The organism is Paraburkholderia sp. HD33-4 (assembly GCF_021390635.1).
GTDB lineage: Bacteria > Pseudomonadota > Gammaproteobacteria > Burkholderiales > Burkholderiaceae > Paraburkholderia.
Window position 1 is genome coordinate 2,638,177 of the sequence record NZ_JAJEJS010000001.1, and the last position, 230,686, is coordinate 2,868,862.

At 64.0% G+C, this 230,686-nt stretch carries 193 protein-coding genes, 4 tRNA genes and 3 pseudogenes (2 of these 200 running past the window's edge); 89 read left to right on the forward strand and 111 right to left on the reverse strand.

Features of this window, described 5'->3' with window-relative positions; genetic code table 11:
* The 3 genes in view from L0U84_RS11670 to L0U84_RS11680 are tightly spaced (at most 59 nt apart) and all read right to left on the reverse strand, a layout consistent with a single transcriptional unit that may run on beyond the window.
* Positions 1–471: the 5' portion of a dihydrodipicolinate synthase family protein gene (locus tag L0U84_RS11670; protein ID WP_233850007.1), read on the reverse strand. 420 nt of this gene lie to the left of the window's left edge; 471 of the gene's 891 nt are visible here — the first part of the coding sequence; the start codon lies at positions 469–471; the stop codon falls past the left edge of the window.
* Between the two features lie 4 nt (positions 472–475).
* Entirely contained in the window at positions 476–1,975 is a 1,500-nt protein-coding gene (locus L0U84_RS11675; protein ID WP_233850009.1) for an aldehyde dehydrogenase, read from the reverse strand.
* 59 nt (positions 1,976–2,034) lie between these two features.
* Positions 2,035–2,760, reverse strand: a complete 726-nt coding sequence (locus L0U84_RS11680) for a GntR family transcriptional regulator (RefSeq protein WP_233850011.1) — start codon at positions 2,758–2,760, stop codon at positions 2,035–2,037.
* Between the two features lie 334 nt (positions 2,761–3,094).
* On the opposite strand from L0U84_RS11680, the gene L0U84_RS11685 reads away from it, so the two are divergent.
* From L0U84_RS11685 to fdhA, 3 genes are all read left to right on the forward strand, one after another.
* Complete coding sequence (locus L0U84_RS11685; RefSeq protein WP_233852003.1) at positions 3,095–4,225, forward strand: hybrid-cluster NAD(P)-dependent oxidoreductase; 1,131 nt, start codon at positions 3,095–3,097, stop codon at positions 4,223–4,225.
* Between the two features lie 191 nt (positions 4,226–4,416).
* The gene (locus L0U84_RS11690; protein WP_233852004.1) at positions 4,417–5,604 is read left to right on the forward strand and encodes a M24 family metallopeptidase; all 1,188 of its coding nucleotides are present in this window, start codon (positions 4,417–4,419) and stop codon (positions 5,602–5,604) included.
* Positions 5,605–5,649: 45 nt separating this feature from the next.
* A complete protein-coding gene (gene fdhA, locus L0U84_RS11695; RefSeq protein ID WP_233850013.1) occupies positions 5,650–6,852 on the forward strand; it encodes a formaldehyde dehydrogenase, glutathione-independent in 1,203 nt (400 codons plus the stop codon).
* A gap of 118 nt (positions 6,853–6,970) precedes the next feature.
* Here fdhA and L0U84_RS11700 read toward each other — a convergent pair whose 3' ends face one another.
* The 3 genes from L0U84_RS11700 to L0U84_RS11710 all read right to left on the reverse strand — a co-directional run bounded on the left by L0U84_RS11700 (position 6,971) and on the right by L0U84_RS11710 (position 12,211).
* Positions 6,971–7,600 (reverse strand): HD domain-containing protein, encoded by a 630-nt coding sequence (locus L0U84_RS11700; protein ID WP_233850014.1) that lies wholly within the window; start codon positions 7,598–7,600, stop codon positions 6,971–6,973.
* A 66-nt stretch (positions 7,601–7,666) separates the two neighbouring features.
* On the reverse strand, positions 7,667–8,728 hold the full coding sequence (locus tag L0U84_RS11705; protein ID WP_233850015.1) for a patatin-like phospholipase family protein: 1,062 nt from the start codon (positions 8,726–8,728) through the stop codon (positions 7,667–7,669).
* 42 nt (positions 8,729–8,770) lie between these two features.
* The gene (locus tag L0U84_RS11710; protein WP_233850016.1) at positions 8,771–12,211 is read right to left on the reverse strand and encodes an adenylate/guanylate cyclase domain-containing protein; all 3,441 of its coding nucleotides are present in this window, start codon (positions 12,209–12,211) and stop codon (positions 8,771–8,773) included.
* Between the two features lie 168 nt (positions 12,212–12,379).
* Between L0U84_RS11710 and frmR the strand changes: the two genes are divergently transcribed.
* Together frmR and L0U84_RS11720 are read left to right on the forward strand one after the other, a co-directional pair.
* Positions 12,380–12,652 (forward strand): formaldehyde-responsive transcriptional repressor FrmR, encoded by a 273-nt coding sequence (gene frmR / locus L0U84_RS11715; protein WP_233850017.1) that lies wholly within the window; start codon positions 12,380–12,382, stop codon positions 12,650–12,652.
* Between the two features lie 54 nt (positions 12,653–12,706).
* Positions 12,707–13,816: an S-(hydroxymethyl)glutathione dehydrogenase/class III alcohol dehydrogenase gene (locus tag L0U84_RS11720; protein WP_233850018.1), complete on the forward strand. Its 1,110-nt coding sequence runs from the start codon at positions 12,707–12,709 to the stop codon at positions 13,814–13,816.
* Positions 13,817–14,012: 196 nt separating this feature from the next.
* Here L0U84_RS11720 and L0U84_RS11725 read toward each other — a convergent pair whose 3' ends face one another.
* The 6 genes and pseudogenes from L0U84_RS11725 to L0U84_RS11750 form a co-directional block, all read right to left on the reverse strand.
* Positions 14,013–14,462 (reverse strand): dihydroneopterin aldolase, encoded by a 450-nt coding sequence (locus L0U84_RS11725; RefSeq protein WP_233850019.1) that lies wholly within the window; start codon positions 14,460–14,462, stop codon positions 14,013–14,015.
* Positions 14,459–15,094 carry a sarcosine oxidase subunit gamma gene (locus tag L0U84_RS11730; RefSeq protein WP_233850021.1) on the reverse strand — a complete coding sequence of 212 codons (636 nt, stop codon included), beginning with the start codon at positions 15,092–15,094 and terminating at the stop codon, positions 14,459–14,461. The genes L0U84_RS11725 and L0U84_RS11730 overlap by 4 nt, the downstream gene beginning before the upstream one ends.
* A complete protein-coding gene (locus L0U84_RS11735; RefSeq protein ID WP_233850023.1) occupies positions 15,084–18,083 on the reverse strand; it encodes a sarcosine oxidase subunit alpha family protein in 3,000 nt (999 codons plus the stop codon). Before L0U84_RS11735 ends, L0U84_RS11730 begins: the two co-directional genes overlap by 11 nt.
* The gene (locus tag L0U84_RS11740; protein ID WP_233850025.1) at positions 18,080–18,376 is read right to left on the reverse strand and encodes a sarcosine oxidase subunit delta; all 297 of its coding nucleotides are present in this window, start codon (positions 18,374–18,376) and stop codon (positions 18,080–18,082) included. The genes L0U84_RS11735 and L0U84_RS11740 overlap by 4 nt, the downstream gene beginning before the upstream one ends.
* Before the next feature lie 78 nt (positions 18,377–18,454).
* A complete protein-coding gene (locus tag L0U84_RS11745) occupies positions 18,455–19,699 on the reverse strand; it encodes a sarcosine oxidase subunit beta family protein (protein ID WP_233850027.1) in 1,245 nt (414 codons plus the stop codon).
* A 16-nt stretch (positions 19,700–19,715) separates the two neighbouring features.
* A pseudogene (locus L0U84_RS11750) lies at positions 19,716–21,102 on the reverse strand (L-serine ammonia-lyase).
* Positions 21,103–21,653: 551 nt separating this feature from the next.
* Here L0U84_RS11750 and glyA point away from each other — a divergent pair.
* The 4 genes from glyA (at position 21,654) to L0U84_RS11770 (ending at position 26,556) form a co-directional block, all read left to right on the forward strand.
* Positions 21,654–22,901 carry a serine hydroxymethyltransferase gene (gene glyA / locus L0U84_RS11755; RefSeq protein ID WP_233850029.1) on the forward strand — a complete coding sequence of 416 codons (1,248 nt, stop codon included), beginning with the start codon at positions 21,654–21,656 and terminating at the stop codon, positions 22,899–22,901.
* Positions 22,902–23,463: 562 nt separating this feature from the next.
* Positions 23,464–24,453, forward strand: coding sequence for a LysR substrate-binding domain-containing protein (locus L0U84_RS11760; RefSeq protein WP_233850031.1), 990 nt, complete (start codon positions 23,464–23,466; stop codon positions 24,451–24,453).
* Between the two features lie 100 nt (positions 24,454–24,553).
* Positions 24,554–25,612 (forward strand): proline racemase family protein, encoded by a 1,059-nt coding sequence (locus tag L0U84_RS11765; RefSeq protein WP_233850033.1) that lies wholly within the window; start codon positions 24,554–24,556, stop codon positions 25,610–25,612.
* 11 nt (positions 25,613–25,623) lie between these two features.
* Positions 25,624–26,556: an ornithine cyclodeaminase family protein gene (locus L0U84_RS11770; RefSeq protein ID WP_233850035.1), complete on the forward strand. Its 933-nt coding sequence runs from the start codon at positions 25,624–25,626 to the stop codon at positions 26,554–26,556.
* A 290-nt stretch (positions 26,557–26,846) separates the two neighbouring features.
* On the opposite strand, the gene L0U84_RS44010 is transcribed toward L0U84_RS11770, so the two are convergent.
* The 5 genes from L0U84_RS44010 to L0U84_RS11800 all read right to left on the reverse strand — a co-directional run bounded on the left by L0U84_RS44010 (position 26,847) and on the right by L0U84_RS11800 (position 30,973).
* A complete protein-coding gene (locus L0U84_RS44010; protein ID WP_326491173.1) occupies positions 26,847–27,053 on the reverse strand; it encodes a maltose acetyltransferase domain-containing protein in 207 nt (68 codons plus the stop codon).
* Between the two features lie 37 nt (positions 27,054–27,090).
* Entirely contained in the window at positions 27,091–27,435 is a 345-nt protein-coding gene (locus tag L0U84_RS11785; protein WP_233850036.1) for a cupin domain-containing protein, read from the reverse strand.
* Between the two features lie 307 nt (positions 27,436–27,742).
* Positions 27,743–28,417 (reverse strand): HAD family hydrolase, encoded by a 675-nt coding sequence (locus L0U84_RS11790; protein ID WP_233852005.1) that lies wholly within the window; start codon positions 28,415–28,417, stop codon positions 27,743–27,745.
* Between the two features lie 146 nt (positions 28,418–28,563).
* Positions 28,564–29,703: a hybrid-cluster NAD(P)-dependent oxidoreductase gene (locus L0U84_RS11795; protein WP_233850039.1), complete on the reverse strand. Its 1,140-nt coding sequence runs from the start codon at positions 29,701–29,703 to the stop codon at positions 28,564–28,566.
* Positions 29,704–29,710: 7 nt separating this feature from the next.
* Positions 29,711–30,973, reverse strand: a complete 1,263-nt coding sequence (locus tag L0U84_RS11800) for an aromatic ring-hydroxylating oxygenase subunit alpha (RefSeq protein ID WP_233850041.1) — start codon at positions 30,971–30,973, stop codon at positions 29,711–29,713.
* 225 nt (positions 30,974–31,198) lie between these two features.
* On the opposite strand from L0U84_RS11800, the gene L0U84_RS11805 reads away from it, so the two are divergent.
* Together L0U84_RS11805 and L0U84_RS11810 are read left to right on the forward strand one after the other, a co-directional pair.
* Entirely contained in the window at positions 31,199–32,128 is a 930-nt protein-coding gene (locus L0U84_RS11805) for a LysR substrate-binding domain-containing protein (protein ID WP_233850043.1), read from the forward strand.
* 144 nt (positions 32,129–32,272) lie between these two features.
* Positions 32,273–33,505 carry a M24 family metallopeptidase gene (locus L0U84_RS11810; RefSeq protein WP_233850045.1) on the forward strand — a complete coding sequence of 411 codons (1,233 nt, stop codon included), beginning with the start codon at positions 32,273–32,275 and terminating at the stop codon, positions 33,503–33,505.
* Between the two features lie 76 nt (positions 33,506–33,581).
* On the opposite strand, the gene L0U84_RS11815 is transcribed toward L0U84_RS11810, so the two are convergent.
* The 7 genes from L0U84_RS11815 to L0U84_RS11845 form a co-directional block, all read right to left on the reverse strand.
* Positions 33,582–34,547, reverse strand: a complete 966-nt coding sequence (locus tag L0U84_RS11815; RefSeq protein ID WP_233850047.1) for an Ldh family oxidoreductase — start codon at positions 34,545–34,547, stop codon at positions 33,582–33,584.
* A 13-nt stretch (positions 34,548–34,560) separates the two neighbouring features.
* Positions 34,561–35,613 (reverse strand): proline racemase family protein, encoded by a 1,053-nt coding sequence (locus tag L0U84_RS11820; RefSeq protein ID WP_233850049.1) that lies wholly within the window; start codon positions 35,611–35,613, stop codon positions 34,561–34,563.
* Positions 35,614–35,790: 177 nt separating this feature from the next.
* Positions 35,791–36,870 (reverse strand): ABC transporter substrate-binding protein, encoded by a 1,080-nt coding sequence (locus L0U84_RS11825; protein WP_233850051.1) that lies wholly within the window; start codon positions 36,868–36,870, stop codon positions 35,791–35,793.
* A gap of 142 nt (positions 36,871–37,012) precedes the next feature.
* A complete protein-coding gene (putA, locus tag L0U84_RS11830) occupies positions 37,013–40,786 on the reverse strand; it encodes a bifunctional proline dehydrogenase/L-glutamate gamma-semialdehyde dehydrogenase PutA (RefSeq protein ID WP_233850053.1) in 3,774 nt (1,257 codons plus the stop codon).
* 7 nt (positions 40,787–40,793) lie between these two features.
* Positions 40,794–41,630, reverse strand: a complete 837-nt coding sequence (locus tag L0U84_RS11835; protein WP_233850055.1) for an ABC transporter permease — start codon at positions 41,628–41,630, stop codon at positions 40,794–40,796.
* Positions 41,631–41,635: 5 nt separating this feature from the next.
* On the reverse strand, positions 41,636–42,910 hold the full coding sequence (locus tag L0U84_RS11840; RefSeq protein ID WP_233850057.1) for an ABC transporter permease: 1,275 nt from the start codon (positions 42,908–42,910) through the stop codon (positions 41,636–41,638).
* 147 nt (positions 42,911–43,057) lie between these two features.
* Positions 43,058–44,134, reverse strand: coding sequence for an ABC transporter ATP-binding protein (locus L0U84_RS11845; protein ID WP_233850059.1), 1,077 nt, complete (start codon positions 44,132–44,134; stop codon positions 43,058–43,060).
* Between the two features lie 342 nt (positions 44,135–44,476).
* Here L0U84_RS11845 and betI point away from each other — a divergent pair, with 342 nt between their 5' ends.
* Entirely contained in the window at positions 44,477–45,367 is an 891-nt protein-coding gene (betI, locus tag L0U84_RS11850) for a transcriptional regulator BetI (protein ID WP_233850061.1), read from the forward strand.
* 34 nt (positions 45,368–45,401) lie between these two features.
* Here the strand turns inward: betI and L0U84_RS11855 are convergent, their stop codons facing one another.
* On the reverse strand, positions 45,402–47,078 hold the full coding sequence (locus L0U84_RS11855) for an electron transfer flavoprotein-ubiquinone oxidoreductase (RefSeq protein WP_233850063.1): 1,677 nt from the start codon (positions 47,076–47,078) through the stop codon (positions 45,402–45,404).
* Between the two features lie 246 nt (positions 47,079–47,324).
* On the opposite strand from L0U84_RS11855, the gene L0U84_RS11860 reads away from it, so the two are divergent.
* The 4 genes from L0U84_RS11860 to L0U84_RS11875 are packed head-to-tail and all read left to right on the forward strand — an operon-like array spanning position 47,325 to position 50,807.
* Entirely contained in the window at positions 47,325–48,512 is a 1,188-nt protein-coding gene (locus L0U84_RS11860; RefSeq protein ID WP_233850065.1) for an NAD(P)/FAD-dependent oxidoreductase, read from the forward strand.
* Between the two features lie 37 nt (positions 48,513–48,549).
* Positions 48,550–49,131, forward strand: a complete 582-nt coding sequence (locus L0U84_RS11865) for a HutD/Ves family protein (protein WP_233850067.1) — start codon at positions 48,550–48,552, stop codon at positions 49,129–49,131.
* Positions 49,128–49,877: an electron transfer flavoprotein subunit beta/FixA family protein gene (locus tag L0U84_RS11870; protein ID WP_233850068.1), complete on the forward strand. Its 750-nt coding sequence runs from the start codon at positions 49,128–49,130 to the stop codon at positions 49,875–49,877. Before L0U84_RS11865 ends, L0U84_RS11870 begins: the two co-directional genes overlap by 4 nt.
* Positions 49,878–50,807 (forward strand): electron transfer flavoprotein subunit alpha/FixB family protein, encoded by a 930-nt coding sequence (locus L0U84_RS11875; RefSeq protein WP_233850069.1) that lies wholly within the window; start codon positions 49,878–49,880, stop codon positions 50,805–50,807.
* An 84-nt stretch (positions 50,808–50,891) separates the two neighbouring features.
* Here the strand turns inward: L0U84_RS11875 and hutG are convergent, their stop codons facing one another.
* The 4 genes from hutG to L0U84_RS11895 form a co-directional block, all read right to left on the reverse strand.
* Positions 50,892–51,698 (reverse strand): N-formylglutamate deformylase, encoded by an 807-nt coding sequence (gene hutG, locus L0U84_RS11880; RefSeq protein WP_233850070.1) that lies wholly within the window; start codon positions 51,696–51,698, stop codon positions 50,892–50,894.
* 113 nt (positions 51,699–51,811) lie between these two features.
* A complete protein-coding gene (gene pruA / locus L0U84_RS11885) occupies positions 51,812–53,425 on the reverse strand; it encodes an L-glutamate gamma-semialdehyde dehydrogenase (protein ID WP_233850071.1) in 1,614 nt (537 codons plus the stop codon).
* Between the two features lie 181 nt (positions 53,426–53,606).
* Positions 53,607–54,608 (reverse strand): LysR family transcriptional regulator, encoded by a 1,002-nt coding sequence (locus L0U84_RS11890; RefSeq protein WP_233850072.1) that lies wholly within the window; start codon positions 54,606–54,608, stop codon positions 53,607–53,609.
* 72 nt (positions 54,609–54,680) lie between these two features.
* Positions 54,681–55,610, reverse strand: coding sequence for an N-formylglutamate amidohydrolase (locus tag L0U84_RS11895; RefSeq protein WP_233850073.1), 930 nt, complete (start codon positions 55,608–55,610; stop codon positions 54,681–54,683).
* 228 nt (positions 55,611–55,838) lie between these two features.
* On the opposite strand from L0U84_RS11895, the gene L0U84_RS11900 reads away from it, so the two are divergent.
* Positions 55,839–56,771, forward strand: a complete 933-nt coding sequence (locus L0U84_RS11900; protein WP_233850075.1) for a DMT family transporter — start codon at positions 55,839–55,841, stop codon at positions 56,769–56,771.
* Between the two features lie 317 nt (positions 56,772–57,088).
* Here L0U84_RS11900 and L0U84_RS11905 read toward each other — a convergent pair whose 3' ends face one another.
* Positions 57,089–57,733, reverse strand: a complete 645-nt coding sequence (locus L0U84_RS11905) for a helix-turn-helix domain-containing protein (RefSeq protein WP_233850077.1) — start codon at positions 57,731–57,733, stop codon at positions 57,089–57,091.
* A gap of 101 nt (positions 57,734–57,834) precedes the next feature.
* Between L0U84_RS11905 and L0U84_RS11910 the strand changes: the two genes are divergently transcribed.
* The 7 genes from L0U84_RS11910 to L0U84_RS11940 all read left to right on the forward strand — a co-directional run bounded on the left by L0U84_RS11910 (position 57,835) and on the right by L0U84_RS11940 (position 64,803).
* Positions 57,835–59,121 (forward strand): MFS transporter, encoded by a 1,287-nt coding sequence (locus L0U84_RS11910; protein ID WP_233850079.1) that lies wholly within the window; start codon positions 57,835–57,837, stop codon positions 59,119–59,121.
* 24 nt (positions 59,122–59,145) lie between these two features.
* A complete protein-coding gene (locus L0U84_RS11915) occupies positions 59,146–60,672 on the forward strand; it encodes an amidase (protein ID WP_233850081.1) in 1,527 nt (508 codons plus the stop codon).
* A gap of 17 nt (positions 60,673–60,689) precedes the next feature.
* Positions 60,690–61,043, forward strand: a complete 354-nt coding sequence (locus L0U84_RS11920) for a RidA family protein (protein ID WP_233850083.1) — start codon at positions 60,690–60,692, stop codon at positions 61,041–61,043.
* Between the two features lie 11 nt (positions 61,044–61,054).
* The gene (locus L0U84_RS11925) at positions 61,055–62,293 is read left to right on the forward strand and encodes an NAD(P)/FAD-dependent oxidoreductase (protein WP_233850085.1); all 1,239 of its coding nucleotides are present in this window, start codon (positions 61,055–61,057) and stop codon (positions 62,291–62,293) included.
* A 594-nt stretch (positions 62,294–62,887) separates the two neighbouring features.
* On the forward strand, positions 62,888–63,877 hold the full coding sequence (dusA, locus tag L0U84_RS11930) for a tRNA dihydrouridine(20/20a) synthase DusA (protein ID WP_233850087.1): 990 nt from the start codon (positions 62,888–62,890) through the stop codon (positions 63,875–63,877).
* 89 nt (positions 63,878–63,966) lie between these two features.
* Positions 63,967–64,042: transfer RNA gene (locus tag L0U84_RS11935), tRNA-His, on the forward strand.
* Positions 64,043–64,533: 491 nt separating this feature from the next.
* Complete coding sequence (locus tag L0U84_RS11940) at positions 64,534–64,803, forward strand: hypothetical protein (RefSeq protein WP_233850089.1); 270 nt, start codon at positions 64,534–64,536, stop codon at positions 64,801–64,803.
* A 226-nt stretch (positions 64,804–65,029) separates the two neighbouring features.
* Here L0U84_RS11940 and L0U84_RS11945 read toward each other — a convergent pair whose 3' ends face one another.
* Both L0U84_RS11945 and L0U84_RS11950 read right to left on the reverse strand, forming a co-directional pair.
* Entirely contained in the window at positions 65,030–65,272 is a 243-nt protein-coding gene (locus tag L0U84_RS11945) for a DUF6566 family protein (protein ID WP_233850090.1), read from the reverse strand.
* Positions 65,273–65,419: 147 nt separating this feature from the next.
* Entirely contained in the window at positions 65,420–65,617 is a 198-nt protein-coding gene (locus L0U84_RS11950) for a hypothetical protein (protein ID WP_129957461.1), read from the reverse strand.
* A gap of 254 nt (positions 65,618–65,871) precedes the next feature.
* On the opposite strand from L0U84_RS11950, the gene L0U84_RS11955 reads away from it, so the two are divergent.
* Entirely contained in the window at positions 65,872–66,144 is a 273-nt protein-coding gene (locus L0U84_RS11955) for a hypothetical protein (RefSeq protein ID WP_233850091.1), read from the forward strand.
* Between the two features lie 35 nt (positions 66,145–66,179).
* On the opposite strand, the gene L0U84_RS11960 is transcribed toward L0U84_RS11955, so the two are convergent.
* The 4 genes from L0U84_RS11960 to ssuD all read right to left on the reverse strand — a co-directional run bounded on the left by L0U84_RS11960 (position 66,180) and on the right by ssuD (position 69,557).
* Positions 66,180–66,395, reverse strand: a complete 216-nt coding sequence (locus L0U84_RS11960) for a TOBE domain-containing protein (RefSeq protein WP_115782798.1) — start codon at positions 66,393–66,395, stop codon at positions 66,180–66,182.
* A 62-nt stretch (positions 66,396–66,457) separates the two neighbouring features.
* Complete coding sequence (locus L0U84_RS11965) at positions 66,458–67,486, reverse strand: ATP-binding cassette domain-containing protein (RefSeq protein ID WP_233850092.1); 1,029 nt, start codon at positions 67,484–67,486, stop codon at positions 66,458–66,460.
* A complete protein-coding gene (ssuC, locus tag L0U84_RS11970; RefSeq protein ID WP_233850093.1) occupies positions 67,483–68,331 on the reverse strand; it encodes an aliphatic sulfonate ABC transporter permease SsuC in 849 nt (282 codons plus the stop codon). Before ssuC ends, L0U84_RS11965 begins: the two co-directional genes overlap by 4 nt.
* A gap of 65 nt (positions 68,332–68,396) precedes the next feature.
* Entirely contained in the window at positions 68,397–69,557 is a 1,161-nt protein-coding gene (ssuD, locus tag L0U84_RS11975) for an FMNH2-dependent alkanesulfonate monooxygenase (RefSeq protein ID WP_233850094.1), read from the reverse strand.
* Here ssuD and L0U84_RS11980 point away from each other — a divergent pair.
* Both L0U84_RS11980 and L0U84_RS11985 read left to right on the forward strand, forming a co-directional pair.
* A complete protein-coding gene (locus L0U84_RS11980; RefSeq protein WP_233850095.1) occupies positions 69,538–69,924 on the forward strand; it encodes a hypothetical protein in 387 nt (128 codons plus the stop codon). The genes ssuD and L0U84_RS11980 overlap by 20 nt on opposite strands.
* 168 nt (positions 69,925–70,092) lie before the next feature.
* Positions 70,093–70,518 carry a hypothetical protein gene (locus tag L0U84_RS11985; protein WP_233850096.1) on the forward strand — a complete coding sequence of 142 codons (426 nt, stop codon included), beginning with the start codon at positions 70,093–70,095 and terminating at the stop codon, positions 70,516–70,518.
* Between the two features lie 127 nt (positions 70,519–70,645).
* Here L0U84_RS11985 and L0U84_RS11990 read toward each other — a convergent pair whose 3' ends face one another.
* Positions 70,646–71,782 carry an enoyl-CoA hydratase/isomerase family protein gene (locus L0U84_RS11990; protein ID WP_233850098.1) on the reverse strand — a complete coding sequence of 379 codons (1,137 nt, stop codon included), beginning with the start codon at positions 71,780–71,782 and terminating at the stop codon, positions 70,646–70,648.
* A gap of 46 nt (positions 71,783–71,828) precedes the next feature.
* The gene (locus tag L0U84_RS11995; protein WP_233850100.1) at positions 71,829–72,635 is read right to left on the reverse strand and encodes a TetR/AcrR family transcriptional regulator; all 807 of its coding nucleotides are present in this window, start codon (positions 72,633–72,635) and stop codon (positions 71,829–71,831) included.
* A gap of 146 nt (positions 72,636–72,781) precedes the next feature.
* Here L0U84_RS11995 and L0U84_RS12000 point away from each other — a divergent pair, with 146 nt between their 5' ends.
* Positions 72,782–73,756, forward strand: coding sequence for an NAD-dependent epimerase/dehydratase family protein (locus L0U84_RS12000; RefSeq protein ID WP_233850102.1), 975 nt, complete (start codon positions 72,782–72,784; stop codon positions 73,754–73,756).
* Between the two features lie 93 nt (positions 73,757–73,849).
* Here the strand turns inward: L0U84_RS12000 and L0U84_RS12005 are convergent, their stop codons facing one another.
* Both L0U84_RS12005 and L0U84_RS12010 read right to left on the reverse strand, forming a co-directional pair.
* On the reverse strand, positions 73,850–74,134 hold the full coding sequence (locus L0U84_RS12005) for a DUF1488 domain-containing protein (protein ID WP_233850104.1): 285 nt from the start codon (positions 74,132–74,134) through the stop codon (positions 73,850–73,852).
* A gap of 198 nt (positions 74,135–74,332) precedes the next feature.
* Positions 74,333–74,620, reverse strand: coding sequence for a hypothetical protein (locus L0U84_RS12010; protein WP_233850106.1), 288 nt, complete (start codon positions 74,618–74,620; stop codon positions 74,333–74,335).
* Positions 74,621–74,905: 285 nt separating this feature from the next.
* On the opposite strand from L0U84_RS12010, the gene L0U84_RS12015 reads away from it, so the two are divergent.
* Positions 74,906–75,097, forward strand: coding sequence for a hypothetical protein (locus L0U84_RS12015; protein ID WP_129957473.1), 192 nt, complete (start codon positions 74,906–74,908; stop codon positions 75,095–75,097).
* Between the two features lie 88 nt (positions 75,098–75,185).
* On the forward strand, positions 75,186–75,575 hold the full coding sequence (locus L0U84_RS12020; protein WP_233850108.1) for a hypothetical protein: 390 nt from the start codon (positions 75,186–75,188) through the stop codon (positions 75,573–75,575).
* A 46-nt stretch (positions 75,576–75,621) separates the two neighbouring features.
* On the opposite strand, the gene L0U84_RS12025 is transcribed toward L0U84_RS12020, so the two are convergent.
* A complete protein-coding gene (locus L0U84_RS12025; protein WP_233850110.1) occupies positions 75,622–75,960 on the reverse strand; it encodes a DMT family transporter in 339 nt (112 codons plus the stop codon).
* A gap of 4 nt (positions 75,961–75,964) precedes the next feature.
* The gene (locus tag L0U84_RS12030) at positions 75,965–76,462 is read right to left on the reverse strand and encodes a heme-degrading domain-containing protein (protein ID WP_233850112.1); all 498 of its coding nucleotides are present in this window, start codon (positions 76,460–76,462) and stop codon (positions 75,965–75,967) included.
* A 223-nt stretch (positions 76,463–76,685) separates the two neighbouring features.
* On the opposite strand from L0U84_RS12030, the gene L0U84_RS12035 reads away from it, so the two are divergent.
* The 7 genes from L0U84_RS12035 to L0U84_RS12065 all read left to right on the forward strand — a co-directional run bounded on the left by L0U84_RS12035 (position 76,686) and on the right by L0U84_RS12065 (position 82,262).
* Positions 76,686–76,762 (forward strand) — tRNA-Met (locus L0U84_RS12035).
* 377 nt (positions 76,763–77,139) lie between these two features.
* The gene (locus tag L0U84_RS12040; protein WP_035494591.1) at positions 77,140–77,685 is read left to right on the forward strand and encodes an NUDIX hydrolase; all 546 of its coding nucleotides are present in this window, start codon (positions 77,140–77,142) and stop codon (positions 77,683–77,685) included.
* A gap of 9 nt (positions 77,686–77,694) precedes the next feature.
* Positions 77,695–78,432, forward strand: coding sequence for a leucyl/phenylalanyl-tRNA--protein transferase (gene aat, locus L0U84_RS12045; RefSeq protein WP_129957477.1), 738 nt, complete (start codon positions 77,695–77,697; stop codon positions 78,430–78,432).
* 101 nt (positions 78,433–78,533) lie between these two features.
* Positions 78,534–79,367, forward strand: a complete 834-nt coding sequence (locus L0U84_RS12050) for an arginyltransferase (protein WP_233850114.1) — start codon at positions 78,534–78,536, stop codon at positions 79,365–79,367.
* A 122-nt stretch (positions 79,368–79,489) separates the two neighbouring features.
* The gene (locus L0U84_RS12055; RefSeq protein WP_326491174.1) at positions 79,490–80,512 is read left to right on the forward strand and encodes a quinone-dependent dihydroorotate dehydrogenase; all 1,023 of its coding nucleotides are present in this window, start codon (positions 79,490–79,492) and stop codon (positions 80,510–80,512) included.
* Positions 80,513–80,622: 110 nt separating this feature from the next.
* Positions 80,623–81,417, forward strand: coding sequence for a cystine ABC transporter substrate-binding protein (locus L0U84_RS12060; protein ID WP_233850116.1), 795 nt, complete (start codon positions 80,623–80,625; stop codon positions 81,415–81,417).
* Positions 81,418–81,602: 185 nt separating this feature from the next.
* On the forward strand, positions 81,603–82,262 hold the full coding sequence (locus L0U84_RS12065; RefSeq protein ID WP_187636333.1) for an amino acid ABC transporter permease: 660 nt from the start codon (positions 81,603–81,605) through the stop codon (positions 82,260–82,262).
* A 34-nt stretch (positions 82,263–82,296) separates the two neighbouring features.
* On the opposite strand, the gene L0U84_RS12070 is transcribed toward L0U84_RS12065, so the two are convergent.
* The 5 genes from L0U84_RS12070 to L0U84_RS12090 form a co-directional block, all read right to left on the reverse strand.
* Positions 82,297–83,343 (reverse strand): Gfo/Idh/MocA family protein, encoded by a 1,047-nt coding sequence (locus L0U84_RS12070; RefSeq protein WP_233850118.1) that lies wholly within the window; start codon positions 83,341–83,343, stop codon positions 82,297–82,299.
* A 199-nt stretch (positions 83,344–83,542) separates the two neighbouring features.
* Positions 83,543–84,262 carry a FadR/GntR family transcriptional regulator gene (locus L0U84_RS12075; RefSeq protein ID WP_233850120.1) on the reverse strand — a complete coding sequence of 240 codons (720 nt, stop codon included), beginning with the start codon at positions 84,260–84,262 and terminating at the stop codon, positions 83,543–83,545.
* 388 nt (positions 84,263–84,650) lie between these two features.
* A complete protein-coding gene (locus tag L0U84_RS12080; RefSeq protein WP_233850121.1) occupies positions 84,651–85,217 on the reverse strand; it encodes a flavin reductase family protein in 567 nt (188 codons plus the stop codon).
* 117 nt (positions 85,218–85,334) lie between these two features.
* The gene (locus tag L0U84_RS12085) at positions 85,335–87,218 is read right to left on the reverse strand and encodes an alpha/beta fold hydrolase (protein WP_233850122.1); all 1,884 of its coding nucleotides are present in this window, start codon (positions 87,216–87,218) and stop codon (positions 85,335–85,337) included.
* 559 nt (positions 87,219–87,777) lie between these two features.
* Positions 87,778–88,311 carry a GNAT family N-acetyltransferase gene (locus tag L0U84_RS12090; protein WP_233850123.1) on the reverse strand — a complete coding sequence of 178 codons (534 nt, stop codon included), beginning with the start codon at positions 88,309–88,311 and terminating at the stop codon, positions 87,778–87,780.
* A gap of 379 nt (positions 88,312–88,690) precedes the next feature.
* On the opposite strand from L0U84_RS12090, the gene L0U84_RS12095 reads away from it, so the two are divergent.
* The 7 genes from L0U84_RS12095 (at position 88,691) to L0U84_RS12125 (ending at position 97,889) form a co-directional block, all read left to right on the forward strand.
* Complete coding sequence (locus L0U84_RS12095) at positions 88,691–88,942, forward strand: acyl carrier protein (RefSeq protein ID WP_129957487.1); 252 nt, start codon at positions 88,691–88,693, stop codon at positions 88,940–88,942.
* On the forward strand, positions 88,939–90,234 hold the full coding sequence (locus L0U84_RS12100; RefSeq protein WP_233850124.1) for an acyl-CoA dehydrogenase family protein: 1,296 nt from the start codon (positions 88,939–88,941) through the stop codon (positions 90,232–90,234). The genes L0U84_RS12095 and L0U84_RS12100 overlap by 4 nt, the downstream gene beginning before the upstream one ends.
* Complete coding sequence (locus tag L0U84_RS12105; RefSeq protein WP_233850125.1) at positions 90,235–91,308, forward strand: amino acid--[acyl-carrier-protein] ligase; 1,074 nt, start codon at positions 90,235–90,237, stop codon at positions 91,306–91,308. It abuts the gene before it with no gap.
* Positions 91,305–92,378: a DUF1839 family protein gene (locus L0U84_RS12110; RefSeq protein ID WP_233850126.1), complete on the forward strand. Its 1,074-nt coding sequence runs from the start codon at positions 91,305–91,307 to the stop codon at positions 92,376–92,378. The genes L0U84_RS12105 and L0U84_RS12110 overlap by 4 nt, the downstream gene beginning before the upstream one ends.
* Positions 92,379–92,457: 79 nt before the next feature.
* A complete protein-coding gene (locus tag L0U84_RS12115) occupies positions 92,458–95,103 on the forward strand; it encodes a glycosyl hydrolase 2 galactose-binding domain-containing protein (RefSeq protein WP_442793996.1) in 2,646 nt (881 codons plus the stop codon).
* Between the two features lie 629 nt (positions 95,104–95,732).
* On the forward strand, positions 95,733–96,467 hold the full coding sequence (locus L0U84_RS12120) for a Crp/Fnr family transcriptional regulator (protein ID WP_006048767.1): 735 nt from the start codon (positions 95,733–95,735) through the stop codon (positions 96,465–96,467).
* Between the two features lie 36 nt (positions 96,468–96,503).
* Complete coding sequence (locus tag L0U84_RS12125; RefSeq protein WP_233850130.1) at positions 96,504–97,889, forward strand: undecaprenyl-phosphate glucose phosphotransferase; 1,386 nt, start codon at positions 96,504–96,506, stop codon at positions 97,887–97,889.
* A 454-nt stretch (positions 97,890–98,343) separates the two neighbouring features.
* On the opposite strand, the gene L0U84_RS12130 is transcribed toward L0U84_RS12125, so the two are convergent.
* The 5 genes from L0U84_RS12130 to rnr all read right to left on the reverse strand — a co-directional run bounded on the left by L0U84_RS12130 (position 98,344) and on the right by rnr (position 105,429).
* Complete coding sequence (locus tag L0U84_RS12130) at positions 98,344–98,766, reverse strand: helix-turn-helix domain-containing protein (protein WP_233850132.1); 423 nt, start codon at positions 98,764–98,766, stop codon at positions 98,344–98,346.
* A 507-nt stretch (positions 98,767–99,273) separates the two neighbouring features.
* The gene (locus L0U84_RS12135) at positions 99,274–100,491 is read right to left on the reverse strand and encodes a glycosyltransferase family 4 protein (protein ID WP_233850134.1); all 1,218 of its coding nucleotides are present in this window, start codon (positions 100,489–100,491) and stop codon (positions 99,274–99,276) included.
* A 522-nt stretch (positions 100,492–101,013) separates the two neighbouring features.
* Positions 101,014–101,709 carry a ribose-5-phosphate isomerase RpiA gene (gene rpiA, locus L0U84_RS12140; protein ID WP_233850136.1) on the reverse strand — a complete coding sequence of 232 codons (696 nt, stop codon included), beginning with the start codon at positions 101,707–101,709 and terminating at the stop codon, positions 101,014–101,016.
* Positions 101,710–101,951: 242 nt separating this feature from the next.
* Complete coding sequence (rlmB, locus tag L0U84_RS12145) at positions 101,952–102,695, reverse strand: 23S rRNA (guanosine(2251)-2'-O)-methyltransferase RlmB (protein ID WP_233850138.1); 744 nt, start codon at positions 102,693–102,695, stop codon at positions 101,952–101,954.
* 238 nt (positions 102,696–102,933) lie between these two features.
* Positions 102,934–105,429 carry a ribonuclease R gene (gene rnr, locus L0U84_RS12150; protein ID WP_233850140.1) on the reverse strand — a complete coding sequence of 832 codons (2,496 nt, stop codon included), beginning with the start codon at positions 105,427–105,429 and terminating at the stop codon, positions 102,934–102,936.
* A 413-nt stretch (positions 105,430–105,842) separates the two neighbouring features.
* On the opposite strand from rnr, the gene L0U84_RS12155 reads away from it, so the two are divergent.
* A tRNA-Leu gene (locus L0U84_RS12155) sits at positions 105,843–105,929 on the forward strand.
* A gap of 227 nt (positions 105,930–106,156) precedes the next feature.
* Positions 106,157–106,243: transfer RNA gene (locus tag L0U84_RS12160), tRNA-Leu, on the forward strand.
* 163 nt (positions 106,244–106,406) lie between these two features.
* Here the strand turns inward: L0U84_RS12160 and pqqE are convergent.
* The 5 genes from pqqE to L0U84_RS12185 form a co-directional block, all read right to left on the reverse strand.
* Positions 106,407–107,525 carry a pyrroloquinoline quinone biosynthesis protein PqqE gene (pqqE, locus tag L0U84_RS12165; RefSeq protein WP_233850142.1) on the reverse strand — a complete coding sequence of 373 codons (1,119 nt, stop codon included), beginning with the start codon at positions 107,523–107,525 and terminating at the stop codon, positions 106,407–106,409.
* Between the two features lies 1 nt (position 107,526).
* The gene (gene pqqD / locus L0U84_RS12170) at positions 107,527–107,808 is read right to left on the reverse strand and encodes a pyrroloquinoline quinone biosynthesis peptide chaperone PqqD (protein ID WP_233850144.1); all 282 of its coding nucleotides are present in this window, start codon (positions 107,806–107,808) and stop codon (positions 107,527–107,529) included.
* Positions 107,805–108,530 carry a pyrroloquinoline-quinone synthase PqqC gene (pqqC, locus tag L0U84_RS12175; protein ID WP_233850146.1) on the reverse strand — a complete coding sequence of 242 codons (726 nt, stop codon included), beginning with the start codon at positions 108,528–108,530 and terminating at the stop codon, positions 107,805–107,807. The genes pqqD and pqqC overlap by 4 nt, the downstream gene beginning before the upstream one ends.
* Positions 108,531–108,596: 66 nt before the next feature.
* Positions 108,597–108,671, reverse strand: a complete 75-nt coding sequence (gene pqqA / locus L0U84_RS12180; RefSeq protein WP_233852008.1) for a pyrroloquinoline quinone precursor peptide PqqA — start codon at positions 108,669–108,671, stop codon at positions 108,597–108,599.
* A gap of 315 nt (positions 108,672–108,986) precedes the next feature.
* On the reverse strand, positions 108,987–110,972 hold the full coding sequence (locus L0U84_RS12185) for a sigma-54-dependent Fis family transcriptional regulator (RefSeq protein ID WP_233850148.1): 1,986 nt from the start codon (positions 110,970–110,972) through the stop codon (positions 108,987–108,989).
* A 336-nt stretch (positions 110,973–111,308) separates the two neighbouring features.
* Here L0U84_RS12185 and L0U84_RS12190 point away from each other — a divergent pair, with 336 nt between their 5' ends.
* The 5 genes from L0U84_RS12190 to L0U84_RS12210 all read left to right on the forward strand — a co-directional run bounded on the left by L0U84_RS12190 (position 111,309) and on the right by L0U84_RS12210 (position 117,257).
* Positions 111,309–113,036, forward strand: a complete 1,728-nt coding sequence (locus L0U84_RS12190; RefSeq protein WP_233850150.1) for a methanol/ethanol family PQQ-dependent dehydrogenase — start codon at positions 111,309–111,311, stop codon at positions 113,034–113,036.
* 116 nt (positions 113,037–113,152) lie between these two features.
* Positions 113,153–114,451, forward strand: coding sequence for a c-type cytochrome (locus L0U84_RS12195; protein WP_233850152.1), 1,299 nt, complete (start codon positions 113,153–113,155; stop codon positions 114,449–114,451).
* 86 nt (positions 114,452–114,537) lie between these two features.
* Positions 114,538–114,852 carry a high-potential iron-sulfur protein gene (locus tag L0U84_RS12200; protein ID WP_233850154.1) on the forward strand — a complete coding sequence of 105 codons (315 nt, stop codon included), beginning with the start codon at positions 114,538–114,540 and terminating at the stop codon, positions 114,850–114,852.
* Positions 114,836–116,755 carry a sigma-70 family RNA polymerase sigma factor gene (locus tag L0U84_RS12205; protein ID WP_233850156.1) on the forward strand — a complete coding sequence of 640 codons (1,920 nt, stop codon included), beginning with the start codon at positions 114,836–114,838 and terminating at the stop codon, positions 116,753–116,755. The genes L0U84_RS12200 and L0U84_RS12205 overlap by 17 nt, the downstream gene beginning before the upstream one ends.
* A gap of 91 nt (positions 116,756–116,846) precedes the next feature.
* Complete coding sequence (locus L0U84_RS12210) at positions 116,847–117,257, forward strand: GFA family protein (protein ID WP_233850158.1); 411 nt, start codon at positions 116,847–116,849, stop codon at positions 117,255–117,257.
* 9 nt (positions 117,258–117,266) lie between these two features.
* Here L0U84_RS12210 and L0U84_RS12215 read toward each other — a convergent pair whose 3' ends face one another.
* Together L0U84_RS12215 and L0U84_RS12220 are read right to left on the reverse strand one after the other, a co-directional pair.
* A complete protein-coding gene (locus L0U84_RS12215) occupies positions 117,267–117,674 on the reverse strand; it encodes a GFA family protein (protein WP_233850160.1) in 408 nt (135 codons plus the stop codon).
* Positions 117,675–117,704: 30 nt separating this feature from the next.
* Positions 117,705–117,989 (reverse strand): hypothetical protein, encoded by a 285-nt coding sequence (locus L0U84_RS12220; RefSeq protein ID WP_233850162.1) that lies wholly within the window; start codon positions 117,987–117,989, stop codon positions 117,705–117,707.
* An 84-nt stretch (positions 117,990–118,073) separates the two neighbouring features.
* On the opposite strand from L0U84_RS12220, the gene imuA reads away from it, so the two are divergent.
* The 9 genes from imuA to L0U84_RS12265 all read left to right on the forward strand — a co-directional run bounded on the left by imuA (position 118,074) and on the right by L0U84_RS12265 (position 132,536).
* Positions 118,074–118,781: a translesion DNA synthesis-associated protein ImuA gene (gene imuA, locus L0U84_RS12225; protein WP_233850164.1), complete on the forward strand. Its 708-nt coding sequence runs from the start codon at positions 118,074–118,076 to the stop codon at positions 118,779–118,781.
* Complete coding sequence (locus L0U84_RS12230; protein ID WP_233850166.1) at positions 118,711–120,180, forward strand: Y-family DNA polymerase; 1,470 nt, start codon at positions 118,711–118,713, stop codon at positions 120,178–120,180. The genes imuA and L0U84_RS12230 overlap by 71 nt, the downstream gene beginning before the upstream one ends.
* 32 nt (positions 120,181–120,212) lie before the next feature.
* Positions 120,213–123,362: an error-prone DNA polymerase gene (locus L0U84_RS12235; protein ID WP_233850168.1), complete on the forward strand. Its 3,150-nt coding sequence runs from the start codon at positions 120,213–120,215 to the stop codon at positions 123,360–123,362.
* Between the two features lie 47 nt (positions 123,363–123,409).
* A complete protein-coding gene (locus L0U84_RS12240; protein WP_233850170.1) occupies positions 123,410–124,369 on the forward strand; it encodes an SOS response-associated peptidase family protein in 960 nt (319 codons plus the stop codon).
* A 234-nt stretch (positions 124,370–124,603) separates the two neighbouring features.
* Positions 124,604–127,006, forward strand: coding sequence for a phosphoketolase family protein (locus tag L0U84_RS12245; RefSeq protein WP_233850173.1), 2,403 nt, complete (start codon positions 124,604–124,606; stop codon positions 127,004–127,006).
* A 33-nt stretch (positions 127,007–127,039) separates the two neighbouring features.
* The gene (locus L0U84_RS12250; protein ID WP_233850175.1) at positions 127,040–129,535 is read left to right on the forward strand and encodes a glycogen/starch/alpha-glucan phosphorylase; all 2,496 of its coding nucleotides are present in this window, start codon (positions 127,040–127,042) and stop codon (positions 129,533–129,535) included.
* Positions 129,525–131,621: a glycogen debranching protein gene (locus L0U84_RS12255; RefSeq protein WP_233850177.1), complete on the forward strand. Its 2,097-nt coding sequence runs from the start codon at positions 129,525–129,527 to the stop codon at positions 131,619–131,621. The genes L0U84_RS12250 and L0U84_RS12255 overlap by 11 nt, the downstream gene beginning before the upstream one ends.
* Positions 131,622–131,716: 95 nt before the next feature.
* Entirely contained in the window at positions 131,717–131,902 is a 186-nt protein-coding gene (locus L0U84_RS12260; RefSeq protein WP_233850179.1) for a hypothetical protein, read from the forward strand.
* A 181-nt stretch (positions 131,903–132,083) separates the two neighbouring features.
* Positions 132,084–132,536, forward strand: coding sequence for a universal stress protein (locus L0U84_RS12265; protein ID WP_233850181.1), 453 nt, complete (start codon positions 132,084–132,086; stop codon positions 132,534–132,536).
* A 109-nt stretch (positions 132,537–132,645) separates the two neighbouring features.
* Here the strand turns inward: L0U84_RS12265 and L0U84_RS12270 are convergent, their stop codons facing one another.
* On the reverse strand, positions 132,646–133,443 hold the full coding sequence (locus tag L0U84_RS12270; protein WP_233850183.1) for a hypothetical protein: 798 nt from the start codon (positions 133,441–133,443) through the stop codon (positions 132,646–132,648).
* A gap of 470 nt (positions 133,444–133,913) precedes the next feature.
* On the opposite strand from L0U84_RS12270, the gene L0U84_RS12275 reads away from it, so the two are divergent.
* Positions 133,914–135,032, forward strand: coding sequence for a transglutaminase-like domain-containing protein (locus tag L0U84_RS12275; protein WP_233850185.1), 1,119 nt, complete (start codon positions 133,914–133,916; stop codon positions 135,030–135,032).
* Between the two features lie 99 nt (positions 135,033–135,131).
* Here the strand turns inward: L0U84_RS12275 and L0U84_RS12280 are convergent, their stop codons facing one another.
* The 10 genes from L0U84_RS12280 to L0U84_RS12325 form a co-directional block, all read right to left on the reverse strand.
* A complete protein-coding gene (locus L0U84_RS12280) occupies positions 135,132–135,377 on the reverse strand; it encodes a hypothetical protein (RefSeq protein ID WP_233850187.1) in 246 nt (81 codons plus the stop codon).
* Positions 135,374–136,621: an alkaline phosphatase family protein gene (locus L0U84_RS12285; protein WP_233850189.1), complete on the reverse strand. Its 1,248-nt coding sequence runs from the start codon at positions 136,619–136,621 to the stop codon at positions 135,374–135,376. Before L0U84_RS12285 ends, L0U84_RS12280 begins: the two co-directional genes overlap by 4 nt.
* A gap of 233 nt (positions 136,622–136,854) precedes the next feature.
* Positions 136,855–138,309 (reverse strand): DUF2252 domain-containing protein, encoded by a 1,455-nt coding sequence (locus L0U84_RS12290; RefSeq protein ID WP_233850190.1) that lies wholly within the window; start codon positions 138,307–138,309, stop codon positions 136,855–136,857.
* Positions 138,310–138,377: 68 nt separating this feature from the next.
* Positions 138,378–140,114: a SulP family inorganic anion transporter gene (locus tag L0U84_RS12295; protein ID WP_233850192.1), complete on the reverse strand. Its 1,737-nt coding sequence runs from the start codon at positions 140,112–140,114 to the stop codon at positions 138,378–138,380.
* A gap of 64 nt (positions 140,115–140,178) precedes the next feature.
* Positions 140,179–140,502 (reverse strand): hypothetical protein, encoded by a 324-nt coding sequence (locus L0U84_RS12300; protein WP_233850194.1) that lies wholly within the window; start codon positions 140,500–140,502, stop codon positions 140,179–140,181.
* Between the two features lie 126 nt (positions 140,503–140,628).
* The gene (locus L0U84_RS12305) at positions 140,629–141,039 is read right to left on the reverse strand and encodes a potassium channel family protein (protein ID WP_233850196.1); all 411 of its coding nucleotides are present in this window, start codon (positions 141,037–141,039) and stop codon (positions 140,629–140,631) included.
* 68 nt (positions 141,040–141,107) lie between these two features.
* Positions 141,108–142,121, reverse strand: a complete 1,014-nt coding sequence (locus tag L0U84_RS12310) for a DUF2955 domain-containing protein (protein ID WP_233850198.1) — start codon at positions 142,119–142,121, stop codon at positions 141,108–141,110.
* A 7-nt stretch (positions 142,122–142,128) separates the two neighbouring features.
* Positions 142,129–143,265, reverse strand: coding sequence for an HlyD family secretion protein (locus L0U84_RS12315; protein WP_233850200.1), 1,137 nt, complete (start codon positions 143,263–143,265; stop codon positions 142,129–142,131).
* Entirely contained in the window at positions 143,262–144,812 is a 1,551-nt protein-coding gene (locus L0U84_RS12320) for a TolC family protein (RefSeq protein ID WP_233850202.1), read from the reverse strand. Before L0U84_RS12320 ends, L0U84_RS12315 begins: the two co-directional genes overlap by 4 nt.
* Before the next feature lie 17 nt (positions 144,813–144,829).
* On the reverse strand, positions 144,830–145,945 hold the full coding sequence (locus tag L0U84_RS12325; protein WP_233850204.1) for an AI-2E family transporter: 1,116 nt from the start codon (positions 145,943–145,945) through the stop codon (positions 144,830–144,832).
* Between the two features lie 291 nt (positions 145,946–146,236).
* Between L0U84_RS12325 and L0U84_RS12330 the strand changes: the two genes are divergently transcribed.
* Positions 146,237–147,214, forward strand: a complete 978-nt coding sequence (locus L0U84_RS12330) for an alpha/beta hydrolase family protein (RefSeq protein ID WP_233850206.1) — start codon at positions 146,237–146,239, stop codon at positions 147,212–147,214.
* Between the two features lie 9 nt (positions 147,215–147,223).
* Here the strand turns inward: L0U84_RS12330 and L0U84_RS12335 are convergent, their stop codons facing one another.
* The 4 genes from L0U84_RS12335 to L0U84_RS12350 all read right to left on the reverse strand — a co-directional run bounded on the left by L0U84_RS12335 (position 147,224) and on the right by L0U84_RS12350 (position 149,927).
* A complete protein-coding gene (locus L0U84_RS12335) occupies positions 147,224–147,625 on the reverse strand; it encodes a GFA family protein (protein WP_233850208.1) in 402 nt (133 codons plus the stop codon).
* Between the two features lie 173 nt (positions 147,626–147,798).
* On the reverse strand, positions 147,799–148,227 hold the full coding sequence (locus L0U84_RS12340; protein WP_233850209.1) for a YybH family protein: 429 nt from the start codon (positions 148,225–148,227) through the stop codon (positions 147,799–147,801).
* Between the two features lie 217 nt (positions 148,228–148,444).
* Positions 148,445–149,377 carry a hypothetical protein gene (locus tag L0U84_RS12345; RefSeq protein WP_233850210.1) on the reverse strand — a complete coding sequence of 311 codons (933 nt, stop codon included), beginning with the start codon at positions 149,375–149,377 and terminating at the stop codon, positions 148,445–148,447.
* A gap of 157 nt (positions 149,378–149,534) precedes the next feature.
* Positions 149,535–149,927: a tautomerase family protein gene (locus L0U84_RS12350; protein WP_233850211.1), complete on the reverse strand. Its 393-nt coding sequence runs from the start codon at positions 149,925–149,927 to the stop codon at positions 149,535–149,537.
* A 318-nt stretch (positions 149,928–150,245) separates the two neighbouring features.
* Between L0U84_RS12350 and L0U84_RS12355 the strand changes: the two genes are divergently transcribed.
* The gene (locus L0U84_RS12355; RefSeq protein ID WP_233850212.1) at positions 150,246–151,070 is read left to right on the forward strand and encodes a GlcG/HbpS family heme-binding protein; all 825 of its coding nucleotides are present in this window, start codon (positions 150,246–150,248) and stop codon (positions 151,068–151,070) included.
* A 189-nt stretch (positions 151,071–151,259) separates the two neighbouring features.
* Here L0U84_RS12355 and L0U84_RS12360 read toward each other — a convergent pair whose 3' ends face one another.
* The 3 genes and pseudogenes from L0U84_RS12360 to pstS all read right to left on the reverse strand — a co-directional run bounded on the left by L0U84_RS12360 (position 151,260) and on the right by pstS (position 153,717).
* Positions 151,260–151,688 (reverse strand): YciI family protein, encoded by a 429-nt coding sequence (locus L0U84_RS12360; RefSeq protein ID WP_233852009.1) that lies wholly within the window; start codon positions 151,686–151,688, stop codon positions 151,260–151,262.
* A gap of 210 nt (positions 151,689–151,898) precedes the next feature.
* Positions 151,899–152,555, reverse strand: coding sequence for a hypothetical protein (locus L0U84_RS12365; RefSeq protein WP_233850213.1), 657 nt, complete (start codon positions 152,553–152,555; stop codon positions 151,899–151,901).
* 125 nt (positions 152,556–152,680) lie between these two features.
* Positions 152,681–153,717, reverse strand: a pseudogene (gene pstS / locus L0U84_RS12370) (phosphate ABC transporter substrate-binding protein PstS).
* A gap of 445 nt (positions 153,718–154,162) precedes the next feature.
* Between pstS and L0U84_RS12375 the strand changes: the two are divergent.
* On the forward strand, positions 154,163–154,465 hold the full coding sequence (locus L0U84_RS12375) for a DUF4148 domain-containing protein (protein WP_233850214.1): 303 nt from the start codon (positions 154,163–154,165) through the stop codon (positions 154,463–154,465).
* A 253-nt stretch (positions 154,466–154,718) separates the two neighbouring features.
* Here L0U84_RS12375 and L0U84_RS12380 read toward each other — a convergent pair whose 3' ends face one another.
* The 3 genes from L0U84_RS12380 to L0U84_RS12390 all read right to left on the reverse strand — a co-directional run bounded on the left by L0U84_RS12380 (position 154,719) and on the right by L0U84_RS12390 (position 158,134).
* Positions 154,719–154,910, reverse strand: a complete 192-nt coding sequence (locus L0U84_RS12380) for a hypothetical protein (protein ID WP_233850215.1) — start codon at positions 154,908–154,910, stop codon at positions 154,719–154,721.
* A gap of 123 nt (positions 154,911–155,033) precedes the next feature.
* On the reverse strand, positions 155,034–156,716 hold the full coding sequence (locus L0U84_RS12385; RefSeq protein WP_233850216.1) for a hybrid sensor histidine kinase/response regulator: 1,683 nt from the start codon (positions 156,714–156,716) through the stop codon (positions 155,034–155,036).
* 8 nt (positions 156,717–156,724) lie between these two features.
* Complete coding sequence (locus tag L0U84_RS12390) at positions 156,725–158,134, reverse strand: 3-deoxy-D-arabino-heptulosonate 7-phosphate synthase (protein ID WP_233850217.1); 1,410 nt, start codon at positions 158,132–158,134, stop codon at positions 156,725–156,727.
* A 431-nt stretch (positions 158,135–158,565) separates the two neighbouring features.
* Here L0U84_RS12390 and L0U84_RS12395 point away from each other — a divergent pair, with 431 nt between their 5' ends.
* From L0U84_RS12395 to L0U84_RS12430, 8 genes are all read left to right on the forward strand, one after another.
* Entirely contained in the window at positions 158,566–159,813 is a 1,248-nt protein-coding gene (locus L0U84_RS12395; protein ID WP_233850219.1) for an MFS transporter, read from the forward strand.
* 345 nt (positions 159,814–160,158) lie between these two features.
* Positions 160,159–161,043: a TetR/AcrR family transcriptional regulator gene (locus L0U84_RS12400; RefSeq protein ID WP_233850220.1), complete on the forward strand. Its 885-nt coding sequence runs from the start codon at positions 160,159–160,161 to the stop codon at positions 161,041–161,043.
* Positions 161,044–161,205: 162 nt separating this feature from the next.
* Positions 161,206–163,704, forward strand: a complete 2,499-nt coding sequence (locus tag L0U84_RS12405) for an acyl-CoA dehydrogenase (RefSeq protein ID WP_233850221.1) — start codon at positions 161,206–161,208, stop codon at positions 163,702–163,704.
* A gap of 146 nt (positions 163,705–163,850) precedes the next feature.
* A complete protein-coding gene (locus L0U84_RS12410; RefSeq protein ID WP_233850222.1) occupies positions 163,851–165,272 on the forward strand; it encodes a 3-oxoacyl-ACP reductase in 1,422 nt (473 codons plus the stop codon).
* Between the two features lie 14 nt (positions 165,273–165,286).
* Positions 165,287–166,222, forward strand: coding sequence for a MaoC/PaaZ C-terminal domain-containing protein (locus L0U84_RS12415; protein WP_233850223.1), 936 nt, complete (start codon positions 165,287–165,289; stop codon positions 166,220–166,222).
* Positions 166,223–166,290: 68 nt separating this feature from the next.
* The gene (locus L0U84_RS12420) at positions 166,291–167,592 is read left to right on the forward strand and encodes an acetyl-CoA C-acetyltransferase (protein ID WP_233850224.1); all 1,302 of its coding nucleotides are present in this window, start codon (positions 166,291–166,293) and stop codon (positions 167,590–167,592) included.
* Positions 167,593–167,628: 36 nt separating this feature from the next.
* The gene (locus L0U84_RS12425) at positions 167,629–169,428 is read left to right on the forward strand and encodes an AMP-binding protein (protein WP_233850226.1); all 1,800 of its coding nucleotides are present in this window, start codon (positions 167,629–167,631) and stop codon (positions 169,426–169,428) included.
* Between the two features lie 102 nt (positions 169,429–169,530).
* Positions 169,531–170,472, forward strand: coding sequence for a DUF1571 domain-containing protein (locus L0U84_RS12430; RefSeq protein ID WP_233850228.1), 942 nt, complete (start codon positions 169,531–169,533; stop codon positions 170,470–170,472).
* Here the strand turns inward: L0U84_RS12430 and L0U84_RS12435 are convergent.
* The 5 genes from L0U84_RS12435 to L0U84_RS12455 form a co-directional block, all read right to left on the reverse strand.
* Positions 170,469–170,891, reverse strand: coding sequence for a hypothetical protein (locus tag L0U84_RS12435; protein ID WP_233850229.1), 423 nt, complete (start codon positions 170,889–170,891; stop codon positions 170,469–170,471). The two genes, L0U84_RS12430 and L0U84_RS12435, sit on opposite strands and share 4 nt — an antisense overlap.
* 71 nt (positions 170,892–170,962) lie before the next feature.
* The gene (locus tag L0U84_RS12440; RefSeq protein WP_233850230.1) at positions 170,963–172,540 is read right to left on the reverse strand and encodes an FAD-binding oxidoreductase; all 1,578 of its coding nucleotides are present in this window, start codon (positions 172,538–172,540) and stop codon (positions 170,963–170,965) included.
* Positions 172,541–172,730: 190 nt separating this feature from the next.
* Positions 172,731–173,639 carry an anti-sigma factor family protein gene (locus L0U84_RS12445; RefSeq protein WP_233850231.1) on the reverse strand — a complete coding sequence of 303 codons (909 nt, stop codon included), beginning with the start codon at positions 173,637–173,639 and terminating at the stop codon, positions 172,731–172,733.
* Positions 173,639–174,199, reverse strand: a complete 561-nt coding sequence (locus L0U84_RS12450) for an RNA polymerase sigma factor (RefSeq protein WP_233850232.1) — start codon at positions 174,197–174,199, stop codon at positions 173,639–173,641. Before L0U84_RS12450 ends, L0U84_RS12445 begins: the two co-directional genes overlap by 1 nt.
* Positions 174,200–174,225: 26 nt before the next feature.
* Positions 174,226–174,363, reverse strand: a complete 138-nt coding sequence (locus L0U84_RS12455) for a hypothetical protein (RefSeq protein WP_184044095.1) — start codon at positions 174,361–174,363, stop codon at positions 174,226–174,228.
* Between the two features lie 434 nt (positions 174,364–174,797).
* Here L0U84_RS12455 and hfq point away from each other — a divergent pair, with 434 nt between their 5' ends.
* Positions 174,798–175,274: an RNA chaperone Hfq gene (gene hfq / locus L0U84_RS12460; protein WP_233850235.1), complete on the forward strand. Its 477-nt coding sequence runs from the start codon at positions 174,798–174,800 to the stop codon at positions 175,272–175,274.
* Positions 175,275–175,304: 30 nt separating this feature from the next.
* On the opposite strand, the gene L0U84_RS12465 is transcribed toward hfq, so the two are convergent.
* Positions 175,305–175,532 (reverse strand): hypothetical protein, encoded by a 228-nt coding sequence (locus L0U84_RS12465; RefSeq protein ID WP_233850237.1) that lies wholly within the window; start codon positions 175,530–175,532, stop codon positions 175,305–175,307.
* 227 nt (positions 175,533–175,759) lie between these two features.
* Here L0U84_RS12465 and L0U84_RS12470 point away from each other — a divergent pair, with 227 nt between their 5' ends.
* Positions 175,760–175,951 (forward strand): hypothetical protein, encoded by a 192-nt coding sequence (locus L0U84_RS12470; protein ID WP_233850239.1) that lies wholly within the window; start codon positions 175,760–175,762, stop codon positions 175,949–175,951.
* A gap of 241 nt (positions 175,952–176,192) precedes the next feature.
* Here L0U84_RS12470 and L0U84_RS12475 read toward each other — a convergent pair whose 3' ends face one another.
* A complete protein-coding gene (locus L0U84_RS12475; RefSeq protein WP_233850241.1) occupies positions 176,193–176,909 on the reverse strand; it encodes a DUF2968 domain-containing protein in 717 nt (238 codons plus the stop codon).
* Positions 176,910–177,135: 226 nt separating this feature from the next.
* Between L0U84_RS12475 and L0U84_RS12480 the strand changes: the two genes are divergently transcribed.
* Both L0U84_RS12480 and L0U84_RS12485 read left to right on the forward strand, forming a co-directional pair.
* A complete protein-coding gene (locus L0U84_RS12480) occupies positions 177,136–177,318 on the forward strand; it encodes a hypothetical protein (RefSeq protein ID WP_233850243.1) in 183 nt (60 codons plus the stop codon).
* An 881-nt stretch (positions 177,319–178,199) separates the two neighbouring features.
* The gene (locus L0U84_RS12485) at positions 178,200–178,685 is read left to right on the forward strand and encodes a DUF2147 domain-containing protein (protein ID WP_233850245.1); all 486 of its coding nucleotides are present in this window, start codon (positions 178,200–178,202) and stop codon (positions 178,683–178,685) included.
* Between the two features lie 159 nt (positions 178,686–178,844).
* Here L0U84_RS12485 and L0U84_RS12490 read toward each other — a convergent pair whose 3' ends face one another.
* The 6 genes from L0U84_RS12490 to typA form a co-directional block, all read right to left on the reverse strand.
* A complete protein-coding gene (locus tag L0U84_RS12490; protein WP_233850247.1) occupies positions 178,845–179,303 on the reverse strand; it encodes a transposase in 459 nt (152 codons plus the stop codon).
* Between the two features lie 98 nt (positions 179,304–179,401).
* Positions 179,402–180,499 (reverse strand): cell division protein ZapE, encoded by a 1,098-nt coding sequence (zapE, locus tag L0U84_RS12495; RefSeq protein ID WP_233850248.1) that lies wholly within the window; start codon positions 180,497–180,499, stop codon positions 179,402–179,404.
* A gap of 88 nt (positions 180,500–180,587) precedes the next feature.
* Positions 180,588–182,018 (reverse strand): dihydrolipoyl dehydrogenase, encoded by a 1,431-nt coding sequence (gene lpdA / locus L0U84_RS12500; protein WP_233850249.1) that lies wholly within the window; start codon positions 182,016–182,018, stop codon positions 180,588–180,590.
* A gap of 137 nt (positions 182,019–182,155) precedes the next feature.
* Positions 182,156–183,427, reverse strand: coding sequence for a 2-oxoglutarate dehydrogenase complex dihydrolipoyllysine-residue succinyltransferase (gene odhB, locus L0U84_RS12505; RefSeq protein WP_233850250.1), 1,272 nt, complete (start codon positions 183,425–183,427; stop codon positions 182,156–182,158).
* Between the two features lie 142 nt (positions 183,428–183,569).
* Complete coding sequence (locus L0U84_RS12510; protein WP_233850251.1) at positions 183,570–186,431, reverse strand: 2-oxoglutarate dehydrogenase E1 component; 2,862 nt, start codon at positions 186,429–186,431, stop codon at positions 183,570–183,572.
* A 403-nt stretch (positions 186,432–186,834) separates the two neighbouring features.
* A complete protein-coding gene (typA, locus tag L0U84_RS12515; protein ID WP_233850252.1) occupies positions 186,835–188,664 on the reverse strand; it encodes a translational GTPase TypA in 1,830 nt (609 codons plus the stop codon).
* Positions 188,665–188,990: 326 nt separating this feature from the next.
* Between typA and L0U84_RS12520 the strand changes: the two genes are divergently transcribed.
* From L0U84_RS12520 to L0U84_RS12535, 4 genes are all read left to right on the forward strand, one after another.
* Positions 188,991–189,506 (forward strand): MarR family winged helix-turn-helix transcriptional regulator, encoded by a 516-nt coding sequence (locus L0U84_RS12520; protein WP_233850253.1) that lies wholly within the window; start codon positions 188,991–188,993, stop codon positions 189,504–189,506.
* A gap of 52 nt (positions 189,507–189,558) precedes the next feature.
* A complete protein-coding gene (locus L0U84_RS12525; protein WP_233850254.1) occupies positions 189,559–191,079 on the forward strand; it encodes an efflux transporter outer membrane subunit in 1,521 nt (506 codons plus the stop codon).
* An 83-nt stretch (positions 191,080–191,162) separates the two neighbouring features.
* On the forward strand, positions 191,163–192,404 hold the full coding sequence (locus tag L0U84_RS12530; RefSeq protein ID WP_233850256.1) for an EmrA/EmrK family multidrug efflux transporter periplasmic adaptor subunit: 1,242 nt from the start codon (positions 191,163–191,165) through the stop codon (positions 192,402–192,404).
* Between the two features lie 34 nt (positions 192,405–192,438).
* Positions 192,439–194,001 (forward strand): DHA2 family efflux MFS transporter permease subunit, encoded by a 1,563-nt coding sequence (locus L0U84_RS12535; protein WP_233850258.1) that lies wholly within the window; start codon positions 192,439–192,441, stop codon positions 193,999–194,001.
* Between the two features lie 125 nt (positions 194,002–194,126).
* On the opposite strand, the gene truB is transcribed toward L0U84_RS12535, so the two are convergent.
* The 9 genes from truB to L0U84_RS12580 all read right to left on the reverse strand — a co-directional run bounded on the left by truB (position 194,127) and on the right by L0U84_RS12580 (position 206,922).
* The gene (gene truB / locus L0U84_RS12540) at positions 194,127–195,062 is read right to left on the reverse strand and encodes a tRNA pseudouridine(55) synthase TruB (RefSeq protein ID WP_233850260.1); all 936 of its coding nucleotides are present in this window, start codon (positions 195,060–195,062) and stop codon (positions 194,127–194,129) included.
* Between the two features lie 78 nt (positions 195,063–195,140).
* Positions 195,141–195,506: a 30S ribosome-binding factor RbfA gene (gene rbfA / locus L0U84_RS12545; RefSeq protein ID WP_008922231.1), complete on the reverse strand. Its 366-nt coding sequence runs from the start codon at positions 195,504–195,506 to the stop codon at positions 195,141–195,143.
* 220 nt (positions 195,507–195,726) lie between these two features.
* A complete protein-coding gene (infB, locus tag L0U84_RS12550) occupies positions 195,727–198,648 on the reverse strand; it encodes a translation initiation factor IF-2 (RefSeq protein ID WP_233850262.1) in 2,922 nt (973 codons plus the stop codon).
* Between the two features lie 94 nt (positions 198,649–198,742).
* Positions 198,743–200,218 carry a transcription termination factor NusA gene (gene nusA / locus L0U84_RS12555; RefSeq protein WP_233850264.1) on the reverse strand — a complete coding sequence of 492 codons (1,476 nt, stop codon included), beginning with the start codon at positions 200,216–200,218 and terminating at the stop codon, positions 198,743–198,745.
* On the reverse strand, positions 200,215–200,673 hold the full coding sequence (gene rimP, locus L0U84_RS12560) for a ribosome maturation factor RimP (protein WP_006052964.1): 459 nt from the start codon (positions 200,671–200,673) through the stop codon (positions 200,215–200,217). The genes nusA and rimP overlap by 4 nt, the downstream gene beginning before the upstream one ends.
* 641 nt (positions 200,674–201,314) lie before the next feature.
* Positions 201,315–203,123 carry a 23S rRNA pseudouridine(2605) synthase RluB gene (rluB, locus tag L0U84_RS12565; RefSeq protein ID WP_233850266.1) on the reverse strand — a complete coding sequence of 603 codons (1,809 nt, stop codon included), beginning with the start codon at positions 203,121–203,123 and terminating at the stop codon, positions 201,315–201,317.
* Between the two features lie 63 nt (positions 203,124–203,186).
* Positions 203,187–204,236 (reverse strand): SMC-Scp complex subunit ScpB, encoded by a 1,050-nt coding sequence (gene scpB / locus L0U84_RS12570; protein WP_233850268.1) that lies wholly within the window; start codon positions 204,234–204,236, stop codon positions 203,187–203,189.
* Between the two features lie 373 nt (positions 204,237–204,609).
* Positions 204,610–205,830, reverse strand: coding sequence for a pyridoxal phosphate-dependent aminotransferase (locus L0U84_RS12575; protein WP_233850270.1), 1,221 nt, complete (start codon positions 205,828–205,830; stop codon positions 204,610–204,612).
* Positions 205,831–206,019: 189 nt separating this feature from the next.
* Positions 206,020–206,922 (reverse strand): LysR family transcriptional regulator, encoded by a 903-nt coding sequence (locus L0U84_RS12580; protein ID WP_233850272.1) that lies wholly within the window; start codon positions 206,920–206,922, stop codon positions 206,020–206,022.
* A gap of 411 nt (positions 206,923–207,333) precedes the next feature.
* Here L0U84_RS12580 and L0U84_RS12585 point away from each other — a divergent pair.
* Positions 207,334–207,729, forward strand: a pseudogene (locus L0U84_RS12585) (transposase); the annotation flags it as partial.
* 336 nt (positions 207,730–208,065) lie between these two features.
* The gene (locus tag L0U84_RS12590) at positions 208,066–208,317 is read left to right on the forward strand and encodes a hypothetical protein (protein ID WP_233850273.1); all 252 of its coding nucleotides are present in this window, start codon (positions 208,066–208,068) and stop codon (positions 208,315–208,317) included.
* Between the two features lie 368 nt (positions 208,318–208,685).
* On the opposite strand, the gene L0U84_RS12595 is transcribed toward L0U84_RS12590, so the two are convergent.
* Complete coding sequence (locus L0U84_RS12595; RefSeq protein ID WP_233850274.1) at positions 208,686–209,009, reverse strand: hypothetical protein; 324 nt, start codon at positions 209,007–209,009, stop codon at positions 208,686–208,688.
* 265 nt (positions 209,010–209,274) lie between these two features.
* Here L0U84_RS12595 and L0U84_RS12600 point away from each other — a divergent pair, with 265 nt between their 5' ends.
* The 3 genes from L0U84_RS12600 (at position 209,275) to L0U84_RS12610 (ending at position 210,931) form a co-directional block, all read left to right on the forward strand.
* The gene (locus L0U84_RS12600) at positions 209,275–209,994 is read left to right on the forward strand and encodes a YdcF family protein (protein WP_442793998.1); all 720 of its coding nucleotides are present in this window, start codon (positions 209,275–209,277) and stop codon (positions 209,992–209,994) included.
* Between the two features lie 202 nt (positions 209,995–210,196).
* Positions 210,197–210,436: a hypothetical protein gene (locus L0U84_RS12605; RefSeq protein WP_233850275.1), complete on the forward strand. Its 240-nt coding sequence runs from the start codon at positions 210,197–210,199 to the stop codon at positions 210,434–210,436.
* A gap of 237 nt (positions 210,437–210,673) precedes the next feature.
* Complete coding sequence (locus L0U84_RS12610) at positions 210,674–210,931, forward strand: hypothetical protein (RefSeq protein ID WP_008923870.1); 258 nt, start codon at positions 210,674–210,676, stop codon at positions 210,929–210,931.
* An 80-nt stretch (positions 210,932–211,011) separates the two neighbouring features.
* Here the strand turns inward: L0U84_RS12610 and L0U84_RS12615 are convergent, their stop codons facing one another.
* Positions 211,012–211,302: a putative quinol monooxygenase gene (locus tag L0U84_RS12615; protein ID WP_233850276.1), complete on the reverse strand. Its 291-nt coding sequence runs from the start codon at positions 211,300–211,302 to the stop codon at positions 211,012–211,014.
* A 603-nt stretch (positions 211,303–211,905) separates the two neighbouring features.
* Here L0U84_RS12615 and L0U84_RS12620 point away from each other — a divergent pair.
* Positions 211,906–213,225: a sensor domain-containing phosphodiesterase gene (locus tag L0U84_RS12620; protein ID WP_233850277.1), complete on the forward strand. Its 1,320-nt coding sequence runs from the start codon at positions 211,906–211,908 to the stop codon at positions 213,223–213,225.
* Positions 213,226–213,237: 12 nt separating this feature from the next.
* Here L0U84_RS12620 and arfB read toward each other — a convergent pair whose 3' ends face one another.
* Entirely contained in the window at positions 213,238–213,642 is a 405-nt protein-coding gene (gene arfB / locus L0U84_RS12625) for an alternative ribosome rescue aminoacyl-tRNA hydrolase ArfB (protein WP_233850278.1), read from the reverse strand.
* Positions 213,643–213,813: 171 nt separating this feature from the next.
* Here arfB and L0U84_RS12630 point away from each other — a divergent pair, with 171 nt between their 5' ends.
* Positions 213,814–214,455: a VC0807 family protein gene (locus L0U84_RS12630; protein WP_233850279.1), complete on the forward strand. Its 642-nt coding sequence runs from the start codon at positions 213,814–213,816 to the stop codon at positions 214,453–214,455.
* A 55-nt stretch (positions 214,456–214,510) separates the two neighbouring features.
* Here L0U84_RS12630 and L0U84_RS12635 read toward each other — a convergent pair whose 3' ends face one another.
* The 3 genes from L0U84_RS12635 to recC are packed head-to-tail and all read right to left on the reverse strand — an operon-like array spanning position 214,511 to position 223,733.
* Entirely contained in the window at positions 214,511–216,610 is a 2,100-nt protein-coding gene (locus L0U84_RS12635; protein ID WP_233850281.1) for an AAA family ATPase, read from the reverse strand.
* The gene (gene recB / locus L0U84_RS12640; protein WP_233850283.1) at positions 216,607–220,332 is read right to left on the reverse strand and encodes an exodeoxyribonuclease V subunit beta; all 3,726 of its coding nucleotides are present in this window, start codon (positions 220,330–220,332) and stop codon (positions 216,607–216,609) included. The genes L0U84_RS12635 and recB overlap by 4 nt, the downstream gene beginning before the upstream one ends.
* Entirely contained in the window at positions 220,329–223,733 is a 3,405-nt protein-coding gene (recC, locus tag L0U84_RS12645) for an exodeoxyribonuclease V subunit gamma (protein WP_233850285.1), read from the reverse strand. Before recC ends, recB begins: the two co-directional genes overlap by 4 nt.
* A 213-nt stretch (positions 223,734–223,946) precedes the next feature.
* Here recC and L0U84_RS12650 point away from each other — a divergent pair, with 213 nt between their 5' ends.
* Positions 223,947–226,463 carry an FUSC family protein gene (locus tag L0U84_RS12650; protein WP_233850287.1) on the forward strand — a complete coding sequence of 839 codons (2,517 nt, stop codon included), beginning with the start codon at positions 223,947–223,949 and terminating at the stop codon, positions 226,461–226,463.
* A 19-nt stretch (positions 226,464–226,482) separates the two neighbouring features.
* Here L0U84_RS12650 and L0U84_RS12655 read toward each other — a convergent pair whose 3' ends face one another.
* Both L0U84_RS12655 and L0U84_RS12660 read right to left on the reverse strand, forming a co-directional pair.
* On the reverse strand, positions 226,483–226,692 hold the full coding sequence (locus L0U84_RS12655; protein ID WP_233850289.1) for a hypothetical protein: 210 nt from the start codon (positions 226,690–226,692) through the stop codon (positions 226,483–226,485).
* Between the two features lie 333 nt (positions 226,693–227,025).
* Positions 227,026–227,511 carry an Lrp/AsnC family transcriptional regulator gene (locus L0U84_RS12660; RefSeq protein ID WP_233850290.1) on the reverse strand — a complete coding sequence of 162 codons (486 nt, stop codon included), beginning with the start codon at positions 227,509–227,511 and terminating at the stop codon, positions 227,026–227,028.
* A 138-nt stretch (positions 227,512–227,649) separates the two neighbouring features.
* On the opposite strand from L0U84_RS12660, the gene L0U84_RS12665 reads away from it, so the two are divergent.
* On the forward strand, positions 227,650–228,318 hold the full coding sequence (locus tag L0U84_RS12665) for a cysteine dioxygenase family protein (protein WP_233850291.1): 669 nt from the start codon (positions 227,650–227,652) through the stop codon (positions 228,316–228,318).
* 144 nt (positions 228,319–228,462) lie between these two features.
* Here the strand turns inward: L0U84_RS12665 and L0U84_RS12670 are convergent, their stop codons facing one another.
* A protein-coding gene (locus L0U84_RS12670) for a mechanosensitive ion channel family protein (RefSeq protein WP_233850292.1) crosses the window boundary here: on the reverse strand, positions 228,463–230,686 show its 3' portion. Its footprint extends 581 nt past the window's final position; the window shows 2,224 of its 2,805 coding nt (coding positions 582–2,805); its start codon lies off the right edge, out of view; its stop codon occupies positions 228,463–228,465.

Here is a 230,686-nt window from a genome sequence, read left to right on the forward strand (position 1 = left end):
CTCGCACAGACGGCGCAGCAGCGACGGCGTGATTTCCACGCCAACAGCCTGCGGGACGTTGTAGCCGATGATTGGAAGACCACCGCGCGCTACTGCCGCATAGAACTCGAACACGCCGTCGTCATCCGTCGGACCCTCGAAGAACGGCGGCAAAACCATCACACCGTCCGCGCCGCATTCGGCCGCGTGGCGAGTGCGCTCGACGACGTCATCGACCAGCAATGCGGAGGTCTGCGCGATGATTCTGGCGCGGCCATTGATGACCTTCGCGCCAAACGCGACGAGTTCTTTTGACTCCTGCGGTGACAGATAGACGTGCATACCCGTGCCCGAACTGAGCACGAAGCCACGAATTCCCGCGGCAATGTACTTCTCGATCAACTGCTCCAGGCGACCATGGTCCGGTTTGCCATCACGATCGAAAGGAGTACTGATGGCCAGGTTGATGCCAGTGAAAGGAAAGTTCTTCATGTGATTACTCTTCGTCCGTTTCGTCTTCGTTGAGATCAAGCCAAATCGTCTTCAGCTGTGTGTACTGGTCATGCGCGTGGAGCGAGTTATCGCGTCCACCAAAGCCCGACTGCTTATACCCGCCGAACGGCGTGGTGATGTCACCTTCGCCGAACGAGTTCACCGTGACCGTGCCGGCCCGAACTGCGCGCGCCGCCCGCAATGCGCGTTTGCCGTTGCCCGCGAACACGGACGCGCACAGTCCATATTCAGTGTCGTTGGCGACATCGATTGCCTGCTGGAGGCTATCCACCGTAATGACCGACAGAATCGGACCGAAGATTTCCTCGCGGGCATGCTTTGCGTCGTTGCTATCTACCTCGATGATGGTCGGATGCACATAGCGCCCTTCGCTCGTCTGACCGCCGAACAGCACCTTCATGTCGCCAGTGAGATACGACTGCACTTTCTCGTAGTGTTGCCGGGAAACGAGCGGACCAATGCGGTTCTGCGGGTCCAGCGGATCGCCGACGCGCCACTCCTCGGCCAGCTTCATGATTCGCTCGAGGAGCGAGGCCTTGACATCGCGATGCACGATGAGCCGTGAAATCGCCGAGCAGTTTTCACCCATGTTCCACAGCGCGCCATTGACGATGTGGGCCGCCACTGTGTCGAGGTCGACTGCATCCGGCATTACGATGCAGGGATTCTTGCCGCCCATTTCGAGCACGATCTCCTTGAGATTGCTTTCGGCGGAATAAGAGAGGAACCGCCTGCCTGTTGCGGTCGAACCGGTGAACGACACCATGTCGATGTCCGGATGACGTCCAATCACTTCACCGACGGCACGGCCGGAGCCCGTCACCACATTGAACACGCCCGCGGGAATGCCCGCTTCGAGCGCAAGTTCCGCGACCCGCATCGTGGTGAGAGACGTTTCAACCGCTGGCTTCACGACCAGCGAGCAACCCGCGGCGAGCGACGGGCCGATCTTCCATGCGAGCATCAACAACGGGAAGTTCCACGGCAATACCAGGCCCACCACGCCAACTGGCTCGCGGACGATCATCGAAATATGCCCGTCGGAGGCCGGCGCGACCTGATCGTAGATTTTGTCGATGGCTTCCGCATGCCAGCGCAGCACATTGACCGTTTCAGGCACGTCGACTGTCTGGCAATCGAAAATTGCTTTCCCAGCATCGAGGCTTTCCATCACGGCGAGTTCGAGAGCGTTCTGCTCAATGAGATCGGCCAGCTTGAGAATCGCCTGCTTGCGGGCAGCGGGATGGAGTCGGGACCAACGCCCGTCGTTGAAAGCAGCACGCGCGCTCGCCACCGCGGCGTCCACGTCTTCCTTTGCACATGCCGGCACCTCCGCAAGCTGCTCACCGGTCGCGGGATTGATCGATGGGAACGTCTCGCCGGAAACGGCGCCGCGGAGTTCACCGCCGATCACTGCGGACGTCGGCAGCCTCAACTCCCGGGCAATCTTTTGATACTCGCTCCTGGACAGCAATTCACTCATGTCAGTCTCTCGTTGATGCGGTTTTCAGATAGAACCAAACGGTTGCTCGGTTCGCGAAACTAGAACTCAATTGGGATGACGACGCCGTCTGGCGCGACGTAAGACGCCAGATTGCGCCGGGCCAGATTGACGTGCGCCAGGATGACCGCACCGGCAGCCTCTGCGTCTCTGCGCTCAATCGCGTCGATAATGTCTTCGTGTTGTTGCACTGCGACGGCGAGCTCGGCCTCCATTCGCTCATCGCGCGGTTGATAAAAAGTTCGCCCGAGCCTCGCGTGGTCGATCAGGAGCCGACACAGGCTGGGTAGCAGATACTGGTTATGCGCCATCTTCCCGATTGCGAGGTGAAACTCGTCGTTCTCAAGAACCCGGTGGTCGACTATGTTTCCTTCGACAGCCGCCCGGAATTGCTCCTGCACACGTTTGAGATTCGCAATTTCCGCCCTCGTCGCATGCACCGCTGCGAGCTTGGTAGTAGCCACATAGACCAACGGCGCCGCGAGGAAATAATTGCGTAGCGAATCGAAGCTCATCGAGGCGACGCGTGCAGCCCGATTCGCTTCGAGCTCGATATAACCTTCGGCCGCCATCTGCCGCATCAGCTCGCGGACCGGGGGACGGGACAGCCCGAACTCCTCGGCCAATGCGACCTCATCCAGGCTCGCGCCTGGCGCGAGCTCCATGCTCAGAATGCGGTGCCTTAGCGTCTGCGCGAGACTCACTTTGCGGTCTGGAGATGGAGCAGATCCATCTGTTCGATCGACTTCGATGACGTTCGTCTTCATGCTTCCTCCCTGTGGGGCGAATCCTGTGTCTTCTTTTTGTCTTCGTCAAGACGGCAAAGAGCCAATTAAGGGAAGTCACTTATAAAACATCGAAAAATCAAGGTGATGCATAACTTAATGTAATAGCGCGAGGAAAATAAAGCGCATTGACGGTGGCGTTTTGCAGACCAATACTCCACCCCAACGAAGATGCGTCCGGACCCGACGGATGTCTTTTGAAGCGCGTCCACTCCGTTGCCTTCGTTGATGTTTTTTTCGGTAGCCACGTTGCGCATGTCGCGCTCCGCTGAGCGGCCGAATGACTGTTCACAACGCGTTTAATCAGGCTGCTGCTATGAATTCGGTGGAAAGTATCTTTGCCACAATGCACGACCCGGAGACCAGCTTTTCCGATCCCGGCACGTGGGAACGCGCAGGTAGGGTCTGGGCAAGTGGCGAGCAGCAAAGCCTGATTTGCTGTCGCGTCACCCCAGAGACGCACGACGTCAAGACGTTCGAATTTCGCGTGGGCGACGGTATGCCAGTGCGGTTCGAACCTGGTCAATTCATGACCATATCGGCTCACGTGCACGGACAATCCGTCGAACGCTGCTACACAATCTCTTCGCCGCCAACGCGCCCATACCTCGTCTCGATCACGGTCAAGCGAGTGCCGGGCGGAGTCATGTCGAACTGGCTGCACGACCACCTGCAACCCGGCAGCCAGTTGCGCGCCTATGGACCGTCAGGAACGTTCACTTCGACCACGGCCTCTGCAACCAGGTCGCTCTACCTGTCCGCGGGGTCCGGCGTGACACCGCTGATGTCGATGTCACGCGCGAGCATCGACCTTGGACTCGACCGCGACGTGGTGTTCGTACACAGCGCAAGAACGCCGGCCGACATCGTCTTCAGAAAAGAACTTCGGCGCCTCACCGAACAGTCTCCGCGATTTCGTACGTTTTTTATTTGTGAAGGCGTTGGCGATGAAGCCGACTGGAGCGGACCGACCGGTCGCCTGAGTCTGCAGCAATTGAGCAGCTGGGTGCCGGACTATGCGGAGCGGGAAGTGTTCACGTGTGGCCCGGCCGGTTACATGAATGCCGTGCGCGACATCCTCCGAGAAGGTGCCCACGATCCCTCTCGCTACCATCAGGAAAGTTTCGACATCACTGCCGGCGTCGCACTCGAACCCGCGCATGAAGAAGCACCGGTCTCGCAGCAGATCTTCACTATCAAGCTCTCGCGCTCGTCGCGCTCGTTCACGATGAGCGCGTCTGAAACAGTTCTCTCCGCGGCAAGAAAAGCTGGGGTTGCGATCCCGTCTTCGTGCAGCCAGGGCGTATGTGGAACCTGCAAGACGAAGCTGCTCGAAGGTTCAGTCGATATGCAACACAACGGCGGCATTCGCGACCGGGAGATTCAGAAGGGCTTCCGTTTGCTCTGTTGCAGTCGACCGACCTCCGATCTGACTCTCGAACTCTAGATCGTCGCGGGTCGTCGCGGGTCGACGCGGGTCGTCGGATTAACACACGCGAGGAAAATGCGAGTCGCGGAACTTCGGCGTCGATGCGTCGGACCCTCCCCTTCGCACTGCTTCACATTCACATTCAAATCATGCCTGGAGCAAAGACAATGATGGACGTCGAGTCAAATGAAACAGACAGCGCCGTCGCGATGGGAGAGAGACACACGATTCAACAGGACGTCAGAGCATATCGGCTTGGACGTGTTCAGGAGCAACTGCGTCAACACAATTGCCCAGCGATTCTTCTGTACGACCCGGTCAACATCCGCTATGCGACAGATACCTCCAACATGCAAGTGTGGGCCGGTCGAAACCCGGCCCGCTATGTGATGGTTTTTGCCGAAGGTCGCATCGTGGCATGGGAGTTCCATAGCAGCGAACATGTGTGGGACGGCCTGGATCTCGACGTCGAATTGCGCGGCGCAAAGAGCTGGACGTTTTTCAATGCAGGGCATGAAGCAGAGAAGCGCGCGCAGTTATGGGGTGCCGAGATTGTCGACGTATTCCGCAAATATGCGCCGGGCGAGCGCCTGCTTGCGATCGACCGCCTCGACCCGTTCGGCACCGCCTATCTGGAGAAGCAGGGAATCACGATCCTCGACGGGCAAGCGTTGATGGAGACCGCCCGGCTGATCAAGTCGGCGGGCGAACTGGCTCTGATCGGCGAATCGTTGCGGACCGCGGAAAAGGGCATCGCGCGCATGCGCCGCGAGCTTCGCCCTGGGCTCACTGAAAACGAAATCTGGGCAAATCTGCACTACGAGAACATCAGAAACGGCGGAGAGTGGATTGAAACGCGGCTTCTCGCGTCCGGCGATCGAACCAATCCATGGATGCACGAGTGTTCGTCGCGCGTTCTGAAAGAAGGCGACCTTCTCGCCTTCGATACCGACATGGTCGGACCGAACGGCTACTGCTCCGACATCTCTCGCACATGGCTGGTCGGCGATGGCCGTCCCTCTGATGAGCAACGCAAGCTCTATGAATATGCCTATGCGCAAGTCCACTACAACATGGACATTCTGCGACCCGGCATGACGTTCCGCGAGTTTGCGCAGAAGGCCTGGAAAATACCGGAACAATTTATCAAGAACAGATACTGCTGCCTTGCGCACGGCATCGGCATGGTCGACGAGTACCCATCCATCGCGCACATGGTCGATTGGAATACTGCGGGTTACGACGGCCTGTTCGAAGTGGGCATGACGGTGTGCGTGGAAAGTTACATCGGCGCAGACGGCGGAACTCAAGGCGTCAAGCTCGAGCAGCAAGTTGTGTTGACGGAACAAGGATGCGTTTCGCTAACCGATTGCAGCTTCGAAACAGATTGGCTGTAACCCGAGGGTGGTTTCGCAATCCATTACAACAGGATAGGAGGCAACATGTCAGGCAATCGTGGAGTGGTTTATGTCGGGCCAGGGAAAGTCGAAGTGCGCAGCATCGCCTTTCCGGAACTCGTCGACCCCGCTGGAAGAAAAGCCAATCACGGCGTCATCCTGCGGGTCGTCGCGACCAACATCTGCGGCTCGGACCAACACATGGTCCGCGGTCGTACCACCGCTCCCGCTGGACTCGTGCTCGGTCATGAAATTACCGGCGAGGTGATTGAAGTAGGCTCGGACGTCACCACGCTGCAAAAAGGCGACCTGGTCTCGGTGCCGTTCAACGTTGCATGCGGTCGTTGCCCGATGTGCAAGGCACAGAACACTGGCGTTTGTCTGAACGTCAACCCGGCGCGTGCGGGAGGCGCCTATGGCTACGTCGACATGGGCGGATGGATTGGTGGTCAGGCCGAGTTCGTGATGGTGCCGTACGCGGACTTCAACCTGCTTAAGTTCCCGGACCGCGACCGCGCAATGGCCAAGATTCGTGACCTCACGTGTCTGTCGGATATTTTGCCGACCGGCTATCACGGCGCGGTGACTGCCGGTGTCGGACCCGGCTCGACCGTCTATATCGCCGGCGCGGGACCGGTCGGACTCGCCGCGGCGGCGTCGGCGAGACTACTGGGCGCTGCCGTCACGATCATCGGCGATGTGAATCCGAAGCGACTCGAACATGCGCGAAGAGTCGGTTTCGAAACGGTTGACCTGTCCGAAGACGCATCGTTGGCGGAACAGATTGCCGGGCTGCTCGGCGAACCGGAAGTCGACTGCGCGATCGACTGCGTGGGTTTCGAGGCACGGGGACACGGGCACGCTGGTTCGCAAGCGGAGGCACCGGCCACCGTGTTGAATTCACTGATGGAAGTCACACGGGCGGCCGGCAAGATCGGCATTCCCGGCTTGTACGTGACGGATGACCCCGGCGCCGCCGATTCTGCCGCGAAGCACGGCAGTCTGTCGGTCCGCTTCGGTCTGGGATGGGCGAAGTCGCACTCGTTCTTCACCGGCCAGACGCCAGTGATGAAATACAACCGCAATCTCATGCAGGCGATCCTGTGGGACCGGCTGAATATCGCCGAAGCCGTCAACGTGACCGTCATTGAACTCGACCAGGCGCCCAATGGCTATGCCGAATTCGACTCGGGTGTACCAAAGAAATTCGTCATCGATCCGCACGGCAGTCTAAAGGCTGCTGCGTGAAGCCAGTCGCCGATCGGATGCCCGCGTAAGTGGGCAGCGCGATTCACCTATTCCAGGGAGCGCTTTGTTGCCGGTCGCAAGACCGGCTTTTTTTCGGCCCATTCGACGCTGTTGATCGCTAGTCTCGTGTGCTGACTCCAGAAATCGGCAGGCCGAGCCTCCATGCGAGGTTCTGGCGCGCGGCCGCCTCGCAGCGCGAATGGAAGTAATCGGTGAGATAGATGCGCGGCCGCTCGAGCAGCCCTTGCAGAATCTTCCGCTCCAGCAAGGTGTACGCATGATCGTCGAGATCCGGACGTTCGGCTCTCAGGCGCACACCGTCCTCACGAAACCGGCGGCGCGACGCACCAAGTGCCGCGAGATCGATATCGCATGCGAAGCGAGCCTCCAGTTCATCCGGAACGCGGGTATGCCGTGTTGCGAGGATCGCCTCGCAAATACGCTCGCAAGTATCAATACGATTGTTACCCCAGCGCCTCAACCAGTCTGCGCTGCGCTCTTCGTTATCCTGAGCGCCCGGAACATAGATCACGTCGTGACACCACAACGCCAGTTCCACGAGATCGCCGTTCGGCATGGCGTGGCGCGCCAGATCGAAATCGCGCAGGCAGCGGCGCACATGACGCAGCGTGTGATAGTGACGACCCGACTCCCCATAACATTGCGTGAGATCGGCATACACAGCGTCGGCGCGCACTCCCCCACTGCGAGTCCAAAGTTCGACGAAGCGCGGCCGCGTCTGGTTCACCCCTTCTCCTTTGCGCACCGCGCGTCACCGCGGGCGCCTGATTCTGCTCTGCGCTCAGCGCGAGACTCAGAGAAATTCCTCGCGAATATCGATGCTCGAGCGCTGACCAATATTCGCGTAATGCCGCTCGAGCCAGGCATCGGCTTCCTTTCGGCCGTTGTCGCGCAGTTCGCACAGAAAATCCCAGTCCGCGTTGTACTTGCTCGATACGCTGAGCTTGCACATCGCGGCATCGGAGCGGATCGAATGGATCAGAACTTCTTTCATCTCATTCTGAGCGAGTTTGCCTTGCTGAATCAGGTCGGTGACGAACGCGATCGCACGCATTTCGCGCATCAGCGATGAGTTGAAGCTGATCTCGTTGATCCGGTTCAGAATCTCGGCGGCCGTGACCGGCAGGCCGGGACGCACGAGCGGGTTGACGTGGACGATCACCACGTCGCGCGTCTTGCAGTGATAGATCAGCGGATAAATGGCCGGGTTGCCCATATAGCCGCCATCCCAGTAGTGCTCGCCCGCGATCGTCACAGCATGGAACAGTGTCGGCACGCATGCGGAGGCGAGCACGGCGTCTGCGCAGATGTCCTCGCTCGTGAAGATGCGTATCTTGCCCGTCTCCACGTTGGTCGCGCACAGGTACAGCTGAATCGGGCACGCCTTGCGCAACGCGGCGAAGTCCACGTGGCTTTCGAGCACTTCGCGCAGCGGATTCAGGTTTTGCGGATTGAACTGGTAGGGCGAGAATACGCGCAGCATCATGTCCGCGAACGCATAGAGCGGCGAATGGTCGAGCCCGAAGCTGTGCGAGCCCTTGAGCCACGGCACCCAGCGCAGCGGGTTGTAGCGCTCGGCCGACTCGGCAACCGCATGCCAGAAATCGCGCAGCGCTTCGCGCGCGCCGCTCTCGCCGCCCTTCAACAGCCCATACGCGAGTATTGCGCCATTCATTGCGCCGGCGCTGGTCGCGCTCACGCCTTCGATCGCGAGGCGCCCGTCTTCGAGCAAGCGGTCGAGCACGCCCCATGTGAATGCGCCGTGCATCCCGCCGCCCTGCAAGGCCAGCGCGATCTGCCTGGGCGCAGCGGGGTCCTGGCCTCCTTCGTGGCTTCTTGTTTGCTTCGTCGCCATGGGTCGCCTCCTCGGCGGGTGCGCTTATCCAGGTACATTAGTTCATGCGTTACTCGATGTGAGCACGTCGAGCAATGTCCTCGCTTCTCGCAGGTCGGCGGTGTCGAACCCTTCCGTGAACGTATCGAAGGCTTCGGTCAGCACTTGCCTCGCCTCGTCGGATCTGCCTGTACGCAGCCACAGACGGGCCAGACTCGACGCGGCGCGCAGCTCCAGCGATCTGGCGCCCTGCGCGCGAGCGATTGCAATCGCCTTGAGGAAACACGCCTGCGCCTCGTCGCTGCGCTCGGGTACGCCTTCGTCCTCGCCCGACGCACCGAGCAGCGCGGTTCCCTTCAGGCGATGCAATTCGGCCTCGTAGAAACGCTCACCGGTCCTGTCCACGATCGTCATGGCTTCCCCGAGCGTGCGCAGGCCGCCCTCCACGTCGCCGGCTCTCAACTGGCAGTCGGCGAGAATGGCCAGAAAGTACGAGCGGTGTTCCTCGCCGCCAGCGGACTGTTCTGCGTTCAAGCCTTGGCGCAGCAGCGCCATGCCTTCCTGCAGGCTTCCCGGTTCGATTCGCGCCCAGCCCGACAATATGGTTCCCCAGGCGAACCAGTACGGCAAGCCGTGTTCAATCGAGACGGCGATAGCCGCTTCCGCGTGCTCCCGAACCAGTGGGACCTCGCGGCGGAACTGGTGCAGCTCCGCCGTGTAAGCCAGCGTGTATGCGAGCGTCGGCCCGTAGGCGAGCTTGCGCGCGAGTGCAAGCGCCTCGATGCTGCGCTTGCGCGCCTGATCGGGATAGCCCCGGAGCCACTGGATCAAGGCCAGAAAGTTCAAGGCCCGCAGGCCGGGATCCACTCCATGCGCGAATACATGGACCTGATGCCGTTCGGGATCGTAGAGGGTGAGCGCCTGTTCCTCGTACGCGGCGGCGGCCTCCAGTTCGCCCTGGAGGAACAGGCAGGCACCGAGTGCGCCGTGGGCCTCCAGGAGCCAGTCCAGATCGTTTGCATGCTGCGCCATACGCAGCATCCGTTCGCCCAGTTCGCGCGCAACCGCGTACTGCGCGCGCGTCATGCAATTGATTCTCGATCCAAGCAGCGCCGCAAAAAGCTGTGACGTCTCGCCGAGCTGTTCGCCCAACTGCCGTGCACGAGCGTAAGTCGCCGCGACCTCGGGTGCGCCGTAGCCGCGCACGTTCATTAACGCCGGGCCCAACGCCAGCAGTAGCGTCAGCTCCAGGGACGCGCGTGCGGGCGTATCGGGCAATCGCTCGAGCAGACCCAGGGCGGCGCCGAGGTGATGCATCGCATCCGGGTTGGCGGCATGCCTGAGTGCCTGCAGCCCGGCGCGGTGCAGGTATTCCACCGCCTTGGGAATATTGCCGCTCAGACTGTAGTGATGCGCGAGTTCGCTGCAATAGTCCGCGATACGCGTGGGGAACAGCGCCTCGATGGCCTTCGCGGTGCGCTCGTGCAGCGCGCTGCGCCGCTCCGTCAGCAGCGAGTGGCCCGCTACTTCCTGCGTCAGCGCGTGCTTGAACGAATACTCGACCTCGGGATACGCGGGCCGCTCGTAAATGAACTCCGCGGCTTCGAGGTGGGCGAGCAGCTCGCGCAGGTCGTCGTCGACGCGCGCGAGCTGTCCGCCGCAGATACGCTGGATCAGGCTGAACGGAAACTCCTTGCCGATCACCGCGAGCGTTTGCAGCAGTTCCTTCTGCGCGAGCGGAAGCCGGTCGATACGCGCGGCAAGCACGCCCTGCACCGTGGTCGGGATATGTAGCGCCGCCGGTGTCCGTTCGATCCGGTAATGTCCCGGCTCGCCGAGCAGGGACCGCTCCTCGGCGAGCGTCTGTACCACTTCCTCCATGAAGAACGGGTTGCCCTCCGTCTTTTCGAGAATGCGCTGCTTGAGGGGTAACAGCGAGGGATCGTCGCCGAGCAAGGCCGTCAGGAGCCCCTGGGCTTCTCCCGGCCCGAGCGCTTCGAGCCGGATCTGGCTGCAATCCCACGCTGGCTGATACTCCGGCCGATAGTTCACGAGCAGCAGGATACGGGTGTCCGGCACGCGCTCGACGAGGTGGACGAGGAACGCCTCGGTCTCCCGGTCAAGCCATTGCAGGTCTTCGAATAACAGCTCGATCGGCTGGTTTTGGCTCTCGCGAGTCAATAGCTGCGTGATGGCCTCGAAGGTGCGGTCGCGGCGGACCTTGGGATCCATGTCCGCCAGCGCCGAAGCGGACTCGCCCGTGCCGAGCAGATAGAGCAGGTAGGGCACGAAATCCTCAAAGCTGCGCTCGAGCGTCAATGCCTTGCCGACAATTTTTTCACGGCAGCGGCGCTCGTCGTCCCGCGCGGTGATCTGAAAATAGCTCTTCATGAGCTCGATCAGCGGCAAATTGGCAAACGCCTTGCCGTGCGAGACAGAAAACGTTTCCAGCACCAGACACCCACGCCGCGTACGCTCCTTGAATTCATGAAAGAGCCGCGACTTCCCGACCCCAGCCTCGCCGACCACGCCGACGACCTGTCCCCGCCCCGCCCGCGCCGCCTCCAGGGCCCGGTTTAGCTGCGTCATTTCGGTCTCGCGCCCGACGAACCGTGCGAGACCGCGATGTGCAGCCAGTTGCAAACGCGTGCGCAGCACACCTGGGCCCAGCAACTCGTACACGGGCAGCGGCTCGGGAATACCCTTGACCTGGGCGGCGCCCAGCGCCTTGAACTCGAAATAGCCCTCGGCGAGCTTGTGAGTCGATTCGCTCACGAGGATCGACGTAGGTGCGGCAATGCCCTCCATGCGCGATGCGATGTGGATCGTATGGCCGACTGGATCGTAGTCGGTATGCAGATCGTCGGTGCGGATCGAGCGCACGACCACCTCGCCGGTGTGCACGCCCACGCGGATCTGCAGGGGAATGCCTCTCTCCAGGCGAATACGGTCGCCATGCCACCGCATTGCCTGCTGCATGCGCAACGCCGCGAAAAGCGCGCGCTGCGGATGGTCTTCGTGGGCGATCGGTGCGCCAAACAGAGCGAGGATGCCGTCGCCGAGCGACTTCGCGACATAGCCCTCGTAATAGTGGACGGCTTCCATCATCAGCGCGACGACCGGTTCGATCAGGTGGTGGGCTTCTTCCGGGTCGAGACCGTGGATCAAGGCGGTGGAACCGGCCATGTCCGCGAACAACGCCGTGACGGTCTTGCGCTCGCCCGCCGTCTCGCCACGTGCTTCCATGGCGGCGTGCTCGGCGCGGATCCGCTCGGCCAGATGATGGGGCGTGTAATGGATTGGCGCGGGGATCGGCGCGGGCGGTTGCTCTGGAGCGGATTGCGCCGGCTCCTCGGTGAGTTGCGCCCCACACTCGCTGCAGAATCGGGCGGCGGCCGCGGCCTCATGCCCGCAACGCGGACATGCGCGGGTCAACATGGTCCCGCATGCTTCGCAGAATCTGGCCTTGCTGAGATTCTCGAATCCGCAGTTAGCGCAGCGCATAAAACCTCGTCGCGGCCAGGGACCATGATGGATTCATTATGCGCCGCATGCACTGCTGAAGCAGCCCCGATATTCACCTGGCGTCTCCCCGCAAAATCGACGCGAACATATACTCCCAGGCAGTATCCGTCTATACTAGCCCCCAGTATCCACGAATTCGACGCTGTCATGCCGCATTCCCCCGAAGAAAAGAAGCGCGTGCTGACGCGAATGCGCAAGGTACGCGGTCAACTGGACGCGCTCGAGCGCGCGCTGGAGGAAGGCGCCGACTGCGCTCCGGTCCTGCAGCAACTGGCGGCTATCCGCGGCGCAATCAACGGCGTGATGGCCGGTGTGCTCGAAAGCCATCTGCGCGAAGAGTTCACCCACCTTGCGGGATCTGCGGAATCCCCCGGATCAATCGATGATGTCGTGAACCTCGTTCGAACCTATTTACGTTAGCTCACTGCAGGAATTCCCATACCCAGTGGGCCGGACCTTTTTTACAGGACTACTATGAAATCGCGTGCCGCAGTTGCATTTGCACCGGGTAAACCCCTCGAGATCGTCGAAATCGACGTCGAACCGCCCCGCAAGGGCGAGGTACTGGTGAAGATCACGCATACCGGCGTTTGTCATACCGATGCCTTCACGCTTTCGGGTGACGACCCCGAAGGCCTGTTCCCCGTCGTGCTCGGCCACGAGGGCGCGGGGATCGTCGTCGAGGTGGGCGAAGGAGTGACTAGCGTGAAGCCCGGCGATCACGTGATTCCGCTCTACACCGCGGAATGCGGCGAGTGTCTGTTCTGCAAGAGCGGCAAGACCAATCTGTGCGTGTCGGTGCGCGCCACCCAAGGCAAGGGCGTGATGCCCGACGGCACGAGCCGCTTCAGCTACAACGGCCAGCCCCTCTATCACTACATGGGCTGCTCCACCTTCAGCGAGTACACAGTGGTGGCCGAAGTGTCGCTCGCCAGGATCAACCCGCAAGCCAATCCCGAGCAGGTGTGCCTACTGGGCTGCGGCGTAACCACGGGTCTCGGTGCGGTGAAGAACACCGCCAAGGTGCAGGAAGGCGATACTGTCGCTGTGTTCGGGCTGGGCGGCATTGGCCTTGCGGTGATTCAGGGCGCGAAGCTCGCCAAGGCGAGTCGCATCATCGCGATCGACACCAATCCTGGCAAGTTCGATCTGGCACGCGCCTTCGGCGCAACCGACTGCGTCAACCCCAAGGATCACGAAAAGCCGATTCAGCAGGTGATCGTCGACATGACCGGCTGGGGCGTGGATCACAGCTTCGAATGCATCGGCAACGTCAACGTGATGCGCGCGGCGCTCGAATGCGCGCACCGCGGCTGGGGTCAATCGGTCGTCATCGGCGTGGCCGGTGCGGGGCAGGAAATCTCCACCCGCCCGTTCCAGCTCGTGACCGGCCGCCGCTGGCTCGGCACGGCTTTCGGCGGCGTGAAGGGCCGCTCGCAGCTGCCGGGCATGGTCGAAGACGCGATGGAGGGCAAGATCCAGCTCGCGCCGTTCGTGACCCACACGAAGCCGCTTTCGGGCATCAACGAAGCCTTCGACCTGATGCACGAAGGCAAATCGATCCGGACCGTCGTTCACTACTGACACGCAAGGAAGAAGCTCGAGTTCGACACCGCTCGCCTACCACAATCGCGTATCGGTGTTGACCAGATGATCGAACGGTCTCCTGTAGGCGCCCACAATTTCCTGTCTGCCGCCTCGACTCAGGATATTTGTCACCCGACAGTGGTTGTTGCCTCATGCAATTTGCTACCCGTCAGAATGCTGGCGGGAGCGAAACTCAGCGTTCAGAGACGCTGCACCATTGCAGATAGTCAGTCCGCGTCCATTCGAGCGTGACGCCTACGCGCCGCGTCCCTGGCCGGATTTTCGGCTTATGTACGCTGAGCGTTAGCGTTTCAAGGGCAGGCCATCGCCGAAAAGAGAGTTCCGCAATATCCGCCACCAGTGTTTCAAGCAGGCGCGTATGCGGTTTGTGCGCGAGGAAGTCGGCGATGCACGTGCAATACCCATCGTAGTCGATCCATCCGCCCGCTTCGCTCGGCGCACTTCCATAGCCGAGTCGCGCGTCGATCACGATTGCCTGTGGTGCACCGTGTTCGTGCGGATGAATGCCGACCCTTGCCGGCACAGCTAGCGCTTCGATAAATACGCTCCAGCCACGCCCTCGTTGGGGCAGCCCAGCGGCTGTCGCGAGCGACAGGCCAAACGGTTCTTCGACAGGTTTCATGATGTCAGCGGCTCGGCCGCGTCAACCATGATGCGGCAGAAATAGTCAGCGAAACTGCGGCGCACGACGATCTCAAACGCGTCATCCGCTGTTGGAATCAGCACGATCGACGCCTTGAAATAATGGCTCTGTGCGCATTGACCCACCTTGAATACACGCGGATGCAGATCCAGCGGGCAGCCACGCGAAAGTACCTCACGCGCGTGTTCACCGCTGATATTGACGACGGTATAGCCACTACCCACATCTACCGCTGCCGCGTATGTTCCATTCAGGGCATCGGCAAGCTTCGCCTCGAGCACACCGTCCAGTACGGGCTCATTTGAACGAACGAGCCATTCGTCGGGGCCGAGCCATAGGACCTGGTATTCAGCGCTACGCGAGACGGTGTTCGGCGCGGATGGGGGACGGCAGCCAACCACACGCTCGAACGCGCTGACGAATGCAGGGTCACCTGGTTCGCCGCGCACGTTGACGAGATCGAGAAAGGCCGACTCACGCATCACAAATTTTTCCGGCGCGCGCGTCTGCTGCTCCTTAAGCAAACTTGCCACGCCGACAAATGGCGACTCAAGTCGCACTACGCCCGCACGCTCTGCCTCGAGCGTCAAATCTCTCGTGTCATTCCACATGCTGACGCACCCCTTCAGTGTCGTAGAAAACCGGGCTCGCGATCTTCGCGGCGATCTGTTTTCCGCTCGAAAGCGGGATCGTCACGCTCTGGCCCATCCTGTCCAAACCGCCCTTGACCACCGCGAGCGCGATCGAGCGCTTCAGGATCGGGCTGTAATAGCTCGACGTCACGTGTCCGAGCATCGGCGCGGTCGCGCCCTGGAACGGACCCGCGACGATCTGGCTGCCTTCCGGAATCACGAACTGCGGATCGTCCGACAGCAGGCCGACGAACTGCTTGCGGCCCTCCTTCACGGTATCGAGGCGTGACAGCGAACGGCGTCCGAGAAAGTCTTTCGACTTCGCGACGAGGCCGCCCATGCCGAGATCGTGCGGCGTGATCGACCCGTCCGTGTCCTGACCGACGATGATGTAGCCCTTCTCCGCTCGCAGCACGTGCATCGTTTCCGTGCCGTATGGCGTGATGTCGAACTCGGCGCCGGCGGCCATCAGCGCCTCCCACACGGCGCGGCCCATGTTCGCGGGCACGTTCACTTCGTACGCAAGCTCGCCTGAGAAGCTGATCCGCATGACGCGCGCCTTCACGCCCGCCACCGTGCCGTTGCGATATGACATGAACGGGAACGCCTCGTTGGCAAAGTCGATGTCACTGCACACTTTCTGCAGGACCTTGCGGCTCTTCGGACCGACGACGGCGAATGTCGCCCAGTGATCGGTGACGGACGCAAGGCGCACCTTCATATCGGGCCATTCCGTCTGCAGCCAGCGCTCCATCCACGTCAGCACGCGCGCGGCGCCGCCCGTCGTGGTCGTCATCATGAAGTGCTGTTCGCCGAGGCGTACGGTCACACCGTCATCGAACACCATGCCGTTCTCGTCGAGCATCAGACCATAGCGGCATTTGCCGACTTCGAGCTTGGTCCACGGATTCGTATATATCCAGTTCAGCAGCTTCGCGGCGTCCGGCCCCTGGATGTCGATCTTGCCGAGCGTCGACGCGTCCAGCATGCCGACGCTGTTGCGCACCGCGAGACATTCACGCCTGACGGCCGCATGCAGGTCCTCGCCCTTCTTCGGGAAGTACCACGGACGCTTCCAGTTGCCGACGTCCTCGAACATCGCGCCGTTCTCGACGTGCCACTCATGCACGGCCGTCTTGCGGATGGGGTCGAGCAGATCGCCGAGTTCACGGCCCGCGATCGTGCCAAAGGTGACCGGTGTGTAGTTCGGGCGGAACGTGGTCGTGCCCGTTTCGGGAATCGTCTTGCCGAGTGCATCGGCGAGGATCGCCATACCGTTGATGTTGCCGAGCTTGCCCTGATCGGTACCGAAACCCATCGCCGTATAACGCTTCACGTGCTCGACGGATTCGAAGCCTTCGCGTGCGGCAAGCAGAATGTCTGCCGCCGACACGTCGTTCTGGAAGTCGACGAACTGCTTCGGACCGCGCGCCGCTTGCGCACGGTCGCCGACGAGCCACAGCGGCTGGATCGGCGACTCGGTCACTTCCGCAACGCGCGGGATTGGCGAGCCCTTCACCGCATAGCCGATAGACTTGACGGCTTCAACGCTTGCATCGACTGCCTGACGCATGCCGCGCGCAAGGCTGAACTCTCCCGCCGCAGCGCCGACGCTCGTTTCCGACTGCATGCCTTTACCCGGCACGAAGCACGCGATCGTATCGTTCCACTGCGCCTTGCCGCCCGACTGCGCGAACAGATGCAGGACGGGGCTGAAGCCACCCGACATCGCGACGAGATCGCACGGAATCTCAGCTTGCTTCACGCCCGCCTTGCCGTTCGCGTAGGCGACCACCTCCACCGACGTTACCCGAAGCTTGCCGTGTGCCGTCATCACGGCCGCGTTGTTGATGATCTTCACCCCACCGCGACGCGCCGCTGCCTGCAATGCGCCACTGCCCTGTGCGCGCGGGTCGATGACCACGACGCTTGCGCCGCTCGCCTTCATGTCCAGCGCGCATTGATATCCCGCGTCGTTGTTGGTGAACACGACGGCGTTGCGCCCCGGCATCACGCCGAAGCGATGGATATACGTCGATACGGCGGAGGCCAGCATCACGCCCGGCAGATCGTTGTTGCCGAACACAATGGGACGCTCCTGTGCGCCGGTCGCGAGGATCACGCGCTTCGCCCGGATCTTCCACAGCAGTTCGCGCGTGCCCTTGCGCATCGACACGGGCAGGTGTTCGGTCAGACGCTGCGCCACCGTGACGAGGTTGTGGTCCTGGTAACCGAAAGCAGTGCTGTGCGACAGGATCTTCACGTCCGGCATGCGCGACAGTTCCGCTTCGATCTTCTCGACCCATTGCATGGCCGGGCGTCCGTCGATCTCCGTCATGCACGACAACAGGCTTCCGCCGAGTTCGCGCTGATCGTCAACGAGAATCACGCGCGCACCGCTCGAGCCGGCCGCATACGCCGCAGCCAGCCCTGTAGGACCGCCGCCGACGACCAGCAGGTCGCAATGCGCGAAGCACTTGTCGTAGCGATCGGCGTCGCTCACCTCAGGCGACTTGCCGAGACCCGCCGCTTCGCGAATCTTCTCTTCGTACTTCGGCCACCACTTGCGCGGCCACATGAACGTCTTGTAGTAGAAGCCCGCGGGTAAAAAGCGCGAGAACTTCTGGTTGACCGCCATGCGGTCATGCTCGATGTCCGGCTCGGCGTTCACGCTCGTTGCGACGAGCCCCTGATACAGCTCGATTTCCGTCGCGCGTGCATTCGGCACCGTATACGCGCCGCGCTCCAGTTGCACGACGGCATTCGGTTCCGCAACGTCGGCCGTGACGATGCCACGCGGACGGTGATACTTGAAGCTGCGCGCGACGAAGTGCACGCCGTTCGCGAGCAAGGCCGACGCCAGCGTGTCGCCCTGAAAGCCCTGATACGTGCGCCCGTTGAACGTGAAGGTCAGCGGAATCGCGCGGTTGATGCGCCCACCGGCGCCGAGGCGGTCTTTCTGGCTCATTTTCTGTTGCCCTTCTTCTGCGGGTTAGCGGGAGACGTCCCGAACGTGTCGTAACCCTTGATGTCGTAGCTGACCGTGTCGCGAGTCGCCATAAACCAGCGGCGGCAGCCCTGCGTATGCAGCCATTGCTCACGGTGCAAGCCGCGCGGGTTCTTGCGCATGAACAGGTAGTCGCCCCATTCCTTGTCGGTGAGCTTGTCGGTGTCGAGCGGGCGCGCAATGTCGGCTTCGCCGCCGCAGTTGAATTCGGATTCGGCGCGTGGCCCGCACCACGGGCATTCGATCAGCAGCATGATTCAATCTCCTCTGTCGACCCGAGTTGGTGCTTTAGCGCCGTACTCGGGTCCCATGCAAAGTCGTTGCGGTAAGCGTTAGTGGGCGACGCCAGCAGCGCCGTGTTCGTCGATCAGATGGCCGCTGTGGAAGCGGTCCAGCGAGAACGGCGCGATCAGCGCGTGCGGTTCGTCCTTCGCGATCGTATGTGCGAACACCCAGCCCGAGCCCGGCGTCGCCTTGAAGCCACCCGTGCCCCAGCCGCAGTTGAAGTAAAGGCCCTTGACATCGGTCTTGCTGATGATCGGGCACGCATCCGGCGACACGTCGACGATGCCGCCCCACTGACGGTTCATCCGCACCCGCGAGAACACCGGGAACATCTCGACGATCGCCTGCAGCGTGCCTTCGATGACGTGGAAGCTGCCGCGCTGGCCAAAGCCCGTGTATTGATCGATGCCGGCGCCGATCACGAGATCGCCCTTGTCGGACTGGCTGATGTACGCGTGGACCGCGTTCGACATGATCACCGAGTTGACCACGGGCTTGATCGGCTCCGACACGAGCGCCTGCAGCGGATGGCTTTCGAGCGGCAGCCGGATGCCCGCCATGTCGGCGAGCGTCGACGTATTGCCGGCCGCGACCACCGCCACCTTCTTCGCCTTGATGAAGCCCTTCACGGTATCGACGCCCGTCACGCGCCCACCGTCGCGGCGAATGCCTGTTACCTGGCAGTTTTGAATGATGTCGACGCCATGCTGGTCCGCGCCGCGCGCGAAGCCCCACGCGACGGCGTCATGCCGCGCGACGCCCGCGCGACGCTGGATCGATGCGCCGAGCACCGGATAGCGGCTGTTCAGGTTGATGGTCGGCTCGATTTCCTTGATCTGTTCGGGCGTGATGAACTCGGCATCGATACCGTTCAACCGGTTCGCGTTCACGCGGCGCTCAGTGTCGCGCACGTCCTGCAGCGAGTGCGCGAGATTCATCACGCCGCGCTGGCTGAACATCACGTTGTAATTGAGGTCCTGCGACAGACCCTCCCACAGCTTCAACGCCTTTTCGTACAGCGCGGCGGATTCGTCCCATAGGTAATTGGAACGCACGATCGTCGTGTTGCGCGCGGTATTGCCGCCACCAATCCAGCCCTTCTCCAGAATCGCGACATTCTTCACGCCGTGTTCCTTCGCGAGGTAGTACGCGGTCGCCAGACCATGCCCGCCTCCACCGACGATCACGACGTCGTATTCCTTCTTCGGTTCCGGGCTCCTCCACTGTCGCTCCCAGTTCTCGTGATACGACAACCCATTGCGGAACAGACTGAATATCGAATAGCGGCTCATGTGACTGGTCCTCCCTTTAGCATTCGATGACGTTCACGGCGAGACCACCGCGCGACGTCTCCTTGTATTTCGTTTTCATGTCGGCGCCCGTTTCACGCATCGTCTTGATGACGTTGTCCAGCGTCACATAGTGTTGGCCATCGCCCTTCAAGGCCATCCGCGACGCGTTCAGCGCCTTGATCGCGCCCATCGCGTTACGCTCGATGCAGGGAATCTGCACGAGCCCGCCGACGGGGTCGCAAGTCATGCCCAGGTTGTGCTCCATGCCGATTTCGGCGGCATTCTCGACCTGCGTCGGCGTGCCGCCCATCACGGCAGCGAGTGCTGCCGCGGCCATCGAACACGCAACACCCACTTCGCCCTGGCAGCCCACTTCGGCGCCGGAGATCGACGCCGTCTCCTTGTAGATGATGCCGATCGCGGCCGCCGTCAGCAGGAAGTCGACGATGCCGTTTTCGTTCGAGCCCGGCACGAACTTCACGTAGTAATGCAGCACGGCGGGAATCACGCCGGCCGCGCCATTGGTCGGCGCGGTCACGACGCGGCCGCCGGCGGCGTTCTCTTCGTTGACGGCCATTGCATACAGGTTGACCCAGTCGAGCATCGACAGCGGATCGCGCAGCGACTCTTCGGAACGCGCTCGCAGTTGCATGGAAAGATCCGCAGCGCGACGCTTCACGCGCATCGGCCCGGGCAGCTCGCCGTGCATCTTGCAGCCACGGTCGACACACGCGGCCATCGTGCGCCAGATCGCCAGCAAACCTTCGCGCACATCTTCCGGCGAGCGTGACGCGCATTCGTTCGCGAACGTCACCTGCGCGACGGAGAGACCGCTTTCGCGGCACACGCGCAGCAAATCGTCGCCGGTACGGAACGGATACGGCACCTCGCCGCCCGCGCCCAAGCCGTTCACGCGATCACCTTCGCGATTCACGACGAAGCCGCCGCCGATCGAGTAGTAATCTTTCTCGATGAGGCACTGGCCGTTCTCATCGAAGGCCTGAAAGCGCATCCCGTTCGGGTGCACGACGCTGCCCGTGCCGCTCATCAGGCGCCGGAAGAACGCGATGTGCTCCTTCTCCTCGAAACTGATCTCCTGCTTGCCGAGCAGCGAGAGACGCTTCTCTTTGCGGATCTGCGCGAGCCGCGGCTCGATCAGGTCGGGGTCGATTGTCGGGCAGATGGCCTTCCAGGCCAAGCAGCACGGCCTTGTCGGTGCCGTGGCCCTTGCCCGTCGCACCGAGCGAACCGTAAAGCTCGACTTTGACGCGGCACACGAACGCGAGCAGATTCGCGTCCTCGATATGCGAAGCGAAGCGGCACGCGGCGATCATCGGGCCGACCGTGTGCGAACTCGATGGGCCGATGCCGATCTTGAACAGGTCGAAAACGCTGACGTTCATGGAAACCTTGCTCAGGGTAAGTGGGCGGATCGCGGTAATCGCGGAGTAACGCCAGTACACCAAACCGTAAAACCGGCCGATAGAATAAAAACGGCGTTGGTGTTGGACGGCGCCGCCACGCGCCCTGCTGTGCTTGCTGAAAATACCTGTACCGATCTTGATCAGAACTGGCGCCATGATGGCGAGCGCCGTGGATGCCCGAGACTCTGTGCTCGCGCGCTGTGATGCGCAGGGAAAACATCCGTAGGGCGAAGAGGTGATCGCCGCGCCGCGCATGCCGTTTTGCGAGCGCGCGTCCTAGCGGTATGTCGCAAACGTTCTAGTCGGTGACGCCGTGTCTACTTTCAAATGGAGCCGAGCGATCACCCAGCGTCTGCCCGCCGTCAGGCTGGCGGACAGTCGGGTTGGAGCCACCAATTGAGGTGGTGCCCATCGCCCGGCTCCAACGTGCTCACATGCCGACGGCTTCCATTGTTCGTGTGTTATTTGGCCTGCCCTCGGCGCGACTCGTGTCCACTAAAGCATCTTTTCACTTTCAATCGGAAACTTTCATGTTCAGTCGCGCAATCAGTACCGTCGAATACGTCGATCCGGAACTCTGGAATGCAATCCAGGACGAAAACCGCCGTCAGGAAGAGCACATCGAACTGATCGCGTCGGAAAACTACACGAGCCCGGCCGTGATGGCCGCGCAGGGCTCGCAACTCACGAACAAGTACGCCGAGGGTTACCCGGGCAAGCGCTATTACGGCGGCTGCGAACACGTCGACGTCGTCGAGCAGTTGGCGATCGACCGCGTGAAGCAGCTGTTCGGCGCCGAAGCGGCGAACGTGCAGCCGAACTCGGGCTCGCAGGCCAACCAGGGCGTGTTCTTCGCGATGCTCAAGCCGGGCGACACGATCATGGGCATGAGCCTCGCGCACGGCGGTCACCTCACGCACGGCTCGCCGGTCAACATGTCGGGCAAGTGGTTCAACGTGGTCAGCTACGGTCTGAACGAAGCCGAAGACATCGACTACGACGCTGCTGAAAAGCTCGCGCAGGAACACAAGCCGAAGCTGATCGTGGCGGGCGCATCCGCGTTCGCGCTGCGCATCGATTTCGAGCGATTGTCGAAGATCGCGAAGTCAGTCGGCGCGTACCTGATGGTCGACATGGCGCACTACGCTGGCCTGATCGCAGCCGGTGTGTACCCGAACCCGGTACCGCACGCCGATTTCGTCACCACGACTACCCACAAGAGCCTGCGCGGTCCGCGCGGCGGCGTGATCCTGATGAAGGCCGAGTACGAGAAGCAGATCAACTCGGCGATTTTCCCGGGTATCCAGGGGGGACCGCTGATGCACGTGATCGCTGGCAAGGCTGTCGCGTTCAAGGAAGCGCTGTCGCCCGAGTTCAAGGAATACCAGCAGCGCGTGATCGACAACGCGCGTGTGCTGGCCGAGACACTCGTCAAGCGCGGTCTGCGCATCGTGTCGGGCCGCACGGAAAGCCACGTGATGCTGGTCGACCTGCGCGCGAAGAAGATTACCGGCAAGGCTGCGGAAGCGGCACTCGGCGCGGCGCACATCACCGTCAACAAGAACGCGATCCCGAACGATCCGGAAAAGCCGTTCGTGACGAGCGGCATCCGCCTGGGGTCGCCGGCAATGACGACACGGGGCTTCGGTACGAAGGAAGCCGAAGTGGTCGGCAACCTCATCGCTGAGGTACTCGAGAGTCCGGAAGACGCGGCAACGATCGAGCGCGTACGCGCGCAAGTCGCCGAGCTGACCCGGCGCTTCCCGGTCTATCGCTAACACTCGACGAGCCTGGAATGGGGGCTGTCCGCTGGCGTGGACGCCCCCGTCTGAATAGGGCAACACGCCAGCGTCGATCCCGTAACTGGCTCGAGTTGCCAAACTTGGGAGTCACGCTGCCGTCGGCCGTGCCCCATGGCAACCTCGCAGGGCATGATCCCGATTGGATGGTTCCGGACTTAAGAAAGAGCAATTCGCCAATCGATTTGTTTTTATTTACTTGCAAACCTAATTGCTGCCTTCGGCGAACTCCTCTTCCCCCTCTTCCGTTTGAGAATGAGTCGTCGAACTGGTGAAATCTGCCAGAAGGAGACCTTCATTTGATGCGTCGCCATGACATTTAGCAGCCTGCTCCACTCCACAAGCGGCCACTAGATCGCCATGAGCCGGCGTCGTGTCATCGACCAAAGCAGTCTTCCTGGGCCTCTGCGCGCAGGGTTAGCATGGACCTAACTTAGGCGTTGCTACTTGAACACGGTCCGCTGGAATATGAAAATAGCGCCGTTGTTTCATGGAATCTCGGGCAAGTCCTTGTTTCGGGCTCTTTCCCGATCCCCTTAGGTTGGTCGACATCGTCATGGCGCCTCAATTCGAAATCAGCGAAACCCTGGTCGGCGCGCTTTCGCTGCGGGCCATCAAGTCATTCCTCGCCGCCGCAAAGTTCAGCAGTTTTACAGGGGCCGCCAACGCTCTGAGCGTGACCCCGGCAGCCGTAAGCAAGCAGGTGCGGGAACTGGAGGACTACCTCGGGACGCCGCTGTTTGTCCGCTCGGGCAGAACGGTCGCACTGACGGCCGATGGCGAGATGTTCAAGGATGCCGCCCAGCTTTCGCTGATTAATATTCATCAGGCCGCCGAACGCCTGCGCAAGAGAATTCCGGCCCGGCAAACCCTGATCGTGTGTTGTTCGCCCGCGTTTTCGGCGCTGTGGCTCCATAGGCTGCTGCCCGAATTCCTTCAAGACGCGCCGGATATCGAGCTCACCGTGCTGGCCACGCAAAATTTCATTTCGATGGAAGCAGGTGTGCAGCCGGACGTGTACATCGCGAAGCTGGCCAGCTTGCGCGACGGATACGACAGCGAGCACCTGTTCGACGACGAGGTCTATCCGGTTTGCACTCCGCAATATCTGCAGCGCCATGGCCCGATCGCGGCACCCGAGGGATTGCTCGACATGTCGCTGCTGGATCTCAGCGCTTACGGTCGCTCGCAGATTTCCGAGCATATCGACTGGAAAGTCTGGCTGGCGCTTCATGATGTGGATACCAGCTGGCGCGCCGACATCCCGCGGCAGCTATTCACCAGCAATGATTATCCGGCCATCGTGCAGCTGGCGCTGGCGCATCAAGGGGTGGCCTTGGGCTGGCATCATCTTGTCGGGCACCTGGTTGACAGCGGCGAGCTGGTGCGTCCGCTGCCGCACAAGACCGTCATGAGGAATCGTGGCCATTACCTCTCCGTGCGAAAAGACAAGTCGGACGCCAGCGTGTGCAAACGATTCTGCCAGTGGATCAGGCAGCAGCTCGCCGTGCAATCTTCAACCAAAAGTTGAAGGAATGCCGGAGGAAATGTCGCTTAAGTTTGCGGCGAAACCAGCATAAATTTCTCTTCATGCCGCACAGGGGTGGCGATACGTAAGAGGAAATCAGCTCATGGGTTTCAAGAGAAGCATCCATGCCGTGGAGACCCATTCGGGTATTCCCATGCGCGTCGTGACCGGCGGCATCCCGCATATTCCCGGCGACACCGTCCATGCCAAGATGAAATGGCTGGAAGCCAATGACGACGGATTGCGCAAGCTGCTGCTGCGCGAGCCGCGCGGCTATCCAGCCCACTGTTGCAACATCGTCGTGCCGCCCTGTCACCCGGAGGCGGACGCCGGCTACATCATCCTGGAGCAGGTCGAGTACCCGATGATGTCTGGCGGCAACACCATCTCCGTGGCCACCGTGCTGCTGGAAATGGGCATGCTGCCGATGCAGGAGCCGGTGACCGAGCTGACGCTGGAAGCACCGGCCGGGCTGATCCGCATCACCGCCGAGTGCAAGGACGGCAAGGTCAAGAGCGTAAGGTTCAGGAACGTACCGGCATTTGCCGCGCATCTCGATGCCATCATCGACGTGCCGCATTTGGGCAAGGTGCGCGTGGATGTCGGCTGGGGCGGCATGTTCTACGCCATTGCCGACGTGCGCCAGTTTCCGGGGCTTGAACTCAAGCCCGAACATGGCAAGGAGATCGCGCGGATCTCGGCCATGATCCGGCATGCCGCCATCGAGCAGTTGCCGGTCGCGCATCCCGACTATCCGGGCGTCGGCATCACGATTTCCCAGCTCTCGGGCCCCACCGACGACCCGCGGGCCGACTGGAAGAACGCGGTCACGATGCCCACCGGGCCGCTCTCGTGGGACGATCCGGCCACCTGGACCGGCGCGATCGATCGTTGCCCCTGCGGCACCGGCACCTGCGCCAAGATGGCCGTGCTGCACGCCAAGGGCGAACTGCCATTGCACCAGGACTTCCGGCACCAGGGCATCCTCGGCACTGTCTTCACCGGCCGCCTGGAGGAGACGACCCGCATTGGCGAGCAAGCGGCCGTGGTGCCGACGCTGGCCGGCACCAGCTGGATCCAAGGCATCCACACCATCGTGCTGGATCACGACGACCCCTTTCCCGAGGGCTACACCCTTGCGGACATCTGGCCGAAACAGTAGGAACGGCACGCATGCAGATCATTTCCGCGCAGCAGATCCAGTCGGTGCTCGACTGGTCCGGCGTTCTCGACGCGTTGCACCGCGGGCACGCCGGGGCCCGGCCGAGCGGCGGCAGCTACTTCATCGGAGATGCGAGCTTCGGCCTGTTCAGCCGGGGCGTGATCCTGCCGGGCCGGGGTGCCGGGGTCAAGATCGCGTCGATCCACCCGGCCAATGGCGCGGCCGTCCCGCCGCTGCCGTCGGAGCAGGCGGCGTTTCTGGTCCTGGACGAGCGCACCAAGGGGCTCGTCGCGATGCTGGACGGCCCCGAAATCACGCGATGGAAAACCGCGGCCGATTCCGCGCTGGCGGCCCGCATGCTGAGCAGCGAGCACAGTGAGGTGTTGCTGGTGCTGGGCGCGGGTCCGGTTGCAAGGTCACTGACGGACGCTTACCTGCACATCCGGCCTTCCATCCGCGAAGTGTTGCTGTGGAATCGCACGCCGTCGAGGCTCGAAGCCGCGCGCTCGGCGCTCGACGCAAGAAACATCCGGGTCAGCATTGTCGAGGACCTCGATGCCGCGGTCGCCCGCGCAGACATCATCACAGCCGCCACCAGCGCATCCATGCCCGTGATCCGGGGCGAGTGCGTGCGTCCCGGTACCCATGTCGATCTGGTGGGCGGATACCGACCCGACATGCAGGAGGCCGATTGCGATGTGTTCCGCGGCGCGCGGATCTTCGTGGACGACTGCCAGAATGCGCTCCAGTCGGGGGACATTCAAATCCCGCTGCAAGCGGGCGTGATGCGGGGGAGCGATATCGAAGGCGATCTGTTCGATCTGTGCCGGATGCCGGCGTTCCATCGTTCGGCCGGAGACCGGACGGTTTACAAGAATGCCGGCGGTGCGCAACTGGATCTGATCGTCAGCCAGTATGTTGTCGAGCAATTGAAACCACGCTAACCGGCAGGCCCGGCGCCAGATGGCGTGGAAGACCGGTTCAGCCGATTTGCCAACGTTTTCGATTGTGACATCGACGACCGTTGCACCTTGGAAGCCGCCATTGGCGCGCGCTCGTGACGGTGACCATTCAGCGCGGCAGCATTGCATGCTCGTTCTGTCAGTTGCCGGACTGCCCGTCGCGAGGAAGGTCCGCCGTCAGGATGGGCATGCCGGTTTTCATATCGCCGAGTTCGACGGAAATCACGTCGCCAATGATGCAGTTGAAATTGAGGAATACGCCGGCGTCCAGACTAATGTTGAAGCCGTAGACGCAATGGAAGGGAGGGACGACGGGCCATCGAGTCCGGCGCGATTGCGGCGAGGTGCTTTTGAAGGAGTCGATATCGCTGTTCGAGCGGTATGTGCGCCGCTTTGAAGCGCGCCGTCCGCGCCCGGGCTGCAGCCCGATGCGCCTGAATCTCGGGTGCGCTGACCGGGTACAGAGCTCCGGCCAGCATCTTCTCTTTTGGTTCAATTCATCCCGAACGCCAGGACTCAGGCAAAGACGAAGTACTTGCGCACCGTCTCCACCACTTCCCAGGTACCCTTCATGCCGGGTTCAATCACGAACACGTCGCCGGCCTTCAGGTGCACGGCCGGCTCGCCTTCCGGAGTGATGATGCAGTAGCCGTCGAGAAAATGGCAGAACTCCCATTTCTCGTAGTTCACCTCGAACTTGCCCGGGGTGCAGATCCAGGTACCCATGATCTTGCTGCCGTCCCTGGAAAGGTAAGCGTTGAGGTTCACGGTGTGCGGGTCGCCGCCGATGCGCTTCCACTTTGTGGCATCAACGACAGGAGTCGGGCAGGTTTCGCGCAAAACGGTGATGAAGTCGGACATTTCAGCTCCAAACGATCTAATAGAAACCGGGGCTTGCCCAGCTAACGAAATTGTTCAACAGTTAACCAGAGCCAGGAATCCGCTGATAGAACAAAAACGGCATCGCCATGGACACCTTGGCCGAAAGGACCGGCGTTGCGAGCGTGTCTCAGGCCTCTGAGACTCCTGGTGAAAGGCTCGTCTCGAAGTGAAAGCAGCGTTTGAATGCCGCAGCGATACAGGCACCTGAACGCTCAGGGCTGGACTTGGTCTGCGAGTCTATTCGTCGTACCTCACACCGTCGAATGACGGCTTGAGGCCGTTTCCCTCATGCCGGCAGAACTTCTATGCCGAACCATGTTGACGCGCACTCGATCGCCTGATCAAGGCTCTGAAGCATCGTCAAGCTAACCCCGATTACTTCAGCCGACGGTCGCTTCAGGTCTGGCACCGTCACGACTCGTATCCCTGCACGATGTGCGGAAAGCACACCGTTCTCACTATCTTCGAACGCCAGGCAATCGCTCGGCGATTTCCGGAGACGAGAAGCCGCAAGCTCATACACGGCCGGATCGGGCTTACCACGGGCGACTTCATCCCCTCCGGCAATCGCATCAAAGAAATCGAGCACGTCGACCCGTGCAAGCCGGGATCGAATCTCTTGTCCGCTTGATGACGACGCGACGGCGCATGGGATCCCAGCCTTGACCAATGCAGTCAGTAGGGCATGTACTCCCGGCTTCAGCGGAAACAACGGTGGAGTCGCCGGAGAGTGCAGCCGCTGCCGAACTCGTGTAAGTGCTTCCTGAAAGAGCGGCTCCTCTCCGAACATCTTCGCTAGCATTGCGTGGCATTCGGGCAGCGATCTCCCGATGATCTGGGCATAGTCGACAGGGAGAATATGAACGCCAAGTTCGTGCCCGACGGCGATCCATGTGTTCATGATCGTTCGCTCCGAATCGATCAGTAACCCGTCCATGTCGAAGATTGCGGCGGAGAACATATAAAAAGTATCCTCGGTGCTTGAGGTGGTGCATGCCACTATAACCGCATGGTGGAACGCTTCGTGGTCATCGTCAGTAAAACAGAGCCGAAAATCCCGTGATAGAAGAAAATCGGCATCGACGTAGAACGTTCCATCTCGTTCCGCTACAGATCCAGAACCAGATCGGAGGTCGGTTTGCTGCAGCACATCAATCGAAGTCCTTTATCGATCTCACGCGGACGGATGCCGCCCTTGTGCTTCATCTCGACGGTGCCTTCGAGCAATTTCGTCTTGCATGTCCCACAAATTCCCTGGCTACACGACGACGGCAACGGCACCCCTGCTTTGCGCGCGGCGGCGAGCACGGTCTCGGATGGCTGCATCGCAAAGGTTTTTCCGGAGCGCGCGAGACGCACAGTAAAGGGCCGTTGCTCACTTGCTTGAGGCTCCGGCGAGGCTTCGACTACCTCGACCGTCTCCGCGAAGTTGAAACTCTCTTGGTGATACCTGGCTGGATCATGCTCTGCGTCGAGCAACAGCTTTCTGACGGCATGCATGTAACCCGCAGGGCCGCACGTGAACACCTCTCGCTCCCGACAGTCAGGCACGCGCGCTTTCAACAAATCCAGACTCAGACGTCCGATTGGACCTTGCCAGTCGTCATGACTTCCTTGCGCTTCGCAGATGTGCATCACCCGAAAGGCGCTTGAGATCCGCTCGAGCGCGGCAAGTTCTTCGGCAAAGATGATGTCCTCGGGTGTTCTCGCACTGTGCACGAACACGACATCGCAGTTCTGCCCGAGGTCGAACGCCGCGCGCGTCATGGCCATCAACGGGGTTACGCCGGAACCCGCTGATAGATAGAGCGCCTTGCGCGACGGTCCGGCCGACGGCGTGAAAATGCCCGCGGGGCCGAAAGCGGTCAACGTTTTGCCTGCCGCCATGTTCGTGTGCAGCCAGTTGGACATCACGCCGCCCGGCGTCCGCTTGACTGTGATCGACAACGTGTAAGGGCGAGTCGGCGGCGACGATATCGTGTAGCAGCGGCTTATCGCCTGGCCTTCGATTTCCGCGCTGACCGTGATGAACTGCCCCGGCTCGAAGGAAAACGGTTGCCCTGCCTCACTCGCAAACACGAACGTACGAACGTCGTGGGTTTCGTCCAGTACCCGGCAGCAAACGAGTGTCCGTTGTTCATGACTCGGCCACTGCGCATCCGTGCGTTCCCATGTAGAAGACAGATTGAAACGATCCGGCAATTCGGCGTTCTGTTGAAGAACGCAGGGTTCGACGACGCCTTCCATATCGCGCTCACACACCATGTTCTTTCAGACGCGCGTCGTACCAGCGCGAGAATTGGTCCAGCGGAATTTCGGTGAACTTTGAGAACGGCCCTGGGCGATAGGCGGGATCCTGAGTGCCGCTGTGCGTATTCGCGACCAGCTCGGCATCCTGAGTGGTAGTGGCAACCCAGACTTCGGTCAGCTTCTTCAGATCGTAATCGACACCTTCAACCGCATCTTCATGCACGAGCCAGACGGTGCGCACGAGCGTCTTGTCCGGCGCAAGCGGCAGGACATAGGCGATCACCGCATGGTCGCTCATCACGTGGGTCCACGAATGATGGCCCCACATGTGCACGTCGCCGAGATCGCGTCGCGTCAGGTCGCCAAACAGCTTCGTGCAGGCCACTTTCGTGTCCATCGTCTGTGACTCGTTGGCGCCGGCAATCACCAGACGCTGCGTACGAAAATTCGTGTCGACGCTTTCATCAAGCGACTCGAAGCGTTCGCAGATCCACCCGTCCTGCTCCCATGCAGCCTGGTTCGCCGAATTTCGCTTGACGTACTCATCGTACGTTGTCAGTGCTTCCTCGCCCTGACCGTCCGGACAAAAACCGAAGTCTTCTGGGAGGAACGAATTCGTCAGTTCGGGGTGTGTTGCCGCGCAGTGGTAGCACTCGCGGTTGTTCTCCATCACGAGCTTCCAGTTGCCGTTCTCGATGATCTCCATCTCATGCGCGATCTTTGTGCGCGTCAGATCGTAAGGCGCAAAGCGCGGCGTCATCACCGTTTCGAGCTTCGAGAAATCCTCAGGCGGCTGATCGGAAAGACAGACGAAAATGTGTGCGCCCACCGTCTTCAGGTGAACGGGAATCAGGCTATGGCAAGCGGGATCGAAATCATTGCCCATGTGCGACGTGTGGCGCAAGCTGCCATCGAGATCGTACGTCCATTGGTGATACGGACAGACCAGCATGCCGACCGTCGCCTTGCCCGGCTGCTTCATGATGCGCGAGCCACGATGACGGCACACGTTGCGATACGCGCGAATGTTCTCATCATCGTCGCGCACGACGATGATCGACGCTTTGCCGATATCGACAGTATGAACATCGCCCGGCTCCGGCACATCGGCCGTGACGCCGACGAGAATCCAGAGCTTGTGAAAGAACACTTCGACATCGGTTTCGAATACGTCCTGGCGGTCAAACAGTTCACCCGGCATGCCGTGACCGGCCTGACGGCTGTCGAGCAGTTCGCGATGGGTTTTGATGGGGATGACGGTCGACATGAGTGCCTCTTGATTGGTGTGCGCCGCAACGCGATGTGCAGCATGAGTCGAGTATTGAATCGCCAATTTGCACCGTCAATGCGCTTTATTTACCGTCGGACATTCCTTTAAGTCATGCGAGAATGTCTCCATGATCAAGCGGACTGGCGGGCCAGTCGATTCGGAAAGTGCGCCGCAGCCCGGTGCGCGTGGCTGTCGCAGCAACATCAAAATCAGAGACAACGGATGAAGACATCCAGAGCAACGAAGGGTTACCGCAGAATCGTCCCGTCGCTGACTGCGCTGGTCGAATTCGAGGCGGTGGCTCGCCTTGCCAGCTTCACGCTTGCCGCCGCCGAACTCGGCGTGACGCAATCGGCAGTCAGCCGTCAGATCCGCTTCCTGGAGGAAACCCTGGAAGTCCGGCTCTTTCGTCGCGGACATCGCAGCATCGAGCTGACCGTAGAGGGCGAAGCGCTGTACCTGGTGGTGGCCGAATCCATGCAGAAGATCGCGGGCGTATTCGACCGTCTCTCGACCACGGGGGTTGAACAACGCGAACTGGTGCTCGCCTCCACTGCCGCGTTCTCGCAATTCCGCCTGCTCCCTCGCCTCGCCAATCTGAAGAAACTCGTCCCCCCGCTACAGTTGCGTCTGACCACGCAGATGTTTACGGCCGACTTGCGCCACGTCGAGGTCGACGTCGCCGTTCGCTACGGCAACGGTCAGTGGTCGGATGGAACGTCGACCTTGCTGTTCGACGTGGAGATCTTTCCGGTCTGCTCGCCGCGGTTTCTGGAAGAAAACAGCGTGCCGAAGTCACTCGAACAGCTTGCGGCCATGGCGCTCGTCGAATCCGATTCGACGACGGAAGGCTGGATGGACTGGACGGAATGGTTCAATGCGCTCGGTTATCGCCCGTCGCGTCTGAACAAGGTGCTGCGGTGCAGCCTGTACACCGATGCGATTCAGGCCGCACGCTACGGGCAAGGCATCGCGCTCGGCTGGAGCCGGCTCGTCGACGATCTGCTGATGAGCGGCGAACTCGTGCGGCTCGACGTCGCCACCTTCACGCCCGCTGACTGTTACTTCGTAGTCGTGCCGCATGGACGCACGATCTCGCCCGTCATCACGCAACTGATCGAGTGGCTGCGCGGCGATCCGGCGGTGCGCTAGCCCGGCCACTCGCGCGACGTCTTCTGCGCGCAAATGCTGCGGCACTCGGATAACTCAAACTCATGCGAGCTGGAAAATAAAGGCCGTTGACCGGCTTTATCGGCGTTCTGATACTGCCTGACGATCATGTCAGGGAGAACGTCCATGTCGGGGATTTCCACGCTTCACGCCGCAGTACCAGAGATAGCCGATAGCGCGGTCGGCTTGCCAGCAGGATTGCTCGATCGCGTCCGTCACTACCGGTTGGAGCGCGTACGTCGCCAACTCCGCGCGAGTCGCGTACCGGCGATCGTGCTGTACGACCCCGTCAACATCCGGTATGCGACCGATACATCGAACATGCAGATCTGGACCGGCCGCAATCCGACGCGCTATGTGATGGTGTTTGCGGATGGCCCGGTGATCGGCTTCGAGTTTCATAACTGCGAGCATGTGTGGGACAACGTGCCCGTCAAAGCCGAAATCCGCAGTGCGGTGTGCTGGAACTACTTCAATGCCGGGCCTGAAGCCGCATCGAACGCGCGGCGATGGTCACGCGAAATTGCGGATCTGCTGCATCAGCACGCGCCGTCGGAGCGGCGCATCGCCGTCGACCGGCTCGATCCCGAAGGTCTGGATGCATTGCGCGAAGCAGGCATCAATGTGGTGGATGGCCAGGCGATCATGGAAGTGGCGCGAACCATCAAGTCCGAAGATGAACTCGTCGTCATGCAGGCCGCGATCGACGTGTGCGAGCTAGGCATTCAGCGCATGCACGACGTGTTGCAGCCAGGCCTGACCGAACAGGAATTGTGGGCACACCTGCACTTCGAAAACATCAGGCTAGGCGGCGAATGGATCGAGACGCGGCTGCTGGCATCGGGAAACCGCACCAATCCATGGATGCAGGAATGCAGTCCGAAGGTCATGAGCAAGGGCGAACTCGTCGCGTTCGACACCGACCTTGTGGGGCCATACGGTTACTGCGCCGACATCTCGCGCACGTGGACAGTCGGTCAAGTGCGCCCAACCGATTACCAGCGCCGCCTGTATGCCGCAGCGTACGAGCAACTGCACACGAACATGGCGCTCATCAAGCCCGGCATGACGTTCAATGAATTCGCCGAACGAAGCTGGACCATGCCGGACAAGTTCTTCAAGAACCGCTATAGCTGCCTTGCGCATGGCATCGGCATGGTCGACGAGTATCCGTCGATCTCGTACCGCGAGGACCGCGGCTACGACGGCATGTTCGAGGCAGGCATGACGCTGTGCATTGAAAGCTACATCGGCGACGAGGACGGCAACGAAGGCGTGAAGCTCGAACAGCAGGTCCATCTGACGACAAATGGTTGCATGCCGCTTTCGACATTCCGCTTCGAGACCGACTGGCTCTGAGCGCGGCTGAAGCAGGCGCGGTGTTCGTTAGACACTGCGCCTGCTTCGAATTGCACTATTGAAGCCTAAGATGTGTTTAGCGCAGATATGCCCGCACGCGATCCATCACTTCCGTAGGCACATCCACTTCGTGCACCTTGATATGGCTGCCAGGAATGCGCACGCCTGCTTGCGCGAGGCGCGATATCTGCGCGGAGAGACGGTCCGCGAATCCATCCGCCAGCGGGTCCGGTCTGAACACGACGAGAAACAGACCGACGCTGGGACTCGCGTCGCCTTCAGCGTAGTGTGGCGCATCCATCGACCAGTTGCCGCCCGTCATGCCCGCCGCCAGTATCTCCATGATCATCGCGAGATTGGCACCGCGCGCGCCGCCAAACGCAAGCAGTAATCCTTTGACGGCTTGCTTCGCGTCCGTTGTGGGCGCTCCGTTCGCGTCGACGGCCCAACCTTCTGGAATGGATTCGCCGTTCTCCGCCGCCTGACGAACGTTGACGAACGCGGTCGCACTCGACGCCTGATCGATCACGAACGGCCGCCCTTGCGCCAGTGGCGCAGCGAACGAAAGCGGATTCGTGCCGTAGACGGCCTGACCGGATTCCAGCGTGGTCATCTGCGCGGTGGCATTGCAGGTCGCCAACGCCACCAGCCCGTGTTCGGCGCAGCGTCGCGTGTAATAGCCGAGTTCTCCGACTGTAAAGCTGTTGGCGATGGACAGCACCGCAACGCCGTATTGCGTCGCACGCTTCATCAATTCGTCAACCGTGCGGTCGAAGGCAAGTTGCGCGATGCCCTGCCTTGCGTCCACTCGCATCACCGCGGGTATGCCAGAATGGACGGCCGGTTCCGCATCCTTCGCAATGCGGCCTTTGACCAATCCATCCAGATAGTCCGGCAGATGCGCGAAACCAACCGCCTTGCTGCCTGCGAGTTCCGCGGAGATGGTCGCGTCCGCCAACGAGCGCGCGATTGCGTCGCTGGCGCCTGCCGCCTTGATCGCGTCATACGCCAGGCGTCTTGCGTCTTCAGGTTCATATCGCATCGTCGTGTCCCGTTCAGGCCCAGATGTCACCCAACGTGAAGCCATTGGGAAAAGGATCGTCGGGATCGAGCACATACGTGTTGTAACCGTAAATCCACGAGCGACCGGAAATGGTCGGCACGACGGCCTGAATCTCGCCGATACCTGTTTGCTCCACGAGGCGCCCGGTATAGACCGTCCCCAGAATGCCTTCATGACGGAACGGCTGATTGATATCGAGCTCGCCCTTCGCATGAAGCGTCGCCATCTTGGCCGACGTGCCCGTTCCGCACGGGCAGCGATCGATTGCGCCGGTCCATGTGGCCGGATTATCGAAGTCGATTGCGCCGCTCGCCACAGTGACGGCATTCTTCCAGTCGGCGTTGGGATTATTCGTCGGCCCCGAGAGTTGCGCGATCGTAATGCCATAGCCCGGATAGTGCGGGTGCGCGACGGGCAGTTGTTCCTGCGCCGCCTTGAGAATGAGCGCCGACACACGCGTGATCTCGCGCCCATGCTCCGGTATCAGTTCGAGTCCCTTGAACTGACGCACGTCGGCGATCACGTAGAACATGCCGCCCCAACCGACATCGACGGTGATCTTGCCCAGATGCGGCACGTCGATCTGCTTTCCGATGTGCGCGGCGAACGCCGGAACGTTCTTCAACGTCACCTGCGTCACTTTGCCGTTCGCGCATTCGGCGCGAATGCCGATCAGGCCAGCTGGCGCTTCGAGCTGAAATTCCGTGACCGGCTCCTGCATCGGAATCATGCCGGTTTCCAGCAGCACCGTCGCAACGGAAATGGTGTTGCCGCCGCTCATCACCGGATACTCGACCTGCTCCATGATGATGTAGCCCGCAGCGGCATCCGGGTGTTTGGCGGGAACAATCAGGTTGCAGCACAAAGGTGGATAGCCGCGCGGCTCACGCAGCATCAGCATGCGGATCTGATCGTCATTCTTTTCGAGCCACTTCATCTGCTCGTAGACGGTGTTGCCGGGGATATGCGGCACGCCCCCGGTGATCACCCGCATCGGTTCGCCAGAGTGGGTTTCAACCGCGTGAAAAGTCCGTTTGAAAGTCATGGTTTTCTCGTCACTTAAAACATGTCAATGCACGCCGCAAGACATGATCGCCAGTTGCAATCGAAGCGCGGGGACGTCCAGGTTTGAGAAAAAACAGGCGTACAGGTCGCACGCCTCAAACGTCACCCAAGGAGATACTTCGACCTTCCGCCATGCGCACGCAGATTGCAATCGCGCTTACTTTGCCGCCAGCCAGACCGCGAACTTCTGGTTCAGGTCGTCCGAGTGATCGGCCCAGAAGTTGACGTCCATGTTCACCGCGTTTTTCTGATTCACGGGGTTGGTCGGCAGAAAAGGCGTCACCTTCGCATCGACCATCGAAATCGACGACTTGCGCATCGGGCCCAATGCCGTTGCGGTGGCCAGTTTGGCGAGCGATTCGGAGGTCGTCGAATACTTGACGAAGTCCTGCGCGGCTTTCAGGTTCTTCGTGCCCTTGACGATTGCGAGCCCTTCGACGTTCATCACCTCACCATCCCAGAGAAACCCGAACGGCTTGTTGTTCTGAACGACCGCCACCCAGATCCGATTCGGATAGGCGCTGGTCATCGACACTTCACGATCGGCCAGCAGTTGCGGTGGTTGTGCGCCGGCTTCCCACCATACGATCGACGATTTGATCGTATCGAGCTTCTTGAACGCACGATTCACGCCATCCGGCGTGGCCAGCACTTTGTAGACGTCCGCTGCCTTGACGCCGTCGGCCAGCAGTGCCCATTCGAGTGCGCCTTCCGGCGACTTCCTCAGTCCGCGCTTTCCGGGAAAGCGCTTGAGATCGAAGAAGTCCGCGATCTTCGTGGGCTCGCCGCTCTTGAACGCGTCCTCGTTGTACGTGATCATCGTCGACCAGCCCACGTTGCCGATCATGCATTCGGAGATCCCGCCGGGCAGAAAATCGGTTTTCGCCGCGGCACCCGTTTTCGCGCCGGGCGGCAGCGATGCAGGATCGAGCTTCTCCAGCAGACCTTCATCGCATGCGCGCGTGGCGTCGGCGAGTTGCATGTCGACGACGTCCCACGTCACGTTCTTCGTCTGGACCTGGCTGCGGATCTGCGCAATGCCGCCGTTATACGTGTCGGTCTTGACGCTGGTTCCCGACTGCGCGGCGAACGGCTTTGCGGCCAGTTCCGTCTGCGAGTCCTGATACGAGCCGCCCCAGCTCGCGAAGACAATATCCCCCGCCCAGGCGGAGACGCTTACCGTACCGATTGCGAACAGAGCGGCCATTTGCACGGTCAATTTCGTATGCAGTTTCATCTGTCGGTTCCTTCTCGTCGTCTGATTGTGCGATGTCGCCAATCAATGTCTGGTTAAAAGATCATTCCCTGCTGCTGCGACCTTCACTTCCTTGCGACCCCGATGCGTCCACCCGGCCCGCACGCTCAACGCGTTCCGACCGTCACGGCGCCCCTTCGCTGAGCACCATGAGTTGTGTATTGCCGCCCGCCGCACTGGCGTTGACGGTGGTGATCCGTTCACGCACGAGCGCCGTGAAATCGCATCCTGTTGCGGTGTCGGTCGTGATCATCGGGATGCGCTGTTTCGCACAGGCGGTGTAAGCGTCCTGTACCGCCCGCGTCGTCGTCGGGACCAGTACGACGTCTGGACGACCGCGCATCGGTCGTGCTTCGATCAGGCCAGGCAAGTCGGCCTTGTCTGCGACGATGCAACGCTCGCCTAGCACTCGCTTCACTGCTTGCGACGCCTCGCCAGATCCGATGACAACCGTGTTGCCGAACGCACTCGCCATCATGGCCTGCAAGACGATGTCGTCGGCCTCGTTCGCGGCACACAGCACGATGCCGCGCGGCAGAAACTCGAGCGTGTTCTCTTCTCCGGCTAGCGCCGGCAAGCTGATCGGGCCAGACGTTGCGATCAGATCGACGAGCGCGTCACGCACGCCGGACGCTCGCGTGCTTCCGAGCGCAAACAGTTGATCCACCGCTTGCCTGCGGCGCGCCTTTTCCGACTCCATCGCATCGCGACGTGCGATGAACCGCTCCGCGCCCGCTTCGACGGGGAACTCATAGAACTTGCTGTCCTGCGCGTTTCGACGTGCGAACGGACCATCGTTCGCGCCAGGCTGAAAGCCGCCGCTTTGCGTGAGCGCCGCCAGTGTGAGCGGACCCGCCATCATCGGACCGGTGCCCGCCGCGCCGACACCAGCCGAAGGCTGCATACCGACGAACGTGGAGTGCATCGCGCGGTTCACGCAAACGCTGCTCGCAGTCGTTCGCGACAGCACTTTGCCCGCGGCCTCGTTGATCCGCGTATGCAGACCGATCACACCGCAACCAATGCGGTTGAGCTGCTCGATCAGCGTGTCCATCTCGCCCGTCCGAAAACGCACGACATGCAGAATCGGACCGCTCACGTTCGGCGCCATCGAAGCGAGGTTCTCCACTGTACCGAGATCGACGATCGCCGGGCACACGTAATGGCCGTTCCTGTCGCCGCTCACGGGACGCCCGCGTGTGATCGCGAAGCCCGCATGCTGCATACGCTCGAGATAGGTTTCCGCCTTCTGCCTTGTTTCGGCCGTCGCAACGGGTCCAATGTCCGTCGAAGCGTCGAGCGGATTGCCGGTCGCGCGTTCGCTCAAAATGCCCTTGAGCATTTTCAGCGTCTTTTCAGCGGTGGAATCCTGCAGACACAGAATGCGCAGCGACATCGCCGCCTGCCCAGCCGAACGAAAAGCAGACACGGTTGCATCGAAGATCACCTGCTCCGGCAACGCGGAGCTATCGACGATCATGGCGTTGGCGCTGCGCAGCGTGCACAGGAACTTAGGCGGCTGCGCAAGGCCCGCAATCTGACTCGCGATCGTCGCGGCGATGTCCGCGTCGCCAGCGAAGAGCACGGCCGCGACGCGACGGTCCGCCACCAGTGCGCGGCCCACGCGCTCTCCGCTGCCCGGCAGCATCTGCAATGCGCTGGCCGGCATGCCGGATCGCAGGAAAATCAGCAGTGCCTCGAACGCGACCATCGACCCGCATCGCGCCGGTTTCGCGATGACCGTATTGCCGGCCGCGAGCGCCGGTGCAATCTGCCCGACCAGCGTCATCAGCGGATTGAACTGGGAGCTCACGCACGCGACCACACCGAGCGGCCTGCTCGTCTCCAGCCAGCGTTCGCTGCGCAATTCGTACGCGTAAAGCCGGCACAGATTGACGGCATGACGCACTTCTTCGGCGGCCTCGGACATCGTCGCGCCGGTTTCCTTCACGAGCAGCGCAGCCAGCGTCGGGCCGCGCACCTCGAAGCCCTCGGCGACCGCATCGAGAACGTCGGCGCGTGTGATGGCGGCCTTGCCCGCCCACTGGGACGCGGCTGCTTCGGCCTGCCTGAGCGCGCTGTCGACCGTGGCGGGACGACAGGCTTCGACGCTGCCGATCACATCGGTCGCGTCCGACGCACTGTAGACCAGGCTCACCTCGTCCGAGCCCGACACCAGTTCGCCGCCGACAATCGCGCGCACCGTCATGCGCGACGCCTTGATATCCGCGATCGCTTTCCTGAATTCGGCCGATGTGGCGAGATCCATCGAAGCGGCGTTAACTCGTCCCGGCAGCACGTTTCGCGGACTCGGAATGCCTTCATGCATGCGCCCTTGCGTGCGGGCCGCCTTGTCGACCGGATTGGCGACGATGTCGGCGATGCTCACCGCGGGGTCGACGACCTGATTGACGAACGAAGAGTTGGCGCCGTTTTCGAGCAGACGCCGCACGAGGTAGGCCAGCAGAGTCGCATGCGGGCCGACGGGCGCGTACACACGGCAAGCGCGCCCGAGCTTGTCCGCGCCGACTATCTGGTCGTAGACGCTTTCGCCCATTCCATGCAGACACTGGAACTCGTAGTCGCCGTCGCCTGCCAGCGTATGCACCGCTGCGATCGTGAAGGCGTTGTGCGTAGCGAACTGCGGGAAGATCGCGTCCGGCGCAGCGATCAGGATCTTTGCGCAGGCGATGTAACTGACATCCGAATGCACCTTACGCGTGAAGACGGGGTAGCCGTCGCTGCCGGCATCCTGTGCGAGCTTGATTTCCGTGTCCCAGTACGCACCCTTGACCAGCCTCACGTTGAAGCGGCGTCCGGTTGCACGCGCCAGCGCGATCATCCAGTGAGCGACGAAGCGCCCACGTTTCTGGTACGACTGCAGCGATATGCCGATTCCGTTCCAGCCCGCGAGGCTCGGTTCATGCGCCAGAAGTTCGAGCATCTCCAGCGTCAGATCGAAACGCGCGGACTCTTCCTGGTCAAGGTGAAAACCGATGCCATACTTCTTCGCGAGTTGCGCAAGGCTCAACAGACGCGGATACAGTTCTTCGATCACGCGCTCGCGCTGCGACAGTTCGTATCGCGCATGCAGGCCCGAAATCTTCACGGACACGCCCGGCCCATCGATGGCGCCTCGTTGCGACGCGTCCTTACCGATCGCTTCGATCGCGTGACGGTATGACTGGAAATAGGCCTCGGCATCTTCTTCGGTGAGCGCCGCTTCGCCGAGCATGTCATACGAGAAGCGATAGCCCTGCCCCTCGCGCGTCTTCGCCACACGGATCGCCTCTTCGATCGTCTGTCCCGTCACGAACTGCTTGCCGAGCAGGCGCATCGCATAGGCCACGCCCGAGCGCACGACAGCTTCGCCACCCTTGCGGATCACACTCGTCAGCGCTTCGGATAAGGACTTCTCGTCCGGTTGCTTGAGCAGCTTGCCGGTCACCAGCAAGCCCCAGGCGGTCGCATTGACGAACAGCGACGGAGACTTGCCGAGGTGAGCACGCCAGTCCGCGTCGACGATCTTGTCGCGAATCAGCTGATTGCGGGTCGGCGTATCGGGGATGCGCAACATGGCTTCGGCAAGACACATCAGTGCGATGCCTTCGCGACTGTCGAGCGAGAATTCTTGCGTGAGCAGATCCACGCCGCCCGCATTGATACGCGTATCGCGAACGCCTTGTGCAAGACGCGAGGCCAAAGCCTGCACACGCGAGAGCGTCTCGGGATCCAGATATGCACCCTTGATCAATTCGCCCACAACGACGTCTTCGGGCAAGCTTGACGCATCCCGAATGCGTTGACGGAGCACCGACAGGTCACTGGTTTGCGCCTGCATTTCCTGAAGTTTCGACAGCATGATGGATTGAGCGATAGGTGGCGTAGAGAAGGTCACGTCGGTCTCAGGCGAATTGATTGATTCCGCGCAGTCGTTCCGTACGGCGGCGCAGTACTTCGAGCGTCATCAACAGCAGGGTCGAGATCACCACCAGCAGACACGCGACGGCGAGAATCGTCGGGCTCAGCTGCTCGCGAATGCCGGCCCACATCTGACGCGGAATCGTGCGCTGGTCCGGGCCCGTGAGGAAAAGCGCAACGACAATCTCGTCGAACGACGTCGCAAACGCGAACAGCGCGCCGGACACGACACCGGGAGCGATGATCGGCAGCTTGACCTGCAGCAGGACGCGCAGCGGCGAGGCGCCCAGGCTGCGGCCCGCGCGGCTCAGAGTTTCATTGAAGCCCGCGAGTGTCGCCGTCACGGTCACCACCACGAACGGTGCACCGAGCGCGGCGTGCGCGAGGATCAGGCCGAGCAGGCTATCGGTGATACCGAGCGGGCTGAATGCGAAGTACACGCCCACTGCTGTGATGATGAGCGGCACGATCATCGGCGAGATCAGGATGCCCGTGATGATCTGCTTGCCGCGAATCCGGCTGCTGGTCAGGCCGAGCGATGCCGTCACGCCGAGCACGGTGGCGATGACGGTTGACACCACGCCGGTAATGAGCGTGTTCTTCAGCGCCAGCATCCAGTCGGCGCTGCCGAAGAACTCCTGATACCAGCGTAGGCTCAAAGCCGGCAACGGATACGTGAAATACGGTTGTGAGTTGAACGACAGCGGCATCACCACGAGGATCGGCAATACCAGGAACACCAGCACTGTCAGCGAGAGCGCCACATACGCGATGCGCCCCGCGCGTCCCCAGACCGTTACGTAAGCAGGAAAGTTGAACATGTGCCTTACCCCAGTTTGACGCCGGCGCCGCCGGTGATGCGCACAAAAATGCCGTAGATCAGCAGCACGCCGACAAGCAGCACCGATGCGAGCGCGCTCGCGAGACCCCAGTTGAGCGTGGTGTTCACGTGATTCGCGATGTAGTAGCTCGCGAGTTGATCGTCCGGGCCGCCGACGATGGCAGGCGTGATGTAGTAGCCCACCGCGAGGATGAAGGTCAGCATGCCGGCCGCGCCCACGCCTGGCAGCGTCTGCGGAAAATAGGCCTGGAAGAACGAGCGGATCGGACCTGCACCGAGCGAGCGGGCGGCTTTCACGTAGACGCCCGGTACACCCTTCATCACGCTGTAAAGCGAGAGGATCGCGTACGGCAGCAGGATGTGCGTCATCGAAACGAGCACGCCGAAGCGGTTGTAGACCAGCGCCATCCGGTCGATGCCGAGATGCACGAGCAGATCGTTGACCACACCGTGCGTCTGGAGGACGACCACCCATGACGTGGTCCGCACGAGAATCGACGTCCAGAACGGCAGCAACACCATGATCATGAACAGGTTGCTGTATCGCGCCGGAATGTTGGCGAGGAAGTAAGCCACCGGATAGCCGAACAGCAGGCACAGGAAGCTGACGAGCACGCTGACCCATGCCGTGCGGACAAACACATCCACATACAGACGTTGCCCCTCGTTCTGGCGGACAATCGCGCCCGACGCGTCGCGCTTGAAGTCAAAGGCTTTCAGGTAGTAGTCGATCGTCCACGGATACGCCGCGTACTTCAGCGTGCTCCAGACAGCGACGTCGTCCCATTTCGGATCGATCGCGCTCAGGCGGCTGTGCCATGAACCCGTGGCGTCCTCGCTGAGATGGCGGGACGTCTTCATGATGAGGCTGCGCAAGCCCGCTTCGTCATAGTTCAGACGCGACGCCACGCGGCTCACGCCGTCGCTCCCTCTCGCCGCCATGAGATCGCTGCCGAACGCCGCATAGACGGCATCGCCCGGAATCTTGCCCGAGGCGGGCTCCCAGCTCCGCAGCAACGCAGCCGCGTGCGGCAGTTCGTTGGAGATGGTCGGGTCGCGAAAGCCCTTCAGCAGCAAGCTCCCGATGGGCACCAGAAACGTCACTAGCAGAAAGGCAAGCAGCGGAAAAACCAGCAGCAAGGCTTTCGCGCGCTCCGCGCGTTCTGCCCGGCGCAGCCTGGCTTTGAGCCCTTTCGATTCGTCCACGAGCATCGCAGGGACTTCGCTCGCCGGGACAGTCATGTCAGTGGGAAGGATCATTTTCAGTGCGGCAGCGAAACCGCCTCTTCGGGTTGGCGCACGGTCTTGTGCCTCGGCATCGAAGACCAGGAACAGCCTGACAGCGAGCCAGGCACGCGAGCGGCGCTCATCGGAGATATCGCCGCGTCATCCGGAACATCCGGCGGGCTATTGCAACGCCCGGCACGCCTCGGCCATCCAGCCGACGTGTACCGAATCGCCGACACGCAGTGCGCGGGCCGCGCCATCGTTCGGCAGCTTTACGATGAAGTCGTCCTTGTCGCAGATCCGCATCACGAGGCGCAGGTGATCGCCGTAATAGATGAGATCCTTCACGCCGCCGCTGAACACGTTGTCGCAGGACCTGGCGGATTCGCCGATCGCCACGCGCTCGGGGCGCAAGGACACGCATGCGCTATCGGACGCGCAAATCGCCGCGCCCGTGCATGCCTTGATGGTGTGGCCGCCGTTGAGCTTGACGGTGCACCGCTCGTCGCTGACGTCGGCGATGATGCCCTTCAGCTCGTTGCTCTCGCCGATGAAGCGCGCGACGAACGCGTTTTCGGGCTCCTCGTAGAGCTTCGACGGCGTAGCGAGTTGCTGGATGACACCGTTATTGAACACGGCAATGCGATCGGACATGGTCATCGCTTCGCTTTGATCGTGCGTGACGTACACCACCGTCAGACCACTTTGCGCGTGAATCTGCTTGATCTCGTACTGCATCTGCTCGCGAAGCTGTTTGTCGAGCGCGCCGAGCGGCTCGTCCATCAAAACGAGCGCAGGCTCGAACACCAGTGCGCGCGCGACCGCGATGCGCTGCTGCTGTCCGCCCGACAATTGAGCCGGCATCCGATGCGCGAACTTCTCCATGTTCACCATCTTCAGTGCGCGCTGCACCCTTTGCTCGATGTCCGTCTTGCTGACCTTGCGCACTTTCAAGGGAAACGCCAGATTCTCGGCGACCGACTTGTGCGGAAAGAGCGCATAGCTCTGGAACACCATGCCGATGTTGCGCCGCTCGGGAGGAATGCGATTGATCGGCCGTCCCTGCAGCAGAATCTCGCCATGTGTGGCCGTTTCGAAACCCGCGAGCATCATCAGGCACGTGGTCTTTCCCGAACCGGACGGCCCGAGCATGGTGAGAAATTCGCCTTCCCGGATATCCAGGTTCAGGTTTTTGACAACGAGCGTTTCGCCGTCGTAGGTTTTCTGAACGTTTTTGAAAGAGACAATCGTCGACATCACCGTTCCTCAAGAAAGGCTCACGTGCTGCCCGAGCCAAGGGTTTCGCAAGCGCGGCACTGCGTTTGTGGCGGCTGGCCACCCTTCTCACTGCTGTTAGTCATACTTACTAATAGCTGTACATGATCTTCGATTCACGTCCAGTCTTCCGGCATGTAACGACGCATTCGCTCCATCGATCGCCAGCTTTCGCGTCAGCTACCCAACCAAGAAACTGAACCAACAACCAGCACAACAACATCAATCATCTTGATTTCGGCAATCGTACGCTGAACACCTGTTCAGTTCATTCGGAGTTTTCCCTACTATAGCCAAACTTTCTTCACGTCAAAAATGATTTTCATGGCGACATTACTTCCGTTTGTCGGCATCCTTGCGACAGTTTTACAGCAAAAACGTCAAAACGGCCGATTTATGCGTGAACAGATGTTCAATGTTTGCCGAAAAGTGAAGCAATCGGCATTGAACAGATGTTCAGCCGCTTCTCGACGAGGTAAGATGGTCTCGCTAGCCGCTGGGACTGGCTGCCGAAGCCATTCCCAGCGGGGTTCGTCGATCAACATTCAGGATCTATCCATGCAAACGGCGTCTGAGGTCGCAACGACCGACCCCCGGAAGGAATACGGCTCGCAATACGACGGGATGCGTACGAGACTGCTCGACGCCACGTTGGCGGTAGTCGGTGAGGTCGGACTCGAAAATCTCACCATCCGTAAAGTCAGTGACTACGCCGGTGTGTCGGTCGGGCTCGTTCATCACCACTTCGAAAACAAAAGCAATCTCGTCTACAAGACGTTCATGCACCTGATCCGACGAATGCGCGAACAGTTGACCAGTGGTCGTCGCAGCATCGCCGATCCCGTCGAACGCATGAAGTTCACCGCCGACATGTGCTTCAACCACGAAGTTATGAGCCCGGGCGCCGCTAACGTGTGGCCGCACATGTGGAGTTCGTCCGCGCACGACGCGGAAGTCCAGCGCCTGTGCGCCGCGTTCTCGCGGCGGCTGCGTTCCAACTTTCTGTTCGATCTGAAGCAGGCCGGATGCGACCCGGCGATGGCACGCATCCACGCCATCCAGGCAATGGCGCTTGTCCATGGGTTGTGGATCGAGCACAAGGTGGCGTCCACTATTTCGATGGATGAAGTCATCGGAATCTTTCACGGCATGATCGACAACGCGACCCATTGGGTCTGGAAATCCAACATGAGGCGCTCCGCTTCGGAGCATTGAGCATCGAGCGCGTCCGCAGGGATGCATCGCTGCGTCACATGTTCGAATAGTTGGGCCCACCGCCGCCTTCGGGCGTCACCCAGACGATGTTCTGCGTCGGGTCCTTGATGTCGCACGTCTTGCAGTGCACGCAGTTTTGCGCGTTGATCTGCAGACGGTCCTGCTGTCCGTCGTCCGTCTTCACGAATTCGTAGACGCCTGCCGGGCAGAAGCGCGCTTCCGGGCCCGCATAGGTCCGCAGATTGACCTTGACCGGCACGCTCGCGTCTTTCAAGGTCAGATGTGCGGGCTGGTTCTCTTCGTGGTTCGTGTTCGAGATGAACACAGACGACAGACGATCGAATGTGAGCTTGCCGTCGGGTTTCGGATAGGCGATCGGCCTGCACTGCGACGCCGGTTTTAGCGTCTCATGATCCCAGTGCTTGTGACGAAGCGTCCACGGCACATTGCCTTTTAGTATTTTCTGTTCCAGGCCGACCATGATCGTGCCGAGGTACAGGCCTTTGCTCATCCACTGCTTGAAGTTGCGCGCTTTGTGCAACTCGGTGTGCAGCCAGGATGACTTGAATGCTTCGGGGTACGCGGCCAATTCATCGTTCTGACGGCCGGCCTGCACGGCGTCGAAAGCGGCATCGGCGGCGAGCATGCCCGTCTTGATCGCCGCATGCGAACCCTTGATCCGTGAGGCATTCAGGAAGCCCGCGTCGTCGCCAACCAGCGCGCCGCCCGGGAACGCGAGCTTCGGCAGCGACATCAGACCCCCCGCCGTGATTGCCCGCGCGCCGTATGAGACACGCTTGCCGCCTTCGAGGAATTTGCGGATTTCAGGGTGCGTCTTGTAGCGCTGGAACTCTTCGAACGGCGACAGATACGGATTCGAATAGCCGAGGCCAACCACGAAACCGACCATCACCTGGCTATTGTCGATGTGATACAGGAACGAGCCGCCATAGGTTTGCGTATCGAGCGGCCAGCCAGCCGTGTGGATCACCAGGCCGGGCTTGTGCTTTGCCGGATCGATTTCCCACAGTTCCTTGATGCCGATGCCATACACCTGCGGATCGGCGCCGTCGCGCAGTTTGAACTTGTCCGAAAGCTGGCGGCCCAGATGCCCGCGCGCGCCTTCGCAGAAGAGCGTGTACTTCGCGTGCAACTCCATCCCGAGCTGGAAATTCTCGGTCGGCTCGCCGTCCTTGCCGATGCCCAGATTGCCCGTCGCGACGCCCTTGACCGAGCCATCGTCGTTGTAGAGCACTTCAGCCGCGGGAAAGCCCGGGAATATCTCGACGCCCAGCGCTTCGGCCTGCTGGCCCAACCAGCGCGTGACGTTGGCAAGACTGATCACGTAGTTGCCGTGATTCTTGAAGTTGTCGGGGAGCGCCCAGTTCGGCACGGACTTCGCGCCCGTTTGGCTCAGGAACATGAAGCGGTCTTCCGTCACTTCGACGACCAGCGGCGCGCCCTTTTCCTTCCAGTCCGGGATCAGTTCGTTCAGCGCACGGGGGTCCATCACCGCGCCCGAGAGAATATGCGCCCCGATTTCCGAGCCTTTTTCGAGCACGCAGACGCCGATTTCGACGCCTTTTTCCGCGGCACGCTGCTTCAGGCGAATGGCCGCCGATAGGCCCGCCGGGCCGCCGCCGACGATCACCACGTCATATTCCATCGACTCGCGCTCGATAGAATCGCCAGGCTGATTGTGTGTGTCCATGTACGCAAACCCGTTGGTCGAAACGTTCTGGACGGATCGTAGTTCGCATCAAAATGTCTCGTGACGTTATCAACAGCGTTGATGCTGCATACAAGCGGCGGTTGGATTGGCGGCGTTCGCCTCGTACCGGGCACCGCAGCACGCACGGCGCTTCTGCTAAACATCGCCGCCGTTGATATTGGCGAGGATACGAATCGAAGACCGCACACTGCGCTCACGGTAGCTAACCAACAAGGAAGCGGAATCGTGAATACATATGATGTGGTGGTGATCGGAGCGGGTGTGATCGGCACTTCGGTGGCGTTCCACCTGCAAAAGCTCGGCGCCAGAAACGTGCTGGTGCTGGATCGCGCGACAATCGGCGCAGGCACGACGTCGCAATCGTCGGGCATTCTGCGCACGCACTATTCGGTGAAGGAAAACGTCGAACTGGCGCGCAAATCGTGGTCCGTGTTCAATGACTTCGCCACGTATCTCGGCGACGATGAGGCGTCCTGCGGCCTCGTGAAGTGCGGCTACATGATTGTCGCGGCCGAAGGCGACAAGCTCGAACCGCTTCGCGCGTCGCTCGACCAGCAGAAGCAGCAAGGCATTCCGCTCGAACTCCTCGACGCGCGCCAGGCGCGCGAACTCATGCCGATCGCGCAGTTCGAGAACGCCGCGCTGATCGGCTACGAGCCGGAAGCCGGTTTCGCGGACGCCTATCTCACGGCGACCAGTTTCGCGCGCGCCGCGCGGCGTGGCGGCGTGACGATCCGCGAGAACGTCAACGTCAACACACTGCTGATCGAAAACGGCAAGGTGGCCGGTGTGTCGACCAGCATCGGCGACTTCGGGACTTCGACGGTCATCAGCACACAGAACATCTGGACGCCGGAACTCGCCGGCTGGACCGGCAAGACGCTGCCCATCGCACCGGAACGCCACGCCGTGCTGGCCCTCGAATGCACCGAAGCGCCCTACACGTTCACGATGCCCGTTTTCAAGGATCTCGCGTCCCAAGGCATGCTGTATTACCGCAGCTACGGTGGCAACCAGATGCTGGTGAGCGAAGGCGTGGTCGGCGAAAAACTGAACGCGGCCGACACCGAACAGGGCGACATTCCGATGGACTACGTTGTCGACGTCGGCATGCAGGTCGCCGAGCGGTTTCCGGCCTATGAGACAGCGGGCATCGCGTCGTCGTGGACAGGCGTGTACGACGTGACGCCCGACTGGAATCCCGTCCTGGGGCCGCTGCCCGGGATTGACGGACTCACCGTTGGCTACGGATTCTCCGGCCACGGCTTCAAACTTTCGCCGACCGTGGGCAAGATCCTCGCGCAGAGCGCACTGGGCCTGCAGACTGATGTCTCGCTCAAGCCCTATTCGATCGAACGGTTTGCCACCGGCGAACTGTTGACAGGCAAATATGGACTCGGCGCCGTCTCCTGACCCGAGCCTGCCGTCCGGGCTCGAGATCCAGACGCTCATGTCGATCGCACCGAAGGCGTGGCGCAATGGTGGAGGCACAACGCGTCCCCTCGCCGAAGCAGCGGGCGGCGACTGGCGCATCAGTCTCGCCGATGTGCAGCGCGACGGTCCGTACTCGCTGTTCCCCGGTATGGACCGGCAGTCGCTTGTCGTACAAGGCGCCGGCGTCGAACTGAGGAATGGCACGGATACCGTCGCGCTCAAACCCGGCCAAGCCACGGAATACAAAGGCGAGATCGAATGGCAGGCAACGCTGTGTGACGGCCCCGTCGTCGCGCTCAATACGATGGTGAAGCGCGATCGCTATCATGCGCGCGTCGTCCTGCTGCGCAACGACATGCTCGTCACCAGCGGTTGTTTTGCACTGGTCCTGCCGCTGGACGGAAGCTGCACCTGGCGCACGGCGCACAGCACGGCCGCAACGCGACTCGCCTCATCGACGATGCTGGTACGCAAGGCCCACGGCCCCGGCCTGTCGCTCACACCCGTCCCGTCCGCCTTACACGGCGTCGCTGCCGTGGTGGTGTTGATCGAGACGCGGGCTCCCCATTTTTCCGAGAACCAAGGAACTCACATATGAAGGTCTTTGCTGCAGTGAAACGCGTTGTCGACTACAACGTGAAGGTCCGCGTGAAAGCGGATCAGACGGGCGTCGACATCGGCAATGTGAAGATGTCGATGAACCCATTCGACGAGATTGCCGTGGAAGCCGCCACTCGCCTGAAGGAAGCGGGCAAGGCCACCGAGGTCGTTGTGCTCACCTGCGGACCGGCGCAAAGCGCGGAAACGCTGCGCACCGCGCTCGCGATCGGCGCGGACCGTGGCTTGCATATTCAGACCGATGCGGAGTTGCAACCGCTTGCTGTCGCCAAGCTGCTGAAAGCAGCCGTGGAGCGCGAGCAACCTCAACTCGTGATTCTCGGCAAGCAGGCCATCGACGATGATGCTGGCCAGACCGGACAACTCCTCGCCGCGCTGCTGGACTGGCCACAAGCGACCTTCGCGAGCCACATCGAGGTCGGCGCCGAAACCGCGACTGTGACGCGCGAGGTGGATGGCGGACTCGAAGTCGTCGAACTGCAATTACCCGCCATCGTCACGACGGATCTGCGGCTGAACGAACCGCGCTACGTGACGCTGCCCAACATCATGAAGGCGAAAAAGAAACCGGTTGATGCGCTCAGCCCTGCCGATCTCGGCGTCGATCCGTCGCCTCGACTGAAGACACTGAAGGTGGTGGAACCCGCAGCGCGTCAGGCTGGGGTACGAGTCGCGGATGTCGCGGCACTCATCGACAAACTGAAAAACGAAGCGAAGGTAATCTAAATGACCACTCTCGTTATCGCCGAACACGACAACGCGCAGATCAAGGCATCGACCTTGCACACGGTGGCGGCCGCGCGCCAGCTGAACAATGGCGTCCACGTGCTTATTGCCGGTCATCAGGCTGATGCCGCTGCACAGGCTGCCTGCCAGATCGCCGGCGTGGACAAGGTGATCCTGATCGATGCGCCGAGCCTGGCGGAAGGACTCGCGGAGCCTGTCGCGGCGCAGGTGCTGTCGCTCGCGTCGTCGTACTCGCATCTCCTCTTCCCCGCAACAGCGGCGGGCAAGAACGTCGCGCCGCGCGTCGCGGCGAAACTCGATGCGTCGCAGCTTTCCGACGTGATCACGATTCATTCGGCTGATACGTTCGACCGGCCTTTCTATGCGGGCAACGCGATCGCGACCATCCAGTGCGACGACGCGGTGAAGGTAGCGACGATTCGCACGACAGCGTTCGACGCCGTCAGTCCCACAGGCGGCGCAGCTTCGCTCGAACGTCACGAAGCGGTGGAAAGCGTGACACGGGTGCGCTTCGTGCGCCGGGAAGTGGCAGTCAGCGAGCGTCCGGAACTCACGTCCGCACGCATCGTGGTGTCGGGCGGTCGCGGGATGGGCAGCGCGGAAAATTTCGCTCTGCTCGATCCACTCGCGCAGAAGCTGGGTGCGGCAGTCGGTGCGTCGCGCGCCGCCGTCGATTCCGGTTTCGCACCGAACGATTGGCAGGTCGGGCAAACCGGCAAGATCGTTGCGCCGCAGCTTTACATCGCGGTCGGCATCTCGGGAGCCATCCAGCATCTCGCTGGCATGAAGGATTCGAAGGTCATCGTTGCGGTGAATAAAGATGCGGAAGCGCCGATATTTAGCGTCGCGGATTACGGTCTGGTGGCCGATCTATTTGAAGCTGTGCCGCAAATCACACAGTCGCTTTGATCTGGTTTTAACAATCCAGACCGGTTTGATCTCGGCCGTTTTTGCCGTCACCGCGATGCTGCGGTGACGGCATTTTTCATTCTGCTATCGAGGCAGGCGTTGCATGGCGTCGAGTGCGGCTTTGACCATGTTCTCGACCACCGGCTTGACCCGCTCCGCCAGATCAGCGCGATAAGCGAATGGAGCGCTTTCGCTCATGTAGGTCGACTGGCACATTTCAAGCTGGATCGCGTGGATGCCCTCTTCCGGCCGGCCGAATTCGCGCGTGATATAGCCGCCCTTGAAGCGGCCATTCGCCACCCACGTAAAGGGCTGATTACCCAGCGTCGCCGTGACGGCATCCAGTATCTGCGGTGCGCATGATCGTCCTGCATTGGTGCCAAGGTTGAGATCGGGCAGCCGTCCGTCGAAAAGACGCGGCAATACGCTCGCGATCGAATGCGCTTCCCATAGCAACACCTGTCCGAATTCGGCTTTCAACGCGTCGAGCGTCTCGCGCAACTTCGCGTGATACGGCGCGTGGAACGTGCCGAGGCGCTCCGTTATCGCTTCAGGCGATGGCGCGTTGCCATCGGCATAGAGCGATTCGCCACGAAACGTTTCGGTTGGACACAGGCCCGTGGTCGTCTGGCCCGGATAGAGACTTTCGCCCGACGGAGGACGGTTCAGGTCGATCACGTAGCGGGAAACACGCGCGCTCAGCACAGCAGCGCCGGCTTGTGCGGCGAAGTCGTAAAGCTGGTCGAGATGCCAGTCCGTATCGGCGACCGTGCGCGCGACGTCGGTATAGTCGTCGAGCAGATCGTCGGGGATGATCCTGCCCAGGTGCGGAATGGAAATGAGCAAGGGCACCTTGCCCGCCTTGAAATCGAAAACAGTTGAATCGGTCACGTCGGGGGTTCTCCGCGAGCCGCCAGAGGCTGTTTCGAGCACACGCCATCCTTGCGGCAAATAAAAAAACCGCGCGAATCAACCGATTCGCGCGGCTTCATGCGTGTCGACATTCAGGCGCCGAACGACCACTCGCGCGGCGGCAGATAGGTTTCCTTCACGACACGCGGCGATGCCCAGCGCAGCAGGTTCAGATACGAACCCGCCTTGTCGTTGGTGCCGCTCGCGCGTCCACCGCCGAACGGCTGCTGACCTATCATCGCGCCCGTCGGCTTGTCGTTCAGATACAGGTTGCCGGCTGCGTTCACCAGCGCGGCCTCGGCTTCGTGCAGCGCAAAGCGGTCCGTGCAGAAGATCGAGCCGGTCAGCGCGTAAGGGCTCGTCGCATCGATCAGCGCCAGCGTATCCGACCAGGCATTGTCCGCGTAGACGAACACCGACAGCACAGGCCCGAACAGTTCCTGCGTCATCAGCGCGTGATTCGGATCGCTGACTTCGAGCACCGTCGGCGCGACGAAAAAGCCTGGCTCCGACCACGTCTTGCCGCCCGCTACCACCGTCACCTTGCTGTCGTCCTTCGCGGCATTCAGCACGGCTGTCAGCTTGGTGTGCGACGCCTGCGAGATCACCGCGCCCATGAAGGTCTTGCCGATGTCCGCGGGATCGCCGACCTTCAATTGCGCAAGGCGCTCGACCAGTTGTTCACGCACGGCAGGCCACAAGCTCTGCGGAATGTACGCGCGCGACGCCGCGCTGCATTTCTGCCCTTGATATTCGAACGCACCGCGAATCAGCGCGATCGCGAGTTCGGCCGGATGGGCCGACGGATGGGCGAGCACGAAATCCTTGCCGCCCGTCTCGCCAACCAGGCGGGGAATCGTCCGGAACGCATCGACCTTCGAGGCCACGCCCTTCCAGAGCGACTGAAAAACCTCCGACGATCCCGTGAAGTGAATGCCAGCGAGATCGGGGGAATCCAGCACGACACGCGTGGTCAGTTCCGCATCGCCCGGCACGAAGTTGATCACGCCCGCCGGCAGGCCCGCTTCTTCCAGTGCTTCGTAGAAAATCCAGTTGGCAAGCGCCGATTTCTCGGACGGCTTCCAGAGCACCGTGTTGCCCATGATCGCCGGCGCGGTCGTCAGATTGCCGCCGATCGCCGTGAAGTTGAACGGCGACACGGCGTACACGAAGCCTTCGAGCGGACGCCAGTCGGTGCGATTCACCGCGGTGGATACCGATAGCGGCTGCTCGGCATACACGCGCTGCGCGTTATGCGCGTTGAAGCGCAGGAAGTCGATCAGTTCGCACGCCGAGTCCGGCTCGGCCTGATCGATGGTCTTGCTCTGGCCGAGCACGGTCGCCGCGTTGATGCGCATGCGCTGGCGCGTCGCAATGATCTCGGCCGCACGATGCAGGATGGTCGCGCGGCTCGCGTATGACAGTGCGGCCCAATCACGCGACACCGACTTCGCGTTCGCGATCGCCTCGCCGATCTGCGCTTGCGTCGGACGGTGGATGCGGGCAAGCAGACGCGACTGGTCATGCGGCGCACGCACTTCGACGACGTCGTTCGAGAAGTAACGTCGGCCGCCGATCACGGTCGGAATCTCGACGACGTCGCGTACGTTCAGCGCTGTGGTGAGTTGTTCGGCGGCCTGGGAGCCGGCACCGAAGTGCACTTCGGGTTCATTGGCCGGGAATGGGAAATGTGGACTCGAGTTCAACCCCTGCTCCTTCAAAACGATGGGACGAATGGCCGGCCAGTACGAGCGGATACGCGATGGAAAAACGCGCTGCTTCCGACCGGTCGGTGTCAGGCACAAGACTAGCCCGTCTTCGTGCAAGTGCCGATTAAGCCAATGCCGTTTATGTTTAGGATCGGTGGTGCTTGTACAGCGCTTCGTTTCAGGGGCCGTCCATCGTGTAGACGTCTTCGGGGCTGAGCGACAACGCCGCCGCGATGTCCCGCCCGACCTGACGCTGAAAGGTCTGGCGCAGCAGGTCGAAGATATCGCCAGGTAGTTTGCCCAGTTCGTTCTCGCGAAACGCGAGATAGAACGAGCGGCTGAGCGTCTGATAAGGACGGCCGTGCCGGGAGAAGGAAGTGAGCGGCACGACCCGCACATCGTTCAGATACTGACGCGACTGCCACAAACACATCGGCGTGGTCAGCGCAAAGCCGAGTCCGGCCGCAACGAGGCTCAGCAAGGGGTCGGTGGCATCGAGTTCGTACGTGCGTTCAATGCTTTCCGCGTTCGCGGCGAGATAGCCGTCCACGTGCTGACCGATGACGGACCGCGCACTGTAGCGAATCAGCTGCAGATGTCGCGCGAGATCCGTCAACGTCCCATAGCGATCGATCTCGAAGTTTCGCGGCAGTACGACGAGATAAGGCTCGGAGAAAAGGCGCTGGCGGATGATGCCCGGCGCGCCCGTCTGCCCCGATGTCGTCACGGCGATATCGACCTGCCGTGCTTCGAGTTGCGCTTCGAGCGTCGGGCCGATACCCGACCAGAGCCGGATCTGATGCGACGTCCCAGCGAGTGCGCGAATGACGATCGGCCCCATGGTGGCGGCGAAGGAATCGACGCAACCAAGCCGCACGACCACGCGTTTGGCGCGGGTGACGCTGCGCACGCTCTCCACCATCTGATTGGCGCCTTGCAACAGGACGGTCGCGTGCTCGAAGAGCCGCTGCCCGGCCGCAGTGGGACGTGCCGGACGGGTTGCACGATCGAGCAACGTGGTGTCGAGAAGCGTTTCCAGCACCTTGATGCGATGCGACACGCCGGCTTGCGAGATGTCGAGCCGGATAGCGGCCTCGGAGATCGACCCCGCTTCGACGACCGCAACCCAGCTTGCAAGCAAGTCCCAGTCGGGAAACTGTTCGGGGAGGCTTTCTTTCATGTCCGGCGGCTCAGTTGATGACCGAATGTAGCACGGCGCCTTATGACCTGGCCGGCTGCGCGGCGCAAACGGTCAAATCTGACGTGCGCCGCGGTTACGGCCACCTTGCGCGCCTTCCGCGCCTTCCGCGTCGTTCGCGCCGTACGTGCAGGCCACCGCAGGCAGGCTGCGCAGTACGCGTTCGAGGCGATCGAGTAACGGCACGAGCATCGTGTCAGTGACACGCTTGTTCGTCTCACGCGGCGCCGGGAGCGCATTGCTTTCAAGCGGCTCCTCGAAGGCCCGATCGATTTCCGATGCGCAGTCGATCCGCCACTGGCCGGAAATCTCGACGTTCATCACGTGGAGACCCGCCCGGGGATCGCCATAATGTTCCGCGGTAAAACCGTCGGCGATATTGCCGTTGACGACCCACGAGCGGCCTTGGACCGTAGCGGATTCAGTCAACGCGCCGACAAGCGCGCGATCACACGATTTGCCGTGGTCCGTGCCGATGCTGCAATCGCGCCCCATCGATTCCGCACGAAACGGCGACAGCCACCAGCTCGCGTGCGGCACCAGCATCAGCACGTGGTCGTGCCGGGCGCGCAGGCGGCGAATCTCGTCGGTGACGGCGCGATGAAACGGCCGCCATAGCTGTTCGACACGATGGTCCACCTCGCTGGCGGTCAACGGTTTGTCCGCGTCGTACAACGACTCGCCGCGCGACGTGTGCGTGCGGCACAGTCCACCGCGATCGGCGTCCACCGACAGCGCCGGGCCTTGCGCCGACACCATGAAGTCGATCACGCATGGGTGATAGCGCGCGCCGATCAGCGTGGCGCCGCAGCGGCGCGCGGCTTCCTGAAACAGAAGCCCGGCCGGATCGGCAAGCCGGCCTTCAACCGGCAACCAGGCCGCGTGCTGGCGCAGCGCGTCAGGCAACGCTGTGCCCGTATGGGGCGTCACGACGAGAACAGGCGAATCGCCACGAAGCAGCGTCTCACAACCGGCGTTAGGCATATCTGTTTCCATGGCTTTGAGGCGTGTGAGCCATCGTCGACGGATCGACGCGAGCAATATCACCTTAGCATCTTGCTTCGCGCGGTGTCGTTGCATCAAAGCGGCTTGCGCTATATATCAGCAATCTGAAAATCGATGATGGCGCCCCGCTTCGCCCTTACAGTGCCGCAGAGGTTCCCGAGTCGGCGGGCGTCGATCGGAAAACCGTGACTGCAGAGGGAACCGACCGTGATTCGGACTTATGCCGCCTTCGTCCTGCTGGGCATTTTCTGGGGCTCCAACTTCATTTACATGAAGTGGGCCTCCGCGCTGATCACATCGGGGCAGATCTCTTTGCTGCGGGTGTTCTTCGGTTTCGCACCGCTTGCTGTGCTGGCCTGGCGCAAAGGCGCGTTGCGTTTGGGCCAGATCCGCCATCTCCATCACTTCGCGATGATGGCCGCGTTCGCCACGGCTTTCTCGTACTTCGCAATGGCGCAGGGCACGGCGCTTTTGCCATCGGGTATCGCCGGTGTGCTCGGTGCTTCACCCGCGCTGTTCACGTGCATGGCTTCGACGATATTTTTGCGCCATGAACGCATGAACCGGATGATGGGCTCCGGCGTTCTGCTCGGCGTCGTGGGAATCGCGCTCATCTCGCGGCCGTGGTCGAGCAACGGCCCGGACGCAGCCATCAACGCGCTCGGGGTGGCGTGGATGCTCGCGGGGTCGATGGTGTTTGGGCTCTCGTATATTTACGTGCGCCGGTATCTGTCGGCGACCAGACTTCCGCCGCTTGCCATCGTCACATGGCAGATGGGCCTGGCGCTGCTGATGCTCGTCTGTCTCACCGATCCGCACGGCATCGGACGAATCGCGTCCGACTGGAAAGCCGCGACGGGGCTGGTGTTTGGATTGGGATTGCTCGGCACCGGCGCGTCCTTTTTGCTCTACTACTACCTGCTCGACAACCTGGGCGCGGTCGCCGCAGCAAGCGCCGTCTATGTGACGCCGGTGGTCGCGCTGTTGATCGGCTGGTGGGTGGGCGAGCGCGTCGGGCTGCTGGAACTGATCGCGGTCTTGATGATTTTCGGCAGCATCGCGTTGCTGGAACTCGGCCGGCAGGCTGGCACGAGGCAAAAGACGCAATCGGTCACAACTTCTACTGTCAGCGTCGATTGATGAGGCACGCCATGTATGCACGATCCAGGGCGTTGCGATTTGGTGCCTGCTCGTCTAGCCCGCGAAGGTTTCGTCTTGCCGCGGACTGTCCGTGGTCGGGCGCGGTAATTCTGGGAGTCACTCGCGTTGCCGGTCGGCCGTCGCGTCATGTCCGTAGATAGTGGCCTTCTCGATTCGCCGGGCATGTACGAGTTCGCGCGGAGCGTCCGATGGCGTTGGAAGTGCCACGCTATTCGGCGGGCGATAAAACCTTGCTGCGCCCGGTTCGGTTCCCTGGAACCACCAGAAATCGCACCCAAAGTCCGCTCCCACCAACTTCAAATCGCGTCGGCAGGCCGATGCTCATCCGTATCCACACAGCACACCAGTACTTCCGCCGGCTTCTTGCCGGTACTGAGATATACGTGGCCGACCGAGCTATCGAAGTAAAGGCTGTCGCCCTGCTTCAATGCGAATACCGCCCCCGTTTCGAACCTTAGCTCGAGCGCCCCCTGAAGCAGGAACACGAACTCTTCGCCGCTGTGACGAATGTAGTCCGGGAAGTCGGAGAGCTTGCGCGCCCGCACATGTCCGCGCATCGGCACCATGCGTTTGCCCGCCAGATCGCTGGCGAGCATGTGGTACTCGTAGTTCGGCGTGTCGTAGACCATCTGCTGGTCTGCCGCCGTGAACGTCGGCACGATCGGACCCGCACCCGCACGAGGCGCGCGTCCGAACAGCTGGTCGAATCCCAACTCCAGCGCGTGCGCGAGCGCCGCAAACTTGTCGTAGGTCAGCGCGATATCGCCGCGCTCGGCCTTCGAAATCGTCGACACCGCGATGCCGGAGCGCTCGGACAACTCCATCAGCGTCAACCCTTGCCCCTTGCGCGCTTCGCGCAGTCGCGCGCCGACCTCCTGGTGATCGATCTGTGATGAAGGTTCAACGGCTTGGGGCGCCTTTCGCGCTGTTGTTCTCGGCATGAGCGGACTCGAATCGAATGCGGGTTTTGTCGTATACGAGAAATATATTTTTCTCGTATATGATAACTCGCATCGGAGTCCATGGCTAAGGAGTCGTCGCCGTGTCAACGCTTGCGCTGCAAAAAGCCGGTTTATCGAAGCCCCAGGTGATCGCCGCGACGACGTTGGGCACCGCACTCGAGTTTTACGACTTCACGATTTACAGCTTCTTCGCGATCCAGATCGGCCAACTGTTCTTCCCGGGTGCGTCGCCCGTCAATCAGTTTTTGTTGTCCATCGGCGTGTTCGGCGTCGGGTTCGTGGTCAGGCCGCTCGGCGGCGTCGTGATCGGCGCCTACGCGGACCGCGCGGGACGTAAAAAGGCGATGGTGCTCACCATCATGATGATGGCGCTGAGTTGCGCACTGATCGCCTGCGCGCCAACTTATGCGGTAGCGGGAGTGGCCGCGCCGTTCATCGTGCTTGCGGCACGCCTGATCCAGGGTTTCGCGGCCGGCGGCGAGTTCGGCCCGGGCACTACGCTGCTGGTCGAATATGCATCCGATTCGACGCGCGCCTACTTCGCCAGCTGGAACTTCTCCGCGACCGCGCTCGGCGTCGCGCTAGGCGCGGCGGTCGCGACCCTTGTCAACTTGCTGCTGCCCAAGGACGCGGTACTCGCGTGGGGTTGGCGCATTCCGTTCGTGCTGGGCATCGTCGCCGCGCCGGTCGGCATGCTGATCCGCCGGCGCCTCGAAGAAACGCTGAGCGATGCGTCGTCCGGCGGCACGCGGCGGCACGGCGCGCTGAAGGAGGCACTCACCACTCACCTCAGACTGACGATTCTCGGCACCTTCGCCGAACTCGGCGGCTCGGTGTCCGTGTACATCACGGCGTTCTTCCTGCCGAGCCATGCGGTGCGCACGCTGCATCTGTCGCCGACCGCGGCGGTGGTGGCGGGCCTCGTCAGTTCGCTAGTGCTGTTCGCCGCCGCGCCGATCGCCGGCAAGCTGGCCGACCGCTATAGCCGCAAACGCGTTCTCGTGGCGTCGCGTGTCACGCTATTGCTGACCATCTATCCGGCGTTCGCATGGCTGTCGGCGGCGCCTTCGATGTGGTTGCTGTGCGCGGTGTCCGCGTTTCTTTCGCTGTTCGTCGCGGGCCAGATCGTGCCGGTGCTCGTGATGATCCCGGAGTTGTTCCCGAAGCACGTGCGCGCGACCGGCATCGCGTTGACCTATGTGGTGAGCGCGTCGTTCTTCGGCGGATTTTCTCCGTTCATCGCAAGCTGGCTGGTAGCGCACACCGGCAATCCGCTCGCGCCGGCATGGTACGTCGCGGCGGCCTGCGCGATCTCGCTGGTTCCGGTGATCTGGCTGCGCGATCGCACCGGCGAAGCACTCAACTGAAAACCTTCGCATCGAGGAAAACTCATGTTCGCTCACGATGACCTCGTCAGCCGCAACGCCGTCGAATTGCGGCGGATGATCGGCGCGAAAGAAATTTCGCCCGTCGAACTGCTCGATGCGTGCATCGAGCGAATCGAAGCCGTCAATCCCGCCGTCAACGCGATCACCGCGACCAGCTACGATGCCGCGCGCGAGGCAGCGCAAGCCGCCGAGCGCAAGGTGTTGGCCGGCGAACCGCTCGGGCTTCTGCACGGTTTGCCGCTCGGCGTGAAGGATCTCGAAGATACAGCGGGACTACTCACCACTTATGGCTCTCCGATGTCGCGCGGCCACGTGCCGTCGCGCGACGTGGTGCTGGTCGAACGACTGCGCGCGGCGGGTGCGATTCTGGTCGGCAAGACCAACGTGCCCGAGCTCGGCGCTGGAGCGAACACCCGCAACCCCGTGTGGGGCGCAACCGGCAATCCGTTCAATCCAGAATTGAATGCGGGCGGGTCGTCGGGCGGCTCGGCGGCCGCCCTCGCCTGCGACATGCTGCCGGTCTGCACCGGCTCGGACACCGGCGGTTCGCTGCGCATTCCGGCGTCGAAATGCGGCGTGGTCGGCTTCCGGCCGTCCGCGGGACTCGTGCCCAACTCGCGGCGCCTGCTTGGATGGACGCCCATCTCGGTGGTCGGTCCGATGGGCCGGGACGTCGAAGAGACCGCCTTGCAACTCGCCGCGACGGCGGGGCTGTCGACGGGCGATCCGCTCAGCTACGACATCGACGCCGGCGTCTTCACCGCATTGCGTGAATCGGATCTCGCCACGCTGCGGGTCGGCTATACGGAAGACTTCGGTGCGTGCGATGTCGACGACGACATCCGCGCGGTATTTCGCTCGCGCATCGCCGCGCTCGGCAAGCTGGTGCAGACTTGCGAACCGGTCGGCTTCGACCTCGGCGACGTGCATCGCTGTTTCGACGTGATCCGCGCGGAGAGCTTCGTTGCGGGACTGCGCGATGCCTATGCGCGCGATCCCGGCGGGCTCGGGCCGAACACCCGCGCAAACTACGAAATGGGCGCCGCGATGACGCTCGCCGACAGCGCATGGGCGCAGGCGGAGCAAACCCGCGTCTTCACACGCTTCCAGTCCGCGTTCACACACTACGACGTGATCGTGTCGCCGACCACGCCTGTGTCGCCGTTTCCGTGGCGCGAACTCTACGCCGCGCAAATCGACGGCCGTGCGCAGGAGAATTACTACCGGTGGCTGGCCTTGACCTACGTGGTCACGCTGACCACGCATCCGGCGATCTCACTGCCATGCGGTGTCGACCGGCACGGCATGCCGTTCGGCTTGCAGATCGTCGGGCCGTTCCGCGGCGATCTGCAAACGCTGTCCGTTGCCCGGGCGATGGAGCGCGCGTTCGACAAGGACCCGACCCTGCGCCGGCCACGCCCCGATCTGTCGAAGCTCGCGCAACCGAACCCGGCGCTGAAGTCGATCGTCACCGCGCCGCCGATTTTCAGTTCGGCCGGCGAGCATCAGTCAGGCATGTCCTCCGTTTAACTTTCCCCAGGCCCTTTATGAGCAACGAGATCAAACGACTGCAAACCAACGCACGCATGAGTCAGGTGGTGACAGCCAATGGCGTCGTCTACCTTTCAGGACAGGTACCCGATACCGCCGGCGCCTCGATCACCGTGCAAACGACGGAAATCCTCACGCGGATCGATGCTCTGCTCGCCACAGCGGGCCTCGACAGGACGCGCGTGATTACCGCCAATATCTGGCTCAGCGATCCTGGGCACTTCGACGAATTCAATGCCGCCTGGGAAGCATGGGTGCCGGCGGGCCACGCGCCGACGCGCGCCTGCGTGCAGGCACTTCTGATGAAGCCCGGCCTCGACGTGGAAGTGGCCGTCACCGCACTCGCATGAAGTGACACACAATGAAGTTCGATACCGTGGTACTCGGCGGCGGCATGGTGGGCGTGTCCGTCGCCGTGCATTTGCAACAGCGTGGGCTTCGGGTCGCGCTCGTTGACCGCAAGGCGCCGGGAAACGAGACCTCGCTCGGTAACGCGGGGCTGATCCAGCGCGAGGGCGTCTATCCGTATGCGCTACCACGCGACCCCGCCACGCTGCTGCGCTACGCGCGCAACCGCTCGCTCGACGTGCGCTATCACCCGCGCGCGCTGCCGAAAGCTCTGCCGTTTCTGTACCGGTACTGGTATCACTCGCGTGCGGATCGTCACGCGGCGATCGCGCGTTCGTATGCGACATTGATCGAGCATTGCGTCAGCGAGCATCGCGCGCTGGTCGAAGCGTCCGGCGCTCATGCACTGCTGCGCCCCGGCGGCTGGCTCAAGGTGTTTCGTAGCGCGCGCGCCCAGCAGGCGGAGCTGCGCGCCGCCGGGCAATGGCGAGACGAATATGGTGTTGCGTTCGAGTCGCTCGACGCCGCGCAATTGCGGCACGACGAGCCGTCGCTCAGTCATGCGTTGATCGGTGCGTTGCGCTACACCGATGCGCACTCCGTCAGCGACCCGAATGCGCTCGTCACGGCGTACGCACGCTACTTCGAGAAGCTCGGCGGCCGCGTCCTGACCGGCGATGCGACGACGCTGCAACCGCATTGGAGTGTCGAGACAGAGCTCGGCCGCATCGATGCCCAGTCGGCGGTGATCGCGCTCGGACCATGGTCGGATGTGCTGACCGCACGGCTGGGATATGCGCTGCCACTTGCCGTCAAGCGGGGTTATCACATGCACTACGCGGCGCGGGACGGTGCGCGCCTGAATCAGCCGGTGCTCGATGCCGAAATCGGCTACCTGATCGCGCCGATGGCGCGTGGCATCCGTCTCACCACGGGCGCCGAAGTGGCTTACCGTGATGCGCCGGCCACCCCCGTGCAACTCGACGCGATCGAGCCGATTGCGCGGCAAACTTTTCCGCTCGGCCAGCGGCTGGATCAAGAGGCGTGGCTCGGCCGTCGTCCATGCACACCGGACATGATGCCGATCATCGGGCCTGCGAACCGGCACAAGGATTTGTGGTTTGCATTCGGCCACGCGCATCACGGCTTGACTCTCGGGCCGATCACCGGGCGTTTGCTCGCCGAGATGATGGTTGGGGACGTCCCCATCGTGGATCCGTCGCCGTTTCGCGCCGAGCGTTTCAGCAGTTGACTGGATCCGGGCCTCGACTTAGTTGTTTCGGTCTGTGCAAGCCGGCGTGAACGCGCTCGGCGAGGTCAAGCCCGTTTGTCTGTCGGTCGGGCCTCCCGGCAATGACAGCTTTCCGACCGTCATGCATGTGAGCGCCTCGCTTGACCGTGAGACCGCATCTTCAGCGAACCGTCTTCCGCTGCGCGCATCACCTGTCAATTGCGCGCCGCGATAGCAGTGAGCGTTAGAATCGTTCGCGAAACTGAACGTGTAACTTTCAAACCTTCGCGGCAGACTCCAACGTGCCGGGCTGCGCCCAGTTCGCGCTCATGCGTCTCGATCCACCACCGCGCCGCCTGGCGCCGGTCGAAGGTCTTCGACCCGGTGTAGACGACCTTCCCTCCTGCCTTCAGACGTATCTGTGCGGTGTAGCCTATACTCCTGCTTTTGCGCTCCCGCGCCGATATTGTTCCCACCGTCTCGCCGGTGCTACAGACCAGAAGTCGGTGCTACATGCAGCACCTGAGCGCAAAACCACCGGAAATCGCCCGGAAACCGCGTGCAATCACGCAACACCCAAACACCCGCCAGGCTCAGTGCTGGCGCCGAAACCCAATGAATTCAAGCCCTCGCCGAATCTCCGTCGCGCCCATGATGGATTGGACCGATCGTCATTGCCGCTCGCTGCATCGGATGATTTCGCGCCATACGTGGCTTTACACGGAAATGGTGACGACCGGTGCGCTGCTGCACGGCGACGTGCCGCGTCATCTCGCGTTCACGCCCGACGAAGCGCCGGTCGCGCTGCAACTCGGCGGCAGCGAGCCCGACGACCTCGCGCGCTCGGCCAAGCTCGGCGAGCAATGGGGCTATGACGAAATCAACCTGAATTGCGGCTGCCCGTCCGAGCGCGTGCAACGCGGCGCGTTCGGCGCGTGCCTGATGAACGAGCCGCAACTCGTCGCCGATTGCGTGAAGGCGATGCGCGACGCCGTATCGGTGCCGGTCACGGTCAAGCATCGCATCGGCGTCGACACGGTCGAGGAATACGGCTTCGTTCGCGATTTCGTCGGCACGATCGCGCAAGCCGGCTGCGAGGTCTTTATCGTTCATGCGCGCAACGCGATCCTGAAGGGCTTGAGCCCGAAGGAGAACCGCGAGATTCCGCCGCTCAAGTACGACTACGCGTATCAGCTGAAACGCGATTTTCCGCAGCTGGAGATCATCATCAATGGCGGCATCAAGACGCTCGACGAAGTCGACACGCATCTTCAGCACGTCGACGGGGTGATGCTCGGGCGCGAGGCGTATCACAACCCCTATGTGCTCGCCGATGTCGACGCGCGCTTCTACGGCTCTGCGCAGGCGCCGCTGACGCGCGAGCAGGTCGAAGCCAAACTGATCGAGTATTGCGCGGCCGAAATGGCGCGCGGCACCTATCTCGGTGCGATCACGCGCCATGCGCTCGGGCTGTATCGCGGCGAAGCGGGTGCGCGTGGCTGGCGTCGAGTTTTGTCCGACAGCAAGCGTCTCGCGGCCCGCGATCTGACCATCTTCGACGAAGCAAGGCAGCATCTGCGCGAGCCCATCGATATTTTTGAATAAAGGACTAGGCAAACCCGAATCTAGTCCCTATAATCTCGTTTCTTCGTCGGCGAGACAGGTTTTTAAAGCAAGTCAAGCGGATGTTAGTGGTGGCTGTAGCTCAGTTGGTAGAGTCCAGGATTGTGATTCCTGTCGTCGTGGGTTCGAGTCCCATCAGCCACCCCAAAGAATTCAAGCAAAAAGCCCAGTCCGCGTGACTGGGCTTTTTGCTTTCTGGCGCTCGTGTAGGCGCCATGTAGTGAATTCCCGTCAACGCGGGGCCGCATGCGGAAGCGTCGTGGGTTCGAGCCTCATGAGCCGCCCAAAAGAATTCAAGCAAACGGCGTTGTGAGCAATCACGACGCCGTTCCAGTTTTGCTGGTGGCCTTCCGCGCTTTACACAACGTTTTTGCGATTTTCTGCCCTCGCACCGTCCCTTCCTGCCTTCCCTGACGACTCAAAAACCGCTTGGTCAACAGGGCCGGATCACCGGCCTGCCTTGCCGCGCTTACGTCTGACCGATTGTTTCTCGATCGGGAATAGTAATTTCAGATTATCGATACAAATTTTCGATAGTAGGGGTATACACTGCCTTCCATCGAAGTTGCAGACACCTGGTTCACTGGCTCCTGCAACATCTCCCTGAAATGCAGTCGAAACGTTATCGGAGTCCTACCATGAAGACCAAGTTCATCGCCGCCCTGCTGGTTGCCGCTTCGGCCTCGATCGCCGCTCCCGCTTTCGCAAGCGGCTACGGTCCGGCACCGTACTATCGTCCGGCGGTTGGCGCGCCGGCTTCGCAACAAGGTCAGAACGCACAGACCGTCGCTGCCGAACAAACCAACACGCAATCGAACGCGTACGGTGGTGTGAAGAGCGTGTCGACGCAATCGGGCACGCGTAGCGAACCCACGACGGGTCCGCAATCGGTGTTCTTCGGCCACTAAGCCGCCAGCAGTACCGTCGGATCCGCTGCCCCTGAAGGCAGCGATCAAACTGGGCGCCGCGCATGCAGTATCGATGCCGGCGCCCAGTTGCGTTTACGTCGGCTGTACCGCGTCTGACACCCCGTCCGCGCAGCCGTAGGTTTGTTGCCCCCTTCGGTCGCGCGCCTGCCGTGCCTTTGTCCGGTTCGCGTGGTGTCCCGTTCCGCCACGACGCGCCTGGCCGCATCTAACTCGTCAGCCCCGCGTCGATCAATTCGCGCGCCGCGCGAAAAGCCGCCTCCGCGGCCGCATGCTCGGTGGACCACAAGCTATCGATATGCACGAGCTGCCAGTCGACCACCGTCGAATCGTCGCGCAACACCCGGAAATGCGCCTTGACACCGGTCAGCGCCTGTTCGACCGCGACTTCGATGTCGTAGTCGCCATAGCGCGCCTGGTAGTCGCCCATGTCGACGCCCTTCGGCTCCATGCTCGCCTCCGTCGAATGGCTGATCGCGGACAAGCGACCGCCCGCGTCCAGCGGGCATCGCGATGACCAGTCACCTGCTCGCGACTCACCCGCGACGCGCCGCCTCGCTCTCCACACCGGCCGTGCGGCCGGCCGCCGATCAGCGGATCAGTTGCAATCGCCGGAAAGGTACTGCCGGCCGTTGCAGTTGATTTCGACCCCACCGCTGCCCGCTTCGGCAACGAGGTCGCATGCCAGTAACTCCGCTACGACGGACGGCGCCACTTCGGGCGCCGTCTGTCCGACGCCGACGTCGTTCAGACGCCGCAACGCTTCGACCGCTTCGGGACTCAAGGACTTCGACATGGCCGTCTCCGTCGGAATACTCAATTCATCCTAGCAAGTTTCATCGGCCGATGCAGGTGTGCGCGCCCGATACGCCCGCGGGCTGGAGCGTCGAGTCTGGGAATTGGCGTCTGGACGCGGCGTGAGTTGGCAACGGCACCATTAGCAGCGCGATTCATCGCGCCGGCAACGGCCCCGGAACACCGCCTGCTACTAGCAAATCGTGCACACGGTCGCGTGCCTACCAATGGCGCGCGACATCGAAGGAGAACGACATGAAGCAAGACAAATGGGCCCGCTTGACGGCCACTGGCGTCGCGCTGGCCGCGCTGCTCGCGGGCGGCGCGAGCGCCGTCGCGCAAACCGTCGCGCAAACGACAGCCAGCGCACCGCCGGACAGCCATGCGCCGATGGCCAAACCGCCCGAGGCGGCATCGGGCGCCGGCGGGTCGAGCAACCCGGACAACATGCCGATCAAGCGTCCCGCCAAGCCGACCAACGACCACATGTCGCACGAGCCGCCCGCAAGCGGCGCAAACGCGAAGTAGCCGCCGCGCACGCCGCTCGCACTAGCGCAATGTCATCAGAGCCGGGCGATCGACACCTCAGTCGACTTCACGAGCGCGACCACTTCCGAGCCGACTTTCAGGTCGAGTTCGTCGACCGAGCGCGTCGTGATCACCGACGTGACGATGCCGAACGGGGTCTCCACGTCGACCTCGGACACCACCGAGCCGCGGATGATCTCCTTGACCTTGCCTTTGAACTGATTGCGCACGTTGATGGCGGAAATGCTCATTTCAGATAACTCCACAGAAGCAGTTGATAACGGAACGGATCGGATCGATTCACCTGGAAAACTCAGACAGCCCAGCGCACCTCGCTCGGCCGCGTGAGACGGCCCGCTTCGGGCAAACCATACGGGTCATAAGGCTCGTACGCGCGATGCGCGAGCGTGTCGTCGTTCGGCGCGTTTTTCAGCACCCGTTGCAGCACGTGCTCTTCGAGCGCGGCGAAGCCCGCCGATGCCCGCGCGCGTGGACGCGCAAGCGCGACCGGCTGATCGAGCGCGATGCGGCCTTCCTCGATCAGCAGAATCCGGTCGCCGAGCGCGACGGCTTCATGTACGTCGTGCGTGACGAGCAGCGCGGTGAAGCGATGCTCGCGCCACAGCCTTTCGATCAGCGCATGCATTTCGATGCGCGTCAACGCGTCGAGCGCGCCGAGCGGTTCGTCGAGCAGCAGCAATTGCGGACGATGCACGAGCGCCCGCGCGAGCGCGACGCGCTGCCGCTGGCCGCCCGATAGCTGCGCGGGCCAGTCGTTCGCGCGTTCGAGCAGGCCGACTTCCGCGAGCACCGCACGCGCATCGTCGCGCGCGCCGCGGCCGAGGCCGAGCATCACGTTCTGCAGCACGCTTTTCCACGGCAGCAGACGCGCGTCCTGAAACATGATGCGGGTGTCGAGCGGACCGCCGTTCTCCGCGCGCTTTTCGAGCACGCCCGAACTGGCCTCTTCGAGACCCGCGACGAGCCGCAACAACGTCGATTTGCCGCAGCCGCTCCGGCCGACGATCGCGACGAAACTGCCCCGCTCGATCGACAGATCGAAGCCCGACAGCACCTCGCGCTCGCCATAGCGTTTGCCGACGCCGCGCAATTGCACCGCGTAGTCGGTGGCGCGGCGCGCATCACCGCGAGCCAGCGCGGCGGCTTGCAAGCCGTGTTGCAAGCCGTGATGCGAGCCATAATGCATGCCGCCCGCACCATCCCGCTCAACCTGCGCAGCCTCGTTCGCGTCATGATCCGCGAGCCGTGGCTGCGCGAGTTCGGTCTCGAGATCGCTGCCCGCGATGCCGCCGAACGTCGTCGATAGCGTCGTTGCGCTCATGCTTTCGCTCCTCGCTGATAGGCCGGATGCCAGCGCAGCGACACGCGCTCGAGGCTCTTCGCGAGCATGTCCGCGAGTTTGCCGAGCGCCGCGTACAGCAGAATGCCGACCACCACCACGTCGGTTTGCAGGAATTCGCGCGCGTTCATCGTCATGTAGCCGATGCCCGATTGCGCGGAAATGGTCTCGGCGACGATCAGCGTGACCCACATCAGCCCGAATGCGAAGCGCACGCCGACCAGAATCGACGGCAGCGCGCCCGGCAGAATCACGTGGCGGTACAGCGCGAAACCTTTGACGCCATAACTGCGCGCCATCTCGATCAGGTTCGCGTCGACCGAACGGATGCCGTGGAACGTGTTCACATAGACCGGGAAGAACACGCCGAGCGCGACGAGGAACACCTTCGCTTCTTCCTCGATGCCGAACCAGAGAATCACGAGCGGAATCATCGCGAGCGCGGGGATGTTGCGGATCATCTGCACGGTTGAATCGAGCACGATTTCGGCGGGTTTGAACAGCCCCGTCGCGAGTCCGAGCACGAGACCGATGCCCCCGCCGATCGCGAAGCCCGACACCGCACGCCACGTGCTGACCTTCACGTCGGCCCACATTTCGCCGGACTGGATCAGCGACCATGCGGCCTTCACGACCGCGAGCGGCTCGGGCAGAACGCGCGTCGACAGCGCGCCGCTGCGCGCGGCGATTTCCCATGCGAGCAGGATCGCGATCGGCGCGAGCCACGGCAGCAGGTGCGCGCCGAAACGGCGCAGCGCGACAGCGCGCGTCGTGGGCGCGGCCTGCGGGGCTGCCCCCGATCCCGCGCTCAAAGTAGTGTCACTCATGTTGGCTTTTCTCCTTGCCTGTCGATCGTCGTGTGCGTGTCGCGCATTCCACGCTTAGCGTTCATTCAGCTCGCGCTCGCCGCTTTCGGCAGATAGCTGGTGCCGACGATTTCGCCGAACGGCCCCGACAACGGCCCGTTGGCGACCTTGCTGAAGCGTTGCGGCAGCAGCGGAAACACGAGTTCGGCGAAACGGTAGGATTCCTCGAGATGCGGATAGCCCGACAGGATGAACGTCTCGATGCCGAGCGCCGCGTACTCCTTCATGCGCGCGGCCACCTGCTCCGGACTGCCCACCAGCGCAGTGCCCGCGCCGCCGCGCACGAGCCCGACGCCTGCCCACAGGTTCGGATAGACCTCCAGCTGTCCGCGCCCGCCGCGCTTGCCGCCGTGCAGCGCGGCCATACGGCGCTGCCCTTCCGAATCCATCTTCGCGAACGAGGCCTGCGCACGCGCGACCGTATCGTCATCGAGCTTGCTGATCAGCTTGTCGGCGGCCGCCCATGCTTCTTCCTCGGTCTCGCGCACGATCACGTGCAGACGGATGCCGAAGCGGATCTGCCGGCCTCGCGCCGCGGCGCGTGCGCGAATGTCGGCGATCTTGTTCGCGACCGCTTCGGGCGGCTCGCCCCACGTCAGATACGTGTCGATGTGTTCGGCCGCGATATCGTGTGCGGCCGCCGACGAGCCGCCGAACCACAGCGGCGGATGCGGGTTCTGCACCGGCGGATACAGCGCCTTGCCGCCCTTCGATTGCAGATGCTTGCCGTCGAAATCGATCGCTTCGTTGCCGTGCGACGCCGCGAGCAGCTTGCGCCAGATATGCAGGAACTCGTCGGTGACTTCGTAGCGCGTGTCGTGATCGACGAACACGCCGTCGCCGGCCAGTTCGGCCGCGTCGCCGCCCGTCACCACGTTGATCAACAGACGCCCGTTGGACAGCCGGTCGAACGTCGCCGCCATGCGCGCGGCGAGCCCCGGCGACGACAGCCCCGGGCGAATCGCGACGAGGAACTTCAACCGCTGCGTCGCGGGAATCAGGCTCGACGCGACGACCCAGGCGTCCTCGCACGAGCGGCCGGTCGGCAGCAGCACGCCCTCGTAGCCGAGCGTATCGGCGGCGACGGCGATCTGCCGGAAGTAGTCGTAATCGGCTGCGCGTGCGCCTTGGGACGTACCGAGATAGCGGCTGTCGCCGTGAGTCGGAATGAACCAGAACACATTCATGTTGTTGCTCCTGCCTGTTCTTGACGGATTGAAAACGGTGGGCGCGAGCGCCGGCCGCGCGCATCAGCCGGCAACCGGCAAGGCGCTGCGACGTGTTGAAGGATTGAGAAACGGACGATGGACTCAGTCCATCGGCGGCCGCATCAAAGCAACGAAAGCCTATGCGCCTGGCGGACGGCACCGCGAACACGACGGCGCGCGGGCTCTGCGGCAACGGAGATTCGGCGTGAGGCTCGACATTGCGATGGCTTTCCTCGACCAGCGTGCGCGTGAAGCGCTCGATTTAACGGATGACGGCGACACCCGCGCCGTCTGCATGAGGAAACAGTCTATGGAGCGGTCCGTGGCTTTTGAACGATTTTTTTGAGCTTAGGATTTCCGCTTTCCTGATTAGCCCGGCGTTACCGCATACGGTTGTTGCGCTTTATACACGCGGCCCCGGCCGCCGCACCCCGGTCGATATAATGGCGCTCGTTTCCAACCACCCGGTACAGGTCTTGCGATTCGCGTCGCCTGTACGTTGCCGGTGCAATGCATGCACAAAATTATTCTGCCGTTCGTCGCCGGTTTTCTGGCTTCCCTGTTCTTTCGCGAATCGACGCTGGCGCTGATGCACGCCGCCGGCATGATCGATCCCAGCGGTTTTTCCACCGCGCCTTTTTTGCCGCTCGGCCTGCCTGAGTTCATTGCAAACGCAATCTGGAGCGCGTGCTGGGCCGTACTGATGGCCTGGCTCTTGCGCGTCGCGCCGCACCGGCACGCGCCGTGGGTACCCGCGTTCGTGTTCGGCGGCATCGTGCTGACGGCCGCGAGCGTGTTCGTCGTCGATCCGCTGCGCGGCATCTGGCCGAGCGGCAACATGCTGCCGCGCCTCGCGGTGGGCTTCGCGGCGAATGCGATGTGGGGCTGGGGCGCGCTCGTGTTCATGCGCGCGTTCATGGCGAGCGAGGAAGAGGAATAAGCGCGGCGCGCGTGATTTCGCGCAACGCGTAGATTCGCGCGGGCGGGATCGCGACCCGGTGCGTTCAGTGCGAATTCGGCGCGAGCCAGCGCGAGCCAGCGCGAGCCAGCGGGCGTTCAGTGGCCGCTCATCCGCGCAGAGCGCTTAGCGGGTGCTCGTTCGCCGGCCACGGGCTGTCGAACATCTTCTCCACATCGGTCCGATCGACGTCCTCGATGCGCGCGAAACGCCAGCGCGGCGCGTTGTCCTTGTCGATGATGCGCGCGCGAATGCCTTCCACCGTATCGCCGAGCAGGAAGCTCGAGCGCGTCAGATCGAGATCGGTCCGCAGCACGTCGGCCATCGACCCTTCCGCGCGCGTGACGACTTCGAGCGAGACCGCCATCGACAGCGGCGAGCGCTCGCGCAGCACCGCGATCGTCTGCTCGGCCCACTCCGCGGCGTCGCCGCCGCGCTCGCGTTCCTGTTCGAGCGACGCGAGTATCCGCGCGACGTCGGGCAGCGCGAAATGCCGGTCGATCAACGTCCGCGCCTTCGCCAGCGCGCTCTCCTCCGGCTGCGGCGCGACCTGATACGCGGCCGTCTCACGCTCGACGCATGCAACCACATCCGCGCCGCGCTCGAACGGTTCGCCGCGCAACGTATCGACGAGCGCGGGTAACGCCGCGTCGTCGATGTATGCATCGGCGAGGCCAGCGTACAGCGCGTCGGCCGCGCCGATCGTCTCGCCGGTCACCGCCAGATAGCGGCCGATCGCGCCGGGCGTGCGGGCGAGAAACCAGCTCGCGCCGACGTCGGGAAAGAGGCCGATACGCGTTTCGGGCATCGCCATCCTGGTTGATTGCGTGACGACGCGCAGGCCGCCGGTGCGATGCGCGCCCTGCGAAATGCCCATCCCGCCGCCCATCACGATGCCGTTCATCAACGCGATATACGGCTTCGGATACACGAAGATCGCGTGATTGAGACGGTATTCCTCGCTGAAGAACGTGTCGCGCGCCTGCTGGTCGCCGCGCTGCGCCGCCTCGTACATGAAGCGGATGTCGCCGCCCGCGCAGAACGCGCGCTCATGCCGGCTGCGCACGACGACGGCGAGCACCTCGGGATCCTCGCGCCACTGGTCGAGCGCCGCGTGAATCGCGCGGATCATGCCGGTCGACAGCGCGTTCAGCGCTTTCGGCCGCTCCAGTTCGATGAAACCGATGCGGTTGGCTACGTGGGTCGCGATTTCGTCGCTAGCGGCGGGCGAGGCTGACGTGGACATGGAGAGCTGGGCGCGGCGGCGCGGGATGAAGTGGAACTGAACGTTATCACGGGCCTGCCGCTTTGCGTTTGGTGGCGGGCTCGGGGGCTGGGTCCGTGGAGCCGGCGGCCTCGGCGTGGCGCCGCGCGACGGATTTTCTGCCGCGGACTGCGGCGCCGTTCGTTGCGCCCGCCCCCACGGCCTGCGGCGCGCCGAGCCATGTGTCGAGCGTCACCGCGACGAGCGTCTCGAGCGGCGCGCTCGGAAACACCGGGCACGTGAGATTCAGCGCGACGATGCCATGCAGACTCGCCCACAACGCCTCGGCCCAGACGGCCGGCTCCATCGACGCGACCGACGCCGACACACGCCCCGCCGCCCGCAATTCGTCGAGCGCGTCGATCATGATGTGCAGCGCGGCGTCGCCGGGGTCGTCGTCGGTTTCGCCGCCGACCCCGCCTGCATCACCCGCGTTGCCGTCGTCTTTGCCAGCGCCCGCCGCGCCGCCGAGCGCCGCGCCGGTATAGCTCGGATCCTCCATGAAAATCAGCCGGTAGGTTTCCGGATGCTCGACGCCAAACGCCACGTACGCGCGCCCGAGCGCCTTCAGCCGCTCGGCCGGATCGGCGATCTGCACGAGCGGCACGAAGGTCGCGAGCAATTGCGCGTAACCCTCCGCGCACAAGGCCCGCGCGATGTCGTCGCGACTCGCGAAATGGAGGTACAACGTGGCGGGCGAATATTCGATCGCGTCGGCGATCTTGCGCATCGACAGCGCGGCAAAGCCCTCGCGCACGACGATGCGCCGCGCGGCATCGAGGATGCGTTCGCGCAGCGCCTGCTTCTGGCGGTTCTTTCGTTCGGCGATTCCCATGACTCGCAATTTTCAGATTGACAAACTGAAAAGTCAAATTAAACTGAACACTGTTTACTGAACGCTGTTCAGTAAATTTTCGTCTATCAAATTGTGCAGCCACAGCGGCACGCGACGACGTCGCGCCGCCATCTCAGGGAGTCGTGATGCAAGCCACGGGAAAGGTCGGTCTATTCGGTGCCGCTGGCGCGGCGGGTCAAAGCATCGCGGCGGCGCTCGGCGCGGCGGGCCGCGACTATCGGGTGGTCGGCCGCTCGCGCGAGGCATTGCAACGCAGCTTCGGTGACGACCCGCACGCGGAGATCGTCACCTGGAACCCCGACGATCCCGCCTCGGCCCGCGCCGCGGCTGCCGGTCTGCAGACCGTGATCTACCTGGTCGGCGTGCCCTACGACCAGTTCGCGCAGCATCCGCCGTTGATAGAGAAAACGCTGGCCGGCGTGACGGCGGCCGGCGTCGAGCGCTTCATTCTGATCGGCACCGTGTATCCGTATGGGCGCGCACGCGGCAATCCGATCCGCGAAGATCATCCGCGCGAGCCGCACACGTTCAAGGGCCGCATGCGGCTCGAACAGGAAAAGCTCGTGCTGGCCGCGCATGGCCGGAATGGTCTCGAAACGCTGGTATTGCGGCTGCCCGATTTCTACGGACCAGGGGTCGAGCGCAGCCTGTTGCAAGGCGTCTTCGTCGGCGCCGCTACGGGCAAGCGCGCGCAGGTGCTCGGTCCCGTCGACGTACCGCACGAATTCATCTTTCTGCCCGATGTCGGCCCCGTGGTCGAACGGCTGACGCGCACGCCCGAGGCCTACGGCCGCTGGTGGCATCTCGCGGGCGCCGGCACGATCACGCAGCACGAAGTGGCGCGCGAGGCCTACGCGCTCGCGGGCCGCGAGCCGAAGCTGATGGTCGCCGGCAAGGGCATGCTGCGCGTGCTCGGGCTATTCAATCCGCTGATGCGTGAACTGGTCGAGATGAACTATCTGATGACCGAGCCGGTCGTGCTCGATGATTCGGCGCTGGCGACGTTGATCGGGCCGCTCAGGAAGACGTCGTATCAGGAAGGGATCAGGCGGTGCTTCGAAGCGGCGCGCGAGGCAATGCCGGCACGCGGCGTGAACTAGCGACAAGGTATTGGCGATGCGTTGGAGGAGGGAAAACCGGGGAACTGGACGAGCGCCCTGCCTTTAGCGCCGATGGTCTGTCGGCCGTTCCGCTTAGCCTGCCATCTGCCCCGGCGGAAAGTGGCCACTCTTGAGCAGCACGGGTGTGCCGTTGCTGATCTGCAAATGCTCACGCGCAACGGCCTCGATGCGCGGACGGCCTACATCGAACGCGCGTAGCCAGCCTGCGAGGTCCTCGCTGTAAGCGCCGAAATGATCCTCGAGCGCTTCCACCGAGATCGCGCACGGCACCGGCTCACCGTCCACCAGCGCGGAAAAAACGACGGTCAGGTTGGAATCGCGGTAAGCAGGCTCGTCTGCGGGAAAACGGATTTCCATGGTCGCCTCGTCAGAAGGTGGCGGCGGGAAGGCAGCACGCGCGGAAGGCCGCTGCGTGCCGCCGATCCTCGCGGGTCCCGCTATGGTACTCGCGCCGCCGGATCACGGTCCAGCGCGCGCGGGGGCCTGATTCCGGGCATCGGGCGCTGCCTTGGCGGTCCGTTGGGCAAGCCCTTCGCGCGGGAATCGCCGGCACGCTCACTGCCCATCCAGCAAGCGGTCGACATAGTCGCGGGCTGCTCGTTCGACGAACGCGAGCGCTTCTTCTTCGCTGGCGAAGCGTTGCCGGTCGCCGAGTTCGAGCAGCGTTTCAATCCGATGCGGATCGTCCGGGCCGGCTTCGGCGAGGCTGACCGAACCGACGTAGGTACCATCCGCTTTGGCTTGCGCGTCGCCCGACGTGCCCGACGTGCTGCCCAACGGCACGAGGCGTGCGGCGGCGCTGATGTAATAGCCGCGATAAGGGCCACTGACCCGTTCAGCCATCTTCGTCCTCCTGTTGCGGTTCGGGAGCTAGCGCCAGTCACGACGGCGCCGCCTTGCTGCTGCAGCATGCGGCGCGCCGCTGCACCGGGTGTGCGAGCGGGCCGCCCCATCACGATAAGGCGCGTCGCGGCGCGATAAGTTCTGCCCGCGAAACGGGCTCCCGCACCGCAACCGAAACCGGGTCGCACTTCGGTCGCGCGCGCGGGTCGAATGGTCCAGATCGGCATGCTCCGTGCTATCCCACGGTACCTTTGACAACGTCATTTCGAGGCCAGCGAGCGCAATATGGGAAAATATTTTCTGCAGAATCAAGAACTGCCGGAGCCGGATGCGGCGAACAAATGGTTTGAGTACGCGGAAAGTCACGGCATCGACATCCCGAAAGCGATCAGCATCTGGGAAGACGCGGCCACTGAAGAAGGCGCGGAGGCCCGGCGGCTCGTCAGTGCGGCGGGCATCACGGTCGAAGCGCCCTGAGCCGTGGCGCGCGCCATCGCGTCCCGCAGCCGCCCCCGGCGACGCCGGCCCGGCAGCCCCCTCCATCTGAATGAAAGGACACAACACGATGCAATTCACGACGCAACCGCGGCGCGCCGGCCGATTCCACTGCCTTCGATCCAGCGCCGCGCTTGCCCTCGTGCGTCGCGCGTCGCTGTCTGCCGCATGGCCTGCCGCGCTGCTGCTCGCCGCGGGGCTGGGGGGCTGCGCGTCGTCGAACACGACCACGCTGATCAATCTGCCGAACGGCCAGACCGGCTTCGCGGTCAATTGCAGCGGCGCCGACGCCGGCTCGAGCTGGGCCTCGTGCTACGTGCAAGCGGGTAAAGCCTGCGGCGCGACCGGCTACGACATCGTGTCGAAGGATAACGACGAAGGCGGCGCGGCCGGCGGCAGCATCACGAACGTCGCATCGGCGAATGTGAAAGGCCGCTCGATGATCGTGCGCTGCAAATAGGCCGATTTACGTCCCGGGCGGTGATCGTGGCGGCTTGCGCGGGCGCTCAATGCGCCTGCATCTTCGAGAAGAGATTCAGCACGGCGACGCCAGCGACGATCAGTCCCAGTCCGATGATCGCCGGCAGGTCAGGTACCTGCCGGTACAGCACCAGTGCCACCAGCGTGATCAGCACGATGCCCGCGCCGGACCAGATCGCATAGACGATGCCGACCGGAATGCTCCTGAGCGTCAGCGACAGGCAATAAAACGCGATGCCGTAGCCGAGCACGACGACCGTCGAAGGCAGCAGCCGCGAAAAGCCGTCCGACGCCCGCAACGCGGAAGTCGCAATCACTTCGGCGACGATCGCGATCGCGAGCAGCGCATACGGGGGTACGCGCATCGCGTCAGCTTTTCGCGAGCGCGAGCTTGCCGTAGTCGTGACCCAGATGCGCGCACAGCGCTTCGACCACGAGTTCATGATCGGCGCGCTGCGGCAGTCCGGACACCGTGATCGAACCGATCACGCCCGCGCCTTCCACCGTCAGCGGGAACGAGCCGCCGTGCGATGCGTACTCGGTGGCGGGCAGACCGTGCTTGTCGGCGAGCGTCGCTCCGGCGAGCTGCATTTTCAGCCCGATCGCGTACGAGCTACGGCGAAAGTGCGCGACGGTGTTGCCCTTGCGGCGGGACCAGTCGACGTTGTCGGGCGTCGCGCCGTCGAGCAGGCTGAAGAACAGCGGCTGGCCGAACGTGCGCACGTCGATCGCGGCGGCAATGCCCCGCGCTTTCGCGACTTCATGCAGATACGCGCCGACTTGCCACGCGCGGTCGGCATCGAAGCGAGGAAACACGAGGGTCTTTTCCTGAATGGCGATGACCTGCAGATCGTGAGCGATATCCATGGGGTTCAGAACGGGTCGGAGGATCAGAGTCGAACGGGGCGCCGTCGTGAAGATCCGGCGAGCCGCGTGGAGAATCTGAATTCTAGCGCAGCGTCCAGGCTCGGCTTTCCGGCGCCTTTCCGATAGGTGAAGTCGCGCGGGCGGCGCGAAGCGCAATGAAGCTAATCCTTACATGGCTATTGCGCTGGCTGTCAGGCTGGTCTATAATCTTTTCTTCGACGGACGCGGGGTGGAGCAGTCTGGCAGCTCGTCGGGCTCATAACCCGAAGGTCGTAGGTTCAAATCCTACCCCCGCAACCAAGACGAAATCATTGAAGGGTTACAACGCATTGGCGTGTAACCCTTTTTTGTTTTGTGGCCTTGGTTTGGCGATCCCGTTGATCGCCCGCACCCTTAGACGAAAAAAAGCAGACGAAAAAAAAGCGCGTCAACCAAATGACGCGCCAAGACTACGAGGCAATGTACAAGAGAGAAAAGATGACTGTGGTGGACGCGGGGGCCTCCATCGCAACCATCAGGACCGATGCTATCAGCGCATCCGAAAATCGACTGTCAACCAATGTCAGGCGCAAAGAAGCTCGCGGCATCGAACGTCCCATCGCGCAACCCCTGCCGGCGCCTCAGTAATCTCCCGCCCCGGTGATAAACTCCTATCACCCCTTCTCGTCCCCTTTCCAATGAAATTCTGTTCTGTCTGCGGCCACGGCGTCAGTCTGAGCATTCCGCCGGGCGACAATCGCGAGCGCTTCGTATGCGGCAGTTGCGGCACCGTGCATTATCAGAATCCGCGTAACGTGGTCGGCACCGTTCCCGTGTGGGACGACAAGGTGCTGCTGTGCCGTCGTGCAATCGAGCCGCGCTACGGCTACTGGACGCTGCCCGCCGGCTTCATGGAAATGGGAGAAACGACCGCCGAAGCCGCCTCGCGCGAAACGCTCGAGGAAGCCGGCGCGCGCGTCGAGGTGCAGAACCTGTTTTCACTGCTAAACGTGCCGCACGTGCATCAGGTGCATCTGTTCTACATGGCGCGGCTGCTCGATCTCGACGTCGCCGCCGGCGAGGAAAGCCTCGAAGTGAAGCTGTTCGAGGAGCACGAGATTCCGTGGGACGAGATCGCGTTTCCGACCGTCGGCCAGACGCTGCGCTTTTTTTTCGCCGACCGTGCGGCCGGCAGTTTCGGCCTGCATACCGGCGACATCTTCCGCTCCCTGCGCGAAGGTTGAGCGGCGCGCATGGTTCCCTGGCTCGGAGCTGACGATCCGTTTCCCCCCGTCGAGCGCGCGCTCGGCGCCACGAGTGGCGCGCCCGGCCTGCTCGCGGCCAGCGGCGATCTGCTGCCGTCGCGCCTCATCGACGCTTACCGGCGCGGCATTTTCCCGTGGTACTCGGACGGTCAGCCGGTGTTGTGGTGGAGCCCCGATCCGCGCATGATCCTGCGTCCTGTCGAGTTCAAGCTGTCGCCATCGCTGCGCAAGACGCTCAAGCGGGTGTTGCGCGACGACGCATGGGAAATCCGCGTCGATCATGATTTCGCGGGCGTGATGCGCGCCTGCGCGCAGGCGCCGCGCCGCGGCCAGCGCGGCACGTGGATCACCGCAGATGTGGTCGAAGCCTATTCGTCGCTGCACCGCCTGGGCGACGCGCACAGCATCGAAACCTGGTTCGAGGGCGAGCGTGTAGCGGGTTTGTATGGCGTGTCGCTCGGCCGGATGTTCTTCGGCGAATCGATGTATACCGACGTCACCGACGGCTCGAAAATGGCGCTGGCCGCGCTCGTCGGCCACTTGCGACGTCACGAAATAGAAATGATAGACTGCCAGCAGAACACGTCGCATCTGGCGTCGCTCGGCGGCCGCGAGATAGCGCGCAAGGCGTTCGTCGCGCATGTTCGCGCGTCTGTCGGCGCACCGGCGATCCCATGGCGCTTCGACAAGACCGCCCTGCTCGAAATCGTCACGCGGGCGGCGTAGGAAAAATCAGGCCGAATCCGGCTCCGCCGCCTGTCGAATCGCGGCATCAACCGCCAGGTGCGCCGGGTTTGCAATACAGAGACGCTTCGAGAGCTGCCAACGTGACTCATCCCAACGAGCTGCCTCTTTCACCGCTTTCCGCGCTGCAATTTTATGCAACGGCGCCCTATCCCTGCAGTTACCTGGACGGCCGCATCGCGCGCTCGCAGGTCGCCACACCCAGTCACCTGATCAATTCGGACGTCTACACCGACCTCGTCAAGGCGGGTTTCCGGCGCTCGGGCGTGTTCACGTACCGCCCGTATTGCGACGGCTGCCGCGCGTGCGTGCCGGTGCGCGTGCCGGTCGAGCGTTTTCAACCGAACCGCACGCAGCGGCGAGTATGGAAAAAGCACGGCGACCTGGTCGCGACCGTTGCACCGCTGCACTACGACGAGGAGCATTACGCGCTGTATATGCGTTACCAGTCGGCGCGCCACGCGGGCGGAGGCATGGACCGCGACAGCCGCGACCAGTACGAGCAGTTCCTGCTGCAAAGCCGGATCAACTCGCGGCTCGTCGAGTTTCGCGAGCCGGCGCCGCTGCGGCCCGATGGACGCCCCGATGCGCAGGGCGCGCTGCGCATGATCAGCATGATCGATATCCTCGGCGACGGGTTGTCATCGGTGTACACGTTCTTCGAGCCGAGCCTGCCGCACGCGAGCTTCGGCACCTACAACATCTTCTGGCAGATCGAGCAGGCGCGCAGCCTGAATCTGCCGTACGTGTATCTCGGCTACTGGATTCGCGAAAGCCCGAAAATGGCGTACAAGGCGAATTTCCGGCCGCTCGAAGGCTTGATCGACGGCGCGTGGCGCGTGCTCGACCCGACCAGCATCGAACTGCCGCCGGTCGATATCGCGATGCATGGGCGACGCGGACCGCTCAGGCCGTAGTCGAGTCACCGTCGAGGCACAGTCGAGTCCTGCTCGCCGCCCGCAACGCCCTTCCAGTCTCACAAAAGCCCAAAGCCGGTAAAATAGCGGGTTCCCATTTTCCGGCCGTCCGGCTTCATCCCGTGCTCAGTTCCCTTTATCCGCTCGTTCGCGCCCAACTCTTTCGCATGGACGCGGAAGACGCTCACCATCTGACCTTGCGCATGCTCGGCGCCGCCGGCCGCACCGGCCTCGCCGGCGCGCTCGCGGCGCGCGTGCCGGATTCGCCGCGCACCGTGATGGGCCTGACGTTCCGCAACCCGGTCGGGCTCGCGGCGGGCCTCGACAAGGACGGCGCGTGCATCGACGGTCTGGCGGCGCTCGGCTTCGGCTTCATCGAAGTGGGCACCGTGACGCCGCGCGCGCAGCCGGGCAATCCGCGCCCGCGCATGTTTCGGCTGCCGCAGGCGAACGCCGTGATCAACCGGATGGGCTTCAACAACGCCGGCGTCGACCAGTTCGTGAAGAACGTCCAGGCCGCGCGCTATCGCGGCATCCTCGGTCTGAACATCGGCAAGAACGCCGACACGCCGATCGAGCGTGCCGCCGAAGACTACCTGTACTGCCTCGAACGCGTGTACCCGTTCGCGAGCTACGTGACGGTCAACATCTCGTCGCCGAATACGAAGAACCTGCGCCAGCTGCAGGGCGCCGACGAACTCGACGCGCTGCTCGCCGCGCTGAAGGACAAGCAGCAACAACTCGCCGACATGCACGGCAAGCTCGTGCCGCTCGCGCTGAAGATCGCGCCGGATCTCGACGACGAGCAGATCAAATCGATCGCCGACACCTTGCTGCGCCACAAATTCGAAGGCGTGATCGCGACCAACACGACACTGTCGCGCACCGCCGTCGCCGGCATGCAGTACGGCGACGAAGCCGGCGGCCTGTCGGGCAAGCCGGTATTCGACGCGTCGAACGAGGTGATCCGCAAGCTGCGCGCCGAAGTCGGCGAGGCGGTGCCGATCATCGGCGTAGGCGGCATTTTCTCGGGCGACGATGCGCGCGCGAAGCTCGCAGCCGGCGCGTCGCTGGTGCAGCTTTATACTGGTTTCATCTACCGCGGACCGGCCCTCGTGGCCGAATGCGCGCAGGCGTTGCGCTGAGCGTCCGCGTCGCCGGCGCATATAGACATAAACAAACGATATTTAGATCGCGATAGTCTCGTTTGTTATGCTCTCGACCGTCAAAACGTCAGACGTACACAAGGAACAAGATGAAATTCGGCCTGCTGAAAAAGCTCCTCGCCACCGCGCTGATCGGCGCGTCGTTGACCGCCGTCGCCGCGCACGCGGAAGACCTGCTCGACCAGGTCAAGCAGCGCGGCACGCTGCGCATCGGTCTCGAAGGCACCTTCCCGCCGTTCAACTCGAAGGCGCCGTCGGGCGAGCTGGTCGGCTACGACGTCGACATCGCCAAGGCCGTCGCCGCGAAGCTTGGCCTGAAGCCGGAGTTCGTCACGACCGAGTGGAGCGGCATCATCGCCGGTCTGCAGGCAGGCAAGTTCGATGTGATCGTCAACCAGGTCGGCATCACCGACGCGCGCAAGCAGACGCTCGACTTCTCGCCGCCGTACACGTACTCGGCCGCGCAACTGATTCAGCGCAAGGACGACACGCGCCAGTTCACCTCGCTCGAAGACCTGAAGGGCAAGAAGCTCGGTGTCGGTCTCGGCACGAACTATATGGACATGGCGAAGTCGGTGCCCGGCATCGACGTGAAGACCTATCCGGGCGCGCCTGAATACCTGCGCGATCTGGCCGCCGGCCGGCTCGACGCGGCGTTGAACGACCGTCTGATGCTCGCGTACCTGCTGAAGAACTCGAACCTGCCGCTGCGCACCGGCGCGAACGTCGGCGCCGGCAACCCGTCGGGCATCCCGTTCAGGAAGGGCAACCCGAAGTTCGCGCAGGCGATCGACGAGGCGATGACCCAGCTCGAAGCGGACGGCACCTTCACGAAGATCTCGGACAAGTGGTTCGGCATCGACGTCAGCAAGCCGATCAAGTAACACGCGTGTAATCGAACGAAGGGCGGCATCGTGATCGATGCCGCCCTTCGCGTTTTTGCGGCCCGCGCGAGCTCCAGAACCCGGACCGCGCGTCGCGTATACCCCAAGCAGCATCGCGCGACTCGCGCCTTAACGCGCGCCAAAGTTTATGATGTGCGCTTTGTGCGTCAATAAGAACACTGCCCATGTCCATCACATCCCTGCTGCTCCAATCGCTGCCGGTGCTCGCACAAGGCGCCTTGCTGACGATCAAGTTCGCGATCCTGTCGATGATCTTCGGTCTGATCGGCGGCGCCGTGCTCGCGCTGATGGGCATCAGCCACAGTCGTCCGCTGAACTGGATCGCGCGTGTCTATGTGAGCGTGATGCGCGGCACGCCGCTGCTCGTACAGATCTTCGTGATTTATTACGGTCTGCCGAGCTTCGGCATTTCGCTTGATCCGACGCCGGCCGGCGTGATCGCGCTGTCGGCGAACGTCGCCGCGTATCTGTCCGAAAGCATGCGCGGCGCGATCCTGGGCATCCACCAGGGCCAGTGGCTAGCCTCCTACAGCCTCGGGCTGTCGCGGCGTCAGACGCTGCGCTACGTGATCGCGCCGCAGGCGCTGCGCATCGCGGTGCCGAGTCTGTCGAACAGTTTGATCAGCCTGATCAAGGACACCTCGCTCGTGTCCGTGATCACGGTGACCGAGCTGCTGCGCAGCGCACAGGAAATGATCGCGTCGACCTATCAGCCGCTGCCGCTTTATCTGGCAGCCGCGGCCGTGTACTGGGTGCTGTGCCAGGTGCTCGAATGGGCGCAGCGCTGGTACGAGCGGCGTCTGTCGCTGCCGACGCGACACTGAGCGCCGCGCGCGCCTGCTGGTACACCCCGGCGGCTCATTCGCCGGCGAACCTGAGCCCCAATGCCGCGCGCGCCGCGTCGGCCATCGCGATCATCTGCAGCGACGTGTCGTGCGGCATCAGCGGACTCTCCAGTCGGCCTGCCCGAATCAGTTCGCAAAAGTGCGCGGTCTCGTAGTTCAAGCCGCCACCTTCGAACGGCTCGTCGAGTTCGACGACGCGCCCGTCCGCGTAACGGATCGTCGCGCGCGACGGGTTCCACCACGGCTCGTGCAGCGTCACGTGACCGCCTTTGGCCATCAGCAGCGCATCGCCCTTGCCATGCAGATCGAGCCCGCAGAATAGCTGGGCGATGCCGCCGCGCTCGTGCTGGCTGTTCAGACTCGCGAACGTATCGACACCGGTCGCGCCGAGCCGGCCGAAGGTCTGCACTTCGCGTGGCGCGCCGAGCCAGTCGACCGCGAGAAACATCTCGTAGATGCCGATATCGAGCAACGCGCCGCCCGCATGCTCGAACGACAGCGACGGATGATCGGCCGGCACGCCCGGCACCGAGCAGCCCGCGCGCACGAGGCCAACCTCGCCGATCGGCTCGGCCTCGAGGTGCTCGCGCAATTTTCTGTAGAGCGGATAGAACGGCGGCTTCATCGCTTCCATGAAGAGCCGTTGCGAAGCGCGCGCGACCTCGAGCACGCGCTCTAGCTGCGCACGATTGATACACGCGGGTTTCTCGCACAGCACATGCAGCCCGGCTTGCAACGCGGCGATCGCATAGTCGACGTGGCTGTCCTGCAGCGTCGCGATATAGAGGGCGTCGATGCCGCTCGCGAGCAGCGCGTCGAAACCGTCGCAGACGGTTCCGCCGAATTCATCGGCGAACGCCTGGGCCGGTTCCACGCGACGCGACCACAGCGCGGCGAGCCGCGTCCGCGGCACGAAGGCGAGCCCTTGCGCGAAGCGGCGCGCAATCCGGCCGGTGCCGACGATCCCCCAGCGGATCTCGCGCAATGAAGTGGTGTCCTGAGCTACCCGATCGGTCGGTTGGGCGGTGGTTGCGTGCGGTGCCGCTGTCGTATCAGTCATCGTGTGTGCAAAGGTCCATGCGGTGCGAAACAGCCGCCATTGTCGCCGATGCCGCGTGCGAACGCGGCGAACCCGGCCAACCCGAACCCTGCGGCATCACTGCCGCGCACCGACCTCGACACCCGAGCCCCGCCTCCCCGGCGGCCTGGCGCTCACTGATACGCTCAGCCCGCGCTCACACGCAAACTCAAATCCGAGCTCAAACCCGCGCCGGCGGCTCCGCGGAAAACCGGCCGCCCAGCTCTTCGGCGGAGTAATCGATCATCGCGAGCGAAGCGATCTCGGCCTCCTTCGGATCGCGCCGCTCGATCGCCTCGACGACACGCTGATGCGACGCGACCGCGCTCTCCCACAGCCCTTCCCGATCGTGCACGATCGGATTGACGGTAGATAGAGCGCCGCGAATGATCGCCGCCATCTGCTTGAAGAACTGGTTGCCGCTCGCGATCACGATACGCGTATGGAACAGTTCGTCGGCGTCCTGATAGCCGGCCTCGGACGGACGGATCACGCGAAACGCCTCGAACGCCTCGCGAATCGCCACGACGTCCGCCGCACTGCCGCGCGCGGCCGCCTGCGCCGACGCGCGTGGTTCGATCAGGATGCGAAACTCGATCACGTCACGCAGAAACATCGGATCGGGCTTCGCGCGAAAACGCCAGTTGACGACGTCCTCGTCGATCATGCGCCAGTCGTTCATCGGCCGGATGCGCGTGCCGATCTTCGGCCGCACGTCGAGCATGTCGCGCGCGAGCAGCATCGATAGCGCCTCGCGCATCACGGTGCGGCTCACGTCGAATTCCTTCGACAGCACATCCTGCGGCGGCAGTATCGCGCCGTATTTTTCCTCGACGATGCCGCTGACGAGCCCGTCCATCACTTTGCTCACCAGCGAGCGATCCTTGTTTGCGTGTTCCATGAGATATCCCCGAAGCGGTGTTGTCCCCGCGTGGCCTGTTAATGAAGGGCCCGTACGTATCGTTTTATGCAAAAAGGATCATTTTTCCGATACGTTGCTAGCTTCGAAACCGATGCGCCAGTTGGGACACTTCCTGACAGGGTTATCCCTCTGAAGATTTGTTTCGTTCGTGTAACGCAATCTGTTTCGTAGGCTCAAAGCTCGCTCGACAAAGCGTGCCTGCGATGTGGGGTTTAATTAGTGCGCATTCGCACGTTTGCGTGATGAAATTGTCTGATTTGGGCGGACGTGGGCAGACGCCTGCGTGTTCCAGCGCACAAAGATGTCGTGGACAACGCAATCAATGCCGGCAGGTCCGCGACGCGCGCGGACGCCGCATCGAGCAGCATCAAGCCGAGACTTCGTTCGACGCGCTCGCCGCGACCGACGCATAGCGGCCGCCGAAGAACAGCAGCGGCGCGTGCTCGTCGAGTGAGAACACCAGCACCTCGCCGACGAACAGCGTATGGTCGCCGCACGGATGGCGGTCCACCACGCGCGCGGCGAAGCGCGCGGCCGCATGCTCGAGCAGCACGACGCCGGCGAGGCCGTCGACCGCCGCGAAGCGCGGCGCGCAAGGTGGCGTGAAGTGGCTCTGCGCCTCGCCCGCGAAATGGCGGCTGTGCGGCTCCTGTGTCTCGGACAGCACGCTGACGCCGAACAGCTCGGCGTCCATCAGCCGTGCGTGCATGCGCGCGCGATGCCCGACCGAGACGACGATCAGAGGCGGCTTTAGCGACCCCGACATGAACGCGTTGGCGGTCATCGCGTGAAGGCTGTCGCCGCTGCCGCTCGAGATCACCACTACGCCTGTCGCGAAGCGCCCAAGCGCATGACGAAAGCGCCGCTCGTCGAATGACGGCGGCGCGGGCGTTTCATCGGACGACTTATCAGTCTGAACTGCCGTTGCGTGCATGGGGGCTCCCCTGGTGACGGCCGTATTGCCGTACGCCGCGCGAGCCAGCGACACCGGCATCGCGTGCGCCAGCCGCGCTATGTGCGCGAGTGACGCGGACGTGTCGGCGCACTATGATCACGCCTTTCCGAGCGGCTGGAACCCGCTGCCGGGCTCGGCCAGCGCCTGGCCCACGCCCGCACTCTGGCGCTCGCCCGGCTGATTGCGCAAGTCGCCGTCAAGCGCGGCGATGTGGGGCTGACGCAGCTTCGTGAAGCCCCCGCGATAAACCTTTTCCACATACGAGATGACGTTTTCCTGCGCGACCGACGACAGGATCGCGTGATCGGTGTGCTTGCAGAAAGCCACACGGATACGCTCGAAGCGCCGCAACCGCGTGCCGCGCGCGCCGAAACAGCGCTCGAGCTCCTCGAGGCCTGCGTCGAGCACGCCGTACACCAGATGAATATCGACGCCCCGCTCATCGAGCCCGGCGAACAGGCGGCGTTCATCTGTTGCGCCAAGCTCGATCCCACACAAGCGGCCAACGCGATCGGCCAACGTGACACCCGCTCGCGACGCCATCCGCATCGCCAGCTCGCGCACGACGCCGAGGCCGCCGCTCTCGCCCTTCAGAAAGCGCAGCCATTTGTCCGGCTTCGTCAGCGAGCGCATGTAGCTGCGCGTCGAGCCGAACCGGGCGGCCGTGGCCATCGGCTTGCCGTGCTCGTCGCACACATCCTTCCATCTGAACTTCTGCAGGTTGACGAGCACCGCGCCGAGCACCGTCGCTTCGCGCGTCGCCGCATGCAGACCGATGTATGCACCCGAGCAGATGCCGATCAGCACTCCGCCCGCATGACCGCGTTCGACCAGCCAGCGCGAGGCGCGCGCCGCATCCTCGGCGCTCGTCTGCGAGTACAGCGCGTCGAGACTCAGCGTTTCGGCCAACGGCATGCTATCGCCGATGTTGCCGGCGTCGATGCGCAGCGATGCAATCCCCTGACGCGCGAGACGCCGTGCGAGACGCACGCCGAAACGCCCATTGCCGATGCGCGATTCCGCGCCGGTATTCAGCAGCACCACCGCGGGCCCACTCGCGGCGGCCGCGCCATCGGGCAGGCAATAGATGCCGAACACCTTGCCGCCGTTCAGCCACACGGGCGTTTCGAGCACGCCGGGCGCGACATGGTGACCGCCCGCACCGTCCTCGCCGCGCTGCGGCACCGCAGCCGGCGTGCGCGCGAGCGGCGCGCCGCCCGCCGCCAACCAGTTTTCGATGGTGTCGAACGCCGCGGTCGGCACCTCGCTGTCGAGCGCCTCCGTCATGAAGCGGCTGTACTCGTCGAACGACTGACGCTCGACCTCGACGCCGTGCTGCGCATAGTGCGAAGCAAGCGCATCGACGCGCGCGGGATTGAGCGCATCCAGCAGCAGCACGCGCGCGGCCGGCCGGCTCGTGTCGCGCCACAGATCGACCGCGAGCAGGCTTGCGAGCGTGTCGCGATAGATCCGGAAGCCATACGCTTCGACGAACTCGTCGGTCTCCGGTTCGACCACGCGGTCCAACGTTTCAGGCAGCGACACCCACTGCCGGTAGTGCGCGCGCAACTCGCGCTGGTAGCTTTTGCCCGACAGTACCGGCGATAGCATGATGAGACCATCGACATCGCACAGTTCCTGCGCGGCGAGCGCGGCGAGCATGCCGCCAAGCCGCAGACCGCACAGAGTCACGCGCTCGACGCCGCTCGCCGCGCGCAGCTGCGCGAGCGCCTGCTTGATGCTATCGATCCACGCGCGCCACAGACCCATGTCGGTCGGATCGCCAGCCGAATCGCCCGTGGCCGGATAGTCGAAGCGCAAGACCGGCACGCCGCGCGCAGCGAGCCGTTCGGCAAGCCGACGCATGCCGCGGTGCGTGCCCAGAGCGTCGTAGCCGAACGGAGAACACATCACAACGCCATCCGGACCGTCCGCTGGATGCAACCAGCCGAAGTTGCCGTCGAAGACGATGGGTGTCACGGTACGCTCCTAAGAAGGTTCTTCTTTCGGGAATTACAACAAACGTCTTTGCTCTCATATGTGCGTCCCACCACATTTGCTTCGGACTCCGGATCACGTATCGAAAGCGGCGCGCGCAGCGTCACAACCCGCGAATGTGGGACCGTTCTCCACGCTGACATGCTGCTTTACCGAATGCGGAGACGACGTTACGCAAGAGGCGATAGCTTCCTCGCGTAACGCGGCCCGCCTGGAGGTGGGGTGCAAATCAAGATGCATAGCGCGTTCGCTGCGCGTGCTGGTTCGTCGCGCTGCCCGTGAGCCGGAGCTACCATCCATCCCGGAACAACGGTTCGTGCGATCGACGATCGGTAACGCGGCGCGCTACCTCATCAGCATAGACGCTCAACTTCCCCCCGATCTCGTCTCTCTGTACGGCAACCAACACAGGCGCGTGACAGACCAGACCAATAGCGTCTTCGAACCTGCCCGCGTGGTCGATCGTGCGGAACATGCTCGTGAATCTTCCGCTTTTTTTGAGTCACGATTATGTGGCAACTTCGTGACAGGCACACAAGTACTACAGCAGCTCGAACGTATCGACGAACGATGGAGCGGCGCTAACGCGGCGCCGCGCGCCGGAGCGCTGTTGACTAGCGCGCACCTGGCGCGTGAGGCCGATGAACGGCACGCCGTGCTCGAGGTATGGCCCTTCGGATTTACGAAAGCCGAACTGCTCGTAGAAGCCGCGCAGGCCGACCGGCGCGCTGACCCGCGTGGCGCGGCCCGGCCAACGTTCGGCGACCGCTTCGAGCACCCGCTCGATCAGCATCTCGGCCGTGCCGTCACCGCGCCGCAGCGGGCTGGTCAACACCTTGTCGATCCTCACTTCCGGATCTTCGGAATCGCCAGGCTGCACGCGTGCATAGGCGAGGATCGGCATCGGCCGGGCCATGTCGTCGGCCGCGAAAACGTGCAAAGCATGTTCGTCGCGACCGTCGGCATCGAGACATACATGCGATTGCTCGACGACGAATACCGCGCTGCGCGCGCGCAGCAGAACATACAACTCCCGTGCGGATAGCTGATCGAATTCCAGCGTCTTCCAATTCATCTCGCACCCCCTGCGATAAAAAGATTAGGTGGGACCGACCATGCACGGGACACCTGATGGGAGGCTCACGCATAACGGCCCTTCGTCATGGGCTACACGGTACGTGCGTGAACCGAGTGCTTCCGTGCGCCATCGCACTGACGCCTTTTCCTGAGAACTCTTAAATACGCGCTACCGGAACGCGGCCCAGCATGTACCGCCATCAGCGTGGATGGCGCGGAGGGACCGCCGCTCAAGAATGCCCCGCAGCAAAGGTGTTCGCGCCACGCGGTGCGCACACCATCCGGACCAGCCACCTATAAACCGATTAGATGGGACGTGAGTTCCGATCACCGCTTTGCTATCCAACCGACGCTTTGGACCCGAAGGGGACAATCAGATGAAGACCGCATTAAGACGCATCCTTTCCGAATCCGCCCGCCTCGACATCCCGGCAGAAGGTCTTGCCGACGACGCAGATCTGTACGCCGCCGGCCTCTCGTCACTCGCGACCGTGCATCTGATGCTCGCGATAGAAGACGAATTCAATGTGGAGATTCCCGACCGCATGCTCACGCGGCGCCTGTTCTCGAGCATCGACTCGATGGCCGCCGCGATCGCCGAACTGCTGCAGGCCAAGGCGGCAGCATGAGCGATCCGCTGAGAGATCCAGCCGCCACCGCGGCTCACGCCGACGCGCCCTATGCCGGCAAACAGAGCGATGACAACGCTGCCGCCGTCGCGCTTTCCGCGCTCACGACCGAACCCGCGTGGCGGGTTGCGGCACATCGATGCGCCGCTGTCGCAGCACAACACGCGGACGCGGTCGATCGCGAAGCACGCTTTCCAGTCGAAGCATTCGACGCGCTCAGGCGTGAACGACTGCTCTCGGCGATGGTGCCCGCCGCATGCGGCGGTGCAGGTCTGTCGCTTGCCGATGTCGGCGCGATCTGCGAGACCCTCGCACAGGGCTGCGCATCGACCGCGATGATCTATGCAATGCATCAGATCCAGGTCGCGTGCATCGACGCGCATCGCGGCGACTCCGCGTGGCATGCGCATCTGCTCACGCAACTGGTCGAGCGGCAATGGCTGCTCGCGTCGGCGACGTCGGAAGAGACGATCGGCGGCAACATGCGCACGAGCGCGTGCTCGGTCGAGCTCGATGGCGCGCGCTTTCGGATCGAAAAACTCGCGCCGACGATCTCGTACGGCGCGCACGCCGACGGCATCCTCGTGACCGCGCGGCGCACCGCCGAGGCAGCCGCGTCCGATCAGGTGCTGATCGTCGCGCTACGCGCCGAGACGCAGCTCGAGCAACGCGGCGGATGGGACTCGATGGGCATGCGCGGCACCTGCAGCGAGGGCTTCCGGCTCGTGGCGACGGGACTCGCCGAACAGATCCTCGCGACACCGTTCGCCGACATCGCCGATCAGACCATGCTGCCCGTGTCGCACACGCTGTGGGCGTCGGTGTGGACCGGCATCGCGATCGACGCGGTCAATCGCGCGAAAGCGTTCTTTCGCGCGCAGGCGCGCGCCAAGCCCGGCACCATGCCGCCGGCGGGCCTGCGGCTTGCTGAAGCGGTCGGGCTGCTGCAGATGATGCAGGCGCGTCTGTCGGTCGCGCTCGAGGCTGCGCGCGTGGCACATCAGGCACGCGATGGGGCGCCGCAAGCGGACGCCCCGCTCGCGGCGCTGCTCGGCTTCGCGTCGGACATGAACACGCTGAAGACCAGCATTTCGACCACCGCGCTGCAGGTCGTGCAGGAAGTGCTGATGATCTGCGGCATGGCGGGCTACAAGAACGGTACGCCCTATAGCGTCGGCCGCCATCTGCGCGACCTGCACTCGGCGCCCTTGATGATCAACAACGACCGGATCGCGCAGAACACCGCGAGTCTGCTGCTCGCGCAGCGTCCTGCCGCGCCGGGGAGACCCTGAATGAAGCTGATGACCGACACCGCCGCCGTCGCCGCGGCTGCGGCCGCTGACGTGGAGCCGTCGCTCACGCTGCGCGACGAGTTGCTGTCCGCCGGCCTGCTGATCGATACCGGCGAAAACGGGCTGTATGGCCGCAGCCACATCTTCGAGGACGTGATCGACCGGCTGAACGTGGCGATTACACATCTCGGCAAAGATCAGCAACCCGAAGTATTGCGCTTTCCGCCCGCAATGCGTCGCACCGACTTCGAGGATAGCGAATACCTGAAGAGCTTCCCGAATCTCGCGGGCACCATCCATTCGTTCTGCGGCAACGACATGGGTCACCACCGTCTGCTGCGCGCGCTCGACGATGCGATGGCCGAGAGCGACGACGATCGCAGCGACGCATGGCTCGCGCAGCAGAAGCCGACGCGCGTCGTGCTGACGCCGGCCGCGTGCTATCCGATCTATCCGGTGATGGCGCGGCGCGGCGCGCTGCCCGCCGACGGCCGCACGGTCGATGTGCTGTCGTACTGTTTCCGCCACGAGCCGTCGCTCGATCCGGGCCGCATGCAGATGTTCCGCCAACGGGAATATGTACGCCTCGGCAACCCCGAACAGGTGATGGCATTCCGGCAGATGTGGATCGAGCGCGGCTCGCTGCTCGTACGGTTGCTGCGCTTGCCGGTCGAAGTCGATCTCGCGAACGATCCGTTCTTCGGCCGCGGCGGCAAGATCGTCGCCGATAGTCAGCGCGCGCAGGCGCTCAAGTTCGAGTTGCTGATCGCGGTCGCCGATCCGCGCGGCAAGACGGCCTGCCTGTCGTTCAACTATCACATGGACCACTTCGGCGCGATCTGGAAGATCGCCTGCGAAGACGGCACGACCGCGCATACGGGCTGTGTCGGCTTCGGCATGGAACGCATCACGCTCGCGCTGTTCCGTCATCATGGGCTCGACGTCAACGCATGGCCCGACGACGTGCGCGCGCTGTTGTGGGGCGATACCGAAACCCGTGTTGCCGACGCGCTGAAGGCGGGGCAAGGTACGCAAACGACTCAAACGGCGACCGTGGCCGGGGAGCGCGCATGAATCCATCCCCGACCTCGATACTTGCCGGCGCGCTCGCGAACGCGTCGATGCCGCGACGCGCCGGCGGTCCGCCGACGCATCAGCAGACCCGCGCGGTGCCCCGCGCCGGCACGCAGTTGCGCGAGCACGCAGCGCACGCGCTGCATCAGGGCGAGCGCGTGTGGCAGGAGACCAACTGCTATGTCGATCTGTGGATCGAACTGCTGCACGGCTTCGGGCTCGATCCGCGCGCGGCGCTCGCATTTACGGTGACGCAGGATTTCGAAGGCGACCAGTTCACGTTCTTCAAGTTTCCGCTCGACGATCTCGAACGTCTGTATGGCACTCAGGTGCAGGAGCTCGCGATCTACGACTCGCTCGAACAACGCGTGCTCGCGCAGACACTGCGCGGCCACACCGTGCTCGTCGAAGTCGACGGCTACTACCTGCCCGATACGCGCGCGACCTCGTATCACAGCGAGCATCCGAAGACCACGATCGGCATCGACTTCGTCGACACCGCCGCGCGCCGCCTCGGCTATTTTCACAACACCGGCTACCACCGTCTCGAAGGCGACGACTACGACGGCGTGTTTCGCAAGCTGCCGCAATTTGCCGGGCAACCCGATCTGCTGTTTCCATACGTCGAGTTTGCCAAGCAGGCGCGACCCGCGCTCGAGGGTACCGCGCTTGCCGAGGCGTCGGCGGAACTGCTGTGTGCGCATCTGGAACGGCGCCCGTTGACCAACCCGATATCGCAATGGCGTGCCGCGTTTCCCGTGCACCTCGATACGCTGTTCGAGCGCGACGAGGCGTACTTCCATCTGTACTCGTTCAATCTGATGCGGCAACTCGGCGCGAACTTCGAGTTTCTGTCGAAGTATCTGCAGTGGCTGGTCGCGCAAGGCTTCGAGATCCCGCCGACGATACCGGCCGCCGCGCAACGCATCGCGTCGGAGTCGATGGTGATGCAGTTCCGGCTCATTCGTGCGATCGCGCGCGGCCGGCGCGACAGCTGCGAAGACTGCTTCGATGTGCTCGAAAGCGCTTATGAAAATACGCTGCCGCCGCTAGCCGCTCTGGTGCGTTGACGGGTTGGTGTGTTGATGCCTTTGCCTTGATGCCTTGGTGCGCGCGCTTCGTGCCGCGCAGCTCTTCCGGGAATTGACCGTGGATGTATCGATACTCGATCCGGCGGCTGACGAGGGCGGCCCCGGCCGTCCTCGCGCGGCCGGCGCGCTCACGCAAACGCAAGACACGAGCGCCGCCCTCGCCGCGCCTTCGCTACGGCCGCAACGGCTCGACAGCGGCTGGGCATGTCTGAGCACCGCGCCGCGCGCCTATGAGTCGCCCGCCGATCTGCCCGCGCAAGGTTGGCTCGCCGCGCCCGTGCCCGGCACCGTCGCGAGCGCGCGGCGCGCGGCGGGTCTGCTCGATGTCGATCACCCGCCTCCGCTCGCGTTCGACGATCACTGGTATCGCGTCACGCTGCTCGGCACGGGGCGGCGCCGCTTGCGTTTTCACGGACTCGCGACGCTCGCCGAAGTGTGGCTCGACGAGGTGAAGCGGCTCGATTCCGAATCGATGTTCATCGCCCATGATCTGGACATCGAACTGAACGGCCACGCGACGCTCGTGCTGTGCTTTCGCTCACTGGCGCCAGCGCTGGCGGCCAAACGCTCGCGGGCGCGCTGGCGGCCGCGGCTCGTGTCGCCGCCGACTCTTCGCAACGTTCGCACCACGCTGCTCGGCCATATGCCGGGCTGGTGTCCGTCGATTCAGGCGGTCGGTCCGTGGCGCCCGATCGAGATGCTCCGCGACGCGCCGCACGCCTTCGACACGATTGATCTGACTAGTCGGCTCGAGCACGAGGATGGGGTTGTTTCGTTGACGTTACGTTTCGTACACCCCCACGACGTCGCCGCCTGTCACGCGACACTTTTTTGCGGCGACCATGTTTCGTCCTTGCAATGGCACGATGCATATACACTCGCCGGCGACGTACGCGTGCCCAACGCGAAACGCTGGTGGCCGCATACGCATGGAGAGCCCACTTTATATCGTCTGATGTTGCAGCTCGCCGGCGGCAACGGTGAGATGTCCGAGCCCTTGGGGTCGATCGGCTTTCGTCGTATCGAAGTGGACCGCGGCGCCGATGGCCGGGGCTTCGCCTTGCGCGTGAATGACGTGCCCGTGTTCTGTCGCGGCGCGTGCTGGACCAGCGCCGATCTCGTCACGCTCGCAGGCACCGAAACGCAATTGCGCCATACGTTCGAGCTCGCCCGCAATGCGGGCATGAACATGCTGCGCGTCGGAGGCACGATGCTCCACGAGTCCGATCTGTTTTATGAACTCGCCGACGAATACGGGCTGCTGATCTGGCAAGACTTCGCGCTGGCGAACTTCGATTACCCGAACGATGCCGCGTTCAGCGCATTGATCGAGCGCGAAGCGAGCCAGCTGCTGACTCGCACGCGTCGCTTCGCCTCGCTTGCGGTGCTGTGCGGCGGCAGCGAGGTCGACCAGCAGGCGGCGATGTTCGGTTTGCCCGCGGCGCGGCGCGCCCAACCGTTGTTCACCGAACTGCTGCCCGCGCTCGTCGCGCGCGAACGCGCGGACGTGCCTTATGTCAGCAATTCGCCATCGGGCGGCGCGTGGCCCTTTTCGACCGACGAGGGCGTCACGCACTACTACGGCGTCGGCGCGTATCAGCGTCCGCTCGCCGACGTGCGCCGCGCGCAAGTGCGCTTCGCCGCTGAATGCCTGGCATTCGCCAACGTTCCCGACGACGCGACGCTGCACGACGCGCTCGGCACGATCCACGCGCACGATCCGCGCTGGAAAGCCGCCGTGCCGCGCGATGGCGGCGCAGGCTGGGATTTCGACGACGTGCGCGATCACTATCTGCAGGTGCTTTATGGCGTCGAGCCGGCACGCCTGCGCTATGAGGACACGGCGCGTTATCTGGATCTGTCGCGCGCGGTGGTCGCCGAGCTGATCGGCGACGTGTTCGCCGAGTGGCGGCGCGCGGGCTCATCGTGCGGCGGCGGGCTCGTGTGGCAGCTGCAGGATCTGCGCGCGGGCGCGGGCTGGGGCGTGATCGACGCGACAGGACGGCCGAAAAGCGCGCTGCACGGCTTCGCGCAGACACTGCAGCCGTTGCAGGTCACGCTCACCGACGAAGGCCTGAACGGTCTCGACATTCATCTGATCAACGAGCGCGCGCAAACGTTTAGCGGCGAACTCGAACTGGTCTGTCTGCGCGACGGCAGCGTGAAGGTCACATCCGCGCGCCACGCGCTGACGCTTGCCCCGCGCAGCCAGCAGCGCATCAGCGCGGCCGCGTATCTCGGCCAGTTTTTCGATTTCACGCACGCGTACCGCTTCGGTCCGCGCGCGCACGATGTCACGATTGCAACGTTATACGATGCCGCGAGCGGCGAGGTTGTGTCCGAGGCGTTTCATCTGCCCGAGCGTAGCGTGCACGCGCGTGATGACCTGGATATGACCGTCGAGCTCGAACGTACCGGCGACGGCTGGCAGCTCGCGATCGAAGCGAAGCGCTTTGCGCGCTTCGTTCATATCATTGATCCGCGTTTCCGCGCGGCGCGCGAATGGTTCCATCTCGCGCCGAACCGGCGCTGTATCGTGCCGCTGCATACGCTCGAACCGCCGCTGTCGGGCGCGTTCGCGGCGTCGCCGCAAGAAGTCGTTGCACCTTCATCAAACGCGGCCTTTAAAGTGAATGAAACATGCGCGGCACCCCGGGGGGAAGTCCGCGCGATCAATGCGCTATCCGCCATCTTCTACGGCTAGTGGTTATTCCGGACTAGAAGCATGCCCCCGAAACGCGCCAAAGCTCGCTTCGCACGTCTCGAACTGTCTGCTTCGCTCACTCACTGTTGGCTCGCACGCGACTATTGCACGCTATGAAAGGCCTTGCGTGTGACAGCGCACGCACTGCGTTTAACACTTCTGAATCATTTCCGGCACTTCACGAGGAGCGCTTCAAAACGTGCATGCGGCGCCAGGTTCAAATGTGAGACAGCTTCGACAGCCCCCTCGTTTTTAGCCGTGAGGCCTTTGATATCAAGGGATTCGCCGAAACTCAAAGCTTTCATACGATGCATTCCCCAACCGGAGGGGGTGTGCAGAATTGAAACAAAAAGCCGCTTTTCCCCTCCACACGGGCTCGGGGACTCTTCGCTGCGCCGCATCAGCACGCGTTTTCCCGAACATTGGCACGGTCCTCGCTAATACCTCGATGCAACAGTGTGCCGCCGCACACGAGCGCAACAACAGACGCGGTGGCAGACAGGCCTAAAACGGGGCCGATGCTCTTCATCCTAGCTGGTCGCCGGGGCAGCTAGTCCCGAGGATGCGGGCATCGGATTAAAGAAACGGAGAAAGTCACGCGAGGCGCGACTTTCAAGCGAGGACCGATCATGTTGACACTTCAATCCGATCTGCACGGTAACCATCTGCTGGGCGCATTGCCGTCGCACGAATGGCAGGCGCTAGCTCCTCACCTCGAACTGGTTCATCTGCGCACCGAGCAACTGCTGTGCGACTCGGGTCAACGGATCCACCACGTGTACTTCCCCACCACCGCGATCATCTCGATGCTCTCGACGATGGAAGACGGCAGCTCCGTCGAGATCGCCGCGGTAGGCCGCGAGGGCATGACCGGCGTGCCGGTCCTCACGGGCGGCGAAACCATGCCCAACCGCGTGCAGGTTCAATGCGCGGGCTTTGCCTACCGGATGAGCGCACAGGCGCTCAAGCAGCAGTTCGCGCGGTCCGACTTTCTGCGCCGTTTGATGCTGCTGTATATGCACGCGCTTCTGACCCAGGTCGCGCAGACCGCCGCATGCAATCGCCATCACGCTCTGAACAAGCAACTGTGCCGCTGGCTGCTGATCGAAGTGGACCGCGTGGCATCGAACGATCTGACCGTCACGCAGCAACTGATCGCCGACATGCTCGGCGTGCGCCGCGAAGGCATCACCGAAGCGGCCGGCAAGCTGCACGACGAAGGCCTGATTCATCATAGCCGCGGCCATATCAAGGTGCTCGACCGCAAGGGCCTCGAAGCCCGCGCGTGCGAATGCTACGGCCTCGTGAAGCGCGAATTCGATCGTCTGCTGCCCCGTCTTCGCCAGGCCGAGACCGTTGAATAAGCGGCACGCCGCTCGATGACCGGGGTCGATTCGCCTATGTTCAGGACAACTGTTCGATGTCTCGACGCGCTCTTCGTGATTGCGGGCGGTCTGCTCGCCCACTGGATGCGCTTCCCCGCGCCAATCGCGTTGGCCGATACCGAGCGTCTTCTGATTGCGTTCAACTGTGTGCTGGTTCTGCTGCTGTTTCCGGGCTTTGGGGTCTATGAGACGTGGCGCGGCAAGGCGCTCGCGCCGGTGCTCGCGAGAATCGCCGCGGCCTGGCTCGTGGTGGTTGCAACCGCGCTCGTGCTCGCGTTCACGCTGCATCGGATGGATGCGGTGTCGCGCCTGTGGTTCGGATACTCGACGCTGATCTCCGGCGCGCTGATCATCGCGTCTCGTTGCGCGATGCACGTGGTGCTGCGCTTCGTACGCCTGCGCGGCATGAACGCGCGCACCGTCGCGATCGTCGGCGCACCGGGCTTCGCGCGCACGCTGCTCGCGCATCTCAAGCATGCGCCGCAAGCGGGCTTCAAACCGGTGTGCCTGTTCGACACCAGCGTGGATGGCGACGACGCGTATGGCGCGCGTCTGACCCGCCTGCCCGTGCTGACCGATCTGGAAGCGTTCGCCACCAAGGTGCGCGATGAACACGTGAACGAAGTGTGGCTCGCGTTGCCGCTTTCCGAGGAACACACGATCTACCGCTTCACGCGCGCCTTCAGAAACGACTTCGTCAATCTGCGCTTCATTCCCGATGTGCGCGGTCTGTCGCTGTTCAATCACGAGATCGCCGATGTCGTCGGCTTGCCGACGCTGAATCTAAGCGCGACGCCGCTCTCGCCGTTGCAGATGTGGCCCAAGCTGATGTTCGACCGTCTGTTCGCCGCGCTCGCGCTGATTGCGCTCGCGCCGGTGTTCGTCGTGCTCGCGATCGGCATCAAGCTGACGTCGCCGGGGCCGGTGTTTTTCCGGCAGATCCGCAAAGGCGTCGACGGCCATCCATTCGGCATCTACAAGTTCCGCTCGATGACCGTGCACAAGGAAGAGCACGGCCAGATCACGCAGGCGACCCGCAACGACTCGCGCGTGACGAAGCTCGGCAGCTTCATGCGCCGCACCAGTCTCGACGAGCTGCCGCAGTTTCTGAACGTGCTGCTCGGTCAGATGTCGGTAGTGGGTCCGCGACCGCATGCGGTCGAACACGACGATCTGTACAAGGACCAGGTATACGGCTACATGTACCGTTACCGCATCAAGCCCGGTATCACCGGCTGGGCCCAGGTCAACGGCTATCGCGGCGCGACCACCAAGGTCGAGAAGATGGAAGCGCGCGTGAAGTTCGATCTCTTCTATATCCAGAACTGGTCGTTCTGGTTCGACATGAAGATCGTCTTCATCACGATCTTCAAGGGGTTTGTCGGCCGCAACGCGTTCTGAGTATGCCGGCGAGGTCGAGCTCCGAGGTCGAGCTCCGAGGTTGAGCTCTCTTCCTCGCTGCGCGACCACGCAGCCGTCTACAATGCGTCGCTCGATCTCTGGTTCATCATCTGCGAACACCTGACGCCGCCCGCGCGATGGGTGGTCGTCCGTGTACTCGACGCTGATCGGCAATCGCGCGAATCCGGGGTTCTTGTGTGCGTTGTCGCTGACGTTCGAACGCGGCGGACCTTCACTTGCGCCACGAAAATGGCGCGCCGGTTTGGGCGCGATGCACGGGGCGTGGCAGGAAGAGGCGCGCTGAAGAATCGCGGGAACGAATACAAAACTCGCACGCCTCGCTGCAAATGGAAACGCCAACCCCGGCGGCCCGCTCGACGGCCACCGTCGTTGACTCAACACGAGCCGCCGCGACGGACCACGTCGTGAACGGGTCCGCCGCGCGACACCGCCTCTACAGGAACGCGCTGACGTCGGTCTGAAACCGCACCGCGAGCGCCTTGGCAACCTTCTTGCTGATCGCGCGGCGCCCCGCGAGAATATCGCTGACCACGGTCGGCGACGCGATTCCGGCCAGATCCTTCTGCTTGAGCCCATGCGTGGTCAGCAGATGGCGCAGCACCTCGCGGGGCTCCGCTTTGGGAATCGTCAGGTTGCGCGCTTGCCAGTGACCGACCAGTTCCATCACGATCGCGTGCAGATCCGCGAGCGGATCGTTGTCGTTACCACTTAGATGATCGGACAGCGAGTTTGCGACTCGCACCATCTGGTGATAATCCTCTTCGGTGCGAATCGGCGTAACCGGCAACTGGCTCTTCAGTGCAGCCCAGGCTGCGGTAATGTCGGGAAAGGGTCCCGGAAGGCGATCGGCATTCATGAGTTTAAATTCGTCCTCGTCCAAAAGCCGTCCGCGCGGTAGTCGATGACGCGCGAATGACGACTGCCTGTTGTAGTGAATCGCCGCGGCACGCCGATCTGCCAGCACCTCGAACTTCGCAGTGCGGCAATTCAGCGGTCACGATAGCGAACGTCTGCTTCAGGTCGTTATGGCCACGCGAGGCATGCCGCGCCAGCGAATATCTCGCCTGTAGCGCGTGGCGCGCACCCCGATGTCGTTTTTTGAAGTCCAGCCCTGCTTGCTTGACAATGGCCCGCCGCGGATGGCCTTGCACGCGCCGCACCTATCGCGCAATACGCGATACGCGCTGCCCATACAAGGCGCGAAGCGGACGCGCCCACACCAATAGCCGCCCGGACGCATGGGTCAGAACGGCTCGTTACTGCCTGTTGCGAAATCACTGCATGACGACGAAAACCTCTTGCTCTCCTATTGCAAACTCTCCGAGGCGAGAACAGAGAAAGACCCTCACCTCGGTGCCTCCACCTACTTTTCAGCGCCGTGTCGCTGGCCAATGCCGAGTTCCCGGGTCGCGAGATCGGGCTCCGCCCACGTCACCTGCTCGCCCAGCTCCGTCGCCGGCAGACCCTGAGCGACCGCCGCAATCGTGCGCGTGACCTCGGCCATGAACGCGCGCCGAAACACCAGAGCCGAAAACCGCTCCGCATTCTCGCGACACGCCGCCGGCGTGATGTAAGCGCTCAGCCGCTCGAAGCGGTCGATCGCGTCGAGCATCGACGCCGCCGTCTGGCGCGCGAAGAAAACGCCGGTCGGATGCGGGTCGCCGACCGGCACCACCGTTTCGAGCGCCCCGCCCCTGGCGAACGCAATCACCGGCGTGCCGCAGGCCTGCGCTTCGAGCGGCACGATGCCGAAATCTTCCTCGGCGGCGGACACGAAGGCTCGCGCGCGCGCCAGATAATCCTTCAGTACGCCGAATGGCTGATGGCCGAGAATCGTCACGTTAGGTCCGGCTTTCGCGCGAATCGATGCCATTTTCGGCCCGTCGCCGATCACGATCAGCCTGCGCTGCGGCGTGGCGTTGAACGCCTCGACGATCAGATCGATACGTTTGTGCGGCACCATGCGCGACACGCTCAGATAGAAGTCGTCTTTCTCGGCGCGCAGTTCGAATGCGTTGACGTCGACGGGCGGCGGAATCACCGCGGCATCGCGCCGATAGGTTTTCATCATGCGGCGCGCGACCGACTGCGAATTCGCGATCAGACGGTCGACACCATTCGTGGACTGCGCGTCCCAGCCGCGCAGATAATGCAGCAACACGCGCGCGGCCCACGACTTCGGCCCGCGCAGCAGATTCGCTTCGCGCAGATACTGGTGCTGCAAATCCCACGCGTAACGCATCAGCGAATGCACGTAGCTGATGTGCGTCTGATTGGGTCCGACCAATACGCCCTTCGCGACCGCGCGAGAACTGGTTATGATCAGGTCATAGCTCGACAGATCGAACCGTTCGACGGCGAGCGGCATCAAGGGCAGATACGCGCGAAACCGGGTGCGCGCGAACGGCAGGCGTTGAATGAACGACGTAGTGACCGGCTTACCGGCAAGCGGCGTGCGATCTTCGAGAAAATCGACGACGCTGAAAACATCGGCGTCGGGAAAGCACTCGATGATCTGCTCCAGCACTTTCTCCGCGCCGCCGGGAGCGACCAGCCAATCGTGCACGATCGCCACTCTCATATCTCGTCCTGTCTGTCACGAAACGCCACCTGGCCTCAGAGAAGAGTGTATGTGCCGCGTTCCTGGCTGTGCGTGCGCGTGCCCACATTCGAGGTGCGACAGTGCGCGAGTAATTCGCAGAGTCCGTTCGGGTCTGCAAAATCAGCATCAATCTCGCGCTTTCGTATGTGCAGAACGCCTGACGTATCGCCGCACGCCTGCTAGCTAGTTCAGCCCCCCTGGACGATCGGAGCACGGCACGAGCGACGATCCCGCAACGTCGGCGGCCGTCGTGCGCTGCGTGCTGTTTGGCGATCAAAGCGGTCGGTGGGGAAGTGCCGGGTTCGAGCTGCTGGAACTCGCCAGGCACTGTGCCGCGCGTGCCTGCGCACGGCGCCAGGCATTTTCCGCCAGGCGCGCGCGATTGCCGCCGCGGCGGACGGCGTCGCGGGAATCGTGCGGCCCGGCGCGGGGGCAATAAAAAACGCGTGTGAACCGTTGGAACGGCTCACACGCGTCAGGGCGAACAGAAACGCAATCCGCTTAATTCTGGCCGTACGTGATCGTTTGCACGCCGGTGTCCGTGCCGAGCAGACACAGGTTCGCGCCGCGGCCCGCGAACAGGCCGACCGTGACGACGCCCGGCCATGCGTTGATATGCGCTTCGAGCGTGCGTGGGTCGCTGATGCTCAAGCCCTTCACGTCGATGATCTCGTTGCCGTTGTCGGTGATGAACGGCACGCCCTCTTTCGTCACGCGCACGACGGGCACGCCGCCGAGCGCCGTTACGCGACGGCCGATCGCGGTGCGCGCCATCGGCACGACTTCGATCGGCAGCGGGAACTTGCCGAGCGTCTCGACGACCTTGCTCGCATCGGCGATGCAGACGAACACTTCCGACACCGACGCGACGATCTTCTCGCGCGTGAGCGCGCCGCCGCCGCCCTTGATCATCGCGCCGCTGCGATCGATTTCGTCGGCGCCATCGACGTACACCGGCAGCGAATCGATCTCGTTCAGGTCGAACACCTTGACGCCGTGCGATTGCAGACGGGCGGTGGTGGCGAGCGAACTCGACACTGCGCCGCGATAGCGGGATTTGGTGGCGGCCAGCGCGTCGATGAAGCAGTTCGCGGTGGAACCCGTGCCGACACCGATCACCGAGCCTTGCGGCACGTTGGCGTTCACGTAATCGGCGGCGGCCTGGCCGACCAGTTGCTTGAGTTCGTCTTGAGTCATGGGAGAGGCGGGAGAAGCGTGAAAAACCGATAGTTTACCGGAGTGGCGTGGGGAGGGTTCCGTTTGGGCCGGCTTTGTGCCGTCGAACGTGCCGGTTTGCCGGACTCCTTTGGCGCTGGAGACGGCGTGCGGGTCGTGGTCAGCGCGCCGCAACTGGCATCCCCCCAAAAGCAAAGCGCCCGGAACCCCCACCGCGTTCCGGGCGCCAACAATCCGCCAACAGCAGGTGCGATTTCAGAAACCTACTTCTTCACCGCCCGCTGCCGCACAGCTTCGAACAGACACACGCCGCTCGCCACGGACACATTCAAACTCTCCACCGTCCCCGCCATAGGAATGTTCATGACGACGTCGCAGGTTTCACGCGTCAGACGCCGCATGCCCTCGCCTTCGGCACCCATCACGAGCGCCACCGGCCCGTCGAGTTCCGTTTCGTAGACACTCTTGCCCGCGTCGCCAGCCGTGCCAACTACCCAGACGCCCGCGTCCTTGAGCTCGCGCAGCGCGCGCGCCAGGTTCGTGACCGTGATGTACGGCACGGTGTCGGCCGCGCCGCTCGCGACCTTCGCGGCGGTCGCGTTCAGTCCCACCGCGCGATCGCGCGGCGCGATCACCGCGTGCGCACCGGCCGCGTCAGCGACGCGCAGGCAGGCGCCGAGATTGTGCGGATCGGTCACGCCGTCGAGCACGAGGATGAGCGGCGAGCCGCTGATGCCGTCGAGCAGTTCGGCGAGGTTCTGCGCGAGCGGCAGATCGCCCGCGCGGGCGACCACGCCCTGATGGCGTTCGGTGCGCGCGAGGCCCCACAGACGCGTTTCGTCGGCGGCGATCAGACGCACGCCCGCGTCCTTCGCGGCCTGCAGGAATTCGGTCATCCGGCGGTCCTTGCGCGTCGCGTCGTAATAGACATCCTCGACCGTCGACGCATCGTGCCGGATACGCGCGGTCACTGCGTGGAAACCGTATAAAACCTTGTGACGTGCCATGACTGAACAACCTTTGATTGGACGCGCAGTCAACGCGCGCCACTGTGATGAATATGAAACCGGATACCTGTGCGTCGATTCGTGCGGCCTCGAAAGCGTCGGTGCGTGATGCTGAGACTCACGCTCGCGCCCCGACACCGCCGAACCACCCCGCACTGCCCGCGATAAAACGCGAGACCGCGCGCAACCGGCACGCGTTCGCGTGCCCGCTGCGCGCGGTCCCGGCGCTGTGAAAGCCTCAGCGCTTCTTGCGTGCCTGCTTCGACGCCGCCTTGGTCGCGGCACCGTGCTTCTTCGCCACGCCACGCGCCGCGCGCGCTTCCTTGACCGCCGCGCTCTGCGCGGGCGCGGCCCTCTTGCGCCGCGGACCCGGCATCGACGCGCCGCCTTCCGCCGCCGGCAACGCGCGCACGCGCGGGCCAGCGCCGTCACCCTTGTCCGCCGCGATGCCGCGTGCCGCAGGCGGCTTGATCGGCGTATCGCGCACGAGGCGGAAGTCGATCTTGCGCGCGTCGAGATCGACGCGGCTCACCTGCACGCGCACGCGATCCGACAGCCGGTAGCGAATGCCGGTGCGCTCGCCGCGCAGCTCGTTCTTGATCTCGTCGTACTGGAAGTAGTCCGAGCCGAGTTCGGTCACATGCACGAGACCTTCGATGAACAGCGAATCGAGCTGCACGAAAATGCCGAACGACGTGACGCCGTTGATCATGCCGCCATACTCTTCGCCGAGCTTGTCGCGCATGAAATAGCACTTGAGCCACGCTTCGACGTCGCGCGATGCTTCGTCCGCGCGGCGCTCGTTGGCCGAGCAGTGCAGCCCGAGCTCTTCCCAGATCGCGACGTTGTTCGCACGCGCGCGGGCCCCGCGCTTTTCCTCGTCGGCCTGCTGCATCGCGCGGGCGCGCGGCGACAGCGCGGTATTGAGCTCGACGCCGTGCGGCGGCTGCGGCTGATACTTGCGGCCCTGCAGAATCGCGTAGATCGCGCGATGCGTGAGCAGGTCGGGATAGCGGCGAATCGGGCTCGTGAAGTGCGCGTAGGCCTCGTAGGCGAGACCGAAGTGGCCGATGTTGTCGGGGCTGTAGACCGCCTGCTGCATCGAGCGCAGCAGCATCGTCTGCAGCATCGAGGCGTCGGGCCGGTCGCGGATCTGCGCCATCAGTGCGGCGTAGTCGCTCGCGTGCGGCGTGTCGCCGCCGCCGAGCGTCAAGCCCATGCCGCGCAGGAACGTGCGCAGGTTCTCGAGCTTTTCCGCGCTCGGGCCCGCATGCACGCGGAACAGGCCCGGATGCTTGTTGCGCTTGAGGAAATCCGCCGCGCACACGTTCGCGGCCAGCATGCATTCCTCGATCAGCTTGTGCGCGTCGTTGCGGGTGCGCGGCACGATCTGCTCGATCTTGCCCTGCGCGTTGCAGACGATGTACGTCTCCGTCGTATCGAAGTCGATCGCGCCGCGCTTCTGGCGCGCCGCGAACAGCGCCTTGTAGACGCCATACAGATTCTGCAGTTGCGGCAGCAACGCGGCGCGGCGGGTCGCTTCCGGGCCCTTGGTGTTTTTCAGCACCGCGGCGACTTCGGTGTACGTGAGCCGCGCGGCCGAATGCATGACGCCCGGATAGAACTGATACCCCTTCACGTCGCCACGCGCGGTGACGATCATGTCGCAGACGAGCACGCAGCGGTCGACTTGCGGATTCAGCGAGCACAGGCCGTTCGACAGCTTCTCCGGCAGCATCGGGATCACGCGGCGCGGGAAATACACCGAGGTGCTGCGCTCGATCGCGTCGGAATCGAGCCCGCTTTGCGGAAGCACGTAATGCGACACGTCCGCGATCGCGACGATCAGGCGGAAGCCATCGCCACGGCCGACCTTGACCGGTTCGCAATAGACGGCGTCGTCGAAGTCGCGCGCGTCCTCACCGTCGATCGTGACGAGCGGCACGTCGCGCAGATCGATGCGATGACGGATGTCGGCCGGGCGCACTTCGTCGGGCAGTTTCGCTGCTTCGGCCAGCGCGGCCTCGCCGAATTCGTGCGGCACGCCGTACTTGCGCACCGCGATTTCGATTTCCATGCCGGGGTCGTCGATATCGCCGAGCACTTCGACCACGCGGCCGAGCGGCTGCGAATGACGGCTCGGGAAATCGGTCAGCTCGACCACCACGACCTGGCCGACCTTCGCCTTGCGGGTGTTCTGCGTGATCAGGATGTCGTGGCCGATGCGCTTGTCTTCGGGCGCGACGATCAGCGCGCCGTTCTCGTTGAGCAGACGGCCGATCACACGCTTGTTCGCGCGGTCCGTGACCTCGACGATGTGCCCTTCCGGCCGCCCGCGCCGGTCATAGCCGACGATTCGCGCAAGCACGCGGTCGTTGTGCATGACCTTCTGCATCTCGCCGTTGGGCAGGAACAGATCGTCCTGGCCGTCGTCGCGGATCAGAAAACCGTAGCCGTCGCGATGGCCCTGCACGCGGCCCGCGACGAAGTTCGACGGATGAGTGAGTTGATAGAGATTGCGCTGATCGAGCCGGATCTGGCCGTCGCGCTCCATCGCGCCGAGACGCTTGAAAAATCCTTCGCGCTCCTGGCGCTTGATCGACAGGGCTTCGGCGATGTCGTTCGCGGCAAGCGGCGTTTCACTCGTGCGCAGCACGCCGAGTATTTCTTCGCGGCTTGGAATCGGATACGGAAATTTGCTCAAGGGCTTGTCGATGATTTTTTCTCGTTGCATGGACGTCGGTCGGCGATGTGGTCCGGCCTGGAAGGCGTTTGCGTAATGCGCGCAGTTGCGCTCGGCTGCATCTGCAGGGCGGCTGCGCTGCCTCGGTCATTGCACCTGCTGCTTGCTGCTTGCTGCTCTACTGCGATTTGCACCGGAAACTGCCTGGGTCCGGCTCGTTGAACGCCAGGCCAACGCGCGTCTGGCTGATCGCAGGTCGACACTCGCGTCGGGACACCGGATATGCATCGTGCCAACGAACTACTGCGAGGCATTCTAACACCCGTGTCGACCGCCAGGCGGGCCTGAGGCGGTGGTTCAGGCGCGCTGCGGCTCGCCTCGCCGCGAGCATGAATTGTCTTTGGCAAATTGCTTGACAGGTCGGAATCGGTCGCTATAATGGCGGTCTTTGCTGTTCATCACCTGCCCAGGTGGCGAAATTGGTAGACGCACTAGGTTCAGGTCCTAGCGGTGGCAACACTGTGGAGGTTCGAGTCCTCTCTTGGGCACCAGATTCAAAAATAGAGCCGCCTTCGGGCGGCTCTATTTTTTGTGTAAGGCCTGGCAGTCGAGATCGCTGTTCGTGTTTCGATTGCCGGATTAGCAGGACGGTGGTTGGGTAGCGATTGCATCACTTCGCTGCGCGTTCAACCGGGCGGATGAGAAAAGCAGGTTTGTTTGAAGCAGGGATTGACAAACTTAATCATCTCGCTAAAATAGCGGTCTAGCTTGAAGACGTGCCCAGGTGGCGGAATTGGTAGACGCACTAGGTTCAGGTCCTAGCGGTGGCAACACCGTGGAGGTTCGAGTCCTCTCCTGGGCACCATAAGTTGTTCCGGCTTCATGTTGAACCATAAGCCGAAGTAGTTCGAGAAACCCCGTAAGATCAACGTCTTACGGGGTTTTTTGTTTTTGCGCTCACTTCGCGACAGGCCAGGTCACGAACGCCATGTTCGTGAGGCCGCTCGCATCGATAACATCCCCTCCCCTCAAAGCTTCAGCGAATTCTCCTTGCTGCGAAAGATCAGCGGCCGCTCATCCACGGCTTTGGGATGGCGCGCCAATTGCACCGTTTGCACGACCTGTCCGTGATGCGCCGACTTTGCGCAGACGGGATCGGCCGCGGCCGGGTCGCCGGTCAACATGAAGGCCTGGCAGCGGCAACCGCCGTGATCGGCATGTCGTTCATCGCAGTCGCGACATGGCTCGCGCATCCAGCCGTCGCCACGATACGCGTTGAACGCGTCGCTTTCATACCAGATCTGCCTGAGCGACATGTCACGCACGTTGGGCAGCGCGAGCCCCGGCAGCGAACGCGCCGCATGACACGGCAGCGCGGTTCCATCCGGCGCGACGCCGAGAAACACCGAGCCCCAGCCGTTCATGCATGCTTTCGGACGCTGCTCGAAATAGTCGGGGACGACGAACAGGATCCGGCAGCGCTCGCCAATCAGCTTTCGATAGCGCTTCACCGTGTCCTCCGCTTCGGCGACCTGCTCCGCGCTCGGCATCAACTGCTCGCGGTTGAGCATCGCCCAGCCGTAGTACTGCGTGTTGGCGAGTTCGAGGTAGTCGGCACCAAGATCGAGCGCCATCTCGATGATCTGCCCGACATGCGGCAGGTTAAACCGATGCAGGACGCAGTTGAGCACCATCGGATAGTCGTGCGACTTGATGAGCCGGGCGACCGCGCGCTTCAGCTCGAACGTGCGCGTGCTCGTCACGAAGTCGTTGAGTTCGCGCGTCGAGTCCTGCAATGACAGCTGGATATGGTCGAGTCCCGCGCGTTTGAGCCGCTCGATGCGCGCCGCGCTCAGGCCGATACCCGAGGTGATCAGGTTCGTATAGAAGCCGATTGCCCGCGCATGCTCGACGAGCGCCTCGAGATCGTCGCGCTGCAACGGCTCGCCGCCCGAAAAGCCGATCTGCGCCGCGCCTAGCTCGCGCGCCGCGCTGATGATCTCGATCCAGCTTTCGGTGTCGAGCTCCGCGCCGTGCCGCGCAAAATCGACCGGGTTGTAGCAGAACGCACAGTGCAGCGGACACCGGTACGTCAATTCGGCGAGCAGCCACAGCGGCGCGGATGGACGGGGATGGTCGTGTGCCATATCAGTCCAGCCAGCCGCGCAGCCGCGCGTGATCGAGAAAGCGGTAGACGTCGGGCGCAAGCTCGGAACTGCTGAAAAGCTGCTCGAGTTCGCCGATGATTTCGTCGAGCTCGTGCTGTCCGTCGCAACGCTCGAGGATCGCGCCGGCGCTCGTATTGAGCTTCACCATCCCTTCCGGATAGAGCAGCACGTAGCCATCCTGCGCCACTTCCCACTGCAGACGGAAGATGCTCCGCAGGCGGGGGCGCAGCGGCACGCCGCTGTCCGCGTCATGCGTGTTCATAGGGGCCAGGCCTTTTCGACCGCATCGAGGATCGACCAGAGAATATCGAGTTTGAACCGCAGGATCTCGAGCGCGCGCTGCTGCGCCTCGGGCGTACGGAAATGATTCAGCGTGACTTCGAGACCGTGCTCGACGTCGCGCTGCGCGAGCGGCACGCGGCTGCGGAAATACTGCAGCCCGTCCTGCTCGATCCACGGGTAGTGCGACGGCCAGCCAGCCAGACGGTCGAGATGGATCTGCGGCGCGAACATCTCGGTCAGCGACGAGCACACCGCCTCCTGCCACGGTGCGCGGCGCGCGAAGTTCACGTAGGCATCGACTGCGAAACGCACGCCCGGCAACACGTGCTGCTGGCTCCACAGCTCGTCGGGATAGAGGCCCACCGCCTCGCCGAGGCGCACCCATGCCTCGATTCCGCCCTCGCCGTCGCGCTGACCGTCGTGATCGACGAGCCGCTGAATCCAGCGCCGGCGCGTGGCCCGATCCGGACAATTGGCGAGGATCGCGGCGTCCTTGAGCGGAATGTTGACCTGATAGTAGAAACGGTTCGCGACCCAGCCGCGGATCTGCTCGGGCGAGCATCCGCCGCTGTTCAGGCGCTGGTTGAACGGATGATGGATGTGATAGCGCGACTCCAGCGCGCGCAGCCGCGCCTCGAATTGCGCCGGTGTAGAGGCCGTGTGGTGCAAGCCCGGCGAAGAGATCTGTCTGTTGATCTTCATGGTCGTTCATTGCGAGCGCCGCCCGCGCCGCCGCTCGGGCATTGCGGGCCGCACGTCGCAGTCCGCTCAGCGACTGGCGATATACATCGTGACTTCAAAGCCGAAACGCAGGTCGGTGTACGACGGGGTGATCCATTGCATGGCATGTCTCCTTGTTTGCGACTGGATGGAAGAACCGCACTCGATGCGCGGCTGTTCCCTTCAAAGCAAAGGACATGCCGATCTCGGCACGCGAGGCGCGGTTGGCTCGCACACGAGCCCTTCGCAAGGGCGTGGGCAACGACATCGTCAATTCGCTGAGATAAGCGGGACGAACGCGTCGACGCACGACGCGTTCGGGAGATGGGCAGTGTTGAGTTTTGGAACACTGCTGCTGCGGGATGCAACAGCGATCGCAACACCGTTGTGACAGCACGCTGGCGAAACAGGCATGCCGATGCAAGCGGCGCAGTCGGATCAGAAGTCGTCCACCATACGATCCGGCTCGACCGCCGGCATCTTGCGGTAGATCGTGTTGCGCGACACGCCGAGCTCACGCGCGGCCGCCGAAACGTTGCCGCCATGCCGCGCGAGCGCGGCGGCGATTGCCGACACGGTCACGTCCTGCAGGCGCGCGCACTCTGGCACGAACGCGTTGGCCGCGCCTCGCGCATCCGCAGCGCCGCCCGGCGAGACGCCGCAGCGCAGGTCATCGAAGAAGTCATCGGGCAAGTGCTCGCGCCGGATCTCGCCGTCCGCGTCGATCATGGCCGCCGCGGTGCGCAGCAGGTTGCCGAGCTGCCTGAAGTTGCCCGGCCATGGACAGCGCTCGAACATCGCCATCACATCGGGCGCGACATGAAGCGGCTGCCCGCTCGCGCTGGCGATCGATTCGCGCAGCAGCATCTTCTCGATCACGACCGCGAGGTCGGTACGGTCGCGCAACCGCGGCAGACGCACCACGAGGCCGTTGAGCCGGTAGTAGAGATCCTCGCGGAAGCGGTTTTGCGTGATCATCTCGCGCAGGTCCCGGTGCGTCGCGCAGATGATCGCGACGTCCACCGCAATGCTTCTCGTCGAGCCGAGCGGGTTGACGACGCGTTCCTGCAACACGCGCAACAGCCGCACCTGCAGCGAGTACGGCATGTCGCCGATCTCGTCGAGAAACAGCGTGCCGCCGTTCGCCTGCAGCAACTTGCCGATTGCGCCCTTGCGCCGCGCCCCGGTGAAGGCACCCTCCTCGTAGCCGAACAGCTCGGATTCGATCAGCGTCTCGGGAATCGACGCACAGTTGACCGCCACGAACGGCCCGGCGCAACGCGGCGAATCGTTGTGGATCGCCTGCGCGAGCAGTTCCTTGCCCGTGCCGGTCTCGCCGTTGATCAGGATCGGAATGTCCTTGCCGATCACCCTTTTGACCTTCGCAATGACCGCGGCGACCTGCGGGTCGCCCGTGTCGAGATAGCTCAGACGCGAGAGCCCCGCAGCGGTCTGCGCCGGCTCCTCGCGCGCCGCCGCGCGCGCGCCCTCGTGCACCGCGACCGGGCGGCTGCCTTCGGCCAGCGAGGCCCGCCTGAACTGCACGCGCGCGCAGACCACCGCGCCACTGCTCAGGTTGAGCATCAGGTGCGGGTCGAGGCTCGAGCGCATGCGATCGATCAGCTGCGCGCTCGTAGTCTGAAACAGCGACGACAGCGTATGCGCGCGCAGCCCGGCGAGCGACATGCCGAGCTGGAACTGGGCACTCCGGTTGGCCGACAGAAAGCGTCCGTCGCTCGTGAACGCCACGATGCCTTCCATCAGCGTGCCGAGAAACTCAGGACGACTATGGAAGGACACTTGCAGCGTTTCGTGGAAGGTGGTCGTAAAGAGATGATTCTCGATCATCTGCACCGACATCCTGGCGAGCGCCATCGTGTGCTGGTGATAGCTGCGGTAGTCGCCCGTCACGTCGAGCACGCCGATCGCGTCACCATACGGGTCGAGAATCGGCACGCTCGAGCAGGTCAGGAAGCGGTTTGCCGCGAGGTAGTGCTGGTCGCCGTGCACGACCATCGCACAGCGCTCGGCCAACGCCGTACCGATCGCATTGGTGCCCTGGCGGTCCTCGGCCCAGTTCGCGCCCGGGCGCAGCGCGACTTTCTCCGCGCGCGCGAGGAAGTCGTCGTCGCCGATCGAATGCAGGATCAGCCCTTCGGCATTGGTCAGCACGATCATGCTTTGCGTGTTGGCGATCTGTTCGTGCAGCGTCTCCATCACCGGCATCGCGTGCGCGCACAACACCCGGTTCTGCTCACGTTTGAGCACGAGTCCCGCGTTCGAAAGAACTTCGTAATCCGGCCGCGCCGACGCGCATAGACCAAACGTTTCGGACCGTTCGTGCGCTTTCTGGATTGCCGGCGCGGGAAAGTCATTGGACCGTACGGCCGTCTGAGCCACGGCCGGGTGAACGTCATCGCGCATTGTCTCCCTCCTGGAAAGCCTGGTACCTTGCCAGACTTTTCTCCGTCTTCTTAAGCAAGCTCCGGGCCATCCGATTTAGCGACGTTGGCGATGCGCGCTCGCGCTCCGACTGTCCTTTTTCTCAACACTCCGCCGCGCCGGGTTGTACCGGGATGCAACACATGGAGCGCCGCGCGGGCGATGTGACCAGCCCCACATTTCAGGCGCGCCGCCCTTTCCGACTCGCTCGAAAAAATGGCATGCGACTTGCAGTAACGCCATCGCAACCGGATCGACACAGAACAAAGGGGCGACGCCTCTCCCGGCACTGCATCGACAAACACTCAGGAGACGACCATGAAGAACCGTTCGCCCGCCGCAAGCCGGTTGGCTATCCTTGGAGCGAGCATCGCGAGCGCGATGGCACTGAACGTGGCTCCGGTGGACGCCGCCCCGGACTATCCCCCCGTGACCTACGAGCGTCTCTCTCAGGCACAGAGCGACCCGGGCTGGCTCACCTATTACCGGAGTTATAGCGGCCAGTCGCATTCCCCGCTGAAGCAGATCGATGCATCGAACGTCGCCGGTCTCAAGCAGGCCTGGAGCTATCAGTTCCCCGCGGATCTGAAGCAAGGCTTCGAAGCAACCCCGATCGTCAACGGCAGCTACCTTTTCGTCAGTACGCCGAAAGACAATGTCTACGCCTTCGATGTCAAAACCGGCACGCAGTTGTGGAAATATGAGCCGAAGCTCGGCGCCGAGTCGTTCAAGACCGCATGCTGCGACGTCGTGAATCGCGGCGTCGCGTTGTATGGCAAGAACGTCTATGTGGCGATGCTGAGCGGCGAGGTCGCCGCAATCGACGCGCAGAGCGGCAACGTCGTGTGGAAGAAGCAGATGTTCGAACCGGGTCTCGGCTACGCGTTCTCGCTGGCGCCGCTCGCGCTGGACGGCGCGATCGTGGTCGGTACGTCGGGCGGCGAATATGGGATCCGCGGCTATATCGCCGCGCTCAATCCCGACGACGGCTCGATCATCTGGAAGCGCTACACGATCCCGAGTGCCGGCGAAAAGGGTAGCGACACATGGCCCGACGGCATGCAGGAACATGGCGGCGGCGCGGCGTGGCTGACCGGCACCTACGACGCTGCCACGCAGACGCTGTACTGGGGCGTCGGCAATCCGGGACCGTGGCTCGCGGCGCTGCGCCCCGGCGACAACCTGTACTCCGATTCACTGCTCGCGCTCAACCCGAAGAACGGCGAGCTGAAATGGCACTATCAGTACACGAATAACGACACGTGGGATTACGACGGCGTCAACACGCCGGTGCTTGCCAACATCAGCTACAAGGGCAAGAAGTATGACGCGATCATCCATGCCGACCGCAACGGCTTCTTCCACGCGATCGACCGCAAGACCGGCAAGCTGATCTACGCCGAGCCGTTCGTCAAGACGCTGTCCGTGACGGGCTACACCGCCGACGGCAAGCCGATTCAGGACGCAAGCCGGTTTCCGAAGGCCGGCACGACGATCAACACCTGCCCGAGCTTTCTCGGCGGCAAGAACTGGTGGTCGACCTCCTACGATCCCGAGCGGCACATCGCGGTGGTGCCGTCGCTGCATGCGTGCATGAGCCTGTCCGGCAAATCGGTCAGCTACATGGAGGGCCTGCCCTACCTCGGCGAAGGCTTCGAGATCCAGCCTGAACCGGGCAGCCAGGGTTATGGCGAGCTGCAGGCCATCGACGTGAATACCGGCAAGAAGCTGTGGGGCCACTGGACCAAAATGCCGTGGAACGGCGGCGTTGCCACGACAGCCAGCGGCCTCGCCTTCAGCGGCTCGCTCGACGGCCATCTGTACGCGTTCGACGTGACGACGGGCAAGGTGCTGTGGGAGAGCCCGCAACTCGCGAGCGGCATCATCGCGCAACCTTCGGTGTTCGAAGTCGACGGCAAGGAGTACGTAGCCGTGCTCGCGGGCTACGGCGGTGCGAATCCGATCTGGGGCGGCCCGATGGCCGACGTCGCGAAGGACGTTCCGCGCGGCGGCACGCTGTATGTGTTCGCGCTCGATCGCAGCTGAGCGCAGCCACCGCATCCGCATCGTTGCGCATCTCCGACTCTCGCGGCTGCATCTCTCCGCGCCTGCACGCAGCCCATGCGGGCGCGGTGTTCCCGCCATCACAGGAACGCACCATCATGAACATTCGATTCACTCAGGTTGCTCTCGCCAGCGCGCTGGTCGCCGGCGCCGCACATGTTGCCGCCCAGGCTGCCGCGCAGACGTCGCCCAGCGTGCGCGTGTGCACGATGCCCGGCAGCCCTTCGGCCGAGCTGGACAAGTCCGTTGCACGCGCGGTGTTGAGCACCGCGGGCATTGCCGCTACGTTCGCGTCGCGCGGCATCGACGATGACGGCGGCGACGACGGCATTTCCGCACACGAGCTCTCGAAATCGCTGCAGCGCAACTGCGATGTGATCGCGGGCTTTCCGCGTTCGAGCGTAGCCGATGGCTCCGATTCGCACCTGCTGTTTTCGCAGGGCTATCTGCACTCCGGTTATGTCAGCGTCACGCTGCGCGGCGCGCATGCGGCCAACACCGGCGTCGCGGCGCCGGACGGCAAGATCACGATTGCCGCCACCTGGTCGAGTCCGTCGCAACTGATCGCGGTCCAGCAGAAGAACGCGCGCTTCGATCTGGAAACCACCTCCGAGCTGACCGTCGACGCCCTCGCGAAAGGACGCGCGCAGCGCGCGATCGTCTGGTACCCGGCCGTGGTCGCGTATCGGCATGCGCACCCGCAGCAGCACTTCGACGTCGCCGCCGCCGAATCGCCGTATGCCGACTGGAATCTCGTGTTCGCGTCGGGACCCGACAAGCAGCCTCTGCAAAAGCGCATCGACGACGCGCTCACACGCCTGCGCAACGATGGCCGGCTTGCCGCGCTGACGCGCAACTGGGCGCTGCCAGCCGCCATCGCAACCGCTTCGGCGCACACGGCCACTCCGGCCACTGCGGCCACCCCGCTCGCCACGCACGCGAGCCTCGTGCGCTATCTCGACGGCCCGACGCCAGCGTCACCGCATGCGGACGTATGGCGCGTGAGCGGCATGCCGGCCGCCGGCGGCTTCATCAAGGTCGCGGCGACGACCGAGGCACCGTCGTTCGATCACGATCAGGTCACCCACGGCGAACATCTGTATGCCGATTCGTGCGCGAAATGCCACGGCGAGAAGCTCGAAGGCAACACCGCGCCTTCATTGATGGGCCCGGCCTTCGCGCCGGCGGCGAATTCGCATCTGACGATCGGCGGCATCTATCAGTACATGTCGACCAACATGCCCGCGGATCATCCCGGCAAGATGAGCGACGAGGAGTACGCCGATCTGATGGCCTTCCTGCTCTATACGAACGGCTACGACACCGGCAACGCGAAGCTGACCGCGCAGGCCGCGCAATCGTCGAAAACACCGCTGAACGCGGGACCGCGCCACTAACACGTTGCTTCGCACTGCATTACGACGCCGTGCCGCTTCAATCGAAGGCGGCATGGACGACCCATTTCTTTTCTCAGGGCATCATCATGGTCTCTCACAATCGCAGACACTTCATTCTCCATGCCGCGGGCCTGTGTGCCGCGCTCGCCAGCGCCGACATCGCGTTCGCCGCGCCGCCTGCCGTCGATGAAAACGACGCCGCGGCCAGCTCGCTCGGCTATCGTGCGAAAGCGAGCAGCGTCGACGCCGCGAAGTTCCCCAAGTATCACGCGGGCCAGACCTGCGCGAATTGCCGCTTCTACACGGGCGCGGCGGGCGAAGCTTCAGGACCCTGCCCGATGTTCCCCGGCAAATCCGTTGCCGCTGACGGCTGGTGCAACGTCTATGCGCCACGAGTTTGAGCGCTGGTCGGTGGGTGCGTCGCGAAACGGCGCACGCGCGACGGCCGGCGAGGTCGCCACCACCGCCGCCACCGACGATACGGCGAGCGTGCCGGCAGGCCAAGACGCGTCGCCCCCTCTTCAGGCGCTGATCGAACTCGGCCTTGCGCGCGGCTTCCTCACGCGCGGCGACATCGTCGACGCCCTCCCGCAGCATGCCGACGACGACGCCCAGATCGCCGCAGCCACGATGACGCTGCGCGAGTTGGGCATCGCCGTGCGCGAGGCTGCCGCAACCCAGCCGGCATGGCCGCCCGAGCGGCATTTCGTCAACGCCGACGCCGTGCCGGGCGCGCCGCTCGATCTGCTCGTGGGCCACACGAGCGATCCGGTGAAACTGTATCTGCGCGAGATGGGAACGACGCCGCTGCTCGAGCGCGAAGAGGAAGTCGCGCTCGCGCTGCGTCTCGAACGCGGACGGATCGCGTGCATCGAGGCATTGTCGGGCGATCCGGATGCGCTCGACGCGCTCGTATCGATCCAGCGCGAGATCCGTGCAGGTACGACGCCGGCCACCTACTACTTGAGCGGGACGATGAGCGGGACCATGAGCGGGACCATGAGCGCGCCGCTCGCGCATCGACCGTCCGCGTCCGATGACGAGGCGGCCGAACGACCCGCCGACGAAGAAGCGCCGCGCGACGGTCAGGTCATCAACCAAGCGGTGATCGCGCGGCTCGAACCCGCCATCTCGCTCGCCATCGCGATGCGCGACGCACTGGGGAGCGCCGGTCACACCACAGCGGACTACTGGTCGCTCAAGCGGCAAAGCGCCGGCATGATGCGCCCGTTGCGATTGAATTCGCGGTCGATCGAGCAGATGAGCGCACCGTTACGCCAGCGTGTTGCCGAAGCGCGCCGCCTCGCGCAGCGACTCGATGCGCTGCTGGCCCAAGCGGGGGTAGATGCCACGACGCGCCCTGCCACGGTCTGCGCGCCCTCCAGCGACGCCGATGCATGGGTCGCAACCTGCCTCGCGGCGTATCCGGAACGTCGCACGGCACTGCTGCGACACGCGCCGGCACTCGCGGACGTGTACCGGGCACTCGCGCGGCTCGCCGCTTCATCGAGCCTGCCGCTCGAGACGGCGTTCGCGCTCGACGCGCGGCTCGCCCGCATCGAACGTGCCGTACAGCTAGCCAGACAAACGCTCTTCAGAAGCAACCTGCGGCTCGTCGTTTCCGTCGCCAAACGCCATGCCGAGCGGGGAATGCCGCTGCTCGACCTGATCCAGGAAGGTAACCTCGGTTTGATGAAAGCCGTCGATCGCTACGACGTCCGACGCGGCTTCCGGTTCTCGACCTATGCGACCTGGTGGGTCCGCCAGGCGATCACACACGCGCTTGCCGACCAGGGGCGCATGATCCGCGTGCCGACGCACACCGCCGACGCGCTCGGCAAGCTGTCGAGACTCGCCCGCGAACATGCGCAGCGTACCGGCAACGCGGCCGCGCCCGCCGTACTGGCTGCCCGGATGGGTGTGTCGGTCGACAAAGTCAGGGAGCTGATGAGCATCGTGATGGAGCCGCTCTCCGCGGACCTTCCCGTTACCTCGGAAAGCAACCTGACCATGACTGACACGCTCGCTGATGACAGTTCGCCGTCACCGGAGGACCACGCGAGCGCCGCGCAGTTGCGTGCCGCCGTGGCGTCGGTGATCGGCAGCCTGCCGCGTCGCGAGGCCTGGGTTCTGCGCCTGCGCTACGGTATCGACGTCGCCTGTGAGCATTCGCTGCGTGAGATCGGCGAGCAGTTGCATCTGTCCGCCGAGCGGGTCCGGCAGATCGAGGCCGCCGCGCTCGAACGGATCCGGGGCTTCGACCACCTGCCGACGCTTCGCTCGCTGATTCGATGCGATAGCTGAACGACTTTCGTGCCCTGCTAAGCTACGGTGCGCCGCATCTATTCCTGGCGTGCCGAACAGACAGCGGGATCATTTGAACCGGAGAAGATCGATGTCGACTCCCTGGACGGGCGGCTGCCTGTGCGGCGCGGTGCAATACGAAGCTCGCGGCGATGCGCTCGCGCAACTGATCTGCCATTGCCGCGACTGTCAACGCGCTTCCGGTTCCGCGGGATTGCCGGTCGTCGTCGTGAGAGCCGCCGGGTTTTCCTTCAAAGGCGAGATCCGGCCTTATACGAAGATCGGCGGCAGTGGAATGCCCACCACGCGCAACTTCTGCGCTCATTGCGGCAGCCTGCTATTCGCGACGCCGCATCATGCGCCGGACATCGTGACTCTCTATGCCGGCACGCTCGACGAGCCTGCGCGGTTCAAGCCCGAGTTCGTTCAGTTCGCGTGCGAACGCCATCATCTGGACGCCCACCAGCCCGACATTCCCCACCATCCGCGAAGAGCGCCCTGACCCCGGCAATCAAAGATGCCGTGTTTGCGCAGGCGGATTGCCCCAGTCGTTGCGCAGCCCATCCCGATAGGTCACCGGCGCATTCAACGCCATGTCGAGATCGAGTTCATCGACGCACATGATGTTCACGTTGATATACGGATACCCCGTGCCGTTCGGCATGTCGATGCGATCGAATACGTGGACCCCGCAGCGTTTGCAGAACGGATGATGCGCGACTGCGTTGTTCCCCTGATATTCGCTCAGCGCGGCTTCATCGGAAAGGAGACGAAAGTCCTCCCGGCGAACCTGTACGTGCCAGAACCGCAGCTTGCTGCAGTAACTGCAATTGCATTTCGACGTGCCCGCTTCGAAATCGATGCGAGCCTCGAACTTCACGACTTGGCAATGGCAACTTCCGAGGTACATGCGCAGCATGGGGTTCTCCGAGGTTGAGAGATGCCGCAATTATGGACGGCACGACTTCGTGCTGCCAACGCACGAGCCGTCGCAACCCTCGCAGTAATGGCGATCGCGCACCGCACGGTCCACGCGCCAGACGTTCTCCGTAACTGGCGTCGCCGTCCCCGCTGAGCGGCCGTTTTCCCGCGCATGAAAGGTCGGCTCGCCCGCCTTGCCGCGGCGAACCGCTTCATCGATGCCCTCTTCGCCGAACACCGCTTTCAGTTCGGCCACGAACGCCGCGATCTCGGGCATCGGATGCCCGGCCGGCTTGCGCACTCGCATATCCATTCATCCGCTCCCGAAAAAAGTGCCTATTCGCGATATCTTGAAAACGATGTAGGATACTGTATATCCATACAGGTATTTTCGCAAATGACAGCCGCCCTGCCAGCACCGGAAGCCATTCACCCGTCCTTGTGGCGGGCGTCCCAGCTTGGCGCTGGCCGCGGCCGCAGCGTCGATACCGGCTATCCGGCGCTGTCGGCGGAGTTGCCCGGCGGGGGCTGGCCGCTCGGCGCGCTGGTCGATCTGCTGGTGCAGCAGGCCGGCGTCGGCGAACTGCGGCTGTTGCAGCCGGCGCTCAGCGCCGTCGGCGAGCGTCCGGTCGCCTTCGTGCAGCCGCCGCACACGCCGGACGGCCTCGGGCTCAGCTACATCGGCCTGTCGCTGCAGCAGGTGCTGCGCATCAATGCGCCGAAAACCGCCGACGCGCTGTGGTCCGCCGAGCAGATCCTGCGCGCCGGCAGTTGCGGCGCGCTGATCTTCTGGGCGCAGTACGCGCAGGCGTCGTCGCTGCGCCGTTTGCATCTGGCCGCGCAGTCGTCGGAGACGCTGTTCATCATGGTGCGGCCGCTCGCCACCGCGCAGGACGCGTCGCCCGCGCTGCTGCGGCTCGCGCTCAGGCCATCGGCCGAGGGGCTAACCATCGACATCGTGAAACGACGAGGGCCCGCTCGCGCAGAGCCCCTGTCGATTCCCCTGCAACCCACTCCCATTTTGCTTTCCCGACATGCGCGTCTTTCTCGCCGTTCATCTGCCAAAGTTGCCGCTCGAGGTCTTCAGACCGAAGTGGTCGCCTGAGCCCGCGCATGGCTGCGCGGTGCTGGAGAAAGACAAGGTGGTCATGGCCGACCCCGCCGCGCGCTCGGCAGGCGTGCGTGCGGGCATGAAGCGCGGCGGCGTGCTGACGCTGTCGCCGGAAACGGAGATGTATGAGCGCGACAGCGCTCGTGAAGCGGCGGCCCATCGCGACGTGGGTATCGCGCTGATGCGCTTCTCGCCCGAAGTCGCGCTGCTCGACGAAGCGACGGTCGCGGTCGAGATCGGCGCGAGTCTGCGGCTCTTCGGCGGCCTGCTCGCGCTGTGCCGCGATGCGAAGGCCATCCTCGCTGCGCTCGGCTTCACCGCGCGCATCAGTGCCGCGCCGACCGGCCAGGGCGCGTGGCTGCTAGCGAAGTTCGGCAACCGGCGCGTGCTGAAGCTCGCATCGCTCGAGCAGCGCCTGTGCGCCCTGCCGATGCTCGCCGTGCCCGAAGTCCGCCCGTTCGCCGACTGGTTCACGGGCCTCGGCTGCGAGCGCATCGCCGATCTGCGCCGGCTGCCCCGCGCCGGCTTGCAGCGCCGCTGCGGCGAACATCTGCTCGACTCGCTCGACCGCGCGTTCGGCACCGCGCCCGAACTGTTCGACTGGCTCGAACTACCGCCCACGTTCTCGGCGCGCATCGAGATGCCAGACCGGCTCGAACACGCCGATGGCGCGGTGTTCGGCGCGCAGCGGCTCGTCGTGCAACTGTGCGGATGGCTGTGCGCGAAACAGCTGGCGGTCAGCGGCATTCGCCTGTCGCTCGAACACGAGCGCGGACGCGACGCGATCGAGCCGACTCCGCTCGACATCGCGCTCGGCGAGCCGACCTGGCGCGAAGAACATCTGATGCGGCTGCTCAAGGAGCGGCTGCATCGTATCGAGCTCGCCGCGCCGGTGCTTGCGTTGCGGCTCGACGCATCGAACGTCGAGTCGGCCGCGCCCGCGTCCGCGACGCTGTTTCCCGAACCGGGCGGCTCGAAGGAGGATCACGAGCGGCTGCTCGAACTGCTGGTCGCGCGGCTCGGCGAAGAGAACGTGCTGAAACCCGCGCCGAGCGCCGATCATCGCCCGGAGATCGCGAACCGCTGGCTGCCGGTGTCGCAGCCGTTCAAGCCCGCAGCGCTGCCGCAGAATCTGCCCCGCCCCACATGGATGCTCGACACGCCCGTGCGTCTCCTGATGCGCCAGCATCGCCCGTTCTATGGCTCGCCGTTGCGCATGGTGTCGCCGGGCGAGCGCATCGAGAGCGGCTGGTTCGACGGCGAACTCGTCACGCGCGATTACTTCGTCGCGCAGGCGGACGACCAGAGCTGCTACTGGATCTACCGCGAACGCGTGAGCAGCCGCGACGCGGAAGAAGAGCAACGCTGGTTCCTTCATGGCCTGTTCGGCTGACAGGCGCGGCTGATATGCGCGGATGAACGGCCATGGACACCACTTTCACGATGCTGCCGGCGTATGCCGAGCTGTTCTGCTTTTCCAACTTCACGTTTCTGCGGGGCGCGTCGCACGCTGAGGAACTGGCCGGGCGTGCCGCGCAACTCGGCTACTCGGCGCTCGCGATCACCGACGAGTGCTCATTGGCGGGTGTCGTGCGCGCGCATGTCGCGGCGAAGCAAGCGCAGCTGCCGTTCATCGTCGGTTCGTATTTCCGGCTCGTCAATGCCGATGGTTCGCCGGCCTTCGGCCTGATCCTGCTCGCCCGCAACCGCAACGGCTACGGCAATCTGTCCGAGTTGATCTCGCTGGCGCGCATGCGCGCGCCCAAGGGCGAATACCGGCTCACGCCGCAGGATCTGTCGCGGCCCGAGAAGGAATACCGCCACCTGCTCGGCATGCCCGACTGCCTCGCGATTCTGGTGCCGGATTTCCCGGCCGGCGAAGACGCGCTCGACGCGCAGGTCGAATGGCTCGACGAAACCTTCACCGGCCGCGCATGGGTCGGCCTCGTGCTGCATCAACGCGCGATGGACGACATGCATCGCGGCGCGGTCGAGTTCGTCGCGCGCAGCCGCGACGTGCCCGTCGTCGCGCTCGGCGAAGTCGTGATGCACGTGCGCTCGCGCAAGCCGCTGCAGGACACGATGACCGCGATCCGGGTCGGCAGGCCGGTGCATGAATGCGGCTACGATCTCGCGCCGAACGCCGAGCAGCATCTGCGCTCGCGGTTGCGGCTCGCCAACCTGTACCCGCAAGACGCGCTGGCCGCGACGCTCGACATCACGAGCCGCTGCACGTTTTCGCTCGACGAGCTGCGCTACGAGTATCCCGACGAGCTGGTGCCGGCCGGCCATACGCCCGCCTCCTATCTTCGCCAGGAGACCTATATCGGCGCGCAGCGGCGTTTTCCGGCGGGCATTCCACATCACGTGCAGCAGCAGATCGAGCACGAACTCGAACTGATCGCGGACCTGCAGTACGAGCCGTATTTCCTGACCGTCTACGACATCGTCCGCTTCGCGCGCAGCCAGAACATTCTGTGTCAGGGGCGCGGCTCGGCCGCGAACTCGGCGGTCTGCTATTGCCTCGGCGTGACCGAGGTGGATCCCGCGCGCGGCAACATGCTGTTCGAGCGCTTCATCAGCAAGGAGCGCGGCGAGCCGCCGGATATCGACGTCGACTTCGAGCATCAGCGCCGCGAAGAAGTGATCCAGTACATCTACCGCAAGTACGGCCGCGACCGCGCCGCGATCGCGGCGGCGGTGTCGACCTATCGTCCGCGTGGTGCGCTGCGGGAAACGGGCAAGGCGCTCGGCGTCGATCCGCAGATCGTCGATGCGGTCGCGAAGTCGCATCAATGGTTCGATGGCCGCCGGGATCTGCTCGCGCGTTTCGCGGAGTCCGGCCTCGATCCGGATAAGCCCCTGATCCAGGCATGGGCGAAGCTCGCCGCGCAACTGCTGAATTTTCCGCGCCACCTGTCGCAGCATTCGGGCGGCTTCGTGATCAGCCGCGGCAAGCTCACGCGGCTCGTGCCGGTGGAAAACGCGGCGATGGCCGATCGCTCGGTGATCGAGTGGGACAAGGACGACCTCGAATCATTGGGCTTGCTGAAGGTCGACGTGCTCGCGCTCGGCATGCTGTCGGCGATCCGGCGCACGCTCGACCTCGTGTCGGAACAGCGCGGCGAACGTTTCGAAATGCAGGACATTCCGTCTGAAGATCCGGCGACCTACGCGATGATTTCGGCCGCCGATACGGTCGGCGTATTCCAGATCGAATCGCGCGCGCAGATGAGCATGCTGCCGCGCATGCGGCCAGAGACCTTCTACGACCTCGTCATCGAAGTCGCGATCGTGCGGCCGGGTCCGATTCAGGGCGGTGCCGTGCATCCGTATCTGCAGCGCCGCCAGGGCTTCGAGCCCGTGACCTATCCGAGCGACGCATTGAAGACCGCGCTGGGCCGCACGCTCGGCGTGCCGATCTTCCAGGAGCAGGTGATGCAGGTGGCGATTCTCGCGGCCGGCTTCACGGCCGGCGAAGCCGACCAGCTGCGGCGCGCGATGGCCGCGTGGAAACGCAAGGGCGGACTCGAGAAATACTACGACCGCATCGTGCTCGGCATGCAGGAGCGCGGCTACGACCTGGCCTTCGCCGAGGCGATCTTCGAGCAGATCAAGGGCTTCGGCGAATATGGCTTCCCCGAAAGTCACGCGGCCAGTTTCGCGCTGCTCGTCTATGCGAGCAGCTGGCTCAAGTGTCACGAACCCGAGGCCTTTCTCGCCGCGATGCTGAACAGCCAGCCGATGGGCTTCTATTCGCCGTCGCAACTGGTTCAGGATGCGCAGCGGCACGGCGTCACGGCGTTGCCGGTCGATGTGACGGTGAGCGGTTGGGACTCGTCGCTCGAACCCCGTGCGGGGGCGACGCGCCCCGCCGTGCGTCTCGGTCTTTCGCTGCTGCGCGGCATGAAGGACGGCGCCGCCGAACGGATCGAGAACGCGCGCGCGGTTCGTCCGTTCGCGAGCGTCAACGATCTCGCGCGCCGCGCGCAGCTCGACCGCAAAGACCTGCATGCGCTCGCGGATGCGAATGCGTTGGCAGCGCTCGCGGGAAACCGCCGCGAAGCGCTGTGGCAGTCGGTCGCCGCGGTGCCGGACAAGGATATGCTCGCGGCCGCGGCGACTCAGGACGAAACGCCCGAACTCGGCGCACCGAGCGAAGCGCACGACATCGTCGCCGACTACCGCTCGCTCGGCCTGACGCTCAACCGCCATCCGCTGGAACTGCTGCGGCCGCAGTTGCTCGCGAACCGGCTGATGCCGGCCTCGACGCTGCGGACCTATCGCGACGGCCGCCTCGCGCGCGCCTGCGGACTGGTGACGGTGCGTCAGCGTCCCGGCACGGCCAAAGGCGTCGTGTTCGTCACGCTCGAAGACGAGACCGGCAACGTCAATGTGATCATCTGGCCGAGCCTGCTCGAAAAGCAGCGCAAGGAAGCATTGGGCGCCGCGCTGCTCGCCGTATACGGCACATGGCAGTGTCAGGGAGAAGTACGGCACCTCGTCGCGCAGCGGCTCGTCGATATGTCCCATCTGCTAGGCGAGCTGCAAACGACGAGCAGAGACTTCTGCTGACGCGCGCGCGCAAATGCGTATCATCGGAACGGCAAACGGAGGCATCCATGTGCTATTCGGCTCAGATTCTGGCGGACTACCGGCGCTACGTCCGCATGTTCGGCGCGCAGATGAGCATCGAGGAATTCGCACGCCTTTTCTTCGAACGCGCAGAAGACAATCAGGCCAAAATTCCCAAAGCGATGGAAGACGCTTTCTCGGAACCGCAGTCCGATCCGGAACGGGAAGTCTGGGCGCTGATCGAGCGCTTCAGATCGCAGCAGACCGTGAAGCTCGAACAGGAACTGTTCAAACAACGCACCCGCTTCGCCGATGCCGAGCGCGCCCTGCAGACCAAGGTCACCAAAGCGGCGACCGAGAGCAAACGGATCGCCAAAGACAAGATCGACCGCACGCTCGAGCGGCTCGACGACCTCGGGCGAGCCGATCCCCAACCAGCCGACTCGCGCATCTTCCCGGGCTACTACGCCCCGGTGATGGTGATGGAAAACGGCCAGCGCGTCGTCAAGCCGATGCGCTATCAGTGCCGCCTCGCCGGCAAGCCCGCCTCGTACGACACCCGCTATCCCGGCACGTACAACGCCCGGCGCGACAGTCTCGAAGGTTTCTGGAAAGCGCTATTCGGTTATTCGCATGGACTCGTGCTGGCCAGTTCTTTCTACGAGAACGTATCGCGCGCGCGGATGGAAGGCCGTGTACTCGCGCCCGGCGAGAAAGATGAAAACGTGCGCCTCGAATTCAGGCCCGATCCGCCTCACGACATGCTGGTCGCATGCTTATGGTCCCGCTGGAGCGGCAAGGACGAGCCCGAATTATTGTCTTTCGCGGCCATCACCGACGAGCCGCCACCCGAGGTTGCCGCCGCCGGGCATGATCGCTGCATCATTCCGATCAAACCCGAGCATATCGACGCGTGGCTGAATCCCGATCCGCGCGATCTGGCGGCGATGTACGCGATTCTCGACGATCGGGACCGGCCGTTCTACGAACATCGGATCGCGGCCTGAATGCGCAACGCGGTTTCGCGAAGCGGCGCGATACGGTGTCGGATCATCCTTGCAATCTCCGCGCAGTAACATATTCTGCGTTATGAATCTTTACCGGCTGGCGAAGAATCCCCGGTTGTAGAGGTCCGCCGACAGGCGCGATTCGGACCCCATCGATCATCGAAGCGCCTTTCGCAGCGCACCCGGCGCGATCTCCACCTTCGGGTTGCGGCTGCAAGCACAGGAGACGTCGACATGGGCAAACATCCCGCCGCGGACGCTTCGCCGCAGACCGCGCTCGGCAGTGACGAACTTCAGCTGATCGATGCGTGGTGGCGCGCATGCAATTATCTTTCGGTCGGCATGATCTATCTGCTCGACAACCCGCTGCTGCGCGAGCCGCTGAAAGTCGAACACGTCAAATACCGCCTGCTCGGACACTGGGGCGCGAGCCCGGCCTTATCGTTCGTCTGGGCGCATCTGAACCGCGTGATCAAACGCGACGACCTCGACGTCGTCTTCATGGCCGGCCCCGGCCACGGCGCTCCGGGCGTGCTCGGCCCCGCCTATCTGGAAGGCACCTACTCGGAGATCTATCCCGACAAGAGCGCGGATGCCGAGGGCATGCAGAAGTTCTTCAAGCAGTTCTCGTTTCCCGGCCATATCGGCTCGCACGTGACACCGGAAACACCCGGCTCGATCCACGAAGGCGGCGAGCTCGGCTATAGCCTGTCGCATGCGTATGGCGCCGTGCTCGACAACCCCGATCTGATCGTGGCCTGCGTGGTCGGCGATGGCGAGGCGGAGACCGGGCCGCTCGCCACCGCGTGGCATTCGAACAAGTTCATCAATCCGGCACGCGACGGCACGGTGCTGCCGATCCTCAATCTGAACGGCTACAAGATCGCCAACCCGACCATCCTGTCGCGGATCAGCAACCGGGAACTGGAGGCGCTCTTCGTCGGCTATGGCTACACGCCGCATTTCGTCGAGGGATCGGACCACGCCGAGATGCATCAGAAGATGGCGCACACGCTCGATACCGTGCTCGGCGAGATTCGCGAGATCCACGAGCAGGCACGCACGAAGGGCAAGCTCGAGCGGCCGATGTGGCCGATGATCGTGCTGCGCACGCCCAAGGGCTGGAGCGGTCCGAAGGAGATCAACGGTCATAAGGTGGAAGGCTCGTGGCGCTCGCATCAGGTGCCGTTCGCCGACGTGCGCAACAATTCCGCGAATCTCGAAGTGCTCGAACAGTGGATGCGCAGCTACCGGGCCGACGAACTGTTCGATGCCAACGGCACGCTGATCCCCGAACTGAAGGCGCTATCGCCCGACGGCCCGCGGCGCATGAGCGCCAATCCGCATGCGAACGGCGGCATACTGCGCCGCGAACTGAAGCTGCCCGACATCCGCGCGTACGCGGTCGACGTGCAGCAAGCGGGCGCGGGCAAGACGCTGCAGGAGAACACGCGGCCACTCGGCGAATTTCTGCGCGACACGATGCGCGCGAACATGAACACCTTCCGCGTGTTCGGCCCGGACGAAACGGCGTCGAACCGTCTGCAGTCGATCTACGAGGTCAGCAAGAAGGTGTGGATGGCCGATATGCTTCCCGAGGACGAGGACGGCGGCGAACTGTCGCGCGACGGCCGCGTGATGGAGATGCTGTCCGAGCATACGCTGATGGGATGGCTCGAAGGCTATCTGCTCACGGGCCGCCACGGCTTCTTCCATACCTATGAAGCGTTTGCGCACGTGGTGGATTCGATGTTCAACCAGCACGCGAAGTGGCTGGACATCAGCAGGAATCATGTGCCGTGGCGCGCGTGGGTGTCGGCGGAAAACATTCTGCTGTCGTCGACCGTGTGGCGGCAGGATCACAACGGCTTTTCGCATCAGGATCCCGGCTTCATCGATCTGGTCACCAACAAGAGTCCCTCGGTCACGCGCGTCTACCTGCCGCCCGACGCGAACACGCTGCTGGTGGTCGCCGACCACTGCCTGCGCACCACCGACTGCATCAACGTGATCGTGGCCGACAAGCAGAAGCACCTGCAGTTCACCACCATCGACGAAGCCGTCGTGCACTGCGCCAAAGGCATCGGCGTGTGGCGGCGCGCGAGCAACGACGAGGACGCCGAACCGGACGTGGTGATGGCCTCGTGCGGCGACGTCGCCACCCAGGAAGCGCTGGCGGCGACGGCGATCTTGCGCGAACGCCTGCCCGAACTCAAGCTGCGTTTCGTCAACGTGGTCGACCTGTTCAGGATGCAGCCGGCGAGCGAGCACCCGCACGGTTCGACCGAGCGCGAATTCGACAGCCTGTTCACGACCAATAAGCCGGTGATCTTCAATTTCCACGGCTACCCATGGCTGATCCACAAGCTCGCTTATCGCTTTCGTAATCACGAGAATCTGCACGTTCGGGGCTACAAGGAGAAAGGCAACATCAACACGCCGCTCGAACTGGCGATTCTCAATCAGGTGGACCGCTTCAATCTGGTGATCGACGTGCTCGACCGTGTGCCGCGCCTGCAAGGCAGATCCGCGCATCTCAGGGAGGACATGAGGAACGCGATCGTCAGCAACCTGAACTATGCGCATACGCACGGCACGGACCGCGCCGAGGTCGCCGACTGGGTCTGGCCGTTCTGAACGTCACCCGCAGCATGCACCGGGGCACGCACCATGGCCGACTCTCCCACCACGACCTCGCCGCAAAACGCGGATGCGGCGCGCATCGGCCTGAGCGCCGCCGCGCTGCAGCGCGGCGTGCTCGACAATCTGCTGTGCCTGCAGGGCCGCTATCCGGCGATCGCTTCGCCGCATGACTGGTACATGGCGCTCGCGTACAGCGTGCGCGACCGGCTGCTGGCCCGCTGGGCGGCATCGGTACAGACCTACGCCGAAAGCGATGTGCGGGTCGCCTGCTACCTGTCCGCCGAGTTCCTGATCGGCCCGCAACTCGGCAACAACCTCGTCAATCTCGGCATCGAGACCAACGCACGCGAAGCGCTGGGCGCGCTCGGCGTCGACCTCGATATGCTGCTCGAACTCGAGGAAGAGCCGGGGCTCGGCAATGGCGGGCTCGGCCGGCTCGCGGCCTGCTATCTGGATTCGCTCGCAACGCTGGAAATACCGGCCGTCGGCTATGGCATCCGCTACGAGTTCGGGATATTCGATCAGCAGATTCGCGACGGCTGGCAAGTCGAAACCACCGACTTGTGGCTGCAAGAGGGCAATCCATGGGAGATCGTGCGCCCGGAAGTTGCGTTCTACGTGGGCTTCGGCGGCAGCACCCACTATGAAACCGATGCACGCGGACACCTGCGCGTGCGCTGGACCCCCACACGGCAGGTCAAAGGCGTGGCTTGCGACACGCCGATGCTCGGCTATCACGTCCACACGTGCAACACCTTGCGGCTGTGGAAGAGCGAAGCGGTCGAGTCGTTCGACCTGCAAGACTTCAACGCCGGCGACTACTACGAGGCCGTCAACGAAAAGGTCATCTCCGAGACGCTGTCGAAGGTGCTGTATCCGAACGACGAGCCCGAGATCGGCAAGCGCCTGCGCCTCGCGCAGCAATACTTCTTCGTGTCGTGCTCGCTGCAGGACATGCTGCGTCTGACCGAAATCAAGGGCGAACCGGTCGGACACTTCGCGCAGTTGTTCAACGTGCAGTTGAACGACACGCACCCGTCGATCGCGGTCGCCGAACTGATGCGTCTGCTGGTGGACGACAAGCAGGTGCCGTGGGACGAGGCCTGGGACATCACGCGGCGCGCGCTCGCGTACACCAATCACACGCTGCTGCCCGAAGCACTCGAAACCTGGGGGTTGCCGCTGATGCGCAACCTGCTGCCGCGCCTGCTCGAAATCATCTATGAGATCAACCGCCGTTTCCTCGACGAGGTCCGGCAGCGCTATCCGGGCGACGACGCGCGCATCGCACGCATGTCGCTGATCGACGAGCGCGGTGACAAGCTCGTGCGCATGGCGCATCTGGCGACGGTCGGCAGCCACGCGATCAACGGCGTGGCCGAACTGCATTCGGGGCTGCTCAAGCAGACCGTGCTGCGGGATTTCGCCGACCTGTGGCCCGAGCGCTTTCACAACGTCACGAACGGCGTCACGCCGCGCCGCTTCATGCTGCTTTGCAATCCGGGGCTCGCGCGGCTGCTCGACGAAACCGTCGGCGCCGGCTGGGTCACGGATCTCGCGCGACTGCGCAAGCTCGAAGCCTATGCCGACGATACGGCGTTCCAGCAGCGCTGGCGTAGCGTGAAGCAGTCGAACAAGGCCGTGCTTGCCGAGCATATCTGGGCCGTCACGGGAATCCGCGTCGACATTGCCGCGCTGTTCGACGTGCAGGTCAAGCGCATCCACGAATACAAGCGGCAACACCTGAACGCGCTGCTGATCGTCACGCTGTACCGGCGCCTGCTGCGTGACCCGCAACTCGCGCTGACGCCGCGCTGCTTCGTATTCGGCGGCAAGGCGGCGCCCGGCTATGCGATGGCCAAGCTGATCATCCGTTTGATCAACGGCATCGCCGAAGTCGTGAATAACGATCCGGTGGTGAACGGGCGGCTGAAGGTCGTGTTCTATCCGGACTTCAATGTGAAAAACGCCCACTTCATCTACCCTGCCGCCGACCTGTCCGAGCAGATTTCGACGGCCGGCAAGGAAGCCTCGGGCACCGGCAACATGAAGTTCATGATGAACGGCGCGCTGACGATCGGCACGCTCGACGGCGCCAACGTCGAAATCCGCGAAGAGGTCGGCGACGAAAACTTCTTCCTGTTCGGCCTGAACGCCGACGAGGTCGAACGTGTGAAGCGCGCGGGTTATCGCCCCGCTGATCACGTGAAAGAGAGCGCGGAATTGCGCGAGGTGCTGGAGCTGATCGCCGACGGCCATTTCTCGCGCGGAGACCGCGAGATGTTCCGACCGCTCGTCGACAATCTGCTGCACGCGGACCCGTTTCTCGTGCTCGCCGATTACGCCGCCTACGTGGCGCGTCAGGACGAGGTCAGCGCCGCCTGGCAGGACACCCGGCGCTGGAGCCGCATGTCGATCCTGAACACCGCGCGCTCGGGCAAGTTCTCTTCCGACCGCGCCATCGGCGAGTACTGCGACAAGATCTGGAAGATCCGCCCGATGAGGATCGCTCTTGATCAATGACCCTGAAACGGAATTGGCGCGTGCTTATGCGGTTCGCTCCGGCTCGCGGTTTCCGACGGGCACGAGCGCGGTGCCCGACGGAATCAATTTCTGCATCTTCTGCCGCCACGCGACACGCGTCGAGCTATTGCTGTACGAGGCCGCGGACAGCCCCGAGCCGTTCCAGATCATTTCACTCGCTGCCGATAGCAACCGAACCTTCTTCTACTGGCACGTGATGGTGGAGGCGCTGCCGTTCGGCACCTGCTACACGTGGCGCGTGGACGGTCCGCGCGATACGCAGTCCGGCGGCTACGCGTTCGATCCCGACATCGAACTCCTCGACCCGTATGCCCGAGCGGTCAGCGACGTGCTGTGGACGCGGCCCCCGAACGGCAAACCTCATTCCACCGGGCACGCAACCTGCCGCGCGATCGTGACGGAACCGCTACCCTCGCCTCCAAGGCGGATCTCGCGCGGACTCGATGACGCGATCATCTACGAGCTGCACGTCGGCGGCTTTACGCGTGATCCGTCGAGCGGCGTCGAGCATCCCGGCACCTTCGCCGGCCTGATCGAAAAGATTCCGTACCTGACCCAGCTCGGCGTGACCCACGTCGAGCTGCTGCCGGTGATGGCCTTCGACTCACAGGACGTTCCGCCCGCGACGGCGGCCCTTGGTCTCGCCAACTACTGGGGCTACAGCACGCATAGCTACTACAGCCCACATCCTCGCTACTGCCGCGATCCCGCGCGCGCGCCGCAGGAGTTCCGCGCGCTGACCGACGCCATGCACGCCGCGGGCATCGCCGTGCTGCTCGACGTGGTGTTCAACCATACGGCCGAAGCGGGCGAGAGCGGACCCGTGATCAACTTCAAGGGCTTCGTCAACGATATCTTCTACCACCTCGACTCGGCCGACCGGCGCCGCTATCGGGACTACACCGGCTGCGGCAACACGGTCAATTGCAACCATCCGCTGGTGACGACGTTCATCGTTCGCTGCCTCGAATACTGGGTCGAAGAGCTGGGCGTCGATGGCTTCCGGTTCGATCTCGCAAGCGTCTTCGCGCGCGACCAGCGCGGCGAGCTGATGGCCGATCCACCGCTGCCCTGGGCGATCGAGTCGTCGCGGGTGCTGTCGCGCGTGCCATTGATCGCGGAGGCGTGGGACGCCGCCGGCATGTATCAGGTCGGTGCCTTTCCCGGCATGGCGTGGGCCGAGTGGAACGGCCGCTATCGGGACGTGATTCGCCGTTTCGTGCGCGGTGACCCCGGCCTCATCGGGGCGGTCGCCACCTGCATCGCGGGCAGCTCGGACCTCTATGCGGACGACGGCAGGCTGCCCAACAACAGCATCAACTTCGTGACCTGCCATGACGGTTTCACGCTGATCGATCTGGTGAGCTACGGGTCGAAGCGCAACGAGGCCAACGGCGACGAGAATCGCGACGGCAACTCCGACAACCTGTCGTGGAACTGCGGGGCCGAGGGCGAGACCGGCGACGCCGGGATTCTCGATCTGCGGTATCGCCAGGCGCGCAATGCAATGGCTATTCTGTTCCTGAGCCTTGGCACGCCGATGATGCTCGCCGGCGACGAGGTACTGCGCAGCCAGCGCGGCAACAACAACGCCTATTGCCAGGACAACGCGTTGAGCTGGTTCGACTGGACACCCACCGAAGCCAGCTCCGCCATGTCGCGCTTCGTGCGCGAATTGATTGCGCTGCGCAAGCGCCACGCGAGTCTGCGGCGGCGACATTTTCTGACCGGCCGGCCCTCCGCGGGGCAGACCCGGCCGGATGCGGCATGGCATGGCGAGCGCCTCTACGAACCCGGCTGGCACGATGCTGGCGCACGGCTTCTCGCCGTCACGCTGGGCGGCGAAGAGCCGGGCGAAGCGGCACTGCACGCGGTGTTCAACATGGACGATTGCGCGCGCACGGTCCAGTTGCCCGCGCCCGACGGGCGGCACTGGCGGCGTATCTTCGATACCGCGCGCGACGATCCGCACGACATCGTGCAGGCCGCGCAACAGGCCGCTATCGAAAGCGAGCAAGCTCGCGTGGCGGCGCGCAGTGTCGTGGTTCTGGAAGAAGCGAGCTGAGCCGAACTGTGATGGGGTTCAGAAGCGCATATCACTCAAATCGGCCAGGCGGACTATCATGATAGAAGCTGCATTCATCAGCGCAGGAGCCCATCATGACCTCCAATCCATCCGCTGAGCCGACCGGCACCTCTCCCGACCCCGCGCAGACTTCCGCCGGCACGACTAGCAAGCCCGATCCGAAAGGCCCGCAAAATGCGGCCCCGGACGACCTTCCGAACGCCGACGCGGCAGAGCCCGAGCCTCACGAGCATCTCCCGTCCAGAAGCGACGACAACTGATAGAACACCACAGGTGTCGACGTCGTCCGCGTGCCGATCCACGCGGCAGGTTCGCGAGTGGATCGCGCATGCTTTCGCGCCGACGCCGTGAAGTCGGGGAACGCTCGCGGTTCACGCCAATGGCTCGATGCATTGCGTCAGACAAAGTCACGGCCCGGTTTGAACCGCACAGGAGCAGATCATGCAGAACGTGCTGGTAGGTTATGACGGGTCGGCGTCCGCGCAATATGCCGTTGCTTTCGCGGTCGATCTCGCGAAACGCTTCGACGCGCGCTTGCATGTGCTGGTCGTCGCGCGCACCCCGGACTGGGGTGCGATAGAGCATGAGCGAAAAGATATTATCGATCTGGAGGTGCGCCATGCCACCACGATCCTCGACGAGATCAAGTCGAAGCTCGCCGCTTCGAACGAGGCCGTGCAGTTCGATCTCGTGGTCGGGCCGCCGGCGAAGGAGATCGTGCTATACGCGGAGCGGCATGCCATCGACCATCTGGTGGTGGGGCATCGCGGACATACGCCGTTCGATCGCTGGCTGATCGGTTCGGTCGCCCGCCAGGTGCTCGCCTACGCGCCGTGCGCGGTCACCATCGTGCGCGATCCGGCGACGATGAAAAAATCGCGGCATGAGAACTGAGCGCTATCGGCATCGAATCCGCAGCGGGTCAACCCGCCGGGCAAACGGTCTTAACCCTGACGATTCGGCCGCCTCCGAACCGCGCGTTGCGCGCGGTTCAGTCAGGGCTTCAGGTCTCCGGCCTAGGGCTCCTAACCGCGGCGAAGCGGCGCTGGATCGCGACGAGTTGGTCGTCAGTGGTCGCTACCAGCCACAAGCGTGCGTGCTCCGCGATTTCCCGGTTGTGGTCCTTCAATGGGCCCATCGAAGTCGCGGCCTTCCAGACCACCGGGCCGGTTCGGCTACTCCTGCCCGACGGCGCGCCGACCAGCAGGCAATAAGGTCCAAGAGGAAGCGAGACGAACGGTGCCGCTGAACTCGCTCGCACACGCCAGTCGATGAAGGGTGTGTCGCTGATAAGCAGCGGCATGGCCAAGCCGTAAAGCACACTGAAATCGTACAGCGCCAGTTGCTCGCGCATGCCCACGTAAATACGCCGGATATCAGCGATCACCGCCGCGCGGATTTCATCCTCGAACATTGGCTCGCTTGCATAGCGCTCATATGCGGCCCGGGCATCCACCTGATACGCGCTGAACAGCCCGAGTTCCACGCAGTCCTGAACCGCGCGGTGGACCTCCGCCACGGAGCCGGCCTCATCCGGCTTGCCCAGTTGCGCCGCCCGCAAGAACCGGGCAAGTCCCGCTTCCTGGATCGCCGGGCCATCCGCGCAGGCATCGCCGTCAACGTCCTTGGTGAGTGGCACGTAGACATATTTTTCGGCCGCGAAGCGCGATTTCTTGCCTTCATCGAACTTGATTTCGCCATCGATGCAGTCCAGATAGCGAGTACCGATTCGTCCATGCTCCCAAACCCAATTTTTCAGGAGCGGACGGAGTGGATGCAACGTGTCGTGCTCAACAGCCATTCAAACCTCCCCATGCCTTCGGATAGTTCCACGTGGTCGCGTGTTCTGTCGAGCACAGCATAACCAATCGCACCAGGGGATCGGCCTCTTTGAATCAAAATAAAGCGGCCCTGCTGACGAACCAACGACCGGCGCGATCGCCCGCCATTGTGATTCGCCTACGGCCCAAGGGGCGATGTCAAAGGGAGACAGGCCTCCGACTTCCGGCGACTGAAAGTGTGCGGGCAACGCCAACAGGTATCGCGTGCCTGTTGGTCGAGGTGCGGCACGGGGCGTTCGCAGCAACTCGACCCGCGAAGACAATTTTCTTTTTAATCAATGGTGTAGAGCGATACGACGAATTGGCACGTCGCGTGCAATGTTGGCTTCAAGCCGGCGTTGCCTTGCGCCGAATGGCGTAAAACGCCATCGGAGGGACTTCGAAACACCGGGGCGCATCGGCGCCCGGTGTGGCTTCCTGGAGTTTCCCTATGCCGCTCGCTCGACTGTTCTTCCGCTTTCTCCGGTGCGCGTTGGCAGCCGCGGTGCTTTTGCCCGTCGTCGCGGGCGCCGCGAACCTGCCAGACGCTCCTCAACCCTATGCATCCGGCGCGCGCGATGACGGTCCCAGCGATTCCGCGACGCCTCACGCGCTGAAAGCTGGCATCGAGCGCCTGCGCAGCGGGACGTGGTGGGAAGCCAACCGCAAGATCCGCCCGGAACTCGCGCAGGTCGGCGACCTGATGTTCCTGCTGCCGCTTGCCGACAGGAATCTCGAACCATCGTCGGATGCAATCGGCCGCGTGCAGCGCCTGCGCGAGGCGCTGCGCAGTCACCTGACGCGCGAGCCCGCCGGCTGGAGCCGCCTCGTTGCGCAGGTGCGGGCAGAGCGCGTGAAGGCCGGCGATGCGTCGGCCGTGCTGCTCGCCGACGCGCTCGTCAACGAGGTCCGCTACCGCGACGGAACCGACGGCAGCTACTACGCGCCGGCGCGGTTCTTTGCCGAGAGCGGTGTGTGCAAGGATTTCGCCGTCGCCAAGTACCTGCTGCTGCGCGACGCGGGTTTCGACATCGCGCGACTGCGTCTGGTGTCGCTCGCGCCGCGCTACAACAACACGCCGGACGACTGGCACGTCATCCTCGTCGTGCAGATCGATGGCGCGAGCGAACCGCTCGCACTCGATTCACCGAGCGCGCCGCCCGCGAAGCGCGCCGGCGATACGGCCAACGAAGCCTCGGCTTCGATCGGTCCGTCCGCGCTGCTGGGCGCGATCCTCGCCGGCCGCGAGCCCGCCGAAGCGGTGCTGCGCGCGCCCGCGGGTCCGCTTGCCACGTCGCTCAGCCGGTCAGGCCAGGCGCGGCGCCCGCTTGCGACGGTGTTCAACGAACTGGGCAGCCGGTCGTTCGAACGCGCCGCGCCGGGCGCGCTGCGGCGCGCGTCGGCGCTCGGGCGAAACGCGAACGCGATGTATGTCGACGAAATGGGCGAGCCGTGGAAAGTCGACGGCTCCGGGACGTTTCCGAAGTGGCGCGTCGTCGATGATGACCAGCCAGACGCGCTGGCGAAGCCGGTTGCGGCGGCAAGGTTGATACGCGTGGCGGCACGCTGACCGAGGTGTGCATGGCGCGCGTGCGGCAAGCAAGCCGTAGCACCGGTCTGCAGGTTGTATCGGTGGCGAGTAACCCCGGGGAACTGCGCGCCGCGGGTGCTATTGCCCACTGCCGCGCCGAGCGTGACGCCGCTTTTCGCGCTCTTTCGTCAGGTGCGGCATCACTTCCTCGATGTACTCTCTCGCATCGCCGCGCGTCGATACCCGACTGAAGCGCTGGTGCGCCTTGTCCTTTCCCACCAGTTCCATGTGGGACTTGCGCAGCACGTGCAGCAGCGCTATCAGCGTGCCGCTTTCGGGCACCGGTTCGTGATCGCGCGGATGTGCGGGAGTCGTTGGTGTCATGTTCCTATCCTCTCCGGGCAGTCCGGGCGGCAGGTCTGCGTGATCAGAGACAGCAGATCGTTGGCGTTCCTGTCGCGATCCGTCAGCGGCGCAAGACCGAACAGGCGCTCGAGGGTCGCGAGCACGGAACTGTGATCGTAAGTGGTGTCGTCCACCTTGCCTTGTGCAACCCAAGGCGACACGACGATCGCGGGAACGCGCACGCCATACACGTTGAAGCCGAATCCGCTCGCGTTCAGCGTCCCGCCGGCACCGTCGTTCGGTGGTGTTGCGGGACCGGGCGCAACCGAGTCGTAGAAGCCGCCGTGCTCGTCGTAGAGAATCACGAGCAGGCTGTTGTCCCACAACGGGGAGTTGCGGATCGCGTTGTACACGCGGGCGACGAGCTGGTCGCCCGCGGTGAGGCCATCCATCGGATGCTGCGAACTGCCTCTCTCGTAGGTGTCGTTCACCACGTCGCCGTAGCTCGGCTCGATGAACGTATAGCGGGCGGTGTAGCTTGCGGCGAGGTCCGTTTCGAAATGCGACAGGTCGTCGACGTCGCAGAGGCTGATGCCCTTGATCGAGGCGACCTGCGGAATCCGGCCGAGCGGATCGCCCAGGTGGTCCTGGTACAGGCGGTAGTTGTCTTTGCCGAGTTCGTCGAAAATCGATCCTTTCGGAAAGACGAAGCCATCCAGTGCTTCCCATTTGCCCATTTCGGCCGAGGTAGGCGAATGATCGAGCCCCGCCGACGACGCGCCATGCAGGAAGTAGCGGTTCGGCCAGGTCGGGCCCGGCAGCGACGAATGCCAGGCATCGCACAGCACGAACTGGGTCGCGAGCTGATACAGCGCGGGGGACTGCGTACGGGCGTCGACTCCGCGCATGATGTCGTCCACCTCCCCGCTTTGCGGCGGTGCGCCTTCGGTGCGGGCAGTCGCGTAGTTCGACACGAAGCCGGAATTGTTCACGGGCGGATAGGGCTGCCCGTTCTGGAACTTCACGCCCGCGCCGCATAGCTGCTCGAGCACGTCGGCGAATTCATGCCCGGGATCGGTGGGCATCTGGCCGGGTGCGCCGTCGCCGAACGCGTAGGTGGTGCCGTCGTAGATGTTCGCGTTTCCGCTAGCGGTCGCCGCGGTAATGCCGGGGATGCCCGACAGCGCGAACAGATGGTCGAAAGACCGGTTCTCCAGCATCAGCACGAAGACGTGCTGGATGATCTGGTCCAGACCGGCCGCGGCCGCTGCGTTTGCGTTCATGAAGCGTGCTCCTGTCGTTCGCCTGACGTCCGAGCTGTTTTCCTGCTTCGTTCCTGCTTCGTCCCTGCTTAGTCCCTGCTTCGTTCCTGCTTCGTTCTTCGTCGATGACTCGCCGTTGCGTTCGGCGCGCACTCGCAGATAAGACGCGCTGGCGGCAGCCTTTTTTCAGCGCACTGGACCGGCCGCCTTCCGGCAAAGACTGCGCGGCCTTGCCCGTAAAAGGAGCCCTCCCCTCATTCACGAATCACCTGAATACGCCCCGCCTTGACCGCCGCTTTCAACACCGTCCAGTCCGCCTCATTCTGTTCAGCGTAAGCGAGCGCGAATTGCACGACGGCTTCGTCGAATGCATCCGACTTGCCGACATATCCGCACAGCAACGCGGGGTCTCCTGCTTTCGCCATCGAATGGGCCAGCGCGTGAGCGCAGGACACCGCGTATTCGCCGAGATCTTCGACGTCGAACGTGGTGAAGTCGAACGCGCCCTTCATGTCGCGCAATTGCCGCACATAGAAGTCATTGCCGGTGTGACGCATCTTCGACCAGCCGAGAAAAATGTCGCTTGCCGACTGCAGCAGACGCTGCCCGTTCACTACACGCTGGCCGTGATTCGGATAGCGGCTCGGCGCCAGATACTCCTCCAGCACGGAAGCCCGCGCCTCCTTGAGTTGCAGGAACAGCGGGCACTCGCCGTCGGCCATGAAAAGCGCCTCGTAGCACCGCGTTCCCACCGAGCCGATGCCCACGACGCGAATGGCGACATCCACCAGTTCATAGCGATCGAACAGCGCGCGCCGGTCATCGGGAAGCGTTAGCCGATAGTCGGCGAAGAACCGCCGTACCATCGACTGGTACTGCTTCTGGTCGTGCTGGCTCTCTAGCGGGACGTGGTATACGAGCGGGGGGGCGTCCTTGATGCGCAGCTTGCCGTTGACCATCTCGGTTGCGTGACTCATCACGGTGCGCGACGACTGCTGCCTCGCTTTTTCGATGACCGCCAGCTCTTTTCTTCTCTCCTCCAGCGAATCGGCAATCGCCAGCATGCTGGCCGCCTTGAACTGGCAATACCAGACGTCGAGCGTGTCCATGCCGCTCAATTCGGCGAGCCGGAGCCGGAAGGTCTCGCATAACCGGCGCACCACGCCGCGCTGATCGCGAATCGCAAAGCCGCGCTCGCGCGCGGCTATCACGAACGATGCAGCGAGCCTGCGCACGTCCCAGTCGAACGGACCCGGCAGGGTTTCGTCGAAGTCGTTGGGTCCGAAAAGAATGCGCCGTTCCGGACTCGCGAACAGTCCAAAATTGGCCAGATGCGCGTCGCCCCCCAGTTGCACGGTCATGTTGGAGTGCGGCAGCTTCGACAGGTCGTGTGCCATCAGCGGCGCGGCACCCCGATAGAACGCGAACGGACTCGCGACCATGCGCCCGTAGCGGATCGGTATCAACTCCGGCACCCGGCCCACGTTGGACGCGTCGAGCAGAGCGATCGGATCGCGCTCCGCGATCTTGCAGGTCGCCAGCTCCGCGCGCGGCGCCTTTTTGCGCGCCGCCTTGCCCTGCTCGATGCGTGCGGCCAGCGAGCCTCGCCCGGCGAACAGCGTGGACGGATCTTCTTGCGCCGCCTGCGTCGTCGGATCAGCGTGATCCGTGGCGGATTGGGTCGGCTTTGCAGCAGCGGGATCAGACACGCGTCACTCCTTGTTCGAATCGGGATCAAGCGGCTTCGTCACATCACTTCACTTCACTTTGCTTTGCTTCAGCGCGGTTTGCCGGCGTCCGGCGGCGCCGCGTCCGCGGATGGCGACAGATCGCGTAGTGCGTCGATCGCCGAGTCGATCGTCGAGAAGATCTCGCGATGCGTGCCAATCACCCGCAGTGCCTTATACCGCTCGAGTTCCTGCCGCACGCCCGCCGGAACCGCGACCACGGCGATGCCCAGGCCGCGCTGGTCGAGCTCCACGCCCAACTGAATCAGCGTCTTGGCAGCCGTGTAGTCGATATTGTTGATCTCGGTTGCATCGACCACGATCCAGCGCAACGGAACGCTCGCGTCGTTGACGAGTTTCATCACTTCCTCCGTGAAGCGTCCCGTGTTCGCATAGAACAGATCCGCCTCGAACCGGTAGATGACGATGCCGGGTGCCGCGAGCAGATTCGGCTCGACGCGATGTGCGACCCAGTGGCCGGTGGGGGTGCGCGTCAACACGCGCGTGCGCAGCCGGTAGCTATGCCGCGCATGCGCGATCAGCGACAGCACGACAGCGGCAAGAATACCGTGCATCACATCGACGAACACGACCACGCCCGCTGCGAGCAACGCAACGACGAATTCGTCCTTCTGCATGCGAAAGAGTTCGACCATCCCCTTCACGTCGATCAGCTTCACACCGATCAGGAAAACGATAGCCGACAGCACGGCGGCGGGCATCAGGCTGAGCGGCCTCGTGAGGAACAGCAGCACCAGCAGCACGATCACGGCCGTGGTCAGATGGGCGACCTGGGTGCGCCCTCCCGCATCGTCGATGATCTCGGTCTTGGTCGGACTGCCGTTCACGACGAAGGTGCCGGTGAACGCCGCGGCCGCGTTCGCCGCCGCGAGTCCGATGATGTCGGCATTGTCGTCGCCCTTCTCGTTGTGGCGGGTGGCGTAGGCACGCGCGGTCGCCGCGCTCTGCGCGATGATCACGATGAAGCACGAAGCCGCCGTCGCCAGCACCTGGTTGATGTCGTTCATATGCAGCGGCGGCATGAACAGCGACGGCAGTCCGCTGGGCACTTCCCCCGTCACCGTGATGCCGTGTCCCGCGAAATTGAACACCCCGCTGGCCACGATCGAGCCGATCACGGCGATCAGCGCGCCGGGGGCGCGCGGCGCGAGGCGCTTGCAGCCGATGATCACCGCGAGTACGACGAGCGAAATGACCGTGGTCGGATAGTTCGCCTCGGCGACACGTTGAACCACGCTCACCAGTTGCATGACCGGGCCGTGCCCCTGCTTCGCGAGCCCGATCAGTCCGGCGAGTTCCCCCGCCGCGACCTGCACGCCTACCCCGGTCAGAAAGCCGATCAGTGCGCTGCGGGAAAGAAAGTCGGCCAGAAAACCGAGCCGAAAGATGCGCGCGATCACCAGCATCACGGCGACCGTCAGGGCCACCGTGCTCGTGAGGCCGATGTATTCCTTGCTGCCAATCGCCGCCACGGTCGTCAGCGTACCGGCGAGGATCGCGGCCGTTGCGGAGTCAGCCGCGACCACCAGTTGACGCGAAGCGCCCAGAACCGCAAACGCCACCAGCGGCAACAGGATCGTATAGAGACCGGTGACGGTGGGCGTGCCGGATATCTTCGTGTATCCCATTACCTCGGGAATGCCGAGCGCCGCCAGCGTGAGTCCAGCGATGATGTCGTGCGGCAACTGAGCGGAATTGAACGGCAATAGTCCCTGCAGAAACGGCGAGTGATGCTGATGAGACTGCGTGGAAGCCGCTGGTTTCATGGGTCCACCTCCACTCGGGTCGTGATCGTGCCGACGAGCGCGTTCGTGATGATCTCGTCCGCGATCACCACGTTCGATGCCCAGCGCTCTCGAACAGCATCTTTCTCAACGGGCTTTCGCCGGGCACTGCATTCGCGAGCGACGCATTCAGCGTGTGCGCCACCAACACGCCAAAGGCGCCGAGCGTCGTGACGAAGTTGAGCCCATTCCATAGCGATGTAAGTATTTTGTTTGGGAATGAGGTGTTGGACTGAGCGAGGATGAACAGCCCGGCGGTGGCACACGCCGGCAGCAGAACGAGAAGGCCGATCGTATGACGCGCACGGCGGCGCCATTCTCGAATACGGATTACCCCGAGACGAGGCTCATCCACACGGAAGATCCACATCGTTACCTCGGATAGTTGGTCTGATCGAGACAACAGCGAACCCATGCCAAGACAAACAAGGTCCCCCTTTTCGCACCGGTAGTCAATAGTCAAGAGCCCTGACGGATCGTCGCCTGAACCGGCCGGTTACCTGCGGACCTGTTCAACCCTGTCGGCGTTGCCGTCCGCCTCCGCCCGATGCGCTGCCTCCTGCACGCCTCGCACGGCCGCGGCGACGAACAGCCCGGTGAACACCAATCCGATCAACCCGAGGCAGACGGCGTCGATCCGGCCGAACGTCGAAGTGGGCACGACATCGCCGTACCCGATGGTGAGGGCCGTGATCGCGCAGAAGTACACGGTTTCACCCATCGTCGACGGTGTCCGGTTCGCTGTCTCGACAGGCGCGCCCCAGTAGTACATACCAATCGTCAGCAGGACGAACAGTAGCAGCAGGCCGATCAGAATCGCTCGCAGATACCACACTGTCAGCGCCATTTCCTCAAGGATCTCGCCGGCGTGAAGACGGCCAGCGCGACCGCTTGTCGCATTTCCCATTTGCACGCTCCTCTACGATCGCCGGACCGCCGGACCGCCGGATCGACATGGCGGCATGCTACACCGCGTCACTCAACACGGCGGTGCTGCTCGAACAGCAGAAGCATCAAACACGCATAAACCGTGACGGCCAGAAAGAGCCCCATTCGCACGGCAAACGCGGTGTAGACATCCTTGCCCGCCACGCTGTCCTGCACCGATTGCCCCAGCAGAATGATCATCGTCACGAGACTGTTCAGCCAGAAGCCCGGCGAACCACGCGTCGGTTGAAGGCCGTACAGCTTGCGTGCCACCAGCAGGCCAAACAGCAGCATCCACAGAAAGAACATCCACAGATGCACGAACAGCCGCAGCGCAAACCAGAACGCGATGGCGAGCAGACCGCCGAGCAGCGTCGAGCCGATCAGATCGCGCGCGGCGCCGCGGGCCGAGGTCGTGCAGGTTTGCCGACCGAGGCTGACGGACTTCATGATGATCGGCATGTAGTTGGCCGGATCGGTCATCGCGAGCAGATAGGCCGGCATCACGACGAGCGCGGCACGCAGCGCGATATAGGCCGCCTTGTCGTCCGCCATGACTGCCGCGACGGGCGCCTCTCGCGCATCCATGCGTTCCGGAAACAACCTGTGCGCCAGCGTCGACACCAGCACGGCAAGCAGCAGTCCCTTCGCCAGCGCGCCGACGACAGTCAGGGCCAGCTCGAAGTCGGCCGTGCCCGCGGCTGAAATCATCGTCAGTCCCGCGACCAGAAAAGTCGCGACGAGATTGTTGCCGCCGCGCAGCCCATAACGAAACGCGAAGAACAGCATCAGGCCGACGATCAGCACGCCGGCCAACGCGTAATGCCGCAGCAACGGAACGAGCAGCAGGCCGCTGCCGGTGGTCGACGCCACGACCAGCGAAAGAATCACGCCGGCCTTCAACGACAGCGGACGATTCTGCGTGGCCAGCAGAAAAACCGCGAATACCGGCGCGACGACGGGTATCGGGAAATCGAATCCAAAGCTGACGGCGACGGCGAGCGCCGTTCCCATCGCAACACGTATCGCGCGATAACCGAGGCGCTGGATCACGGGCTGCATAGCATTCTCAATAGACGTAGGAAAGCCAGCTCATCAGCCGTATGAATGCATGCCCCAGCGGATTGAGCGGATTGCCCTGGGTTGGAAACGCCATCACTTCGGCCTGCCCGCCTACCCGCAGATCGCGCAGACGCGCGCGCTCGCTGTCGTCGAACTCGACGATCACCGGAAAGCGTTGCGCGGGACGCAACCAGTCGCGGCTATTCTGCACGGTGGGCAGGCCGCCGGCCGGGGTGCTCTGGCCCACGCTCACGCCATAGCCGACGCTGCGGACCCGGCCGTCGAACACTTCGCCGGGCAGCACGTCCAATGCGATCTCGACACGCGTGCCGGGTTTGAGATGGCCCAGATTGTTCTCCGTCATGTCGGCGCTGACCCACACATCGCGGATCGCGATCAATGTCATGACCGGGTTGCCCGCCGCCGCGAACTGACCGACTTCGGTGCGCAGATCGGTCACGACGCCACTCGAACGGGCTCTGATCCGCGCGTTGGCGAGATCGAGTTCGGCCTTTTCCAATGCGCCGGCGGCACTGCGCAACTGCGCGTTCTCCGCTTCGTTGCCGCCCTGCTGCTCCCGCGCGCGCTCGACCTCGGCACGCGCTCCGTCGACCTGGCTCAGCGCCTGTTCATGCGTGGCCCGCGCAACCTCGAGGCGTCGCAGCGAGACGGTGCCTTCGTCTTCACGATAGAGCCGCTCGAGGCGGTCGCTGTCCTGGCGCGCCTTGACCTCGTTCGCGATGGCGGCCCGCAACCCCGCGAGTGCCGACTCGATTCCGGCGGTGCTGGCGCCGACCTGACGGCGCGTGGACTCCAGATCGGCGCGCGCCCGGTCGGCGGCAATGCGGTAGGGTTCGCTATCGACTTCGAAAAGCACGTCCCCCGCGTTGACATCCTGGTTGTTATGGACGAGCACCCGCGTCACGCGTCCCGACACCTCGGCGGCAACCGGCACGACATAGGCCTGAATCCGCGCCTGTTGCGTATACGGCGTGAAACGGTCGGACAGCAGATACCAGATCAGGCTCAGTACGATCAGACACACGACCCACTTGACCGCCCTGCCCGAAGGGTCGGCCGCGGGCGCCGACGACTTCGGCGGAGCGGAGCTCTGAGGCTCGCGGCTATCCTGGGTATCGCTCATCGTGGCGCCCCTTCTGCTTGCCCCGGCGCAACGGGAGCCGGCGTCGTTTCGTCGAGCAGGTCGCCCCAGTCGGTGCGTTGCCGCATCTGCGCGCGCGTCGCCGCATCGACGAGCGGCTGTTCGGTCTCCCAGCCGCCTCCGAGCGCCTTGTAAAGCGCGATCACACTGCCGACCGCATTGCTGCGATTGACCACGTACGCGTCCTGCTGCGCGAACAGCGCGCGCTGCGCATCGAGTACCCGCTGGAAGTCCGAATAGCCTTCCCGATAGATCGTGTTGGCGAGCGTCAGCGAGCGCCGCGCCGCGCCTTGCGCGTCATTCAGAATCGTGTCGCGCTGCAACGCGGCGATCAGCGCCGTGGCGGCGTCATCGGCCTCGCGCGCCGCGTCGCGCACCGTGTTCTGATAGGCAACCGTCAACTCCTGCAGCCGCGCGTCCTGGACGCGCACGTTGTTCGTGATCCTGCCGTAGTCGAACACGTTCCACGTCACGCTCGGGCCCGCGGCAAAGAGCAGTGTGCTCGGTGCGCCCGCGAGCGAACTGGCGGTCCACGTGAGCGAGCCGAGCAACGATACCGACGGGTACAGATCCGCTTTGGCCACGCCGATCAGCGCCGACTGCGCAGCCATCTGATACTCGGCGGCACGAACGTCAGGCCGGCGCAACAGCAGATCGGCCGGCACGTCCTGCAGCACCGCATGATCCACGAGCGGCACCACGCCTTCCTTGCCCGCCTGCACGTCGAGTTCCGGCAGCGGACCCGGCGCTCGCCCGATCAGCACCGACAGCGCATGACGCGCAAGCACGATCTGGCTTTCGAGATCGGGGATGCTGCTCAAGGTCCCGAGGTACTGCGTCTTCGCCTGCTGGAAGTCGAGTTCATCGGACTCGCCGGCCTTGAAGAGCTTTTGCGCGATGTCGTAGCTGCGCTTTTGCAACTGCGCGTTCTCGCGCGCGATGCGCAACCGCGCCTGCGCGACCCGCAGCGTGAAATACGTATCCGCGACCTGGGCGTGCAACAGAACCAGCGCATCGTCGCGGTTGGCTTGCGCGGCGAAGAAAGAGGCGTCGGCCGATTCGATCGCGCGGCTGAAACGCCCCCAGAAATCCAACTCCCAGCCGATGGCGAAGCCTGCGCCGTACTGCACGAAGGCGCCCGAGTGCGGATTGGCTCCACCCGAGCGCTTGCGCGCCGAAGGCAGCACATCGGCACTCGCCTGCTGCACCTGCGGATAGCGCCCCGCGAGCGCGATGCCGAGCTGTGCGCGCGCCTCGAGCACGTGCAGTCCGGCGATTTTCAGGTCGCCGTTGTTCGCGTCGGCTTCGGCGATCAGACGTTCGAGATTCTGGTCGCCGAAGATCAGCCACCATTGACGCACGTCGGGCTGTGCGCCCTGCTGCGTGACCTGCGTGATCGATGCGCTGCTCCAGTGCTCGCTCCACGCTTCATGCTGAGGCTTGAAGTCCGGTCCCACCCGCATGCATCCGCTCAGGCCGAGCGTCCCGAACAGCACTGCGATCCCATACGGACGCATCAACCGTGACACGGAGCCATCCTCGAGCTTCAGGTCTGCTTCTGTTCGTGGCTCTGTTCGTGGCTCGGTTTGGATTGCGGTTGGTCGCGGACCCAGCGCCAGAACAGCTGATAACCGACGGCTAGCATCACGGGCCCGACGAACAGCCCGATCACACCACCCGTCACCATGCCGCCGAGCGCGCCGATCAGCACGACGGGCATCGGCACCGCAACGCCGCGGCCCAGCATCAAAGGTTTGAGCACGTTGTCGGCGAGGCCCGCGACGAACACGTAAACCGAGAAGATGATGTTCGTGGTGGTTACGCCGTCCGTGACGATCACGAAGGCGATCACCGGAATGGTGATCAGCGTGGCCGGCAGCTGCATGATGCCGAGCAGCAGCACCGCCAGCGCGAGCAGCCCCGCGCCAGGTATCCCCTTGACGACGAAGCCGATGCCGATCAGCAGCATCTGAATGAACGCGATGCCCACCACGCCCTGGGCCACGGCGCGAATCGTAGCCGTGCACAAATCGGCGATCTGAGTGCCATTCTCGGGGCCCGAGATACGCGAAGCGATTTGCACCGCGCTGTGATAGCCCGTTTCACCGTGGGCCATCAGAATTCCTGCGACGATCAGCGCGACAAAAAATATCACCAGCCCGGCACCGAGACCCGTCACCGTTGAAAGCACAACGAGGCCGGCCTCCTTCAGCTGCGGGGCGAACTTATGCACGAGGCCGGTCAGGTCCGTCGACGCCTGTTGCCAGAAGTCGTACACACGCTGGCCGACCAGCGGCCAGCTCGCCACCGACTCCGCAGGAGGCGGAATCTGGAAGCTGCCGCTCTTCGCAATGGCGATCGATTTCTCGATCGAATCGGCTACGGCGAGACCCAACGCGTACGTCGGCACCAGAATCACGGCAAACGCGACCAGAATGATCAGCGTGGAGATCAGGCCGTCCTTGCCGCCGAGCATGGAGCGAAGCATGACCTGGAGCGGATAGAGGGTGATCGCAAGAATCACCGACCAGGCCATCAGGTTAAGAAACGGAGCGAAGATCCGAAAGCAGAACACCGCCAGGATCGCGATGAGTCCGGCGCGGATCAGGACGTCGAGCATCTCTCGGGACTGCGTCCGTTGAGGAACCGGTGTGAGCAGCATAAGTTGTTCTCCCGCCTGGTCGTGTCGCGGTTTGGCGGCGACACCGTGATAGGCCTGCAATCGCGAAAACTCAAACCCGCTGGAACGCTTTATTGACGGCAACACCAAGGCCTGCCTGCGATTCCGGCATCTTCAGGAAGAGAATCACGCCGGCCTGGTCGTCGACAAAACCCGGCGTTTCACTACTATTGAACCCGCACCCGGAATATTCAATTGGACTTTGGTCTCATAGGCTCAACCCGCCCGGCGTTCAGCGCGGCGCCGACAACCATGGAGAACCCCGTGAGATTGATGGCCCTCGTCACCGTGCTTCTGGCCTTGATGCCGTGCGCCCCAGTCCTCGCCGCCGGGGTCGGCTTTCAGAAAGTCGACATTCCGAATGGCGCCGAGCCGCCGCTCACCGCCGGAATCTGGTACCCGACCGACGCGCCGGCGACCCCGCGCGCGTTGGGCAATTTCACCCAGAGCGTCGCGGCAGACGCTCCGATCGCGGGCGATCACCTGCCGCTGGTGGTGCTGTCGCACGGCGGCGGCGGCTGGTACGGCGCCCATTACGACACGGCTTTGGCGCTGGCTCGCGCGGGCTTCGTCGCGGCGGCGCTCAGTCACGCCGGCGACACGTTCGATGACCAGAGCCGCGTGCTGCAACTGTGGCGCCGGCCTGCCCAGCTTCATCGGCTGGTGGACTACATGCTCGACGAATGGCGTGGGCACGAGCAGATCGATGCAAACCGCGTCGGCGCATTTGGCTTTTCGAACGGCGGCTTCACCGTGCTGGTGGCCGCGGGCGGGATGCCGGATCTGTCGACGATCGCTCCGTTTTGCGAAGCCCACCCGGATCATGACCTGTGCGCAGCGTTGCGGCATGCGGGCGTCGACGTCCATCTCGGCGCGGATGTTCCCGCCGGCGTCTGGGTCCACGATGCGCGCATCCGGGCCGTCGTCATCGCGGCGCCCGCGTTCGGCTTCGCATTCGGCCATGCGGGCTTGAGCGGCGTGCGCGCCCCGGTCCAGCTGTGGAGCGCCGCCGACGATCGTCATCAGCCGCATCCCTGGTACGACGAGCCGGTGCGCGACGGCCTGCCCCGCGCTCCCGACTATCGCGTGGTGGCCAACGCAGGTCACTACGACTTTCTGCCGCCCTGCGATGCGCGTCTTGCGCGGCTGCGCCCGGAGATCTGCGACAGTGCCCCGGGTTTCGACCGGGCGGCGTTCCATCAACGATTCAACGCCGATGTGGTGCGGTCTTTCGAGTCGATGCTGCGATAGGACAGAGACTTACCCGAATTCGTCGTGTTGCGGCAGTTGGTCTGTGATCGAATACCACGACGCCTTTGAACCCACGAAAATATGAGCGGTGGGTGACATGGCGGGCGAGTCCGTCAGTGTTCCCAGCGTGACGTGAACGTATTCACCGTTACGAACCACCGAGAACAGCAGGCTGCCACATATTTTGCAGCGCACATCGTGCGACGCTCGCTCATCGCCGAAAATCAACAGGCTGTCTTCGCCCCGAGTGATGCGCAGCTTGTCGCGCTCGATTCCCGCGAATGGTTTGAACGCCGACCCGGTCGCACGCCGACAGTTCGAACAGTGGCAGTTCAACGCATAGACGAATTCGTCCTTCACCGAGTAATGGACGGCACCGCAAAGGCATCGGCCGGCAAGCAATGGTTTCATGGCTGCTTTTGAACAGAAGGTACGTCGCAAATCGGAAAGTAATGGCAGCCGTGATTATTCGCGAGTCGAAGCGCAATGTCGAACCGCCGGACCCGGCCGAGTCCAGTCGATGCCAGATGGATAGTCTGGCGTCACCGGGTATCGGCCTGAGTCGCGAGCCGTGGGCCGTGCCGCTAGCGTTTGAACATCACCTGCGCCGTGCCAGCTTCGATCGGGGAAGAGGTGTGCTGGTGGACGATCTTCCATCCATCGGCCTGCTGCCGCAACGTCATCGTCAGGCGATTGTCCATCGAACGCAGTTCCTGAGCGTCGGCGTCGACGGCCTGGTATGTCGCAAAGGCGTGAACAACGGCGAGGTCCGCGGCAACGACTGTTTGCGCCTCGCTGAAATTCACGATCACGCGTTCTCCACCCAGCGAACCGAACCAGCCCTCCGCCATTGCCCGCCACGATGCGATACCGTCGTACGACCATGTACCCCACATGTCGAAGATCACCGCATCACGGTCGTATAGCGCGACGAACGCGTCTACGTCTTTGGCCAATACCGCGGCTTTGTAGCTTTCCAGAACTTGCAGGATCGGATTGTCGAGTTTGTTCACAGCGTGTGCTCCTGAGTCGGATTACGATGGCGGCCAGAACCGGTGCAAAACGTCGGATCCGAAGTTCTCGACCGATTGACTTACCAGCTAACGACGATCGACGAATCACCGGATCGACATTCACGCGGAAAAAATCTTCGACGCGATTGCACAACGATGATCAGATCACGCGCACGTCGCGGGCGTTCGGACCAGCGAGGCCTGAACGCCGCGCGAACTACTGGGCGGTCTGCTGACGTTGATACTCGTTGTGCTTCATTTGCATATAGTCGTCGCGGCTGACCTCGTGCAATTGCCGCGGATACTGCTCGGTCGCATCGAACCAGTCGGCGAGGCGTTTATCGAGGCGGGCGTCGGCCGGGCTCGCAAGAGCGCCAAGATAGGCCTCGATGGCGAGGTAATAGCGCATCGTATTGCGTTCCACCAGACCGCGCACGCCGCCAATGTATTGCGGATCGCTCGCCGACGAATCGGGCGTCGTGGAAAAGCCGACCTTGTCGCTGCCGATCGTCGCCAGATAGGTTTTCATCGCAAATCGTCCCGCCGTGCCGTATCCGTACGCGTAGGTCAGATGAATGAAGGTGCGGTTATCGCCCACGGGTATCGCTTCCAGCACGATACGGTAGTCTTTCGTGCTCAATGGACCGGTGGCCGCGGTCAGCTCGACACGAAAATAATCAGGGGTGCTCGCTACCGGGCGAAATTGAAATTGCACGCGGTACGAAGACGAAAGAGATTCCTCGGTTTTCTTGCCGATGTTCACGGTGAGGACCGTACCGCTATCTCCGGTCGATGCGTGGCAGTACTTGGTGTTCAGATGCAGGATCAGCACGTCGCACCAGTTGGCCGGACCCCGAACCGGGTCGTTGAGCGCGCCGCTGACCACCGCGAAAGGATGGTTGAGCACACCGTAAATATCGCCCTTGAGCGCCGACGGCAACTCCTGCGATTCGAGGTACAACGGTCGCTGAAACTGGTTGTGCGCGAGTTGCTGCGTCAGACTTTGGTATTTCGCGTGCAGGCGTGCCGCGCTGTCGTCGGCCTGCACGAAGGCGCTCTGCCATAAGAAGCAGAACACCGCCGTCATCAAGACCACCCACCACGTTCTCGTCCGCCGATTACCCGCCGAAGATCTGGTAAGCCTGCTCATGGTCCTCCTCCTACTTTGGCTCAGGTTGCTCGTACCCGCAACATCGATGTCTGCTTCCAGCGTACTACTCGCGGCCGCTTCGTCGGGTCTGCGCGTACATCATCACCGCCGTCACACCACCCTACGCAAATACCGCGCCGCGGACCTCGAACCCTGATCACTGGCCCGGCTCCCATTCCGGACTGTAGCCTCCGAGCGTCGGGTGATACATCTCGTCTCCCGAGTGCTGAGTGAACTCGACGTTCAGTCGGTCCTCGCGCACGCCCAGAATCTCGATGCAGAGCGCGCAAAGGGCCTTGGCCACCTCCATGCGCAACTCCGGCGTTCGCCCTCTTCTGATATCGAGCATCATCAACGCAACAGGCACCGGTTGGCCGCCCTCCTCCGCAATGCGCCAGACGCTGCCGAGACCGAGTTCACGTATGGCTACGGTGATTCGCCTGACGTCGACCGACATCATGCGCGCATACGTCTCACTCATCTTCGCTGCAAGCAGCCTTTTACTCTCTACAGAGTAGTGATCGTTTACATCAAGCTGTAGATAAGGCATCGAGTCGATCTCCGGGGAAAGTGTTTCGCACTCGCCAACTATATGCCGCGCCATGACCGCGATCAAAACCACCCGCGCACCTTGTCGAGCGATGGGTCGCCTGACTCGCCTGCGTCGAGTTCGATTATGACCTCGTCATTTGCGGATTGCTCCTGTCATCGGTGAACGGCCGCTCACGCGTTTCTGGCGTATTGCGTGGCTGACGCGGACTCTGTTTTGGCCAATCGCCTTTGCATAATGGTCTTCACTATCTACACGAAAACCCGGATCAACGAGATGCGTTCGTTGCCGGGAATTCGCCACCAGCATTGAACAGCGATGAGTCGTTTATTTCATTGGCTGTCCTATCCTTTTTTTCACCTTCTCGCCCACAGCGTGTCCGCTGTTAAATCGATCATCAGGAGAATCGTCATGCATAAGATGCTCACCGTCGCTGTCGCAGCGTTTTGCATTGCGTCCTTTTCGCATGAAAGTCGTGCGTCTGGCGATGATGACGTCCCACAGGCCCGATGCACGTTGCCGCAAGGTACGGTCGCATTGGTGGAAAAGCAGTTGCACGTGGTCGTGAATCTGTCCGATGCCAATGGCGGGATCTTCAAGCCCAACCGGATGTGGGCGGCCATTGTCGATCGCGAGGGGCATCTCTGTTCGGTGATCGTGACCGGAGATGCGTGGCCCGGTAGTCGGGCTATCGCCATTGCGAAGGCTTATACCGCGAACGGCTTTAGCAACGATGCACTCGCGCTCTCGACGGCGAACCTCTACGCCGCCACCCAACCAGGCGGCTCCCTTTATGGGCTGAACAATTCGAATCCTTTTGACGCGCGCTTCCTCGAACAGGGCAGCGGCATCGGACACACGCTCGGCGGCGTGATTACCTTCGGCGGCGGTGTCGCACTTTATGCAGGAGGGAAAGTGATAGGAGGATTAGGCGTGAGCGGCGATAGCGCCTGCGCCGACCATGCGATCGCGTATCGCATGCGCAAGCTCGCGGGGCTCGGCACCGTACCCGGAGGCCAAGGCCCGAACAACACGGATAACATCGTCTATTCAACCAGCGGATCTCCGACGGGCTTCGAGCATCCGCATTGCTTCCCGAGCGACCTGAGCGCCGCCCAAATCGAGCAGATACCTTCGCACTGACGGTACTTAGCACGGTTGCCCGACCGACACCCACGGGCGACGACAGTCATCGGCCCGTGGCGAGGTTTCAGCGAGCGACCGTGGAATCCCATCGGGCTTCCGGGCAACCTGCCGGAAGCCCACATCGAGTCTCGGACAGCCGTAGTTGGACTCCCTTGGCGTCCCAGCAGACTGATGCGGTGAGAATCGTCAGCGCATCTGCCCGTCGATTTGCTTGCGCAGACGGTTTTCCTCGTCTTGGAGCTCGGGCGTAAAAGCTTCGCCAAAGTCCGCGGGCTCGAAGAACGGGCGAATCTCGATCTCCGAATCACTAACCATCGGATTCGGGCAGCGCTTTACCCATTCGATCGCTTCGTCCATCGATTGAACTTGCCAGAGCCAGTACCCGGCGATCAATTCCTTGGTTTCCGCAAACGGTCCGTCAATGACGCTGCGGTCCTTCCCTGAGAATCTCACGCGAACGCCTGCCGAACTTGGCTTCAAGCCGTCGCCGCCTTGCATGATGCCGGCCTTGACCAATTGCTCGTTGTACTGCCCCATCGCCGTGAGGAGTTCCGTACTCGGCATTTGCCCGGCTTCCGATTCGGGGGTTGCCTTGATGATGACCATGACGCGCATTTGGTTTTTCCCTTTGAAGACGAAAATGTTCTGGAGGCAATGGCGCCTCCAGTGACTTCGACGAATGATCGAGGGAGAAATCGACATGCGCAATACCTGATTGCGCGGCTTTTCAGAATGCTGCGAACGTGGTCACGCTTTGGCCGCCAGGAAACGCGCTCACGGCAGCCTGTCGGGCCGATGCGGCACGCCCTTGACGCGCTGCATCAATCAACCCGACTCGGACGGCAGATGCACCGACGTCGGTGGTCCATCGACACCCCGAACACGCAGCACGGGCTCCGCATCGCCAGGCACGAGATGGAGTCGTGAGGAAAATCGCACGCGCAAAACCGCGGCAAACGCGCGCTCGAAGACGTCGGAATCGTCGTCGGCAGGCATGATCGCCGCAAGCGCCTTTGCGAAGTCCGATGCGCCTTCGATCTCCGTGCTGCCGAAAGCGCTGCTCCCGAGCGAAAAGACGCGCTGCACGTCTTCTTTCAGCTTCTGAAGAGCCGCGGCGACCTTGTCACACGCGTGAGCAGGCGCTCCGACGTCGTCCTGAAGCTCGACTGTGTGCATCGCCGGAATGAGCGCGAGCACGTTCCTGTCGAGATCGACGCGCGCAGCAAGGGTCTTCATGTAGGCAACCTCCACCGGGCGAAGGACCTCGCGCCGGCAACAGCACGCTTGCGCGCGCGCGGCGCCGAGCATCGCCGATGCAAACCACGGGAAGTCCTGGAAGTGCAGATGCCTCGCCGCACAGTCAAGCACGGGCTCAGGTGCCAATTCGAGTTCGTGAGCCACCGACAGGCTGGTCTTCATCACGATCAGGACAAGCTCACCCCACTCGTCCTGACGACCACCTCTGATCGAGCTCGCGGACATCGTAGGCCCCTCTATGCACGCCCCGGATACACGTAACCCGCACCTGCCTGTCCAGCGACCCGAATAGTCGCCCACTGCTCATGCAAACCCGTCGGCGCGCGCGGCGACGCATCGGGCAGTTCGGCTCACGGTACCGCGACCGCCTTGTGCGCCACCTTCTCGCCCGTATCGGCGGGCCATTGTGAGCGGATCTTCGCCACGACCAGATCCGGCAGCGGTATGTAGTCCAGCGCGCTGACCGTAGGTCCGCCATGACTCAACGCGCAGTCGAAAAACTTCAACGTGGCTTCGTCGTGGCCGGGCTTGTCCGACGTCGCGGGAAGCAACACATAGGTCGCGCCCATCACCGGCCAGGCATCCTTGCCCGGCTGGTTGGTCAGCAACTGAGACAGAGAACCCGACCAGTCGGCGCTCGCCGCCGCGGCCTGAAAGGTTGCGGCGCTGGGCTGAATGACATTACCCGCCGCATTGGTCATGGCAACATACTTCAAACGGTTCTGTTTCGTGAAATCCCATGCGACATAGCCGATCGCTCCAGGCAGATAGCCGACGTACGTGGCGATGCCCTCGTTGCCTTTGCCGCCGATGCCGAGCGGCCATCGCACGCTGGTACCCTCGCCGACCCTGCGCTTCCATTCCGGGCTGACCTGCGCGAGGTAGTGAGTCCAGATCAGCGTCGTGCCGGAGCCATCCTGGCGGCGCACCACCGCATCGGGTAATTAGGCATCTTGATCTTTGGATTCAGCCGCACGATGGCGGGGTCGTCCCAGAACTGAATCTTGCCGAGAAAGATTTCGGCGATCACCGGCCCCGTCAGCATTACCTCGCCGGCTTTGAGCCCCGGCAGGTTCACGACGGGCACCACGCCGCCGATCACGGTTGGAAATTGCCGCAAGCCGTTGCGCGTCAGTTGATCGTCGGTCAGCGGCGCGTCCGATCCTGCAAAGTCGACCTCCCGGGCGATGACCTGCTTGAGCCCATCGGACGAGCCCGTGCCCTGATAAATCACCTTGCTGCCCCCCGACTTCTGATAGTCGGCGGCCCAGCGGGTGTAGAGAGGAGCGGCGAAGGTGCTGCCGGCTCCCGTAATGTCGGCGGCGTAGGTCACGGCTGCGCATGAACAGCAGATCAGACCCGCCACGATGGCACGCAATGTTTTCACGGATGTCTCCCGTTGGTTCTTGTTCCGGGACATCGCTGATCCAGACTTGCCAATGCGTCAACTTGTTGGAGGGCGACCGTGCCGGTGATTCAATTTTCAGTTTTCATCGGGCGTGCAGGTCTCCCGCATGACGCGCCATATCGCACATTAAAGAACGGTGACAGGCCGAATGCCAGTTGAATAGTGCTATCGAACGCACCATGCCCGGCGGCCTTTTCCGCGATCGCGGGCATCGGATTCCTGAATTGATCAGGCAAGGCGCTGGGTCGATCATCTTCACGTCGACGCTCGGGCGCGAGCATCGGCACGCTTCGGCTGATGGACGAACTCGTTACCACAAAAAATATACGGCTACCGTGCGGTTCCTCACCTACTCTTTGATCAGCTGAGCCGCGAAAAGTGAAGCGCGACTCAGCCGGAATAATCAACCAGGAGGTGGGCCATCATGAAGACGTTAGTCCACACAGCTTGCGCGGTCGCCGTCATGGCTTTACCGATTGCATCGTTGGCGCAATCGGACGGCGGGCTGACGCACGCACAAGTGCAGGCAGAGATTGCACAGCTCGAACAGGCCGGCTTCAATCCGGCCAATGCGAATACCGTCGACTTTCCTACCTATATGCCGACCACCAGCGCCAGCGCCGCAGGCCAGAGCAGCGGCTACGGGCCTGCGATGAGCGGTACGCAGCAAATGGGCCATCCGGCCGGCACGAGTGGGATGAAGCCAGTGTTCTTTGGCGGATCCTGAACTTGCTCGCCTGACCAACTCGACAATGCAAAGCATGGCTTCCCTGCCCGGGACGGCGTGGAACGCCCTGCTATGCGCGCTCTTGACGACGCGCTGCAGAAGAAATTCACGAACCTGGTTGCGATGACGGATGCGCAGTGCCGGCTATTCTCAATTGATTTCGGACACAACCCACCCCCGCGCCATATCGCATGGCGCCTGCTGAATTGCCAGCCCTCTTTCGCTGAGCGCCGGGGCGCGAGCAGCGAACACCTCATCCGCGTTTTTTGACGTCGACGGTCAGGATTTCGTATCCGGGATCGGCGTTTTCGTGCGCGACTTTGTTCGCTTCCTCATACGACAGAAAGGACGTGGCTTCCTTGATCTCCGGGGCCATGCCGATATCGCCGTCCTCCGCGGTGCAGAGGAATTTCTCGCCGGTTTTCACGACGTAGACGGTCGTCATGTCTCCCTCCATGGCTTGCAGGGGAACTTCCAGTCTAGCAGGCCTGAAGAACTGCACGCGGTTCGCGCTTTCGTCAAAAAGCGCGCCCGAACGACCTGACCGCCTGAACGTGCGGGCGGCCCGTCACCGATCGCCGCGAACCGGCCGTTGCGCCGAATTCGCCAGCACGTCCCGCAGTTTCTCCAGCGACAACGGCTTGCTCAGATGATGATCGAAGCCGGCGGCAAGCGCCTGGCTGCGGTCCGATTCCGACGAATAGCCGGTCAGCGCGACGAGTATCGTCCCGTTCAGTTCAGGGTTCGCGCGAATTCTGCGTGCAACCTCGAAGCCGTCCATCACGGGCATCGCCACGTCGACGATGGCGAGCTCCGGCCTGGTTCGCGAGATCAGCTCGATGGCCGCGCGACCATTGTCGACCGCCGACACGCGATAACCCTCGAGGTCGAGCAGCACGCACAGAACGTGCAACGCGTCGACGTTGTCGTCCACCAGCACGATGCGCAGCGTTCTCAACTCGCTGCCCTTGTCGACGGACTCGCCAGGCGCCGCTCGCGGCGGCGTTCGCAGTATCGGCAAACGCAACGTGACCCGGGTGCCGCAGCCGAGCCCATCGCTGTGGATGGCAATCTCGCCATCGTGCAGTTCCACCAGTCGTTTGGCGACGGCGAGGCCGATGCCGAGCCCGCCTTCCGAGAGCGTGCTTGCGCTCGAACACTGCGCGAACAGGTCGAACACACGCGGCGCAATCGACGAATCGATGCCGATGCCGTTATCGCTGACGTCGATCACGAGCATCTCCGCGTTGGGCGGATCTTCAGCGCGAACCGTCAGCTCGATCAGTCCGCCCGCCGGCGTGTACTTCGCCGCATTCGACAACAGGTTGCCGAGCACCTGACTGAGCCGCACAGGGTCGGCGCGCACCGGAATCACGCTGTCGAGGCCGGTCAGTTTCAGCTTATGGCCGCGCGATCGCAGGTCGTGCTCGATCGTGGCCACCGCGTCGGAGACGATCTCGGCCAACAGCGTGTCGCTGCGCCGGATCGTCAACTTGCCGTATTTCAGACGCGCGGCGTCGAGCAGGTCGTCGACGAGGGTGCGCAGATGCTTCATCTGCCGTTGCGCGATGCTCAGCACCGCGTCCGCCTTGTCGTTGTCGACCACGAGCCGCCTCGCCGCGGCGATGGCGCCGTCGATCGGCGCCATCGGGTTGCGCAGCTCGTGCGCGAGCATCGCGATGAACTCGTTGTGGCGGCGGTCGTTGTCCGCGCCGTCGTCGCGAACGTTGACCATCGTCACGGCCGCGCCCGCGAGCGTCGCAAGGTCCGACAGCACCCGTGCGTCTTCACTGTCGAAGCGGCACCCGGAGCTGTGCGACATCACCCATATCGCGCCAAGGTGGCCGTGATCGCTCGGAATGGGTACGACGATCCCCTCGGGCACATCGACACCCGGCAAGTTCAGACACGCGAACTGCCGTTGCGGATCGACGAACAGGCGCGCCGCGCCCGCCTCGAGCGTGACGCCGCATGGACATTCGTCCCATGCGGTCGTGCGCCCTTGCAGACCGGAACAAAGGCCTGCCACCGCGAGCCAGCGGAAGCACCGGCTGTCGGCTGGCCCCTCCACCAGGCTGATGCCCGCGCTTCCGGCGCAGCATAAAGCCAGCGCCTCGCGTGCAATCGCGTTCAGCAGGTCTTCACGCGAACCGGTTTGCGCGCGCGCGAGCCGCAACAGCGACTGGTTCTCTCGCGCGTAATCCGCTTTTTTGGCTGGACGGCTCGCTAATTCGTCAGCACTGGGAGTCATGATGTGGTCTAGCGCGCAGCGCTCAAGCGTCTGGCGTCCGCAATGCCGACCGCGGCACGCAAGTCGTCCGGATGAACCATCAATTCGCGAACCTCGCGCAGCGTCGCGTACTGGTCGAGCACGGTCCGCCATCTCGGCGAATCGAGCAACTGACGCCACACCGGTTCCAGGTCCGCGCAATCGGCGTCGCGGCCGTCCGCCAGTGCACCGGCGAAATCGAGGCTGGCGTGGGCCGACAGCAACTGCATCCGGCTCGCGGGACTCAGCACGCGCGGTGCCGCTTCGACCGGTGCGTCGCAGCAATAGAGCACGGTCCTGCGAAGACCGGCCCGATCGCTCGTCAGCGCGGCCAGCGACGCGCCGCTCAGACGCACGGTCCCTTGCTGCGTGCGGAACGAGTAGACGGTGTGCGGATCAGCGTGCGCCAGCAGCGTCAGTCCGCGCACGAGCCGCGGCAGATCGGTGGTGGCCGCGTCGACCGAGGCCTTCGCTTCGACGAGCAGGCACACGTCCCACGCCGCAGCGTCGGCCGGGGGCCTGGCCTGGCGCAGCAGCACCACGTCCCATTCGGTTTTCGCGCGCTCGTGGCTTGCGGGTATCGCGGCCGGCACGCGCATCGAGTTGACGACGCGGTAGGTGGCGGCCGCACCCTGCGCGTCATTGAGGCGCTGTGCGAGCGCGTCGAGCGCATCGGCGGCCGACGCTTCAACCGCAGCGCCGCGCTGCTTCGAACTCAAGCCTCGCGCGACGGCCGTCGAGCTTCCCGGGCGCGGCCCCTGGCGATCCCACAGCGTCTGGTAGTCACGCACGCGCTCGTCGAACGTGAGCGCGTGAAGCCGCTGCAAGCGCTGCAACGCGGCACTCGGCAGCAATTGCGCGAGGCCGCGCTGCAGCGCCGCGTCGTGTGCGATTTCCGGCGTATCGATGCAAGCTTGCACCGCTTCGGCCAGTTGGGGCCACGCTTCGGCGAACGCGAGCGCGTGCAGCCGCGCCAGCGCGTCGCGTTGCGGGCCGGGTAGCAAGCGCTGCTGTTTGGCCGGATGAGCGATCGCATTGACGGCCGCGTAGATCAGCCGGCGATCGACGCTCGCGTGCGCGGCCAGCGACGCATACTCGCGCACCACCGTGCTGCGATGCCTCAGCAGCATCGCCTGAAACACCGGGTCGCCGGCTTCCTCGCGCATCGCCTCGCGAATCATCCGCGCGAGCGCCTCGATGAAGAAGCGCTGGTTCGCCGCATCCGGCTCTTCGCCACGCGCGCGCGCCTCGCGAGCCTGCTCGATCGCGAGCGCGAGCACGGTGGCCGGACTCGCTTGCTGCGTCGGTGCGCAGACGGCCGCGAGCGCCGGCAGGCGATAGCGGCGCGCGACAGCGTCGAGCATCTCGTCGAGCAACGAAGGCGTTGGCGTCACGGACATAGCGATATGTCGATAAGTTGGCGAAGTAACTGTACCTGAACGTTCGATGCGGCGCGCGGACCGGACAGGCCGCTCGTGACCGGCTTCGGCGAGCATCGAACCGGTCCGCGCGCTCGCACCCCGCAACCGTGCCCGCCCCGTCAAAACGCCATTGCCATAAACTTGCTTAAAAATGGCTCTGGCTAGCTTCTATAAACATTACAAAAAAAACGATAAATCGAACGGGTAATTACATTTACCCGACATTAAACATGCATTGCGAATTCAGCACGAAAATTGCTGTCCGGATTAACACGGAGAAAAGCGGCTTCAACCATGCAGACGCTTAATGCTCGGCGTACACTGGCCGGCAAGCGCTTGCCATAAGGCGCAAGGGCTACGGTGCCGCCCGCGGTCGAACGCGGGTTTGTGGAGACTCAGGAGAACAATCAATGAGCTGGACTCGGGAACAGAGAAACGTCACGATCGCCGCCTATCTAGGCTGGACCCTCGACGCATTCGATTTCTTTCTGATGGTGTTCGTATTGAAAGATATCGCGCAGGAATTCAATACGGACATTCCGTCGGTCGCGGTCGCGATCATGCTGACCTTGATGATGCGCCCGCTCGGCGCATTGATTTTCGGCTGGCTCGCCGACAAATACGGCCGCCGTCCGACGCTGATGGTCAACATCGCGTGCTTCTCGTTGCTCGAACTGCTGTCCGGTCTGTCGCCCAACCTGATGACGCTGCTCGTGCTGCGCGCGCTGTTCGGTATCGCGATGGGCGGCGAATGGGGTGTCGGCGGCGCGCTGACCATGGAAACCGTGCCGCCGAAATCGCGCGGCATCGTCTCGGGTCTGCTGCAAGCCGGTTATCCGAGTGGCTACCTGCTCGCGTCGATCGTGTTCGGCCTGTTCTATCAATACATCGGCTGGCGCGGCATGTTCTTCGTCGGCGTGCTGCCCGCGCTGCTCGTGCTGTACATTCGCGCGCACGTGCCGGAGTCGCCCGCGTTCCAGACGCTCGAAAAGAAGGTCCGTCCCGGCCTCGTCGCGACGCTCAAGCAGAACCTCGGCCTGTCGCTCTACGCGATCGTCCTGATGACCGCGTTCAACTTCTTCTCGCACGGCTCGCAGGATCTGTATCCGACCTTCCTGCGCGTCCAGCACAAGTTCGACGCGCACACGGTGTCGTTGATCACGATCACGCTGAACATCGGCGCGATCTGCGGCGGTCTGTTCTTCGGCTGGGTGTCGGAGAAGATCGGCCGCAAGCGCGCGATCTTCATCGCCGCGTTGATCGCGCTGCCGGTGCTGCCGGTGTGGGCCCTCTCGACCACGCCGGTGCTGCTCGCGCTCGGCGCGTTCCTGATGCAGATCTCGGTGCAAGGCGCCTGGGGCGTGATTCCGGTGCACCTGAACGAAATCTCGCCCGATGAAATCCGCGCGACCTTCCCCGGTCTCGTGTATCAGCTGGGCAATCTGATCGCCTCGGTCAACGGTCCGCTGCAATCGAAAGTTGCCGAACTGCACAACAACGACTACGCGCTCGTGATGGCGGTCGTGATCGGCATCGTCGTGATCGTGATCTGCGCGCTGATTCCGTTCAGCCGCGAGCGCCGCGGCATCGACATGACGCAGTCCGCGCGCGATGTCGCGGGCTCGACGGGCGGCGCGGTAGGAGGACAGCGCGTTTGACGGCTCAAGCGTTCGACCCGAACGCCTATCGTGCCGATGCGTTCTGACGCACGACCCTGATTCGCGTCGACGCGTCAAAGCCGGGTGAACCCGGTCGAGCGCGAGGCAAGTTTGCATCGCAACGCAATACGAGGCCGTTCCGATTCGTTCGGAACGGCCTTTTTTATTTTCCGTGGTGCACGACGCGCAAGCACAACTTTCGTCAGATCTTCTAGAGGAGTTAATCCAGCCTGTCCCCTTGATCGCACCGACCCTCCTTTCTTATCCTAAAAAAACGGTCGTTTCAAATATCAACTTGAATCGCTTGTTTGCGAGCCGGCAATGCCGGCAACTGGGAGACGCAACATGGCAGTTCGCACCACAGGCCGGCATGCCGGCGATACGAAGTCGCGCATTCTCGACGCCGCGGAGGCGCTTTTCATCGAATGCGGCTATGAGGCGATGTCGCTGCGCCAGATCACTTCGCGCGCCGAAGTCAATCTCGCGGCGGTCAACTACCACTTCGGCAGCAAGGAATCGCTGATTCACTCGATGCTGTCGCGCCGGCTCGATCAGCTGAACCAGGAGCGCCTGAAGCTGCTCGACCGCTTCGACGCGATGCTCGGCGCGCGCCTGACCTGCGAGCACGTGCTCGGCGCGATGTTCATTCCGGCGCTGCGTCTGTCGCGCGATCCGCGTGTCGGCGGCAAAGCGTTTCTTCGTCTGCTCGGGCGCGCCTACACCGATCCGTCGTCGTTCATCCGTGACTTTCTGAACGCGCATTACGAATCGGTGGCCATGCGCTTCTTCGACGCGTTCCAGCGCGCGCTGCCGCATCTGCCGCGCGAGGAGCTCGGCTGGCGGCTGCACTTCGCGATCGGCGCGCTGTCGGGTGTACTCGCCGGCACCGATACCGACAGCCTGATTTCCGAGTTCTCGCAAGGCAAGTCGATGAACGATCTGCAACTGATCGCGCGTCTTGCGTCGCTGATGGTCGCCGCGCTGAAGGCGCCGCTGCCGGACGGCACGCAACTGGCCGCGTTCGCCGCGGTGCTCGGCGATGCGGCCGACTGCGCCGCAGAAGGCACGCTCGCCAGTGCGCCACACGACGCCAGCGAGGCGGCCTCGTGCGTGATGTCAGGCGAGACGTGGGGAGCGACGCACTGCGGCATTTCAGACGGCGAAAGCCGTGGCGGCAATCTCGAGGCGGGGCCGGCGAGCTATCGGCATGCGCTGCACGGCGCCGCCTGACGAGGTGGCCCGGCGATTGCATCATCGCAGACAAGGCAGACGACGGATCGACAGAACGCGAGCCGGCCGCGCCCGCTGATACATTCGCACGCGGAAGCGATTTTTGATGCGACCGGAGCAAGGGCTAAAGCCCCAACTCCGATCGACCGAGGAGGAAACGTCATGCCGTGGTTCATCCTGGCGCTCGTCATCGCCGCATTCGCCCTCGTCTACGTTCAGGCTCGCTCGTCGTGGTGGCTCGCCGCGCTGATCGTCTGGGTCGCGGCCGCGCGCCTGAGCGGCGCGGCTGGCCCGCTGCTGACGACCCTGCTCGCGATCGTGTTCGTACTACCCGCCCTCGTGCTGACGCTCAAGCCGCTGCGCCGCGCATGGCTCGCGAAACCGGTGCTCGACACGTTCCGCAAGATCCTGCCGCAGATGTCGCCGACCGAGCGCGACGCGATCGAAGCCGGCACGGTCTGGTGGGACGCCGAGCTGTTCTCGGGCCGCCCGCACTGGGACACGCTGCTCGGCTACGGCCCGGCCACGCTCAGCGCCGAAGAGCAGGCGTTTCTCGACGTCGAATGCGAGCAGCTGTGTGACCTCGCGAACGACTGGGAAACCACGATGGTCTGGCAGGACCTCTCGCCGCAAACGTGGCAGTTCATCAAGCAGCACGGCTTTCTCGGCATGATCATTCCGAAGCAGTACGGCGGCAAACAGTTCTCCGCGTACGCGCATTCGCAGGTCATCATGAAGCTCGCGACGCGCTGCTCGGCCGCGGCCGTGTCGGTGATGGTGCCGAATTCGCTCGGCCCCGCCGAGCTGCTGATGCACTACGGCACCGACGCGCAGAAGGACCACTACCTGCCGCGTCTCGCGCGCGGCGAGGAGATCCCCTGCTTCGCGCTGACGAGCCCGTATGCCGGCTCCGACGCCGCCGCGATTCCCGACGTCGGCATCGTCTGCAAGGGCATCCACGAAGGCCGCGAGATGCTCGGCTTTCGCGTCACGTGGGACAAACGCTACATCACGCTCGGGCCGATCGCGACCGTGCTCGGCCTCGCGTTCCGCGCGCTCGACCCCGACCATCTGCTCGGCGCGAACGACGAACCCGGCATCACCTGCGCGCTGATTCCGACCGACCACCCGGGCGTCGACATCGGCCGCCGTCACTGGCCGTTGAACGCCGTGTTCCAGAACGGCCCGAACTCGGGCAAGGACGTATTCATTCCGCTCGACTGGGTGATCGGCGGACGCGCACAGGTCGGCAACGGCTGGCGCATGCTGATGGAGTGCCTGGCGGCGGGCCGCGCGATCTCGCTGCCGTCGTCGAACGTCGGGATGGCGAAGCTCGCGGTGCGCGGCACCGGCGCGTATGCCGCGATTCGCCGCCAGTTCCGCACCGCCGTCGGCAAGTTCGAGGGCGTGCAGGAAGCGCTCGGCCGCATGGGCGGCAACCTGTACGTGATGGACGCCGCGCGCCGCCTGTCCGCGCAGGCGGTCGATCTGGGCGAAAAGCCGTCCGTGATTTCGGCGATCGCCAAGTATCACATCACCGAGCGTGCGCGCATGGTCATCAACGACGGCATGGACGTGGTCGCCGGCAAGGGTATCTGCATGGGGCCGTCGAACTTTCTGGCGCGCGCGTATCAACAGGTGCCGATCTCGATCACCGTCGAAGGCGCGAATATCCTGACGCGCTGCCTGATCATCTTCGGCCAGGGCGCGATTCGCTGCCATCCGTACGTGCTGAAGGAAATGACGGCGACGCACGAGCCCGATCGCGCGAAGGCCTTGCGCGAGTTCGACGCGGCGTTCTTCGGTCATGTGAATTTCACGGTGTCGAACGTGCTGCGCAGCGCCGTGTATGGCCTGAGCGGCGGCGCGCTGATCGCGAAGCCGCGCAGTGCATACGCGCCGCTCCATGCGTACTATCGCGCGGCGACGCGACTGTCGACCGTGTTCGCGTTGCTCGCCGACGTGTCGATGTTCGTGCTCGGCGGCGACCTGAAGCGCCGTGAACGCATCTCGGCACGCCTCGGCGACGTGCTGTCGCAGCTGTTCCTGATCTCGGCGACGTTGAAGCGTTTCGAGGACGAAGGCCGTCAGCAGGCCGACCTGCCGCTCGTGCGCTGGGGCGTCGAGGATGCGCTATACAAGGCGCAGCACGCGCTCGACGGCGTGCTCGCGAACTACCCGAACCGCGCCGCCGCGACACTCGTGCGGCTGCTCGCGTTCCCGTTCGGCCTGCCGCATCGCGAGCCGTCGGACCGCCTCGGCAGCGAGATCGCCGAGCTGATGCAAACGCCCGGCGCCGCGCGCGAGCGGCTCGTCGCCGACTCGTACGTGCCGCATCCCGACGTCGACGCGCTCGGCTACGGCGAGCTCGTGTTCGCGCTGAATCCTGAGTTCATCCGGATCGAGCAGAAGCTGCGCGACGCCGTGAAGCAGGGTCTGCTCGATCCGCTGCCGCAAAGCCTGCCGCAACTCGCCGCGTGGACCGATGCGGCGCAACGCCAGGGGCTCATCGACGTGGACGAGCGGCGCGTGCTCGACGACTACGCGCGCTACGGCGCGCACGTCGTCAAGGTCGACGATTTCCCCGCCGATTTCGACATGCTCGCGAATTTGCAGCAGCGCAAGCAGGCGCTCGAAAAGGCGCTGGAGCTGGCGGCCTGATGCGCACGCTCACGCAGAAAAAACTACCGACGCGGCGCGGCAAACCGTACCCGAGTCACACAACTCAAGGCACACTGACACACGTCCGGCGCCCCTGAAAAAAACCAGAGGCTGGCGGCGGCGCGTCCAGCGGAGCAACCGACAACATGAACGACTCCTACCTGAAGTTCGTCAACTCGCCGTTCGGCGGCCGTCTCGCGCGCTCCCTCGGCCTGCCGAAGCCCGAGGTGCTGCGGCGCTATCGCGCGGACCGGCCCGAGTTCGACGGTCTGATCGCGATCGGCGCGGGCCGCGAGCCGCGCCTGTTCGACGCGCTCGCGAGTCTGATCGCCAGCATCGGCATGACGAGCGTCGCGCACGAAAGCGCCGGGCTCTGGGTGCCGCTCGCCAATCGCCACGGCCTGATGACCGGCCGCTTCGAGCCGGCCGAAGCCGCTTCGCCGGGCAAGCTCGCCGCGCTGCTGTTCGACGCGAGCGGTATCGACGACAGCAGCCAGCTCGAACCGCTGCACGGTTTTTTCCACGACACGCTGCGCTCGCTCGGCAAGTGTGGGCGCATCGTCGTGCTGGGCCGGCCGCCCGAGGCCTGCGCGAGCCCGCGTCAGTGGACCGCGCAGCGCGCGCTCGAAGGGCTCGTGCGCTCGCTCGGCAAGGAAGCGCGGCGCGGCATCACCGCGAATCTCGTGTACGTCGAGGACGGCTCCGAAAGCGCCGTCGAGGCGACGCTGCGCTTTTTCCTGTCGCCGCGCTCGGCGTATGTCTCCGGTCAGGTAGTGCGAATCGCGGCCAATCGCAGCGACACGCTGCCGTACGACGCGTCCGCGTTCGACTGGCGCCAGCCGCTCGCCGGCCGGCGCGCGCTCGTCACCGGCGCCGCGCGCGGCATCGGCGCGGCCATCGCGAGCGTGCTCGCGGCCGAGGGCGCGCAGGTGATCGGCCTCGACGTTCCGTCCGCGCGCGACGCGCTCGACGCGACCATGCGACAGCTGAACGGCAGCGCGCTCGCGTTCGACATCGCCGCGCCCGAGGCGCCCGCGCAGATCGTCGCCGCGCTCGACGAGCTCGGCGTCGACATCGTCGTGCACAACGCCGGCATCACGAAGGACAAGACCATCGCGAAGATGACCGACTCCGCGTGGCAAAGCGTGATCGACATCAACCTGAGCGCGCAGGAGCGCATCGACGACGCGCTGCTCGCGGGCGGCATCCTGCGCGACGGTGGGCGCATCGTCGCGGTGTCGTCGATCAGCGGCATGGCGGGCAATCCCGGCCAGACCAATTACGCGACGTCGAAGGCCGGCGTGATCGGCCGGGTGCAGAGCATGGCGCCGCAACTGCGCGCCCGCGGCATCACGATCAATGCGGTCGCGCCCGGCTTCATCGAAACGCAGATGACCGCGAAGATTCCGCTCGCGATCCGCGAGGCCGGCCGCCGCATGAACTCGATGAGCCAGGGCGGCCAGCCGGTCGACGTCGCGCAAACCATCGCGTGGCTCGCGCATCCGGGCTCGGCCGGCGTGACGGGCCAGGTCGTGCGCGTGTGCGGTCAAAGCCTGATCGGCGCCTGAACGGGAGCATGGGCATGGACGAACCGCGTGATCCGTTCGGCAGCCGTCATCTCGCGCCCGCGCCGGGCGGCGACGGCGCGCGACCGAAAACCGTCGTCATCGAAACGCTGCCCGCGCCGGCAAAGCTGTACGGGCGCGCGCTGACGGGCATCGTCAAGCGCGGTCGCGACACGCGGCTGCCGCCGTTGCGGCTCGTGCGCCCCGCCGTCGCGCTCGAGCCCGGCCCCGTGTGGCGCTATGCGCGCGTGTGCGGCTTCATCCCCGAGCACGGCGTGCCGCTCACCTACCCGCATCTGCTGGCGTTTCCGTTGCATCTGCTGATGCTCACCGACCCCGCGTTTCCATGGCCCGCGCTCGGCCTCGTGCATCTGGCCAATCACGTGCGGCTGCGCCGGCCGCTCGCCTACAAGGACCTGTTGCGCATCGAGGTCGAATTCGGCGCGCTGCTGCGTCACGACAAGGGCCAGGCGTTCGTCGTGCATACCCGCATCTATCGACGCGGCGAGGCGGTGTGGGACGGCGACAGCGTCTATCTGAAGCGCGCGGTGCCGGCGCTCGGCTATCCGCTCGAAGCGCTGACGCTCGGCCCCGACCGGTTGCAGCGGATCGCGCGCTGGCAGCTCGCGCCGCAACTAGGCCGCGACTACGCGGGCGTGTCGGGCGACTACAACCCGATTCACATGAGCGCGTTGTCGGCGAAGGCGTTCGGCTTTCCGCGCGCGATCGCGCACGGCATGTGGACGCTCGCGCGCGCCGCGTCGTCGCTGCAGCCGCCCAAGCCGCTCGCCGAAGCGACGCTCGCCGCCGAGTTCAAGGTGCCGATGCTGCTGCCGGGCGAAGCGTCGCTGTGGAGCGCGGCGCCGTCGTTGATCGAGCGCGATCTCGAGGTGCGCGATATCGCCGGGGAAAAGCCGCATTTGCGCGGGCGCATGCAGTGGCGGCTGCTGTGAGATGTGAGCGCGCCGTGCGCCGCGTGCGCATCGACCAATAATCTGGGAACGACCCAAAGGAGCCGAGCATGTCCCACCCGCAACCCGCCGTGCGCCGCGTCGCCATCGTCGGGGGCAACCGGATTCCGTTTGCCCGCTCGAACACCGCGTATGCGAGCGCATCGAATCAGGACATGCTGACGTTCACGCTGCAAGGGCTGATCGATCGCTACGACCTGCACGGCGTGCGTCTCGGCGAAGTCGCGGCGGGCGCGGTGATCAAGCACTCACGCGACTTCAACCTGACGCGCGAGTCCGTGCTATCCACCACGCTCGCGAAGGAAACCCCCGCCTACGACGTGCAGCAGGCCTGCGGCACCGGCCTCGAAGCCGCGCTCCTCGTCGCCGGCAAGATCGCGCTCGGGCAGATCGACGCGGGCATCGCGGGCGGCGTCGATACCACGTCCGACGCACCGATCGGCGTCAATGAGCGCATGCGCAAGATCCTGCTCGAAGCGAATCGCGGCAGGAGCACCGGCGAGCGTATCGCCGCGTTCAGCAGGCTGCGGCCCGGCATGTTCTTCAAGCCGCTGTTGCCGCGCAACGTCGAGCCGCGCACGGGGCTGTCGATGGGCGAGCACTGCGAGCTGATGGCCAAGCGCTGGAACATCTCGCGCGAGGCGCAGGACGTGCTCGCGTTGGAGAGTCATCGCAAGCTCGCCGATGCGTACGCGCGCGGCTTCGTCAACGATCTGATGACGCCGTACAAAGGCCTCGCGCGCGACAACAACCTGCGCGCCGACCTGTCGCTCGAAAAGCTGTCGAGTCTGAAGCCGGTGTTCGACCGCGACGCCGGCACGCTGACCGCCGGCAATTCGACGCCGCTTACCGACGGCGCGTCCGCGGTGCTGCTCGCGAGCGAAGCGTGGGCGGCCGGGCGCGGCCTGCCGGTGCTCGCGTATCTGAGCTGGTCGGAAACCGCGGCGGTCGACTTTTTCGACAAGCGGGAAGGCCTGTTGATGGCGCCCGCCTACGCGGTGCCGCGCATGCTCGCGCGTGCCGGCCTCGCGTTGCAGGACTTCGATTTCTATGAGATCCACGAAGCGTTCGCGGCCCAGGTGTTGTGCACGCTCGCGGCATGGCAGGATGACGAATATTGCCGCACGCAGCTTGGCCTCGCCGGCGCGCTCGGCGCGATCGATCGCGCGAGGCTCAACGTGAATGGCGGCTCGCTCGCGACCGGCCATCCGTTCGCGGCGACGGGCGGTCGGATCGTCGCCGCGCTCGCGAAGCTGCTCGCGCAGCTCGACAAGCCGGCCGGCAGCGCACGCGGGCTGATCTCGATCTGCGCGGCGGGCGGCCAGGGGGTCGTCGCGATTGTGGAACGCTAGCGCGGCAGCGGATACCGACACTTCAGGAGACAACCGATGACCGAGCCCACCCAAGCGCCGTTGCACGCGCCGGATGCAGGCGGCACTCATTTGCAAAATGCCGTGCAAAACACGGTGCCGAACCCCGCACCGAACACCGACGGCATCTGGTACCGGTCCTATCCGGACGACGTGCCGCGCGACATCGACGTCACGCAATACGAGTCGATCGACCAGTTCTTCGACGAATGTACCGCGCAGTTCCGCGAGCGCGTCGCGTACGTGAGCGTCGGCGCGAGCCTGACGTACGGCGAGCTGGGCCGCAAGGCGAGCGCGTTCGCCGCGTACCTGCAAAGCATCGGCGTGAAGCCGGGCGAACGCGTCGCGATCATGCTGCCTAACACGTTCCAGTATCCGGTCGCGCTGTTCGGCACGATCAAGGCGGGCGCGGTGGTCGTCAACGTGAATCCGCTCTACACGGTGCGCGAACTCACGCATCAGCTGAAGGACAGCGGCGCGCAGACCATCGTCGTGTTCGAGAACTTCGCGAAGACGCTCGAAGATGCGCTGACCGGCACCAAGGTGCGCAACGTAATCGTGACCGGCCTCGGTGATCTGCTCGCGGACGGTGCGAATCTGAAGGGACACCTGCTCAACTTCATGCTTCGTCATGTGAAGAAGATGGTGCCCGCCTACAAGCTGCCGCAGGCGGTGCCGCTCCTGAAAGCGCTTTCCACCGGTTATGCGCTGCCGCACACGCCGGTGCGCGCGAGCCACGAGGACATCGCATTCCTGCAATACACGGGCGGCACGACCGGCGTCGCGAAAGGCGCGATGCTCACGCACCGGAACATCATCGCCAATCTGTTGCAGGCCAAGGCGTGGGCCGCGGGGCAGTTGTCCGGCGAAGGCGAAACGGTGCTCACGCCGCTGCCGCTTTATCACATCTACTCGCTGACCGTGAACGCGCTGATTTTCATGGGGCTCGGCGGCCGCAACATCCTGATCGCGAACCCGCGCGACATGAAGCGCGTGATGATGATCATCCGTCACGAAAAATTCACCGGCATGACCGCGGTCAACACGCTCTATAACGCGTTCCTCGACAACGAGGAATTCTGCCGGCGCGACTTTTCCGACCTGAAGCTCGCGATGGCGGGCGGCATGGCGACGCAGAAAGCCGTCGCCGAGCGCTTCAAGGCGGTGACGGGCAAGCCGATCGTCGAGGGCTACGGGCTCACCGAGTGTTCGCCGATCGTATCGATGAATCCGGTCGATCTGACCAATCTACGCGACTTCGAGGGCTCGATAGGCCTGCCCGCGCCGTCCACGCAGGTGCGCTTCAGGAAAGACGACGGCCGCTGGGCCAATATCGGCGAGGCGGGCGAGCTGTGCGTGAAGGGTCCGCAGGTGATGAAGGGCTACTGGAACCGCCCCGAGGAAACCGCCAGGGTGATCGACGACGACGGCTGGCTCGCGACCGGCGACATCGGCGTGATGGACTCGCGCGGCTTCATCCGTCTGATCGATCGCAAGAAGGACATGATCCTCGTGTCGGGCTTCAACGTGTATCCGAACGAAATCGAGGACGTGATCGCCGCGCATCCGGACGTGCGCGAAGTCGCCGCGATCGGTGTGCCCGATGCCGCGCAGGGCGAGCGCGTCAAGGTCTTCATCGTGCGGCGCACGCCGACACTGACCGCCGAGCAGGTGATCGCGTACTGCCGCAAGAATCTGACTGGCTACAAGGTGCCGAAGCTCGTCGAGTTCCGCGACGAGCTGCCGCAAACCAACGTCGGCAAGATTCTGCGCCGTGCGTTGCGCGACGAGGAACTCGCGAAGCAGAAGTCTGCCTGACGGGAATAAGCATTGCTTCAAAGCGTTATTGCTGTGTTGCTCTGCTTTTCCTTTTTGTCTTGCACGTTGCATGAGCGGCCGCGTCACTTTCTGGAGAAATTCATGAAGCATCGCCTGTCCGCCCGTTCGCATCGCCGGCGGCAATGCTTGCTGCCGGGTGCGCTGCTCGTCGCGACCACCCTGCTGTCGATGCCGGCGGCCTTCGCGCAGAATGACGACCGCCCGCCCCCGCTCGGCGCCGCGAGCGCCGTCAAGCCGCCCACCACGCCGGCCGCGCAGGTCGGCAAGCTGACGCTCGACCGGCAGGTCAAATGGCTGCGCGCCGCCCAGCAAAGCGGCATGCTCGAACAACTCGACGACGCGCAACTGGTCGCGCTGTTCCAGTCGCTCGATCCGCTGACGCTGCCGCGCTATATCAAGGAAGGGCCGAACGGCTACCCATCGTACGAGTTCACGATGTCGCGCTCCGAACGCATTCGCGGCGTGTGGCCCGACAAACCCGATCACATGCTGGTGCGGGTCGCACACGACCCGCTGCGCATCTACGCGAAGTGGCTGCCCGACGGCGCGCACGCGGGCCAGGAAATCATCTACGACGAATCGAAGCGCAGCGACGAAACGTACGGCCACCTCGGCGGCTTCATGAACGTGATGGCGTTGTGGACATCGCTGACCGGCGCGCTCGCACGCTCGCAATCGAATCACAGCGTGCGCGATCTCGGCACCGAGTACGTCGCCGATCAATACCTGAGCGAAGGGAAAAAATACGCCGAGGCCGGCTTGCCGCGTTCGACGCAGATCGAAGTGAAGACGATCGACGGCGTGCGCATCGTCGCGTTCACGTTCGAAACACCGGTCGGCCAGCCGCAGTTCTACGCGAAAAAGGAAACGCTCGGGCTCGACCTGCGGCATCCGTTCTTTCGCAGCGTCGAGTCTTATGACAACGACGGCAAGCTGTTCGAGCAGATCGTGTTCGAGAGCATCACGCCGAAGACGTTCGACGATTCGACCTTCGATCCGAAGAACAGGAACTACAAGTTCTAGCCGCGCGGCGTCAGCGCGAAGGCCACGTGGGCGGGTTGCGCACGCAGCCCCGCGCGCGCTTCATGACGATGCTCGACGAAGCGGCCCGTGCGAAGCGCGAGGTGTTGCAGCACGAAGTAGTCGGACGCGCGCGTGAAGCCGATCAGCGCGGGCAGCGCGTGCGGGGTCCGGCCATCGCCTAGCAGAGGCGCGAGTGTGGTGAACCAGAGTGCGCCGGCATCGTCGCCGGTTTCGAAAGTCGGCAAGCGAAGATGCGCGGCATAGCGTGCGAACGACGCGCCGCATTCGAGCGTCGAGTCGACGATCGCGAACGCGCGCGCATCGTCGGCGCACGCGGCGGCTTGCGCGAGCCACGGCCATGCGCCGCCCGCGGCCGTCGCGAGCCATGCGCCGGTGAGCATGAAAGTGCGTCGATCCATTGACGTGTACGTCCGGTTTCGTTTGCGGTTCGGTTTGCGGTTCGTCTGCCGTGCCAGTACGCACGTGTCGCTCACGTGTACCCTCGCCGGTCGCGCCACGCCGCCGGCCAGATGCCCTGCTTGCCCGGCGCGAGAATGCCGTTCGGGTCGAGCGTATCTTTCAGCGTTTCCGCGAAGCGCAGCAACGCGCCGTCGTTGAAGCTGTATTGCGCGGCCGCGAAATCCATATACGCGAGATGCGCGCGATATTCGCCGTAGCCGGCCGCGCGCGCATCGCTCATCAGCGAGCGCAGCAGCGCGCCGGCCTGCTCCACCTGGTTCGCGTCGTCACGATCGAAGATCGCCGCGAAAATGTGATGCAGATGCCGCGCGCCCGCCGTGAAGCCACCGTAGTAATCGAAGCCGTACTCCGCGGCGCGCGCTTTCACCATCGTGTACTGGCGCATCGCGTCGCGCCCCGTCGCCGGACAGATCGGCGCGAAGTCGACGTGCGCGCCCGCGCCGCCGCGCCAGTCGAGCATGCGAAACGCGGTCATTGCGGGAATGCCGGCCATGTTGCGGTCGCCGCCGCCGGTCGGCTGCGCATCGCCCGCATAACGCGCCGCCGCGAGCCGCGCCTCGGGCACCCGTGCGAATGCCCGCTCGATCAACGCGTAGCGCGCGTCGATCAACTCGGGCGTGCCGTACAGCGCGAAATGCAGGTTCCAGCGCCCGACGCCAAGTTTGTCGAGCATCGCCTGCACCGCGCTCTCGGGCATCGCGCCCGCGCCGTCGTACCACTGCCGGCGTGGCGACAGGCTCGCCGCGCGCCGCAAGCCGCCTTCGATCACCGCGTGATTACGGATCGTGCCGTCGAGCCGCTGCGGCCGCAGAGTCTCGACGATCGCCTCCAGATCGGCCTCGCGACGAAACTGGATTTCGCCGAGCAGGTACGCGGGCGGCGCGGGCATCAGCCACACCCCGAGCTTCGTGACGATGCCGTAGTTCGACTGCATGAACATCGCATCGAACGACGGTCCGTAGCCCGGCTGATACAACTGCCACGCAGTGCCGATCTCGATGCCGCCCATGCCGGTGCGCAGCACGTCGCCGTTGGCGAGCACCACCTCCATGCCGCATTGCGCGGCCGCGTGGTCGCCGTAGTCGGTATAGCCGAAGCCGCGCTCGAGCGTGTTGCCGACCACGCTGCCCCAGCCGGCGGCCGGTGGATCGACCCACAGCTTGTAGCCTTTGTCGCGCAGATGCGCGTACAGATCGAAGTAACTGACGCCGGGTTCGACGAGCGCATAGGCGAGGGTTTCGTCGACTTCGAGGATGCGGTTCATGCGCTGCAAGTCGAGCACGACCGAGCCGGTCAGACGCGGCGCGGCGCCGCCGTACGCGAAGTTGCGCCCGGTCGACACGGTCCACAGCGGAATCCGGTACTGATTGGCGACGCGCAGCACCGCGCGGATTTCATCGACCGACGCGGGCAGCACCGCGGCGCTGGCGGCAAACGCGGCCCGCTCGCCAGGCGCGAACGGATCGACATAGGCGGCGAGGCCGGCGGGGGAACTCAGCACCTGCGCGTCACCGACGATCGCGCGCCAGCCGGCGAGTGCGCGGTCGAACTGTGCGGCGGACAGGTTGGGCGGCAGCGTCTGGGGCAAGGCGTCTCCTGGTCGGGCGACCGGCTGCGGGCGGGCGGCTGCGGGCGGGCGGCTGCGGGCAGGCGGCTGCGGGCAGGCGGCTGCGAGAAACCGGCTGCGGGCGACCGGCGGCGGGCAACTGGCGCGTGCGGCCCGCGCAGGCAGCAATTCGCGCGTCCCCGCTGACGGCCTTTACGACACGCTACGCCTGCTACTGCTGCCACGTCTCAGGCTTTCCACCTAGTTCGCTGCACACGTCGATCGCTATCTCGCGTAACTTGCCTTCCGCGATCGCGCCGGACAGCGCGTAACCCAGGCCGTCGCTGATCCAGTAGAAGGTGCGGCGATTGCCATCGCGAAACAGGCGGAACATGGTTTCGTCGCGCGTGACGCCGGTCACGTACAGCGTCAGGCGCGCACCGGCCTGGTTCTCGTACATGAACTGCGCGGCCGGTCCGGATTCGCCGGGCAACAGCCGGCCGCCCACCAGCGAATAACCATACTCCTGCAGAGACGGCACCGACAGCGGACGGTTCAGCCGCTTCGACAGCCACGAGATCAGATGCTCCTCTTCGCTCGCGGCGACTTCGACCGGATGACGCCGCTCCGGCGAGTACACCGCGTAGGCGACATCCGCGCGCTGCGCAAAACCGGCCGGCTGGCCGCCGGAACCGCTCCACGCGCCGCCGGTCAGCCGCGGCGCGAGCGGACCGAGCGCCAGCGCGAGCCCGGCACCGGCCGCGAGCCAGCAGGCGGCGAGACCCGCGCGCTGCCACCATGGCCGCGTACGCCGCACGACGATAAAAGTGGGCTCCTCCGCATCCGCGGGCTGGCTGCCTGCATAGGATCGCTCGACGGGCTCGGCGGCCTGCTGTTCATCGCCGGCCCACTGCCCTGCTTGCGCTTGCCGCGCATCCCCGCCCGGCACGCCGCACAGCGCCCGCAGCGCCGCCTTCTGCGCGCGCCACGCGGCGACGCGCGCGGCGGCCTGCGGATGCTCGCGAAGCTGCCTTTCGATCGCGGCGCGCCGCTCTTCCGGCAATTCGCCATCGACATAGGCCGACAGCGCGCGCAGATCGAGCTCGTCGGGCAAGCCAGAATCGAAATCGTCGTTGTTCATTATCGGTTTCTCACCACTTTCAGCGGCGCGGCCTTATGGGCCGCCCGCGGCGCAGCGGGCTGCGGTCCGTGCATCGGCCCCGGCGGCTCCTCGCCCAGCAACGCGCGCATGTGCTCGCGAGCCCGCGACAGCCGCGACATCACCGTACCGATCGGCACCCCCAGCGCGCTCGACGCCTCCTGGTACGTCAGTTCCTCGACACATACCAGCAGCAGCACCTCACGCTGCTCGAGCGGCAGACAGTACAGCGCGCGCTGCACGTCGCGCAGCACCAGACCGTCGACCTCGCCGTGCGGCGCCTCGAGATTGCGCCACGGCGCGCTTTCTTCGTCGACGGCGATTTCGCGGCGCCCGCGCAGCTGGTCGATGTACAGATGCCGCAGGATCGTCAGCAGCCACGCGCGCAGGTTGCTGTTCGGCCGGAATGCCGACCAGCGCGCGAGTGCACGCTCCGCCGTATCCTGCACCAGATCGTCGGCCCAGGCGCGGTCGCCCGTCAGTGCGCGCGCATAGCGGCGCAGCTGAGGCAGCCACGCGATCACTTCCGCTTCGAATGTCACCCGGTGTGCCAGGCTCGGTCGCGGAGTTAGTAGCCGCCGCCGCTGCTGTTGCTGTTGCTGCTCGAACCTGACGCGGCGTTGTCGGGATCAGCCGCGTGCGCGAGGGAGCCGCACGCGAGCGCGAGCAGGACGAAGAGCGCTGACAGAATACGGGATGCTTTCATGGTGAGCCTCCTGGCAGATGCCCGGCAGGCGGTCGATCGACCGGCGCGGCGGGCGGCAGGCCGCGTCATGCGGTACTGCCCATACTGGACTTAACGCCGCGATCGCCTGGTTTATTCCACCGCGGTCGCGGTGCTTTGCGCTGCGCTGTTTCGACGGGCTTTTTCGCGGCGCTTCGACGCCGTCGCGGTACGCAACACGCCCCTATGTTCTTCCTTTTCCGCCAACCCTGCCGGCAATGCCTGGAGAGACCGGAAGAAGTCGCCATTGACCAGCAGATTCGTAACTCAACGTTACAGTGCCGCGTTATCGGATGCTTATGTGCTCACAAGTCGTTATAGTGGACAAAATTCGCCCCGTCGACGCGTTCTGCCCCCGCATAGGGTAGAAAGGGTAAAATCGCAGCGAACCACCGTCTATCTAACCTGAATTGTCCATGGCTTCCGCAGAATCGCATCCGCAAAACGACTTCATGAACGCTGCGCGCAAGGAACGAAAGCGCGTCGAGATCTATCTGGTCAACGGCATCCGCCTGACCGGATGCATCGAGTCGTTCGATCAGTACCTGGTGATGCTGCGCACGCCGGTTGGCCTGCAAGGCATCTACAAGCGCGCGATCTCCACGATCCAGCTCGACACCGGCACGCGGCCGGCACCGCGCACGGGCCGAACCTCGCATGGCGAACATGGCGCGCGCGGTCCGCATGGTTCGCGCGAACATCGCGAGCCGCGCGAGGCGCGTGAATCGTATGGCGCGCCGTCGGCGGAACGTGCGCCGGGCGAGCGCAGCGGCAACTCCGAGGGTCCGGTGGTCGTCACGCGGCGGCGGCGTCTGTTCGGCACCGGCGGCGGCGAAGGCGGCAATCATGGTGGCAACCACGGCGGCGGAAGCGCCGGCGGCAATCACGAATAAATACGAAGAAACGGTAACGGCCGCGCCTCGCTACTCCGTGGACGGATCGAGGCGCCGCAGAATTTTCTCCAGCTGGATCAGCTGCCGCTCGGTCAGCTCGAATCTCCCCTTGACCGCCAGCAAGCGGCGCCGCCAGTAGCCGGCGTCGAACAGGTGCAGCGCCGGTTGGCGCGTCGCCCAATCGAGATGTTCCAGTTCGGCTTCCACGACGTGGGCTGCAAGCACGCGTCGCGTACCCGCCGGCTTTTTCGCGTTCATGTGATTCGCTGTGTGATGGATCGGTGAAGGTGTCGTTCGCGGCCGAGGCGCGATTCAAGCGTGGCTCAAGCTCGGTTCAAGCTCGGCTCAAGCGCGGCCGGGACACTCGGAGAACGAATCGATGCGGGCCGGTTTCAAACGATACGCGTGCGCCATTCGGCCGACGTTCGCAGACAGCCGCGATGCGCTATGCTGAATGATTGAGGTTCGAATCGATGGAGAGCGCCATGACCAGCAAAAGCCAGCATGCCTCCCGCCCTGCGCGAACGCGCCGGACGCCGCCGACGTCCGCCGATACGCGGCTCGACGAAGCGCTGATGGAAAGCTTTCCCGCCAGCGATCCGATCGCCGTCGACGTGACGGAGCCGTCTCGCGAGCGGATGCGCAAAACTCAGGCGAATATGCGTAAGCGGCATTGAAGTCGCGCCGTCTTGCGTCGCACGACGACGACGCACAACGGCGCGGCAACGAGCCGTCCTGGCTCGCGAAAAATGCCCGGTGGAAATGCCGAAGGGCCCGGCGGCTAAGGTGCGTTGCGCCGATTGACGGAGAGCAGAAAGCACCCGTCAAACATAACGACCGTCACGCCCGCGAACGAGCCGGACGGCGCATCGATTTGCGCGCCATCCCGCCCCTCCACGAACGCTCACACCGTCGTGCTCAATGCACCGTCAAGCCGCTTTCGAGCTGACGCTGCAGATCGCGCACCTGACGCTGCGCGACGCGCAACTGATCCTGCGCCGCGGCCTTCTGCTGTGCCAATTCGGTCGCCTCGGCACGCTTCTGCTCCTGCTGGCTCGCGACGATGCTCTGCTGCTGACGCGCGATATCGAGGTCGGCCTGTAACCGGCCGGCGCGTTCTTGCGACAACGCGACCATGCGCTGCGTGAACGCCTTCTGCGCTTCGAGTTGCGTACGGCGAATCTCGACGCCCGACAACTGCATCGTCTGCCGCGCGAAGTCCTTGTAGATCAGCTCGGCGCGCGCGGGGTCCTGCGTCTTGATCACGCGCCAGAAGTTTTTCTGCTGGAACAGCGCGACGTAGTAGGTCATCTCCTTACCGTAGAACAGCATGCTTGCGCCATAGCTGCCGTTATACGTGGTGCGCAATTCGCTCAGATCCGAGCCGTGGATCATTTGCTGCAACTCAGCCACGTTCCCGGTGGCGGATTGCCGGGTTTCATCCGGCGTCAGTGCAGTGGTCTCCGTCTGGCTGGCCTGCGATGTGTCGGGCAACGCGCTCGTCGTCCCCGGTTGTGACGCGACTGGGCTGCTTGCGTCACCGTTCTGCAGAGTCTGTGCATCCGCGCCCTGAAGGGCCCCCAATACGATGCATGCGGCCAGAGCAATCTCTCGTAGCTTTGACTTTCGGTCCATGTGATACCTGTTGAACAGATTTTGTTTTAGTAGAAAAACCGGGGAATTATTACTCACTTTCGCGGCTTTCGGGCTCTTCGTCGGAAATTTGCCACTTGTGCGTTGACTCTCATAGAACAGGCGCAAGCGTAGTCCCGCCTCACCGGCGCGGCGGTACGCGGCAGTCTGCTCGAGTCGCCGCCGCTGATCGAGACGTCATGAAGGCGTCGAAGGCGGCGTGTTGCCCGTGACGGTCGTCGAAGGTCATGTGTCGGTGGTCGAGATCAACGGCAGCCCGGAGCCGGTCGAAGACGGGGTCCGCGTGATCTGCGCTCACATCGTCGTCGCCCCGCCACTGTGGCGCTCGAGCTTCGAGCGCTTCAACTGCGTGCTCGGACTGCTACCCGGCCCAGCGCACAGGGTCTGCTGAGCGCGACCGCGAACGGACTGACCGCGCTCGATGAGCAACCTTGCGTGTCGGCGCTGCCGCCGAAGGGTGCGACAACGGCACGTATCTCGCGCCGCATGGGAGCGCGCCGATTGGTAGCAGGGCTCGCCAGCAATATCGCCGCTACGCATTTGCCGCGGCAATCCTGCCGACAGTCTCCACCCGCCCCTCATATGTGCAACGCGCGGCTATCAACGACAAGCTGAGTGGTTAGCTCTCCTATCGGTTGCTGCCGAGTGACTCACGCAGCGTAATCGGTACCGCGTCTGTCGATGCGTCGAGCAACGAGGTCCGCTCGCACAACGCGCAAGCCGGCGCGCAGATCGGCTTGCGCCCGCAACCTGGCGTGATGCAGTTGCAGGCTAACTGCACTGTCGTCGATCCGCGTCTGGTGCGGCGCGCGCATCAGCTGGGAGAGGTTCGAAGTCAACAGCCTGATCACGCACGGCTTCAGGTATCTGCGCTCGCTCGCGCCGCCTGTGTCGTTCGAGGTCGCGCGCGGCCGTCTGCACGCGGCTCGCGGTCGCGGTTGTCGTCGATCGCGGTCGGCTGCCGCGTTTCGGATGCGCGCTACTGCAGCCCCGATCTTTCCGCCGCGAAAGCGCTCGGCAATGAGCCGGTGGCGAGCGCATCGACGCGACGTTCTCCTGGCAGCTGAATTGACAAGCTTCCGATACGCCGCGGGCTGATTAGAAGCTCCACTATCAAACGGCGCGTGCACTTTCGCGTATTCTGCGCTGACGATGCAAACGGTTCGCCGCCGGCATCGTCCCGCATCGAAGGCCAGGCGCCGCACATCCGGCCTCGATGCCCATAATGCCGCGCGACCACGATCGCGCCGTCTCATATCAAGGAGGAAGGCAATGACACAATTCACCCAACGTGCTCGCGCGCTCGCGCTGCGCACTGCCTGTCACACTGCACTCGCCGGCGCCCTGCTCGCCAGCGCCGTGACCGCAATGGCACAGACCGAGACGCCGGTCGGCACGTGGCAAACCATCGACGATCACACGGGCCAACCCAAGGCACTCGTGCAGATCACACAAGACGGCAACGGCGAACTGAACGGCAAGGTTATCAAGGGTCTCGGCGCGAACGACCAGCCGGAACGCCGCTGCACCGCATGCACCGACGCGCGCAAGGATCAGCCGGTTCTCGGCATGACCATCATCAACAGCATGAAGAAGGATGGCGACGCTTGGGATCACGGCCAGATTCTCGATCCGGAAAACGGCAAGGTCTACAAGTGCAAGATGCATCTCGAAGATGGCGGCAACAAGCTCGTGGTGCGAGGCTATATTGGCGTTGCGCTACTCGGCCGCTCGCAGACATGGATACGGCAGCAATGAGGGTCGATGTGCGGCGTATGCGTGGCGCCTCGCACGTCGCTTGAAGGAGCGCATCACGCTGCAACGATGGCGCGCCCGGCATCGGGAGCTGCCATAAAAAAACGGCCGGCGATTACGAATCGCGCGGCCGTTTTCATTGTGGCAAGCTCTTTGTGATGGTCATGCCGCCTGCTTGAACGATGCAGCGTAAGCGAACGCCGACGCGGGCACCGACGTGGCAGGTGCCGGATTGTATACGGCGGGTGGAACACGAAACGCCGCGGGGGCGCGCGCTGTTGCGGCGCGCTTGTGCTGCGCGCTCGCATGCGTGCGCATACGCGCTTCCATCAATCTGCAGAGATCTTCACTCGCGGTGCCGAGCAGTTGCTCCGTGACACGCTTGAGTACACCCGATTCGTGCCACGACATGAAGCGACGATGACAGGTCTGATACGACGGATAGCGGCGCGGCATAGTGGACCAGGTGGAGCCGCTATACATGACCCAAAGCACGCCGTTGAGCACCGAGCGGGTATTGGCAAGCGGACGGCCACGCATTTCGGTACGAGGCCGGAGTTCGGGCAGCAGTGGCGCAACGCGCTGCCATTCTTCATCGGTGATTTCGCGATACGTATTCATGCTTCCTCCTTTGTCAGAACAACGACAAAAGATAGCTAGTCATCCGTGCGCGGCATATAAGACCACTCCGAATCCTGAAATGTGTCGTGCGTCGAGGCTCAGGTCAGCGACGTATCGACGATCCGGCGCGGCGTGTCGAGATACTCCTTCGACTGCATCTCGACGATGCGCGACACCGTACGCGTGAATTCGTTGGCCATCGGACCGTCGACGTACAACTGCTCCGGCGGCACCTCAGCCGATATCAGCAGCTTGACCTTGTGGTCGTAGAACACGTCGATCAGCCATGTGAAGCGGCGCGCTTCCGACGCCATGCGCACCGACATCTGCGGCACGTCCGACAGGATCACCGCGTGAAAGCGGGTCGCGAGTTCGAGGTAGTCGTTCTGCGAGCGCGGGCCGCCGCACAACGTGGCGAAGTCGAACCAGACGACGCCGTCCGCGCGGCGCAGCGCCTTCAGCTCGCGCTTCTCGATGTGCAGCAGCGGGCTTTCGTCGGGCACCGCGGCGAGGCGCGCGAAGGCGTCGCGCAGCGCCTTGCCGGCGGCAGCGTCCAGCGGCGTGTGATAGACCTCCACCTGCGCGAGAGTGCGCTGGCGGTAGTCGATCCCCGCGTCGACGTTGATCACGTCGAGCTTCTGCTTGATCAGCTCGATCGCCGGCAGCATGCGGTCGCGATGCAGGCCGTCCGGATACAGCGTATCCGGCGCGTAGTTGGACGTCATCACGAACTGCACGCCGCTCTCGAAGAGCTTGTCGAGCAGTCGATACAGAATCATCGCGTCGGCGATATCCGACACATGGAATTCGTCGAAACAGATCAGCCGATAGCGCTTCGCGATGCGGCGCGCGAGTTCGTCGAGCGGATCGGCCGTGCCTTTGAGTTCTTCGAGCTCGCGATGCACTTCGCGCATGAACTCGTGGAAATGCAGACGCGTTTTGCGATGCAACGGCACGATCATGTAGAAGCTGTCCATCAGGAAGCTCTTGCCGCGGCCCACGCCGCCCCACATGTACACGCCGCGCGGCAGATCCGGGTGAATGATCAGCTTCTTGAACGCGTTCGAGCGGCGCGACTTGTATGCGCTCCACTCTTCATAGCACCGCTGCAGGCGGTCGACCGCCGCACGCTGCGCCGGATCGGATTGATAACCGCGGGTCTGCAGTTCTTTTTCGTAGTATTCGGTGACGTTCATCGTGTTGCTGCAAAAAGAAAGGCGGGAGGGAGTGAACCCCGCCCGCCTTTGGTGATGCCAAGATTGCGTTTCGGTCAGGCGTGCGTGCTTACATGTTCAGTGCGCGCTTGTCGACGGCGAGTGCCGCTTCGCGCATGACTTCCGACAGCGACGGGTGCGGATGGCAGATACGGCCGATGTCTTCCGACGCCGCCTTGAATTCCATCGCCACCACGGCTTCCGCGATCAGGTCCGATGCGTTCGCCGAGATGATGTGCACGCCGAGCAGTTCGTCGGTCTTCGCGTCGGCGATCATCTTGACGAAACCGTCCGCCTTGTTGATACCGAGCGCGCGGCCGTTCGCCATGAACGGGAACTGGCCCGTCTTGATCTCGCGGCCTTCGGCCTTCAACTGCTGCTCGGTCTTGCCGACCCATGCGATTTCCGGCTCGGTGTAGATCACCCACGGAACGCAGTTGTAGTCGATGTGCGGCTTCTGGCCGTCGATCACTTCCGCGACCATCACGCCTTCGTCTTCGGCCTTGTGCGCGAGCATCGGGCCGCGCACCACGTCGCCGATCGCGTACACGTTCGGCACGGCCGTCGCGCAGTGGTCGTCCACGTCGATGAAGCCGCGCTCGTTGGCCTTCAGGCCGATCGCTTCGAGGCCGAGGTTGTCGGTGTTCGGCACGCGGCCGACCGACACGATCAGGCGGTCGGCTTCGAGCGTCTGCGCGTTGCCGTCCTTGTCCGTGTAGGCGATCGTCACGCCGTTCGCGCTCGTCTTCACTTCGCCGACCTTCACGCCGACGTGGATGTCGAGACCCTGCTTCTTGAACTGCTTGGCCGCTTCCTTCGACAGCGCCTGGTCAGCCGCGCCGAGGAATTCCGGCAGCGCTTCGAGCACGGTCACGTCGGCGCCCAGCCGGCGCCACACCGAACCGAGTTCCAGACCGATCACGCCCGCGCCGATCACGGCGAGCTTCTTCGGTGCCGTGTCGAACGAGAGTGCGCCTTCGTTGTCGGCGATCAGCTTGTTGTCGACCGGAATGCCCGGCAGATGACGCGCCTTCGAACCCGTCGCGATGATCACGTTCTTTGCCGTGACGACTTCGGTTTCGCCTTCGCCGCTCACTTCGATCTGCACGCCGGCGTCGGTCTTGCCGGTGAACTTGCCATGGCCCTTGAGCCACGTGATCTTGTTCTTGCGGAACAGGAATTCGATGCCCTTGGTCATCTTCTCGACGATGCCGTCCTTGCGGGACATCATCTTCGAGATATCGACCGTCACGTCGCCCACCGAGATACCGTGGTCGGCGAGGTGATGCGACGCGTTTTCAAACTCTTCCGACGACGCCAGCAGCGCCTTCGACGGAATGCAGCCGACGTTCAGGCAGGTGCCGCCGAGCTTCAGCGCGCCGGCCGGGTTCTTCCACTTTTCGATACATGCGACGGTCTTGCCGAGCTGCGCTGCGCGGATGGCGGCGATATAACCGCCAGGGCCTGCGCCGATCACGACGACGTCAAATTCTTTGGACATGACAATCCCTTTGATGGCGGAACGGCGCCGGGCCACCTGACGTGACGCGCGCCGTTCCTGTACTGCGAAATGCTAAAGACGTACTGACTAGATGGCGCCGGCTTGCGATTTCACAAGCCGGCGCGCTCCGAGGATGCTTACAGGTCGAGCAGCAGGCGAGCCGGATCTTCCAGCGCGTCCTTCATGGCGACCAGCGACAGCACCGCTTCGCGGCCGTCGATGATACGGTGGTCGTACGACAGCGCGAGGTAGTTCATCGGGCGGATCACGATCTGGCCGTTTTCGACCACAGCGCGTTCCTTGGTGGCGTGCACGCCGAGAATCGCGGACTGCGGCGGGTTGATGATCGGGGTCGACAGCATCGAGCCGAACACGCCGCCGTTCGAGATCGAGAACGTGCCGCCGGTCATTTCTTCGATCGACAGCTTGCCGTCCTTCGCCTTCTGGCCGAATTCGGCGATCTTCTTCTCGATGTCGGCGAGGCTCAGCTGATCCGCATTGCGCAGAATCGGCACCACCAGACCGCGCGGCGAACCGACAGCGATACCGATGTCGAAGTAGCCGTGATAGACGATGTCGTTACCGTCGATCGACGCGTTCACGAGCGGGAACTTCTTCAGCGCGTGAACCGCGGCCTTCACGAAGAACGACATGAAGCCGAGCTTCACGCCGTGTTCCTTCTCGAACCTGTCCTTGTACTTGTTGCGCAGATCCATGACCGGCGCCATGTTCACTTCGTTGAACGTCGTGAGGATGGCGTTGGTTTGCTGCGACTCGAGCAGACGCTCGGCGATACGCGCACGCAGACGCGACATCGGCACGCGCTGTTCCGGGCGGTCCTTCAGCCACTGGTCGGCCGATGCCGGAGCCTTGACGTCCGGCAGCGACGGCTTCGCAGCCTTCGGTGCGGCAGCCGGAGCCGGCGCAGCCTTGGCAGCCGGAGCGCCAGCGGCGAGCACGTCGCCCTTCGTGATGCGGCCGTCGCGGCCCGTGCCGGCGACGTCGCCAGCAGCCAGACCCTTCTCGGCCATCAGCTTGCCGGCAGCCGGCGAAGCAGCGGTGTTCGAGCCCGTTGCGGCAGCAGCCTGAGCAGCGGCCGGCGCGGCAGCCGCAGCCGCGACCGGGGCCGGCTTCACTTCGGCTTCGACAGCGGCGGCGCCTGCGGTGCCTTCGGTGTCGATCTTCGCGATCACCTGATCAGCCGTGACCGTGTCGCCATCGTTCGAGATGACTTGCGCGAGCACGCCTGCTGCCGGGGCCGGCACTTCGAGCACGACCTTGTCGGTCTCGATTTCGATGAGGATTTCGTCCTGAGCGACAGCCTCGCCGGGCTTCTTCTTCCACTGCAGCATGGTCGCTTCCGAGACCGACTCGGAGAGCTGGGGAACCTTGACTTCAACAATAGCCATTATGAGTATCCTGAATACGTATCGGGTGACGGCGCTTTTTCACGACCGCCTGCGAACCGTGAGCGCCGCGCCTGAACCTTGATGGGAAACGTTCGGCGCGGCGCGGGAGAGCGCGTTGCGCTCTCCCGGCTCGTCTGTTTCTTTATTTGGCGATCGACGCGCTCTTGAGGCGGCCGAAAGCGCCTTCGATCAGCGCCTTCTGCTGCTCGTAGTGCTTTGCGTAGTAGCCGACTGCAGGCGAAGCCGAAGCCGGACGGCCGCTGTACGCCAGCTTCTGCCCTTCCTTCATGCCTTCCTTCAGGTGGTGCTCGATGTAGAACCACGGGCCCTGATTCTGCGGCTCGTCCTGCACCCACACCACTTCGGTCGCGTTGTCGTACTTCTTCATTTCCGCTTCGAACTGCTTGTGCGCGAACGGATAGAGCTGTTCGATACGGATGATCGCTACGTCGTTCACCTTCGCTTCACGGCGATGCGCGACCAGATCGAAGTACACGCGGCCCGAGCAGGCGACTACGCGCTTGACCTTCTTCGCGTCGATGGCTTCGTCCACTTCGCCGATGACCGGCTGGAACGAACCCTTCGCGAGTTCCGACAGATCCGACACGGCTTCCTTGTGACGCAGCAGCGACTTCGGCGTGAAGACGATCAGCGGCTTGCGGAACAGGCGGATCATCTGGCGACGCAGCAGGTGGAAGACCTGCGCCGGCGTGGTCGGCTGAACGACCTGCATGTTGTGGTCTGCACACAGTTGCAGGAAACGCTCGATACGCGCCGACGAGTGCTCCGGACCCTGGCCTTCGTAGCCGTGCGGCAGCAGCATCGTCAGGCCCGACACGCGGCCCCACTTGACTTCGCCCGACGAGATGAACTGATCGATCACAACCTGCGCGCCGTTCACGAAGTCGCCGAACTGCGCTTCCCACGCGACGAACGTGTTCGGTTCAGCGGTCGAGTAACCGTATTCGAAGCCGAGCACCGCTTCTTCCGACAGCACCGAGTCGATCACCGTGAACTTCGCCTGACCTTCGGCGATGTTCTGCAGCGGCACGTAGGTGCCGTCGTTCCAGCGCTCGCGGTTCTGGTCGTGCAGCACTGCATGACGGTGCGTGAACGTGCCGCGACCCGAATCCTGACCGGTCAGGCGCACGGCATAACCGGATGCGACCAGCGAGGCGAACGCGAGGTGCTCGCCCATGCCCCAGTCGAGCTTCGCTTCGCCGCGGCCCATGGCGCGACGGTCGTTGATCACGCGCTCGACGAGCGGGTGAACCTTGAAGTTTTCCGGGACCGTGGTGATGCGCTCGGCGAGGCGCTTCAGTTCCGCGAGCGGCACGGCCGTGTCGGCCGCGTCGGTCCACTTGCGGTTCAGGAACGGCACCCAGTCCACCGCGTACTTGCTCTTGTAGTTCGAGAGCACCGGGTCGACCGTGTGATGGCCTTCGTCCATTGCCTTGCGGAACGCCTTGACGAATTCGTCGCCTTCGTCGGCCCTGATCACGCCCTGCTGCACGAGCTTTTCAGCGTACAGCGCGCGGGTGCCCGGGTGCTTCGAGATCGTCTTGTACATCAACGGCTGCGTGACCGCCGGCGTGTCCTGCTCGTTGTGGCCCAGCTTGCGGAAGCAGACGATGTCGACGACGACGTCCTTGTGGAACTGCATGCGGAAGTCGATCGCCATCTGGATGGCCAGCACGACCGCCTCAGGATCGTCACCGTTCACGTGCAGCACCGGCGCTTCGATCATCTTGACGACGTCCGAGCAGTACAACGTGGAGCGCGAGTCGCGCGGGTCCGACGTCGTGAAGCCGATCTGGTTGTTGATGACGATGTGCAGCGTGCCGTGCGTGCCGTAACCGCGCGTTTGCGCGAGGTTCAGCGTTTCCATCACGACGCCCTGGCCGGCGAAAGCCGCGTCGCCGTGGATCTGCACCGGCAGCACCTGGAGGCCGTCGTCGTCGCCGCGGCGGTCCATACGCGCCTTAGCCGAACCCTCGACCACCGGGTTGACGATTTCGAGGTGCGACGGGTTAAACGCGAGCGACAGGTGAACCGGGCCGCCTTCGGTCGCGACGTCCGACGAGAAGCCCTTGTGGTACTTGACGTCGCCAGCCGGCAGATCGTCGACGTGCTTGCCTTCGAATTCGGCGAACAGGTCAGCCGGCATCTTGCCGAGCGTGTTGACCAGTACGTTCAGACGGCCGCGGTGAGCCATCGCGATGACGATTTCCTGAACGCCGCGCAGACCGCCGTGACGCACGACTTCGTCCATCGCCGCGATGAAGCTCTCGCCGCCTTCGAGCGAGAAGCGCTTCTGGCCGACGTACTTGGTGTGCAGGAAACGCTCGAGGCCTTCGGCGGCCGTCAGGCGGTTCAGGATGTGCTTCTTCTTGTCGTTGCTGAAGCTCGGCGTCGAACGGATCGATTCGAGACGTTCCTTCCACCAGCGCTTCTGTTCCGGATCGCTGATGTACATGTACTCGGCGCCGATCGTGCCGCAGTACGTGTCGCGCAGGGCTTTGACGATCTCGCGCAGCGTCGCGCGCTCGAACCCGAAGTACAGATTCGTTGCGCTGAACTCCTGGTCCATGTCGGCTTCGGTGAAGTCGTAGAACGCGGGTTCAAGTTCGGGGATCGCGGGACGTTCGCGGCGCTTCAGAGGATCGAGATTGGCCCATTGCGAGCCGAGGAAGCGATATGCGCCGATGAGAGACTGGACGTAAACCTGTTTGCGGGCGGTGGCGAGATCTTCGCCGCCGGCCGTTGCGCGCGGCAGGAAGGCATTGGCCTTGGCGCGCTGGGCAAACGATTCGACGATCGGGCCGTGGGCCACGTCGTTGGCGTTGCTGCCATCCGATGCGGGCACGTTTTGCAACGCATCGAAATAGCTGCGCCAGGTCTCGGGCACTGACGCCGGATTATCGAGATACGCTTCGTACATTTCTTCAACGTACGGAGCATTGCCGCCGAACAGATAAGAGTTCGACTGGAATTGCTTCATCATTTTTACGCTCACCTTTCTTCGAGCTTCTCGAGAAATAGCGGGTTACAGAACCTTCCGCGACACGGCCTGACCGTTTAGCGGATTGCGCGAATCAAGTCTTGCTTGGAAGGACCTAAAACTTTGCACCCGGGAGCATAGCACAGAACGAATAGTCCAGATAGCGGACAGCACGCGCGCAAAGCCCGTAATGGCGGGCGTTTCGCGGGTGGTCGGGGTGCCTCTTCACAGCGTGCAACAGTGTTCTGTGGGAAATGAAGGAGTACGGCACATCGGTGTCCTCACGTGCACCGCCCCAGACAGCGGCAGACAGGATGCGGCGCGGCAAGTTTTGATGCGCCAAAAACAAGAAAGCCACCCGAAGGTGGCTTCCTTTTCCCGCTATCCGGACAGGCTCGAGTCCTGCTTACTCGCCGGCAACCTTGTTGCGGCTCGCGCTGCGGCGCTCGTGTTCCTTCAGGTAGCGCTTGCGCAGACGAATCGACTTCGGCGTGACTTCGACCAGTTCGTCGTCGTCGATGAATTCGACCGCGTATTCGAGCGACAGTTGAACCGGCGGCACGAGACGCACGGCTTCGTCGGTGCCGGACGCGCGCACGTTCGTGAGCTGCTTGCCCTTGATCGGGTTCACGACGAGGTCGTTGTCGCGGCTGTGGATGCCGATGATCATGCCTTCATACAGGGCTTCGCCCGGCGACACGAACATGCGGCCGCGATCCTGCAGCTTCCACAGTGCGTACGCGACTGCCGCGCCGTCGTCCTGCGAGATCAGCACGCCGTTGCGACGCTCGCCGACCGCGCCTTCCTTGACCGGCTGGTACGAATCGAACGTGTGGCTCATCAGACCCGTACCACGCGTGAGCGTGAGGAATTCCGACTGGAAGCCGATCAGACCACGCGCCGAAATACGGTACTCAAGACGCGTGCGGCCACGGCCGTCCGACGCCATGTCGAGCATTTCGCCCTTGCGACGGCCGAGCTCTTCCATCACGCCGCCCTGGTGCGTGTCTTCCATGTCGACCGTCAGGTTTTCGTACGGCTCGTGCTTCTCACCGTCGACTTCCTGCATCACGACGCGCGGACGCGACACGGCCAGCTCATAGCCTTCGCGACGCATGTTTTCGACCAGAATGGTCAGATGCAGCTCGCCGCGGCCTGCCACTTCGAAGGTGGTTTCGTCGCCGGTATCGCGCACGCGCAGCGCGACGTTGTGATTCAGTTCCTTCATCAGGCGGTCGCGAATCTGACGGCTGGTGACGAACTTGCCTTCGCGGCCCGCGAGCGGCGACGAGTTGACGAGGAAGTTCATCGTCAGCGTGGGTTCGTCGACGGTGATCATCGGCAGCGCTTCCGGCTGTTCCGGCGAGCAGATCGTCACGCCGATGCCAACTTCCTCGATACCGTTGATCAGCACGATGTCGCCCGCTTCAGCCGAGTCGACCTGCACGCGGTCGAGGCCCTTGAACGACAGCACCTGGTTGATCTTGCGATTGACGATTTCGCCTTCCGGACCCGAGCGCACCGCGACGGCCATGCCCGGCTTGATGCGACCGCGCGTGATACGGCCAATGCCGATACGGCCGACGTACGACGAGTAGTCGAGCGACGTGATCTGCAGTTGCAGCGGACCTTCCGGATCGGCCGGGCGCACCGGCACGTGCTGGAGGATCGCCTCGAACAGCGGACGCATGTCGCCGTCGCGCACGTCAGCCGTGAGACCGGCGTAGCCGTTCAGGCCCGATGCGTAGACGATCGGGAAGTCGAGCTGCTCTTCGCTCGCGCCGAGCTTGTCGAACAGGTCGAAGGTCTGGTTGATCACCCAGTCGACCCGCGCGCCCGGACGGTCAACCTTATTCACCACGACGATCGGCTTCAGCCCGAGCGCGAGCGCCTTCTTCGTGACGAAGCGGGTTTGCGGCATCGGGCCTTCCACCGCGTCGACGAGCAGCAGCACGGAGTCGACCATCGACAGCACGCGCTCCACTTCGCCGCCAAAGTCGGCGTGTCCCGGCGTGTCGACGATGTTGATGTGCGTGCCTTCGTACTCAACCGCGCAGTTCTTCGACAGGATCGTGATGCCGCGCTCTTTTTCGATGTCGTTCGAGTCCATCACGCGCTCAGCGATCTGCTGGTTCTCGCGGAACGTGGCGGTCTGACGGAGGAGCTGGTCGACGAGCGTGGTCTTGCCGTGGTCGACGTGAGCAATGATGGCGATGTTGCGTAGGGCGCGGGTCATAGGGAACCTGAAGACGGTTGAGTGCGCCGCTTGCTTATGCTGCTGGGTTGAAGAGCCGAACCACGACAACAAGCCCAAAGCGCACTTTTGGGAACCCAAAATTATAGCACGCGCCGATGAACCTTTCTGGTATTCACCGATAGACCGTACCCTCCCCGCGCCTTCACGAGTTACGCGAACCCCGTCTGGCCCCGCCCTACGTCAATCCGTACGGTTTGTTGCTTGAGCGCGAAATACTCCTTGCCTAAGCTGTATTAACGCTTGTCGCGTCAATCAACAGCCAGCTATACTAATGCCTAGTCAACCATTGCATTCGCACGAGAATCATGACGGAGCCGTCCAACGAACCCACGCCGGACATCAGCGAGTACCAGCTCGGCGAAAGCGTCGGTTATCTCATCTCGCGGGTGAAGTCGACGCTGTCGAACCTGGTCACGCAGCGCAGCATGGCCGAACTCGGCATCACCAGCCAGCAAGGCAGCATCCTCTTTATGGTGGCAAGCGGCAAATGCCTGCTCGCGGCCGAGTTGGCGCGTGAATACGGTATCGACGCAAGCGCCGTCACGCGCCTGATCGACCGTCTCGAAAAGCGCGGTCTGCTCACCCGGGTGCGCAGCAACGAAGACCGGCGCGTCGTGCGCCTCGCGTTGACGCCGGAAGGCCATGCGATCGCGGCCCGCATGCCGGCCATCTTCAATGGCGTGCTCGATAGCCTGCTGAACGGGTTCACCCCGGAGGAAGTGGGCTTCCTGAAAAGCATGCTGCGCCGCGTGCTCGTCAATTCCGGCGAACACACGGGACTTTCCCGCGATGCCGCAGGCCAGCCCGATAACAAATCGTAATAGCTTGCTTGCCGCGTCCACCAATACATTCCACTCAAAGAAGAGTCGAGCGATGAAATCCCTTTCCCTGTCCGCGCCCGCGCTGTCGAGCCGGGCCGCTGTCGCCGCCGCGGTGACGGCGCTCGCCCTCACGGGGTGCGCGAACTACTTCGGCGTCAAAAGCGATAAGCAGATTGCGTCGCCGACGCAGTACGAGTCGACGCAGAGTCTGCCCAACGAGGGTGGACAATGGCCATCGCTCGACTGGGCCAACCAGTTCGGCGACCCGCAACTGCCGAAGCTGATCGCCGAAGCGCTCGAAGGCAGCCCGTCGATCGCGCAGGCGCAGGCCCGGCTCGCGAAGGCTTCGTCGTATATCGAAAGCTCGCGCGCAGCGCTGTTCCCGAAGGTGGAAGCGAGCTATTCGTGGACCCGCGAGCTGTACTCGGCGAACGCCCTCTTCCCGCCTCCGTACGGCGGCACCTGGTATAGCGAGAACAACGTGCTCGCGAGCGCGTCGTGGGATCTCGACCTGTGGGGCAAGAACCGTCAGCGGCTCGGCCAGGCCGTGTCGCAGCAGAAAGCCGCCGAAGCCGACGTGCAGCAGGCGCGCGTGACGCTCGCCGCGTCGGTCGCGAGCACCTACAACCAGCTTGCGCAGCTGTATGCGTTCCGCGACATCGCCGCGCGTGAGATCGCAAACCGCCAGGACGTCGGCCGCATCACCAACGACCGCGTGACCGCCGGCCTCGACACCAATGTCGAGAAGCAAACCGCCGCCGGCAACGTGGCGACGAGCCAGTCGAACCTGACCGACCTCGACGGCCAGATCACCGTCGTGCGCTACCAGCTGGGCGCGCTGCTCGGTAAAGGCCCGGACCGCGGCCTGCAGATCGACAAGCCGGTGCTCACCGGCGGCGACGTGGTCGCGCTGCCGGACAACATCCCGGCCGACCTCGTGGCGCGCCGCGCCGACATCGTCGCCGCGCGCTGGCAGGTCGAAGCCGCGCTGCACGACGTGAAGGAAGCGAAGGCCGAGTTCTACCCGGACGTGAATCTCGCGGCCGGCTTCGGTTTCGACGCGTTCGGCTGGGGCCGTTTCCTGACCGCGTCGAGCCGTCAGATCCAGTTCGGCCCGGCAATCCATCTGCCGATCTTCGACGCCGGCGCGTTGCGCGCGCAGCTGAAGGGCCGCTACGCCGACTTCGAGGGCGACGTCGCGAACTACGACCAGACGCTGATCAACGCGCTGCAGGACGTGTCGACACAGGTGTCGTCGATCCGCTCGATCGACCGTCAGGAGGGCGACGCCCAGCGTGCGCTCGACGCGTCGAGCCAGGCGTACCAGCTCGCCGTGATCCGCTACAAGGCCGGCCTGTCGCCGCAGCTGCAGGTGCTCACCGCCGACGAGAACCGCCTTGCCGCCGAGCAGACGGTCACAGGTCTGCAGATGCGCCGCCGCAGTCTGCAGATCGGTCTGATCAAGGCACTGGGCGGCGGCTTCGACGCGACCCAGACCGGTCTCGTCGTGCCGACCGATGCCCCCGCATCGGCCAGCGCAGCGAACCACGCCACGAGCACTGCCGCGAACTGAGCGAGGCCGCCCGCGCCAACGCACACGCATACAGACGAACACCCGAATAAACGACGACGTTCAAAAGAACCCGGAGCACATCAATGAGCACCCCCCAGCAGCCCGCCACTCCACCGCAAGCGGCGAACAACGGCAAACGCAAGCGCATGATGACGTTGCTCGTCATCGTGATCCTGATTGCCGCGGTCGCGTACGGCCTGTACTACTTCCTCGTCGCTCGCTTCCATGAAGACACCGACGACGCCTACGTGAGCGGCAACGTCGTGCAGATCACGCCACAGGTCACCGGCACCGTGATCGCCGTCAATGCGGACGACACCCAGGTCGTCAGGGCCGGCGACCCGCTCGTCGTGCTCGACCCGGCCGACGCGCGCGTCGCGCTCGAACAGGCCGAGGCCAATCTCGCGCAGGTGGTGCGCCAGGTGCGCGGCCTGTTCGCCGACGACAGCCAGTATGAAGCGCGGGTCGCGGCAAGCCAGGCCGACCTGTCGCGCGCCCAGGACGACCTGAAGCGCCGTATGACGGTCGCGCAGACCGGCGCGGTATCGCAGGAAGAGATCTCGCACGCGCGCGATGCCGTAAAGAGCGCGCAGGCCGCGCTCGACGCCGCCAAACAGCAACTCGCGGCGAACCGCGCGCTGACCGCGAACACCACGATCGCCGATCACCCGAACGTGCAGGCCGCCGCCGCGAAGCTGCGCGACGCGTACCTGAACCACGCTCGCAATACGCTGCCCGCGCCGGTCACCGGCTATGTCGCGAAACGCTCGGTGCAAGTCGGCCAGCGCGTATCGCCGGGCACGCCGCTGATGGCGATCGTGCCGCTGCATGACGTGTGGGTCGACGCGAACTTCAAGGAAGTGCAACTGAAACACATGCGCATTGGCCAGCCGGTCGAACTGACCGCCGACGTCTACGGCTCGTCGGTGCCGTATCACGGCAAGGTAGTCGGCTTCTCGGCCGGCACCGGTTCGGCGTTCTCGCTGCTGCCCGCGCAAAATGCGACCGGCAACTGGATCAAGGTCGTGCAGCGTCTGCCGGTGCGTATTTCGCTCGATCCGCAAGAGCTCGAGAAGCATCCGCTGCGTATCGGTCTGTCGATGCAGGCTGACGTGAACATCAAGGACGACACCGGCGGCCAGCTCGGCCAGGCGCCGACCACGGCATACCAGACCAACGTCTTCGACAAGTACGGCGCGGAAGCCGACTCGGAAATCGCGCGCATCATCTCGGAAAATGCCGGCCCGAACGCGAACGGCGGCGCGCAGAAATCGAACGCGGCGAGCGCCGCGGCCGCGACGAAACCGGCTGCCCATAAGAGCTAAGGCTCCGCCCGACGATTCATAGAAGGCTCTTTTAATGGCTCAGGCTCAGGCGCAAGTCCCTCACCCGCCGCTCGAGGGCGCGCAACTGGTGATCGGCACCATCGCGGTGTCGCTCGCCGTGTTCATGAACGTGCTCGACACGTCGATCGCGAACGTGTCGATCCCGTCGATTTCCGGCGACCTCGGCGTATCGTCCGACCAGGGCACGTGGGTGATCACGTCGTTCGCGGTGGCCAACGCGATCTCGGTGCCGCTGACCGGCTGGCTCACCGACCGCATCGGCCAGGTGAGGCTGTTCATGGCGTCGATCGTGCTGTTCGTACTGTCGTCGTGGATGTGCGGACTCTCGCCGAACCTGCCGTTCCTGCTCGCGTCGCGCGTGCTGCAAGGCGCGGTGGCCGGCCCGATGATCCCGCTGTCGCAGACGCTGCTGCTCGCGAGCTATCCGCGCGCCAAGGCGCCGATGGCGCTATCGATGTGGGCGATGACCACGCTGATCGCTCCGGTTGCCGGTCCGATTCTCGGCGGCTGGATTTCCGACAACATCTCGTGGCCGTGGATTTTCTACGTCAATATTCCGGTCGGCGCGGTCGCGGCCGCCGCGACGTGGATGATCTTCCGTAACCGTGATTCGGTCATCAGGAAGGCGCCGATCGACGGCGTCGGCCTCGGTCTTCTGATCGTCTGGGTCGGCTCGCTTCAGGTCATGCTCGACAAGGGCAAGGACCTCGACTGGTTCTCGTCGACGACGATCGTCGTGCTCGCGCTCGTCGCCGTGATCGCGCTCGCGTTCTTCATCGTTTGGGAGCTGACGGCCGAGCATCCGGTGGTCGACCTGTCGCTGTTCAGCCGGCGTAATTTCACCGGCGGCACGATCGCCCTGTCGATCGGCTATGGCCTTTACTTCGGCAATCTCGTGCTGCTGCCGCTGTGGCTACAGACCGATATCGGTTACACGGCGACCGAAGCCGGACTCGTGATGGCACCCGTCGGTGTGTTCGCGATCCTGTTGTCGCCGCTGACCGGCAAGCTGCTGCCGCGCACCGATCCGCGCTATATCGCGACGCTGTCGTTCCTGATTTTCGCGCTGTGTTTCTGGATGCGCTCACGTTATACGACGGGCGTCGATACGTACTCGCTGATGCTGCCCACACTGATTCAGGGCATCGGCATGGCGGGCTTCTTCATTCCGCTCGTATCGATCACGCTGTCGGGCTTGCCGGGCCATCGGATTCCGGCGGCCTCGGGGCTGTCGAACTTCGTACGGATCATGTGCGGAGGTATCGGCACGTCGATCTTCCAGACCGCGTGGGATCACCGCACGATCATGCATCACGCGCAGCTGACCGAGCAGGCGAATGCTTACAACCCGGCGTTCGGTCAATCGATTCATCAGATGGGCGCGGCGGGTCTGGATCAGCAGCAGACCTATGGTCTCTTCAACACCATGGTCACGCAGCAGGCCGCGCAGCTCGGCGTGAACGATCTGTTCTTCATTTCGGCCGGTATTTTTGTCGCGCTGATCGCGCTGATCTGGATCACGCGGCCGGAACGGGCGGGTGGCGATGCAGGAGCGGCAGCGGCCGCGGCGCATTGAGCGCGAAGTTGGGCGGTGTTGCTTTGGTTCGACAACGCTGCACCAGATGGCATGAAAAAAGCGGGATCGCTCGATAGCGATCCCGCTTTTTTATTGTCCGCGCCGGGCTGGCAAAACGGCGACGTCTAGCTCTCCGTCGTGACGATCAGACGTTCGGGTGCAAGCACGCCTTCGCCCGGTTTCGCGACACCGAGAAGCCGCCCCTGCGGCGAGTACACCCTCACGCGCGGCGCATTCACCGCGTCGACGGCGATCGTCAACGTCGACAGCTTCAGCCGCTGGCCGTGCAGGAAGCGACGCGTGTCGTCGTCGTTAAGGCAGACCTGCGGGAACGTCGACAGCAACGCGTCGACCGGTTGCAGCCATGCGTCGCGTTCGGGCTGGGTTGCGTCGGCCAACGCGTCGAGCGTGACCGAATGCTCGAGCGTCAGCGCGCCGACGCCGGTGCGCCGCAGCGCGACCAGATGCGCGCCGCAGCCGAGCGCCTCGCCGATATCCTCGGCAAGCGTGCGCACGTAAGTGCCCTTGCTGCACGTCACGCGAAACGTCACATCCGGCAACGCGCACGCAAGCAGCTCGAGCGTGTGAATCGTCACCTGCCGCCCTTCCCGCTCGACCGTCTGTCCGGCGCGCGCGTATTCGTACAGCGGCTTGCCGTCGCGCTTGAGCGCCGAGTACATCGGCGGAATCTGGACGATCTCGCCGATGAATTTCGGCAAGACCGCCCGCACCGCCGCTTCGTCGCAGTTGACGGCGCGGATGTCGAACGCCTCGCCTTCGGCGTCGCCGGTCGTCGTGCGGATACCGAGGCGCATCGTCGCCTCGTAGGTCTTGTCGGCTTCGAGCAGATCTTGCGAAAACTTGGTGGCCTCGCCAAAACACAGCGGCAACAGGCCGGTTGCGAGCGGATCGAGCGTGCCGGTGTGGCCCGCCTTTTTCGCCAGATAGAGACGTTTCGCGCGGACCAGCGCGTCGTTGCTCGACAGGCCGAGCGGCTTGTCGAGCAGCAGGACGCCGTCGAGCGCGCGACGCGGCACGCGGGGGCGTTGAGGAGCGGTCATGTCGAGTGAGGCAGATCGTTCTGGAATTACGAAAGACGGCGCCGCGCGCTACAAGGAACGCCACAGCATGGCAGATGCTCAGTCGTCTTTCGCGCGCGTGGAATTTGCCTCGTCGATCAGGCGCGACATCTCGACGGCGCGCTCGATCGTCTTGTCGTAGTGGAAATGCAGCGTCGGCACCGTATGGATATGCAGGCGCTTGAACAGCAGATTGCGAAGGTGGCCGGCCGCGTGCGTCAGCGCTTCGAGCGTCTGCTGCGGGTCACCCGTCAGCGTCGTGAAGTAGACCTTCGCGTGTGCGTAGTCCGGCGTCAGCTCGACGCTCTGGAACGTGACGATGCCGATGCGCGGATCCTTGACCTCGCGCAGCAGCTCGGCCAGGTCGCGCTGGATCTGATCGGCAATCTGCACGTTGCGATTGGGAGTAGTACGTTTCTTAGGCATGGTGTTGTGTGCTCCGCTATGACGGATGCAAAAATTGGTTCGCGCGAGCCGTGTTTGTTATCCATTCGATACGACGGCGTCGCGATCGTCGCAACCTGTGAGGGCCGATTCACGACGAACGCGGCAACGAAGCCAGCTACAAACTCGACGCAGCGGGCTCAAAAACAACGGGCGGAGCGGGCGTCAAGCCCGTTCCGCCCGTTGTGCCGTACCGCGTAAATTACAGCGTACGCGCGACTTCGGTGACCTCGAAGACTTCGAACTGATCGCCTTCGACGATGTCGTTGAAGTTCTTGATCGACATACCGCACTCGAAGCCCTGACGGACTTCCTTCACGTCGTCCTTGAAGCGTTTGAGCGAATCGAGTTCGCCCGTGAAGATGACGACGTTGTTGCGCAGCACGCGCACCGACGACGAGCGCTTGACGAAACCGTCCGTGACCATACAACCGGCCACCGAGCCGACCTTCGGCACCTTGAAGACCTGGCGCACTTCGACCGTGCCCGTCACGACTTCGCGCTTCTCCGGCGCAAGCATGCCCGACATCGCCGCCTTCACGTCATCCACGGCGTCGTAGATGATGTTGTAGTAGCGGATATCGACGCCATTGGCTTCCGCGAGCTTGCGAGCCTGCGCATCCGCGCGGGTGTTGAAGCCGATGATGACAGCCTTCGACGCCGTCGCGAGGTTGACGTCCGACTCGCTGATGCCGCCGACAGCGCCGTGCACGATCTGCACGCGCACTTCGTCGGTGGAGAGCTTCTGCAGCGACTGCACCAGCGCTTCCTGCGAACCCTGCACGTCGGCCTTGACGATGAGCGGCATGTACTGCACTTCGCCTTCGCCCATCTGCTCGAGCATGGTCTCGAGCTTCGCGGCCTGCTGCTTCGCGAGCTTGACGTCGCGGAACTTGCCCTGACGGAACAGGGCAACCTCACGCGCCTTGCGCTCGTCCGGCATCACGATCACTTCTTCGCCAGCCTGCGGCACTTCCGACAGACCCTGGATTTCGACCGGGATCGACGGGCCAGCGGACTTGGTCGGCTTGCCGGTTTCGTCGAGCATTGCACGCACGCGACCGTAGGCGCTGCCTGCCAGCACGACGTCACCCCGATTGAGCGTACCCGACTGGACGAGGATCGTTGCAACCGGACCCTTACCCTTGTCGAGCTTCGCTTCGATCACGAGGCCCTTGGCAGGCGATTCGACCGGCGCCTTCAACTCCAGCACTTCGGCCTGCAGCAGCACGTTTTCGAGCAGATCGTCGATGCCCGCGCCGGTCTTCGCCGACACCGGCACGAACGGCGAATCGCCGCCGTACTCTTCCGGCACGACGCCTTCGGCGACGAGTTCCTGCTTCACGCGCTCCGGATTCGCATCCGGCTTATCGATCTTGTTGATCGCGACGACGAGCGGCACGCCGCCGGCCTTTGCGTGGGAAATCGCTTCCTTCGTCTGCGGCATCACGCCGTCGTCGGCGGCGACCACCAGAATCACGATGTCGGTTGCCTTCGCACCGCGGGCACGCATGGCCGTAAAGGCTTCGTGACCCGGCGTATCGAGGAAGGTGATCACGCCACGCGGCGTTTCGACGTGGTAAGCGCCGATATGCTGCGTAATGCCGCCCGCTTCGCCCGCGGCGACCTTCGCGCGGCGGACGTAGTCGAGCAGCGAGGTCTTGCCGTGGTCGACGTGACCCATGACGGTGACGACCGGCGGACGCGGCAGCGCTTCGGCGTCGGATACTTCGCCCTCGACCAGCATCGCTTCAGGATCGTCCAGCTTCGCTGCAACCGCACGGTGGCCCAGTTCCTCGACGATGATCATCGCCGTTTCCTGGTCCAGCATCTGGTTGATCGTGACCATCTGGCCGAGCTTCATCATCACCTTGATGACTTCCGAAGCCTTCACCGCCATCTTGTGCGCGAGATCCGCCACCGTGATGGTTTCCGGCACGTGCACTTCACGCACGATCGGTTCGGTCGGCGCCTGGAACGTGGTGGCCTGTTCCTGATGCTTGCCACGACCCTTCGGACCACCACGCCAGCCGCGGTCGACACCGCCGCTCGAATCGCCGCGCGTCTTGATGCCACGGCGCTTCGCTGCGTCGTCCTGCCAGCCGGCCTTACCGCCGCCCGGCTTCTTCTTGTCTCCCGCAGACGGTGCGCTTGCGGGCGCCGGAGCCGCGGCGGTTGCCGGCTTTCTGGCAGCCGGCCGTGCCGGTGCTTCGCCAGCCGGACGCGCCGGCTTGTGCAGCGTGCCCTTGGCTTCGGCCGCCTTGGCCGGCTCGGCGGGCTTCGGTGCCGGTTCCGGCGCCTTCACCTGCGCCTTGCGCGGCGTGTTCATCATTTCGCGAATCGCACGCGCCTCAGCTTCGGCCGCCGCACGGCGCTTGGCGATTTCTTCCTGTTCGGCGCGCGCCTTTTCGGCAGCCACACGCGCAGCGTCTTCCGCTTTCTTCGCGGCTTCGCGCTGCGCGGCGCGTTCCGCTGCCGCGCGTTCGTCGTCCTGCTCGCTTGACTTCGCAGCAGCCGGTGCGGCAGCTTGCGCCGCCGCCTGCTGGGCCTTCTCGCGAGCCGCCGCCTCGGCCGCAGCCGCTGCGCGCTTTTTCGCTTCATCTTCAGCACGCTGACGCTCGGCTTCCGCAGCCTGCTCGCGTGCCTGACGCTCGGCCTCTTCTCGCTCGAGTTGCTCCTGGCGCGCCTTCAGCTCCTGTGCCTGCTTTTCGAGCAGCTCAGCTTCGTGACGTGCTTCTTCCTCACGACGCTGCAGTTCGAGATCTTCGGCGTCCGCGTTTTCGGCCACATGATTCGATGCATCCCCGCCTTCCCCGACGGCCTCGTCGCGGCGGACGAACGTGCGCTTCTTGCGCACCTCGACCTGAATGGTGCGAGCTTTGCCCGTCGCATCGGACTGCTTGATTTCCGACGTATGCCGGCGCGTCAGCGTGATCTTGCGCTTGTCGGCATCGTTCGAGCCATGCGACTTGCGCAAGTGATCGAGCAGACGCGCCTTGTCCGCCTCGGACAGGTTGTCGTCTTCGCTCGCTTTCTGGACGCCCGCTGCCTGCAGCTGCTCGAGCAGCACGCCAGCAGGCATTTTCAGTTCCGCGGCAAATTGGGCTACGTTGTTACTCGCCATTCATTCCTCTTAATGCAAGGACCGATTCCTTGCGGTTAGCATCGGGTCATGCGGCCTCGCGGCCGCGTTCAATTCAGTGCGCCATGGTCATTTCTCACTGGAACCAGTGTTCACGTGCTTTCATGATCAACGCCTTAGCGGCATCCTCTTCCACTCCGGTCATCTCGACCAGCTCATCCACGGCCAGCTCGGCGAGTTCGTCGCGCGTCTGGATCTGATGTTCGGCCAGTTTCGAGAGCAGGTCGGCGTCCATGCCGTCCAGGCTCTTCAGGTCGAGCGCTACATTTTCGACCTTTTCTTCGTTCGCGATCGCCATCGTCAACAGCGCGTCGCGCGAGCGGTTGCGCAGTTCGTGAACGGTGTCTTCGTCGAATGCCTCGATTTCGAGCATTTCGTTGAGCGGCACGTAGGCGATCTCTTCGAGGCTCGTAAAGCCTTCGTCGATCAGGATGTCGGCGACTTCCTCGTCGACATCGAGACGCGCCATGAACAGGTCGCGCAGGACACCGCGCTCCTGATTCTGCTTCTGCGCAGATTCGTCCGGCGTCATGATGTTGATCTGCCAGCCGGTGAGCTCGCTGGCAAGCCGCACGTTCTGGCCGCTGCGGCCGATCGCGACCGCGAGTTCGTTCTCGTCGACGACGACGTCCATCGAATGCTTTTCTTCATCGACGACGATCGACTGCACGGCTGCCGGCGCGAGCGCGCCGATCACGAACTGGGCGGGGTCTTCTGACCATAGCACGATGTCGACGTTTTCGCCACCGAGCTCATTACGCACTGCCTGCACGCGCGAGCCGCGGATACCGACGCAAGTGCCGATCGGATCGATGCGCTTGTCATAAGCGACCACGCCGATCTTTGCACGCACGCCCGGGTCGCGAGCCGCCGCCTTGATCTCGAGCAGGCCCTGCTCGATTTCTGGCACTTCCATCTCGAACAGCTTCATCAAGAATTCCGGCGCCGTACGCGACAACTCGATCTGCGGACCACGCGCGGTGCGATCGACCTTCGCGATGTAGGCGCGCACGCGGTCACCGACGCGCAGGTTTTCCTTCGGAATCAGCTGGTCGCGGCGCAGCAGCGCTTCGACGCGCCCCGATTCGACGATGAAGTTGCCCTTGTCGAGGCGCTTCACCGAGCCGGTCATGATGTGTTCGCCGCGCTCGAGGAAGTCGTTCAGGATCTGCTCGCGCTCAGCGTCGCGCACCTTCTGCAGGATCACCTGCTTGGCGGCCTGCGCGCCGATACGGCCGAATTCGATCGAAGGCACGGGCTCCTCGATGAACTCGTCGAGCTGGATATTGGGCTGCTGCTCGCGGGCCTCGAACAGCAGGATTTCCTGATCCGGCTCCTGCAAACCAGCTTCGTCCGGCACCACCTTCCAGCGGCGAAACGTTTCGTGCTCACCGCTTTCACGGTCGATGTGGACGCGGATATCCGCATCTTCTTCGAAGAGTTTCTTGGAGGCCGAAGCGAGAGCCGCTTCGAGCGCGGCAAATACCACGTCCTTGTCGACATTCTTCTCGCGTGCCAGCGCATCCACCAGCATCAACACTTCGCGACTCATTGTTTGCGGCTCCTAAAGTCAACTTTCGGAACAAGGCGCGCCTTGTCCATGTCCGCGAGCGTGAAATCGAGCATCGCGGCGCCTTCTTTTCCTTCAAATTCCAGACCGATCGTCTCGCCCTGCGGGGCATGCAAGATACCCCGGTACGATTTCCGACCGTCCAATGGCTTTTTCAGTGTGATAACCGCTTCGCTGCCCGCGAAACGTTCAAAATCCGCCAGTTTTTTCAGCGGGCGGTCGAGACCGGGCGACGACACTTCGAGCCGCTCGTAATCGATATTTTCGACCGTCAGAACGTGCTGGAGCTGACGCGTGACTTTCTCGCAGTCTTCGATTGCGATGCCGGCCGGCTGGTCGATATAGATACACAACATGCCGCGCCCGGTGCGCTCGAGATCGACGAGCTCGTAGCCGAGTCCCACGACCGTGGTTTCAATCAGTTCCGTCAGTTGCACAGTGCCCTCTTAGATGTTCGCGCAGCGAGCCTCGCCTCTTCTGCAAACAACCAATGCGGGCCGCGCGCCAAGCCGGCGCACGTTGGTGCGAACCCGAGATGCCGAACCACGATGAACTGAGCGGCAAAAAAAAATGGGCTGAACGCCCATCATCTTATTGCCGGTGGTCGCACCTGAGCCGCACATGAAACCGTACGCCCAGCGACTTCGCGATTGTAGCCATTTTTCGGCCCAAACGCAATCCGCAGAACGCCGGGCGATGCGCATTTCCGCTTGATTTGATAGGAATCTTTCGACAATGTGGCGGCAAATCCGGGCGTTTGCAAGGTCGCCCAGGCGATCCAAAAAGGGAGCCGGACGGCTACATCGACACTTTGCGGCGAACCGTCGTTTTACTTTTCGGCGCGGCTTCGCACGGTGTTTGACGCGTCGGAAGGCCGCTCGAACGCGGCAAACGCGAGGTGGCACAAGCCATCAAAAACGATCAACGGCTCGCCCGGCAAGCGCTCGGCATTGATGATGCGCGTCGCGATTGCTGAACGAGCCGTCTGGTGCGACCGCTAGCCTGGCAGGTCATGCTAACTACACAAAAGGGTATGACCGGTCAACGGCCGCCCGTCAAACCCGGTGCACCACCCCGCTCAACGGCCACGCGAACGACCGCGCGCCGAACCGCCGCCACGATTCGCACCGCCCGGACCCGTGTTACCGCCGGCACGGTTGGCGTTGCCGCCACGATTGCCGCCCGGCCCCCGATTACCGCCGCCGGTGCCTGCCGGCGCGCCGGCACGCTTGCCACCAGTGCGAGCACGGTTACCGGTGGGCGACGGCGCACGATTGCCGTCTACGTCGCGGCCGCGCTGGCCCCCGCTGCCACGATTGCCCACGCCGGCACCGAAACCAGTGCCGCTCCCCATGCCCGCCCCGAAGCCGCCGCCCGCCCCGCCGCGGCGGCCCTGTCCCCGCGGTTGCTGCTCGAAGCGACTGTGCGACATCAGCACCGGCTCGCGGTTGATAAAGCCCATCGACGTCTGCATCGGATCCGGCTGACGACGCTCCGGTGCCGCATTGCGGCTGCCGCGCTCCTCGGTCGGCGCCTTCAAACCGACCGATGCCATCAGCGCGCGCACCTCATTGTCCTCGAGCTCTTCCCAGCGGCCACGTTTCAGACCACGCGGCAGCGAGATCGGGCCGTGGCGCGTGCGAATCAGCCGGCTGACCATCAGGCCCGCCGCTTCGAACATGCGGCGCACTTCGCGATTCCGCCCTTCGGCGAGCGCGACGTGGTACCAGTGATTGGTGCCTTCGCCGCCGCCGTCGCGGATACGCAGGAAGTTCGCCGGACCGTCCTCGAGTTCGACGCCATGCAAGAGCTTCTGACGCATACCCTCGGCGAGTTCGCCGACGACGCGCACCGCGTATTCGCGCTCGACGCTATAACGCGGATGCATGAAGCGGTTCGCGAGATCGCCCGAGGTGGTCAGCATCAGCAGACCTTCGGTGTTGAAGTCGAGACGGCCGACCGCGAGCCACTTGGCGGTTTTCATCGGCGGCAGCTTGTCGAACACCGACGGACGACCTTCCGGGTCCGCGTGACTGACGATCTCGCCTGTCGGCTTGTGGTACAGCAGCACGCGCGGCGGCTTGCTGGCGAGCTTGCGCTTGACCGGCTTGCCATTGATGCGGACCTGGTCGGTCGGCATGATGCGCTGGCCGATGTGCGCCGGTTCGCCGTTCACCGACACGCGGCCGGCGATGATCAGCTCTTCCATGTCGCGGCGTGAGCCCATGCCCGCCTCGGCAAGCACCTTGTGCAGTTTCGGCGCGTCGTCATCGGGCGACAGCACGCGCTTCGGGCCCGCTGCCTTGCCACGGCGCAGCATCGGCGCGCGTACGCCGCCGGTCGTGGTGTTGTCGGCGTCGAATGCTGGCGACGTCACGTATGAGAACAGATCGTCCTGAGCCGACTCCGGGGCCGGGGCCGGGGCTGCGGCCGCATCGGCGCCGCGACGGTTCTGGCGCTGGCCCTCACGTTGACCTTCGCGCTGGCCTTCGCGCGGCTGGCGCTCGCGTTGGCCTTCGCGTGATGCACCCTCGCGCTTCACACCGCCTGCATTGCGACGCCCGCCCTGTTTCGCGCCCGCGTCCTTGCGCGGTGCGCGCACCTGGCCGACCACCTCGCCGTCCGGCGGGGTTTCGGCGACCACCGGCGCGCCTTGCTCGGGCGTGCCTTCGGCTGCCTTCGTCTTCGCGCCGGCTCGGCGTCGCGCGATCAGGCTGCGCGGCCCGCGACGCAGACCGCGACGGGGGCGCTCTTCGCCCTCTGCTTCAGCGCCGTGAGCCGGGCGCTCGCCCTCGCCTGCCGACGCTTGCGTAGTGCGTTCGTCGGTCCGCGCCGACGGCACGGGGCGCTCGGATTCGGACGAATCGGTGTCGTGGGTATGTGTCAAAACAACCTCAAAATGTCAGGTCGCGCGCGCCCGTTGCGGGCGCGGCAAAAAAGTTCGGTTACGTCAGGCGCTGCGCGACTCGGTTTCGTCGGTCAGAAAACCTGCGTCCTGCGCGGCATCGCGGCGATCTTCGGGATCGTCGTGCGCCGCCTCGATCGGGTTCGGCTCGGCGGCGTGCTCCATATTGCGAGCTACGCCCGAGTCGTGCGCGGGTGTTGCCGGATCGGTCTGGGCGACCGGATCGTGATGCTGTGCCGAGCCGGCGACGCTGGTTTGCGCGGCCATGGGTGCCGGTTCGGGCTGTTGCTGCGTGTTGGGCGGCGAGCTCGACGCGTCTGATGGACTCGACGCATTCGTCGTGCCGGCCTGCCCGGCCGCTTCCGCGTCGGGCAACGACTCGAATGTCGACTCGACTACAATCTCGCGCGGCTCTGCCTCCGATCCCGACACGACGTGCTGTGCCGCTTCCGGCAAAGAGGGCTCGCCAGCCTCACCCGCCGTGTCGTGCTCCGCAACCTGATCCGGATGCTGCACGCTTTGCGCGTCGCCCTCGGCAAACTCGATCGCATGCTGACCCAGCAAATCCGCGTTCAGCTGCGCGGACGGATCGGCAAGCGGAGGCAGCTCGTCGAGCGCCGTCAGGCCGAGGTCGTCGAGGAACTGACGCGTGGTCGCATACAGCGCCGGACGCCCCGGCACGTCGCGATGACCGATCACCTCGATCCAGCCGCGATCCTCAAGCTGCTTGACGACCTGCGTATTCACGGTCACGCCGCGAATTTCTTCGATATCGCCCCGTGTCACCGGTTGCCGGTAGGCAATGATCGCGAGCGTTTCGAGCACCGCACGCGAATATTTCGGCGGTTTTTCCGGATGCAGTCGATCCAGATACGAACGCATCGCGGGCCTGCTTTGAAACCGCCAGCCCGACGCCAGCCCGACCAGCTCCACACCGCGCCCAGACCAGTCCCGCTTCAGGTCTTCGAGCAAAGTCCGAACAGTGTCTGCCGACACGCCGTCGGCAAAGAGCTTGCGCAATTCGACGAGCTTTAACGGCTCCTGCGCGCAGATCAAGGCAGTCTCGAGGACGATCTTCGCCTCTTGGGTATTCATGCAGCTAGGTCAGACCCTGTGGTCAAAGAACCGGATCAAACAGACGATGTGGAACTGAAGACGCGCTCGCCCGATTCTGATCGGTCATATTGATGGGAGCACGCACCGGGGGGCGGCGAACAGACTTATCGAGCCAGACCCAGCCGGACGGAGCGGCGATATTCCTGAAGGGAATCGCGTGACTGAGCGCCATATTACGCAAAAACGACCGGGGCGTAAAGCCGCGATCCCCCATGCATCTTCTGCTGCACCGTCGTCCAGTGTGCCCGCGCCCACCCCGGCAGAGTCGCCAGAAAGAAGATTTTCACGATTCGCGGCTTTTTGCCACTCGCGGCGCGTAAGAAGCAGCCCAGCGGGCACGCCAGGCCGGGGCTCAGACGCCGGCGTGGCGCGCCAGAAAGCGCGTCAAGCGCTCGACGCCGGCATCGAGCCGCGCCGTATCGCACGCATAGCACCACCGCACGAACCCCTCGCCCCGCGGCCCGAACGCGCTGCCGGGTGCCACGCCGAGCCCGACCTCGCGCACCATCGCCTTGCACAAATCGAGACTGCGAATCGAGCCCGGCATCGAGAAGAACAGATACATTGCGCCCAACGGAGCCTTCACATCGACGCCGGGAACCGCCGACAGCGCGCGCACCAGATGATCGCGCGACGTCCTCAGGTCGCGCACCAACTGCTGCGTGAACCGCTCGCCCTGCTCGAGCGCCGCGATGCCCGCCTGCTGCACGAACGACGGTGCGCACGACGTGTTGTACTCGACCAGCTTCGCAAGGTCATCCATCAGCGCGGTCGGCGCGACGATCCAGCCGAGCCGCCACCCGGTCATCAGCCAGGCTTTCGAGAACGAATTCACGCAGATCACGCGTTCGTCGCGCGTCGCGAGGTCGAGAAACGACGGCGCGGTGCGCCCGCCGGCCGCCTGAGCGCCGTCATCGCCGGGATAGTAGAGCCGCTCATAGACCTCGTCCGCGACGATCCAGATGCCGTGACGTCGGCAGTGTTCGAGCACGGTGCGCTGGTCGTCGCGATTCATCACCCAGCCGGTCGGATTGTTCGGCGAGTTGATCATCAGCATCTTCGTGTCAGGCGTCAGCGCCGCCAACAATTGCCCGACATCGAGCTCCCAGCCGCGTTCGCCGTAGTCGAGCGCGACGGTTTCGACATGCGCGCCGAGAATCTTCGGAATCTCGACCAGATTCGGCCATAGCGGCGTCACCGCGACCACCCGGTCGCCCGCACCGACCACCAGTTGCGCGGCGAGCATCAACGCGTTGACGCCCGCGCTCGTGACCGCGACGTGCTCGGGCGACGTCGCGCCGTGCAATTCGCTGACGTACCCGGCGAGTGCCGCGCGCAACGGCGCGATGCCGAGGTTGTGCGTGTAAAAGGTCGCGCCGGCGGCGAGCGCCGCGCTCGCGGCGTCGCGGATGAATGCGGGTGTGACTCGGTCGGACTCGCCGAACCAGAACGGCAGCACGTCTTCGACGCCGAAACCGGCGTTCGCGACTTCACGGATTTGCGATGGGCGCAGCGCGCGCACGGCGTCGCGCGCATTCGGGATGGAGGGCACGGGCAGGTCCAATTCGCTCATCGAGGCTTCCGGGTGGGTGGAGGATAACGGGCTCGGGGCGCAACCGCGAAGGCGTGCGCGATGAAGGCGGTAGTTTAGCGCGCCGGGTGACTGGTCAGCGGCGAAGCAAATGACTGTAGGCCCGGGTGGGCGGCGGCCCGCGCCTCGCGCCTGCTCACCGTTCGAACAGTCCGGGGGCGATCACGCCCGTCAATTCAATTCCTCGGCCCGCCCCGGCAACTGCCGGATCAGATTCCACACCGCCTCGGCTGCGGGCGACAGCGACCGGTCGCGCCGCCGCACCAATTCGACGCGGCGCTCGGCGCGCGGCACCAGCGGACGCGCGACCAGCGACGCACCCGCCGGCAGCGGCAGCGCGAGCCATGGCAGCACGCTGATCCCGACGCCCGCCTCGACGAGCCCGAACACGGTCGCCGAATGGCCGAGTTCCTGCACCACGGTGGCGTTCACGCCCTGCGCCTGCATCACGGCGTCGATGATCGGGCGGCTGCCGGACGCATAATCGAGCATCACGAGTTGCTCGCCGTCGAGGTCCTTCCACGTAACCTCCTTGCGCGCGGCGAGCCGGTGATCGTCGCGCGAGACGATGCAGAACGAGTCGGTCATCAGCGTTTCGCTGAGCAGATCGTCGTCGGAGAATGGGCCGATGATCACGCCGAAGTCCACCTCGCCCGACTTCACCTTCCGCACTACGTCGCTTTGCACGTCATCGCGCAGGCCTAGCGTCACATACGGAAATTGCTCCCCGCACGACGCGACCACGCGCGGCATCAGCCGGCACGCGACGGTCGGGCTCGCCGCGACCACCACGCGGCCGCGGCGCTGCTCGCCGATTTCGCGGATCTCGCGCAACGCGTCGTCGAGATCCGACAGCAGCCGCGACACGCTCGAGACGAGGTTGCCGCCGACGTCGGTTAGTTGCACTTCGCGCGTCGTGCGATCGATGAGCTTCAGGCCGATCTCGCTTTCGAGCTCGCGCACGCAGCGACTGACCGCCGACTGCGTGAGGCCGATTTCATCGCCGGCCCGGCTGAAGCTTTGCAAGCGCGCCACCTCGATGAAAACCCTGAGCTGCCGCAGCGTCACATTCATTTGCCCACCTCATCAATAGCGCAATTTAATGCGCATTGTACGGCGAAATCCAAGCCGCATAGTGCATGTCAAGGCGGTCGCTGCAATGCAGCAAAAAGGCGCGAACGCACGCTGGCCGGGCCTGTCTGCACAAGATTGGTGATTGTCCCGATTTGCGAGATGGGTTTTTTGGATTCTTATACGGCCCTGGTTGGCGCCCGCGTTGGCCCGCCGCCACGGGGATTTCAGACAATTGGGATCTGATTGGCACACTTCATGCGTTGAGAGACGCACAGGGTCGGCGCCATGGTTTCCGGTTGCAAAGGCAATCCGTGGCAAGCCCGTCCCCTTTTGGCACTCGCCTATCGAGTGCGTGAAGAGTGCGCGGCGCGGGGCAGCGCACCGGAGTTAGCTTCGCTGAGGTGAAACATGATGCTGTTCGACGATTTGAGAGATAACGAGTGGGCGCTGGTCGAGGCTTTGTTCTGTGCCGAGCCGGCGCGCAGCGAACGGCGCGGTCGACCGCGCGTGGAAGCTCGGGCGGTGGTCAACGCCGTGCTTTGGGTGCTGTCGACGGGCGAAGGCTGGTCCAAGCTGCCGGGCCGCTATCCGTCCCCGCCGACTTGCCGCCGGCGCTTCGACGAGTGGCAAGCCGACGGCACGCTCGCTGAAATTGTGAAGCGGCTTGGCACGAGCGGCCGCGAAATCTCGCTGCGTGGCCGGATTGGCGCTACGGCCGCGAAACCGCCGGCACCGCCGAGTCGCGACCGTCTGCGCGGCGCGTTCTGGACCAATCCGGAATCGTGGCGTGCGCCGGTCAAGATGGCCTGACGCGAAACTACGTTGTTACCGGGCGCCTGCGGGCGCCCGGTTTTTTATCCAGCCGACTCATCCACGATCGCGCGCACGCCAACGACCCGCCAACCTTTGCCGGTCGCCGCGAGACGCCGCCGTCTCTGCCTCGCGGGCCCGTTCCGGCGCGCCGTTCGTACGACCACGACCGCGCTCCGTGCGAGCAGCCTCCGACTCCCAAACCGCCCAATAGCTCCGGGTGAAACATCCATTTACTATTAATTACAGCGTCCTTTCTTACCCCGGCATACCTTAGTACTTATGCAAACAGGCCTTGAGTCGACGGGCTCGAGGTTCAGGGGGATTTCGGAAATGAAACCAATGTCACTGCTGTTGTGCGGCATTGTGATTTCATCGATGGCTGCACCGGCATTCGCGCAACAACGTCCGCAAGGGTGGAACTGGCGCCCGGACCGTCAGGCCACGCTGGAAGCGTGGCAGCAAAGCGAGACCCGCAATCGCGACTTCACGCCGCCGACGCCGCGTGGCGATCTGCGCGGCGACATCGCCAGCAATGTGCGGGCACGCCCGGATGCACCGCGCGAGGATCAGCGGCGTCGATGATGTGGCGAGTGGCCGCCCGGACGGCGCGTCGTGCGACGCGGCGCCTGGTCTCTCGCATTGCGCATGCACGATCGGGGAACCACCGGACTCGGGACCAGTCTGACTCAACGCCATTAGCACAGCGTGGCAGTAGTAATTCCGGTATGCCCGTATCTTCGTGATACGGGCTTTTTTTCGCTCTCGCGGCGTTGACCGCGTCGAAGGCGCGCACCGGCAGCGGCCGGGCGCGAATCGCGTCGCTACTTCGTCGATGGGGAAGCCGAGATTCGCCCCCGGACGCACACGGCGACCGATCGGCGGTAGAGACGGCCCGCCGAGGGGTGACAGGCCCGGGCGGACAGTGATTCAGATAAGCGATGAACCTTGAGCTAAGGCCTGACTTCAGCTGTCGCGGCGGTCTGCGGTTCCGCCGCGCCGAGAGCATAGTCGTTCATGCGTTGCGCGGTCCATGTGAGCAGACGCTCGTCGTGCTCGAGTCGCGCGAACTCCGCTTTGCCGCGTTCCGTGAGCACGGCGATGTCGACGGGGGCATGAAAGCCCGGCGCCGGTGCGACGGTTCGCTGACGAACGGTGTCCATCAGCCCCAACGCGCGAAGATATTGGAAGACACCCGGCCTTCTGGCCCAGGGAACCTGACGATATTGCGCTCGCCGCAGCGCTTCAAGTACCGCTTCGTTGGAATACGTGGTCATCTCACTTCTTTCTTAAAGTGCAGCTATGACACATTCATGCCCCCGCGTCGCTGCGCCACCGGCGACGCGCGTAGCACCCGCTCCTGGTCAGAAGCTCGCCGCCTGTACGACAGCGGAATTCCGCCAGGTGCTGCCTGGTCTCGTTTTCGGAACCCCCGTCAGAACGGCATGTTAGCGTTCTCCCCACGAACCGACGATGCAACCGCCGCGGCGCGATGGCTGGCCCGTGGATTTGTCCCGAAAGACATACGTTACCCCATTTAAATTGATTCTATTCACTTTATTAGCGCTTTTTTTTGCAGCAATCGTGCTATGGAAGCGTGCCCGCCGGCCGCTCATTGTCTGCATGATCGCGCTGTTCTGGCTGCTGGCCGCCGGCTGGCTAACCGCACCGCTGCTCGATCTTGCGCAACCGCAACGACAGAGCGCCGCGGCAGCCACCTTCGCGCCACGCACGGCGATCGTCCTGCTCGGCGGCGGCACGATCTACAACCACGACCACGTGCTGGTGCCGCCGCACGACGTACTCTCGCGCATCGAGGTCAGCGCGCAGAACTACGCGGCCTGCAAGCGCACAGCGAGCACGTGCCGGGTGATCGTGAGCGGTGGCAATCCACAGCGCCATAGCGCGACCGAAGCTGACACCTACCTGCCCTACCTGCTGCGTCAGCAGGTGGCGCGCTCGGACATCGTCCTCGAGAAAACCAGCCGCACGACCTACGAAAACGCGCGCAACGTCTCGGCTATTGTCGGTCAGTCACATTACGACACGTTGATACTCGTCACCTCCGCGTATCAGATGCCTCGCGCGCTGCTCGACTTTCAGCGCTTCGGCATCGAGCCTCAGCCGCAGATTTCGAGCGCGCGGCGCGTACGGCTCGGCGTGCTGCCACGCTTCGATAATCTCAAGGCCGCGGAGACCGCGTTGCATGAGCTGGGTGGCCTCGCGCAATTTCACCTGTATCGCGCGATCGGCTGGTTCTGACGAACGACATAGGCCGATCCGCTCTCGCCTGTATCGTATAAGCTGATTGCATAGCCGACCCGGTCCGCCTATTACAAAACGTAACAAATGTTGAGCGCGGTTACAAAGGCATCGGCTGGAGCAGAGTTTGCTCGATAGAATGCATTGTCTTTCCCACTGGACAGGCAATAATCGGGTCCACCACCACTCTACGGAGGTAACGATGAAGAAAGTGTCCCTGGCGATCCTGGTTTCCCTGTGTGCCGCAACCGGCGCGGCTTACGCGCAGGACAACGGCATCACGACGAGCACCGATCCGGCCAAGGCCGCCGACATCGAGCAGCGCGCGCAAGATTTGCAAAATCGCGAGCAGTCGATGGGAAGCGCACCGGCCGCGCCGGCCAAGCATCACAAGATGGCTCCGCATCATCCGAAGAAGGGTGCCGACGCGTCGGGCACCTGAGCGAGACTTCGCGGATCTCGCCTCGCGGCCTCGTCGTGAAGGTGAAAAAGCCGAAGCTGGCAGCGCCGGTTTCGGCTTTTTTATTTGTGTGATCCGCTCGCTGCCGACCAGGCACTCCGAACCCGCACCGGCCCGGTAAAGCCCCCGGCGCCCGGCTTTCTGTATGCTAAAGTCGCGCACCGACCGGCGAGCCGCCGGCATCCCCTAACCCGTGCGCACCTTGGTGCGGAGGACAGCATGAGCAACATCCAGCTTGATATCGAATGGACCGAAGCAGCATCTCGCAAGATCGAAAAACTGATGCCGCGTGGCGGTCAGGAAGCGTACCTCGCGCTGCCGCCCGTCGAATGCCTGCCGATGGAAGGCGACGTGCTGTTTCTCGGCCCGGCTGGCAAGCAGCAACCGTTTATCGTCGCGGAGCGCCAGTATCACCATGACGGCGACGCCGACTGGACCATCATTCTGATTCTCGATGTCCCGCAAGCGACCCACTGACCGCTGACGGCGCGCCGGCGGCCTAAGGGCCGCCCCACCTGTTCAGCTAGTCCGCGCGAGGTTGACGCCCGCGCCTAAACTCAAACGATCTTCGACACCACGCGAATCTCCGCGTGCTCGATCCAATCCGCGGCAGCCTTCTTATAGCCCTGGATATGCGCGGATTTCGCATGCGCCGCGAGCGCATCCTGGCTTTCCCACCGCTCGACGAATACGAACCGGCGCGGCTCCTGCACGTCGCGGTGCAAGTCGTACTGCAGCACACCCGCTTCTTTGCGTGTCGGTCCGACGATGCCTTCGAGCGCTTCGCGCAACCGCTCCTCATGCCCCGGTTTCGCCACCGAAATTGCGACCACCGCGATTTCCGCCATTCCTGATCTCCTGTTCACGAAAATCAGCAGCATACCCGCCGATCGCTGAACCTGTCGGCGAGTGCGCCGGCCAGCATGGCGACGCACGAATCTCGCCTCCGCCCGCCATGTCGCACCACCGTCGCGTCAAGCCAGAAGCCGCCCGGCAAAGCAGTGTCAAGCCCCGCGCCCGCACGGCCGCCCCAGTCCCCAACGCCGGCACTAACATGTGAGCACCGTCGGCGCCTGGAGTTTGGCGGGCGACCATTGGGCGCCCTGCTACCCTCGGCGTGGTACGGCACCTCACTGCGATTGAGAATCTCGGTTTCGCGCACGGCAAGCGCGCGAGACGCTCCGGCGAATGACCGCAAAGGGTTGCCGCACGGCCGTAGGCAGCGGTTTTGCGGACAATTTTCCCGCCCATGCGTTTGTGATTACCCGCACATTGTGGCGCGCTGCAAACTGCTAGACTCATTTTGACCAATTCGCCGGAGTCCAGCGTAGCTGGTACCGCCCTCCGTGTTCGCGGGACGCATTCGTTTCGTCCTGTCGACGCCTCGGGTGTACGAGCGCTGCGCGCCGAATGGGTTTGCGTGCCCCTTCACCCCTTGCCGCAACGATCCCATGTCAGCTCTCATGCCCGCCTCTATGCCATCCGTCAGCGATTTGACCGTGAGCGGTGTGCTCCCGCACCTGGTCCGTGGCGAGTCGGGCTGGACCGCGACCTGGCGCGCATTGACTTTGCACAGCGTGTTCCAGCCGGTGCTGTCGGTCACGCATCAGTGCGTGGTCGGCTACGAGGGGCTATTGCGGGCGTTCGATCCGGTTGGCCTGCCCGTTTCGCCCGACGTACTGTTCTCCGGCACGCGCTCGGCCGCCGAAGCACGCGAGCTCGATCGCATCGCGCGCTGCCTGCACGTGGCGAACTTCATGGAGCAAGGCATCAGCACCGGTTGGCTGTTTCTGAACACGCGCCCGCAGGTGTTCGAAACCGGCTGGCCGCAGCGCGCGTTCATCGACGAGTTGTCCGCGCATTTCGGGTTGCCGCAGGAGCGCATCGTGATCGAAGTGCTCGAGCAGCCCGCCGACGATGAATCCGCCGTCGCCAGCATGCTCGCCGCGTCGCAGCCGCGCGACTTCCTGATCGCGATCGACGACTTCGGCACCGGCTTCTCGAACTTCGACCGCGTGTGGCGCTTCCGCCCCGACATCGTCAAGCTCGACCGCTCGCTCGTCGCGCGCGCGGGCAAGCGCGAGGGCGACGAATCGATGATCAGCCATCTGATCGCGATGCTGCATCAATCGGGCACGCTGGTGCTCGCCGAAGGCGTCGAAACCGATGAGGAGCTGATGATCCTGATGCAGGCCGACGTCGATTTCGTGCAGGGCTTCTGGTTCGGTCAGCCGAAGAGCAGCGTGCGGGACGCGTGCACGAAGGTGCCGGCGCTCGTCGCGTCGATCTGGAGCAAGTTCGCCGAGTACGAGCGCGCGCACGCCGGCCACCAGCGGCTCGGCTTCGAGGGCTTCGCGGAAGCGGTGCTGGCCGCCGCCGACACCTACAAGGCGACCGGTGACCTCGAACAGGCCGCGCAAAAGGTCTGGCATCTGCCCGAAGCTCGCCGCGTGTTCCTCACCGACGGCCAGGGCGAGCAGACTCAGCCTTCGGTGACGGCGGCGTCGGTCCCGCCGCCTCCGAAGCGGCTCGCACCGCTCTATGCGGAGACGCGCAGCAACTGGTCGCGGCGCGCGTATTTCCGGCACGCGCTCGCGGCGCCGGGCCGCGTCGCGATGATGGGGCCGCACTATTCGCTCGCCGATGGACAGGACTGCTACACCGCGGCGATCGCGTTCGAGCGGGACGGCACGCACGTGCTGTGCGTCGACTTCGTGCCGGAAGCGGCGCCGCCGGATGTGAGCACCGGCAGACGCGGCACGAGGCGTTAGCGGCCCGTGCCGCTATTCGTGCACGCGGCCACGCCCCGACTTGAGCTCGCCGCGCTTTGCCTTGCTGTCGAGCCGTCGCCGGTTCGACGCGCGTGTCGGCCGCGTCGCGACCCGATGCTTGCGGGTCACGCTGACGCTTTCGATCAGTTCATCGAGCCGCGCCAGCGCCGCCGCGCGATTCATCTCCTGGGTCCGATGCTCCTGCGCCTTGATGACCACGACACCGTCGCGCGTGAGCCGGTGGTCAGACAGCGCGAGCAGCCTCATCTTCAGCACTTCCGGCAGCGACGAAGCTCGCACGTCGAAGCGCAGATGGATCGCACTCGACACCTTGTTGACGTTCTGACCACCCGCCCCCTGCGCTCGCACGGCGGTCAATTCGATTTCGTTCGGGGGAATCGGATAGCGGAATGTCATTGGTGATAGGGAAGAGAGATGCATCAGTGTACAAGCGCGCGACGCGCGAGGTCGCCGGGGTGCCCGATGCGGCCGCATCGGCACCGCTTCGCGAACGCTACGAAAAAAACCATTTGCGTCGGCGCGACCGGTTCATCGATACTGACTCTTTCGCTTACGGCGTAAATTCATATGAAAATCCGTCCCGGTTTCGTGCTCGAACTGGCCGTCAACTTTCTGCTGCCGTGGCTCGCTTACCGGCTCGCGCTGCCGCGTGTCGGCGAGACCGGCGCGCTGATCGCGTCCGCGGTGCCGCCGCTCGTGTGGAGCGCGATCGAGCTCGCGCGCTTCAGGCGTGTCGATGCGCTCAGCGTAATGGTGGTGGCGGGCATCGTGCTGTCGGTCGCGGCCATGGCGCTCGGCGGCAGTCCGCGCATGCTGCTGTTGCGCGAGTCGCTGGTGTCCGGCGCGGTCGGCGTCGTGTTCCTGCTGTCGCTGCCGATGCGTCGTCCGCTGATTTTCTACCTCGCGCGCGCGACGGTCGCGCGCGAAATGGAAGGCGGAGCCGCGCACTTCGAGGCGCTGTGGCGCGAACGCCCCGGTCTCGCCACAGCGATGCGAACCATGACGCTCGTGTGGGGCGTCGGCCTCACCGCCGAAACCGCGCTACGCGCGTGGATGGCGCTGACGTGGCCGATCGAACGCTTCCTCGTCGTGTCGCCCTTTATCGGCTATGGCATCTACGCGGGACTCGCGCTGTGGACGCTGTGGTATCGCAGGACGATGCGCGGCCGCGTCGAGGCCACCGAGCGGGCCAGCGGGATTGCCGGTTGAACGCCGCTCGCACCACAGGTCCCCCACCCCTCTCCTCCTACCTGCTATCGCGCGATCAACGCGATGCCTCCGCAATGCGCGCGGCCAGCCCCGAATCGCGCTGCGTCGGCGTCGCGATCGCCTGCGCGAGCACGGCCCGCGCGCCGATCACCTCGACGCGCTCGCGCGCGCGAGTAATCGCCGTGTACACGAGTTCGCGCGACAACACCCGGCTGAACACGGACGGCAGCACCAGCACCGCGTGCTCGAACTCCGAGCCTTGCGACTTGTGGACCGTCAGCGCGAACGCGGTATCGTGCGGCGGCAGCGCGGCCGGCGACACCGCGCGCACACCGCCGTCGCCGGTGCGAAAGTACACGCGCAACGCGCCGCCCGCGCCCGGCAGTGCAATGCCGATGTCGCCGTTGAACAGACCCAGCGCGTAGTCGTTGCGCGTAACCATCACCGGACGTCCGGCAAACCACTGCGCGCCGACCGCGAGCGTGACGCCCGCGGTGCGGCGCACCTGCGTCGCCATCGCCGCGTTGACCTGATCGACGCCGCGAGATCCGAGCCGCGTCGCACAGAGGATGCGAAAGCGGTTGAGCGCGTCGAAGAGCGGCAATGGATCGGGTGCATCGGCGGCGAGCGCCGCGGCAAGTGCGTCGGCGTATGGCGCGAAGCCAGCGGCAAGTCTTGCGATGGTGCGCTCGGCCAGAGCCGTGTGCGCATCTTCTTGCAGCGCCGCGGCGCAGACGTCGGTCGGGTCGATCTTCAATACGTCGAGCGCCGCGCTCGGTGAGCCGTTGCGAATCGCGACCGACAAACGGCCGATCGGCGACTCGAGACCGAACCGGTAGTTGCGCTCGAGCCAGACGACGCAGTCCGCGAGCGGGTTACGTTGGGTCGCCGACCCCGCATCGGGATCCGCCTGCCCGTCGGTCGCCGATATCGCGCCATTGCCGAACAGATCGCCCGACTCGGCTGAACCGAACATCTGCAGCGCCTCGGGCGGCGCGAAGAAATCGTCCAACGGCAGTTCGCCGTCCTGACTCGACGCCCGCGGCAACGCCCGCGCGAGCCGCGCCTCATCTATGTCGAGCGCCTGCGCGACGCGTCTTGATCCACGCGCGCTCAACGCCGGCCGCGCGCTCAGTTCGGCGAACACCGCGCCCGCTTCGACCGCGGCGAGCTGGTCCTTGTCACCGAGCATCACGAGCCGCGTCCGCGGTGCGATCGCGTCGAGCAGATGCGTGGCCATTGCGACATCGATCATCGACGCCTCGTCGATCACGACCACGTCGTACGGCAACGGATTATCGCGATGATGCCGGAAGCGCCCGCCCGGCCCCGACCCCAGCAATCGATGCAGCGTGTACGACGTCTGCGGCAAACGCGCGGCGAGTTCGGGCGGCAGCTCGCCCGCGCGCGCGAGCAACGCTTCCTGCATCCGTTGCGCCGCCTTGCCGGTCGGCGCCGCGAGCGCGATGCGCAGATCGGCGTGTGCATCGAGCAGACACGCGAGCACGCCGACCACGGTCGTGGTCTTGCCGGTCCCCGGGCCGCCGCTGACGATCGTCAGCCGTCCCGACAGCGCCATCACGGCCGCAACGCGTTGCCAGTCGACGTCGCCGTCTTTCGGCGGCCCGAAGTAGCGCAGCAGGCGTTCGCGCAAAATGGCGGGAGCCGTGTAGGCGTCGGCATTCGCGGTGCTCGCCTCACCCGTCGCATGCGCGACCAGCGCGTGGGCCAGTCGCCGCTCGTAGTCGAAGTAGCGCGCGAGATAAAGACGACCCTGCGCGTCGATCACGAGCGGGCGCAACGCCGCCGCGCCCGCCGCGTCCACCGCGTCCGTTGCGCCGTCGCTTGCCATGCCGCTCGCAAGCAGCGCCGCGCGCACTTCGGCGCCCGATACGTCGAAGCGGCGCGCGAGCGTCGCGAGCGGCACGCATACGTGCCCTTCGGCGGTTGCGCGGCTCGCGGCAAACGCGCCGCGCGCGGCCCACTTCACCACTTCAGTCGATGCGCCACCGCGCCGCGCAAGCATGCCGATGCGGCGCGCGAACCCTTCGGCGAGCGCGATACTGAAATCGGCCGGCGCGGGCAGATTGACGCCGATGTCTTCGAGCCCGAGCGGCGCGGCCGCGTGCTCATCCAGCGTGCCGGGCGTGCTCATGCGCCACCTCCGATCATCGCCGCGTCGAGCAGCGCCACGAGTTCGAACGGCGCGCGCCGCCGATGCACGCCGGCGGCGCCGTCGATATCGCGCCAGTCTGGCCGCACGCCGCGCACGAACAGATACAGATAGCCGCCGATATGCGTGTCATACGTGTAATCGCGCACGCGCGTCTTCAGATAGCGGTGCAGCGCGACCGTATAAAGCAGCGCCTGCAGGTGATACGCGTGGCTCGCCATTGCCGCTTCGAGCGGCGCGGCCGCGTAGTCGGCGGCGGTGTCGCCGAGATGGTTCGATTTCCAGTCGACGATCCAGAAGCGGCCATCGTGCTCGACGATCATGTCGATAAATCCTTTGACGAACCCGCGCAGCACGCCGGGCTCCAGCGCGACGTCGGGATAGCCGTAGTCGCTCAGCAACTCGCGCAGCGCCGGAAAATCCAGCGACGGTGCCGCGAACAGAAACTCCAGCTCGTTCAGGCGCCGACGCGGATCGAGCCGCGCGAGCGTCATGCCCGGCGTGAGTTCGGTCGCGACGACGTCGGCGATCAGCCGATGCATCATCGCGGGCAAGCGCGCCGCGAGCTCGGGAGCGGCCGGCGCCGGACGCTCGCGCAGCGCACCGCGGATCGCGTCGGGCCAGCTGCGCGCGTCGCTGAAATCGGCGAGCTCGAACATGCGATGCAGGCATTCGCCTGCCGCCGCACCGCGCGGGAACGCGAGGATGTCGTCGTCGGCATGCGCCGGGGTGTCAACCACGGCGAGCGGCGCGAGCAGCGGCGCGGCTTCGAGCGCATCGGCGATTTCGTCGTGATCGGGCCGCACGTCCTCCTGCGGAGCGTGCGCGTGCGCCTCCCCGCTTCTGCCGCCTGCCGCGATCAGCCCGCTGAAGCTCGCCATGCGCCACTGATCACGCAACGGCCGCCGATTCGCGCGCGCGTGCAAACGCGCCCCCCGATCCTGCAGACTTTCGAGCGGCACGCGGCGCGTCACTTCGGGCAGCGCCTGCAACGTGACCGGTCCGCCCGCGAGCGCGTGCCAGCTCGCCGCGAGCGCGGCTTCGTCGGGCGGTTCGGCGAGCCATGCGTCGAACGTGTGACCGTTGCCGCCGACGAGCCAGTTCAGCACGCTGCGGCGCGACTCCTTCGTCGATCGCGAGGACAGATAGGTGCCCGCGACCAGGTAGCAGCGATACACCGCGCGCGTGAGCGCCACATAGACGAGCCGCGCGCGTTCCGCCGCCTGCTCGCGCACCGCGTGGCGCGACGCGCGCTCGGCTTCCTCTTCGTCGCTGCCGTAATGCAGCACCGCGTCGCCGCTGTCGTCGTGATACTCGCGCGCATCGGGCAAGCCCGACGACGGCGGCTCGCGCAAGCCACCGTCGTTCAGGAATGGACAGAACACGACCGCGTATTCGAGTCCCTTCGATTTATGGACCGTGACGATCTGCACCAGATTGCGATCGGACTCGAGCCGCAGCTGAGCCTCTTCACCGCCGCCCTGCTCGCGCTGCGCGGCGAGCCAGCGCAAGGTCGGCGCGATGCCGGGCTGGGTGGCCGCGCGCGCCTGCACGAGCTCGGCGAGATGGTTCACGTTGGTCAGCCGACGCTCGCCGTCGACACCTGCAACGAGCCGCTGCGCGACGCGCAGCTCGCGCATCAGCGTGCGCCACATCACGGCGAAGCCGCGTTCGTGCCACAGCATCCGGTAGCGCGAAAAGCGTTCGACCCAGCCCATTGCGTCGGCGGGATCGAGTGCTGGAGCAGCTTCATCCACGGCTGCGGCTGCGGGCGCCTCGGCGACCTGCGTGAGACGCCACAGCGCGGCGGCGTCGAGCCCGAGCCAGTCGGTCGCGAGCGCGGCGCGCAGACGGCGCAGATCGCCGGGTGTATCGATGGCGGCCAGCACGCGCTCGATCTGCTCGGCGTCGAGCGTCGCGAACACCGACGCCTGCGCAAGCTCCACGCTGCCGACGCCCCACGCCGCGAGCACGCGTTTGACGAGGCTGCCCTGCTTATGCGTCTGCACGAGCACCGCGATATCGCCCGGCGCGAGCGGCTTGTCGCCGATCGTCACGACGCCTTCGCGCGCCCCTCGTAACAGCCGCACGATCTCGGCCGCGCACGCTTCGCTCGCGGCGCGCTGCGCGTTGCGTTTGTCCAGCGTGGCCTCGCCTCGCGGCAGCGTCCAGATGCGGAAATCGCCGCCGCTCGCGTCGGGATCGGCGAACGGTGCCCGGCGCCGCTCGCCCGCGCGCACCGGCTGATAGTCGAGGCCATCGAGCACGAACGCCCGGCGGTTCGCTTCGAAGATCCGGTTGCACGCGTCGACGATCGGCGCGGTCGAACGCTGGTTGACCGCGAGCGTGTAGCACGCCGACGCCGACTCGCGCGCCGCGAGGTAGGTATGCAGGTCCGCCGCGCGGAAACTGTAGATCGCCTGCTTCGGATCGCCGACCAGGAACAACGGTCCCGCAGGCGCGAAAATCCGGCTGAAAATCGCGAATTGCAGCGGATCGGTGTCCTGGAACTCGTCGATCAGCGCGGCCGGATAACGGCTGCGCAATGCATCCGCAAGCCACGAATGCGCGGCGAGCGCGCGATACAGATTCGCGAGCAGATCGTCGAACGACACTACGCGCCGCGTGCGCTTGCGCGCCACCAATTCGGCCGGCGCGTAATCGAGCCACGTCTGCACGAGCGCGAGCCAGCGCGCGCGCTGCGCGGACTCGGCGGCGACTACGGCCGCGGCCAGTGCGTCGGCATGCTCGAAGAACGGATGCGCGGGCGGCTCGAACTTGACCTTGGTCGCCTTCTTCAATGCCGAGGCCGTCAGCTTCAATGCGGCGCGCGGCGGCGGCGCATGGCAGTCGCCCTGCGCGAAGTAATCGGTCCACGCGGCGATCGCGGCGCTCACGTGATCGGGCTTGTGCGTGGTCTTGCTCAGCCGCTCCTGTGCCTCGGTGAGCAGCGCGACGATCGCATCGCGTTCGGCCTGCCAGATCGCGGACCCGACATCGAAGCCTGCCTGCGGATCGGCACTTGCGCCGTCCGCTTCGACGCTGCCCCAACGCAATTGCGCGAGCGGCTTTTTCAGGCGCCGCGCCAACTGCTCGTCGAGCGATCCGGGCCCGGCGCGCTTGGCCACCAGCCACGCGGCGAACGCCGGATGCGCATGCGCGACCGGCTCGACCTGCTCGCGCCAGAAATCGGCGGCGAGTTCGAAACGCAGTGCCGCGTCGTCGGCTTCCATCTCGAACGCAAACGGCATCGCGGCGGCGAACGGCGCTTCCTGCAACGCGCGCTGACAGAACGCATGGATCGTGTGAATCGCGGCCTGATCGAACGTGCGCAACGCGCGACGCACGACCTTCAACGCGGCCTCGCGCTCGATACCGTTCTGCGGCGCGAGCGTCGTCTCGAACAGCTGGCGGATGAAGGGATCGTCGCCGTCGTCGTCCATCTCGATCGCGCGATGCAGTTCCGCGAGACGGCCGCGTATGCGCTCGTGCAACTCCGCGGTCGCGGCCTTCGTGAACGTGACGACGAGAATCTGATCGGCGTTCAGGTTCTTTTCGAGCAGCAGCCGCACGTACAGCGCGCAGATGTTCCAGGTCTTGCCGGTACCTGCGGACGCTTCGATCTGATTCACGCCGTCGAGCGGACAGGCGAACACGTCGAGCTCGTCGGCGACGAGACTTTGATGGCGCAGCGCGTCGCTCATGAGGCGCTCCGCAAGTGCTGGATCAGTGGCTTGAAGACGATCGCCGCGAGGCTGCCGAACGGTTCGTCGAGCGTGAGCTGCGTGCCGCGCAGCGCGATGCGCAACGCGGGGTCGTCGGATTCGCCACGCACGCGGTCGTTGATCCACACGCCTTGCGCGGCCGATTCGCTTTCGCTGACCCTCGCCCATGCGCTCTTCGGGAAGAACCGCAATGGCAGCCGGCGGCCGGCATTGAACAACGCAGCCAACGGCGCGAGTTCGTCGAGCGGCGCCGCGACAGGTGTGAGCTCGAAGCTCTCGCCGCTGCCGTGCCACACGGTGCGACGCGGACCGTCCGGCTGCGCCGCGCAATAGACCAGATGCGCTAGCCACGCCGATAGATAATCGCGCGCGCTGGCTTTGGCATAACGAAAAATCACTTGTCCTGTTCCGGTCAGCAGGTTCAACGTGCCGCGCAATTGCAGCGGCGTTTCGGCGGACTCGCGCAGCAGCGCGTCATGGTCGCCGAACACGGAGACCGCGCCATCGATGCCATCGCCGCCTTGCGGCCAGCGCGGCGTGACGTCGAGCACGAACGGCAATCGTTCGACACCGGCTGCCACTTCGCGCCGCACGCTTTTCGCCAGTTGCCGCAGCGCGGACAGTTCGCGCGCGCGCCACACCGCGCCGGTCGCGCCGCCGGGCAGCTCGGGGCTCGCCTCGGCGACGCGCTGCACGCGGCTGAAGATCAGTTCGTCCGCGGTGTCGGCGTCGAGCAGGACCGGCAGCAGGCGCTCCGCGAGCGCGTCGCGGCCTGCGTAGTCGAGATCGAACGGCTCGGTGTCGAGCAACTCGCCCTGCGCATCCGACAACGCGATACCGAGCCTATCGCGCAGCAACGCGCGCGCCGGATGACGCCAGAAGCGCACGAAGTCGTCGAACCCGATCTCGTGCATGTCTTCCGGCGGCAGCGCTTGATCGAAGAACGGCGCGGCGGCGGGATGGTGCGGTTCGGCGAGCAGCGTGGCGAGCTCGGCGCGATCGGCGTCGTAGGTGAACAGGTCGGGCTTCGCCGCAAAGTAGTCCGACGCGAACGCCTGCAACGGATGCTCGACGATGAACTCGCGCCGCGCGCTGTCGACCTCGGCCGGACTCGCGTGCTCGCCCGCCGACACCTGGGCGAGATGATCGAGCAGCTCGTCGACGAGGGCGGCCGGCGGCAGCGGCGCGTTGTCGCGAATGCTGCGGCCCGTGTACGCGATAAAAAGCCGCTCACGCGCGGCGAGCAGCAGATCGAGGAACAGATTGCGCTCGTCGTCGCGGCGCTGACGGTCGCCGGCCTTGCCAAACGCGGCCATCAGATCGAATTCGTCGGCACGCGCGAGCGACGGCAGCACGCCGTCGTCCATGCCGAGCAGGCAGACCACCCGGAACGGCAAACCACGCAGGCTGGTCAGCGAAGAAAACGTCACGCTGCCCCACGGCACACCGCCGCGCGCGGGGTCGTCGAGCGCTTCGGTGAGCGCGGTGCGCACCACCGACGCCGGCAGCAACACATCATGCGCGCCGGCCTGCATCGCGGCGCTCATTGCATCGAGCGCGTCGCGCACGGCCGCAAGCGAATCGGCGAACTCGACGCCGCCGTCGAAACACTGGCCGAGCGTTTCGAGCAGCAGCTGCGACCAGTCGGCCGGCGTGCGCTCGATCGCGCAGTTCGCCGCGAAGCTGTCGATATCGTCGACGAAGCGCGACAAACGGCCGAGCAATTCGGCGTCCGAACCGTCCGCGCCTTCGACCGGCAGCCACGCATCGACCGGCTCGCCGCCGGCCGGCATCGCATAGCCGAGGAAGAGGCGCGTCAGCGCATCGGCGAAGGTATGACGCGCGACCGGCACGTGCTCGCCGACCGGTTCGAGCGGCGTGAGCCCGCGCCGCGCGCCGGCGGCCGCGAGCCATTCCTGCGCGGCTTCCAGCGAATTCGCATCGATGCCGTAGCGCACCGCGACCGCATCGACGCGCAGCCATTCGATCAGATCGGGCGCGCCGACGCTGCGCTCGGGCAGCGCGAGCCAGTCGAGCAACAGCCGCGCGACCGGATTGGCCTGCGACGGCGGCAAGCCGGTAATGCGGTACGGGATGCGGCGCGTGTCGCCGGCGGGCGTGGTGCCGAACACCGCATCGATCAGCGGGCCGGCCGCCGCGAGATCGGACACGGCGACCAGCACGTCGGACGGCTGCAGATCGTCGAACTCGTCGAACCAGCCGAGCAGGCGATCGTACAGTACTTCGAGCTGCCGCGACAGGCTATGGCAGACGTGCACCTCGATGCCGCGTTCGTGCGGCGGCTCGTCGGCGTCGGCTTCGTCGCGCAGATCGAGGATGCCGTTCTGCACGGCGGCGAGCCAGCTCGGCTCGGGGTTCTCGGTGAACTCGCCGGTCTCGGCCGAGGCGGCGCTTTCGGTCAGCTCGTGCAGCATATGCAGCTGCGCCTGAGTCTGACGCCCCCATTCGGCGAGCAGCGGATGGCCGACTTCCTGATAGTCGAGTTGCCCCGCCGCGTCGAGCGCCTGCACGCGCCCTTCGCTGACCACGTCGAACCAGAACTCGCGGCACGGGTTCATCACGTAAAGACGCACGTCGATCCAGCGCGATAGCGCGCGCAGCAACGCGATATGCAGCGGCGGCATGGTCGGCAACGCGAACACGCTGACCGCCTCGGGCCATTGCGCGTTCGAGATTGCCTCGAGATCGAGCCCGGCGATTTCATCAAGGAAGCGATACGCGGGCGGCAGCGCGGCCGCGGACGTCTGCGCATGAGCGCCGGCTTGCGCGAGTTCCGCGAGCACCGCGCGCCACAGCGCCGCCTGCCAGCGCTCGTCCTCGCGCGCCGCGTCGCTCGCGCCGGTCAGACGCGGACCGGTGTCGTCTGCGCTGTTGCCAGGTGTGCCGCTCGCGAAGATCGAGCCGCCCTTCTGCCATTGCAGCAGCCATTCGGGCCGATAGGTCAGATAGTGATCGAGCACGGTCGCAACGCGCCGCGCGAGTTCGTAGCGCATCGACGCGTCGGCGGCATCGAGATAGGTGCGCAGACGCGGCGACGCGTTCCACGGCTGCCCTTCGTTCGTGTCGTCAAGCAGCCGGTAGCAACGCCACACCAGCCGGTCCGGTGCGAACGGCGAATGCTTCGGCACCTCGATCACGCCGCCGATCTGCGCCCACAGCCATTGCGCGAGATAACCAAAGTTCACGTTCGCGCAGATGCCCTGACGCGCGGCGATATCGAGCTCGAGCCGCCGACGCACGGCCGCGCTCGGCACGATCACGGGCCGTGCGGTCCACGGGTCGGACGGCGCTTGCGCGAGGTCGTCGAGCAGCGCGCCGACCAGCGTTTCGTAGCGGTTCGAATAGAAGAGCTGAAGCATGGATTCCAGATGGCATTTGGCACGCGGATGACCCGCGAGCGTTGCTCGCGGGCCTCGGCGGACATTGAAGCGACAGCATAACAAACCCTCCCCCAGGGCATAACCTGGCCGGATGGACGAGGTCAGAACGCGCGCAAAATCAGTTAGACTCGACGGCAGTTTCGCGCTGTCTCTCCAACTGCGGTTTTCTCGGTGAATGGATTCAGGTAGTCGATGCGCTATTCGGTCGAAATAAGAAAATTCCTTTATAGCCAGTACTTTTATGGCGGCCTGCGCATCGCGGTCGGCGTGTCGTTGCCGGCCATCCTGTGCCTGATCGTGTTTCACGATCGCGAGCTCGGCTTCACGATCGCGACCGGCGCGCTCGGCGCCTGCGTCGTCGACATGCCGGGCCCGCTCAAGTACAAGCACAACGAGATGCTGGCCTGCTCGGTGATCGGCTTCCTGTCCGCACTCGCCACCGGCCTCGCCACCGTCAATCCGATCGCGCTGTGGTGCACGGTCGTGCCGCTCACGTTCGTGCTGTCGCTGATCGTCGTGTACGGCAACCGCTGGCCGCAGATCAGCTTCGCGACGCTGTTCATGATGATCATGACGCTGGAGGAGCACTTCACTCCGCTGCAGGCGCTCGTCAACGCGTCGTGGATCCTGCTCGGCGGCCTCTGGTACACGTACTGGTCGACCTTCGTCAGCCACTGGATGATGCATCGGATCGAGCAGCAGGCGCTCGCCGAAAGCGTGTTCGCATGCGCGGACTATCTGCTCGCACGCGCGGCCTTCTACGATCTCGACAACGATCTCGACGAGTGCTATCGCAACCTCGTCGACAAGCAGATCTCCACGGTCGAGCGCCAGGACGCCGCGCGCGACATCGTGCTGCGCAATCTGCCCAGATTGAAGCGCGGCAAGCTCGAACCCCGCCGCGCGATGCTGTACAACCTGTTCATCAATACCGTCGATCTGCACGAGCTGTTCGTCGGCGCGCAAACCGATTACACGCTGGTGCGCAGCACGTTCGGCGGCTCCGATCTGCTGGTGTTCTATCGCGATCTGATCCGCAAGGCGGCCGAAGATCTCGAGGAGATCGGCCTCGCGGTGCTGCAGAACCAGGCGCCGCGCAAGCGCGTGAACGTGAAGGCGGAATTGCGCGCGATCGAGTATGAAATCGAGCTCATGCGCAAGCAGGAGTTGCCGACGCAGAACCCGGAGGCGTATTCGGCGGTGTCGTCGAATTTCCGCCGCATCTGGAGCGCCACGCGGCTGATCGACAAGATGCGCCGCAGTCTCACCGCCGAGCCGAGCCCGACCGAAACCGAACTGCGCATCGACCAGGCGCTGAGCCGCTTCGTGTCGAGCCGGCGCGTGCCGTTCGGGCAGATCTTCTCGAATCTGACGATGGCCTCGCCGAGCTTTCGCCACGCGTTGCGCGTGACGATCGCGGTCGCCGTGGGCTTCTGGCTCGGCCGCCTGCTGCCGCTCACGAACGCGTACTGGATCGTGATGACCACCGTGATCATTCTGAAGCCCGGCTACTCGCTGACCAAGCAGCGCAACGGGCAGCGGATCATCGGTACGCTGATCGGCTGCGCGGCGAGCATCGCGCTGATCATCTTCGTGAAGGAGCCGCACATCCTGATGGTCGTGATGTTCGCGTCGATGGTGATGAGCTACAGCCTGCTGCTGTTCAACTACACGGCGAGCGTCGTGTTCACGTCGTCGTATGTGCTGCTGCTGTTCCATCTGCTCGCGCCGGGCAGCATGCGCATCATCGGCGAGCGCGCGATCGACACCGTGGTGGGCTGCGCGATCGCGATCGCGGCGAGCCACCTGTTCCCGTACTGGGAATACCGCCTGATGGGCAAGCTCGTCAACAACATGATCAGCGCGACGCGGCAGTATCTCGAAGCGAGCTGGTGGTGGAGCGGCAAGCCGGCCGCGGCGGTGGTCGCGACGGTGACCGAAGCGGGCGCGCGTGCGCCGGCGGCGGCGATGGCGGACCCCGAGATCGGCTTTGGCGGCCCGGCGCTCGCCATCGCTGGAGCCGAAGCTGAACTGGAGAGTGGCGGCGCTGCTCGCGGCGCTGGGCGCGCCAGCGCCGCGCAGCCGGTCGCCGACGCGGGGATCGATGCGAACGCGGGCGAGTCCACCCCGGACACCACCACGATCCGCAACGCGACCGCGCGCCCGTCAAGCGGTGCATCGGCTGCCGCCGCCGCGGCGGCGACCGCGCTCGACCGCGATTACCGTTATCGGCTCGCGCGCAAGAACGTCCACGTTGCGTTCGCGAATCTCGGCCAGGCGTTCCAGCGGATGATGCTCGAACCGAAGTCCGCGCAGAAGTTCGTGCCGGAGTTGAACGGGCTGCTGGTGCGCAGCCACGTGCTGGCGTCGCAGATCACGGCCGCCGCGCCGCTGTTGCGCACTTCCGCGCAACAGCAGCAACAGGTCGAGGACATCTCGCTACAGCCGCTGCAACGCGCTTTGAGCCTCGTGCGCGACAACCTGAGCGCCGCCGAAGCCGGCACCGCGTTGCCTGCCGAGCAGAGCGAGCAGATCAAACTGATGAGTCGCGAGCTCGATGTGATGGTCGTCGAAACGGAGAAATCGCCGGACTATTCGGCCGATGCCGTGCACGATACGAAGCTGCTCGCGCATCAATGCAAGCAGATGCTGTCGGCGTCCGCGCAGATTCGCAAGGACGCGAGCATGATCCGGCTGCCGGAGGAGTGAAGCAGCAAGCTCGTTGGCGTTATTGCGCGGCGCCGCTCGCTGGTTTCATCGCGTTGGCGGCCGCGGCCGCCTCGGAAGTCACGGACGGCGCCTGCGCGTTCTGGCTGTCGAACTCGTGCTTTTCGCGGATCGCGTTGTAGAACAGTGTGGCGATCACGAGAAGGATCGCCACCACGATAAAGATGGCGATGCCGAAGGTCGGGTTCTTTTTGCGCGGCGGTTTGGTCATGAAGCGGGCTCGGTTCGCGAAGCAGTCGCGGATGGGTCGGGAAGGCGGCATTCTACGCCCAGTGGGCTTGCACGCGGCTTGCAGCCGGACGGGAGCGGTAGGCATGGATTCGCGGCGGCGCGCCCGCTTTGGTGGCAGCAAGTGGTGACAGCAAGCGGCGGTCCTGGCGAAATGCGATTTGTCGCTTGCTGCTTGTGATTTTCGTTCGGTAATCCGGCGTGCACTGCAAGCGCCGTCACGAAGCGCTACCTCGTACGTGTCGGGATCGGAGGCGATCCCCGATTGATTGCCTCATCCTCTTCGTCAATCGGGGCGACGATCATATGACGCGTGTCAGCCGTCATTTGCGACAGTCACGGCCGGCCGCACCGGCAACGCCGTCGAATACTTGATCTGCTCCATCGCAAAGCTCGAACTCACGTCGTACAGCGGAACGGCCGTGATCAACTGCTTGTAGATCCGGTCGTAGTCGTCGATATCGGAGACCACCACGCGCAGCAGATAGTCGGTCTCGCCGCTCATCCGGTAGACCTCGACCACTTCGGGAATATCGCGCACCGCCTGCGTAAACGCGGCGGCCCATGCCTCCGTGTGCTGATTCGTGCGCACCGCCACGAACACCGTGGTGCCGACGCCGAGCTTGCGCGCGTCGCACAGCGCCACCTGGGCGCGAATCACGCCCGCTTCCTTCAGGCGCTGCAGCCGCTTCCAGCAAGGCGTCTGTGACAGGTTCACGCGCTGCGCGAGTTCGGCTATCGGCATCGTCGCGTCTGCCTGCAGCAGTTCGAGCAGTTTCCGATCGATGATATCCATACCCATACCACCACCCCTTATAGGAAATTATTCTACTTTTCTGACGGTCAAGGGAATTATATGGAAACTCTTTCTCCGGGCAAACCGGTATAAATATCGATACCGAAAATTGCCGACCAGCAGCGCACGCGCTGGATCAAAACCATGAGCAACCACCTCCGCACCACCGCGTTCGAGCACCTTCCCGACTACCTGAAGTCGCTGCCGGACCCGGCCCGACTCGAAGCTACCGCGCCGCCGACGCACACGCTGGGCGATCCCGGGCGCACGCCGCTCGAGCACCTGTGCAACACGCTCGACGCGATGTTCGAAGCGTGCGCGAAATTCCCGGAACCGTCGCATTCGACCTTCTTCGCGCGCACCATGCGGCTCGCGCTCGCCGACGCGGCCGCCGACCCGGCGTTGCTCGCACCGATGCAACGCGAAGGCTGCGCCGATACCTATCGGCGCCATCTGCTCGTCGCCGATCCGCGAGGCCGCTATGCGATTGCCGCGCTAGTCTGGCAGCCGGGCCAGGCGAGTCCCGTGCACGGGCATCACACGTGGTGCGGTTACGCGGTGGTCGAAGGCAAGCTGAGCGAAACGATCTTCGAATGGGACGACGCCCGGCAGTGCGCGAGCGCGCTGCGCGTCCAGGCACGCAAGCGCGGCGCGGTGTCGTTCGTACGCAGCGGCCGTGCCGCGATTCATCGGCTCGGCAACTGCAGTGATGCGCCCGCCGTGTCGCTGCATATCTATGGCGTCGAAGGCGCGCGGATCGGCACGCACGTGAACGACATCGTGCGCATGGCCGACACGGCGGAGCTGGTTTGACGGTTGTCCGTCACGACGCGACATGACGTGACATGACGTACCGTCACGGATTCGCGCGCTGACTCACTAACGCAGTAGTAGCGCGGTAACGCGAACACAAAAGCATATGGCCGTCGTCGCACGGCCGCGAGGCAATCCCCCGCCTCAACTCTTCCCGCTCGCATCGCCCGCCGTCGGAATCTGCGGCGGAATCGGCGCGGTCTGTCCGGTCGTCGGCGGCGCCGGACGTGGTTCGTGCGACACGTCACGCGCGGGCGCGAGAGGCACATGTGTCGACGCGCGCGCCGACGGGCCGGCCACGCCCACTTCATACTCAGCTTCGCGCGGATACTCATGCGCCGCTTCGCGGCTTCTTTCGTGCGCGGGTTCGTGCGCCCTGTGAGGAGCTTTGCCGTGCCCGCCGTCCCGCGCCCGCTGATGCGCGTCGCCGTGCGCATGCCTGATGTCATCGGAACCGGCATCCACCGGTGCGACGAACCCGGTCATCTCATCGTCGCGCAACGGCTCGCCCTCGCTATCCTTCGACGACGTGTACACCCGCATCTGCGCGACCGGAATCTCGATGCCCGCCTCGTCCATCTTGCGCTTGAGCCGCAAATTGAACGCGCGCGCGACACTCCATTGCTGCAGCGGCCGCGTCTTGATCTGCCCTTTGACGACCATCCAGTTCGGATCGAAGCGGTCGAGCCCCCACACCTCGATCGGCCCGAGCATCTCGCGCCGGTAACGGAAATCGGCCATCAGCTCCGCGCCGACTTCGCGGATCAGCTCCGTGATCTCGTCGACATCGGTCGAGAACGACATGCGCACCTCGAACACCGCATAGGCGAAATCGCGCGACAGGTTCTTCACGATCTTGATCTGCGAGAACGGAATCGCGTGGATCGCGCCCTGCCCGTCGCGCAGCCGCACGGTGCGGATCGACAGATGCTCGACCGTGCCCGCATGGCCGCCATCGACGTCGATCCAGTCGCCGACCGAGATCGTGTCCTCGATGATGATGAACAGGCCGGTGATCAGGTCGGTCACGAGCGACTGCGCGCCGAAACCGATCGCCAGACCGATCACGCCCGCGCCGGCGAGCAGCGGCGTCACGTTGATGCCGAGATTCGCGGCGGTCACGATCCCGCCGATCGTCATGATCGTGACCAGCAACACGTTGCGCACCAGCGGCAGCATCGTGCGGGCGCGCGTGCTCGGGCTGCGCGCCTTGTTGCGCGGGCTGCCCGGATTGAGCGTCTCGGTGATCGCGGTGTCGACCAGAATCCACAGCAGCCACGCGATGAACACAGTGGCGACGATCGCCGTCATCGCATGCGCGATGCCGCGCGCCGCCACGTTCCTCTCGATCACCGCGGCCAGCGACACGTCCCACAGACGCGCCGCGAATTCGAAGAAAAACAGCCAGATGAACAAGGTCAGCAAGGTGCCGCAAAAGCGCAGCAGCCGCGTCAGATACGGCGAGCGGCGCCGCGCGCGGGCGTTGCGCGGCCGCGTCACGCGCAGCACGATCGCCGACAGGAAAAACGCCAGCACCAGCAACAGCGCGGTGACGATCGAGATCTGCAGCACGTTTTCGCTGGAACCGGAGCCGCCGAGCGTCGCGACCACCGATGCGGCCGCGAGCACCAGCACCGGCACGTGCCACATCGCGGCGAGCACCTCGAACGCATCGGTCGCGGCCTTGTGGTCGTTGCGCTGTTCGTACGGCCGGTTGCGGATCAGGTGCGCGACCGGCCGGCGGAACGCCAGCGCGAAATAGCCAGTCAGCACGGCGGCCGTCATATTGGCCGCGGTCGAAATCAGCGCGGCGAGGTTCGTCCCGAGTTGATGCTCGACGTCGTAATTGACGGCTGCGTCGCCGAGCGCGCCGCACACGCCGATCACGAACAGCACGCGGCGCGCGTGATCGATCAGCTGGCGCACCGCGACGCGCCGGTGGCCCGAGCCGAACAGTGAAAACATGATCAGACAGATCGCGGAAAACACCGCGCCCGCGACGATCGCATACGCGACCACCATGCCGAGCGTGCGGCCGAGCGAATCGGGCATTGCCCGCATGAACAGCAGCGCCGCGATGAAAGCGATGATCCACGGACCGACGCGGCGCAGCGCGAAGATCAGCAGCTCGCGCGTGGTGGGATTGGGCCGCAGCACGAACTCGATGCCGAAGCGCCGGTGCAGCCGATGCTGCAGATAGATCAGCGCGCCAGCGCAGGCGCCCCAGCCGGCCAGCATCCCTAGCATCGCCAGCAGGATCGTGCCGATACCTTCGCGTCCCTGGCCCGAGACGATCGTGTACAGCTCGTTACCGGCCGCGGTCACGCGCCCGCTCCAGTAGCGCACCGGCGTGCGGCCCTGATGCATG

Excerpts from the sequence above, each read along its gene's own strand:
- L0U84_RS11995 (WP_233850100.1), bottom strand. The coding sequence starts at position 72,635 with ATGGGAATCGCCGAACGAAAGAACCGCCAGAAGCAGGCGCTGCGCGAA.
- L0U84_RS12485 (WP_233850245.1), top strand. The coding sequence starts at position 178,200 with ATGACACAATTCACCCAACGTGCTCGCGCGCTCGCGCTGCGCACTGCC.
- L0U84_RS12520 (WP_233850253.1), top strand. The coding sequence starts at position 188,991 with ATGACGGAGCCGTCCAACGAACCCACGCCGGACATCAGCGAGTACCAG.
- L0U84_RS12650 (WP_233850287.1), top strand. The coding sequence starts at position 223,947 with ATGCGCTATTCGGTCGAAATAAGAAAATTCCTTTATAGCCAGTACTTT.
- L0U84_RS12260 (WP_233850179.1), top strand. The coding sequence starts at position 131,717 with ATGACCTCCAATCCATCCGCTGAGCCGACCGGCACCTCTCCCGACCCC.
- L0U84_RS11790 (WP_233852005.1), bottom strand. The coding sequence starts at position 28,417 with ATGTTCTCCGCCGCAATCTTCGACATGGACGGGTTACTGATCGATTCG.
- L0U84_RS11820 (WP_233850049.1), bottom strand. The coding sequence starts at position 35,613 with ATGACTTTCAAACGGACTTTTCACGCGGTTGAAACCCACTCTGGCGAA.
- L0U84_RS12445 (WP_233850231.1), bottom strand. The coding sequence starts at position 173,639 with ATGAACAACGACGATTTCGATTCTGGCTTGCCCGACGAGCTCGATCTG.
- L0U84_RS12390 (WP_233850217.1), bottom strand. The coding sequence starts at position 158,134 with ATGTCCGTGACGCCAACGCCTTCGTTGCTCGACGAGATGCTCGACGCT.
- recB (WP_233850283.1), bottom strand. The coding sequence starts at position 220,332 with ATGAGCGACGCGCTGCGCCATCAAAGTCTCGTCGCCGACGAGCTCGAC.
- L0U84_RS12665 (WP_233850291.1), top strand. The coding sequence starts at position 227,650 with ATGAGCAACCACCTCCGCACCACCGCGTTCGAGCACCTTCCCGACTAC.
- L0U84_RS12195 (WP_233850152.1), top strand. The coding sequence starts at position 113,153 with ATGAACATTCGATTCACTCAGGTTGCTCTCGCCAGCGCGCTGGTCGCC.
- L0U84_RS12070 (WP_233850118.1), bottom strand. The coding sequence starts at position 83,343 with ATGACTGATACGACAGCGGCACCGCACGCAACCACCGCCCAACCGACC.
- L0U84_RS12095 (WP_129957487.1), top strand. The coding sequence starts at position 88,691 with ATGAAGACCGCATTAAGACGCATCCTTTCCGAATCCGCCCGCCTCGAC.
- L0U84_RS11945 (WP_233850090.1), bottom strand. The coding sequence starts at position 65,272 with ATGGAGCCGAAGGGCGTCGACATGGGCGACTACCAGGCGCGCTATGGC.
- L0U84_RS11745 (WP_233850027.1), bottom strand. The coding sequence starts at position 19,699 with ATGAGCCGCTATTCGATATTCAGTCTGTTCCGCAATGGGTTGTCGTAT.
- L0U84_RS11735 (WP_233850023.1), bottom strand. The coding sequence starts at position 18,083 with ATGAGCCAGAAAGACCGCCTCGGCGCCGGTGGGCGCATCAACCGCGCG.
- L0U84_RS12330 (WP_233850206.1), top strand. The coding sequence starts at position 146,237 with ATGGCCCTCGTCACCGTGCTTCTGGCCTTGATGCCGTGCGCCCCAGTC.
- L0U84_RS12250 (WP_233850175.1), top strand. The coding sequence starts at position 127,040 with ATGGCCGACTCTCCCACCACGACCTCGCCGCAAAACGCGGATGCGGCG.
- L0U84_RS12120 (WP_006048767.1), top strand. The coding sequence starts at position 95,733 with ATGTTGACACTTCAATCCGATCTGCACGGTAACCATCTGCTGGGCGCA.
- L0U84_RS12510 (WP_233850251.1), bottom strand. The coding sequence starts at position 186,431 with ATGATGAAGCAATTCCAGTCGAACTCTTATCTGTTCGGCGGCAATGCT.
- L0U84_RS12265 (WP_233850181.1), top strand. The coding sequence starts at position 132,084 with ATGCAGAACGTGCTGGTAGGTTATGACGGGTCGGCGTCCGCGCAATAT.
- L0U84_RS12435 (WP_233850229.1), bottom strand. The coding sequence starts at position 170,891 with ATGGATCGACGCACTTTCATGCTCACCGGCGCATGGCTCGCGACGGCC.
- zapE (WP_233850248.1), bottom strand. The coding sequence starts at position 180,499 with ATGAACGTCACCGAATACTACGAAAAAGAACTGCAGACCCGCGGTTAT.
- L0U84_RS12655 (WP_233850289.1), bottom strand. The coding sequence starts at position 226,692 with ATGACCAAACCGCCGCGCAAAAAGAACCCGACCTTCGGCATCGCCATC.
- L0U84_RS11770 (WP_233850035.1), top strand. The coding sequence starts at position 25,624 with ATGCAGATCATTTCCGCGCAGCAGATCCAGTCGGTGCTCGACTGGTCC.
- L0U84_RS12040 (WP_035494591.1), top strand. The coding sequence starts at position 77,140 with ATGAAATTCTGTTCTGTCTGCGGCCACGGCGTCAGTCTGAGCATTCCG.
- L0U84_RS12030 (WP_233850112.1), bottom strand. The coding sequence starts at position 76,462 with ATGGATATCGCTCACGATCTGCAGGTCATCGCCATTCAGGAAAAGACC.
- L0U84_RS12275 (WP_233850185.1), top strand. The coding sequence starts at position 133,914 with ATGCCGCTCGCTCGACTGTTCTTCCGCTTTCTCCGGTGCGCGTTGGCA.
- L0U84_RS11895 (WP_233850073.1), bottom strand. The coding sequence starts at position 55,610 with ATGCCTAACGCCGGTTGTGAGACGCTGCTTCGTGGCGATTCGCCTGTT.
- L0U84_RS12335 (WP_233850208.1), bottom strand. The coding sequence starts at position 147,625 with ATGAAACCATTGCTTGCCGGCCGATGCCTTTGCGGTGCCGTCCATTAC.
- L0U84_RS12125 (WP_233850130.1), top strand. The coding sequence starts at position 96,504 with ATGTTCAGGACAACTGTTCGATGTCTCGACGCGCTCTTCGTGATTGCG.
- L0U84_RS11720 (WP_233850018.1), top strand. The coding sequence starts at position 12,707 with ATGAAATCGCGTGCCGCAGTTGCATTTGCACCGGGTAAACCCCTCGAG.
- L0U84_RS12420 (WP_233850224.1), top strand. The coding sequence starts at position 166,291 with ATGTCCCACCCGCAACCCGCCGTGCGCCGCGTCGCCATCGTCGGGGGC.
- L0U84_RS12060 (WP_233850116.1), top strand. The coding sequence starts at position 80,623 with ATGAAATTCGGCCTGCTGAAAAAGCTCCTCGCCACCGCGCTGATCGGC.
- L0U84_RS11965 (WP_233850092.1), bottom strand. The coding sequence starts at position 67,486 with ATGAGCGCAACGACGCTATCGACGACGTTCGGCGGCATCGCGGGCAGC.
- L0U84_RS12325 (WP_233850204.1), bottom strand. The coding sequence starts at position 145,945 with ATGCTGCTCACACCGGTTCCTCAACGGACGCAGTCCCGAGAGATGCTC.
- L0U84_RS11800 (WP_233850041.1), bottom strand. The coding sequence starts at position 30,973 with ATGTCGACCGTCATCCCCATCAAAACCCATCGCGAACTGCTCGACAGC.
- recC (WP_233850285.1), bottom strand. The coding sequence starts at position 223,733 with ATGCTTCAGCTCTTCTATTCGAACCGCTACGAAACGCTGGTCGGCGCG.
- ssuC (WP_233850093.1), bottom strand. The coding sequence starts at position 68,331 with ATGAGTGACACTACTTTGAGCGCGGGATCGGGGGCAGCCCCGCAGGCC.
- L0U84_RS12270 (WP_233850183.1), bottom strand. The coding sequence starts at position 133,443 with ATGGCTGTTGAGCACGACACGTTGCATCCACTCCGTCCGCTCCTGAAA.
- L0U84_RS12000 (WP_233850102.1), top strand. The coding sequence starts at position 72,782 with ATGCAAGCCACGGGAAAGGTCGGTCTATTCGGTGCCGCTGGCGCGGCG.
- L0U84_RS12350 (WP_233850211.1), bottom strand. The coding sequence starts at position 149,927 with ATGCCTTATCTACAGCTTGATGTAAACGATCACTACTCTGTAGAGAGT.
- L0U84_RS12405 (WP_233850221.1), top strand. The coding sequence starts at position 161,206 with ATGCCGTGGTTCATCCTGGCGCTCGTCATCGCCGCATTCGCCCTCGTC.
- betI (WP_233850061.1), top strand. The coding sequence starts at position 44,477 with ATGGCGACATTACTTCCGTTTGTCGGCATCCTTGCGACAGTTTTACAG.
- L0U84_RS12410 (WP_233850222.1), top strand. The coding sequence starts at position 163,851 with ATGAACGACTCCTACCTGAAGTTCGTCAACTCGCCGTTCGGCGGCCGT.
- L0U84_RS12190 (WP_233850150.1), top strand. The coding sequence starts at position 111,309 with ATGAAGAACCGTTCGCCCGCCGCAAGCCGGTTGGCTATCCTTGGAGCG.
- L0U84_RS11815 (WP_233850047.1), bottom strand. The coding sequence starts at position 34,547 with ATGCGATATGAACCTGAAGACGCAAGACGCCTGGCGTATGACGCGATC.
- L0U84_RS11950 (WP_129957461.1), bottom strand. The coding sequence starts at position 65,617 with ATGTCGAAGTCCTTGAGTCCCGAAGCGGTCGAAGCGTTGCGGCGTCTG.
- L0U84_RS11955 (WP_233850091.1), top strand. The coding sequence starts at position 65,872 with ATGAAGCAAGACAAATGGGCCCGCTTGACGGCCACTGGCGTCGCGCTG.
- infB (WP_233850262.1), bottom strand. The coding sequence starts at position 198,648 with ATGGCGAGTAACAACGTAGCCCAATTTGCCGCGGAACTGAAAATGCCT.
- aat (WP_129957477.1), top strand. The coding sequence starts at position 77,695 with ATGGTTCCCTGGCTCGGAGCTGACGATCCGTTTCCCCCCGTCGAGCGC.
- pqqE (WP_233850142.1), bottom strand. The coding sequence starts at position 107,525 with ATGGCACACGACCATCCCCGTCCATCCGCGCCGCTGTGGCTGCTCGCC.
- L0U84_RS12365 (WP_233850213.1), bottom strand. The coding sequence starts at position 152,555 with ATGTCCGCGAGCTCGATCAGAGGTGGTCGTCAGGACGAGTGGGGTGAG.
- L0U84_RS12315 (WP_233850200.1), bottom strand. The coding sequence starts at position 143,265 with ATGAGCGATACCCAGGATAGCCGCGAGCCTCAGAGCTCCGCTCCGCCG.
- L0U84_RS12630 (WP_233850279.1), top strand. The coding sequence starts at position 213,814 with ATGAAAATCCGTCCCGGTTTCGTGCTCGAACTGGCCGTCAACTTTCTG.
- L0U84_RS12605 (WP_233850275.1), top strand. The coding sequence starts at position 210,197 with ATGAAGAAAGTGTCCCTGGCGATCCTGGTTTCCCTGTGTGCCGCAACC.
- L0U84_RS12245 (WP_233850173.1), top strand. The coding sequence starts at position 124,604 with ATGGGCAAACATCCCGCCGCGGACGCTTCGCCGCAGACCGCGCTCGGC.
- L0U84_RS12110 (WP_233850126.1), top strand. The coding sequence starts at position 91,305 with ATGAATCCATCCCCGACCTCGATACTTGCCGGCGCGCTCGCGAACGCG.
- L0U84_RS12535 (WP_233850258.1), top strand. The coding sequence starts at position 192,439 with ATGGCTCAGGCTCAGGCGCAAGTCCCTCACCCGCCGCTCGAGGGCGCG.
- L0U84_RS12075 (WP_233850120.1), bottom strand. The coding sequence starts at position 84,262 with ATGGAACACGCAAACAAGGATCGCTCGCTGGTGAGCAAAGTGATGGAC.
- L0U84_RS12375 (WP_233850214.1), top strand. The coding sequence starts at position 154,163 with ATGAAGACGTTAGTCCACACAGCTTGCGCGGTCGCCGTCATGGCTTTA.
- typA (WP_233850252.1), bottom strand. The coding sequence starts at position 188,664 with ATGACCCGCGCCCTACGCAACATCGCCATCATTGCTCACGTCGACCAC.
- L0U84_RS12470 (WP_233850239.1), top strand. The coding sequence starts at position 175,760 with ATGACCAGCAAAAGCCAGCATGCCTCCCGCCCTGCGCGAACGCGCCGG.
- L0U84_RS12220 (WP_233850162.1), bottom strand. The coding sequence starts at position 117,989 with ATGGATATGCGAGTGCGCAAGCCGGCCGGGCATCCGATGCCCGAGATC.
- L0U84_RS11985 (WP_233850096.1), top strand. The coding sequence starts at position 70,093 with ATGCACAAAATTATTCTGCCGTTCGTCGCCGGTTTTCTGGCTTCCCTG.
- L0U84_RS12280 (WP_233850187.1), bottom strand. The coding sequence starts at position 135,377 with ATGACACCAACGACTCCCGCACATCCGCGCGATCACGAACCGGTGCCC.
- L0U84_RS11890 (WP_233850072.1), bottom strand. The coding sequence starts at position 54,608 with ATGAAAGAAAGCCTCCCCGAACAGTTTCCCGACTGGGACTTGCTTGCA.
- L0U84_RS12385 (WP_233850216.1), bottom strand. The coding sequence starts at position 156,716 with ATGACTCCCAGTGCTGACGAATTAGCGAGCCGTCCAGCCAAAAAAGCG.
- rpiA (WP_233850136.1), bottom strand. The coding sequence starts at position 101,709 with ATGACTCAAGACGAACTCAAGCAACTGGTCGGCCAGGCCGCCGCCGAT.
- L0U84_RS12185 (WP_233850148.1), bottom strand. The coding sequence starts at position 110,972 with ATGCGCGATGACGTTCACCCGGCCGTGGCTCAGACGGCCGTACGGTCC.
- arfB (WP_233850278.1), bottom strand. The coding sequence starts at position 213,642 with ATGACATTCCGCTATCCGATTCCCCCGAACGAAATCGAATTGACCGCC.
- L0U84_RS12010 (WP_233850106.1), bottom strand. The coding sequence starts at position 74,620 with ATGGCTGAACGGGTCAGTGGCCCTTATCGCGGCTATTACATCAGCGCC.
- L0U84_RS11725 (WP_233850019.1), bottom strand. The coding sequence starts at position 14,462 with ATGAAACCTGTCGAAGAACCGTTTGGCCTGTCGCTCGCGACAGCCGCT.
- nusA (WP_233850264.1), bottom strand. The coding sequence starts at position 200,218 with ATGAGTCGCGAAGTGTTGATGCTGGTGGATGCGCTGGCACGCGAGAAG.
- fdhA (WP_233850013.1), top strand. The coding sequence starts at position 5,650 with ATGTCAGGCAATCGTGGAGTGGTTTATGTCGGGCCAGGGAAAGTCGAA.
- L0U84_RS12415 (WP_233850223.1), top strand. The coding sequence starts at position 165,287 with ATGGACGAACCGCGTGATCCGTTCGGCAGCCGTCATCTCGCGCCCGCG.
- L0U84_RS12020 (WP_233850108.1), top strand. The coding sequence starts at position 75,186 with ATGCAATTCACGACGCAACCGCGGCGCGCCGGCCGATTCCACTGCCTT.
- L0U84_RS11810 (WP_233850045.1), top strand. The coding sequence starts at position 32,273 with ATGTCGGGGATTTCCACGCTTCACGCCGCAGTACCAGAGATAGCCGAT.
- L0U84_RS11980 (WP_233850095.1), top strand. The coding sequence starts at position 69,538 with ATGAACCAGAACACATTCATGTTGTTGCTCCTGCCTGTTCTTGACGGA.
- L0U84_RS12240 (WP_233850170.1), top strand. The coding sequence starts at position 123,410 with ATGTGCTATTCGGCTCAGATTCTGGCGGACTACCGGCGCTACGTCCGC.
- L0U84_RS12660 (WP_233850290.1), bottom strand. The coding sequence starts at position 227,511 with ATGGGTATGGATATCATCGATCGGAAACTGCTCGAACTGCTGCAGGCA.
- L0U84_RS12200 (WP_233850154.1), top strand. The coding sequence starts at position 114,538 with ATGGTCTCTCACAATCGCAGACACTTCATTCTCCATGCCGCGGGCCTG.
- L0U84_RS11690 (WP_233852004.1), top strand. The coding sequence starts at position 4,417 with ATGGGAGAGAGACACACGATTCAACAGGACGTCAGAGCATATCGGCTT.
- L0U84_RS44010 (WP_326491173.1), bottom strand. The coding sequence starts at position 27,053 with ATGCTGGCCGGAGCTCTGTACCCGGTCAGCGCACCCGAGATTCAGGCG.
- truB (WP_233850260.1), bottom strand. The coding sequence starts at position 195,062 with ATGACCGCTCCTCAACGCCCCCGCGTGCCGCGTCGCGCGCTCGACGGC.
- L0U84_RS11875 (WP_233850069.1), top strand. The coding sequence starts at position 49,878 with ATGACCACTCTCGTTATCGCCGAACACGACAACGCGCAGATCAAGGCA.
- glyA (WP_233850029.1), top strand. The coding sequence starts at position 21,654 with ATGTTCAGTCGCGCAATCAGTACCGTCGAATACGTCGATCCGGAACTC.
- L0U84_RS11845 (WP_233850059.1), bottom strand. The coding sequence starts at position 44,134 with ATGTCGACGATTGTCTCTTTCAAAAACGTTCAGAAAACCTACGACGGC.
- L0U84_RS12360 (WP_233852009.1), bottom strand. The coding sequence starts at position 151,688 with ATGCGCGTCATGGTCATCATCAAGGCAACCCCCGAATCGGAAGCCGGG.
- L0U84_RS12425 (WP_233850226.1), top strand. The coding sequence starts at position 167,629 with ATGACCGAGCCCACCCAAGCGCCGTTGCACGCGCCGGATGCAGGCGGC.
- L0U84_RS12300 (WP_233850194.1), bottom strand. The coding sequence starts at position 140,502 with ATGTGGATCTTCCGTGTGGATGAGCCTCGTCTCGGGGTAATCCGTATT.
- L0U84_RS11960 (WP_115782798.1), bottom strand. The coding sequence starts at position 66,395 with ATGAGCATTTCCGCCATCAACGTGCGCAATCAGTTCAAAGGCAAGGTC.
- L0U84_RS11710 (WP_233850016.1), bottom strand. The coding sequence starts at position 12,211 with ATGCGCTGCGCTAACTGCGGATTCGAGAATCTCAGCAAGGCCAGATTC.
- L0U84_RS12205 (WP_233850156.1), top strand. The coding sequence starts at position 114,836 with ATGCGCCACGAGTTTGAGCGCTGGTCGGTGGGTGCGTCGCGAAACGGC.
- L0U84_RS12285 (WP_233850189.1), bottom strand. The coding sequence starts at position 136,621 with ATGAACGCAAACGCAGCGGCCGCGGCCGGTCTGGACCAGATCATCCAG.
- L0U84_RS12130 (WP_233850132.1), bottom strand. The coding sequence starts at position 98,766 with ATGAATGCCGATCGCCTTCCGGGACCCTTTCCCGACATTACCGCAGCC.
- L0U84_RS12235 (WP_233850168.1), top strand. The coding sequence starts at position 120,213 with ATGGACACCACTTTCACGATGCTGCCGGCGTATGCCGAGCTGTTCTGC.
- L0U84_RS11865 (WP_233850067.1), top strand. The coding sequence starts at position 48,550 with ATGTCGATCGCACCGAAGGCGTGGCGCAATGGTGGAGGCACAACGCGT.
- L0U84_RS12065 (WP_187636333.1), top strand. The coding sequence starts at position 81,603 with ATGTCCATCACATCCCTGCTGCTCCAATCGCTGCCGGTGCTCGCACAA.
- L0U84_RS12430 (WP_233850228.1), top strand. The coding sequence starts at position 169,531 with ATGAAGCATCGCCTGTCCGCCCGTTCGCATCGCCGGCGGCAATGCTTG.
- L0U84_RS11675 (WP_233850009.1), bottom strand. The coding sequence starts at position 1,975 with ATGAGTGAATTGCTGTCCAGGAGCGAGTATCAAAAGATTGCCCGGGAG.
- L0U84_RS12015 (WP_129957473.1), top strand. The coding sequence starts at position 74,906 with ATGGGAAAATATTTTCTGCAGAATCAAGAACTGCCGGAGCCGGATGCG.
- L0U84_RS12395 (WP_233850219.1), top strand. The coding sequence starts at position 158,566 with ATGAGCTGGACTCGGGAACAGAGAAACGTCACGATCGCCGCCTATCTA.
- L0U84_RS11835 (WP_233850055.1), bottom strand. The coding sequence starts at position 41,630 with ATGTTCAACTTTCCTGCTTACGTAACGGTCTGGGGACGCGCGGGGCGC.
- L0U84_RS12620 (WP_233850277.1), top strand. The coding sequence starts at position 211,906 with ATGTCAGCTCTCATGCCCGCCTCTATGCCATCCGTCAGCGATTTGACC.
- L0U84_RS11705 (WP_233850015.1), bottom strand. The coding sequence starts at position 8,728 with ATGGCGACGAAGCAAACAAGAAGCCACGAAGGAGGCCAGGACCCCGCT.
- L0U84_RS11805 (WP_233850043.1), top strand. The coding sequence starts at position 31,199 with ATGAAGACATCCAGAGCAACGAAGGGTTACCGCAGAATCGTCCCGTCG.
- L0U84_RS11795 (WP_233850039.1), bottom strand. The coding sequence starts at position 29,703 with ATGGAAGGCGTCGTCGAACCCTGCGTTCTTCAACAGAACGCCGAATTG.
- L0U84_RS12635 (WP_233850281.1), bottom strand. The coding sequence starts at position 216,610 with ATGAGCACGCCCGGCACGCTGGATGAGCACGCGGCCGCGCCGCTCGGG.
- L0U84_RS12210 (WP_233850158.1), top strand. The coding sequence starts at position 116,847 with ATGTCGACTCCCTGGACGGGCGGCTGCCTGTGCGGCGCGGTGCAATAC.
- L0U84_RS11915 (WP_233850081.1), top strand. The coding sequence starts at position 59,146 with ATGTTCGCTCACGATGACCTCGTCAGCCGCAACGCCGTCGAATTGCGG.
- rlmB (WP_233850138.1), bottom strand. The coding sequence starts at position 102,695 with ATGGCACGTCACAAGGTTTTATACGGTTTCCACGCAGTGACCGCGCGT.
- L0U84_RS11920 (WP_233850083.1), top strand. The coding sequence starts at position 60,690 with ATGAGCAACGAGATCAAACGACTGCAAACCAACGCACGCATGAGTCAG.
- L0U84_RS12590 (WP_233850273.1), top strand. The coding sequence starts at position 208,066 with ATGAAACCAATGTCACTGCTGTTGTGCGGCATTGTGATTTCATCGATG.
- hfq (WP_233850235.1), top strand. The coding sequence starts at position 174,798 with ATGGCTTCCGCAGAATCGCATCCGCAAAACGACTTCATGAACGCTGCG.
- L0U84_RS12490 (WP_233850247.1), bottom strand. The coding sequence starts at position 179,303 with ATGAATACGTATCGCGAAATCACCGATGAAGAATGGCAGCGCGTTGCG.
- L0U84_RS11840 (WP_233850057.1), bottom strand. The coding sequence starts at position 42,910 with ATGATCCTTCCCACTGACATGACTGTCCCGGCGAGCGAAGTCCCTGCG.
- L0U84_RS12380 (WP_233850215.1), bottom strand. The coding sequence starts at position 154,910 with ATGACGACCGTCTACGTCGTGAAAACCGGCGAGAAATTCCTCTGCACC.
- L0U84_RS12615 (WP_233850276.1), bottom strand. The coding sequence starts at position 211,302 with ATGGCGGAAATCGCGGTGGTCGCAATTTCGGTGGCGAAACCGGGGCAT.
- rbfA (WP_008922231.1), bottom strand. The coding sequence starts at position 195,506 with ATGCCTAAGAAACGTACTACTCCCAATCGCAACGTGCAGATTGCCGAT.
- L0U84_RS11785 (WP_233850036.1), bottom strand. The coding sequence starts at position 27,435 with ATGTCCGACTTCATCACCGTTTTGCGCGAAACCTGCCCGACTCCTGTC.
- L0U84_RS12580 (WP_233850272.1), bottom strand. The coding sequence starts at position 206,922 with ATGAATGTGACGCTGCGGCAGCTCAGGGTTTTCATCGAGGTGGCGCGC.
- L0U84_RS11740 (WP_233850025.1), bottom strand. The coding sequence starts at position 18,376 with ATGCTGCTGATCGAATGCCCGTGGTGCGGGCCACGCGCCGAATCCGAA.
- ssuD (WP_233850094.1), bottom strand. The coding sequence starts at position 69,557 with ATGAATGTGTTCTGGTTCATTCCGACTCACGGCGACAGCCGCTATCTC.
- L0U84_RS11940 (WP_233850089.1), top strand. The coding sequence starts at position 64,534 with ATGAAGACCAAGTTCATCGCCGCCCTGCTGGTTGCCGCTTCGGCCTCG.
- L0U84_RS11825 (WP_233850051.1), bottom strand. The coding sequence starts at position 36,870 with ATGAAACTGCATACGAAATTGACCGTGCAAATGGCCGCTCTGTTCGCA.
- L0U84_RS12465 (WP_233850237.1), bottom strand. The coding sequence starts at position 175,532 with ATGAACGCGAAAAAGCCGGCGGGTACGCGACGCGTGCTTGCAGCCCAC.
- L0U84_RS11870 (WP_233850068.1), top strand. The coding sequence starts at position 49,128 with ATGAAGGTCTTTGCTGCAGTGAAACGCGTTGTCGACTACAACGTGAAG.
- L0U84_RS11925 (WP_233850085.1), top strand. The coding sequence starts at position 61,055 with ATGAAGTTCGATACCGTGGTACTCGGCGGCGGCATGGTGGGCGTGTCC.
- L0U84_RS11685 (WP_233852003.1), top strand. The coding sequence starts at position 3,095 with ATGAATTCGGTGGAAAGTATCTTTGCCACAATGCACGACCCGGAGACC.
- scpB (WP_233850268.1), bottom strand. The coding sequence starts at position 204,236 with ATGAATACCCAAGAGGCGAAGATCGTCCTCGAGACTGCCTTGATCTGC.
- L0U84_RS12135 (WP_233850134.1), bottom strand. The coding sequence starts at position 100,491 with ATGAGAGTGGCGATCGTGCACGATTGGCTGGTCGCTCCCGGCGGCGCG.
- L0U84_RS12310 (WP_233850198.1), bottom strand. The coding sequence starts at position 142,121 with ATGCAGCCCGTGATCCAGCGCCTCGGTTATCGCGCGATACGTGTTGCG.
- L0U84_RS12105 (WP_233850125.1), top strand. The coding sequence starts at position 90,235 with ATGAAGCTGATGACCGACACCGCCGCCGTCGCCGCGGCTGCGGCCGCT.
- rnr (WP_233850140.1), bottom strand. The coding sequence starts at position 105,429 with ATGCAACGAGAAAAAATCATCGACAAGCCCTTGAGCAAATTTCCGTAT.
- L0U84_RS12005 (WP_233850104.1), bottom strand. The coding sequence starts at position 74,134 with ATGGAAATCCGTTTTCCCGCAGACGAGCCTGCTTACCGCGATTCCAAC.
- L0U84_RS12475 (WP_233850241.1), bottom strand. The coding sequence starts at position 176,909 with ATGGACCGAAAGTCAAAGCTACGAGAGATTGCTCTGGCCGCATGCATC.
- L0U84_RS11765 (WP_233850033.1), top strand. The coding sequence starts at position 24,554 with ATGGGTTTCAAGAGAAGCATCCATGCCGTGGAGACCCATTCGGGTATT.
- L0U84_RS12595 (WP_233850274.1), bottom strand. The coding sequence starts at position 209,009 with ATGACCACGTATTCCAACGAAGCGGTACTTGAAGCGCTGCGGCGAGCG.
- L0U84_RS12090 (WP_233850123.1), bottom strand. The coding sequence starts at position 88,311 with ATGAATTGGAAGACGCTGGAATTCGATCAGCTATCCGCACGGGAGTTG.
- L0U84_RS11680 (WP_233850011.1), bottom strand. The coding sequence starts at position 2,760 with ATGAAGACGAACGTCATCGAAGTCGATCGAACAGATGGATCTGCTCCA.
- L0U84_RS11730 (WP_233850021.1), bottom strand. The coding sequence starts at position 15,094 with ATGTGGAATGACACGAGAGATTTGACGCTCGAGGCAGAGCGTGCGGGC.
- L0U84_RS12455 (WP_184044095.1), bottom strand. The coding sequence starts at position 174,363 with ATGAAAGCATCCCGTATTCTGTCAGCGCTCTTCGTCCTGCTCGCGCTC.
- L0U84_RS12100 (WP_233850124.1), top strand. The coding sequence starts at position 88,939 with ATGAGCGATCCGCTGAGAGATCCAGCCGCCACCGCGGCTCACGCCGAC.
- L0U84_RS12080 (WP_233850121.1), bottom strand. The coding sequence starts at position 85,217 with ATGCACGCAACGGCAGTTCAGACTGATAAGTCGTCCGATGAAACGCCC.
- lpdA (WP_233850249.1), bottom strand. The coding sequence starts at position 182,018 with ATGTCCAAAGAATTTGACGTCGTCGTGATCGGCGCAGGCCCTGGCGGT.
- L0U84_RS12215 (WP_233850160.1), bottom strand. The coding sequence starts at position 117,674 with ATGCTGCGCATGTACCTCGGAAGTTGCCATTGCCAAGTCGTGAAGTTC.
- imuA (WP_233850164.1), top strand. The coding sequence starts at position 118,074 with ATGACAGCCGCCCTGCCAGCACCGGAAGCCATTCACCCGTCCTTGTGG.
- L0U84_RS12525 (WP_233850254.1), top strand. The coding sequence starts at position 189,559 with ATGAAATCCCTTTCCCTGTCCGCGCCCGCGCTGTCGAGCCGGGCCGCT.
- L0U84_RS12575 (WP_233850270.1), bottom strand. The coding sequence starts at position 205,830 with ATGAGCGAATTGGACCTGCCCGTGCCCTCCATCCCGAATGCGCGCGAC.
- L0U84_RS12530 (WP_233850256.1), top strand. The coding sequence starts at position 191,163 with ATGAGCACCCCCCAGCAGCCCGCCACTCCACCGCAAGCGGCGAACAAC.
- L0U84_RS11990 (WP_233850098.1), bottom strand. The coding sequence starts at position 71,782 with ATGTCCACGTCAGCCTCGCCCGCCGCTAGCGACGAAATCGCGACCCAC.
- dusA (WP_233850087.1), top strand. The coding sequence starts at position 62,888 with ATGAATTCAAGCCCTCGCCGAATCTCCGTCGCGCCCATGATGGATTGG.
- L0U84_RS11855 (WP_233850063.1), bottom strand. The coding sequence starts at position 47,078 with ATGGACACACACAATCAGCCTGGCGATTCTATCGAGCGCGAGTCGATG.
- L0U84_RS12305 (WP_233850196.1), bottom strand. The coding sequence starts at position 141,039 with ATGGGAAATGCGACAAGCGGTCGCGCTGGCCGTCTTCACGCCGGCGAG.
- L0U84_RS11905 (WP_233850077.1), bottom strand. The coding sequence starts at position 57,733 with ATGCCGAGAACAACAGCGCGAAAGGCGCCCCAAGCCGTTGAACCTTCA.
- L0U84_RS12295 (WP_233850192.1), bottom strand. The coding sequence starts at position 140,114 with ATGAAACCAGCGGCTTCCACGCAGTCTCATCAGCATCACTCGCCGTTT.
- frmR (WP_233850017.1), top strand. The coding sequence starts at position 12,380 with ATGCCGCATTCCCCCGAAGAAAAGAAGCGCGTGCTGACGCGAATGCGC.
- L0U84_RS12230 (WP_233850166.1), top strand. The coding sequence starts at position 118,711 with ATGCGCGTCTTTCTCGCCGTTCATCTGCCAAAGTTGCCGCTCGAGGTC.
- odhB (WP_233850250.1), bottom strand. The coding sequence starts at position 183,427 with ATGGCTATTGTTGAAGTCAAGGTTCCCCAGCTCTCCGAGTCGGTCTCG.
- L0U84_RS12400 (WP_233850220.1), top strand. The coding sequence starts at position 160,159 with ATGGCAGTTCGCACCACAGGCCGGCATGCCGGCGATACGAAGTCGCGC.
- pqqD (WP_233850144.1), bottom strand. The coding sequence starts at position 107,808 with ATGAACACGCATGACGCGGACAGCGGCGTGCCGCTGCGCCCCCGCCTG.
- L0U84_RS12610 (WP_008923870.1), top strand. The coding sequence starts at position 210,674 with ATGAGCAACATCCAGCTTGATATCGAATGGACCGAAGCAGCATCTCGC.
- L0U84_RS12025 (WP_233850110.1), bottom strand. The coding sequence starts at position 75,960 with ATGCGCGTACCCCCGTATGCGCTGCTCGCGATCGCGATCGTCGCCGAA.
- L0U84_RS12355 (WP_233850212.1), top strand. The coding sequence starts at position 150,246 with ATGAGTCGTTTATTTCATTGGCTGTCCTATCCTTTTTTTCACCTTCTC.
- pqqC (WP_233850146.1), bottom strand. The coding sequence starts at position 108,530 with ATGAAGATCAACAGACAGATCTCTTCGCCGGGCTTGCACCACACGGCC.
- L0U84_RS12345 (WP_233850210.1), bottom strand. The coding sequence starts at position 149,377 with ATGAGCAGGCTTACCAGATCTTCGGCGGGTAATCGGCGGACGAGAACG.